The sequence below is a fragment of the Paraburkholderia sp. Clong3 genome (assembly GCF_050436485.1).
Taxonomy (GTDB): Bacteria; Pseudomonadota; Gammaproteobacteria; order Burkholderiales; family Burkholderiaceae; genus Paraburkholderia; species Paraburkholderia tuberum.
This window is the reverse complement of the sequence record NZ_JBNDMH010000002.1, coordinates 2,982,701-3,213,386: the sequence shown is the minus strand read 5'-3', so window position 1 is coordinate 3,213,386 and position 230,686 is coordinate 2,982,701. Positions and strand designations below refer to the sequence as shown.

Annotated in this window: 186 protein-coding genes, 2 tRNA genes and 4 pseudogenes (1 of these 192 only partly in view); 86 read left to right on the top strand and 106 right to left on the bottom strand. The window is 62.7% G+C overall.

What is annotated here, in order from left to right:
* Window positions 1–1,194, top strand: partial view of an L-serine ammonia-lyase gene (locus OKW30_RS18875; protein ID WP_429347351.1) — the 3' portion only. 195 nt of this gene lie to the left of the window's left edge; 1,194 of the gene's 1,389 nt are visible here — the last part of the coding sequence; the start codon falls outside the window, past its left edge; its stop codon occupies window positions 1,192–1,194.
* A gap of 238 nt (window positions 1,195–1,432) precedes the next feature.
* A complete protein-coding gene (locus OKW30_RS18870) occupies window positions 1,433–3,178 on the top strand; it encodes a thiamine pyrophosphate-binding protein (RefSeq protein ID WP_429347350.1) in 1,746 nt (581 codons plus the stop codon).
* Window positions 3,179–3,273: 95 nt separating this feature from the next.
* Here OKW30_RS18870 and OKW30_RS18865 read toward each other — a convergent pair whose 3' ends face one another.
* From OKW30_RS18865 to hemE, 5 genes are all read right to left on the bottom strand, one after another.
* The gene (locus OKW30_RS18865; RefSeq protein WP_429347349.1) at window positions 3,274–4,422 is read right to left on the bottom strand and encodes a branched-chain amino acid ABC transporter substrate-binding protein; all 1,149 of its coding nucleotides are present in this window, start codon (window positions 4,420–4,422) and stop codon (window positions 3,274–3,276) included.
* 87 nt (window positions 4,423–4,509) lie between these two features.
* Window positions 4,510–8,448 (bottom strand): trifunctional transcriptional regulator/proline dehydrogenase/L-glutamate gamma-semialdehyde dehydrogenase, encoded by a 3,939-nt coding sequence (putA, locus tag OKW30_RS18860; protein ID WP_429347348.1) that lies wholly within the window; start codon window positions 8,446–8,448, stop codon window positions 4,510–4,512.
* A gap of 881 nt (window positions 8,449–9,329) precedes the next feature.
* Window positions 9,330–10,760 carry a YeiH family protein gene (locus OKW30_RS18855; protein ID WP_429347347.1) on the bottom strand — a complete coding sequence of 477 codons (1,431 nt, stop codon included), beginning with the start codon at window positions 10,758–10,760 and terminating at the stop codon, window positions 9,330–9,332.
* A gap of 169 nt (window positions 10,761–10,929) precedes the next feature.
* The gene (locus OKW30_RS18850; RefSeq protein WP_429347346.1) at window positions 10,930–13,167 is read right to left on the bottom strand and encodes a primosomal protein N'; all 2,238 of its coding nucleotides are present in this window, start codon (window positions 13,165–13,167) and stop codon (window positions 10,930–10,932) included.
* A gap of 474 nt (window positions 13,168–13,641) precedes the next feature.
* Complete coding sequence (gene hemE, locus OKW30_RS18845) at window positions 13,642–14,742, bottom strand: uroporphyrinogen decarboxylase (RefSeq protein WP_184051714.1); 1,101 nt, start codon at window positions 14,740–14,742, stop codon at window positions 13,642–13,644.
* Window positions 14,743–15,036: 294 nt separating this feature from the next.
* On the opposite strand from hemE, the gene OKW30_RS18840 reads away from it, so the two are divergent.
* Entirely contained in the window at window positions 15,037–15,828 is a 792-nt protein-coding gene (locus tag OKW30_RS18840; RefSeq protein ID WP_184051712.1) for a transporter substrate-binding domain-containing protein, read from the top strand.
* Between the two features lie 815 nt (window positions 15,829–16,643).
* Here the strand turns inward: OKW30_RS18840 and OKW30_RS18835 are convergent.
* From OKW30_RS18835 to OKW30_RS18745, 19 genes are all read right to left on the bottom strand, one after another.
* Window positions 16,644–18,374, bottom strand: a complete 1,731-nt coding sequence (locus OKW30_RS18835; protein WP_184069845.1) for an AMP-binding protein — start codon at window positions 18,372–18,374, stop codon at window positions 16,644–16,646.
* Window positions 18,375–18,608: 234 nt separating this feature from the next.
* Entirely contained in the window at window positions 18,609–19,034 is a 426-nt protein-coding gene (locus tag OKW30_RS18830; protein WP_008917918.1) for a F0F1 ATP synthase subunit epsilon, read from the bottom strand.
* Window positions 19,035–19,192: 158 nt separating this feature from the next.
* Entirely contained in the window at window positions 19,193–20,587 is a 1,395-nt protein-coding gene (atpD, locus tag OKW30_RS18825) for a F0F1 ATP synthase subunit beta (protein WP_184036913.1), read from the bottom strand.
* A gap of 101 nt (window positions 20,588–20,688) precedes the next feature.
* Complete coding sequence (gene atpG / locus OKW30_RS18820) at window positions 20,689–21,573, bottom strand: F0F1 ATP synthase subunit gamma (RefSeq protein WP_184069847.1); 885 nt, start codon at window positions 21,571–21,573, stop codon at window positions 20,689–20,691.
* Between the two features lie 140 nt (window positions 21,574–21,713).
* Window positions 21,714–23,255: a F0F1 ATP synthase subunit alpha gene (gene atpA, locus OKW30_RS18815; RefSeq protein ID WP_184069849.1), complete on the bottom strand. Its 1,542-nt coding sequence runs from the start codon at window positions 23,253–23,255 to the stop codon at window positions 21,714–21,716.
* Window positions 23,256–23,311: 56 nt separating this feature from the next.
* Window positions 23,312–23,851 carry a F0F1 ATP synthase subunit delta gene (locus OKW30_RS18810; RefSeq protein WP_184051706.1) on the bottom strand — a complete coding sequence of 180 codons (540 nt, stop codon included), beginning with the start codon at window positions 23,849–23,851 and terminating at the stop codon, window positions 23,312–23,314.
* Between the two features lie 2 nt (window positions 23,852–23,853).
* Window positions 23,854–24,324 (bottom strand): F0F1 ATP synthase subunit B, encoded by a 471-nt coding sequence (locus tag OKW30_RS18805; RefSeq protein WP_090802394.1) that lies wholly within the window; start codon window positions 24,322–24,324, stop codon window positions 23,854–23,856.
* 136 nt (window positions 24,325–24,460) lie between these two features.
* Window positions 24,461–24,730 (bottom strand): F0F1 ATP synthase subunit C, encoded by a 270-nt coding sequence (atpE, locus tag OKW30_RS18800; RefSeq protein ID WP_007180033.1) that lies wholly within the window; start codon window positions 24,728–24,730, stop codon window positions 24,461–24,463.
* Window positions 24,731–24,811: 81 nt separating this feature from the next.
* Entirely contained in the window at window positions 24,812–25,663 is an 852-nt protein-coding gene (gene atpB / locus OKW30_RS18795) for a F0F1 ATP synthase subunit A (RefSeq protein ID WP_184069851.1), read from the bottom strand.
* 165 nt (window positions 25,664–25,828) lie between these two features.
* Window positions 25,829–26,374, bottom strand: a complete 546-nt coding sequence (locus tag OKW30_RS18790) for an ATP synthase subunit I (protein WP_090802391.1) — start codon at window positions 26,372–26,374, stop codon at window positions 25,829–25,831.
* A 574-nt stretch (window positions 26,375–26,948) separates the two neighbouring features.
* Complete coding sequence (locus OKW30_RS18785; RefSeq protein WP_090802389.1) at window positions 26,949–27,836, bottom strand: ParB/RepB/Spo0J family partition protein; 888 nt, start codon at window positions 27,834–27,836, stop codon at window positions 26,949–26,951.
* An 18-nt stretch (window positions 27,837–27,854) separates the two neighbouring features.
* A complete protein-coding gene (locus OKW30_RS18780) occupies window positions 27,855–28,646 on the bottom strand; it encodes a ParA family protein (protein ID WP_090802387.1) in 792 nt (263 codons plus the stop codon).
* 71 nt (window positions 28,647–28,717) lie between these two features.
* Window positions 28,718–29,401 carry a 16S rRNA (guanine(527)-N(7))-methyltransferase RsmG gene (gene rsmG / locus OKW30_RS18775; protein ID WP_187627446.1) on the bottom strand — a complete coding sequence of 228 codons (684 nt, stop codon included), beginning with the start codon at window positions 29,399–29,401 and terminating at the stop codon, window positions 28,718–28,720.
* Window positions 29,398–31,356: a tRNA uridine-5-carboxymethylaminomethyl(34) synthesis enzyme MnmG gene (gene mnmG / locus OKW30_RS18770; RefSeq protein WP_429347345.1), complete on the bottom strand. Its 1,959-nt coding sequence runs from the start codon at window positions 31,354–31,356 to the stop codon at window positions 29,398–29,400. Before mnmG ends, rsmG begins: the two co-directional genes overlap by 4 nt.
* Window positions 31,357–31,531: 175 nt before the next feature.
* Window positions 31,532–32,308 (bottom strand): ABC transporter ATP-binding protein, encoded by a 777-nt coding sequence (locus OKW30_RS18765; RefSeq protein WP_429347344.1) that lies wholly within the window; start codon window positions 32,306–32,308, stop codon window positions 31,532–31,534.
* A complete protein-coding gene (locus OKW30_RS18760; protein ID WP_429294201.1) occupies window positions 32,308–34,092 on the bottom strand; it encodes an ATP-binding cassette domain-containing protein in 1,785 nt (594 codons plus the stop codon). The genes OKW30_RS18765 and OKW30_RS18760 overlap by 1 nt, the downstream gene beginning before the upstream one ends.
* Window positions 34,093–34,096: 4 nt before the next feature.
* A complete protein-coding gene (locus tag OKW30_RS18755; RefSeq protein WP_187612230.1) occupies window positions 34,097–35,152 on the bottom strand; it encodes a branched-chain amino acid ABC transporter permease in 1,056 nt (351 codons plus the stop codon).
* A 219-nt stretch (window positions 35,153–35,371) separates the two neighbouring features.
* Window positions 35,372–36,532 (bottom strand): ABC transporter substrate-binding protein, encoded by a 1,161-nt coding sequence (locus OKW30_RS18750; protein ID WP_184036889.1) that lies wholly within the window; start codon window positions 36,530–36,532, stop codon window positions 35,372–35,374.
* Window positions 36,533–36,951: 419 nt separating this feature from the next.
* Window positions 36,952–38,118, bottom strand: coding sequence for an ABC transporter substrate-binding protein (locus tag OKW30_RS18745; RefSeq protein WP_429347343.1), 1,167 nt, complete (start codon window positions 38,116–38,118; stop codon window positions 36,952–36,954).
* A gap of 89 nt (window positions 38,119–38,207) precedes the next feature.
* Between OKW30_RS18745 and OKW30_RS18740 the strand changes: the two genes are divergently transcribed.
* Window positions 38,208–38,669: a helix-turn-helix domain-containing protein gene (locus OKW30_RS18740; protein ID WP_429345692.1), complete on the top strand. Its 462-nt coding sequence runs from the start codon at window positions 38,208–38,210 to the stop codon at window positions 38,667–38,669.
* Complete coding sequence (locus tag OKW30_RS18735) at window positions 38,666–39,214, top strand: IS630 family transposase (protein WP_429345693.1); 549 nt, start codon at window positions 38,666–38,668, stop codon at window positions 39,212–39,214. Before OKW30_RS18740 ends, OKW30_RS18735 begins: the two co-directional genes overlap by 4 nt.
* Window positions 39,215–39,754: 540 nt before the next feature.
* Here the strand turns inward: OKW30_RS18735 and OKW30_RS18730 are convergent.
* From OKW30_RS18730 to OKW30_RS18700, 7 genes are all read right to left on the bottom strand, one after another.
* The gene (locus OKW30_RS18730) at window positions 39,755–40,726 is read right to left on the bottom strand and encodes a branched-chain amino acid ABC transporter permease (protein ID WP_018418868.1); all 972 of its coding nucleotides are present in this window, start codon (window positions 40,724–40,726) and stop codon (window positions 39,755–39,757) included.
* Window positions 40,726–41,610 carry a branched-chain amino acid ABC transporter permease gene (locus OKW30_RS18725; RefSeq protein WP_184069865.1) on the bottom strand — a complete coding sequence of 295 codons (885 nt, stop codon included), beginning with the start codon at window positions 41,608–41,610 and terminating at the stop codon, window positions 40,726–40,728. Before OKW30_RS18725 ends, OKW30_RS18730 begins: the two co-directional genes overlap by 1 nt.
* 189 nt (window positions 41,611–41,799) lie before the next feature.
* Entirely contained in the window at window positions 41,800–43,014 is a 1,215-nt protein-coding gene (locus OKW30_RS18720; RefSeq protein ID WP_429347342.1) for an ABC transporter substrate-binding protein, read from the bottom strand.
* Between the two features lie 62 nt (window positions 43,015–43,076).
* Window positions 43,077–43,835 (bottom strand): ABC transporter ATP-binding protein, encoded by a 759-nt coding sequence (locus tag OKW30_RS18715; RefSeq protein WP_184036876.1) that lies wholly within the window; start codon window positions 43,833–43,835, stop codon window positions 43,077–43,079.
* Window positions 43,832–44,611 carry an ABC transporter ATP-binding protein gene (locus OKW30_RS18710; protein WP_018418872.1) on the bottom strand — a complete coding sequence of 260 codons (780 nt, stop codon included), beginning with the start codon at window positions 44,609–44,611 and terminating at the stop codon, window positions 43,832–43,834. The genes OKW30_RS18715 and OKW30_RS18710 overlap by 4 nt, the downstream gene beginning before the upstream one ends.
* A 289-nt stretch (window positions 44,612–44,900) precedes the next feature.
* Complete coding sequence (locus OKW30_RS18705) at window positions 44,901–46,616, bottom strand: GMC family oxidoreductase (RefSeq protein WP_184069869.1); 1,716 nt, start codon at window positions 46,614–46,616, stop codon at window positions 44,901–44,903.
* A 139-nt stretch (window positions 46,617–46,755) separates the two neighbouring features.
* Window positions 46,756–48,309: a CoA-acylating methylmalonate-semialdehyde dehydrogenase gene (locus tag OKW30_RS18700; RefSeq protein WP_429347341.1), complete on the bottom strand. Its 1,554-nt coding sequence runs from the start codon at window positions 48,307–48,309 to the stop codon at window positions 46,756–46,758.
* Between the two features lie 145 nt (window positions 48,310–48,454).
* Between OKW30_RS18700 and OKW30_RS18695 the strand changes: the two genes are divergently transcribed.
* A complete protein-coding gene (locus tag OKW30_RS18695; RefSeq protein WP_187627453.1) occupies window positions 48,455–49,354 on the top strand; it encodes a LysR family transcriptional regulator in 900 nt (299 codons plus the stop codon).
* A gap of 236 nt (window positions 49,355–49,590) precedes the next feature.
* Window positions 49,591–50,127 carry a class IV adenylate cyclase gene (locus OKW30_RS18690; RefSeq protein WP_184036867.1) on the top strand — a complete coding sequence of 179 codons (537 nt, stop codon included), beginning with the start codon at window positions 49,591–49,593 and terminating at the stop codon, window positions 50,125–50,127.
* Window positions 50,128–50,212: 85 nt separating this feature from the next.
* Here the strand turns inward: OKW30_RS18690 and OKW30_RS18685 are convergent, their stop codons facing one another.
* Window positions 50,213–50,704: an Lrp/AsnC family transcriptional regulator gene (locus OKW30_RS18685; protein ID WP_184069873.1), complete on the bottom strand. Its 492-nt coding sequence runs from the start codon at window positions 50,702–50,704 to the stop codon at window positions 50,213–50,215.
* 150 nt (window positions 50,705–50,854) lie between these two features.
* Here OKW30_RS18685 and phhA point away from each other — a divergent pair.
* Window positions 50,855–51,433 (top strand): annotated as a pseudogene (gene phhA / locus OKW30_RS18680) (phenylalanine 4-monooxygenase); the annotation flags it as partial.
* Window positions 51,434–51,588: 155 nt separating this feature from the next.
* Here the strand turns inward: phhA and OKW30_RS18675 are convergent.
* On the bottom strand, window positions 51,589–51,813 hold the full coding sequence (locus tag OKW30_RS18675; protein ID WP_090802357.1) for a DUF3717 domain-containing protein: 225 nt from the start codon (window positions 51,811–51,813) through the stop codon (window positions 51,589–51,591).
* Window positions 51,814–51,962: 149 nt separating this feature from the next.
* Between OKW30_RS18675 and OKW30_RS18670 the strand changes: the two genes are divergently transcribed.
* Together OKW30_RS18670 and OKW30_RS18665 are read left to right on the top strand one after the other, a co-directional pair.
* A complete protein-coding gene (locus tag OKW30_RS18670; RefSeq protein WP_013090980.1) occupies window positions 51,963–52,649 on the top strand; it encodes a response regulator in 687 nt (228 codons plus the stop codon).
* 167 nt (window positions 52,650–52,816) lie between these two features.
* Window positions 52,817–54,331 carry a sensor histidine kinase gene (locus tag OKW30_RS18665; protein WP_184069875.1) on the top strand — a complete coding sequence of 505 codons (1,515 nt, stop codon included), beginning with the start codon at window positions 52,817–52,819 and terminating at the stop codon, window positions 54,329–54,331.
* An 83-nt stretch (window positions 54,332–54,414) separates the two neighbouring features.
* On the opposite strand, the gene OKW30_RS18660 is transcribed toward OKW30_RS18665, so the two are convergent.
* From OKW30_RS18660 to mnmC, 7 genes are all read right to left on the bottom strand, one after another.
* Window positions 54,415–54,948 carry an SET domain-containing protein gene (locus OKW30_RS18660; protein WP_018418882.1) on the bottom strand — a complete coding sequence of 178 codons (534 nt, stop codon included), beginning with the start codon at window positions 54,946–54,948 and terminating at the stop codon, window positions 54,415–54,417.
* Between the two features lie 213 nt (window positions 54,949–55,161).
* Window positions 55,162–56,274, bottom strand: a complete 1,113-nt coding sequence (locus OKW30_RS18655) for an NADH:flavin oxidoreductase/NADH oxidase (RefSeq protein WP_184069877.1) — start codon at window positions 56,272–56,274, stop codon at window positions 55,162–55,164.
* 109 nt (window positions 56,275–56,383) lie between these two features.
* Window positions 56,384–57,097, bottom strand: a complete 714-nt coding sequence (locus OKW30_RS18650) for a glutamine amidotransferase (RefSeq protein ID WP_184069879.1) — start codon at window positions 57,095–57,097, stop codon at window positions 56,384–56,386.
* 142 nt (window positions 57,098–57,239) lie between these two features.
* Window positions 57,240–57,878, bottom strand: a complete 639-nt coding sequence (locus tag OKW30_RS18645) for a MarR family winged helix-turn-helix transcriptional regulator (RefSeq protein WP_184069881.1) — start codon at window positions 57,876–57,878, stop codon at window positions 57,240–57,242.
* Window positions 57,879–58,449: 571 nt separating this feature from the next.
* Window positions 58,450–59,565 (bottom strand): YbdK family carboxylate-amine ligase, encoded by a 1,116-nt coding sequence (locus OKW30_RS18640; protein ID WP_184036839.1) that lies wholly within the window; start codon window positions 59,563–59,565, stop codon window positions 58,450–58,452.
* Window positions 59,566–59,652: 87 nt separating this feature from the next.
* Window positions 59,653–60,858, bottom strand: coding sequence for a cation:proton antiporter (locus tag OKW30_RS18635; RefSeq protein WP_090802344.1), 1,206 nt, complete (start codon window positions 60,856–60,858; stop codon window positions 59,653–59,655).
* Between the two features lie 939 nt (window positions 60,859–61,797).
* Entirely contained in the window at window positions 61,798–63,765 is a 1,968-nt protein-coding gene (gene mnmC, locus OKW30_RS18630; RefSeq protein WP_429347340.1) for a bifunctional tRNA (5-methylaminomethyl-2-thiouridine)(34)-methyltransferase MnmD/FAD-dependent 5-carboxymethylaminomethyl-2-thiouridine(34) oxidoreductase MnmC, read from the bottom strand.
* Window positions 63,766–63,995: 230 nt separating this feature from the next.
* On the opposite strand from mnmC, the gene OKW30_RS18625 reads away from it, so the two are divergent.
* Both OKW30_RS18625 and OKW30_RS18620 read left to right on the top strand, forming a co-directional pair.
* The gene (locus OKW30_RS18625) at window positions 63,996–64,169 is read left to right on the top strand and encodes a hypothetical protein (RefSeq protein WP_429347339.1); all 174 of its coding nucleotides are present in this window, start codon (window positions 63,996–63,998) and stop codon (window positions 64,167–64,169) included.
* A gap of 18 nt (window positions 64,170–64,187) precedes the next feature.
* Window positions 64,188–64,466, top strand: coding sequence for an HU family DNA-binding protein (locus OKW30_RS18620; RefSeq protein WP_018418891.1), 279 nt, complete (start codon window positions 64,188–64,190; stop codon window positions 64,464–64,466).
* A 147-nt stretch (window positions 64,467–64,613) separates the two neighbouring features.
* On the opposite strand, the gene OKW30_RS18615 is transcribed toward OKW30_RS18620, so the two are convergent.
* Entirely contained in the window at window positions 64,614–65,906 is a 1,293-nt protein-coding gene (locus OKW30_RS18615; RefSeq protein WP_429347338.1) for a GTP-binding protein, read from the bottom strand.
* Window positions 65,907–66,051: 145 nt separating this feature from the next.
* A complete protein-coding gene (locus tag OKW30_RS18610; protein WP_090802338.1) occupies window positions 66,052–66,495 on the bottom strand; it encodes a lytic transglycosylase domain-containing protein in 444 nt (147 codons plus the stop codon).
* 497 nt (window positions 66,496–66,992) lie between these two features.
* On the opposite strand from OKW30_RS18610, the gene gspD reads away from it, so the two are divergent.
* From gspD to gspF, 3 genes are read left to right on the top strand one after another with little or no spacing between them, the layout of a single operon-like run.
* The gene (gene gspD / locus OKW30_RS18605; protein WP_429347337.1) at window positions 66,993–69,383 is read left to right on the top strand and encodes a type II secretion system secretin GspD; all 2,391 of its coding nucleotides are present in this window, start codon (window positions 66,993–66,995) and stop codon (window positions 69,381–69,383) included.
* Complete coding sequence (gene gspE / locus OKW30_RS18600; protein WP_429347336.1) at window positions 69,380–70,900, top strand: type II secretion system ATPase GspE; 1,521 nt, start codon at window positions 69,380–69,382, stop codon at window positions 70,898–70,900. The genes gspD and gspE overlap by 4 nt, the downstream gene beginning before the upstream one ends.
* Before the next feature lie 4 nt (window positions 70,901–70,904).
* On the top strand, window positions 70,905–72,122 hold the full coding sequence (gene gspF / locus OKW30_RS18595) for a type II secretion system inner membrane protein GspF (RefSeq protein WP_184036826.1): 1,218 nt from the start codon (window positions 70,905–70,907) through the stop codon (window positions 72,120–72,122).
* Window positions 72,123–72,198: 76 nt separating this feature from the next.
* Here the strand turns inward: gspF and OKW30_RS18590 are convergent, their stop codons facing one another.
* Complete coding sequence (locus OKW30_RS18590) at window positions 72,199–72,612, bottom strand: type II secretion system protein N (protein ID WP_429347335.1); 414 nt, start codon at window positions 72,610–72,612, stop codon at window positions 72,199–72,201.
* 135 nt (window positions 72,613–72,747) lie between these two features.
* Here OKW30_RS18590 and gspG point away from each other — a divergent pair, with 135 nt between their 5' ends.
* The 8 genes from gspG (at window position 72,748) to OKW30_RS18550 (ending at window position 78,886) form a co-directional block, all read left to right on the top strand.
* Window positions 72,748–73,212 (top strand): type II secretion system major pseudopilin GspG, encoded by a 465-nt coding sequence (gene gspG / locus OKW30_RS18585; RefSeq protein WP_184069894.1) that lies wholly within the window; start codon window positions 72,748–72,750, stop codon window positions 73,210–73,212.
* Window positions 73,213–73,401: 189 nt separating this feature from the next.
* Window positions 73,402–73,929, top strand: a complete 528-nt coding sequence (locus tag OKW30_RS18580) for a GspH/FimT family pseudopilin (RefSeq protein ID WP_409259081.1) — start codon at window positions 73,402–73,404, stop codon at window positions 73,927–73,929.
* Between the two features lie 52 nt (window positions 73,930–73,981).
* Window positions 73,982–74,374: a type II secretion system minor pseudopilin GspI gene (gene gspI / locus OKW30_RS18575; RefSeq protein WP_184069951.1), complete on the top strand. Its 393-nt coding sequence runs from the start codon at window positions 73,982–73,984 to the stop codon at window positions 74,372–74,374.
* Window positions 74,352–75,026, top strand: coding sequence for a PulJ/GspJ family protein (locus OKW30_RS18570; RefSeq protein WP_429347334.1), 675 nt, complete (start codon window positions 74,352–74,354; stop codon window positions 75,024–75,026). Before gspI ends, OKW30_RS18570 begins: the two co-directional genes overlap by 23 nt.
* A gap of 1 nt (window position 75,027) precedes the next feature.
* Window positions 75,028–76,140, top strand: a complete 1,113-nt coding sequence (gene gspK, locus OKW30_RS18565; protein ID WP_429347333.1) for a type II secretion system minor pseudopilin GspK — start codon at window positions 75,028–75,030, stop codon at window positions 76,138–76,140.
* A 28-nt stretch (window positions 76,141–76,168) separates the two neighbouring features.
* The gene (gene gspL, locus OKW30_RS18560; RefSeq protein ID WP_184069900.1) at window positions 76,169–77,578 is read left to right on the top strand and encodes a type II secretion system protein GspL; all 1,410 of its coding nucleotides are present in this window, start codon (window positions 76,169–76,171) and stop codon (window positions 77,576–77,578) included.
* Window positions 77,575–78,078, top strand: a complete 504-nt coding sequence (locus OKW30_RS18555) for a type II secretion system protein M (protein ID WP_184069902.1) — start codon at window positions 77,575–77,577, stop codon at window positions 78,076–78,078. Before gspL ends, OKW30_RS18555 begins: the two co-directional genes overlap by 4 nt.
* A 28-nt stretch (window positions 78,079–78,106) precedes the next feature.
* Entirely contained in the window at window positions 78,107–78,886 is a 780-nt protein-coding gene (locus OKW30_RS18550) for a type II secretion system protein N (RefSeq protein WP_184069904.1), read from the top strand.
* A 138-nt stretch (window positions 78,887–79,024) separates the two neighbouring features.
* Here OKW30_RS18550 and OKW30_RS18545 read toward each other — a convergent pair whose 3' ends face one another.
* Together OKW30_RS18545 and OKW30_RS18540 are read right to left on the bottom strand one after the other, a co-directional pair.
* Window positions 79,025–80,629, bottom strand: coding sequence for an efflux transporter outer membrane subunit (locus tag OKW30_RS18545; RefSeq protein ID WP_429347332.1), 1,605 nt, complete (start codon window positions 80,627–80,629; stop codon window positions 79,025–79,027).
* A 279-nt stretch (window positions 80,630–80,908) separates the two neighbouring features.
* Window positions 80,909–81,307, bottom strand: coding sequence for a hypothetical protein (locus OKW30_RS18540; protein ID WP_429347331.1), 399 nt, complete (start codon window positions 81,305–81,307; stop codon window positions 80,909–80,911).
* Between the two features lie 258 nt (window positions 81,308–81,565).
* On the opposite strand from OKW30_RS18540, the gene OKW30_RS18535 reads away from it, so the two are divergent.
* Together OKW30_RS18535 and OKW30_RS18530 are read left to right on the top strand one after the other, a co-directional pair.
* A complete protein-coding gene (locus tag OKW30_RS18535; protein WP_018418907.1) occupies window positions 81,566–82,072 on the top strand; it encodes a MarR family winged helix-turn-helix transcriptional regulator in 507 nt (168 codons plus the stop codon).
* Window positions 82,073–82,283: 211 nt separating this feature from the next.
* Window positions 82,284–83,846: a DHA2 family efflux MFS transporter permease subunit gene (locus tag OKW30_RS18530; RefSeq protein ID WP_429347330.1), complete on the top strand. Its 1,563-nt coding sequence runs from the start codon at window positions 82,284–82,286 to the stop codon at window positions 83,844–83,846.
* A 51-nt stretch (window positions 83,847–83,897) separates the two neighbouring features.
* On the opposite strand, the gene OKW30_RS18525 is transcribed toward OKW30_RS18530, so the two are convergent.
* The 4 genes from OKW30_RS18525 to ada all read right to left on the bottom strand — a co-directional run bounded on the left by OKW30_RS18525 (window position 83,898) and on the right by ada (window position 88,585).
* Window positions 83,898–84,413 (bottom strand): hypothetical protein, encoded by a 516-nt coding sequence (locus OKW30_RS18525; RefSeq protein WP_311540095.1) that lies wholly within the window; start codon window positions 84,411–84,413, stop codon window positions 83,898–83,900.
* Window positions 84,414–84,636: 223 nt separating this feature from the next.
* Window positions 84,637–86,253, bottom strand: coding sequence for a glutamate--cysteine ligase (gene gshA / locus OKW30_RS18520; protein WP_429347329.1), 1,617 nt, complete (start codon window positions 86,251–86,253; stop codon window positions 84,637–84,639).
* 254 nt (window positions 86,254–86,507) lie between these two features.
* A complete protein-coding gene (locus OKW30_RS18515; protein WP_429347328.1) occupies window positions 86,508–87,428 on the bottom strand; it encodes a DNA-3-methyladenine glycosylase family protein in 921 nt (306 codons plus the stop codon).
* Entirely contained in the window at window positions 87,425–88,585 is a 1,161-nt protein-coding gene (gene ada / locus OKW30_RS18510) for a bifunctional DNA-binding transcriptional regulator/O6-methylguanine-DNA methyltransferase Ada (RefSeq protein WP_429347769.1), read from the bottom strand. Before ada ends, OKW30_RS18515 begins: the two co-directional genes overlap by 4 nt.
* A 493-nt stretch (window positions 88,586–89,078) precedes the next feature.
* Here ada and OKW30_RS18505 point away from each other — a divergent pair, with 493 nt between their 5' ends.
* Window positions 89,079–89,504 (top strand): VOC family protein, encoded by a 426-nt coding sequence (locus OKW30_RS18505; protein ID WP_090802309.1) that lies wholly within the window; start codon window positions 89,079–89,081, stop codon window positions 89,502–89,504.
* A gap of 44 nt (window positions 89,505–89,548) precedes the next feature.
* On the opposite strand, the gene OKW30_RS18500 is transcribed toward OKW30_RS18505, so the two are convergent.
* Window positions 89,549–90,103, bottom strand: a complete 555-nt coding sequence (locus OKW30_RS18500; protein ID WP_026228986.1) for a YaeQ family protein — start codon at window positions 90,101–90,103, stop codon at window positions 89,549–89,551.
* A gap of 142 nt (window positions 90,104–90,245) precedes the next feature.
* A complete protein-coding gene (locus tag OKW30_RS18495) occupies window positions 90,246–91,223 on the bottom strand; it encodes a LysR family transcriptional regulator (RefSeq protein ID WP_184036791.1) in 978 nt (325 codons plus the stop codon).
* Window positions 91,224–91,394: 171 nt separating this feature from the next.
* Here OKW30_RS18495 and OKW30_RS18490 point away from each other — a divergent pair.
* The 4 genes and pseudogenes from OKW30_RS18490 to araH all read left to right on the top strand — a co-directional run bounded on the left by OKW30_RS18490 (window position 91,395) and on the right by araH (window position 96,741).
* Window positions 91,395–92,843: pseudogene (locus tag OKW30_RS18490) on the top strand (aldehyde dehydrogenase family protein).
* A 160-nt stretch (window positions 92,844–93,003) separates the two neighbouring features.
* Window positions 93,004–94,008: an arabinose ABC transporter substrate-binding protein gene (locus tag OKW30_RS18485; protein WP_184069917.1), complete on the top strand. Its 1,005-nt coding sequence runs from the start codon at window positions 93,004–93,006 to the stop codon at window positions 94,006–94,008.
* A gap of 94 nt (window positions 94,009–94,102) precedes the next feature.
* On the top strand, window positions 94,103–95,662 hold the full coding sequence (araG, locus tag OKW30_RS18480) for an L-arabinose ABC transporter ATP-binding protein AraG (protein ID WP_429347327.1): 1,560 nt from the start codon (window positions 94,103–94,105) through the stop codon (window positions 95,660–95,662).
* Window positions 95,663–95,736: 74 nt separating this feature from the next.
* Window positions 95,737–96,741 (top strand): L-arabinose ABC transporter permease AraH, encoded by a 1,005-nt coding sequence (araH, locus tag OKW30_RS18475; RefSeq protein ID WP_187615159.1) that lies wholly within the window; start codon window positions 95,737–95,739, stop codon window positions 96,739–96,741.
* 252 nt (window positions 96,742–96,993) lie between these two features.
* Here the strand turns inward: araH and sap1 are convergent, their stop codons facing one another.
* Window positions 96,994–97,332 (bottom strand): surface attachment protein Sap1, encoded by a 339-nt coding sequence (sap1, locus tag OKW30_RS18470; protein ID WP_018418921.1) that lies wholly within the window; start codon window positions 97,330–97,332, stop codon window positions 96,994–96,996.
* Window positions 97,333–97,955: 623 nt separating this feature from the next.
* Here sap1 and OKW30_RS18465 point away from each other — a divergent pair.
* Window positions 97,956–98,135 carry a hypothetical protein gene (locus tag OKW30_RS18465; RefSeq protein WP_184069957.1) on the top strand — a complete coding sequence of 60 codons (180 nt, stop codon included), beginning with the start codon at window positions 97,956–97,958 and terminating at the stop codon, window positions 98,133–98,135.
* Window positions 98,136–98,339: 204 nt separating this feature from the next.
* Here the strand turns inward: OKW30_RS18465 and OKW30_RS18460 are convergent, their stop codons facing one another.
* Together OKW30_RS18460 and OKW30_RS18455 are read right to left on the bottom strand one after the other, a co-directional pair.
* Window positions 98,340–98,765, bottom strand: coding sequence for an HIT family protein (locus OKW30_RS18460; protein WP_090805510.1), 426 nt, complete (start codon window positions 98,763–98,765; stop codon window positions 98,340–98,342).
* A gap of 101 nt (window positions 98,766–98,866) precedes the next feature.
* Complete coding sequence (locus tag OKW30_RS18455) at window positions 98,867–99,802, bottom strand: GlxA family transcriptional regulator (RefSeq protein WP_429347326.1); 936 nt, start codon at window positions 99,800–99,802, stop codon at window positions 98,867–98,869.
* 175 nt (window positions 99,803–99,977) lie between these two features.
* Between OKW30_RS18455 and OKW30_RS18450 the strand changes: the two genes are divergently transcribed.
* A complete protein-coding gene (locus OKW30_RS18450) occupies window positions 99,978–100,817 on the top strand; it encodes an SDR family NAD(P)-dependent oxidoreductase (protein ID WP_184069921.1) in 840 nt (279 codons plus the stop codon).
* 29 nt (window positions 100,818–100,846) lie between these two features.
* Here OKW30_RS18450 and OKW30_RS18445 read toward each other — a convergent pair whose 3' ends face one another.
* Entirely contained in the window at window positions 100,847–101,962 is a 1,116-nt protein-coding gene (locus tag OKW30_RS18445) for a diguanylate cyclase (RefSeq protein ID WP_184069923.1), read from the bottom strand.
* Window positions 101,963–102,247: 285 nt separating this feature from the next.
* Here OKW30_RS18445 and OKW30_RS18440 point away from each other — a divergent pair, with 285 nt between their 5' ends.
* Window positions 102,248–102,577: an ecotin precursor gene (locus OKW30_RS18440; RefSeq protein WP_090802296.1), complete on the top strand. Its 330-nt coding sequence runs from the start codon at window positions 102,248–102,250 to the stop codon at window positions 102,575–102,577.
* Window positions 102,578–102,676: 99 nt separating this feature from the next.
* Here the strand turns inward: OKW30_RS18440 and OKW30_RS18435 are convergent, their stop codons facing one another.
* The 3 genes from OKW30_RS18435 to mnmE form a co-directional block, all read right to left on the bottom strand.
* Entirely contained in the window at window positions 102,677–102,838 is a 162-nt protein-coding gene (locus tag OKW30_RS18435) for a hypothetical protein (RefSeq protein ID WP_167368611.1), read from the bottom strand.
* A 267-nt stretch (window positions 102,839–103,105) separates the two neighbouring features.
* Window positions 103,106–104,275: a tyrosine-type recombinase/integrase gene (locus OKW30_RS18430; RefSeq protein ID WP_184069925.1), complete on the bottom strand. Its 1,170-nt coding sequence runs from the start codon at window positions 104,273–104,275 to the stop codon at window positions 103,106–103,108.
* A gap of 183 nt (window positions 104,276–104,458) precedes the next feature.
* The gene (gene mnmE, locus OKW30_RS18425; RefSeq protein ID WP_184069927.1) at window positions 104,459–105,853 is read right to left on the bottom strand and encodes a tRNA uridine-5-carboxymethylaminomethyl(34) synthesis GTPase MnmE; all 1,395 of its coding nucleotides are present in this window, start codon (window positions 105,851–105,853) and stop codon (window positions 104,459–104,461) included.
* Window positions 105,854–106,234: 381 nt separating this feature from the next.
* On the opposite strand from mnmE, the gene OKW30_RS18420 reads away from it, so the two are divergent.
* Window positions 106,235–106,642 (top strand): helix-turn-helix domain-containing protein, encoded by a 408-nt coding sequence (locus OKW30_RS18420; RefSeq protein WP_018418931.1) that lies wholly within the window; start codon window positions 106,235–106,237, stop codon window positions 106,640–106,642.
* Between the two features lie 137 nt (window positions 106,643–106,779).
* On the opposite strand, the gene yidC is transcribed toward OKW30_RS18420, so the two are convergent.
* From yidC to rpmH, 4 genes are all read right to left on the bottom strand, one after another.
* Window positions 106,780–108,438 (bottom strand): membrane protein insertase YidC, encoded by a 1,659-nt coding sequence (gene yidC, locus OKW30_RS18415; RefSeq protein ID WP_429347325.1) that lies wholly within the window; start codon window positions 108,436–108,438, stop codon window positions 106,780–106,782.
* Between the two features lie 30 nt (window positions 108,439–108,468).
* Entirely contained in the window at window positions 108,469–108,699 is a 231-nt protein-coding gene (gene yidD, locus OKW30_RS18410) for a membrane protein insertion efficiency factor YidD (protein WP_167050029.1), read from the bottom strand.
* Between the two features lie 112 nt (window positions 108,700–108,811).
* Entirely contained in the window at window positions 108,812–109,291 is a 480-nt protein-coding gene (locus OKW30_RS18405) for a ribonuclease P protein component (RefSeq protein WP_409340042.1), read from the bottom strand.
* A gap of 19 nt (window positions 109,292–109,310) precedes the next feature.
* Complete coding sequence (gene rpmH, locus OKW30_RS18400; protein ID WP_004198824.1) at window positions 109,311–109,445, bottom strand: 50S ribosomal protein L34; 135 nt, start codon at window positions 109,443–109,445, stop codon at window positions 109,311–109,313.
* Between the two features lie 383 nt (window positions 109,446–109,828).
* Between rpmH and dnaA the strand changes: the two genes are divergently transcribed.
* From dnaA to OKW30_RS18365, 7 genes and pseudogenes are all read left to right on the top strand, one after another.
* Window positions 109,829–111,427, top strand: coding sequence for a chromosomal replication initiator protein DnaA (gene dnaA, locus OKW30_RS18395; protein WP_221309137.1), 1,599 nt, complete (start codon window positions 109,829–109,831; stop codon window positions 111,425–111,427).
* A 530-nt stretch (window positions 111,428–111,957) separates the two neighbouring features.
* Entirely contained in the window at window positions 111,958–113,061 is a 1,104-nt protein-coding gene (gene dnaN, locus OKW30_RS18390) for a DNA polymerase III subunit beta (protein ID WP_090802283.1), read from the top strand.
* Between the two features lie 114 nt (window positions 113,062–113,175).
* Window positions 113,176–115,648: pseudogene (gyrB, locus tag OKW30_RS18385) on the top strand (DNA topoisomerase (ATP-hydrolyzing) subunit B).
* Between the two features lie 156 nt (window positions 115,649–115,804).
* Window positions 115,805–117,415 carry an N-6 DNA methylase gene (locus OKW30_RS18380; protein WP_429347324.1) on the top strand — a complete coding sequence of 537 codons (1,611 nt, stop codon included), beginning with the start codon at window positions 115,805–115,807 and terminating at the stop codon, window positions 117,413–117,415.
* Window positions 117,412–118,755 (top strand): restriction endonuclease subunit S, encoded by a 1,344-nt coding sequence (locus OKW30_RS18375; RefSeq protein ID WP_429347323.1) that lies wholly within the window; start codon window positions 117,412–117,414, stop codon window positions 118,753–118,755. Before OKW30_RS18380 ends, OKW30_RS18375 begins: the two co-directional genes overlap by 4 nt.
* 39 nt (window positions 118,756–118,794) lie before the next feature.
* Complete coding sequence (locus tag OKW30_RS18370; RefSeq protein WP_429347322.1) at window positions 118,795–122,091, top strand: type I restriction endonuclease subunit R; 3,297 nt, start codon at window positions 118,795–118,797, stop codon at window positions 122,089–122,091.
* Window positions 122,092–122,095: 4 nt separating this feature from the next.
* Window positions 122,096–122,806 carry a M48 family metallopeptidase gene (locus tag OKW30_RS18365; RefSeq protein ID WP_429347321.1) on the top strand — a complete coding sequence of 237 codons (711 nt, stop codon included), beginning with the start codon at window positions 122,096–122,098 and terminating at the stop codon, window positions 122,804–122,806.
* A 259-nt stretch (window positions 122,807–123,065) separates the two neighbouring features.
* On the opposite strand, the gene OKW30_RS18360 is transcribed toward OKW30_RS18365, so the two are convergent.
* The 8 genes from OKW30_RS18360 to OKW30_RS18325 form a co-directional block, all read right to left on the bottom strand.
* A complete protein-coding gene (locus tag OKW30_RS18360; RefSeq protein WP_429347320.1) occupies window positions 123,066–124,439 on the bottom strand; it encodes a phospholipase in 1,374 nt (457 codons plus the stop codon).
* 170 nt (window positions 124,440–124,609) lie between these two features.
* Window positions 124,610–130,564 (bottom strand): DEAD/DEAH box helicase, encoded by a 5,955-nt coding sequence (locus OKW30_RS18355; protein WP_429347319.1) that lies wholly within the window; start codon window positions 130,562–130,564, stop codon window positions 124,610–124,612.
* The gene (locus OKW30_RS18350; protein ID WP_429347318.1) at window positions 130,551–133,859 is read right to left on the bottom strand and encodes a hypothetical protein; all 3,309 of its coding nucleotides are present in this window, start codon (window positions 133,857–133,859) and stop codon (window positions 130,551–130,553) included. Before OKW30_RS18350 ends, OKW30_RS18355 begins: the two co-directional genes overlap by 14 nt.
* Before the next feature lie 158 nt (window positions 133,860–134,017).
* Window positions 134,018–134,929 carry a WYL domain-containing protein gene (locus tag OKW30_RS18345; protein WP_429347317.1) on the bottom strand — a complete coding sequence of 304 codons (912 nt, stop codon included), beginning with the start codon at window positions 134,927–134,929 and terminating at the stop codon, window positions 134,018–134,020.
* 227 nt (window positions 134,930–135,156) lie between these two features.
* Window positions 135,157–135,621, bottom strand: a complete 465-nt coding sequence (locus tag OKW30_RS18340; protein WP_429347316.1) for a hypothetical protein — start codon at window positions 135,619–135,621, stop codon at window positions 135,157–135,159.
* Between the two features lie 851 nt (window positions 135,622–136,472).
* Window positions 136,473–136,994 carry an HAD domain-containing protein gene (locus OKW30_RS18335; RefSeq protein ID WP_429347315.1) on the bottom strand — a complete coding sequence of 174 codons (522 nt, stop codon included), beginning with the start codon at window positions 136,992–136,994 and terminating at the stop codon, window positions 136,473–136,475.
* Between the two features lie 1,230 nt (window positions 136,995–138,224).
* Window positions 138,225–138,569, bottom strand: a complete 345-nt coding sequence (locus OKW30_RS18330) for a hypothetical protein (RefSeq protein ID WP_429347314.1) — start codon at window positions 138,567–138,569, stop codon at window positions 138,225–138,227.
* A gap of 1,234 nt (window positions 138,570–139,803) precedes the next feature.
* Window positions 139,804–140,322: a DUF6471 domain-containing protein gene (locus OKW30_RS18325; protein WP_429347313.1), complete on the bottom strand. Its 519-nt coding sequence runs from the start codon at window positions 140,320–140,322 to the stop codon at window positions 139,804–139,806.
* Window positions 140,323–141,809: 1,487 nt separating this feature from the next.
* Here OKW30_RS18325 and OKW30_RS18320 point away from each other — a divergent pair.
* The 7 genes from OKW30_RS18320 to OKW30_RS18290 all read left to right on the top strand — a co-directional run bounded on the left by OKW30_RS18320 (window position 141,810) and on the right by OKW30_RS18290 (window position 149,276).
* Window positions 141,810–142,532 carry a hypothetical protein gene (locus tag OKW30_RS18320; RefSeq protein ID WP_429347312.1) on the top strand — a complete coding sequence of 241 codons (723 nt, stop codon included), beginning with the start codon at window positions 141,810–141,812 and terminating at the stop codon, window positions 142,530–142,532.
* Window positions 142,529–144,517: a hypothetical protein gene (locus tag OKW30_RS18315; protein ID WP_429347311.1), complete on the top strand. Its 1,989-nt coding sequence runs from the start codon at window positions 142,529–142,531 to the stop codon at window positions 144,515–144,517. Before OKW30_RS18320 ends, OKW30_RS18315 begins: the two co-directional genes overlap by 4 nt.
* Complete coding sequence (locus tag OKW30_RS18310) at window positions 144,514–145,491, top strand: TniB family NTP-binding protein (protein ID WP_429347310.1); 978 nt, start codon at window positions 144,514–144,516, stop codon at window positions 145,489–145,491. The genes OKW30_RS18315 and OKW30_RS18310 overlap by 4 nt, the downstream gene beginning before the upstream one ends.
* On the top strand, window positions 145,488–147,344 hold the full coding sequence (locus OKW30_RS18305) for a TniQ family protein (RefSeq protein WP_429347309.1): 1,857 nt from the start codon (window positions 145,488–145,490) through the stop codon (window positions 147,342–147,344). Before OKW30_RS18310 ends, OKW30_RS18305 begins: the two co-directional genes overlap by 4 nt.
* Before the next feature lie 57 nt (window positions 147,345–147,401).
* Window positions 147,402–147,923, top strand: a complete 522-nt coding sequence (locus OKW30_RS18300; protein WP_429347308.1) for an HAD domain-containing protein — start codon at window positions 147,402–147,404, stop codon at window positions 147,921–147,923.
* A 1-nt stretch (window position 147,924) separates the two neighbouring features.
* Window positions 147,925–148,428 carry an HAD domain-containing protein gene (locus tag OKW30_RS18295; protein ID WP_429347307.1) on the top strand — a complete coding sequence of 168 codons (504 nt, stop codon included), beginning with the start codon at window positions 147,925–147,927 and terminating at the stop codon, window positions 148,426–148,428.
* Window positions 148,429–148,493: 65 nt separating this feature from the next.
* Window positions 148,494–149,276, top strand: coding sequence for a hypothetical protein (locus OKW30_RS18290; RefSeq protein WP_429347306.1), 783 nt, complete (start codon window positions 148,494–148,496; stop codon window positions 149,274–149,276).
* Between the two features lie 258 nt (window positions 149,277–149,534).
* Here the strand turns inward: OKW30_RS18290 and OKW30_RS18285 are convergent, their stop codons facing one another.
* The gene (locus OKW30_RS18285; RefSeq protein WP_429347305.1) at window positions 149,535–149,855 is read right to left on the bottom strand and encodes a hypothetical protein; all 321 of its coding nucleotides are present in this window, start codon (window positions 149,853–149,855) and stop codon (window positions 149,535–149,537) included.
* 248 nt (window positions 149,856–150,103) lie between these two features.
* Between OKW30_RS18285 and OKW30_RS18280 the strand changes: the two are divergent.
* A pseudogene (locus OKW30_RS18280) lies at window positions 150,104–150,920 on the top strand (SIR2 family NAD-dependent protein deacylase).
* A gap of 64 nt (window positions 150,921–150,984) precedes the next feature.
* A complete protein-coding gene (locus OKW30_RS18275; RefSeq protein ID WP_429347304.1) occupies window positions 150,985–151,545 on the top strand; it encodes a hypothetical protein in 561 nt (186 codons plus the stop codon).
* 1,774 nt (window positions 151,546–153,319) lie between these two features.
* Here the strand turns inward: OKW30_RS18275 and OKW30_RS18270 are convergent.
* The 5 genes from OKW30_RS18270 to OKW30_RS18250 all read right to left on the bottom strand — a co-directional run bounded on the left by OKW30_RS18270 (window position 153,320) and on the right by OKW30_RS18250 (window position 158,407).
* Window positions 153,320–154,222: a plasmid partitioning protein RepB C-terminal domain-containing protein gene (locus OKW30_RS18270; protein WP_429347303.1), complete on the bottom strand. Its 903-nt coding sequence runs from the start codon at window positions 154,220–154,222 to the stop codon at window positions 153,320–153,322.
* Entirely contained in the window at window positions 154,219–155,121 is a 903-nt protein-coding gene (locus OKW30_RS18265) for a plasmid partitioning protein RepB C-terminal domain-containing protein (protein ID WP_429347302.1), read from the bottom strand. The genes OKW30_RS18270 and OKW30_RS18265 overlap by 4 nt, the downstream gene beginning before the upstream one ends.
* Window positions 155,118–156,683: a recombinase family protein gene (locus OKW30_RS18260; RefSeq protein WP_429347301.1), complete on the bottom strand. Its 1,566-nt coding sequence runs from the start codon at window positions 156,681–156,683 to the stop codon at window positions 155,118–155,120. Before OKW30_RS18260 ends, OKW30_RS18265 begins: the two co-directional genes overlap by 4 nt.
* A 168-nt stretch (window positions 156,684–156,851) precedes the next feature.
* The gene (locus OKW30_RS18255; RefSeq protein ID WP_429347300.1) at window positions 156,852–157,295 is read right to left on the bottom strand and encodes a hypothetical protein; all 444 of its coding nucleotides are present in this window, start codon (window positions 157,293–157,295) and stop codon (window positions 156,852–156,854) included.
* An 809-nt stretch (window positions 157,296–158,104) separates the two neighbouring features.
* The gene (locus OKW30_RS18250; protein WP_429347299.1) at window positions 158,105–158,407 is read right to left on the bottom strand and encodes a helix-turn-helix domain-containing protein; all 303 of its coding nucleotides are present in this window, start codon (window positions 158,405–158,407) and stop codon (window positions 158,105–158,107) included.
* Between the two features lie 365 nt (window positions 158,408–158,772).
* Here OKW30_RS18250 and OKW30_RS18245 point away from each other — a divergent pair, with 365 nt between their 5' ends.
* Complete coding sequence (locus OKW30_RS18245) at window positions 158,773–160,167, top strand: ethanolamine ammonia-lyase subunit EutB (RefSeq protein WP_429347298.1); 1,395 nt, start codon at window positions 158,773–158,775, stop codon at window positions 160,165–160,167.
* Entirely contained in the window at window positions 160,164–160,955 is a 792-nt protein-coding gene (gene eutC / locus OKW30_RS18240; protein ID WP_429347297.1) for an ethanolamine ammonia-lyase subunit EutC, read from the top strand. Before OKW30_RS18245 ends, eutC begins: the two co-directional genes overlap by 4 nt.
* A 30-nt stretch (window positions 160,956–160,985) precedes the next feature.
* On the opposite strand, the gene OKW30_RS18235 is transcribed toward eutC, so the two are convergent.
* The gene (locus OKW30_RS18235) at window positions 160,986–163,421 is read right to left on the bottom strand and encodes a heavy metal translocating P-type ATPase (protein WP_429347296.1); all 2,436 of its coding nucleotides are present in this window, start codon (window positions 163,419–163,421) and stop codon (window positions 160,986–160,988) included.
* A gap of 81 nt (window positions 163,422–163,502) precedes the next feature.
* On the opposite strand from OKW30_RS18235, the gene cadR reads away from it, so the two are divergent.
* The 6 genes from cadR to OKW30_RS18205 all read left to right on the top strand — a co-directional run bounded on the left by cadR (window position 163,503) and on the right by OKW30_RS18205 (window position 169,052).
* Complete coding sequence (cadR, locus tag OKW30_RS18230) at window positions 163,503–163,934, top strand: Cd(II)/Pb(II)-responsive transcriptional regulator (protein ID WP_184074348.1); 432 nt, start codon at window positions 163,503–163,505, stop codon at window positions 163,932–163,934.
* Between the two features lie 122 nt (window positions 163,935–164,056).
* The gene (locus tag OKW30_RS18225) at window positions 164,057–164,257 is read left to right on the top strand and encodes a hypothetical protein (RefSeq protein ID WP_090802271.1); all 201 of its coding nucleotides are present in this window, start codon (window positions 164,057–164,059) and stop codon (window positions 164,255–164,257) included.
* Window positions 164,258–164,280: 23 nt separating this feature from the next.
* Window positions 164,281–165,684, top strand: a complete 1,404-nt coding sequence (dbpA, locus tag OKW30_RS18220; protein ID WP_184074346.1) for an ATP-dependent RNA helicase DbpA — start codon at window positions 164,281–164,283, stop codon at window positions 165,682–165,684.
* A gap of 340 nt (window positions 165,685–166,024) precedes the next feature.
* The gene (locus OKW30_RS18215; RefSeq protein ID WP_184074344.1) at window positions 166,025–167,179 is read left to right on the top strand and encodes a pyridoxal phosphate-dependent aminotransferase; all 1,155 of its coding nucleotides are present in this window, start codon (window positions 166,025–166,027) and stop codon (window positions 167,177–167,179) included.
* 64 nt (window positions 167,180–167,243) lie between these two features.
* The gene (locus OKW30_RS18210; RefSeq protein ID WP_184074342.1) at window positions 167,244–168,038 is read left to right on the top strand and encodes an ABC transporter substrate-binding protein; all 795 of its coding nucleotides are present in this window, start codon (window positions 167,244–167,246) and stop codon (window positions 168,036–168,038) included.
* 141 nt (window positions 168,039–168,179) lie between these two features.
* Window positions 168,180–169,052 (top strand): AraC family transcriptional regulator, encoded by an 873-nt coding sequence (locus tag OKW30_RS18205; RefSeq protein ID WP_429347295.1) that lies wholly within the window; start codon window positions 168,180–168,182, stop codon window positions 169,050–169,052.
* A 40-nt stretch (window positions 169,053–169,092) separates the two neighbouring features.
* Here OKW30_RS18205 and OKW30_RS18200 read toward each other — a convergent pair whose 3' ends face one another.
* Window positions 169,093–169,680, bottom strand: a complete 588-nt coding sequence (locus tag OKW30_RS18200; protein WP_429347294.1) for a LysE family translocator — start codon at window positions 169,678–169,680, stop codon at window positions 169,093–169,095.
* A gap of 436 nt (window positions 169,681–170,116) precedes the next feature.
* Between OKW30_RS18200 and OKW30_RS18195 the strand changes: the two genes are divergently transcribed.
* Window positions 170,117–171,634 (top strand): sensor domain-containing diguanylate cyclase, encoded by a 1,518-nt coding sequence (locus OKW30_RS18195; RefSeq protein WP_429347293.1) that lies wholly within the window; start codon window positions 170,117–170,119, stop codon window positions 171,632–171,634.
* 114 nt (window positions 171,635–171,748) lie between these two features.
* Here the strand turns inward: OKW30_RS18195 and traT are convergent, their stop codons facing one another.
* Both traT and OKW30_RS18185 read right to left on the bottom strand, forming a co-directional pair.
* Window positions 171,749–172,150, bottom strand: a complete 402-nt coding sequence (gene traT / locus OKW30_RS18190; RefSeq protein ID WP_429347292.1) for a complement resistance protein TraT — start codon at window positions 172,148–172,150, stop codon at window positions 171,749–171,751.
* A 114-nt stretch (window positions 172,151–172,264) separates the two neighbouring features.
* A tRNA-Lys gene (locus OKW30_RS18185) sits at window positions 172,265–172,340 on the bottom strand.
* A 200-nt stretch (window positions 172,341–172,540) separates the two neighbouring features.
* Here OKW30_RS18185 and OKW30_RS18180 point away from each other — a divergent pair.
* Together OKW30_RS18180 and OKW30_RS18175 are read left to right on the top strand one after the other, a co-directional pair.
* Complete coding sequence (locus OKW30_RS18180) at window positions 172,541–172,945, top strand: PaaI family thioesterase (protein ID WP_018418954.1); 405 nt, start codon at window positions 172,541–172,543, stop codon at window positions 172,943–172,945.
* A 75-nt stretch (window positions 172,946–173,020) separates the two neighbouring features.
* Window positions 173,021–173,899 carry a patatin-like phospholipase family protein gene (locus OKW30_RS18175; RefSeq protein WP_184025761.1) on the top strand — a complete coding sequence of 293 codons (879 nt, stop codon included), beginning with the start codon at window positions 173,021–173,023 and terminating at the stop codon, window positions 173,897–173,899.
* 63 nt (window positions 173,900–173,962) lie between these two features.
* Here OKW30_RS18175 and OKW30_RS18170 read toward each other — a convergent pair whose 3' ends face one another.
* Window positions 173,963–174,976, bottom strand: a complete 1,014-nt coding sequence (locus OKW30_RS18170; protein ID WP_184025762.1) for a D-2-hydroxyacid dehydrogenase family protein — start codon at window positions 174,974–174,976, stop codon at window positions 173,963–173,965.
* Window positions 174,977–175,363: 387 nt separating this feature from the next.
* Between OKW30_RS18170 and OKW30_RS18165 the strand changes: the two genes are divergently transcribed.
* Window positions 175,364–177,220, top strand: coding sequence for a phosphoenolpyruvate carboxykinase (GTP) (locus tag OKW30_RS18165; protein ID WP_429347291.1), 1,857 nt, complete (start codon window positions 175,364–175,366; stop codon window positions 177,218–177,220).
* A gap of 12 nt (window positions 177,221–177,232) precedes the next feature.
* On the opposite strand, the gene OKW30_RS18160 is transcribed toward OKW30_RS18165, so the two are convergent.
* Entirely contained in the window at window positions 177,233–177,502 is a 270-nt protein-coding gene (locus tag OKW30_RS18160) for a hypothetical protein (RefSeq protein WP_184025764.1), read from the bottom strand.
* A gap of 60 nt (window positions 177,503–177,562) precedes the next feature.
* Here OKW30_RS18160 and OKW30_RS18155 point away from each other — a divergent pair, with 60 nt between their 5' ends.
* The gene (locus tag OKW30_RS18155) at window positions 177,563–178,669 is read left to right on the top strand and encodes a LysR family transcriptional regulator (protein WP_090802249.1); all 1,107 of its coding nucleotides are present in this window, start codon (window positions 177,563–177,565) and stop codon (window positions 178,667–178,669) included.
* 188 nt (window positions 178,670–178,857) lie between these two features.
* Here OKW30_RS18155 and OKW30_RS18150 read toward each other — a convergent pair whose 3' ends face one another.
* The 3 genes from OKW30_RS18150 to dprA form a co-directional block, all read right to left on the bottom strand.
* Complete coding sequence (locus OKW30_RS18150) at window positions 178,858–181,524, bottom strand: DNA topoisomerase III (protein WP_184069030.1); 2,667 nt, start codon at window positions 181,522–181,524, stop codon at window positions 178,858–178,860.
* 308 nt (window positions 181,525–181,832) lie between these two features.
* Window positions 181,833–182,210, bottom strand: a complete 378-nt coding sequence (locus OKW30_RS18145) for a thioredoxin family protein (RefSeq protein WP_018418960.1) — start codon at window positions 182,208–182,210, stop codon at window positions 181,833–181,835.
* 101 nt (window positions 182,211–182,311) lie between these two features.
* Window positions 182,312–183,541, bottom strand: coding sequence for a DNA-processing protein DprA (gene dprA / locus OKW30_RS18140; protein ID WP_429347290.1), 1,230 nt, complete (start codon window positions 183,539–183,541; stop codon window positions 182,312–182,314).
* 277 nt (window positions 183,542–183,818) lie between these two features.
* Here dprA and def point away from each other — a divergent pair, with 277 nt between their 5' ends.
* The 14 genes from def to OKW30_RS18070 all read left to right on the top strand — a co-directional run bounded on the left by def (window position 183,819) and on the right by OKW30_RS18070 (window position 196,562).
* Window positions 183,819–184,322, top strand: a complete 504-nt coding sequence (def, locus tag OKW30_RS18135) for a peptide deformylase (RefSeq protein WP_187631062.1) — start codon at window positions 183,819–183,821, stop codon at window positions 184,320–184,322.
* Window positions 184,323–184,351: 29 nt separating this feature from the next.
* A complete protein-coding gene (gene fmt, locus OKW30_RS18130; RefSeq protein ID WP_429347289.1) occupies window positions 184,352–185,338 on the top strand; it encodes a methionyl-tRNA formyltransferase in 987 nt (328 codons plus the stop codon).
* A gap of 125 nt (window positions 185,339–185,463) precedes the next feature.
* The gene (locus OKW30_RS18125) at window positions 185,464–186,105 is read left to right on the top strand and encodes a LysE family translocator (protein ID WP_429347288.1); all 642 of its coding nucleotides are present in this window, start codon (window positions 185,464–185,466) and stop codon (window positions 186,103–186,105) included.
* A 105-nt stretch (window positions 186,106–186,210) separates the two neighbouring features.
* Window positions 186,211–187,068 (top strand): zinc metalloprotease HtpX, encoded by an 858-nt coding sequence (gene htpX, locus OKW30_RS18120; RefSeq protein WP_429347287.1) that lies wholly within the window; start codon window positions 186,211–186,213, stop codon window positions 187,066–187,068.
* Window positions 187,069–187,267: 199 nt separating this feature from the next.
* Window positions 187,268–188,707, top strand: coding sequence for a 16S rRNA (cytosine(967)-C(5))-methyltransferase RsmB (rsmB, locus tag OKW30_RS18115; protein ID WP_429347286.1), 1,440 nt, complete (start codon window positions 187,268–187,270; stop codon window positions 188,705–188,707).
* Entirely contained in the window at window positions 188,704–189,303 is a 600-nt protein-coding gene (locus tag OKW30_RS18110) for a DUF4390 domain-containing protein (protein WP_090802240.1), read from the top strand. The genes rsmB and OKW30_RS18110 overlap by 4 nt, the downstream gene beginning before the upstream one ends.
* The gene (locus OKW30_RS18105) at window positions 189,293–191,719 is read left to right on the top strand and encodes a sensor histidine kinase (protein WP_187631066.1); all 2,427 of its coding nucleotides are present in this window, start codon (window positions 189,293–189,295) and stop codon (window positions 191,717–191,719) included. Before OKW30_RS18110 ends, OKW30_RS18105 begins: the two co-directional genes overlap by 11 nt.
* Window positions 191,720–192,409 carry a response regulator transcription factor EsaR gene (gene esaR, locus OKW30_RS18100; RefSeq protein ID WP_184069010.1) on the top strand — a complete coding sequence of 230 codons (690 nt, stop codon included), beginning with the start codon at window positions 191,720–191,722 and terminating at the stop codon, window positions 192,407–192,409.
* Window positions 192,410–192,502: 93 nt separating this feature from the next.
* Window positions 192,503–192,578, top strand: a tRNA-Phe gene (locus OKW30_RS18095).
* Window positions 192,579–192,973: 395 nt separating this feature from the next.
* Window positions 192,974–193,705 (top strand): 7-cyano-7-deazaguanine synthase QueC, encoded by a 732-nt coding sequence (queC, locus tag OKW30_RS18090; RefSeq protein ID WP_184069007.1) that lies wholly within the window; start codon window positions 192,974–192,976, stop codon window positions 193,703–193,705.
* Between the two features lie 54 nt (window positions 193,706–193,759).
* Window positions 193,760–194,392 carry a 7-carboxy-7-deazaguanine synthase gene (gene queE / locus OKW30_RS18085; protein WP_184069004.1) on the top strand — a complete coding sequence of 211 codons (633 nt, stop codon included), beginning with the start codon at window positions 193,760–193,762 and terminating at the stop codon, window positions 194,390–194,392.
* A gap of 9 nt (window positions 194,393–194,401) precedes the next feature.
* On the top strand, window positions 194,402–194,857 hold the full coding sequence (gene queD / locus OKW30_RS18080; RefSeq protein WP_187615331.1) for a 6-carboxytetrahydropterin synthase QueD: 456 nt from the start codon (window positions 194,402–194,404) through the stop codon (window positions 194,855–194,857).
* Between the two features lie 191 nt (window positions 194,858–195,048).
* The gene (locus tag OKW30_RS18075) at window positions 195,049–195,831 is read left to right on the top strand and encodes an HpcH/HpaI aldolase family protein (RefSeq protein ID WP_429347285.1); all 783 of its coding nucleotides are present in this window, start codon (window positions 195,049–195,051) and stop codon (window positions 195,829–195,831) included.
* Window positions 195,832–195,860: 29 nt separating this feature from the next.
* Window positions 195,861–196,562, top strand: coding sequence for a tetratricopeptide repeat protein (locus OKW30_RS18070; RefSeq protein WP_409340037.1), 702 nt, complete (start codon window positions 195,861–195,863; stop codon window positions 196,560–196,562).
* An 83-nt stretch (window positions 196,563–196,645) separates the two neighbouring features.
* Here OKW30_RS18070 and rodA read toward each other — a convergent pair whose 3' ends face one another.
* The 5 genes from rodA to OKW30_RS18045 all read right to left on the bottom strand — a co-directional run bounded on the left by rodA (window position 196,646) and on the right by OKW30_RS18045 (window position 203,077).
* A complete protein-coding gene (gene rodA / locus OKW30_RS18065; RefSeq protein ID WP_184025834.1) occupies window positions 196,646–197,794 on the bottom strand; it encodes a rod shape-determining protein RodA in 1,149 nt (382 codons plus the stop codon).
* A 10-nt stretch (window positions 197,795–197,804) separates the two neighbouring features.
* Window positions 197,805–200,180: a penicillin-binding protein 2 gene (mrdA, locus tag OKW30_RS18060; protein ID WP_429347284.1), complete on the bottom strand. Its 2,376-nt coding sequence runs from the start codon at window positions 200,178–200,180 to the stop codon at window positions 197,805–197,807.
* A gap of 79 nt (window positions 200,181–200,259) precedes the next feature.
* Window positions 200,260–200,772 carry a rod shape-determining protein MreD gene (mreD, locus tag OKW30_RS18055; RefSeq protein WP_090802227.1) on the bottom strand — a complete coding sequence of 171 codons (513 nt, stop codon included), beginning with the start codon at window positions 200,770–200,772 and terminating at the stop codon, window positions 200,260–200,262.
* Window positions 200,769–201,878: a rod shape-determining protein MreC gene (mreC, locus tag OKW30_RS18050; RefSeq protein ID WP_429347283.1), complete on the bottom strand. Its 1,110-nt coding sequence runs from the start codon at window positions 201,876–201,878 to the stop codon at window positions 200,769–200,771. Before mreC ends, mreD begins: the two co-directional genes overlap by 4 nt.
* A 155-nt stretch (window positions 201,879–202,033) precedes the next feature.
* Entirely contained in the window at window positions 202,034–203,077 is a 1,044-nt protein-coding gene (locus OKW30_RS18045; protein ID WP_004189550.1) for a rod shape-determining protein, read from the bottom strand.
* 372 nt (window positions 203,078–203,449) lie between these two features.
* Here OKW30_RS18045 and gatC point away from each other — a divergent pair, with 372 nt between their 5' ends.
* From gatC to OKW30_RS18020, 5 genes are all read left to right on the top strand, one after another.
* On the top strand, window positions 203,450–203,749 hold the full coding sequence (gene gatC / locus OKW30_RS18040; protein ID WP_018419087.1) for an Asp-tRNA(Asn)/Glu-tRNA(Gln) amidotransferase subunit GatC: 300 nt from the start codon (window positions 203,450–203,452) through the stop codon (window positions 203,747–203,749).
* 158 nt (window positions 203,750–203,907) lie between these two features.
* Window positions 203,908–205,395: an Asp-tRNA(Asn)/Glu-tRNA(Gln) amidotransferase subunit GatA gene (gene gatA / locus OKW30_RS18035; protein WP_429347282.1), complete on the top strand. Its 1,488-nt coding sequence runs from the start codon at window positions 203,908–203,910 to the stop codon at window positions 205,393–205,395.
* A gap of 5 nt (window positions 205,396–205,400) precedes the next feature.
* Complete coding sequence (gatB, locus tag OKW30_RS18030) at window positions 205,401–206,876, top strand: Asp-tRNA(Asn)/Glu-tRNA(Gln) amidotransferase subunit GatB (protein ID WP_429347281.1); 1,476 nt, start codon at window positions 205,401–205,403, stop codon at window positions 206,874–206,876.
* 143 nt (window positions 206,877–207,019) lie between these two features.
* The gene (locus OKW30_RS18025; RefSeq protein WP_184068985.1) at window positions 207,020–207,859 is read left to right on the top strand and encodes a PPK2 family polyphosphate kinase; all 840 of its coding nucleotides are present in this window, start codon (window positions 207,020–207,022) and stop codon (window positions 207,857–207,859) included.
* Window positions 207,860–207,911: 52 nt separating this feature from the next.
* Window positions 207,912–208,697 carry an exodeoxyribonuclease III gene (locus OKW30_RS18020; RefSeq protein ID WP_184025852.1) on the top strand — a complete coding sequence of 262 codons (786 nt, stop codon included), beginning with the start codon at window positions 207,912–207,914 and terminating at the stop codon, window positions 208,695–208,697.
* Between the two features lie 45 nt (window positions 208,698–208,742).
* Here OKW30_RS18020 and OKW30_RS18015 read toward each other — a convergent pair whose 3' ends face one another.
* The 7 genes from OKW30_RS18015 to argB form a co-directional block, all read right to left on the bottom strand.
* Window positions 208,743–210,038, bottom strand: a complete 1,296-nt coding sequence (locus tag OKW30_RS18015; RefSeq protein ID WP_429347280.1) for a M48 family metallopeptidase — start codon at window positions 210,036–210,038, stop codon at window positions 208,743–208,745.
* Window positions 210,035–211,429 (bottom strand): AmpG family muropeptide MFS transporter, encoded by a 1,395-nt coding sequence (locus OKW30_RS18010; RefSeq protein WP_429347279.1) that lies wholly within the window; start codon window positions 211,427–211,429, stop codon window positions 210,035–210,037. The genes OKW30_RS18015 and OKW30_RS18010 overlap by 4 nt, the downstream gene beginning before the upstream one ends.
* A gap of 14 nt (window positions 211,430–211,443) precedes the next feature.
* Window positions 211,444–212,052, bottom strand: coding sequence for a methionine biosynthesis protein MetW (gene metW / locus OKW30_RS18005; protein ID WP_090802214.1), 609 nt, complete (start codon window positions 212,050–212,052; stop codon window positions 211,444–211,446).
* Window positions 212,049–213,194 (bottom strand): homoserine O-succinyltransferase MetX, encoded by a 1,146-nt coding sequence (gene metX, locus OKW30_RS18000; RefSeq protein WP_184068976.1) that lies wholly within the window; start codon window positions 213,192–213,194, stop codon window positions 212,049–212,051. Before metX ends, metW begins: the two co-directional genes overlap by 4 nt.
* Window positions 213,195–213,515: 321 nt before the next feature.
* Window positions 213,516–214,226 (bottom strand): nucleoid occlusion factor SlmA, encoded by a 711-nt coding sequence (slmA, locus tag OKW30_RS17995; RefSeq protein ID WP_184068973.1) that lies wholly within the window; start codon window positions 214,224–214,226, stop codon window positions 213,516–213,518.
* Window positions 214,227–214,267: 41 nt separating this feature from the next.
* Complete coding sequence (locus tag OKW30_RS17990) at window positions 214,268–215,035, bottom strand: pyrimidine 5'-nucleotidase (protein ID WP_184068970.1); 768 nt, start codon at window positions 215,033–215,035, stop codon at window positions 214,268–214,270.
* Between the two features lie 157 nt (window positions 215,036–215,192).
* On the bottom strand, window positions 215,193–216,092 hold the full coding sequence (argB, locus tag OKW30_RS17985) for an acetylglutamate kinase (protein WP_184068966.1): 900 nt from the start codon (window positions 216,090–216,092) through the stop codon (window positions 215,193–215,195).
* Window positions 216,093–216,357: 265 nt separating this feature from the next.
* Between argB and OKW30_RS17980 the strand changes: the two genes are divergently transcribed.
* From OKW30_RS17980 to OKW30_RS17970, 3 genes are all read left to right on the top strand, one after another.
* Window positions 216,358–216,582 (top strand): cysteine-rich CWC family protein, encoded by a 225-nt coding sequence (locus OKW30_RS17980; RefSeq protein ID WP_184068962.1) that lies wholly within the window; start codon window positions 216,358–216,360, stop codon window positions 216,580–216,582.
* Window positions 216,583–216,918: 336 nt separating this feature from the next.
* Window positions 216,919–218,229, top strand: coding sequence for an ATP-binding protein (locus OKW30_RS17975; RefSeq protein ID WP_184068959.1), 1,311 nt, complete (start codon window positions 216,919–216,921; stop codon window positions 218,227–218,229).
* Entirely contained in the window at window positions 218,226–218,768 is a 543-nt protein-coding gene (locus OKW30_RS17970) for a response regulator transcription factor (protein ID WP_184025882.1), read from the top strand. Before OKW30_RS17975 ends, OKW30_RS17970 begins: the two co-directional genes overlap by 4 nt.
* Window positions 218,769–218,901: 133 nt before the next feature.
* On the opposite strand, the gene hslU is transcribed toward OKW30_RS17970, so the two are convergent.
* The 9 genes from hslU to OKW30_RS17925 all read right to left on the bottom strand — a co-directional run bounded on the left by hslU (window position 218,902) and on the right by OKW30_RS17925 (window position 228,602).
* Window positions 218,902–220,248 (bottom strand): ATP-dependent protease ATPase subunit HslU, encoded by a 1,347-nt coding sequence (hslU, locus tag OKW30_RS17965; RefSeq protein ID WP_090802203.1) that lies wholly within the window; start codon window positions 220,246–220,248, stop codon window positions 218,902–218,904.
* 10 nt (window positions 220,249–220,258) lie between these two features.
* Window positions 220,259–220,795, bottom strand: a complete 537-nt coding sequence (gene hslV, locus OKW30_RS17960) for an ATP-dependent protease subunit HslV (protein WP_184051150.1) — start codon at window positions 220,793–220,795, stop codon at window positions 220,259–220,261.
* Window positions 220,796–221,134: 339 nt separating this feature from the next.
* A complete protein-coding gene (gene dksA, locus OKW30_RS17955) occupies window positions 221,135–221,554 on the bottom strand; it encodes an RNA polymerase-binding protein DksA (protein WP_090802202.1) in 420 nt (139 codons plus the stop codon).
* A gap of 682 nt (window positions 221,555–222,236) precedes the next feature.
* Window positions 222,237–223,337 (bottom strand): CobW family GTP-binding protein, encoded by a 1,101-nt coding sequence (locus tag OKW30_RS17950; protein ID WP_429347278.1) that lies wholly within the window; start codon window positions 223,335–223,337, stop codon window positions 222,237–222,239.
* 237 nt (window positions 223,338–223,574) lie between these two features.
* Window positions 223,575–224,777: a class I SAM-dependent rRNA methyltransferase gene (locus OKW30_RS17945; RefSeq protein ID WP_184068949.1), complete on the bottom strand. Its 1,203-nt coding sequence runs from the start codon at window positions 224,775–224,777 to the stop codon at window positions 223,575–223,577.
* A 61-nt stretch (window positions 224,778–224,838) separates the two neighbouring features.
* Complete coding sequence (xerC, locus tag OKW30_RS17940) at window positions 224,839–225,762, bottom strand: tyrosine recombinase XerC (protein ID WP_184068947.1); 924 nt, start codon at window positions 225,760–225,762, stop codon at window positions 224,839–224,841.
* Between the two features lie 30 nt (window positions 225,763–225,792).
* The gene (locus tag OKW30_RS17935) at window positions 225,793–226,551 is read right to left on the bottom strand and encodes a DUF484 family protein (protein ID WP_429347277.1); all 759 of its coding nucleotides are present in this window, start codon (window positions 226,549–226,551) and stop codon (window positions 225,793–225,795) included.
* Between the two features lie 57 nt (window positions 226,552–226,608).
* Window positions 226,609–227,544, bottom strand: a complete 936-nt coding sequence (gene dapF, locus OKW30_RS17930; protein WP_429347276.1) for a diaminopimelate epimerase — start codon at window positions 227,542–227,544, stop codon at window positions 226,609–226,611.
* A 173-nt stretch (window positions 227,545–227,717) separates the two neighbouring features.
* Window positions 227,718–228,602, bottom strand: coding sequence for a lipid A biosynthesis lauroyl acyltransferase (locus OKW30_RS17925; RefSeq protein WP_429347275.1), 885 nt, complete (start codon window positions 228,600–228,602; stop codon window positions 227,718–227,720).
* 285 nt (window positions 228,603–228,887) lie between these two features.
* Here OKW30_RS17925 and metK point away from each other — a divergent pair, with 285 nt between their 5' ends.
* The gene (gene metK / locus OKW30_RS17920) at window positions 228,888–230,078 is read left to right on the top strand and encodes a methionine adenosyltransferase (RefSeq protein WP_184068878.1); all 1,191 of its coding nucleotides are present in this window, start codon (window positions 228,888–228,890) and stop codon (window positions 230,076–230,078) included.
* The last annotated feature ends 608 nt before the right edge of the window (window positions 230,079–230,686 follow it).

Genomic DNA, 230,686 nt, shown 5'->3' with positions numbered 1-230,686 from the left:
GGCGTCATGCTGGGCCTGATGGGCGACGCGCCCGACACCGTCGATCCCGAGACGATCGCGCAACGGCTCGAAGCAGTGCGCACGTCGCGCCAACTCGCGCTGCTCGGCACGCACGAGGTGCCCTTCGTGCAGAAAGAGCACATCGCGTTTTATCGTCAGGCGCTGCCCGAGCATCCGAACGGCCTGAAGCTGTTCGCCTTCGATGCGCAAGGGGCAACGCTGCGCGAGTCGACCTATCTGTCGGTCGGCGGCGGCTTCGTCGTGACGGCCGGCGCGCCGAACACGAAGGTATTGAGCGCCGTCGATCAGCTTCCGCATTCGTTCCGCACCGGCAACGAATTGCTCGCGCTGTGTGCGGCGAGCGGCAAGAGCATCGCGCAGCTGATGTGGGAAAACGAGCGCGTCTGGCACAGCGAGGAAGAAACGCGCGCGGGTCTGCTGAAGATCTGGGACGTGATGCAATCATGCGTCTCGCGCGGATGCGGCATCAACAATCCCGATGCCGATGGTCACTTGCCCGGACCTTTCCAGGTGAAGCGGCGCGCGCCGCAGCTCTATCGCGCGTTGACGGGCAACCCTGAGCGCGCGTTGCAGGATCCGCTGTCCATGGTCGACTGGATCAACCTGTACGCGATCGCCGTCAACGAAGAGAACGCGGCGGGCGGGCGCGTCGTCACCGCGCCGACCAATGGCGCGGCCGGCATCATTCCGGCGGTGCTGCATTACTACACGCGCTTCATGCCGGGCGCGAACGAGCAGGGCGTGATCGACTTCCTGATGACGGCCGCCGCGATCGGCATCCTGTACAAGCTGAATGCGTCGATCTCCGGTGCGGAGGTGGGCTGTCAGGGTGAAGTCGGCGTCGCATGCTCGATGGCCGCGGGCGCGCTGGCCGCCGTGATGGGCGGCACGCCGAAACAGGTCGAGAACGCCGCGGAAATCGGCATGGAGCACAACCTCGGGCTCACCTGCGACCCGGTCGGCGGCATGGTGCAGATTCCGTGCATCGAGCGCAATGCGATGGCATCGGTGAAGGCGGTCAATGCCGCACGCATGGCGTTGCGCGGCGACGGCAGCCACTACGTGTCGCTCGATTCGGTGATCAAGACGATGCGCGAAACCGGCGCGGACATGAAGACCAAGTACAAGGAAACGTCGCGCGGCGGCCTCGCGGTAAATATCGTCGAGTGTTGAGTCGCTGAGCGCGGCATTCAATCGCGTGCGATCGCATCGGAAAAGCTCGGGCCCTGCGGCTCGCGTTTTCATTTGCGCAATCGTGTTGCGCGCACGCCGATCGAACAGTTGCGCTGCGCCATGACAGCGCCCACGTGCTCGGCGTAAGCTGTCGAAGCGCCCATCGGCCGCTGTTGCACGTTCCGCCGATGCGGCTCCATCCCAACGCACCCACGCACTGCCAGGAGGCTTCTTCGCAATGTCGCTGCCGAATGCTCCCGCTTCCCATTCCGCTTCCAATTCCGTTATCGCTTCCCATACCGCACGCACGACCGGCGCGCGCCTCGTCGTCGAGGCGTTGCTCACACACGGCGTCGAGCGCGTGTTCTGCGTCCCCGGCGAAAGCTTTCTCGCCGTGCTCGATTCGCTGCACGACGAAACCGGGCGCATCCAGACAGTCGTCTGCCGTCACGAAGCCGCGGCCGCGAACATGGCCGAAGCGCTCGGCAAGCTGACCGGCCGCCCGGGTGTCGCACTCGTCACGCGCGGGCCGGGCGCGACGCATGCGTCGATCGGCGTTCACACTGCGTTTCAGGACTCGACGCCGATGATTCTGCTGATCGGTCAGTGCGCGCGCGAACATCTCGATCGCGAGGCATTTCAGGAGATCGACTACCGGCGCATGTTCGGTCAGATGGCGAAGTGGGTCGCGCAGATCGACGACCCGAAGCGCATCCCCGAATATCTGAGCCATGCGTTTCATGCGGCCACCTCCGGGAGGCCCGGGCCGGTCGTGCTGGCGCTGCCCGAAGACGTGCTGAGCGATGCGTGCGACGCGGTACCTGGCGCACCCGCTTATCACCGCGTGGCGGCGTCGCCGTCGGCCGCGCAGATCGCGAAGCTGCGCGAGTTGCTCGAAGGCGCGCAACGGCCGATGGTGATCGCCGGCGGCAGCGGCTGGACAGCGGCCGCATGCGCGGACCTGCGGCGTTTCATCGAAAACTGGCAGTTGCCGATTGGCCTCGCGTTCCGCTTCCAGGACACCTTCGACAACGAGCATCCGAACTACGCGGGCGACGTCGGTCTCGGCATCAATCCGGCGCTCGCTCAGCGCATTCGCGACGCGGACTTGCTGCTCGCGCTCGGTCCGCGCCTCGGCGAAGCGACGACCAACGGCTACACGCTGCTCGACATCCCGAAGACGAAGCAGACGCTCGTGCACGTGCATCAGGGCGCGGAAGAACTGGGCCGCGTATATGCGGCCGATCTGCCGATCGTCTCGGGCATGCCTGAGCTTGCGGCCATGCTTGCGGAACTGGAACCGTCGCCGTCCGGCAGGCTCGCCTGGGCGGGTGCCGCTGAGGAAGCGCATCGCGCGTATCTGGATTGGCGCGAGCCGCGCCCAATTCCCGGCGACGTGCAGATGGGCGAAGTGATCCAGCAGTTACGCGCCCACTTGCCCGACGACGCGATCCTCACGAACGGCGCGGGCAATTACGCGACGTGGCTGCATCGGCATTTCTCGTATCGGCACTTCCGTTCTCAGCTCGCGCCGACGAGCGGCGCGATGGGCTACGGCGTGCCGGCGGCGCTCGCGGCGAAGTCGCTGTATCCACAGCGCGCGGTGGTCGCGCTCGCCGGCGACGGCTGCTTCATGATGGCCGCGCAGGAGCTCGCGACAGCGATGCAGTACGACCTGCGCGTGCTGTTCATCGTCGTCAACAACAGCCAATTCGGGACGATCCGCATGCATCAGGAGCGACACTATCCGCATCGCGTGCATGGTACCGGCCTCACGAATCCGGACTTCGCGGCATTCGCGCGATCGTTCGGCGCGCATGGCGAAACCGTTGAACGTACCGGGGATTTTCTGCCGGCGTTGCAACGCGCCATCGAATCGCAGCTGCCGGCCGTGATCGAAATTCGCATGCCGCAGGAAGCGAGCACGCCCGCGGCGACGCTCGAGATGATTCGTGAGCAGGGCAGGAAGATGCGCGGGCAGTGAAAATCGCCACGTGGCCTGACAGCGTGTCGAATGCGCAGCCCATAAAAAAACCCCGCCGGAGCGGGGTTTTCTATCAACCGTAGTCAGCAAAAAACTTACTTGCCGCCCACGCTTTGCAGCGTCGTCCACTTGCCATCGACGACCTTGTACAGCGTGATACCGCCGTTCTTCAGATCGCCGCGCGCGTCGTACGCGAGGTTGGCCGACGTCACGGCCGGCTTCGACGTCTTGGCGAGCACCGGCAGGTACTTGGCAGGATCGGTCGAGTTCGCGTTCTTCATCGCGGTGAACATCGCCATCGCGCCATCGAACGCGTACGGCGAGTACGTTTGCACGTCTTCGTTGAAGCGCGCCTTGTACTTCTCGACGTATGCCTTGCCGCCCGGCATTTCTTCGAGCGGCAGACCGGCGAGCGAAGCCACCGTGCCGTTCGCCGCATCGCCGGCGAGCTTGATGAAGGTCGGCGTGTGGACCATTTCGCCGCCCATCAGCGGCGCCTTCACGCCGAGTTGCTTCATCTGCTTGACCATCGGTGCTGCTTGCGAATCCGCGCCGCCGTAATAGATCAGATCCGGGTTCGACGACTTCAGCTTGGTCAGGATCGACTTGAAGTCGACGGCCTTGTCGTTCGTGTATTCACGATCGACGATCGTCGCGCCTGCCTCCTTCGCAGCCTTCTCGAACTGATCCGCAAGACCCTGGCCGTAAGCGGTGCGATCGTCGACGATCGCGATCTTCTTCATGCCGAGGTTCTTCACCGCGAACGTGCCAGCGACCGAGCCTTGCTGCGTGTCGGACGTCATCATGCGGAAGGTGGTCTTGAAGCCCTGCTGCGTGTATTCCGGCGCCGTCGCCATCGCGATCTGCGGAATGCCCGCGTTCGCGTAGATGCGCGAGGCCGGAATCGTCGTGCCCGAGTTGAAGTGGCCCAGCATGCCCTTGATGCCGTCATCCACGAGCTTTTGCGCGACCGTCGTGCCGGTGCGTGGGTCGGCCTGGTCGTCGGCCGAGTCGAGCACGATGCGAACCGGCTTGCCGCCGATCACCGGCTTCGTCGCGTTGAACTCTTCGACCGCGAGCGTGATGCCGTTCTGGAAGTCCTTGCCATAGTGCGCCTGTGCGCCCGTCATCGGACCGGCGAAACCGATCTTCACGTCTTCCGTCGATTGAGCGTTGGCCGTCCCCGCCAGCGACATGGCGGCAACCAGAGCTGCGCCTGCCAGCTGTTTCATTTTGTGTTGCATAGCTTCTCCTTGATACCAGGTGTGGATGAAGCGGTGTCGGGGTCGCCGTGCCGCTTCCTTTCTATTGAATAAATCGCCGAGGTTCGCTCAACCGATCGTCATCAAATTCGCATTGCCGCCTGCCGCCGCGGTATTCACGCTGACCGAGCGCTCGGTGAGCAGACGCTCGAGCGCGTAGTCCTCGTCGCCGCTCGCGAGCGCACGGGCCGCGACGCCCTGCACCGACACGATCGGCCCCGCGCGCTTCGCGACCTCCTTCACGAGCGCAAGCAGCTCATCGCTGTCGCCTTCGAACAACACGGCGTCGAACGGCGCGTCGGCGCTCTTCTTCACGCTCGCGTGGGCCTTCAGCGACGCCGGCAATTGCGAAACCAATTGTTCACCGGCCGCGCCCTCGAACAACGCACGATTTCCCGTCGCCAGCGCCGCCGCGAACTGCACGCGCGCGCCGCTCGCCGTCGACGCGATACACAGCACCGTGCCGCGCGGGCCCAGCGTGTACGTATTGCGCTCGCCGGTCGGCCCCGACAGTACCGCGGTCGCGCCCGCCGGCACATGCGACAGATAGCCGTCGCAACGCGCGGCAAGCTGCGGCTCGCGCTCGGCGATCAGCCAGTCGCGCAACGCGGTCAGCGCGGCCGCCGGATTGTCGCCCTTTTCTGCCGCCTGCGCCGCCTGCGGTACTTCGACCACCACCGCCTGCGCGAGCGACTTCGGCAAACCAGCCGGACGCGTGGCGAGCAGACGCTGCAGATATAACGCACCGCCGGCCTTCGGCCCCGTACCCGACAGTCCTTCGCCACCGAACGGCTGCACCCCGACCACCGCGCCGATCACGTTGCGGTTCACGTAGATGTTGCCTACGTGTGCGCGGCTGATCACGTGCGCGATCGTTTCGTCGATGCGCGTGTGGATGCCGAGCGTCAAACCGTAACCCGTCGCGCGAATCTGTTCGAGCAGCTTGTCGAGCTGGCTGCGGCGATAGCGCACCACGTGCAGCACCGGACCGAACACTTCGCGCTTCAGCTCGTCGATGCTGTCGAGCTCGATCAGCGTCGGCGGCACGAAAGTACCCTGCGTCGCGCCCTCCGGCAGCGGCAGTTGCTCGACCTTGCGGCCCTTGTCGCGCATCGCCGCGATGTGGGCGTCGATGCCGCGCTTCGCGTCCAGGTCGATCACCGGGCCGACGTCGGTCGACAGCCGATCCGGGTTGCCGAGCGCGAGCTCGCGCATCGCGCCCGTCAGCATTTCGAGCGTGCGGTCTGCGACATCGTCCTGCAAACAAAGAACGCGCAACGCCGAACACCGTTGACCGGCGGAGTCGAAAGACGACTGCAGCACGTCGGCGACGACCTGCTCGGCGAGCGCCGACGAGTCGACGATCATCGCGTTCTGGCCGCCGGTTTCGGCGATCAGCGGAATCGGCTTGCCATCCGGATCGAGTCGGCCGGACAGCGTCTTGTTGATCAGACGCGCGACTTCGGTCGAGCCGGTAAACATCACCGCACGCGTGCGCGGATCGGCGACCAGCGCGGCTCCGACCGTCTCGCCATTGCCCGGCAGCAGTTGCACCGCGCCCGCCGGCACGCCCGCTTCGCGCAGAATTCGCACCGCTTGAGCTGCGATCAGCGGCGTCTGCTCGGCCGGTTTCGCGAGCACCGTGTTGCCGGCCGCGAGCGCGGCGGCCACCTGGCCCATGAAAATCGCCAGCGGGAAGTTCCACGGGCTGATACAGACCACCGGACCGAGCGGCCGATGCGTGTCGTTCGAAAACTCGTCGCGGATCTGCGTCGAGTAGTAGCGCAGGAAGTCGATCGCTTCGCGGATTTCCGCGACCGCGTTGGCGAGCGATTTGCCCGCTTCGCGCACCACGAGGCCCATCAGCGTGTGCATCTGCGCTTCGAGCAGATCCGCGGCGCGCGCGAGGCAATCCGCGCGCGCCTCGACCGGCGTCGCCTGCCAGATCGGCGCGGCGGCCACCGCATGGCCGAGCGCGGCGCTCACATGCTCCGCCGTCGCTTCGACGACCGTGCCGACGAGATCACGCTGGTCGGCCGGGTTGCGCACGTCACGCCCGGCGCCGACGGCGATCTGGTTGTCTTCGAGCATTGGCGCCGCGCGCCACGGATGATGCGCGCTCGCGAGCAGCGCCGACGACAGCGACGCGAGCCGATGCTCGTTCGACAGATCGAAGCCCATCGAGTTGAGCCGTTGCGCGCCATACAGGTTGCGCGGCAGCGGAATGCGCGCGTGCGGCGCGCCGAGCGGCACGATCCTCGACGCTTCCTCGACCGGATCGGCGACCAGGTCCTTGATCGCGACGGATTCGTCGGCGATGCGGTTCACGAACGACGTGTTCGCACCGTTCTCGAGCAGCCGGCGCACGAGGTACGCGAGCAGCGTCTCATGCGTACCGACCGGTGCGTACACGCGGCACGGGCGGTTCAGCTTGTCGCGGCCGGTGACTTCTTCGTAGAGCTGCTCGCCCATGCCGTGCAGGCACTGGAATTCGTACTGGCCGGGGTAGTAGTTGTTGCCTGCGAGCTGATAGATCGCCGACAGCGTGTGCGCGTTGTGCGTCGCGAACTGCGGATAGACGGCATCGGGCGCGCCGAGCAGTTTCTTCGCGCAGGCGAGGTACGACACGTCGGTGTAGACCTTGCGCGTGTAGACCGGATAGCCTTCGAGGCCGTCGACCTGCGCGCGCTTGATTTCCGTATCCCAGTACGCGCCCTTCACGAGCCGCACCATGACACGGTGGCGGCTGCGGCGCGCCAGATCGATCAGGTAGTCGATCACGAACGGGCAGCGCTTCTGATACGCCTGCACGACGAAGCCGATGCCGTTCCAGCCTTGCAGCTCCGGATCGAAGCACAGCGCTTCGAGCAGGTCGAGCGAGAGTTCGAGGCGGTCGGCTTCTTCGGCGTCGATATTGAGGCCGATGTCGTAGCGGCGCGCAAGGATCGCGAGCGAACGCACGCGCGGCAGCAGCTCGCTCATCGTGCGTTCCTGCTGCGCGCGCGAGTAGCGCGGATGCAGCGCCGACAGCTTGATCGAGATGCCGGGGCCCTCGTAGATGCCGCGGCCGCCCGCGGCCTTGCCGATCGCGTGGATCGCCTGCTCGTACGACGCGTAGTAGCGCTGCGCATCGGCCTCGGTGGTGGCCGCTTCGCCGAGCATGTCGTATGAATAGCGGAAACCGCGCGCCTCGTACTTGCGGCTGTTCGCGAGCGCTTCGGAAATGTTCTCGCCGGTCACGAACTGCTCGCCCATCAGGCGCATCGCCATGTCGACGCCCTTGCGGATCAGCGGCTCGCCGCCCTTGCCGATCAGGCGCGTGAGCGCCGACGACAGGCTCGTCTCGCTATTGGTCGTCACCAGCTTGCCGGTGATCATCAGACCCCAGGTCGCCGCGTTGACGAACAGCGACGGCGCCTGGCCGACGTGCGATTTCCAATCGCCCTTGCTGATCTTGTCGCGGATCAGCGCGTCGCGGGTCGCGCGGTCGGGGATGCGCAGCAGCGCCTCGGCGAGGCACATCAGCGCGACGCCTTCCTGGCTCGACAGCGAAAATTCGTGGATCAGCCCTTCCACGCCGCCGCCCTTGCTCTTCGCGCGCAGCGTTTCGACGAGCTTGCCGGCCATCGCCTGCACGTCGCCGGCGAGGTTGGCCGGCAGACGCGCCTGGCCGAGCAGGAACGGCACGCACTCGGGTTCAGGGCGGCGATACGCGGCGGTGATCGCCGCGCGCAGCACCGACTGCGGTTGCACGTTCTGCGCAAAATCGAGGAACGGATGGGACGCGCCGTCTTCCTCGTTCTCGACCGCCGCGCCGTCGGCGAGATCGGCCGTGCCGGTTGCGCCTGACAGTTCGGGCGGCAACTGGCCGTGCTCGATCTTTTCGAGGTAGGCGAAAATCGCCTGCTTGATCAACCAGTGCGGGGTGCGCTCGAGGCGGGTGGCGGCATCTTTGAGCCGGGAACGCAGGAGGTCGTCGACCTTGACGCCAAGAGTGGTGCTAGCCATGTTTCCTTCTTTGATACCGGGCGCGAGCCTGGCGAAAGACTAAAAGTTGGGCGAATCGTACGCCTCCAAATAAAAAGGTGCAACCAAATCGGCAGGTTGGTTGCACCCCGTCGGAAGCCTTATGGAACAGGGGTTTCCGGGCGGTGACCGACAGTCGAACCGGGGTGTTTTCGATCGGTACTTTCCCTGGCGTGATTCTTTTTGAAATAAGCCTTATCAAACGACTTCGCGCGCCGATATACAGAAGCACGAAGACGGACGGCCCGAAACGTCGGTTTCAGGGCACGCAGAAAACATAAACGGGGTTCTCGAGGGTTGGTGTAATGGAAAAGTGGCTGGTAATACTGGGCATCTGGGCGATGTGCGCGACCTGTGCGGTGTTTTTCATTCGAGGCGCGACAAGGGGCTCGAATCGGCGCGAAGAGGAGCGCAAGCGTGCGAGCGCGGCCTCGCGTGGATCGGCGGGCAATACGCGAAACGCGCTGAACGACTGAGATCAGGAGAGAGCGCGCAACGGCTCATGAAGCCGGATGCGCGCGAGTGTGGGGATTCGCGACTGGATTGGCGCGGGAATTTGCGCCTGAAGATCGCTGTTGGATCAGCGCGGCCCGAGCGACGGCGCAACCGGCTCGAACCGCGCACAGACATCGCCGGGCGATACCAACTGGTCATGCAGACCACACAGTCGGCTATCGGCGACGCTCGCGCCGAACCCTGAACTGAACACGGCAAGCCCTGGGATACGCTGCTCGAGCGCATCCCGTTCGCTCACGCGATGCCGGCATGCGGCGCAGCAGGGCGCGTCCGCCGCGCAGCTGCGCTCTACGGCGCCTACGTATGGCGCAGCGCCGGCGCCACGATCCATCGAAATCTTCACGGCGTTATCCGAGGCTGTTCCAGTACGACGCGAACACGTGTGCGGACAGCGCGTAACCGATCGCGATATTGACCACCACGCCCGCTGTGAACGCGAGGAACGGCTTCAGACCGGTCGCGGCAAGCGAGCGGAAGCGCGTCGTCAGACCGATGCTCAGGAAGCAGAAGGTGAACGCCCACGTGCGCAGCACCGTGATCGGCGCGACGAACTCCGGCGTGACGACCTTACGGTAATCGGCGAGTGAATAATGGCTCGCGATCCACGTGACCAACGCCGACGCGATCACGAAGCCGATCACGAACTTCGGGAAACGCGCCCAGATCTCACCGGCATTCGCGCGCGCGGCGACGCCGCTGTCCTGCGCTTCCCAGCGCGTCGTCGCGACGATTGCGAGCACGAACGCCCAGATGCCGATCCAGATGTCGCGGCCGACCACCTTCATCAGCGTGAAGGCCTGCAACGACGCTTCCGGCGCGCCGGCGATCGCGCCGCCCGCGTGGCGCGCGAAATCGCCGTAGGCCTGGGCGGCGGCAATGCCCGCGGCGTCGGCGAATTCGGAGGTGCCGATCCAGGCGCCGGCGACGGCCGTCGGCAGTCCGAGCGAGCGCGACGCGAACGGCAGCACGAAGATCATCACGATCGCCCACAGCACGACCAGCGTGATCGCGACCGACGCCTGCTCGCGTTTTGCCCGTACCGCGCCGGCAATCGCGATCGCTGCCGACACGCCGCACACCGCGCCGCCGACACCGAGCACGGCGGCAAAGCGTCGATCGAGTCCGAATGCTCGCGCGACGAGAAAGATCACGAAGAACGTCACCAATGACACGATGCTCGCCTGGACGACCGCGACCGGACCGGCCCACACGAGCAGCGTGAACGGCAGCGTCGCGCCGAGCAGCACGATACCGACCTTGATGTAAAACTCGACGCGCAGCCCGGCCGCGAGCCACTCCGGCAGCGTGAACAGGTTCGACACGAGCAGCCCGAGCGCGAGCGCGACGAGCGGCGGCTCGAGGTTGTACCTGGACGCGTCGACCCATGCGCCGAGCGTCAGAATCAGCGCGGAAGCGACGAACACGACGATGAAGGCGGCGAGAAACGCGCCGACGCGCTGCCGGAGCAGGGCGACGCTCGCGCCGAACAGCACCGCGAATGTCGCGAATAGCGCGAGGTAGTTGGGTAGATGCTTGCCGATGTCCTGCGCGGCCTGCGCGACGCTCGACCATTTGGCCGGCGCAACCGCGAGCCACTTGATGCTGCTGCCCGACGCGAACAGCGCCCACGCGATCACGATCACGAGCAGGCCGACGCCCGCGGCGAGCCAGTCTTCGGTCAGCGAAAAGCCGCTGCCTCGTGCGGTTTGCGCGTCTTGTGTACCTTGCCGCTGACCCGGCGCGGCGCCCTTCGGCACGGTGTGATGGGTGTCGCTCATTACACATGCCCCGCGAAAGTTGAGTGGCATCGGCGCGAAGTTATTGCCGTTTAGCCCCGAAATGCGCCGATTTGGCGACTATAGGCGAGTGGGATCGCAAAGCGAAACGATCATTCGCTCTATGGATATGACTCAAAGAAGTATGGCGGGCGTCATCTGGCCCGTGGCGTCAGATGTCGAGCGGATCGACTTCGAGGTTCCAGCGCAGCACGCCCTTGAGCGCGCGCAACAGTGGCTGCCACGCGCGCAGCGTAGCCTGCAGCGCCGCGCGCGATGCGCTTTCGATCAGCAGCTGCGCGCGATGCACGTGCATCACCTTGACGATCGTGAGCGGCACTGCGTCGTAGACGGTGACGCGCCCGGCGGCAGGAATCCGCGCAAGTTCGGCGGCGGCCTGCTGCAGAAACGCGAGCGCCGCTTCGAGCGTGCGGCCTTCGGCGCGCAACAGCGCCTGGTAGACGAACGGCGGCAGGTGCGCGTCGCGTCGCTCGGCGAGCGTCGCATTGGCGAAGCCGACGTAGTCATGACGGCACAGCGCGTGATACAGCGCGTGACGCGGATAGCGCGTCTGCACCAGCACTTCGCCCGGCAGACCGGCGCGGCCCGCGCGGCCGCTCACCTGCATCAGCTGCGCGAACAGGCGCTCGCTCGCGCGGAAATCATGCGAAAACAGCGCGGTATCGGCGTTCAGCACGCCAACCAGTGACACGCGCTGGAAATCGTGTCCCTTCGCGATCATCTGCGTGCCGACCAGAATATCGACCTCGCCCGCGTGCACGTCCGAGAACAACGCCTGCGCGCTGCCCTTGCGGCGCGTGCTGTCGGCGTCGATACGCAGCACACGGGCGCCCGGCACCGCGCTCGCAAGCGTTTCCTCGACGCGCTGCGTGCCGCGCCCGAGCGGTGCGATATCGACGTTGCCGCACTCCGGGCACGAACGCGGGATACGAGACTCCCAGCCGCAGTGATGGCAGCGCAGCGCGCGCTCGGGCTTGTGCAGCACGACGTAGGCGCTGCAGCGCGGACAACCGGCCACCCAGCCGCACGCGTCGCAGGCGAGTTGCGGCGCGTAGCCACGGCGGTTGAGGAACACGAGGCTCTGCTCGCCGCGCTCGAGCCGCGCCTTTATCGCGGCGATCAACGGGCCCGACAAACCTTCGATCGATGCCTGCCCGCGCCGGCGCTCGTCTTCGAGATCGATGAGACGCACGCTCGGCAGTGCGGCCTCGGCGACGGCGCGGCGCGACAGCGTGAGCCGCTCGTAGCGGCCCTGATCTGCCTGCCACCAGCTCTCGAGCGACGGCGTCGCCGAGCCAAGCACGACCGGCACGCCGAGTTGCTTCGCCCGATAGATCGCGAGATCGCGCGCCGAATAGCGCAAGCCTTCCTGCTGCTTGTAGGCCGGATCGTGCTCCTCGTCGACGACGATGATCGCCAGCCGCGGCAGCGACGCGAGCACCGCGAGCCGCGTGCCGAGCACGATGCGCGCACGGCCGGTGTGCGCGGCGAACCAGTTGCGGGCGCGCTCGCCTTCGGCGAGGCCGCTATGCAGCGTGACGATCGCGCTGGCGTCGAGCGCGGCGAAGCGGGCGCGGAACGCCGCCTCGAACTGCGGCGTCAGGTTGATTTCCGGTACCAGCACGAGCGCTTGCGCATCGGGCTTGCCGGCCAGAATCGCGGCGAGCGCGCGCAGATACACCTCGGTCTTGCCGCTGCCCGTCACCCCGTGCAGCAGGAACGGCGCGAAGCCGTGGGCGTCGCGGATCGCTTCGACGGCACTCGCCTGTTCGTCGGTGAGGGTTGGCAGGGCAGGCGCGGGCATGTTCGGCAGCGACGCGGCGGCGGGCACCGTGGCGGCGTCGATCACATCGAGCGTGACCCAGCCTGCCGTCTGCCATGTGTCGAGTGTCGCCAGCGCCTTCGGATGCAGCGCGCGGGCGTCGGCAGCGAGGAGGAAGTCGGCTCGAGCGAGCGCTTGCGCGAGCGCTCGGAGCGCGGTCGCGCGGGCCGGCAAGGCGTCAGGCAATACCGTGCGGCCCTCGGCCGTCAACCGATAGCGCTCTTCCGGGGCGAACAGCCGCGACCAGCGCGACGCGTCGCGCAGCGCCTGCGGCAGCCCCGGCAGCGCCACTTCGCCGAGACCGCGCTGATAGTAGTCCGCGGCGAATGCGGCGAGCGCGAGCCAATGTGTCGACACCGGCGGACACGCCGTGCAGACCTGATCCACATCACGCAGGCGCTCGGCCGGCACGTCGCTGTGAGCGGTCACTTCGCAAACGAGCCCCACCACGTGCCGCTTGCCAAACGGAACGCTGACGAGCGTGCCTACGACAGCCGCCCCGGAGATGTCGCAGCGGTAGTCGAACAGGGTCGGCAGCGGATGGTCGAGCGCGACGCGGACGAACATTTCGTTCACTCGGCGTGGCGCTGAGGATGGGCCGGCACGAAGCCAACTCGCGGCGCGGGGTGGGTCGCATGGGACGCGAAGCCGTAGAAGTTAAAGTAAAACCTTAATTTCACCGCTAAGTTTTGGATTCGACTGAACAATTGCGCTCGGCTCGCGGCCCTGTGGATAACTTTGTTGAGAACTTCGCTTCGATGGGCCGCAAACGGCGCCGCGACGGCCTTGTGTGGGATTCCGCACATTTCGTCACGCGCCCCGCAAACCCTTGCCCGACAAGGCTCAGATCAAATGCGCCGAGTATGTGCAAGGGTCGGGGCACGATTAAAATCTCTACCGCGCCGCAGCGTGCGAAGTGTGCATAAGTCAGCTCTTGACTTTCGTAAGACCACCATCTGGCGGCCTATTCGCGGAGCTGCGGTCCTTAGGGCGAGAGCCCAATTCGCTGCGATGCAACAAGAAACGGTAATGATTACACACTCACGCGGGCGTATGTGCGCCACTACGAATAGCGCGGCTGTGACGATGCACTTCGTCGACCAGTTCAGCAACATGCTCTGGCGGCGTGAACTGTGAAATGCCGTGACCCAGATTGAAAACGTGGCCGGGATGGTTGCCGAAACTGTCGAGCACCGCGCGCGCTTCCATGCGGATCGCGGCAGGCGGCGCAAACAGCACCGACGGATCGATGTTGCCCTGAAGCGCCACCTTGCCACCGACACGTTCGCGCGCCTTGCCGAGGTTCACGGTCCAGTCGAGGCCCACCGCGTCGACGCCGCTCGCGGCGATGTCGTCGAGCCACAGGCCGCCCCCCTTCGTGAACGCGATGACGGGCACTTTTTCGCCGTCGTGTTCGCGCTTCAGCTGGCTGACCACCTGCTCGATGTAGCGCAGCGAAAAGCGCTGATAGATGCCATCGGCGAGCGCTCCGCCCCATGTGTCGAAAATCATCACCGCTTGCGCGCCAGCTTCGATCTGCGCGTTCAGATATGCCGCGACCGAGCGCGCGTTGACCTCGAGAATCCGCTGCAGCAGATCGGGACGCGCGTACAGCATCGATTTGACGGTGCGAAAGTCCGCCGAGCCGCCGCCTTCCACCATGTAGCACGCGAGCGTCCACGGGCTGCCTGAGAAGCCGATCAGAGGCACGCGCTGGCGGCCTTGCGCGTCCTTCAGCGCCGAGCGGATTTCACGCACGGCGTCGGTCACGTAGCGCAGTGTCGCGTCGATGTCGGGCACCGCTAGGCGCGCGACGTCGTCTTCGGTGCGCACCGGACGGGCAAATCTCGGCCCTTCGCCGTTGACGAACTCGAGACCGAGGCCCATCGCGTCGGGCACGGTCAGGATGTCGGAGAACAGGATGGCGGCGTCGAGCGGATAGCGATCGAGGGGCTGCAAGGTGACTTCCGTCGCGAAAGCCGGGTTCTTCGCGAGACCGAGGAAACTGCCCGCGCGGCCGCGCGTGGCGTTGTATTCCGGCAGATAGCGGCCTGCCTGCCGCATCAGCCAGATCGGCGTGTAATCGGTGGGCTGGCGCAGCAGCGCGCGCAGAAAAGTGTCGTTCAGGAGTTGATGGGCCACGTTGCGTGCGACTGAAGAGCTGAGGGCAAAGGAGCATTTTACCGGAGGCGGCTCCGGACATCGCGCGTCGCGGGGTAATGAATGTTGCGGCGGCGCGTCGTGGGAAGCGGGCGGAAAGCAGCTCGGACGCACCTCGATCAACTACCGCGCGCCACTGCCCGCACGGGTCAGGGTCGATGTCTTCCGCTGCCCGGGCCGCCCTGGCTGAACGGCCGATGTTCAAGCCCGCGCTGCCAAGCTACTATCCGACAGCTTTACCGATGAATTGCACACTACACACCACCAGGAGACTCGATGAAGAAGGCAGCACTCGCAATGCTCGGCGCGCTCGCCGGCGTCCTGATGCACGTCGGCGTAGCCAGCGCGCAAAACGCCGCGCCCGCGCCGTCCAGGCTCGACGACATCATCAGCCGCGGCACGCTGCGCGCCTGCACTACCGGCGACTACAAGCCGTATTCGTTCTACAGGGGCGATGGCCAGTTCGAGGGCATCGATATCGACATGGCTGAATCGCTCGCGAAGTCGCTCGGCGTGAAGGTCGAGTTCGTCAAGACGTCGTGGTCGAACCTGATGAACGACTTCGTCGCAAAGTGCGACATCGGCATTGGCGGTGTGTCGCCGACGCTCGAGCGCCAGAAGCATGCGTTCTTCACACAGGCTTACATGATCGACGGCAAAACGCCGATCGTCCGTTGCGACGACGTCAACAAATATCAGACGGTCGCGCAGATCGATCAACCGTCCACACGTGTGATCGTCAATCCGGGGGGCACCAACGAGAAGTTCGCGAAGCAATACTTCACGCACGCAAACGTGACCGTTTATCCGGACAACGTGACGATCTTCAAGCAGATCCTCGCGGGCAAGGCGGACGTGATGGTGACGGATGCGTCGGAAACGCTGCTGCAGCAGAAACTCAATCCAGGCCTCTGCTCGGTGCATCCGGACAAGCCGTTCCAGTACGGCGAGAAGGCCTGGTTGCTACCGCGCGGGGATGTCGCGTTCCAGCAATACGTCGATCAGTGGCTGCATCTCGCTCGAGCGACCGGCGAGTATCAGGCTATCTCGGACAAGTGGTTGAAGTAAGCCGACCGTCTCCGTTGGAGGGCGTCAGCTGCTGACTGATTGCGAGGGCGGCCCGCGCGCGCCTGGAGATTTGGGCGCCGGCGATGATGTAACGAAGGGCGACGTCGTCGGGTCGTATAACTGTCCGGGTCAGGTCCAAGGTGCAGCGATGCGCCCCTTTCCAATACGCTGCACAAGCGGATTCGCTTTGCTGCATTGCATCACAGGTTTTTCATCGAATTGCGATGTATTTCGGGGCAGGGTCACAGCGCTGGTTCCGCAGGAAATTCGTCGCTCGAACGCTGCAGACGCAACCATTTCACGCTGATGAGTGACCCAATTTCTGCTGCACCAGGCGTCATGAATGGCATCAATCATGCGTATTAAATTGCGGCGTAGTCATCGGTAATAACTACGTTTTAAAGGTTTCATTTTGGCAATAAATCCCGCAGCGCCTTATCTGGCGGGCGTTACAACCTGAAACACTTTGTTACCGCGTTCCTAGGGTAATTCGCCCACAATGCCCTCAACGGTTTCAACACGGATGTGGCTGTGTGCGTAGTGTGAGCGGATACGATGCACTTGCCGGTCGGCGCTTGCCGAAGCCCTGTAAAGGGGCATCCCTGCTGGGGCCGTCATCGACGCAGGGGCGTCGTGATAACCGTCCCATCTTTGGTCTCCTCGCGCTAACCCCGTAGCGTGTGGTTTTTAGCGGGCTCCAGGCCCGCTTTTTTTTCGCCTGCTCAAACGTTTGCGCGCGACGAATCCTCGCCGCGCAACTCCTGTTCTACCGTACCTATTTGGCATATTTGGCTGCGCAGCGTGCTGCGGCGGCGTCATGCCGTCTTGTCCTCTCTGAGTTTCAACTCGCCGATCATCCGTTCGCGCATCACGAATTTTTGCACCTTGCCGGTCACGGTCATCGGCAGTTCATCGACGAAGCGGATATATCGCGGCACCTTGTAATGCGCAATCTGTCCCTGGCAGAACTGCTGGATTTCTTCTGCCGTCGCCTGTTCGCCGGTCCGCAGCACGATCCACGCGCATACTTCTTCGCCATACCTGGTATCGGGCACGCCGAACACCTGCACGCTCTGGATCTTCGGGTGACGGAACAGAAACTCCTCGATCTCGCGCGGATAGATGTTTTCGCCGCCGCGAATCAGCATGTCCTTCAGCCGGCCTACGATGTTGCAATAGCCTTCGGCGTCGAGCGTCGCCAGGTCGCCCGTGTGCATCCAGCCGTCGACGATACTCTCGTGCGTCTTCGCGTCGTCCCCCCAGTAACCGAGCATCACCGAGTAGCCGCGCGTGCATAGCTCGCCCGTTTCGCCGACCGGCACGATATTGCCGAGCGGATCGACGATTTTCACTTCGAGATGCGGCTGGATGCGCCCGACTGTCGTCGTACGCTTGTCGAGCGGATCGGTCGTCGAGCTCTGGAACGAGACTGGGCTGGTTTCCGTCATGCCGTAGGCGATCGTGATCTCGCTCAGGTGCATCTTCGAGACGACCTTCTTCATCGTCTCGATCGGGCACGGCGAGCCCGCCATGATGCCGGTGCGCAGCCGCGAGAAGTCGTACGAGGGGAAGGTCGGATGGTCGAGTTCTGCGATGAACATCGTCGGGACGCCGTGCAGCGCGGTGCATTTTTCCTCCGCGGTCGCGGTGAGTGTCGCGGCCGGATCGAAGCCCTCGCCCGGAAACACCATGTTCGCCCCGACCGACACGCACGCTAGCACCGCCAGCACCATCCCGAAGCAGTGGTACAGCGGCACTGGAATGCACAGGCCGTCCTGCTCGCTGAGCCGCATCGCCATCGCGATATAGCGCGCGTTGTTCACGACGTTGCGATGCGTCAGCGTCGCGCCCTTCGGATTGCCCGTCGTGCCGCTCGTGAACTGGATGTTGATCGGCTCCCGGCACGACAGCGTCGCGCCGATCGCATCGAGCCGAGTGGCGTCGAACGACGCACGGCCACGCTCGATCACGTCGGAAAAGCTCAGCATGCCTGGCGTCTCCGTGTCGCACATGCGGATCACGTAGCGCAGTTCCGGCAGCCGCGCGGCATGCAGTTCACCCGGCGGCTGCGTCGCCAATTCGGGCGCGAGTTCCTGCAGCATCTCGAGGTACATCGACGTCTTGAAGCGCTCGGCGGTGATGATCGTCTTGCAACCGGCCTTGTTCAGCGCGTATTCGAGCTCCGCGAGCCGGTAGGCAGGATTGATGTTGACGAGGATCGCGCCGATACGCGCGGTCGCGAACTGCGTCAGCAGCCACTCGACGCGGTTCGGCGACCAGATGCCGACGCGATCGCCCTTCGCGATGCCGAGTGCAAGCAGCCCGGACGCAAGCACATCCACTTCCTGCGCGAATTCGCTCCACGTCCAGCGGATGCGCTGCTCCCGAAACACCACGGCCGGCCGGTCGGGAAAGCGCGCCGCGGTGTCGCGCAGAAGCTCGCCGACGGTCGCTTCGCTCAACGGATTTTCAGTCGACCCGCGCACATACGACAGTCCATCCGCGGGTTCGATGAGCGCACCTTCTCCCGAGCTATGCGTTGCCATGGTGTTGTCTCCGTGAGCGCAAGCGCGCTCGATTGAAATGAATTTGAAATCGATTGTGCACCGGCGCGTATCCGGCCGGCATCAAGTCTTACCCGCACCGCGTCGCATCGAGCGCGGCGAGCGGTGACCGTCCGTTACTCCAACCTCGTGGATTTTGCCGACCTTTACGTAAACGTCAACTAGCTATCAAAAAAAAGCAGCCGCGCAGGCTGCTTTCTTCTACTACGTGCTGCTTTAGTGCTGGCCGCGCAGCTTGCGCAAACGCTGGATTGCCGCGAGTTGCGCCGTCGCGTACGCGAGTTCCGCTTGTGCGGTCGCGTACTCGAGGTTCGAGCCCGTGTTCTGCAGCGCCTCTTCCGCACGCTTGCGTGCGTCTTCGGCCTTGGCTTCGTCGAGATCCTTGCCGCGGATCGCGGTGTCGGCGAGAACCGTCACTGCACCCGGTTGGACTTCGAGGATGCCGCCGGCGACGAACACAAACTCTTCTTCGCCGTTTTCAACTTCGATGCGCACCGCACCCGGACGGATCCGCGTGATGAGTGGCGTGTGGCCCGGCAGAATGCCGAGTTCACCCGCTTCGCCTGGCAGCGCGACGAACTTCGCCTGGCCCGAGAAGATTTCCTCTTCCGCGCTGACGACGTCTACTTTAATGGTTGCCATATGTGTCGACTCCTGTCGACGAGAGTTAGCGCTTGAGTGCTGACTCCCGTCCCATGCAAGGCGGGTTGAGCGTAATCAGAGACGCTGGCTTTGCGCAACACTACCGTTTTGGCAGCCGTGATGCGCGAGGTCGGCGCCCGCTTCGTTACACCCGACCTTTACTGGATCTTCTTGGCTTTTTCGAAGGCTTCGTCGATCGTGCCGACCATGTAGAACGCTTGCTCCGGCAGGTGGTCGCACTCGCCTTCGACGATCATCTTGAAGCCACGGATCGTTTCCTTCAGCGGCACGTACTTGCCCGGCGAACCCGTGAACACTTCAGCGACGTGGAACGGCTGCGACAGGAAACGCTGAATCTTGCGAGCGCGCGCGACGGAAAGCTTGTCTTCCGGCGCGAGTTCGTCCATGCCCAGAATCGCGATAATGTCGCGCAGTTCCTTGTAGCGCTGCAGCGTTTGCTGCACGCCGCGCGTGATCGAGTAGTGCTCTTCGCCGATCACGTGCGGGTCGATCTGACGCGAGGTCGAATCGAGCGGGTCCACCGCGGGGTAGATACCGAGCGAAGCGATGTCACGCGACAGCACGACGGTTGCGTCGAGGTGGCCGAAGGTCGTAGCCGGCGACGGGTCGGTCAAGTCGTCTGCAGGGACGTACACGGCCTGCACCGATGTGATCGAGCCAGTCTTGGTCGACGTAATACGCTCCTGCAACTTACCCATTTCTTCAGCCAGCGTCGGCTGATAGCCCACTGCCGACGGCATACGGCCGAGCAGTGCCGACACTTCGGTACCGGCCAGCGTGAAACGGTAGATGTTGTCGACGAAGAACAGCACGTCGAGGCCTTCGTCACGGAAGTGCTCGGCCATCGTCAGGCCGGTCAGCGCGACGCGCAGACGGTTGCCCGGCGGCTCGTTCATCTGGCCGTACACCAGCGCGACCTTGTCGAGAACGTTCGAGTCCTTCATTTCATGATAGAAGTCGTTCCCTTCGCGGGTACGCTCGCCCACACCGGCGAACACGGAGTAGCCGCCGTGTTCCTTCGCGATGTTGTTGATCAGTTCCATCATGTTCACGGTCTTGCCCACGCCGGCGCCACCGAACAGACCCACCTTACCGCCCTTCGCGAACGGGCAGATCAGGTCGATAACCTTGATGCCGGTTTCGAGCAGCTCGGTCGACGGCGACAGTTGGTCGAACGCCGGAGCCTTCTGGTGGATCGCACGCGTGGTTTCGCTCGAGATCGGGCCGGCTTCGTCGATCGGACGGCCAAGCACGTCCATGATACGGCCGAGGGTCGGCTTGCCGACCGGCACGCTGATCGGGTTGCCCGTGTTCTTGACGATCGTGCCGCGGCGCAGACCATCCGAAGCACCCAGACAGATGGTACGGACCACGCCGTCGCCCAGCTGCTGCTGGACTTCGAGCGTCAGTTCCGAACCTTCCAGAATGAGCGCGTCGTAGATCTTCGGCATGGTTTCACGCGGAAATTCCACGTCGATCACCGCGCCGATGCACTGTACGATCTTGCCTTCTACCAAAGCAGTAGTACTCATCGCTTTTCCTTTAGATACTCAATTCTTCACTCGCGCAAAGGCGCAGTTTCTCCGATGGGCGCGCCGCTCGGGCGCACACGCAACGACCTGCCGGACCGGGGTCAGACGGCCGCCGCTCCACCGACGATTTCCGACAGTTCTTTCGTGATCGCGGCCTGACGGCTCTTGTTGTAGACGAGCTGCAGATCGTTGATGACCGTCTTCGCGTTGTCCGAAGCGGCTTTCATCGCGACCATGCGGGCCGACTGCTCCGATGCCATGTTTTCCGCGACGGCCTGATAGACCAGCGCTTCGACATAACGCACCAGCAGTTCGTCCACCACTGCCTGCGCATCCGGCTCGTAGATGTAGTCCCACTGCGTGCTCGGCGTCGTACCGTCTTCTTCCGTGCGCTCGAACTGGTCCGCCGACAATGGCAGCAGTTGCTCGATCACCGGCTCCTGCTTCATCGTGTTGACGAAGCGCGTGTACGCGAGGTACACCGCCGAAATCTTCCCTTCCGAGTACAGGTCGAGCTGCACCTTCACAGCGCCGATCAGTTTTTCCAGATGCGGCGTATCGCCCAGTTGCACGACGTTCGACACGACTTTCGCCTGCAGTCGGTTCAGGAAGCCCAGGCCCTTGCTGCCGATCGCGGTTGCCTCGATCGTCTTGCCCTGGCCTTCCAGTTCCTTGAACTTCTGCAGCGACGCACGCAGCACGTTGGTGTTCATCCCGCCGCACAGACCTTTATCAGTCGTGACGAGGATGATGCCGGCCGCCTTCGCGCCTTCGTTCGACACCATGAACGGGTGACGATACTCCGGGTTCGCACGGCTCATGTGCGCGGCGATATCGCGGACCTTGTCGGCATACGGGCGAGCAGCGCGCATGCGCTCCTGAGCGCGGCGCATCTTGGAGGCGGCCACCATCTCCATCGCTTTCGTGATCTTGCGCGTGTTTTGCACGCTCTTGATCTTGCCGCGAATTTCCTTCATTCCAGCCATTGCTTGCTCCTTTGTCGGCCCGAGTTAGCGCTTTAGCGCTTACTCGGGTCCCATGCAATGCGGCCGAAGTAGCGCGGGAGCATTCGCATGCGGCCCGCGCCGCTTCAAGGTCCGTTTATGCCTTGCGGATCACTCGCGGATCAATAAGCGCCGGACTTCTTGAAGTCTTTGACGGCCGTGTGCAGCAGGCCTTCGTCGTCCTTCGAGAGTTCCTTGGTATCTTCGATACGCTTGACCAGGTCAGCATGGCTCGACTTCAGGTGGTCGCGCAAGCCCTTTTCGAACGGCAGGACTTGAGCAACTTCGAGGTCGTCGAGATAGCCGTTGTTCGCCGCGAACAGCGACACAGCCAGTTCCCACACTTGCAGCGGCTGATACTGCGGCTGCTTCAGCAGTTCCGTCACGCGGCGGCCGCGCTCGAGCTGCTTGCGGGTCGCTTCGTCGAGGTCCGATGCGAACTGCGCGAACGCAGCGAGTTCGCGGTACTGCGCCAGGTCGGTACGGATACCGCCCGACAGCTTCTTCACGACCTTCGTTTGAGCCGCGCCACCCACACGCGACACCGACACGCCAGCGTTAATTGCCGGGCGGATACCTGCGTTGAAGAGGTCGGTTTCAAGGAAGATCTGGCCGTCGGTAATCGAGATCACGTTCGTCGGAACGAATGCGGTCACGTCGCCTGCCTGCGTTTCGATGACCGGCAGTGCCGTCAGCGAACCGCTCCTGCCCTTCACTTCACCATTGGTGAACTTCTCGACGTACTCTTCCGACACGCGAGCAGCACGCTCGAGCAGACGCGAGTGCAGATAGAACACGTCACCCGGGTAAGCTTCACGGCCCGGCGGGCGGCGCAGCAGCAGCGAGATCTGACGGTATGCCCAAGCCTGCTTGGTCAAGTCGTCATAAACGATCAGCGCGTCCTGGCCGCGATCGCGGAAGTATTCGCCCATCGTGCAGCCGGCGTACGGCGCGAGGTATTGCATCGCGGCCGATTCCGAAGCGGAAGCGGCCACGACGATCGTGTACTCCAGCGCGCCAGTTTCTTCCAGCTTGCGCAACACGTTCATGATCGACGAAGCCTTCTGGCCGATCGCGACGTAGATACAGACGAGATTCTTGCCCTTCTGGTTGATGATCGCGTCGACTGCGACTGCGGTCTTGCCGCACTGACGGTCGCCGATGATCAGCTCACGCTGGCCACGGCCGATCGGCACCATCGCGTCGATCGACTTCAGACCGGTCTGGACCGGTTCCGAAACCGACTTACGCCAGATCACGCCCGGAGCAATCTTTTCGATTGCATCGGTCTTCTTCGCGTTGATCGGGCCTTTGCCGTCGATCGGGTTGCCGAGTGTGTCGACCACGCGGCCGAGCAGTTCCGGACCCACCGGCACTTCCAGAATGCGGCCCGTCGTCTTGACGACGTCGCCTTCCGAAATGTGTTCGTATTCACCCAGAATCACGGCGCCGACCGAGTCGCGCTCGAGGTTCAGTGCGAGACCGAAGGTGTTGCCCGGGAATTCGAGCATTTCGCCCTGCATCACTTCCGACAGGCCGTGGATACGCACGATACCGTCGGTCACGGAGATCACGGTGCCCTGGTTGCGAACGTCTGCGCTCGCGTCAAGGCCCTGGATCCGGCTCTTGATCAGCTCGCTGATCTCAGAGGGATTGAGTTGCATTATTCGCTCCTGATAGTCAATTCTGTTGCGTGCCAGCCGCTAAAACGCGAAGCGCTTCAGGCCGTCAGGGCCGTTTGCATGCTGGCGAGCCGCGCGCGGACCGAGGTATCGAGCACTTCGTCGCCGACCGTCACGCGTACGCCGCCGATCAGCGAGTGATCGACTTCGACCGTCGGCTTCAGCTTGCGCTTGAACTTGCGTTCGAGGCTTGCGACGAGTTCGTTCAACTGCGCACCTTCGAGCGGGAATGCGCTGACGATCAGCACATCTGCTGCCCCTTCGCGGGCGTTCTTCAACTCTTCGAACTGCGAGGCGATTTCCGGCAGCAGCTGCAGGCGATGGTTGTCCACCAGCATCTGCACCAGATTCTTCGCTTGCGCGTCGTCCTTGAGCGGCGACTTGACCGCGGCCAGCAGCAGATCGCTTACCTGGGCACGGCTCACTTTCGGGCTCGAGGCGATCGACAGCACTTCGGGCAGACGCGCAACCTGTGCCAGCTCCTGCACGAGCGTGGACCAGGCGGCGATGTCACCAGCTTCGGCCACGCCAAACAGCGCTTCCGCGTACGGACGGGCGATGGTTGCAAGTTCGGCCATGATCAGAGCTCGGCTTTCAGTTGATTCAGCAGGTCAGCATGAGCCGCCTGGTCGACTTCGCGCTGCAGGATCTGTTCAGCGCCCTTCACAGCGAGTGCAGCAACTTCGCCACGCAGCGCTTCGCGCGCCTTCACGACTTGCTGATCCGCGTCGGCCTTCGCCTGCGCGATGATGCGGGCGGCTTCCGCCTGCGCCTGAGCCTTGATTTCGTCGGCGACTGCGACAGCGCGCTTTTCAGCGTCGGCAATGCGTTGCTGGCCGTCGTTGCGAGCCTGAGCCAGTTCCTGGTCGACGCGCTTGTGAGCGGCTTCGAGTTCCTGCTTGCCCTTTTCCGCGGCGGACAGACCGTCGGCGATCTTCCTCGCGCGCTCGTCGATGGCGTTGATCAGCGGCGGCCACACGAATTTCATCGTGAACCACGCGAGGATCAGGAACACGACCATTTGCGCAAACAGGGTTGCGTTGAGATTCACGGTGTTTCCTTAAACGTTGCTAGTTCGGAAAGTGAAACGGCAAGGCGCTCATCGATTCTGCTCGATCAGCGCCCCAGTACCCGTTCCGCCCTGCGCCTTTACCTGTTATAGCTCAGGCGCAAACCTCCGAGGAACCTCAGCCTGCCAGCTTCGAGAGCAGCGGGTTCGCGAACGCAAACAGCATTGCCACACCAACGCCAATCAGGAACGCCGCATCGATCAGACCAGCCAGCAGGAACATCTTGGTTTGCAGCGGGTTCATCAGTTCCGGTTGACGGGCGCATGCTTCGATGTACTTGCCGCCCATCAGACCGATACCGATACAGGCGCCGATAGCACCCAGGCCGATGATGATGCCGATACCGATGGCGGTCAGACCCTGGATGTTGGCGATGAAAGCTTGCATGATCACTCCTTTGTGAAAAGTCTTTTAGAACTGGTTGGAACTGGGATTTGAAAAACTACGATTCTTTGCCGACAACGCAGGTTAGTGCGTGTCGTGTGCCTGGCCGATGTACACCAGCGTCAGCATCATAAAAATGAACGCCTGCAGCAGAACGATCAGGATGTGGAAGATTGACCACACTGTGCCGGCGACCACGTGGCCGATGAAGCCAAGCACCGTCGTGTCCGCGCCGAAGCTCCAGATGCTGCCGAGCAGGGCAATCAGCAGGAACAACAGTTCGCCCGCGTACATGTTGCCGAACAACCGCATGCCGAGCGAGACCGTCTTCGCGACGAACTCGATGATGTTCAGTGCGAGGTTCGGGATCCACAGCAGCGGATGCGCGCCGAACGGAGCGGACAGCAGTTCATGCACGAAGCCGCCAACGCCCTTGATCTTGAAGTTGTAGTAAATCATCAGCACGAACACGCCGAGCGCGATACCGATCGTGCCGTTCAGGTCGGCGGTCGGCACGATGCGGTGGTGCGGGATGGCTTCGGACAGACCCAGCCAGCCGATCACACGGCCCGGCAGGTCGACGGGAATGAAGTCGAGTGAGTTCATTAGCGCGACCCAGACGAACACGGTCAGCGCGAGCGGCGCGATGAAGGTGCGCGAGCCGTGGATCATGGCCTTCGATTGATCCTCGACCATTTCGACAAGCATTTCGATCGCGCATTGGAAGCGACCCGGCACGCCGGCCGTTGCCTTGCGGGCTGCCAGATGCAGCACGAAGATCGTGACGAGGCCGCACACGATCGACCAGAAAAGGGTGTCGAGATTCCACACATGGATGTCGAAAATCGACGTCTGGTGTGCGGTGGAAAAGTTCTGCAAGTGGTGCGCGATGTACTCGGACGGATCCATTGCGCGCGTGCCTTCGCTAGCTGCCATATCGTTAAAGCCACCCAAATTGTCGAAAATCGTTCGAGGCCGCTCCCGCCGGAACACTGTGTTGCGGGAACGCGCCGGGTGCGGGCCCTGTCTCACCCGCACACCCGTGCCGGCGCTGCGCGCCGGCCTTAAATTCTTTTTGCTGCTGTTTTTTGTGCTGCTACCTTAGCGCCACGCCAAGGCGATCCAGTAAGTCTTCAGCGCGATGAGGTAGGTCACGAGCAGCGGAATCCAGCGTACGTCGTGATACCAGAAGGCGATTGCGACAAACATCGCAATCGTTGTCCCCATCTTGAGTGCTTCGCCGATCATCCAGCTCATCACGGTCTCGGCGCCGCCCTGCTTTTTCAGTCGTGCCGCGAACAACGCGCCCGGCACCCAGCAGATCGCCCCCCCGAGGAACGCGGACAGCGCAGCAGCGCCCGGCGGCTTGTAGAACAGCCACCACAACAGCGTTGCGACCAGGGACAAAACCATTTGCGCTGCGACGACCCTGAACGGCGTTACGCGCGATGGACGACCCACGCCGGGACCAAACAGCTTTTCCGCCTCGGCCCGCGTGAGCGGAACGATATTGTTATCTTCCTGCGCGTCATCCCACGCTTCGGCCGGATCGAACTGCCGACTGGAGGACATCTCGGGTGCGGAGCGTTCAGCGCGGTGTCTGTCGTCACCATTCTCCGGCGACAGATTCGACGTTTTGACCGCCATCGCAATGTTCCGAAAGTCTCGTTCAGCCCGCGAGTTTACGCAGCGCTTACGGGGTTGCCGTGCAATTAAATCCGGGCGATTGTAAGCGATAGTTGCAGGCAATTCAAGACTTTAGGCCAGCCTATAACCGCGTGAAACTTCCCTTCACGATGCGGTAAAACGTACGCTAACGACGCGAAACACGTCAAATGTAAGGCGGGCGGGGGGCGGCAAAACCCGTGCGGGTGGTCGCGTGGATCGAAGCTCGTTGGCAGTGCGTTCCGACCCAGCGGCAGACGTCTCGAAAATGCAACAAATGCCTCTTTTTAAGGGCTGAACGGGATAGCTCTTCTAATGAGCTGAATCAGCCTCACCGCAAATTTCAATGATGATCGGGTCGCTTTTGATAGCGGCTCGTCAGGATGATTATCGGGTGAATGTGGAGCGTCTGAAGCTAGGATTCCTGATTATTCGTGCATCGGTTGTTTTGGAATCCACAATAGCCGCTCGCACCGAGGTAGACCAACTCGCGGCAGTGCTGATGCACAGGCCGCCAGCCGTTTACCACTCTTGCCTGCTGAGCGCCAATCTGTGCTCAGACGTTCGCGTTCCCGCGCAAACGAACCAGAATGCCTTCCAGCGCGTCGAGATCGCCGAAGTCCACCAGCACCTGGCCGCGACCGCGTCGGCCGAGCTTGATTTTCACCGTAGCGGACAGCAGGTCCGACAGTTCCTCTTCCAGGCGTCGCGTGTCACGGCCGCCGTCCGGATTCGCGCGGGCCTTGGCCGCCGGCGTCACCTTCGTGGTCATCGCAACCAGCTTTTCCGTCTCGCGCACAGACAGGCGCTTGTTGACGACCTGGTTGGCCAGCGTGATCTGTGTCGCGGCATCGACGGCGAGCAGCGCGCGAGCGTGGCCCATGTCGAGATCGCCGGCGAGCAACATCGTCTGTACCGGTGTCGCAAGGTTCAGCAGACGCAGCAGGTTCGACACCGCGCTTCGCGAGCGGCCCACCGACTCTGCCGCCTGCTCATGCGTGAAATTGAATTCGTCGAGCAGGCGCTGGATCCCCTGGGCCTCTTCGAGGGGATTCAGATCCTCGCGCTGGATGTTTTCGATCAGCGCCATCGCCGCGGCGGCCTGGTCGGGCACGTCCTTCACAAGCACCGGCACCTCGTCGAGGCCCGCGAGCCGCGCCGCGCGAAAACGCCGCTCCCCTGCGATGATCTCATAGCGGTCCGCCGCGATCGGACGCACGAGAATCGGCTGCATCAGCCCTTGCGCACGGATGCTCGCCGCAAGCTCCTGCAGCGCGCCTTCGTCCATGCGCGTGCGCGGCTGGTATTTGCCCGCCTGCATCTTGCCGAGCGGCAATACGTTCGGTGCGCCGTCGATCACCGCTGCCTCGGTGATATCGGCGGTGCCGCCGAGCAATGCCTCCAAACCGCGGCCCAGTCCCTTCTTTCTTGCTACTGCGTTCATCGTGCTTCCTCGATCCGCTTAGGATGCCTGGGGCGCGTCATTCAGCGCGCGCACCCGCTCAATCATTTCGACGCCGAACTGCACGTACGCCTGCGCGCCTCGCGACGCCCTGTCGAACACCACACCGGGCAGCCCATAGCTGGGCGCCTCGGCCAATCGCACGTTGCGTGGAATCACCGCGTCGAAGACCTTGTCGCCGAAGTGCTCTTTCAATTGATCCGAGACTTGCTGTTGCAACGTAATGCGCGGATCGAACATGACGCGCAGCAGACCGATCACCTTGAGGTCGCGATTCAGATTCGCATGGACCTGCTTGATCGTGTTGACGAGGTCGGACAGCCCTTCGAGCGCGAAGTATTCGCACTGCATCGGAATGACGACGCCGTGCGCGGCGCATAGTCCGTTGAGCGTCAGCAGTGACAAAGCCGGCGGGCAATCGATCAGCACGAAATCGTACTCGCCCTCGACCCCGGCGAGCGCCGCCTTCAGTTGACGCTCGCGATTCTGCATGCTGACGAGTTCGACCTCGGCGCCCGCGAGCTCACGGTTCGCGGGAAGCACGTCGTATCCGACCGCCTCGGGCCGTACGCGCGCATCGGCCACCGACACGTTGTCCACGAGCACCTCGTAGACCGTGTTCGTACATTCGGCCTTGTCGATACCGCTGCCCATCGTGGCGTTGCCTTGCGGGTCCAGATCGATGAGAAGGACTCGCTGTCCCTGCGCTGCCAGGCTCGCGGCCAGATTGACTGTGGTGGTCGTCTTGCCGACGCCGCCCTTCTGGTTCGCAACGCAGAAGATTTTTGCCATCGTTGGTGTGTCCCTTTTGCTGCTTGGATGAAGTGAAAATCGTTGAGGGTGTTGACAGGCCGAAGCGGCCGTCAGCTTTCGGGGTCCACTCGCACCTCGATCAGATGCCGCTCGGCGTCGAGCGACGGCACGTTCAGCCGGATGATCTGTTCCACGCGAGCGCCCGCCGGCAGACGCGCGATTTCGGCATCCGGCCGCATACCCTTCATCGCCCAAATTGCGCCCTGCTCCGCAACCAGATGACGGGCCAGTGTAACGAAATCCGAGAGTTCTGCGAACGCGCGCGAGACAATTACGTCGAACTTTGCCGGTACTTCGGCGCCAGGCCGCAGCGTCTCCACCCGACCGGTCACAACCGACAGGTTCGCGAGGCCCAGTTCCGCCTTCGCCTGCGACTGAAAGGCAGTCTTCTTATGGACGATGTCGTTCGTCGTGATGGTCCAATCGGGCAGCACGATCGCGAGCACGATGCCCGGCAACCCCCCGCCCGAACCGACGTCGAGCACCGACGACGGCCCGCGCGGCGCCAGGTGCGGCACGATCGATAGCGAATCGAGAATGTGCTGGATTAGCATCTGCCTCGGATCGCGGATCGCTGTCAGGTTGTAGACGTTGTTCCACTTCGCGAGCAGCGCGACGTAATCGAGCAGCTTGCGCTGCTGCGCGTCGCTGAGTTCGAGACCAAGTTCACGGACACCTTCCGCCAGCAATGACGCCAAGGCCTGTTGGTCGATTCCCCTCTGCGCTGCCGTCATTGAACCACCGGCGTGCTGTCGGCGCCGGGCTCGGCGGACTTCGACGGACGACGCCCGAGGCCACGCTTCAGATGGACCATCAGCAGCGAGATCGCGGCAGGCGTGATACCGGAAATACGCGACGCCTGTCCGATCGTTTCCGGCCGGAACTGCATCAACTTCTGGCGAGCTTCGAACGACAGCCCACGGACCTCGGTGTAGTCCAGCCCTTCAGGCAGACGCGTGTTCTCTTGCGCCTCGTTGCGTTCGATCTCACCGGCCTGTCGGTCGATGTAGCCCTGATATTTGACGCCGATTTCGATCTGTTCCTTGATTTGCGCGAGCAGCACGGGGTCTTCCGCAAGTGCTTCGGGCGCGCCACAAGTGCCGTCACGCAGCCCGCAGACGCCGTCGTAGCTGACGCCCGGACGACGCAGCAGGTCCGCGAGACTGTATTCGTGGTCGATTGACTTGCCAAGCAAGGCGGTCGCCTCTTCTGCCGATAAGGTCTTAGGATTGACCCAAGTTGAACGCAAGCGCTGTGTTTCACGTGAAACAGCGTCACGCTTGCGACTGAAGGCGTCCCAGCGAGCGTCATCGACCACGCCAAGTTCGCGCCCGATCTCCGTCAGCCGCATATCGGCGTTGTCTTCGCGCAAGCTCAGACGGTATTCCGCGCGGCTCGTGAACATCCGGTACGGCTCGGACACCCCGCGCGTGACTAGATCGTCCACGAGCACGCCGAGATAAGCCTGGTCGCGACGCGGACACCATGCTTCCTTGCCTTGCACGAACAGACCGGCGTTGATGCCGGCCAGCGTGCCCTGTGCAGCTGCCTCTTCGTAGCCGGTCGTCCCGTTGATCTGTCCGGCGAAGAACAGGCCACTGATCACCTTCGTTTCTAGCGATGCCTTCAGGCCACGCGGATCGAAATAGTCGTACTCGATCGCGTAGCCCGGGCGCAGGATATGCGCATGCTCGAGGCCGCGCATCGAACGCACCAGCTCGAGCTGCACGTCGAAGGGCAGGCTCGTCGAGATCCCGTTCGGATAGAACTCGTTGGTCGTCAGACCTTCCGGCTCGAGGTAGATCTGATGCGATTCCTTCGACGCAAACCGGTGAATCTTGTCCTCGATCGACGGGCAATAGCGTGGCCCCACCCCCTCGATCACGCCTGTGTACATCGGCGAGCGATCGAGACCGCCGCGAATGATGTCATGTGTCCGTTGATTCGTATGCGTGACCCAGCACGGCACCTGGCGCGGGTGCTGCTCGACACGCCCGAGGAACGAGAACACCGGCACCGGGTCCAGATCGCCGGGCTGCTCTTCGAGCTGCGAATAGTCGATCGTGCGACCGTCGATTCGCGGTGGCGTACCGGTCTTAAGCCGGCCCTGCGGTAGCTTCAGCTCTTTCAACCGCACCGACAGCGAAACCGCAGCCGGGTCGCCCGCGCGTCCACCGGTGTAGTTGTTCAACCCCACGTGAATCTTGCCGTCGAGGAACGTGCCCGCCGTCAGCACCACCGCGCGCGACCGGAAACGAATACCCACTTGCGTGATGGCGCCGACCACGCGGTCGCCCTCGACCATCAGATCGTCGACGGCCTGCTGAAATAGCCAGAGGTTCGGCTGATTCTCTAGACGATGGCGGATCGCCGCTTTGTACAGCACGCGGTCAGCCTGAGCGCGCGTCGCGCGGACCGCCGGTCCTTTCGACGAATTCAGGATCCGAAACTGGATGCCGCTTTCGTCGGTAGCGGCCGCCATGGCGCCACCGAGCGCGTCGACCTCCTTGACCAGATGGCCTTTGCCAATGCCGCCAATCGACGGATTGCAGCTCATCTGACCAAGGGTCTCGATGTTATGGGTCAAAAGCAGCGTTTTGTTGCCCATGCGCGCCGACGCCAAAGCAGCTTCGGTGCCGGCATGACCGCCACCGACGACGATTACGTCAAATTCTGAGGGAAAAAGCATCGCGGGATCTCACGCCAGATCGTCGCGTGAGCCTTCAAAAGAAATGTATGGGCGAATTATAACGGGTTCAGTTTCGGCCCGAATTTCGTCCGAATGGTGAAACAATAAAAAAGCGGTGTGTTTCACGTGAAACACACCGCTTCCAGAGACAGCGATCAGCGAAATAAGTGCGGGCTTATGCGACCTTTTTGGCAAGACCGAGATAGGTTTCGATCACCCGGGGATTTTGCGCGAGTTCGGTTGCCGGTCCTTCCAGTGCCAACTCGCCGGTTTCCAGCACGTAGCCGTAGTCCGAGATCTGCAATGCAGCGCGCGCATTCTGCTCGATCAGCAGGGTCGCGACGCCCGTCTGCCGCAAGGCGCTGATGATGTGAAAGATTTCCTTCACGATCAGCGGCGCGAGACCGAGGCTCGGCTCGTCCAGCATCAGCAGATCGGGCTTGCCCATCAGGGCGCGGCCGACCGCGAGCATCTGCCGCTCGCCGCCGGAAAGCGTGCCGGCCGCCTGCTTGCGCCGCTCCTTCAGCCGCGGAAACAGTTCGAACACCGGTTCCAGCTGATCGAGAAAGTTGCGCTCCCCTGCTCGCTTGCGCCGGTAGGCGCCAAGCAGCAGATTGTCCTCGACGGTCATCGAAGCGAAAAGCTCGCGCTTTTCCGGCACCAGGCACATTCCAAGCGCGACGCGTTTTTCGACCGGCATCGCGCTGACGTCGTCGCCCTGATAGGAAACCGCGCCTTTCGCATGACCGGACGTCGGCAACGCGCCCATGATCGCATTCAGCAGCGTCGACTTTCCCGCGCCGTTCGGGCCGATCACGGAGACGATCTGCCCCGCCCGCACCTTGATCGCCGCATTGTGCAGCGCTTCAACCTTGCCGTAGCGGACGGACAATTGGCTCACTTCGAGAATCGGTCCCGCCGCCGCCACGCCGGTCGTTGTCATGTCGTCCATCATTCCACCCCACCCAGATACGCTTCGAGCACCGCCGGATCCTGCTGGACTTCCTGCGGCAGGCCCTCAGCGATCCGCGTGCCGAACTCCATCACCACGAGCCGGTCCGTCAAATTCATCACGAAATCCATGTCGTGTTCGACGAGCAGCACGCTCATCCCTTCTGTCTTCAGTCTGCGCAGCAGTTCGGCGAGCTGAAGCTTTTCCTGATACCGGAGACCAGCGGCCGGTTCATCGAGCAATAGCAGAGTCGGGTCGCAGCACAGGGCGCGCGCAATTTCGAGAATCCGCTGTTGACCAAGCGCCAGGCTGCCCGCTTCGTCATACATGTGCTGTTCGAGGCCGACGCGGCGAATCTGCCGAGCGGCTTCGGCCATCAACCGCTGCTCTTCGGAGCTGTTCAGCCGCACGACACTGCGCCACACGCCCGCATGGCCACGAAGATGCGCACCGATCGCGACGTTCTCGAGCACGGTCATACCCGGCAGCAGCTTCACGTGCTGGAACGTCCGGCCGATGCCGCGCTTGACGATTTCACGCGAACTCAGCGCATCGATGCGCTCGCCGCGGAACGTGATCTCGCCGCTTGTCGCCTGCAGCACACCGGTCACGAGATTGAAGGTCGTCGACTTGCCCGCGCCGTTCGGTCCGATCAGCCCGATGATCTGCCCTGCTTTGACCTCGAAGCTGACGTCGTTCACCGCGACGAGACCGCCGAACTGCTTGCGCGCCTTGTTCACCTTCAGCAGGTCTTCGCCGGTCTGTGGCTTGTTGCGCTGCGGCAGAGGATCCGCGTGATCGGCGAGATGCGCCCGCGGGCCACGCGGGAAAAAGCGCGCGACGAACGGCCAGACGCCCTGCCGCGCGTACTGCAGAAGCAGCACCATGATGATGCCGAACACGATCACTTCGAAGTTGCCGTTCTCGCCGAGCAGTTTTGGCAGCAGTGTCTGCAAATAATCCTGCAGCACGGTCAGGATCGCCGCGCCGAGCACCGCGCCCCAGACGTGCGAGACGCCGCCCACCACCGCCATGAACAGGAACTCGATGCCGTGATTCAGTCCAAACGGCGTCGGATTCACGGCGCGCTGCAAGTGCGCGTACAGAAAACCCGAGACCGACGCAAGCACCGCCGCATAGACGAAAATCACGACGCGCATCCAGCCGGTGTTGACGCCCATTGCCTCGGCCATCAGACCACCGCCGCGCAACGCGCGGATTGCGCGACCCGGCCGGCTATTAAGCAGATTCTGAACAGAGACGACCGCACCGAGCACGACCACCCAGATCAGGTAATAGATATGGCGGCCGGACTCGAGGTTGATCCCGAAAACATTCAACACCGGGATGCCGTTGATGCCGTCGTACTTGCCGAGCATGTCGAGATTGCCGAACAGGTAGAACAGCGCGAGCCCCCACGCAATCGTGCCGAGCGGCAGAAAGTGGCCGGATAGGCGCATCGTCACGAGACCGAGCATCAGCGCAACCAGCGCAGTGACGATCACGCCCGCGATCAGTGCGAGCCACGGCGACACGCCGAAGTTCGTCGTCAGATACGCGGTTGCATACGCGCCGATGCCAACGAACGCGGCCTGCCCGAAGCTCGTCATCCCGCCGATGCCGGTCAACAGCACGAGGCCGATCGCGACGATCGAATAGAGACCGATGTAGTTCAGCAGCGTGACCCAGTACTCGGGTACATGGATCGGATGCGGCAGAACCGGCAAAGCGAACAGCACCACGAGGAACAACCAGAAGAACTTCTTTTGCATGATTCGTTTCATCGTGTCACTCCGCCTCCTCTTCGGCGTGCGGACTCGCAAGACTGCGCCACAGCAGCACCGGGATGATTAACGTGAACACGATCACTTCCTTATAAGCACTAGCCCAGAACGACGAATACGACTCCAGCAGACCAACCAGAATCGAGCCGGCCGCCGCCAGCGGATAGCTGACCAGACCGCCGATGATCGCGCCCACGAAGCCCTTCAAACCGATCAGGAAGCCCGAGTCGTAGTAGATCGTCGTGAGCGGCGCGACGAGGATGCCGCACAGTGCGCCGAGCCCCGCCGCAAGCGTGAATGCGAGGCGTCCCGCCTGCGTGGTGCCGATGCCGACGAGCCGCGCGCCGAGCCGGTTCACCGACGTCGCGCGCAACGCCTTACCCGAGATCGAGCGATCGAAGTACAAATACAGCGCGCCGATCAGCACGGCCGCGGTGCCGATCACCCACAGGCTCTGGCCGGAGATCGACAACGTGCCGATGTTGAACGTCGCATCGGAAAACGCGTTGGTGCGCGAGCCTTCGGCGCCGAACATCACGAGGCCGAGACCGACCATCACGAAATGCACGGCCACCGCGACGATCAACAGCAGCAGCGTGGTCGCCTCCGCGATCGGCTCGTAGGCAAGGCGATACACGAACGGACCCATCGGAATCACGATCAGCAGCGTCAGCGCGATCTGCACGATCATCGGCAGCGGCTGCAGGAAGATGCCGCGCGTGAGCGCGTAGACCGCGATCGGAAACAGCAGGTACTTCCCCGCCAGCACGGGCAGCGTGCGCGCCGCATGACGACGCCGCTCAGCATGCCGCAACACGGCCGCCGTCTCGACGACGAAGCATGCCGCGCCCATCGCCATCAACAGCCAGCAGGTGGCCGGAAACTTCTGCGTTTGCAGTGCGGCGAGCGTCAACGCACCGTACGAAACGAACTCCCCTTGCGGGATGAAGATCACCCGCGTGACGGAGAACACCAGCACCAGCGCAAGCGCGAGCAGCGCGTAGATCGCGCCGGTCGTGATGCCGTCCTGCGCGAGGATCGCCGCAATTGATAGATCCATACTTCCTCGTCCTGAAGCGTCGAAATCGAAAAACCGGGAAACAGTCGCGACGGCGCGGTGCGAAGCCGGCCATCGATCTGCATGTCTGAAAAGACAACCGCCGCGCCGGGACGCGGCGCGGCGGTCGATGCCATTGTCGTCGAACACAATGGCAATGCGGCGTCATGCACCGCAGATTGCGCGAGAGGCGCGTACCGCTACTTGTTTTTGTAAATAGTCTTAGTTGTTCTGCAACTTCCACTTGCCGTCGACGATCTGCACGATCACGCGTGCGCGCTGGTCGAGGCCGTTGTGGTCGTTCGCGGTGGTGTTCATGATGCCGTGCGACACTGGCAGCTCCTTGATGTTTTCGAGCGCGTTGCGCAGCGCCGCGCGGAACTCCGGCGTGCCCGGCTGGGCGGTCTTCAGCGCGACCGGAATCGCAGCCTGCAACATCTGGCCGGCATCCCATGCGTGGCCGCCGAAGGTCGCGACCGAACCCGCGCCATAAGCCTTCTCATAGGCGTTCTTATAGGCTTCCGACGACTTCTTCACCGGGTTCGAATCCGGCAATTGATCGACGACGAGAATCGGACCGGCCGGCAGCAGTTCGCCTTCGCAATCCTTGCCGCACACGCGCAGGAAGTCGTTGTTCGCGACCCCGTGAGTCTGATAGATCTTGCCCTTGTAGCCACGCTCCTTCAGCGTCTTGGCCGGCAGCGCCGACGGCGTGCCCGAGCCCGCGATCAGCACCGCGTCGGGATTCGCGCCCATCGTCTTCAGCACCTGGCCCGTCACCGATGCATCGGTGCGGTTGAAGCGCTCGTTCGACACGATCTTCAGGTTGTGCGCTTTCGCGGCGGCGTCGAACGTCGTGTTCCAGCTGTCGCCGTATGCGTCCGAGAATCCGATGAAGCCGACCGTCTTCACGCCGTGATGCTGCATGTAATCGGCGATCGCTTCGGCCATCAGGCTGTCGTTCTGAGGTGGTTTGAATGCCCATGCGCGCTTCGCATCCATCGGCTGAATGATCGCGGCCGATGCCGCGAGCGAGATCACCGGTGTCTTGCCCTCAGCGGCCGGATCGAGCATCGCGAGCGAATTCGGCGTGACGGTCGAGCCGATGATCGCGTCGACGTGGTCTTCGTCGATCAGCTTGCGCGTGTTCTGCACGGCCTTGCTGGTGTCCGACCCGTCGTCGAGGATGATGTACTGCACGCTCTTGCCGCCGATCTCCTTCGGCAGCAACGCGATCGTATTCTTTTCAGGAATCCCGAGCGACGCGGCCGGCCCCGTCGTCGACAACGTGACGCCGATCTTCACCTGCGCGAATGCAGCCCCCGCGCCGCACATCAGCGCCATCGCGATGCCGGTGCGTACCCAATGCCTTGTCTTTTTCATTGCGAGTCTCCAAACGCTTTGAAAAGCGCCTATGTATAAACCGGCTTGCTGGGCCGGGTGTTTGAATCTAGTGAGCGGGTTCAAGTGTGCCAAGCATGGTTTTCCCTGCTCGGCGCGCATACCTTCCCCAGCTGCGTTGGGTACCGCTCCTCTCGCGTCGCGCGAGTGCGCATTCGCGTCATACGCCGCGTTTCCGTGGCGCGGCTTTATTCCAACCAGGCATCTCCTAAACCACTAATATGTTAGTAGTTTGCGTTCTGCATTATCGACGGTCAAGAGAGCGTGCGCCAAATGCGGGTTTGTCCTGAAGCAGCGAAACCACACTTTTGCGCGATGCGGACACCCGGCCCGGATAATAAAAAAGACGCGTCAACTGCACGCGTCTTTTTCGATGAGGTCCCGTGGCGCAGAGCCTTCGCTCAGTCGCCGGCGAGCTTCCACTTGCCGTCGACGATCTGCACCATCACGCGCGCCCGCTGATCGAGGCCGGCATGGTCGTTCCCGCTCATGTTGAAGATGCCGTGCGACGCGGGCAGATCTTTCGTTCCTTCGAGCGCGGCACGCAGCGCCTCGCGGAATGCCGGCGTGCCTGGCTGCCCCTTCTTCAACGCGAGCGGGATCGCATGCTGCAGCAGCAGACCCGCGTCCCATGCGTGACCGCCGAACGTCGACACCGACCCCGCGCCATATGCCGTTTCATACGCATGCTTGTATGCGAGCGCGCTTTTCTTCACCGGATTCGCCTCGGGCAGTTGCTCGGCGACCAGCAGTGGGCCAGCGGGCAGCCACGTGCCTTCGCAATCCTTGCCGCACACGCGCAGGAAGTCGTTGTTCGCGACGCCGTGCGTCTGATAGTACTTGCCCTTGTAGCCGCGCTCCTTCAGCGTTTTCTGCGGCAGCGCGGCCGGCGTGCCCGCACCGGCGATCAGCACCGCGTCCGGCTTCTGCGACATCATCTTCAGCACCTGGCCCGTGACCGATGCATCGTTGCGCGCGAAGCGCTCGTTCGCGACGATCTTGATCTTCGCGAAGTCAGCGGCTTTGCTGAATTCCGTGAACCAGCTCTCGCCGTACGCGTCGGAAAAGCCGATGAACGCGACCGTTTTCACGCCGTGATTGGCCATGTGCTGCGCGATCGCCGTGGCCATCAGAATGTCGTTTTGCGGCGTTTTAAAGACCCATCCACGCTTCGCGTCCATCGGCTCGACGATGCCCGCGGCCGCGGCCAGAGAGATCATCGGCGTCGAGGTTTCGGCAGCGATGTCGATCATGGCGAGCGAGTTCGGCACGACGGTCGAGCCGATCAGTGCATCGACGTGGTCTTCGCTAGTGAGCTTGCGGGCGTTCTTGACCGCCTGGGTGGAATCGGTTGCGTCGTCGAGGACGATGTAGTCGATCTTCTGGCCCGCCACTTCTTTCGGCAGCAGCGCGATCGTGTTCCTTTCCGGAATGCCGAGCGATGCGGCCGGTCCTGTTGCCGACACGGTGACGCCGATTTTCACGTCCGCGAATGCATGGCCGCTCCAAGCAGCCGAGACCGCTGTGGCGACCAATGCCACGCTGATCCAACGCAATGCCGACTTCATCCTGCTCCTCTATTAACCCCGTTAAGTGTTCCTGGTAAAACGGTTTGACTTTGGCTAACCTGGCGTCTTGGTCGGTGCCGGGGTCGTGGATGAAGTGTGTCGTAGTGTTGAAGGCAGTCGAGGAGCTGACATTGCAGCAGATGTCGATCAATCACCGTCATCGGGATACGCGCACACGCGCGGCGGGCCTGTTGATGCTCGGACGTGGCCTCAAGGCCCGCGCCATTGCGGCGCAACTGGGCGTGAGTGGCCAGAGCGTCTACAACTGGTCGCACGCATGGCGCGAGCGGGGCATATGCGGCTTGATGGGCGCACATAACGGCGGCCGGCATGCGCTGCTGACTGAAGCCCAGATCGCTGTGGCCCTTGAGATCGCCCGCGCCGAACCGCTGACCCTTGGTGGCATTGCCCAGCGCGTCGAAGCCGCGCTCAACGAGCCGCTGCCCTGCAAGGTCGAAACGCTGGGCGAAGCTCTCAAGCGCAACGGCTTTTCGTTCAAGCGCAACCGCTACGCGCTCAAAAAAAGCGCAACGAAGAAGCGTTCGCAATGAAACAGGCCACACTCGAGAAACTCCAACAGGCTGCACGCGGGGACGCCGTGCGGTTGGTGTATCTCGATGAGGCGGGCTTCCATGGATCGCCGCCGGTTCAACGTAGCTGGTCACCACGAGGCTTGCCTCACCAGGTCGAACCGAACCATCACTGCCGCCGCAGCGTGATCGGCGCACTGGACTTCGGCGAAAACACGCTGATCCACGCCGCGCATACCGGCACCATTAAAGCCCAGGATGTCGAGTGCTTCATCGACAGTGTGCTCGCCACCGGGAACGGTCTGCCCACGGTGATCGTGCTGGACAATGCCAGCATCCATCACGGTATCAGCGACGCGACGCGCCAACGTTGGCTGCTCGAACATAAGGTCATCCTGTTTTACCTGCCTGCCTATAGCCCCGAGCTCAACATGATCGAGATCGTCTGGCGGCACCTGAAATACCGATGGCGTCGAGCCCTCACCTGGACGCGCGAGACCATCGATGCCGAACTCGCAGCACTGCTAAGCAGGTACGGCGCCGATTTTCAAATCAATTTTTCCTGAACACTTATTCAATTGCAATTAAATCCGCGAATTTAATTGCCAACCCAATGGTCGGTGAATAGCGAGTGTAGCGGACGCAAGCACCGTGCTGCAAGCGTTTCGCAGGCTTGTGACGTTTACCTCAGCGGCTAACGGAGAGTAAAAAATGGCGCGTGAAATAGCCGGGAGATCGCGTCAAAAAATTCGATAAACACCAATAAAAAAGCGCTGTTGGATATCAATCCAACAGCGCTTTCTTCTGGGCACTGAGTGCCTCACTTGTCTCCTCGTTCTCCACCGGCAAATTCGTGGTGCATCAGAACTGCATGAAGATTAAACGACCACCCCAGCAGTCACAACTAGCAATTACCCTAGTGGTGCACTGCGGCACCGGATTGGGGCGCGTAGGGCGCTTTTCGTCGCACGGTTTGCCACAGGTTCGCCCGAGTCCCTGATCCCGCGGACCTTCAGCACGAGCCGCAATTAGATCGGACGTCGAAGCAATTTCGTATCGCACTGCATCAAGCGAGCGACCACGCGGGCGGGATCAAACAGCCACTCTCAAGCCCGCAACGGTCGCACTCGCGCGACGATCTCACCGACTATGCCGCGCCGGAACGCCAGCACACACGCGATGAAAATCAGCCCGGTGACGATCGTCACCGATTCGCCGAGCGAGCGGAACCAGTCGATGCCGGTCATCGACGCAAGTGCCGCGCCGATATCGCCGAGCCTGTCTTCGAGCGACACGATCAACGCGGCGCCGAGCAACGGCCCGAACAGCGTGCCCATGCCGCCCACCAGCGTCATCAGGATCACGAGGCCGGACATCGTCCAATAGGCATCGCTCAGCGTTTCGAAGCCTTGCACCAGCACCTTCAGCGAACCCGCGAGACCCGCAATGCCGGCCGACAGAATGAATGCGAGCAGCTTGAAACGGTCGGTGTCGTAGCCGAGCGACACCGCGCGCGGCTCGTTTTCCTTGATCGCGACGAGCACCTGCCCGAACGGCGAATGCACGATCCGCACGATCAGCAGGAAAGCCGCGACGATCACCGCGAGCACGACGAAATATAGCGCGACGTCCGAAGAGAGATCGAGCACGCCGAACAGCTTGCCGCGCGGCACGCCTTGCAGACCGTCTTCCCCGTGCGTGAACGGCGCCTGCAGGAACACGAAGTAGACCATCTGCGCGAGCGCGAGCGTCACCATCGCGAAGTAGATACCCTGACGGCGAATCGCGAAGAAGCCGACGACGAGCCCAAGCAGCGTCGCCGCCGCGGTGCCGCTCAGCACGCCGAGCTCCGGCGAAAAGCCGAGCGTCTGCATCGCATAGCCGGTCACGTAACCGGCCGACGCGAGAAACATCGCATGACCAAAGGACAGCAAGCCCGTATAGCCGATCAGCAGATTGAAGGCGGCCGCGAACAGCGCGAAGCACAGCACCTTCATCACGAAGAGCGGATAGATGCCGAGCACCGGCACCGCGAGCAGCACGATCAGCAGCAGACCGTAGAGCACCTTTCTCTGCATCATTTTTCCCTGCCGAAAAGACCCGCCGGACGCACGAGCAACACGAGCGCCATGATCACGAAGACGACGGTCGCCGACGCCTCGGGGTAGAACACACGCGTGAGTCCTTCGACTACGCCGAGCATCAGGCCGGTCAGGATCGAGCCCATGATCGAGCCCATGCCGCCGATCACGACCACCGCGAACACGGTGATGATCATCGACTGGCCCATCAGGGGCGAGACCTGAATCACCGGCGCGGCGAGCACGCCGGCAAACGCCGCGAGCGCGACGCCGAAGCCGTAGGTCAGCGTGATCATCAGCGGCACGTTGACGCCGAACGCCTCGACAAGCTTCGGGTTTTCGGTGCCCGCGCGCAGATACGCGCCAAGCCGCGTCTTCTCGATCACGAACCAGGTCGCAAAGCACACGACCAGCGACGCGACCACCACCCATGCGCGATAGTTCGGCAGATACATGAAGCCGAGGTTGGTCGCGCCCGACAGCGCCGACGGCACATCGTACGGCTGGCCCGACGAGCCGTAGATCGAATGGAACACGCCCTCGATCACGAGTGTGAGGCCAAACGTCAGCAACAGGCCATACAGATGATCGAGCTTGTAAAGCCAGCGCAGCATCGAGCGCTCGATCGCGACGCCGACCAGCCCGACGATCAGCGGCGCGAGCACGAGCATCACCCAGTACGGCAGATTGAAATACGCCAGCCCCATCCACGCGAGCATCGCCCCGAGCATGAACAGCGCGCCATGCGCGAAGTTGATCACGTTGAGCAGGCCGAAAATAATCGCCAGCCCGAGGCTCAGAATCGCGTAGAACGAGCCGTTCACGAGCCCGAGCAGAAGCTGGCTCAGCATCGCCGGTAGCGGAACGCCAAAGATGTCCATTGAAGCCCTTAGCCCTTCAAGCCATCGTCAAGGTGAGATCGGTCACGCACGATCCGGCCGGCACGCGACGAGCGGCGACGCTGCCCATCGCGTGCGGCATCTGAAACGGTCATCCGCCAGCGCGTGCCTCTGCAGCGCCGGCGGTTCTCTCAGGTCTGCGCGGTCCTCGACCGCTTACTGCGCCCGCGCTTACTTCCACAGCGCGCAGCGGGTCTGCGCCTTGGTCGTGAAGGCCTGATCGCCCGGAATCGTCGCAGTGATCTTGTAGTAATCCCACGGCTCCTTCGATTCCGCCGGCGTCTTCACCTGCATCAGGTACATGTCGTGGATCATGCTGCCGTCCTGACGGATGTAGCCCTTCGCGTAGAAGTCGTCGATCTTCGTCTTGCGCAACTGCGCCATCACCTTGTCCGGATCGGTCGTGCCCACCGCCTGCACCGCCTTCAGATAGTTCATCGCCGCCGAGTAGTCGGCAGCCTGCAGGCTCGACGGCATCTTCTTCATCTTGTCGAAGTAGCGCTGCGACCACTTACGCGTGTCGGCGTCCTTGTTCCAGTACCAGCTGTCGGTCAACACGAGACCTTGCGTCGTTTCGAGACCGAGGCTGTGCACGTCGTTGATGAACATCAGCAGCGCGGCGAGCTTCATCGTCTTGGTGATGCCGAATTCCTTCGCGGCCTTGATCGCGTTGATCGTGTCGCCGCCCGCGTTCGCGAGGCCGAGGATCTGTGCCTTCGACGCCTGCGCCTGCAGCAGGAACGACGAGAAGTCCGACGCCGACAGCGGATGACGCACCTCGCCGAGCACCTGGCCGCCGTTCGCCTTCACGACCTCCGCGGTCGCTTTTTCGAGCGCCTTGCCGAATGCGTAGTCTGCCGTCAGGAAGTACCAGGTCTTGCCGCCCTGCTTCGTCACGGCCGAGCCCGTGCCGTTCGCGAGTGCGGTCGTGTCGTATGCGTAGTGGATCGTGTACGGCGTGCATTGCTCGTTGGTCAACGTATCGGCGCCGGCGCCGACGTTGATATAGACCTTGTGCTTCTCGCCCGCGACGGTGTTAGTCGACAGCGCGGTCGCCGAGTTCGTGCCGCCGATCACCATGTCCACGCCGTCGCGGTCGAACCACTCACGAGCGCGCGATGCCGCGATGTCCGCCTTGTTCTGGTGATCCGCGTACAGCACCGTGATCGGCTTGCCGTTGACCTTGCCGCCGAAGTCGGCGACCGCCATCCGGATCGCTTCAAGACCGCCCTGCCCGTCGATATCCGCGTACAGCCCCGACATGTCCGTGATGAAGCCGATCTTCACGGCATCGTCGGCCGCTTGCGCGCTGCCCAGCGTCAGTGCGGTGCCGGCGGCGACTGCAAAACAGAGTGAGGCAATTCGCGCGAGTGGGTTCTTTTTCATGCATGTCTCCTGGTTCTTCGCTTGTGGTTATCAGAGGCAGTCGGGCGCGCGTGTGTCCGTGTCTATACGCCCAGTAAATCGTGCAGCACCGGCATCTTGCCTTCGAGCTCGCTAGCCCCGAAATGCTCGACGATCATGCCGTGCTCCATCACATAAAAACGATCCGCGAGCGGCGCGGCGAAGCGGAAGTTCTGCTCAACCATCACGATCGTGTAGCCGCGCGCCTTCAGCGTAACGATCATGCGCGCGAGCGCCTGCACGATCACGGGCGCGAGCCCTTCCGAGATTTCGTCGAGCAGCAGCAGATTCGCGCCGGTGCGCAGAATCCGCGCGACCGCGAGCATCTGTTGTTCGCCGCCCGAGAGCCGCGTGCCCTGACTCATGCGCCGCTCGTGCAGATTCGGGAACATCGCGTAGATTTCCTCGAGCGACATCATGCGCGCCTTGTCGCCGACGGGCGGCGGCAGCAGCAGATTTTCCTCGCACGACAGGCTCGAGAAAATGCCGCGTTCTTCCGGGCAATAGCCGATGCCGCAATGCGCGATGCGATGCGTGGGCAAGCCGACGGTTTCGCGTCCGTCGATACGGATCGAGCCGGTACGGCGACCCGTGAGGCCCATGATCGCGCGTAGCGTCGTGGTGCGGCCCGCGCCATTGCGTCCGAGCAGCGTCACGACCTCGCCGCGGCCGACCGACAGATCGACGCCGTGCAGAATGTGGGATTCCCCGTACCAGGCTTGCAGTCCCGCGATTTCCAGCGCGGGTGCGCCGCTTTTCGTTTCGTTCGCTTCGAGGCCTTCGCGCTCGACCGTCGTATTCATGCGTGGGCTCCGGCGAGCGCCGCGTCGGCGCTGCCCATGTAGGCTTGCATCACGAGCGGATTCTTCGACACTTCCGCGTAGCTGCCCTCGGCGAGCACTTCACCCCGTTGCAGCACGGTGATCGTGTCGGAGATACCGGCGATCACATTCATATTGTGTTCGACCATCAGGATCGTGCGTCCGGCCGACACTTTCTTGATCAGCGCGGTCACGCGATCGACGTCCTCATGACCCATGCCTTGCGTGGGCTCGTCGAGAAGCATCAGTTCCGGCTCCATCGCGAGCGTGGTCGCGATTTCGAGCGCGCGCTTGCGGCCGTAGGCGAGCTCGACCGTCAACACATCGGCGAAATCGGTCAGGCCGACCTGGGTCAGCAGATCCATCGCGCGATCGTTCAGACGGCGCAACGTACGCTCGCTCTTCCAGAAGTGAAACGCGGTGCCGAGCGAGCGCTGCAACCCGATGCGCACGTTCTGCAATGCCGTCAGATGCGGAAATACCGCGGAAATCTGGAACGAACGGATGATGCCGCGCCGCGCGATCTGAGCTGGCCGTTCGCCGGTGATATCGACACCGTTGAAAACGATCTGGCCCGCAGTGGGTTCGAGAAATTTGGTGAGCAGATTGAAGCAGGTGGTCTTGCCCGCTCCATTGGGGCCGATCAGCGCATGGATCGAGCCACGGCGCACGCGCAGGTTCACGCCGTTCACGGCGACAAAGCCTTTGAACTCGCGGGTGAGGCCGCGCGTTTCGAGAATCGTATCGCCGAGAATCATGTTCCCTTCCATACGGAGTAAGGCGAAGCACTACGATCTTTCCGCGCGAAGCTCTGCGCGACTTGTTGTTTTTGCGGCACCCCTTGCCGCTCCTTGGCGTGCTGCACCAATCCGAACGGTAATCCATGGCGTGGCACGCAGCATGGCTGCCATTGTCGCGCCAATGATGCAGCGCAATCATTGGGATTTGCACTTAGGGAACGAGGCCCGCGCCGTGCATATGTGACGCGCGGTTCACAAGCTTCACGTACGCGGCGAAAAACCTGACCGATGCGCTCACCGAGTCATGTCACACAACTGACATCGACGCGGCAACACCGGTATGCGCGGCCATGCTGCCGCTCACGCGCGCGCGACGATCCTCGCGGATCATGTCGCCGGCGCGCTCGGCGATCATCAGCGTCGGCGAATTGGTGTTACCTGACGTGATGTTGGGCATCACCGACGCATCGACGACACGCAAGCCCTCGACTCCGATAACTCGTAGCCGGTTGTCGACGACCGCGGCGGGATCGTCGGTCGTGCCCATGCGGCAGGTGCCGACCGGATGGAAGATCGTCGTGCCGACCGCACCCGCGGCCTGCTGCAATTCTTCTTCACTTTGATACTGGAGGCCCGGCAGGATCTCCCGCGGCTGATAGCGCGCGAGCGCGGGCGCCGCGACGATGCGACGCGTCAGACGTAGCGCGTTCGCGGCGACGTGGCGGTCGTAGTCGGTCGACAGATAGTTCGGCGCGATCAACGGTGGCGCGCAAGCATCGGCCGACGCAATATGAATGCTGCCGCGCGACGTGGGGCGCAGCTGACACACCGAAGCCGTGAACGCATTGAAGCGATGCAGCGGTTCCCCGAAGCGATCAAGCGACAAGGGCTGCACGTGATACTCGAGATCGGGTCGCGACAGCGAGCGATCGTCGGCGTCGGACTTCGCGAACGCGCCGAGTTGCGACGGCGACATCGACATCGGTCCGCTCTGAAACAACGCGTACCGCATGCCGATCATCAGCTTGCCCCACCAGTGCGCGGACATCGTATTCAGCGTGCGCACGCCCTGCACCTGATACGCCATGCGCAGTTGCAGATGGTCCTGCAGATTTTCACCGACACCGCGCAGATCCTGAACGACCTCGATGCCGAGATTCTGCAGACGCGCGCCATTGCCGACACCGGACAATTCGAGCAGTTGCGGCGAGTTGACCGCGCCGGCGGAAAGGATCACTTCGCAACGCGCTTTGGCGAGATAGTCGACCTCGCCGCCACGATATTCGACTCCGGTGCAGCGGCGGCCATCGAACACGACACGCTGCGTGTGGGCACCGGTGATGACAGTGAGGTTCTCCCGCTTCAACGCGGGCCGCAAAAACGCCTTCGACGCATTCCAGCGAATGCCACGCTTCTGGTTGACGTCGAAGTAGCCGACACCGGTGTTATCGCCACGATTGAAATCGTCGGTGGCGGGGATGCCGGTTTGCTGCGCGGCTTGCGCGAACTCTTCGAGAATCTTCCATTTGAGGCGCTGCTTCTCGACGCGCCACGGTCCGCCCGCGCCGTGCGCTTCGTTGGCGCCGCCGTGGTGATCCTCGCTGCGCCTGAAGACCGGCAGCACCGCGTTCCAGGACCACCTCCTGTCGTTCGTCACACGCGCCCACTCGTCGTAGTCTTCCCGCTGACCGCGCATGTAGATCATGCCGTTGATCGACGAACTGCCGCCGAGCACACGCCCGCGCGGATACGACAGCGTGCGGCCGTTCAGACCCGGCTCGGCCTGGGTCTTGTACAGCCAGTCCGTGCGCGGATTGCCGATGCAATACAGGTAGCCGACCGGCACGTGAATCCAGTGATAGTCGTCCTTCCCCCCGGCTTCGAGCAGCAGCACGTGGATGTCAGGATCTTCGGTGAGCCGGTTCGCCAGCACGCAGCCGGCGGTACCCGCGCCGACGATGACGTAGTCGAACTCGCCTTCGAGTCGCCGTGCGGCGCGAGGCGTACTGTCGGTATGACTCATCGTTTAGCCTCCTAAGCATTTTTGCGGCGCATGCGTGGCTGCTCGATCGCTTCCACGCGTGCGCCGCGAAGCGCTTTTATTGCGCTTTTATTGTTTTCCTGGCGCGCTTGCCGACTTGATGCCGCGCAAAGCCGCCAGCTTATTTGGCGACCGGCATCGTGAATTCGGCGCCCTTCGCGATGCTGTCAGGCCAGCGCTGCATGATGCTCTTGTAGCGCGTGTAAAACCGCACGCCTTCCTCGCCGTACGCATGATGATCGCCGAACAGCGACTTCTTCCAGCCGCCGAACGAATGCCAGGCCATCGGCACCGGAATCGGCACGTTGATGCCGACCATGCCGATCTCGATCTGCCGGGAAAACGCGCGTGCAATGCCGCCGTCGGACGTGAACAGCGACACGCCGTTCGCAAACTGATTCGCGTTGATCAGTTCGACCGCGGAGGCGAAGTCGGGCACGCGCACGACGCATAGCACCGGTCCGAAAATCTCCTCGCGGTAGATCTTCATGTCGGGTAACACGTCGTCGAACAGCGTGCCGCCGAGGAAGAAACCCTTCTCGTGCCCCGCGACCTGATGACCGCGCCCATCGACGACGAGCTTCGCGCCCGCGGCGACGCCAGCGTCGATATAGCCGAGCACCTTGTCGCGATGCGCGCGGGTGACGAGCGGCCCCATCTCGGCCGCCGCTTCCATGCCGTTGAGGATCTTCAGGCTATTCACGCGCGGCGTCAGACGCTCGATCAGCTCATCGGCGATATGCCCCACCGCGACCGCCACCGAAATCGCCATGCAGCGCTCGCCGGCCGAGCCGTAGGCGGCGCCGATCAGGGCGTCGACGGCCTGGTCGAGATCGGCGTCGGGCATGACGACGAGGTGATTCTTGGCACCGCCCAACGCCTGCACGCGCTTGCCGCGCTTCGTGCCTTCGGTGTAGATGTATTCGGCGATCGGCGTGGAGCCGACGAACGACAGCGCGCTGACTTCCGGATGCACGAGCAGCGCGTCGACCGCGACCTTGTCGCCGTGCACGACGTTGAACACGCCGTCCGGCAGGCCGGCTTCCTTCAGCAGTTCGGCGAGCCGGTTCGACGCGGACGGATCGCGTTCGGACGGTTTCAGCACGAAGGTGTTGCCGCACGCGAGCGCGACGGGGAACATCCAGCACGGCACCATCATCGGGAAATTGAACGGCGTGATGCCCGCGACCACGCCGAGCGGTTGCCGCAGATTCCAGTTGTCGATGCCGCCGCCAATCTGATCGGTGAAATCGGTCTTCAGCAGATTCGGGATGCCGCACGCGAATTCGACGATCTCGATGCCGCGCATCACCTCGCCCTTGGCGTCGGAGAACACCTTGCCGTGTTCGCGCGTGATCAGCTCCGCGAGCTCATCGTGATGACGGTCGAGCAGTTCCTTGAACTTGAACAGCACCCGCGCGCGTTTGATCGGCGCGGTTTCGCTCCAGGCGGGAAACGCGGCTTTGGCGGCAGCGACCGCGGCGTCCACCTCGGCGACGCTCGCGAACGGCACGCGCGCGCTGACGCTGCCGAGCGCCGGATTGAAGACGTCGCCGAAGCGCCCGCTCGTGCCTTCGACCGTCTTGCCGTTGATGAAATGGCTCAGCGCGCGTGCACTCGCCGCGCTGCGTGCGGCTTCGTCCTGCGCGGTTGCGTCGGAATATGTCTCGCTCATCTCGTTCCTCTTTCCTGTGAAATCTTCCGCTTCGCGCTCGATGCCGCGCGCACAAGCGTGCTGAACACCAAGCGTACGGCCCTTACGAGCGACAAATCCAATGAGTAATGCTCAACTGCGCCATAAGCCGCGCTAATATCAGCATATGGATCTGACTCTCCTCAGGGCCTTCGTCACCGTCGCACGCGAGGGCAACCTTACGCGTGCCGCGGTGCAACTGCATCTGACCCAACCTGCCGTCAGCCTGCAAATCAAGCACTTGCAGGAGACGCTCGGCGTGACGCTGTTCACGCGGAATTCGCACGGGCTCGCGCTGACACGCGACGGCCAGGCGCTGCTGCCGCACGCCGAACGCGCGCTCGGCGCGGCAGCCGACGTGCAGCGGGCGGCGCAGACGCTGCGCCAGGAAGTACGCGGGCGCCTGCGCATCGGCACCATTCTCGACCCCGAGTTTTTGCGCCTCGGCGGTTTCCTGAAGCAGCTCGTCGAGACCTGGCCGCAGATCGAAACCGCGCTGCGCCACGGCATGTCGGGCTGGGTGCGCGAACAGATTCGCGCGGGCGAGCTCGACGTCGGCTATTACATTGGCCTGCCCGCCGACGACGAGACGCGCGACGGCACCACGTTTCACGCGGTCACGCTCACGCATTTCCAGTATCGCGTGCTCGCGCCGGCGGGCTGGAAAGATCGCGTGAAGGGTGCGCGAGACTGGCGCTCGCTCGCGGCGCTGCCGTGGATCTGGACGCCGCCGGCGTCCGCGCACAACCGGCTGCTGTCGCGCTGTTTCGGCGAAGCCGGCGTGAAGCCGGTCAAGGTGGCCGAGGTGGACCAGGAGCCGTCGATGCTCGATCTGGTCAAATCGGGCGTCGGTCTCACGCTTGCGCGCGACGCAACCGCGATCGCCGAGGCGCATGCGCACGCGCTGACGATCGTCGATGGCATAACGGTGCCGACGCAGCTGAGCTTCATCACGCTCGACGAGCGCAAGGACGAGCCAGCGATCGCGGCGGCGTTGAAGCTGATCGAACAGCAGTGGGCGATTTGAGCGGGGACGGTCTGACGCGTTGCGATATGAGCCTCGCTAATGCCCGCCCTCTCCCACTTGTCCGCCGAGCTGAAACCGCTCCGTCACGAAATTTTTGCTAGATTGTCGGTTTGCGCTCGCGCAGCGCCCTCGCAGCTTTCCGTTCCGCCTGGCTTCGTCCTTCCCGGCGGCCTCCGCCCGGCAACACCAGCAACTCCGGAGCCGCCGGTCACTTCCCCCATCCACAGGAGCCTGAGATGGCACGCAACATCGAAATCAAAGCCCGCGCCCAGCATTTCGACCAACTGCGCGAGCGCGCCGCACAGCTCGCGACGGACGCGCCGCTGATCTTCCGCCAGCAGGACTTTTTCTACGACGTGCCGCGCGGCCGCCTGAAGCTGCGCCAGTTCGACGACGGCACGCCGGCCGAGCTGATCTTCTATCAGCGCGACGACCGCGACGGCCCGAAGGCGTCGTACTACACGCGCAGTCCGGTGACGAATCCCGAAGCGATGCATGCGCTGCTCGCGACCGCGCTGACCACGCGCGGCATCGTCTCGAAAGAGCGGCACGTATATCTGAGCGGGCGCACGCGGATTCATCTGGATCGCGTCGACGGTCTCGGCGATTTCGTCGAACTCGAAGTGGTGCTCGCGCAGGACGACGACGAAGAAGGCGGCCACGCGGAAGCACAAGCGATGTTCAAGCGCCTTGGCGTATCGGAAGCGGATCTGGTGCCGGTCGCGTATGTCGATCTGCTGAATGCCGACGACGAGCCGCAGCGGGCGGCATAGAGATCCCGTCACCCCAGGGCCGCGGCAAGGCATGCGCGGCTCCCTCTTCCTGTCAGTCGGCACTGCCGGCAACGGCTTCGAACCCTCAAACCGTCGCCGCCCCCGGCGCCAGATGCCCGAGCGGCAACGGCCCATTGCGCTTGAACGTGGTCAGCACGATATTCGAGCGCACGCTATCGACACCCGGCACGCGCATCAGCTTCTTCATCACGAAGGTCGACAGGTAATTCAGATCCGGCGCGACGATGCGCAGCAGATAGTCGGCATCGCCGACGACCGCGTGACATTCGAGCACTTCGGGCAGCAAGTCGATCTGGTGCTGAAACTGCTCGATGATCGAATCGCCGTGATGCTTCAGCTTCAGGCTCGTGAAAGCGGTGACGCCAAGCCCAAGCTTTTCGGGCCGCAGCACGACGCGATAGCCATCCACCACGCCGACCTGTTCCAGCCGTTGCAGGCGTCGCCCGATCTGCGACGGCGACAGCGGCACCTGCTCCGCCAACTGCTGATGCGTGGCGCGGCCGAAGCGCTGCAGCACGTCGAGCAGCGCGAGATCGAAGTGGTCGAGTTCAAGCATAGCGAAATCCCGCATTAATTTGTCATTTAACGCATGATTATTGCATATCAACCCGCATATACGCGAAACCTGCGCTCCTTCCGCACGTGCTCCGCTCTATACTCGCATACGCCGATCTCATGCAATCTGTCTTGTTACAGCAGCCTCGCCATGTCCACCGCCAGCACCGCCAAACTCAAGGAACAGTTCGACGCCGGTCTCGAGACCCGCGCCGACTTTACGATCGATCAGCCGCTTGCGCGCTACGGCACGGTTGACCATGCGGTCTGGCGACAACTGTACGCGCGCCAAACAGCCTTGCTCGAAGGCCGTGCCTGCGATGAATTCCTCGCGGGCGTCGAGCGCATCGGCCTGCCGTCCGAGCGCGTGCCGTCCTTCGAAGACATCAACGCGAAGCTCACGCCCGCAACCGGCTGGCGCATCGTCGCGGTGCCTGGCCTCGTACCGGATCAGGTATTTTTCGAGCATCTGGCGAATCGCCGCTTTCCGGTCACGTGGTGGATGCGTCGCCCCGACCAGCTCGACTACCTGCAGGAGCCCGACTGTTTTCACGATCTGTTCGGCCATGTGCCGTTGTTGATCGACCCGGTGTTCGCCGATTACATGCACGCGTACGGCCGCGTCGCGCTCGCTGCCAATGACGCGGGCGCGCTGCCGCTGCTCGCGCGGCTCTATTGGTACACAGTGGAGTTCGGACTGATCCGCGATGACGCGAGTCCGAACGGCGTGACCGAACGCGACATCGCGCTTGCCGCATTCATCGACGGGATTACCATGTAATACAAATAATTACGGGCCTTTATGCGTGTTTATGCATAACTCGCCGCGTAATCAGGTGACCATGAAAGGACAATGCAGGCAATTCCCTAGGCAAACCTTCAGTTCTACAGGCTATTCTTAAGTTGAACGTAAGCTTCCCAAGCCTGCCTTGCAATCGGGTCGAAACGATCGAGTGATAGCGACTGCTGACGCTGTACAATCAGCAGCGCATACGGTTTGGAGAGCGCGCTTGCCTCCTTGCACAGAACGTGTTCGTCGCCGCTTGAAGGTGAGCGGGTGCGCCAGAAGTTGATCGCGGCTTCCAGTTCGTGAATGCTGATCTCGGACATGACTTCGTGATGGCTGGCACGGTGCTTCGATTCGGCTCGACAGCTGCTTCGTGGCGCGTCTGCCGCCGCTTCGCACGCTGGCTGTGTAGCAGGCGCCCCGGCGAACCGCTTGCCCAAACGCCTAAACCCATTGTAATTGAGCGAAATCCATGCGACTCCTTCTGATCGAAGATGACCGCCCCATCGCACGCGGCATCCAAAGCAGTCTCGAACAAGCCGGCTTCACCGTCGACATGGTCCATGACGGCATCTTTGCCGAGCAGGCCCTCACGCAAAATCGCCACGAACTCGTGATCCTCGATCTGGGTCTGCCGGGCATCGACGGCATGACGCTGCTGTCGCGTTTCCGCCAGAGCAACCGTCACACGCCGGTGATCATCCTGACCGCGCGCGACGAACTGAACGACCGCGTGCAAGGCCTGAACTCGGGCGCGGACGACTACATGCTGAAGCCGTTCGAGCCGGCCGAGCTCGAAGCGCGTATTCGCGCGGTGATGCGCCGCAGCGGTCCGCACGGTGACATGCCGCGTCCGGAAGTGTCGCTGGGCGGCGTGCGGCTGTCGGGCGTCGACCGCCGCATCTTCAACGACGACAAACCGCTCGAACTGTCGCCGCGCGAATTCGCGGTGCTCGAAATGCTGCTGCTGCGTCATGGCCGCGTCGTCAGCAAGGCGCAACTACAGGATCATCTGACACACTTCGGCGGCGACCTCGGCGATACCGCGATCGAAGTCTACGTGCACCGCGTGCGCAAGAAGCTCGAGAACTGCCGTGTCGAAATCGTCACCGTGCGTGGCTTTGGCTACCTGTTGCAGGAAATTCGCCAGGCCGCATAATCGTCGTGAAGGCCGCGCATTGCGTCGCGGCCTGACGGCCCCGGAGCGGCGCCGCGCATCGGCTGTGCCCGCGGCGCCTTGTGCCGGGCCCCGGGCCGTATCAAGGCGCCGCGCGCCATTACTACCTCAGTTGCCACCGCAGTCACAACTTTCCCGCGCGTTCGATCATGCACCAGCCGGCCGCCAATAGTCTGCGCCGCACGCTGCTGCGGCGCCTCGCTGCTCCCCTGTCGCTGCTCGCGCTGATGAGCGGCCTGATCGCTTACTGGCTCGCATGGCAGTACACGCAGCACGTGGTCGACCGTTCGCTCGCGGACCTCGCGACCGCGATCTCCAAACAGATCCAGATTGCCGGACCGGAAGCGCCGATCACGGTGCCACCGCTCGCGCAGGCGATGTTCTCCGACCCGGTCGAACATCTGGTCTACCGGATCAGCACCGGCGACACCGAAATCGCCGGCGATCACAATCTGCCGCTGCAAGGCACCAACGTGCGCCGCATGCATTACGCCTACGTGTTCGAGACGCAGCACGAAGGCGTGACCGTGCGGGTCGCTCAGGTGCGCGTCGATCAGCCGAGCGGTAATCCGATCGTCGTCGAAGTCGGCCAGCCCGTGCATCACCGCTTCCGCATCGCCGCCGAGTTCCTCATCGCGATCATGATGCCGTTGTTGCTGCTGCTGCTAGCCGGCTGGGTGATCGTGTGGCGCGTCGTCAATCAGCAGCTCAATCCGCTGACCGCGCTCGCCGATTCGCTGAACCGGCAAACGCACACGTCGCTCGAGCCGGTCGACGAAACCTATGTGCCGGTCGAGATCCGTCCGCTGACGGGCGCGCTGAACGCGTTGCTCGATCGTCTGAAAGCCGCCCTCGACGCGCAACGCAAATTCATCGCCGATGCCGCGCATCAGCTGCGCACGCCGCTCACCGCCGTGAAGCTGCATGCGGAGCAGGCGGTCGTCGCACGCGATCCGCAGCAGACGCTCGCTGCCGTGCGCGAACTGCGCGCCGCGGCCGATCGCGCCGTGCGGCTGTCGAATCAATTGCTGTCGCTCGCGCGCGCCGAGCCAGGCGAACAGGCGGCCCGCTTCGTCAATGTCGACATGGCCGCGCTCGCGTTCGACACCGGCGCCGAATGGGTGCCGCGCGCGCTACCGGTACACGTGGATCTCGGCTTCCAGCGCCTCGACGATCCGTCCAACGATGACCCGCTGATGGCGCGCGGCAACCCTGTGCTGCTCCATGAAGTGATCGCGAATCTGCTCGATAACTCGCTGAAGTATGTGCCGCCTTCGCGGGTCGACGGCGGGCGTATCACGGTCACAGTTTCGCAGACGCTGATCGACGATCTGCGCATGGCCGAGATCGTCGTCGAAGACAACGGGCCGGGCGTGCCGCGTTCGCAGCAGGCGGATCTGTTCAAGCGATTCTTCCGCGGCGACGGGCAGACCGAGGCGGGCGTCGACAGCGGCGCGGGTCTGGGCCTCGCGATCGTCCACGACATCATGGTGCTGCATCATGGCAGCGTGCATTACGAGGACGCACCGGAGGGCGGCGCACGCTTTATCGTGAGGATTCCGTTGCTGCCGCCCGGTGCGTCCGCAGGCGCTGCCACCGCCAACGATGCCAACGCACGGCGCGCCACGAAAAAACCGGCGCACTCGGCGCCGGTCGATTTGTAGAAGGTTTGCCCGGCTGCCGCGGCGGCGTTCGCCTCAGCGCTTCGATCAGCGCAAACAGCTACCGCCGCGCACCGACCCGCGGCTCATTTCTTCTTCGATTTCTTCGCCGATTTGCTCGACTTTTCGCCCTTGTCGGCGCCTTTACCCGACTTGCCGCCGCCCTTGCCCTTCTGCGGCGGTGCCAGCATCGTGCCGCGGCACTTGCGCGCGCCGCAGCGGCATTCGTATTCTTTTTTCAGCTTTTTCGTCTGACGCGCGTCGATCACGAGGCCGTAGTCGTAAAAGACTTCCTCGCCCTCCGCGATATCGCGCAGCGCATGCACGTACACGTGTCCGTCGATTTCCTCGGCTTCGCAGTTCGGCGCGCATGAATGATTGATCCAGCGCGCGCTATTGCCGTTCACCTTGCCGTCGATGACCTTGCCGTTATCCAGCGCGAAATAAAACGTGTGATTCGGTTCAGCCGGATTATGCGGATGGCGGCGCAACGCTTCTTTCCAGGTAATCCGCTCGCCCTTGTATTCGATCAGTCGCTCGCCGGCCGCGATCGGTTCGAGAGCAAACACGCCTTTGCCGTGCACACCCGAACGGCGCACGGCGATCCTGCGTGAATTCATTGAATGAATCCTTGTGAAGAACTGGGGAATCAAATCTGGCAATCGTCAGGCACGTCGTGCGCGCGGCTTTTTTCTGACGCGAATAGCAAACGCGGCGCCCTGAAAGCGCCGCGTCGACTTGCGACGCGCACCGCGCCACAACCGGCATCCTACACGTTGTCCACGGCTTCCTTCAACCGTCAGCCGATGCGTTCGTTCAACGTGCGACGGGCGTCACCGTTGACCAAACGAAATGTCGCCGAACAGCGCTTTCTGCTCACGCGGTTGTGAACGCCAGTACTGCGGCGGCGCTTCGACGGTCGCACCGAGGTTAGCGGCGGCGTGCCACGGCCAGCGCGGGTTATAGAGCAGCGCGCGAGCCAGCGCGATCAGATCGGCATCGCCCGTTTCGATCAGCTGCTCGGCGTGCAGCGGATCAGTGATGAGTCCGACGCCGATCGTCGTCAGACCGGTTGCGTGCTTGACCGCCTTCGCGAACGGAATCTGATAGCCCGGCTCGAGCGGAATTTGCTGCAGCGGCGAGACACCGCCCGACGACACGTCGATCCAGTCGCAGCCGCGCTTTTCCAGCTCGTGTGCAAACGCGATCGTGTCTTCGAGCGTCCAGCCGCCTTCGACCCAGTCCGTCGCCGACACGCGCACGCCGACCGGTTTGTCGGCAGGAAATGCGGCACGCACGATGTCGAAGATTTCGAGCGGAAAACGCATGCGGTTTTCGACCGAGCCGCCGTAGTCGTCGGTGCGCTGGTTGGCGATCGGCGACAGGAACTGATGCAGCAGATAGCCATGGGCGGCATGCACTTCGAGCGCATCGATGCCAAGACGCGCGGCGCGCCGCGCGGACGCGGCGAACGCCTCGCGAATCCGGTTCAGGCCGACGACATCGAGCGCGAGCGGCGGCTCCTCGCCCGGCTTGTGCGGCAGCGCCGACGGCGCATGCGGCAGCCACCCGCCTTGCGACACCGAAATCAGCTGGCCGCCTTCCCACGGCACGTGGCTCGATGCCTTGCGGCCTGCGTGCGCCAGTTGCATCGTCACGCAGACGTGCGAATGCTTGCGGATCGCGGCCAGCACCGGCACGAGCGCCTCTTCGGTCGCGTCGTCCCACAAGCCGAGATCGCCGGGGGTGATGCGCCCGTCCGGCTCGACGGCGGTTGCTTCGATGCACAGCATGCCCGCGCCGGACAGCGCGAGACCGCCGAGGTGAATCATGTGCCATGCGGTCGCTTCGCCGCGTTCGGCGGAGTACTGGCACATTGGGGAGACGACGATACGATTGGGAAGCGTCACGCTACGCAGCGTGAGCGGAGAGAAAAGCGCGCTCATGGATTACGCCCAGTGAAAGCCCGAGAGCGATCGAGGATAGCACCGCACGCGGTTTACTGCATGAACGTGGCACCTGGCTGGCCGCTTACGTCGCCATTCGGCTAGCCATTCAGGCTTGCGTCTCGACGTGATCGAGCCATTCGCCGAACATGCGGCACGCGGCGGCTTCGAGCACGGGACCGTATCGGCCGGTGTCGGCGCGCAACTGACGCGCGTCGATGCCGTGGCCCGAGAGTTCGTTCGCATTCCCTATCAGCCAAGGTTCGAACCGATCGGTGCGGATCTCGGGATGACACTGCAAGCCCAGTACGTGATCGCCCCATGCGAAGGCCTGATTCTCGCAAGCCGGGGTCGATGCCAGACGGGTCGCGTTGGCCGGCAGATCGAAGGTGTCGCCGTGCCAATGCAGCATCGAGGTATGAGCGCCATCGAGATGACGCAGCGGCGAGGCGCGGCCGGCATCGGTCAGCGTGAGCGGCGTCCAGCCGAGTTCGGCCTGAGCCGCGGGGTAGACGCGCGCACCGAGCGCCCGCGCGATCAGTTGTGCGCCAAGGCAGATACCGAGTGTCGGCAGACCGGCCGCGATGCGTTTTTCGATCAACGACAGCAGCGGCGCGAGCGTGGGGTACAGCGCGTCGTCGGTAGCGCTGATGGGGCCGCCCAGCACGACCATCAGCGACGCGGCAACCGGATTGGGCGCCTCGATACGGGCAACGCCCACATCGAGATAACGGACCGGACGCCCGCGCTCGCCGAGCACGAGCTCGAGACTGCCCAGATCCTCGAAGTGCACATGGCGGATGGCGAGTACTTCCCGATTCATCGGCCTGCCCTATCTTCAGGTTGACTAACGACCTGCCGCCAACGACTTTATCCTTGCACGGCACCAGCCGGCAAGCAGGCGGCGCATACCGCCCGCCGTCGCCGGCCAGGCCATGTTAGCGGATTGCCCAGGAAGACGCCGGTTATTGGGCGAAGATCTTCCAGGTCTTCTTCTGGGTGGCGACGTCCGCCGTTTCATGCACGGAGCAGTCGAGACGCACATCGGTGTCCAACATGTTCAGGTCGAGCAGCGCGCAGTGATGCGGCGTCTTCTTCGGATTCTTGCTCGGCTGGAAATGCGTGCAGCTCAGGCACATACGATGCGACGGAATCGTGTCTTGCGCTTCGAGCTGATAGATGGTCTTGAGCAGCGTGCGATAGAACACGGACTGCTCGTCCTCGCGCAGCGTACCGACCGCCTTCGAGAGGAAGTCCGGCCATTGCGCGGCGCGTTTGGCAGCAGTGCGGCCACGCGAGGTCAGACGTACCGCGAGCGCGCGACCGTCGTCGAGTGCGCGACGCTTTTCGACGAGGCCCTTGGTCTCGAGCGTGCTGACCGCATCGCTGGTGGTCGCGGCAGTCAGCGCCGTTTCACGCGCGATTTCGCCGAGACGCATCGGCCCCTTACGTTGCATCAACAGCACGAGGATCTCGCCCTGGGTCGGCGTAAGGCCCGCGCCTTCCGCCCATTCCCAAGCCTGGCTTCGCATCGCCGTGCTCAATCGCAAGAGGCTGTGGGTCACTCGCCCGGCTGCCTGTTCTCCGTATACGCCTTCGCTCATAATCTTCGATTCGTTTATTTACCGCTTTGGTGCAATGCCGGCGGCTGCCTGCCGGAGTACACCCGTTGCGTGTGTGGGGTAGCTTCGTCCAACCGCGGATGAAACCGTTTGTACTATCTCAAAAATACACCGTCTTGGAAGCCGAAGGCGGCGAAAAACGACATTCTATGCGACAGCGGCTAATCGTACAGCTAACTTATCCAACGCGAGCTGTGGATAAGCACGGGAAAACGTTTGGACAGCCTGTGTACCGTTTTGCAACAAGCACTTGCAGCGTGTTGAACGTTTCCTCGGTTGCGCTTGCCAGGCGTGGCCGGAGCCCGTTTTACGAGCCCAGTTATCATTTCCCCAGTGCATTGACTTTGCAGGAAATTATTCAGTTGTCCACAGCCTTTGGCAATGCCTGCTTACGACTACTACGCTGGTATACGTAAGCTTTCGAAAAACCTGAAGGGTTGCGCGCGCGAAAAACCATAAAAATTTTTCTTACGAAAAAAAACCCGCACGCGGCGGGTTTCGTCGGAACGTCGCGTAGCTGGCGCACGCAAACGGTTTCATGAAGTCTTCGCGACTAGGCGCGCCATTGCAGACACTGCTGGCGTACCGCTTCGTGCAAGGACTTTTCCTGCGCAAACACACTGCGCAGCCACGTCGCGTCGTTGACCTGACCGCGCGCGATCGCGCCGACTTCGGCCAGCGCATTCACCGAGCCGAGCGCTTCCGCATGCGGTCCGATCTGTTCGAGCGTTTCGAGAATATCTTCGGAAATCGTCTTGCGTTCACCGGTTTGCGGATTGATGCAGGTGCCACCGAGTCCGAACCGGCAGGCTTCGAAACGGTTGAACGTGTAGACCAGATAGTCGTCTTCCTGCGGCATGATCGGCTTATCGAGCAACAAATGACGCGCGAGCGTCTGGATGTAGCAGGCGATCGCCGCGGCGCGATCCACCGAAAACGGTGTATCCATCACCCGGACCTCAATCGTGCCGAAGCCCGGCTTCGGACGGATATCCCAGTAGAAATCCTTCATGCTGTTGACCACGCCCGTATGGACCATCTTCGAGAAATACTCCTCGAAGCTGTCCCACGTCAGCACGAACGGCGCGCGGCCCGACAGCGGAAACGCGAACACGGAATTCAGACGTGCCGAATGAAATCCGGTATCGACGCCCTGTACGAAAGGCGACGAAGCGGACAACGCAATGAAATGCGGGATGAAGCGCGACATCGAATGCAGCAGATACAGCGCGCTGTTCGGATTCGGGCAACCGATGTGCACGTGCTGGCCGAACACGGTGAACTGCTTCGCGAGGTAGCCGTATAGCTCGGAAATATACTGAAAGCGCGGCGTATCGACGATCTGCCGCTCGCTCCATTGCTGGAAAGCATGGGTGCCGCCACCGCACAGACCGACGTTCAGATGATCGGCCGCGGACACCAGCGTGTCGCGAATCTTGCGCAGATCGGTGACCGCCTGTTCGTGCGACGTGCAGATGCCGGTCGACAGCTCGATCATGCTTTCGGTGATTTCCGGCGTGATATTGCCGGGGATTTTTTCGTCCTTGATGAGGCGCAGCAGATCCGTGCCGGCTTTGGTCAGATCATAGTCGTGCGTATTGACGATCTGCATTTCGAGCTCGATACCGAACGTGAACGGTTTCGAGTCGATGAAGGGTTCGAGTGACATGGCGTCCCCTGAGTCAGGTCGTTTGAGGCGAAGGAATTGAAAGACGGGTTCGTGAAACGCGCACGGCAGCCCATGCGCGTTTCACGCTTACCCCTCGCGCCGCTCGGCGACGAGCGCGAGGCTGCGATAGACGAGCCACGGCCCGAGAATCTGCAGCACGAAAATCGAACACATAGCGATTGCGCGCAGCTGCGGATCGAAGTTCGGATACAGGTTGTACGTGTCGTCGACGAGCAGATACGCGAGCGCCGACATCGGTGACAAGGACAGGCCGAGCGCGATGCCCTGCTTCAAGTTCAGCCCGCTCGGCTTCGCGAACGCCAGCACGCCGACCAGCTTCGCGACGAGGCGAGCAACGATCAGACCCAGCGCGGCGACTCCGCCCAACGCGATGTGCTTCCATTCGAACGACGTCAGCGTCAGCACGAACAGGATCACCGTCAGCAGCCAGCCCGCGGTGCCGAAATGCTCTGGCCACAACTGCGGACGCACTTCGTGATTCTTCACGATGATGCCCGCGGCGAGCAGCGCGAGAATCGTCGACAGCTTGAACAGATGCGCGATCGCGATCGCGAGCAGCACGAGACCGAACAGCGCCACGAACGAATGCTCGTCCTGCATGTTCAGGCGCCGATAGAAGAACGTGCAGGTGCGCGCGAGCAGATACGCGAGCACGAGCGAGCCGACCAGCAGGTACAACGGCTGCAGGATGGTCGCGAACACGTTGCCGTAAACCTCCTGATGCAGCCAGCTCGACACGAGCTTTTCGATCACGACCGCGTACATGCTGTTCAGCGCGGTCAAGGTCAGAAGACGCTGCGTGACCTGGCCTTCCGCGCGTAGTTCGGTTTTGAGCTGGATCACCATCGCGGGCGATGTCGCCATCGCGATCGCGGCGAGTACGGTCGCGACCATCAGCGGCACGTGCAGAAACAGCAACACGGGCAGCACCAGCACGAAAGTCAGCGTGGCTTCGGCGACGCTCGACAGAATCAGCCACGGATTGCGGCGGATCCAGCGCAGATCGAGCCGGCTGCCGAGTTCGAACAGCAACAGGCCGAGCGCGACGTCGAGCAGCGGCCGCGCGGCGCTCGCAGAATCCGCATCGATCACGCCAAAGCCTGCCGCGCCGGCCACGAGTCCGATCACCGCATAGCCGGAAATGCGCGGTAAACGCCACGCGCGATAGCAAAGCTCGCCGCACAGACCGGCGGCAAGCAATGCAAGACCCGCCCAGAAAATGGCGTCGGGCGAAAGCGGCCACGCTGGCAAAAACGAAAACGCCGAATTCATCGTAATGGGTTCTCCTTGGCAGCAACGGCAGACGACACGAACCGGCGCACACGCACGCCGTCACGAGCGCACGGGGAGCGCACGTTGTCGCAAGCGCTTCGCGAAATCAGCGTTGCGAGGTTTCAATGATCGGATGATCGGCATGCGCCAGGGCCGCGAAGAACCGCACGGAGTCGGGCACATACACGGGATGCGGCAGTAGCAACAGGCACGCTGAAGGAACGCCGTCGACCGTGAATCAGATTCTGTTTGACCGGCACCGTTCCATTGCTGCGCGTGCCGTCATTGCTGTGGCACGACGCGGAAAAACGGGGATTGTGCCATAGCTTTTTCCGGGTTAACCGAAAAGACGTTAACTCGCAGGCAAAACGGTAAAAAAGAACGTTATTTTCCCAGCGAACGGAAAAAGCGACCTTTTTTCGAGGTATCGCATCAGTTTCGACCACGTCGCGAACGGCGAATCCGCTCTCGGGCGTTACCGTCGCGTCGGTGATTTCGATGCGCGGTTTTGTCGTTAACGCAGCGCGTCGAGCGATCCGGTTTACGCGAACTCGAACGAAACTCAGCTAGCCCGATAGGCGGGGCGTTAGCCCCCGTCTTTGCTGTTTACTGGTTTACCGTATGTATACGTAGTAACAGTTAACAAGCTGCCTCGGTTTCTGTGGATAACCTATGTTTACCGAAACAAATCATCGAGTTCCCGGCCGCATAACCGGATGCACAGCATGTGCGGCGGCTGCCGGTATACGCGAGCAACTTTTCGCACTTTTTCGCGATGTCCCAGTTACCCCGTTTACGTCCACAACGGTTCCACACGACTTGCGCCGGTTAACCGCGCGGTTATCCACAGGTCGCAGTGGACAAGCCGGAACCGGGTTTACAGGGCGGGCGGAGTTAACGTGCCGGGCGCAGAGATAACTTCGCAATGGTCGAAGCCGGCTAACCGATCGTTCCCTGTCGCAAGGACCGCAGCAGAAAGCGCGCAGGGTCGATGTCTTCGGCGAGATCGCGTTCGAGCGGCCACGGCTCGCCTTCGAGCTGCGAGGCGATCAGTTCAGCGCCGAGCGCGGCCCACACCAGCCCGCGAGAACCATAAGCGAATGCGCCGTACAGACCGTCGAGACGCGGCAGATCGAGCGGCCATGCGCCGCGCAGGCGGGCAGCATCGCGGGCGGCAGCGGCTTCGTCGGCGAGCTGGCCGATCATCGGCATGCGATCCGAGCTCACGCAGCGAAACGCAACGCGTCCGGCGAGCGAGGTCAGCGGCGCGGCATCGAGTGCGCTTGCGAACGACGGCAACATCTGCGCGACGCGCTCGATATTCTCGCGATGACCGTCCGTGCGCAGCGACCTGTCGGGGTCGTCGAGTTCATAGGTCGCGCCTGTCAGCGTGACATCGTTCGCGAGCGGCACGGCGTAGCCCTCGCCGATCACCGGCAGCGCAAGCGGCGCGACGGCACCCGCCGGCAGCAAGCTCAACTGACCACGAATGCTGCGTGTCGGCGCATGACGCAAGCCAGCGATGCGCGCAGCTTCATGCGCACCAGCGACGATCACGACCGGCGCTCGAGCGACTACCTTTCCCGCGATATCGAAGACGGTCCACTGATCGCCGGAACGTTCGAGCCGCGCGACGTCGACACCGAAGCGTCGTTCGAGCAAGCCGCCTGCCGATGCGAATTGCGCCGCGCACAGCGAAGCCGGATCGATCCAGCCGCCGCGCGGAAAGAACCAGCCGCCACGCGCGAGCGGCACGCCGGCGAGTCGCTCGGCATCGGACGCGCACACCGGCGTCACGTAGTCGGACGGATAGCGGAACGCGCCGATGGCCTCGCCGATTGCGCGCGCCTCGTCGTCGTCCGCGGCGATCTGCAGCAGACCGCGATCGCCGCGCGCGAGCCGATGCCCTGCACTTTCGAGCGCTGCCCAACGATTGAGCGCGTACAGAAAGCCCGCCCGCGTGACGCGCGACGCGACGCTGTCGTCGCGCGAAATCATTGGGTGAAATACGCCGGCTGGATTGCCAGACGCATCTTGTGCAACCGACGCATGCCGTTCGAGCGAAGTCACGCGCCAGCCGCGCGCCGCAAGCCGCTCGATCACCGCGCAGCCGGCCAGTCCCGCACCGATCACGACCGCGTGTCGTTCGTCGTGCCAGAACGGCGCGGGCGGCTCATAACGGCGCACACGCCAGCGCGGCGCGAAGCGGCCGACCAGCATCGCGCGTTTCCAGCCGAAGCCGTCGACCTTGCGATACTCGAAGCCGCATTGCGTCAATGCGCGTTTGACGTCGCCCGCGCTGCTATAGGTGGAGAAGGTCGCGTCATCGCCCGCGACGCGCGCGAGCGCCTTGAAGATCGTCGGGCTCCACAGCTCTGGATTTTTCGCGGGCGCAAAGCCATCCAGATAGAACGCATCGGCACGCAGCCGCAAGGTGGGCAGGCTGTCGAGCGCATCGGCGAAGATCAACGTCAGCACGACGCGGCCGCCTTCGAATTCGAGCCGGTGCGTGCCGGGCACGAGCATCGGCCAAGCGTTCGCGAGCGTGTTCGCGAGCCCGGCGATCAGCGGATCGGAGATCGTCGTTGCGTGAACGCGGCGCAGATCGGCGGCGCTAAACGGATGCTTCTCGGTCGACACGAAATGCAGCCGCTCGCAGCGAGCCGGATCGGCGCGCCATGCGGCCCACGTGACGAGAAAGTTGATGCCGATGCCAAAGCCGGTTTCGAGCACGGTGAACGTACGGCGGCTCTGCCATCTTTCGGGCAATTCGTTGCCGCGCAGAAAGACGTAGTGAGCCTGCTCGAGCGCGCCGACGGCGCTGTGATAGATGTCGTCGTAGTGTGGTGAAAAGGGGCTGCCGTTGTCGCGGAAAGCGAGGACGGCGGGGATCAGCGGATCGGTCATGCGCGACGGGAAAACACGCTCAAAAGGTCGCTCGAAAGAGCGGGTTCGATGGTTCGAGCCGGCGCGCGCTGCGCGCGAGTCGCCGTAAAAGACCCATCAGGACGCATTTAGACGCTTTGCTGCGTTGGCAAAAACCAACGCTAACCCCCGCCAGGACTGGGTTCCAGCCCTCGTTTAGGGGGTGCTGAGGGGCAAAATTTCGATTTCCTTGCAAGAACGGTCCGAAAACCGTGCAATTCCTCGAAACCCTTATCCTGATTGGGTTTGCGCTGCGCTATCATAGCAAGCGCCGCGAAGGGAGCGGCAGCACGGCCGCCGAACAGGGTTTTGTCCGGCGCGGGAGATCGTCAGGATCAGGGCCGCAGCTGCTCGACGGCGCGGTCGCGCTGTTCGTATCAACCTAAACTCAGAAAGGAACCTTAATGAACAAACAGGAACTGATCGACGCTGTCGCAGGACAGACGGGCGCCAGCAAGGCTCAAACCGGTGAAACGCTGGACACGTTGCTTGAAGTGATCAAGAAGTCTGTGTCGAAGGGTGAGGCGGTCCAGTTGATTGGCTTCGGTAGCTTTGGTTCGGGCAAGCGCGCAGCGCGTACGGGTCGTAATCCGAAGACCGGCGAAACTATCAAGATCCCGGCTGCCAAGACCGTCAAATTCACGGCAGGCAAGGCGTTCAAGGACTCGGTCAACAAGCGCTAGGCAGATTCCTGCCGGGCAGTTGACACCCGCGAGAAAAACCCGCCAGTGGCGGGTTTTTTTTCGTCCATGCATATGGTTCAAGCGCGGGACGTGCTTCGTTCAGTCATGACGATGCGCGTTCTCGCCGTGGTCATGTCCGCCATGTTCTCAGTCGTCGCCGTGCCCGTGATGATGATGGCCGCGATCATCATCATGATCGTGGTCGTCGAACTCCCACGCCGGGAACGGATCAGGGAACTGCTGCCAGGCTTGCGGCCCGAGCGCGTATTCGTCGTCGGTGAGCAGACAGGCGTCGAACTTCGCGCGCCACATGGCGGGGTCGATATCCACGCCGATCAGCACGAACTCCTGACGACGATCGCCGATGCTGGTATCGTCCGGCGCGCCGTACCAGTCGGCGGCGATTTCGGCGGCCAGCTCGTCGTCGCCTGCCGGCCATTCGCTGCGATCCTGCGCAGCCCACCACATGCCCGCCGGACCGTGCCGGCAAGCGCCACCGGCCTGCGATAGCGAACCGCCGATATCGTTGCGCGTCGCGAGCCAGAAGAATCCCTTGCTACGCAGTACGCCCTTCCACTCCAGATGCAGCAGCTCCCACAGCCGCTGCGGATGAAACGGCCGGCGTGCGCGATAGACGAAATGGCCGACGCCGTATTCGTCGGCTTCGCTGCGATGCATGTGGCCGTGTTGACCGCCGTGCTCGTGCTCGAGTGCCGCGAGCCAGCCCGGCGCATTCGACGCTTCGTCGAAATCGAAGCGTCCGGTGTTCACGATCTGGTCGAGCGGCACGTCGGCGAAGCGGCTCACGAGCTGCACCGCGCGCGGGTTCAGGCGTGCGAGGATGCGCTGCAAACGCGCGAGCTCGCCGGCGCTGACGAGATCGATCTTGTTCACGACGAGCACGTCACAAAACTCGATCTGCTCGATCAGCAATTCGACGATCGTACGGTCGTCGTCTTCGTCGACCGTGATGCCGCGTTCGGCGAGCGCATCGGCCGACGCGTAATCGCGCAGGAAGTTGAACGCATCGACGATCGTGACCATCGTATCGAGCCGCGCGACGTCGCCGAGCGACGCGCCTTCGTGGCCCTCGAATGTAATGGTTTCGGCACTCGACATCGGCTCGGCGATGCCGCTCGATTCGATCACGAGCGCGTCGAAGCGATTTTCGCCGGTGAGGCGACGGATTTCGTTTTGCAGCTCGCCGCGCAGCGTGCAGCAGATACAGCCGTTCTCAAGTTCAACGACCTGCTCGTCGACGTTCGACAGGTCGGCCGCCTGGCGCACGAGCGTCGGGTCGATATTGACCGCGGCGAGATCGTCGACGATCGCGGCGACGCGCAAACCGGCGCGATTCGCGAGGATGTGATTCAGGAGCGTGGTCTTGCCGGCGCCCAGAAAACCGGAGAGCACGGTGATGGGCAATAGCGGCTGGTTCATCGCGGTACGGAATACGGGAGGATTGAAAGGCGTGTCGGGAGCGGGGCCAAATGGTCGGCGTCGCTGCGACGGCGCGACAGCAGCATGAAGCCGCATTGTGCATTAAAACGGGCGCAGCCTGCGCAAGCGACAGCGCTGGACAAGCCTACTGCGCGGGCATCAACTTCCACCTGCGCAGAATCGCGGCGATCTGTTGCGAGTATTTGTCCCGCAAGGCCGGCGTCTCAGAGTGGTATGCTCCGACCGCCTGCCAGGTATTGCCGTACTTGTTCATCTGGCGGCGCAGATGCCACGCCGCGATATAAACGTTCTTGCACGGCTCCATCAGCGTGCCCTGCGAGATCCCGTACTGGGCGAGCACCGGCAGATGCACCGAATTGATCTGCATCACACCGTAGTCGGTCGAGCCGTTCGCGTTCTTGTGCTGCGCATCCGGCCGGTTGTGCGACTCCTGCCACGCGATAGCCCGTAAAATCAATGGGTTGACCTTCTGATACTTCGCCGCTTCGTCGAAGCAGTCGGCGCGCGCGGAGCCGGCTGCGACGAGCAGTGCGAGCGTGGCGGCGACGGTGACGAGCGGACTTTTCATCGGTCAACAGGACTGGATAAACCCGAGGTAAGAATCGGTAAGGCAGTTTGCCGGCCGCATTTCGGCCGCAACGGCAAGCTGGCCGGGCATTTGTCGAGCATCGGGGAAAACCCGCGTCAGCAAACACATAGCAGTGAGTCGAACGGCTCGTATCATACCGGCAGTCCGACCTTCGTCAAGTTGGCTAACCGACATAAGACCGTACAAAGCCGGGTAATGGCGTCCAGGTACGGTGCCGGTCAGCTTTCAATTTAATGACCACCCTGCGATTCCGTAAGGATTCGCATGAGGCCCCTTGTTTTGTTTCAAATCCGACATGAAAAGCTGTTACTGTTCGTTTTTTTCGGACGTCGGGACGCTGGAGCTCGAAGCGAAACTCGCTTTTGGGGCCGGCTCACAGACCGACCGGGCGGTAGCTTGCTGCCAGGTCCGCATCGCATGACCGTCGGTGGCAGAGGCTGCCGGCATCGATATCACATTCCATGAGAAGAAATTGTATGGCTTTGCGTCGCGTGGCAACGGCGCTGCTGGTGGCTGGACTGATCACCGCGCAGACGGCACAGGCAGAGGTGACACTCAACTTCGTCAACGCTGACATCGACCAGGTCGCCAAGGCGATCGGCGCGGCGACCGGCAAGACGATCATCGTCGATCCGCGGGTGAAGGGGCAACTGAACCTCGTGTCCGAAAACGCGGTACCCGAGGATCAGGCGCTCAAAACCCTGGAGTCCGCGCTGCGCATGCAGGGCTTCGCGCTCGTGCAGGATCACGGCGTGCTGAAAGTGGTGCCCGAGGCCGACGCCAAGCTGCAAGGCGTGCCGACCTACGTCGGCAACGCGCCGACGGCGCGCGGCGACCAGGTCGTCACGCAGGTCTTCACGCTGAGGAACGAATCGGCCAACAACCTGCTGCCGGTACTGCGTCCGCTGATTTCGCCGAACAACACCGTCGCGGCCTACCCCGCCAACAATACGATCGTCGTCACCGACTACGCCGACAACGTGCGGCGCATCGCGCAGATCATCGCGGGCATCGATAACGCGGCAGGCCAGTCGGTGGCGGTCGTGCCGCTGAAGAATGCGAATGCGATCGACATCGCGCAGCAGATGAACAAGATGCTCGATCCGGGCTCGATAGGCAGTACGGACGCGACGCTGAAGGTGTCGATCGCAGCGGATCCGCGCACCAACTCGCTACTGATGCGCGCGTCGAACACCGCACGTCTCGCGGCGGCAAAGGAGCTCGCGAAACAGCTCGACGTGCCGACCACGATGCCGGGCAACATTCACGTCGTGCCGCTGCGCAACGCGGACGCGACCAAGCTCGCGCGCACGCTGCGCAACATGCTCGGCAAGGGCGGCGGCGAAGGCTCGTCGGGCGGCTCGAACGAGGCGAACTCGTTCAACCAGAACAGCAGTGGTGGTGGCGGCGGCGGTCTGTCGAACGCCAGCAATTCGACGGGCACGTCGGGCACGCCACCGTTGCCGTCAGGCGGACTCGGCGGCAGCTCGATGAACTCGCCGTTGGGCGGCGGCGCCTCGGGCTCGAATAGCAATAGTGGCGGCTTTCTCGGCGGAGAGAAGGAGAAGAGCGAAGACCAGGGCGGCGGCATGATCACGGCCGATCCCGCAACCAACTCGCTAATCATCACGGCGCCCGAAGCGACGTACCGCAACTTGCGCGCGGTGATCGACCAGCTCGATGCACGTCGCGCGCAGGTGTATATCGAGGCGCTGATCGTCGAGCTGAACTCGAATACAAGCGGCAACCTCGGGATTCAGTGGCAGGTCGCGAACGGTAACTTGTATGCCGGTACCAACCTGTCGACTGGCTCGGGCAACAGCATCGTCAACCTGACGGCGGCCGCGGCCGCTGCCGGCTCGACCGGCGGTCTCGCTACGGCACTGGGCGCCTCGAACTTGCAACAGGGCCTGAACGTTGGCTGGATCCACAACATTTTCGGCGTGCAGGGTCTCGGCGCGCTGCTGCAGGCGCTGTCGCAGACCGCCGACGCGAACGTGCTGTCCACGCCGAACCTGATCACGCTCGACAACGAAGAAGCGAAGATTATCGTCGGTACCAACGTGCCGATCCAGACCGGTTCGTACTCGAACCTGACGAGCGGCACGACGAGCGCGGCGTTCAACACGTACGACCGTGTCGACGTCGGTCTGACGCTACACGTGAAGCCGCAGATTACCGACGGCGGCATCCTGAAGCTGCAGCTCTACACCGAAGATTCGGCGATCGTGAACGGTACGAACAACGCGGCGACGAACCCGGCGGGCCCGGAATTCACGAAGCGTTCGATCCAGTCGACCGTACTGTGCGATAACGGCGAGATCATCGTGCTCGGCGGCCTGATGCAGGATAACTACCAGGTCAGCAACAGCAAGGTGCCGCTGCTCGGCGACATTCCGTGGCTGGGCCAGCTGTTCCGCTCCGAGCAGAAGGACCGCAACAAGACTAACCTGATGGTATTCCTGCGCCCGGTCATTCTCGCCGATCGCGACACCACCCAGGCCGTCACGGCGAACCGCTACGACTACGTCCAGGGTGTGCAGGGTGCGTACCGTTCGGACAACAACATCATGAAGGATCGCGACGATCCGGTCGTGCCGCCGATGCCGCTCGGCCCGAGCCAGGGCGGTGTGCCGGCGCTGAACCTGTTCGATCTGAACCAGATGCGCCGCCAGCAGATGATGCCGCAGCAGGCACCGCAACAGGTGCCTCAACAGGTACCGCCGCAGGCCGTGCCGCAAGCCAACGCGCAGCCCACCACGCAACCTGTGCCGCAAACGATGCCGCAAACCGTGCCGCAACCGGCGGTCGTCGATCCGGCCAGCGGCGTGGTGCCGAGTACGGTATCGCCGGGAGCTCGTCCGTGACGCAGACGCCCGCGCAAACCGCGCCATCGCAAGGTCTGTTGAACGGCGCCGCCGCCGGCGAGCGCGCGGCGCCCTCGCCGCTCGCCGCCCGGCTCGTGCCGTACGGTTTCGCGCGCAGCGGCCAGGTCCTGGTCGCGCATCAGTATGCCGATAGCCTCGAAGTCTGGATCAGCGAGCGCACGAGCGAAGCCGCGCTTGCCGAAATCGCGCGCAACTACGGCACGGTATCGGTGGTGCGCGTGCCCGCCGACGATCTCGCGCAGGCGATCAACCAGGCCTATGCGCGCCAGGACGGCAGCGCCGCGCAGGTGGTCGGTGAAGTGGAAGGCGAAGTCGATCTGTCGCGTCTGATGCAGGACATTCCCGAGGTCGAGGATCTGCTCGAATCGGAAGACGACGCGCCGATCATCCGCATGATCAACGCGCTGCTCACGCAAGCCGCGCGCGAACAAGCATCGGATATTCATATCGAGCCGTTCGAGAATGCGTCCGTGGTGCGCTTTCGCGTCGACGGCACGCTGCGCGACGTGGTGCGGCCGAAAAAAGCGCTGCACGGCGCGCTGATCTCGCGGATCAAGATCATGGCGCAGCTCGACATCGCGGAGAAACGTCTGCCGCAGGACGGCCGCATTACGCTGCGCGTCGGCGGTCGTCCGGTCGACGTGCGCGTATCGACGCTGCCGACCGGCCACGGCGAGCGCGCGGTGCTGCGGCTGCTCGAAAAAGACGCGGCGCGACTGAATCTCGAAGCGCTGGGCATGGCATCCGACACGCTCGGCAAGTTCGACAAGCTGATCGGCAAGCCGCACGGCATCGTGCTCGTGACGGGCCCGACCGGCTCCGGCAAGACCACGACGCTGTATGCGTCGATGTCGCGACTGGAGACGGCGACCACCAACATCATGACGGTGGAAGACCCGATCGAATACGACCTGTCCGGCATCGGCCAGACCCAGGTCAACGAGCGGATCGGCATGAGCTTTGCGCGCGCGTTGCGCTCGATTCTGCGTCAGGATCCGGACATCATCATGATCGGTGAAATCCGCGACCTCGAAACCGCGCAGATCGCGGTGCAGGCCTCGCTGACCGGCCACCTGGTGCTCGCGACGCTGCACACGAACGACGCGGCATCCGCGGTCACGCGTCTGACCGACATGGGCGTCGAGCCGTATCTGCTCGCCTCGTCGCTGCTCGGCGTGCTCGCGCAGCGGCTCGTGCGGCGGCTGTGCCCGGTGTGCCGCGAAGAGCGCACCGAGGAAGACGGCAGCAAGCGCTGGCATCCGGTCGGCTGCGACCGTTGTGGCCAATCCGGTTACGCGGGACGGCGCGGCGTCTACGAGCTGCTGCTGATCGATGAGACGATCCGTTCGCTGATCCACCGCAACGCGGCGGACGCCGAAATTCTCGAAGCGGGCCGCGCGCACGGCATGCGCACGCTGCGCGAGGATTCGGAGCGCTGGCTCGCATCGGGACTGACGTCGCTCGAAGAAGTGATTCGCGTGACGGGCGGAGCATAAGCGCATGCCGGCATTCCGTTTCGAAGCGATCGACGCGGCGGGCAAGGCACAAAAGGGCGTGCTCGACGCCGACAGTGCGCGCGGCGCGCGGACCAACCTGCGCTCGCAGGGACTCACTCCGCTCGTCGTCGAACCGGCGGCGTCGCGCACCCGCGGCGAGCGCAATCAGCGGCTCGCGCTCGGGCGTCGTCTGTCGCAGCGCGAGCAGGCCATTCTGACGCGGCAGCTCGCGAGTCTGCTGATCGCGGGTCTGCCGCTCGACGAAGCGCTCGCGGTGCTCACCGAGCAGTCGGAGCGCGACTACATCCGCGAGCTGATGGCGGCGATTCGCGCCGAAGTGCTCGGCGGTCATTCGCTCGCGAATGCGCTGCAGCAGCATCCGAAGGACTTCCCCGAGATCTACCGGGCGCTCGTCGCGGCCGGCGAACACACGGGCAAGCTCGGCCTGGTGCTGTCGCGGCTCGCCGACTACATCGAGCAGCGCAATGCACTGAAGCAGAAGATCGTGCTGGCGTTCACGTATCCGACGATCGTCACGATCATCGCGTTCGGCATCGTCACGTTCCTGCTCAGCTATGTGGTGCCGCAGGTCGTCAACGTGTTCGCGAGCACCAAGCAGCAACTGCCGTTCCTGACGATCGTGATGATGGCGCTGTCCGGCTTCGTGCGGCACTGGTGGTGGGCGATGCTGATCGGCGCGATCGTGGTCGTCTATCTGGTGCGCGCGACCCTCAGGCAACCGGGCCCACGGCTCGCCTTCGACCGCTGGCTGCTGACCGCGCCGCTGATCGGCAAGCTAGTGCGCGGCTATAACACGGTCCGCTTCGCCAGCACGCTCGGCATTCTGACCGCGGCGGGCGTGCCGATTCTGCGCGCGCTGCAAGCCGCGGCCGAAACGCTCAGCAACAATGCGATGCGCGAGAACATCGACGACGCGATCGTGCGAGTGCGCGAAGGTACGTCGCTGTCGCGCGCGCTCGGCAACACGAAGACGTTTCCGCCGGTGCTCGTGCACCTGATCCGCTCGGGCGAAGCGACCGGCGACGTGACGACGATGCTCGATCGCGCGGCCGATGGCGAAGCGCGCGAGCTGGAGCGTCGCACGATGTTCCTGACGAGCCTGCTGGAGCCGCTGCTGATCCTGGCGATGGGGGGCGTGGTGCTGGTGATCGTGCTCGCGGTGATGCTGCCGATCATCGAACTGAACAACCTCGTGCAGTAGTAGTCGTCGTAGCGCGAGGAAGGAAGAGAAAGGATTTGCGCGGCATGCGGTATCAGCCGCGCAACCGCTTCGGGTTTCAGCGCACGTAAATGGTGGGACCGCTGGAGTAGGCGGGGAGGAAGATTTCCGAGTGGGCGCCATTGCGGTCGATGATGATCGAGCGGGCGCGGACTTCGGAGAGCCTGGTGCCTTGCATCAGCGTGCTGCCGAGCGACACCGCGCGCGGCGGCTCGCCACCGACGCTGACGATCGCCGCGGCGCCTTCGCTCAACGCGAGGATGCCGAAGAGATGGATGTCCTGATTGACGTTGCGCGTGAGCTGTCCGCCGAACAGCGTCGCGGCCTGATCGGTCGAGACCTGCGCATGCGCCGCCGCAGCCGGCAACGGCGCGCCGGACAACGTGATGAGCGTGATGACCCAGTAGGTCAGCGTCGCGCAGAAAGCGGCGAACAGCGCGAGCGACAGGAGGCGGATTTGGATGGCGTTCATGCGCACATTGTACGGACTATTGTGAAAATTGCGGTGGGTTGAAACCCTTCAACTGCATGACATTAAAATGACGGCCCGGCGTGTTCAATCTGATAAGCCGGGCCGAAAATTTCACCTGAAAAGAGGTAGCAACCTATGCAACTGTCGACCATTCGCCGCGCTGACAACGCGGGTTCGCGCGGCCGTCGTCAACGCGGTTTCACGCTGATCGAAATCATGGTCGTGATCGCCATTCTTGGCATTCTCGCCGCGCTGATCGTGCCGAAGATCATGAGCCGTCCGGACGAAGCGCGGCGCGTTGCCGCGAAGCAGGACATTGGCACCGTGATGCAGGCGTTGAAGCTCTATCGCCTCGACAACGGCCGCTATCCGACCCAGGAGCAAGGCCTGCACGCACTGATCGAAAAGCCGTCCACCGACCCGGTGCCGAACAACTGGAAGGACGGCGGCTATCTCGAGCGTCTGCCGAACGATCCGTGGGGCAATGCGTACCAGTACCTGAATCCCGGCGTGCACGGCGAGGTCGATGTGTTCAGCTACGGCGCCGATGGCAAACCGGGCGGCGAAGGCAACGACGCCGACGTCGGGTCCTGGCAATGAACAGGCTGAACCTGGCATCCCGCCAGACTCGATGATGTTCATGCACGCGCCCTCCTTGCCGCTGGTTCGGCCGCTTGTTTCGCCAGGCGCCCTGCCCGCCACGCCGTTATGTTCGCGGCGCGTGCAAGCGTGCGTGCTTCACCGATGCATTGCTGTATGAATTTCCGTTGATCGTCGATGGCCGGCACTATGCGCACGTCCGCTTGCAAGTCCCGTGTGGACACTCCGTGTACGGCTTCGCGGCCGCGCTCCCGCCTGCGCCGCCGCCGCGCGGCAGGCTTCACGCTGCTCGAAATGATGGTCGTGCTCGTGATCGCGGGCCTGCTCGTGTCGCTGACCGCGGTCACGATGACCCGCAATCCGCGCACCGATCTGAACGAGGAAGCGCAGCGTCTCGCGCTGCTGTTCGAATCGGCTGGCGATGAAGCGCAGGTGCGCGCGCGGCCGATCGCGTGGCAGCCGTTCGAGGGCGGCTTCCGTTTCGATCAACGCACCCAGGACGGCTGGCGTCCGCTGCGCGACGATCTGCTCGGACCGCGTCAGTGGGAAGGCGGCGTGACCAGTGTCGCGATCAGTTACCCGGGCTCGGATTCGCACGCCGATCGCATCGTGTTCGGTACCGAGGCGATCGACGTGCCGGTGCAGGTCACGCTGTTTTCGGCGGCCGGCCAGGCGACCATCGTCGGTACCGGCAATGGCCGCTACGAGGTGCGCTGAGATGCGGATGCTTCGCTATGGCAGGTCGGTCCGTGCCCCTTCCCTCTTCATGATGCGCGATGTCGGGTGCCGCGAGGAGCGTGGCTTCACGATGATCGAGGTGCTGGTCGCGCTCGCCATCATCGCGATCGCGCTTGCCGCGTCGCTGCGCGCGGTCGGCAGTCTCGCGAGCGGCGAAGCCGATCTGCACCGGCGTCTGCTCGCCGGCTGGAGCGCGGACAACGCGCTCGCGGACCTTCATCTGAAGCATGCATGGCCCAACATCGGCTCAACGAGCTTCGATTGCTCGCAAGGCAATCTGCAACTGCGCTGTACCGAGCATGTGACGGCGACGCCGAATCCGGTGTTTCGCCGTGTCGAAGTGATGGTGACGATGCCTGGGCAGTCCGGCAATCTCGCGCAGATGGTCACGGTGGTCGCGAATGAAAACAACCGCTCGCTGTGAGCGCCGCCGCCGTTATGGCGCGCGCGGCTTCACGCTGATCGAACTGCTGGTCGCGATCGCGATCCTCGCGGTGATCGCCGTGCTGTCATGGCGCGGGCTCGATCAGATCATCCGCGGCCGCACGACGATCACGAACGCGATGGAAGACGAACGCGTGTTCGCGCAGCTGTTCGACCAGATGCGCATCGACGCACGCCAGGCCGCCAGCGACGACGAATCCGGCCAGGCCGCGGTCTCGGTGTCCGGCAACGCGCTGCAGATCGTGCGGCACATGGTGCTGCCGGCCACCGCGCCGCGTCTGCAGGTGGTGCGCTATCAGATCTCGAACGGCCGCGTGGTGCGCTACGCGTCGCCGCCGCTCGGCAACGTCGGCGAATTGCGGCGCGCGTTGCACGGCAGGGACGAAGGCTGGAGCGCGGTGCCGCTGATGGGTGGCGTCGGCTCGATCTCGGCGCGCATGTACGTGCCGAAGCTCGGCTGGACCATACGGATGAACGACGTACAGACCGCGCTGACCGAAGCCGTCAACAACCTGAAGGTGCCGCAGCTCGGCAACGCGCCGATGCCGCGCTCGGTGACGGGGCTCGAGGTCAGCATCGGCGCAACATCGCTCGCGCGGCCGGTCACGCGCGTTTTTCTGGTCGGAGAATGACATGACGTTCTCCTCGTCGTCGAAAAAGTCGGCATCCGGTTCGCGCGTGGCCGGCGCGCGCGAGCGCGGCGTGGCCATCATCAGCGCGCTGCTCGTGGTCGCGCTGTCGGCGATCCTCGTGTCCGGCATGTTGTGGCGCCAGCAGGTACAAATCCGGCGCATCGAGAATCAGCGGCTGTTGTCGCAGGCGCAATGGGTCGCGCGCGGCGCGCTCGACTGGACCCGGCTGATTCTGCGCTCCGAAGGCGATACGTCGGCTGGCATCACGTATCTGGGCGGCTTGTGGGGCGTGCCGATCGCGAAAACCCGGCTGTCGGATTTTCTCGGCCAGATTGGCGAGGTACGCGCTGAGCAAGGCGCGGCCACCTACCTGTCGGGATCGATCGAGGACGCGCAGTCCCGATTCAATCTGCGCAATCTGGTCGCAAGTCCGGCGCCCGGCGTGACGCAAATCAGCGCCGAGCAGATGGCCGCGTATCAGCGCCTGCTGGTGTCGCTCGGCCTGAGCGGGCAGCTCGCCAAAGTGACCGCGCTGCACGTGCGCGCGGGGCTGTCGCAATCGGCGACGCGCTTTCAGACCGGCACGTCGATCAGCAGCACGCCGCAGGTGGGTGGCGGCGGCGGTATGACGGGCGGCAACTTCACGAACCAGCCCGGCATCGAGGACGGCGACGACAACGTGGCGGTCGCGCCGCTGCTGATGACGAGCGTCGATTCGCTGCTCGACATTCCGGGCTACACGCCGGAGATCGTCGCGAAGCTGCGGCCGTTCGTCACCGTGCTGCCTACGACCACCGCGATCAACATGAACACCGCGTCGGCCGAAGTGATCGCGGCGATGGTGCCGGGCATGACCGTGTCGCAGGCGCAAGCACTCGTCGCGCGGCGCCAGACCGTGTTTTTCCGCAACGTCGGCGACGTGCAGCTCGCGCTGACCGCCGCCGGTGTGCAATCGGTGTCGATCGATCCGAATGAGTTCGACGTCAATTCGAGCTACTTTTTAGTCCACGGCAGTGTGCAGCACGAGCGCGCCGAAGTGGATCGCACGACGCTCGTCTATCGCGATCCGCTAACTCACACCACGCGTATCGTGCGGGTACAAGACCAACTATGAACAACGCAATCCACAGAGAGAGTGGCCTTTGAGCACGCTGATCGTCCTATTGCCACCGCGTGATCCGGCGGTGCCCTCGCAGGAATGGCAACTGCCCGAGCTGCCGTTCGTGCTGCTCGACAAGACGGGGCGCACGCAGCGCGCCGGCCGCTCGGCCCTCGCGCTGCTGCCGCGCGCCGGCACGACGGTGCTGATGCTCGCCGCGCGCGACCTGCTGCTGATGCCCGCGACGCTGCCGCCGCTGCGTGGCCCGAAGCTGCGCCAGGCGCTGCCCAATATCGTCGAGGATCAACTGATCCAGGACCCGCAGACCTGCCACATCGCGGTCGATCCGCAGGGGCTTGGTGAAGGTCGGCACCTGCTCGCGATCATTGATCGCGGCTGGTTCCGTTTCATCTGTGAGGCGTTCACGGCGGCCGGTCATCGCAGTCTGCGCGCGGTGCCGGTCACGCGTTGCCTGCCGCTGGCGCCGGTGACCGAAGTTGCCGCGAACGTCGATGAAACAGCCGAAGTGCGCGAGCCGACGATGGCCGGCGCGGCGAGCGTCGCGACGTCGCTACCGGGCATCGCACCGGTGGTCGCGCCCGAAGCGCCGTCCATCGTGCCGATGGTGGCCGCGGTGCTCGGTGCGGTCGTGCAGACCGCACCCGCGCTGCTCGTCGAAGGCGCGCTCGACAGCGGCGTGCCGCGCGTCGAACTGGCGATTGCACGCGGTGTCCAGGGCGAGGGTTTCGCGGCGCCGGCCGATGCGGTGAACGCGACGCTGTCCGCGCTAGCGGGTGCGGCGTCGGTGTCGCTGTACATGCTGACCGAGGTGCCCGGCAACGAGCCGAACCAATCCACGACGAGTCCCGCGCGGCTCGCCTCGCATATTCACGGCGCGAGTCCGCTGCCGTTCGAGCAGCTCGCGCGACGCGCGCTCGAATGCCGCTTCGACCTGTGCCAGTTCGAATTCGCGTCGCAGCCGTGGCGCCTCGATCGCGCGACGCTGCGGCGTCTGCGTCTGCCGATCGTGCTCGCGCTCGCCGCGCTCGTCGTCGCGATCATCGGCGCGAACGTGCAGTGGCTGATGCTTGCGCGTCAGCGTGACGCGATCAACACGCAGATGACGGAGCTGCTGCTCAATACGTTCCCGAAGACGACCGTCGTACTCGACGCGCCCGATCAGATGGCGCGTCAGGTGCAACAGCTGCGCGTGGCGGCGGGCGAGCTGTCGCCGGAGGATTTCCTGTCGCTCGCCGACGGCCTCGCGCGCTCGCTGTCGCCGCTGCCGGTCAACGGCATTGCCGCGCTCGACTATCACGAGCACCGCCTCGACGTGACCTTCAAACCCGCGGTCAAGGTCGACCCCGACTTCGCCAAGCGCCTCGCGCGCAACGGCCTTACCGGCGCGATCGACAGCAGTACCGGCAAGTGGACCATCAGGAACGGACAATGAAAGCTGAACTCGCTCAAACATGGGCTGGCTTCTGGGACCAGCGCACCGATCGCGAAAAGGCGCTGCTGACGTGGGGCGGCTCCGCGCTCGCCGTGGCGATTGCATGGTCGGTGCTGTGGGCGCCCGCGCAGGAAGGCCGCGCGCACCTGCGTGAATCGCTGCCCAGCCTGCAGCGGCAGCTTGCGCAGATGACCGCGCAGTCGAACGAGGCGCGCTCGCTGTCGGCGGCCGCGCAAGGTGTCGCGCCGACCGGCGCGGCGCTGAAGGACGCGCTTTCCGCATCGCTCGGCGAACATGGCCTCGCCGCGACGCAGGTGCAGTTCGTTGGCAACGCGGTGCAGGTGCAAATGAAAAACGTGGCGTTTCCAGCCTGGACCGCGTGGGTCGATGACGTGCGCAAGCAGTTCAAGGTGCAGGTCTCCGAGGCGCACATCACCGCGTTGAAAGACGACGGCCAGGTCGATCTGACGGTCGCGCTGCAACCGTCGACCGCGAAATAACAACGCGCCGCTCGCTACAGGATCTCGCATGAATTACTGGATGTGGCGCCTGCGTCCGGCGCTGCCGTGGCTGGTGGTCGCCGTTTTGTCGGTGGCGGCCGTGACGCTCGCGTTACTGCCGGCCGCCTGGATTACGCCGCAGTTCGCGCGGCAAACGCACGGGCACGTCAATCTCGTCGACGCCGAGGGCTCGCTGTGGCATGGCTCGGCGACCCTGATGCTGGCCGCCGGCGCCGATATGAGCGCGGCGACGCTGCTGCCTGGTCGGATCGAATGGCGCACGGCGTTCTGGCCGCTTTTCACCGGACGCGTGCGCATGGTCATGCGCCATAGCGAGGCGATGCCCGACCCGGTCACGGTCGAAGCGACGCCGCGCGGCGCAACCGTCACGCCCGGCGCGCTCGCGGTGCCGGCGTCGCTGCTCGCGGGGCTTGGCGCGCCATTCAACACCCTCGATCTGCAGGGCAACGTGCAGCTGTCGTGGTCCGAGTGGCGCAGTTTCAACGGCGAAGCGTTCGGCCAGCTGACGATGATGCTCGACGACGTCAGCTCCCGGGTGTCGCTCGTGAAGCCGCTCGGGTCGTACCGGGTCAGGTTTCAGGCGCAGGGCACGTCGTCGGCGCTCGATCTGAGCACGATCAAGGGTCCGTTGACGCTGACCGGCAGCGGCACGGTGTCGGCCGCATCGACGTCGTTTCATGGCACGGCGAGCGCCGCGCCGGAACAGCACGATAACCTCGCCGGCCTGCTGAATCTGCTTGGCCGGCCTAGCGGGCCGGATACGGTGGCGCTGACGTTCGTGCGCTGAGTTGGGGCTGACGTGCGCTGATGTGTGCCGAGGCGCGTGTTTCGCGCGCGTGGCGCGATGAAAAAAGAGGCATGGCCGCGAGTTGCGACCATGCCTCTTCTGTTTTGTGGCATTGCTGCGCGGCGAGCGCAGCGGACATTATTTGCTCTGCACCCGCGCTTGCGGCGCGTCTGTGCCCGACGCGGTGCTCTGTGCGATGGACGGCGCGCCGACTGACGTGGCCGCAGCCGTCGGCGCCGATGCCGGCAGCGGCGCGGGCGCCGCGACATCGCCGGTCTCGCGATTCATCTGCGACGCGTCCCAGCCGCCGCCGAGCGCCTTCACGAGCCCCACCGACGACACCATCCGCTGCCCGGCGATATTCTCGAGCTTCTGTTCGGCCGTGAAAGCCGTGGTCTGCGCGGTCAGCACATTGACGAAGCCGACCGTACCCGCCTTGTACTCGTTCGTCACGATGGCGAGCGCCTGGCGCGCCGAGTCGACCGCCTGCCGCTGCACGACGATTTCCTGTTCGAGGATGCGCAGCGACGCGAGGTTGTCCTCGACGTCCTGGAACGCGGCGAGCACCGTCTGCCGATAGGTCGCGACATCCGCGTCATAGGTGGCACGCGCGGCCTCGGTTTGCGCTTTGCGCAGGCCGGCGTCGAAGATCGTCCCGGCCAGTTGCGGGCCGAGCGTCCAGAAGCGCGACGGCAACGTCAACAATTGCGAGAACACCGAGTTCTCGAAGCCGCCGGTCGCCGACAGCGTCAGCGACGGGAAGAAGGCGGCGATCGCCACGCCGATCTGCTCGTTCGCCGCCGCGGCCTTGCGTTCCGCCGATGCGATATCCGGCCTGCGTTCGAGCAGCGCGGAGGGCATCTGCGCACGCACGGCGGGCGGCGTCGCGGTGAGCGGCATCGGCGGCAGGGAGAACATCGACGCGGGCACGCCGACCAGCACCGCGATCGCGTGCTCGTCCTGCGCGCGCTGGATGCCGTTGTCGATCGCGGCGGCCTGCGCCGATTGCAGCTGCGTTTGCGCCTGGATCACGTCCGAGCGCGCGGCGACGCCGGCCGCGTACTGATTCTGCGTGAGTTGCAGCGAGCGCTGATAGGCGATCACGGTGTCGTCGAGCAGCTTCTGAGTGGAGTCGAGCGCGCGCAGCAGGAAGTAGGTCTGCGCGAGCGTGGCCTGGGCGGACAGGCGCGCGTTCGCGAGGTCGGCGGCCGCGCCCTGCTGGCCGGCTTTCTGCGCGTTGACCGAGCGCGTGACCGAGCCCCACAGGTCGGGCTCCCAGCTCGCCGTCATCTGCACGTTGAAGCTGTTGGTGATGCCCTCGCGACTGGTCGCCGTAGTCGCATTGCCACCGGTTTGCGTGCCGTTGCCCGAGCGCGTCGCGCCCGCCGACGCACCGATCGTCGGGAAGTACGCTGCCCGCGCTTCGCCGACGAGCGCGCGCGCCTGCCGGTAGCTCGCGGCGAATTGCGCGATGGTCTGGTTCGCGGTGTTGAGCTTGGCTTCGAGTTCGTTGAGCTTCGGGTCTTCGTAGATCGCCCACCAGTCGCCGCGGTCGTGTTGATCGGCGGGTTCGGCGACTTTCCAGCCGGGCGCGGCTTCCTTGAACGACGCGGGGATCTCGGTGGCCGGCCGCTGATAGTTCGGACCGACCGCGCAGGCGGCCAGGAGCGTCGCGCAGGCCGCGCTCACGGCAAGGGACAGGACGCGCGGCGCAAGCGGCCGCGACATTCGATCAGACTGCATGCAATGAATTCCTTCTGGACGCCGCAATGCGGCCGGGAATGGCGCCACCGGCCGGGCGAGATCGTGGTCTGCCGGAATGTTAGCGTATGAGCCCGCGCGAGCGCGGGAAACTGAAAGCCGAAAGGTTAATGCGAGGCGGTGCGCAGGTGTGTTACTTGCGGTGACGCGCTGGTTACGCGTTGTTACCGGCGGCGCGAGGGGCTGCGGGTTCGCGGTGGTTCAGATGGCTAGACGAAGCGAAACTGTGTGCCGAAAAGCGCGCTGCGAATCGGTGCACCTTCAGAGCCGCGATTCCGTGGATTGGGTCTGCTGGCGTTGACGCTGACACGCGAGCTTGCCAGCCGAGGCCCGGCACGACGCACCGCCAGGCGCGAGGCAAGCGTTACCGCTGTTGGCCGTCGCGGGGACGACGTTTCCCGCCTTTATCACGAAGCTTTCCTTCGACAGCACGATCTCGCTGGATTCCGCGCCCACAACGCTGCCTTTCCTCGCCCGCTTCGTCGCCCTTCGATGCTCGGCCCACGCGAGCAACGCGACACCCACCGACCCACCCGGCAGCACGAACAGTCCCGCAAACAGCGCGAGCTTCCACCAGCGGTGTCGGCCCTGGAAGGTATGGAGTGCGGAATCGGTCAGTGAGCGGCTGAGGCCGCCAAGCGTGTTTTTGAGGTACAGCATCGGGGAAATCCTTTGGCGCGCGTCGCGAGGCGGGCGGCGTGCGGTCGATCGGTCAGAACATGGTCTCGAATGGCGCAGGACGCGCGAAACTCATTGCTTGTCATAATATTGACTATGCAATCAAATTTCAAGATACTGTGCGGCGCAATTGATTCGACTGTTGTATTTCGGTTGGCCCCGTTGCGCACCGCAAAATGCGATTTGACTTGTCTGCTTAGGCAGCTAAACTTCGTCTTGCCTGGATGTTGCGGATACCCCATGACTGATGGCCCCTACAAAGCGGACGAGGTCGAGCTCACGAGCAGTCTCGGCTACTACCTGACGAAAGCGCGCAACGTGCTGGTCGAGCGCACGGACCGTGCGGTCAAGCCGCTCGGGCTCACCGCGCAGCAGATCGGCGTGATTCTGATGCTGTCGTCGCGGCGCGCGAGCACGCCATTCGAGCTGTCGCGCGCGATGTCGTACGACAGCGGCTCGATGACGCGTCTGCTCGACCGGCTGGAAAAGAAGGGCTTCGTCGTGCGCACCCGCAGCAGCGACGACCGACGTATGGTGAAACTCGAGCTGACGCAGCAGGGCCACGAGGCCGCGCGCCAGTTGCCGAACCTCGGCGCAACTGTGCTGAACGACCAGTTGCGCGGCTTTACCGCCGAGGAGCACGCGACGCTGATTCACCTGCTCGCCCGTTTCATCGCAAACGGTCCCGAGGGAGACGCCGACGTGGGTTGCGGACCGGCGCCACCGCCGGACGAGCCGCCGGGATGAGCCGAAGCATGCGTCAAACAACGGTCGTCGTCGGATGGCGGCGGCGCGTCATCACGAAGTACTAGCAGGACAATCACGAGGCGCTTTTCCAAGGCGTCATTGTCATCAGATATCTGTCTGGGCAGAGGGTGATGCGGCATGCAAGCATGGTATCTGAAACACGCGATAAGGCTGCCGCGACAAGCTTTCGCCGCCTGAGGAGAACAAACCTATGGATGCCACGGCTTCCAACGCCACGCTGCCCGCAGCAGAACTCGCCCCGCTCCAGGGCGGCACGCTCGCGCTGCTGACCGTCGGCCTTGCGCTCGGCACCTTCATGGAGGTGCTCGACACCTCGATCGCGAACGTCGCGGTGCCGACCATTTCCGGCAGCCTCGGCGTCGCCGCAAGCCAGGGCACCTGGGTGATCTCGTCGTACTCGGTCGCCTCGGCGATCGCCGTGCCGCTGACCGGCTGGCTCGCGCGACGCGTCGGCGAGGTACGACTCTTCACGCTGTCCGTGCTGCTGTTCACGATCGCGTCGGCGGCCTGCGGTTTCGCGCACAACTTCGAATCGCTGATCGCCTTCCGGCTCGTGCAAGGGCTCGTGTCCGGGCCGATGGTGCCGCTGTCGCAGACGATCCTGATGCGCTCCTACCCGCCCGCCAAACGTGGACTCGCGCTCGGCTTATGGGCGATGACCGTGATCTGCGCGCCGATCTTCGGCCCGGTGTTGGGTGGCTACATCACCGATAACTTCACGTGGCCGTGGATCTTCTACATCAACGTGCCGATCGGCCTGTTCTCGGCGTTCTGCGCGTATCTGCTGCTGCGTGGCCGCGAGACGCAGACGACGCGCCAGCGCATCGACGCGGTGGGCCTCGTGCTGCTCGTGACCGGCGTGTCGTGTCTGCAGATGATGCTCGACCTCGGCAAGGACCGCGACTGGTTCAACTCGACGTTCATCGTGGCGCTCGCCGTGATCGCGCTCGTGTCGATCGCGTTCCTGCTCGTGTGGGAGTTGACCGAGAAGGAGCCGATCGTCGACCTGTCGCTGTTCAAGGATCGCAACTTCGCGCTCGGCGTCGTGATCGTCTCGTTCGGCTTCATGGCGTTCTTCGGCTCGGTGGTGATCTTCCCGCTATGGCTGCAAACGGTGATGGGCTATACGGCCGGCCTCGCGGGTCTCGCCACGGCACCGGTCGGATTGCTCGCGCTGTTTCTGTCGCCGATGATCGGCAAGAACATGCATCGGCTCAATCTGCGCATGGTCGCGAGCTTCGCGTTCATCGTGTTCGCGATCGTATCGTTCTGGAACTCGACGTTCACGCTCGACGTGCCGTTCGGCCACGTGATCCTGCCGCGGCTCGTGCAGGGGATCGGCGTCGCCTGCTTCTTCGTGCCGATGACGACGATCACGCTGTCGAGCGTGTCCGACGAGCGTCTTGCAAGCGCGTCGGGTTTGTCGAACTTTTTCCGCACGTTGTCGGGCGCGATCGGCACCGCGATCAGCACGACGTTCTGGGAAAACGACACGATCTATCACCACGCGATGCTTGCAGATACGGTCAGCACGTATTCGGCGAACACCAACGCCTATACGAATGCGCTGGCCGGCGCCGGGCTCTCCGGCGACAGCCTGACCGCGCAGCTGAACCAGGTGGTGACGAGTCAGGCGTACATGATGGCCACCAACGACTTCTTCCGCATCTCGGGCGCGGCGTTTATCGTGCTGGCGGTGCTCGTGTGGATCACGAAGCCGCGCAAAGGCACCGGACCTTCATTAGGACACTGAAGCAAACGCGCGGCGGCGGCGAACGCATCGCCGCTGCGGCCACCGCTCGATCTATTGCGACATCACCTCGCCATTCGGCAGCCTGGTCGTGTTACGGGGCATCGTCTCCGGATGCGTCGCATCGGGCGCGTTCTGCGATGGCGTCGCGCTGCCTTGCGGCGCGCTGGCGGCTGTGCCCGTGGTGCCTCTCACATACTGCTTGAAATCCGCACCGGCTTCCCACGGATTCGGCTTGCAGCCGAGCGAGCTGTCGCAATGCGCCGAAAAGCCGATCGTGGTGGTGCCATCGGGACCTGCGGCGCGCGTGATCTGAAACGCGAGCGCGCGCTTGCCGCCGTCCGGGCCGGCGGTCTGGATCAGCGAGTCGTTAGCGGTCTCGATCTTGTACTTCGAATGACTCGCGACCCACGTTTGCGCCCGTTGCCACCAGAGGTCGCATTCGGCTTTGTTCGAACACGTCAACGGCCTGGTCGCGATCTGCATGACATCGGGATCGACCTGACCCTGGGTCGAGCATGCCGTCGCCGCCACGAGACACAGCGCGGCCAACAGAGCTTTGTTCCTCACGTCGATACCTCCCCTGTGGAGCATGTCATAAGAGTTTGGACTACCCCATCGAAGCGGCGTTTCACCCAGATCAGAGAATCGCGACGTCGCGCGGAGTATTTGCCGATTCCGCGGACGCCTGAAGAGCGCAATCCGTAGAGGTTACCTGCGCGTTGCTCGGGGCAAAGAAAAAGCGGCCACGTGGGCCGCTTGAAGCACTTCCGGGATGCTGTGGTCCGAACGCTCAGACGCTGAAGCGATTGAGCGTATAGGCCCGATACGCAGCGACGAACGCATCGAACGAACCAACCTCGTCGCGTTCGAGCTTCGCCTGTTCGTCGAGCGATCGCACCGCGAGGTCGGCAAACGCCTTGGACTGCGCGGCATCGAGCGGACGCGCACGGAAGTACGCGGCGTGCGCTTCGCTTTGCGCGAGGCCGAACGCGAGGAAGCTTTGCTGCTGGTCGCGCATCGTTTGCAGCACGCGCGCCGATGGCGTCAGCGACACGTCCGCGAGCTTCGCGCGTTGCGCGGCGACCGCGCGCGCGTGTTCGTCACCGCCCTTCAGGCTGTCGAGCACGGCCGCCGCGGCGTCGATTTTCACGAGCAGTTCGTCGGCCCAATCGATCATCGCGACCGGCTTGCCGTCGCGAACCAGTTCGAGGCCTGGCTTGCGGCCTTCCATCGTCACGCGGCCGAAGTTCTGGTTCGCTTCGGTGTACGCGGGCGGAGGCAGGGACGCGCTGTCGTCGAGCGCGCACACGAGCAGGTACGCGTCGAGAAAGCGCGACGTTTCGAGCGAAATGCCGGCCGGCTCGAACGGATCGATGTCCATGCAACGCACTTCGACGTATTGCACGCCGCGCGCGGCGAGCGCATGCAACGGCCGCTCACCCGGATACGTGACGCGCTTCGGACGAATCGTCGAATAGAACTCGTTTTCGATCTGCAGCACGTTGGTGTTGATCTGCACCCACTCGCCGTCGCGTTGCGTGCCGATCTGCTCGTAGGCGGGATACGGCTGGCTCACGGCTTTCGCGAGCGCGTCGAGATAGCCGGGCAACGTGTCGTAGTCGGCGTGCAGCGCGGCTTGCGCGGTCGTGTTCGAATAGCCGAGATCGCTCATGCGCAGGCTGGTCGCGTACGGGCGGTACAGCGTGTCGGCGTCGAACGTGTCGAGCGTGTGTTTGCGATCGCGGAGAAAGCGCCGATCGAGCGCCGGCGACGCGCCGAACAGATACATCAGCAGCCAGTTCGTGCGGCGGAAATTGCGGATCAGCGCGAGGTAGCGGTCGGACTGGAAGTCGACGGCGTTCGCGGTGGATTGCTGATCGGCGTGCAGCAGGCGCCACACGTCTTCGCTCAGCGAATAGTTGTAGTGGATGCCCGCGATGCACTGCATCGTGCGGCCATAGCGCAGCGCGAGGCCGACGCGGTACACGTACTTCAGCTTGCCGATGTTCGAGGTGCCGTAGTGCGCGATCGGAATGCCATCGTCGGTGGCGGGCAACAGTCCCGGCATCGAGTTGTTCCACAGGATCTCGTCGCCGAGCTCCGCGTAGACGAAACGATGCAGCACGTCGAGTTGCGCGAGGGTTTCGGCGGCGTCGTGCTCAGCCGGCGTGATCAGCTCGAGCAGCGCCTCGGAGTAGTCGGTCGTCAGCGACGGGTGCGTGAGCGCCGAGCCGAGCGCGCGCGGATGCGGCGTCATCGCGATCTGGCCGTTGCGCGTCACGCGCAGGCTTTCCCTTTCGATGCCGCGCAGGCCGCGTATCAGCACATCGCGCTGCGGGCTCGAGTCGAGCACGGACAGGCGGTGCGAAAGCGCGTCGGTCGTGCAGGAAGGTGTGGTGTTTGGCATTGATGCAAGTCGGGCGTTGCCGGTCGCCGTGTATCGCCAGACGATCCACAGACGGTATAGCGGCTGACAACGTTCGGCGGAATTTTCAGTAGCGGGCACTTTAACATCTCGCCAGAACCGCTGCTTGCGGCCGCTTCGGCGGAGTTTCAGCGGGCACTTGAGGTCGCGCTGAACTACGCCATCGGCATCGGCATCGGCATCGGCATCGGCATCGGCATCGGCATCGGCACGTCGCGACGACGCTCACGCTCAGCTCATCCCCCGCGCGCAGCGCCCGCCCGATCCGCCACCTCGTTCCACAGATGCATCGCGGCATACGCGCGATACGGCCGCCACGCGTCGGTGCGGCTGCGCTGTTGCGCGGGCCGTACGAGCGAAGGATCGCGCGCACAGATCGATTGCATCAGCACGAGATCCGCCTCGGGCCATGCATCGGGATCGCGCCATGCACGCATCGCGACGTATTCGACGGTCCATGGGCCGATGCCCGCGAGCGCGAGCAATGCGGCGCGCAGGCTCGCGGCGTCGACGGTGTCGCTGCTGTCGAGCGGCACGTCGCCGCTCGCGACCGCGCGCGCGAAGCCCTGCAACGCGGCGACGCGTTTGCCCGGCATGCCGATCTGCGCGAGATCGACTTCGGCGAGCGCGGCCGGCGTCGGAAAACGCCACGCGGTGTTTTCGTGCGGATGCCCGTCGATGCGTTCGCCCGCTCGCTGCACGAGCCGTCCGATGATGGTCGTCGCGGCCTTCACGCTGACCTGCTGACCGACGATCGCGCGCACCACCAGTTCGAAGCCGGACCACGCGCCCGGCACGCGCAGGCCGGGCACCGCGGCGACGAGCGGCGCGAGCCACGGGTCCGCCGCGAGTCCGGCGGCGATCTTCTTTGGATCGGCGCGCAGATCGAACATTCTTGCGATTGGCGCGGCGAGTGCATCGGCGTGGCGGCTCGCCGGCCCTTCGATGCTCGCGACGATGCAGCGCTTGCGCGGATGCAGCCGCACGCTGAGTGTGCCGCCGTCGCCGTTCCAGTCGATCGCGCGACGATACGCGCCGTCCTCGACGGCTTCGACGCCAGGCGTCGCGCGGCCGCTGAAAAAGCGCAGCAGCCGCGGCCAGTCGAACGGTGCCTTGAACGGTAATTCGAGAGTTGCAACCTCGTGAAGCGTGCTCAAGCGGCGTGATCCAGTTGGGAGTTGTGGGAGTCGGCATCTGTGCGGCTTGCGTCGCGGCGGGGCGCGTCGCTGGCTGAAACGCCGCCTGCGTGCTGCGCCTCATTGTCGAGCAACGCGGCCTTGCGCGGCAGCCCCCAGCGATAGCCGGCGAGCGCCCCGCCCTTCTGCACGACGCGATGGCAAGGAATCGCGAGCGCGACCGGGTTGGTCGCGCATGCGCTCGCGACGGCGCGCACCGCCCGCGGCGAGCCGACCGCCTCGGCGATCTGCGAATAGCTGCGTGTCTCGCCGTACGGGATTCGCCGCAGCGCATCCCATACGCGCTGCTTGAATGCGGTCGACGCGATATCGAGCGGCAACTCGAAGTCGTGGCGCGTGCCGCGCAGATACGCGTCGATCTGTGCGATGAACGGCGCGAGCCGGCCGGCGTCTTCGCGCAGCTCGGCATTCGCGAACTCGCCGCGCAATTCGTCGATCAGCAGTGTGGTGTCGTCGCCGAAACCGATCTTGCAGATGCCCTTGTCAGTCGCGGCGACCAGCACGAAGCCGAGCGAGGTCGGCGCGCTCGCATAGCGCACCGTCAGGCCCGCGCCCTTGCGGCGATACGCGGACGGCGCCATGCCGAGCTCGGCCGGCGCGCTGTCGTACATTCGCGACGGCGAGCCGAAACCGGCGTCGAGCGTCGCGCGCGTAACGTCGGCGCCGCCCTGCAGCGCATCGCGCAACGCGGCGCCGCGCTGCGCGGCCTGGTACTGACGCGGCGAGACGCCGACCACGCGCTTGAACAGGCGCTGCAAATGGAACGGGCTCACGTGCACGGCATCGCTCAGTTGCGCGAGCGTGAGGCGCTGCTGCGGATCGGCGTCGAGCGCGGCGCACGCCCTGGCGACGATGTCGAGCTCGCGCGGCAGACCGCCGGGCTGGCAGCGCTTGCAATCGCGAAAGCCCGCGGCGCGCGCGGCGGCGGCATCGGTGAAGAAAGCGACGTTTTCGCGGCGCGGCTGGCGCGACGCGCACGACGGCCGGCAGAACACGCCGGTCGTCCTGACCGCGTAGAAGAATGCGCCGTCGGCATCGCGGTCGCGGTGGGTGACGGCGTCCCAGCGTTCGTCGTCGGTGCGCCACTGGGTGGTGTCGACGTCGGCGGCCGCGCGCATGGGGGCGGAATGGCGAGTGGTGGCGTTCATGATGTCATGGGGCCCGGATGGGCAGGCAGTGTCGATGCTCATCAATCTAGGCCCGAACGCTACACAGTACGCGCCGGATCTTGCTCTGTCATTCGGACGCGCTTGTCCGTACCCGTAGTGGGGTCAAACCCGGCAAAATCGCAATCCGAAGCGCCTTGGAATGCCCTGCGGCCGGACGTTTTGCCTCAAAGTGCGGCAATTTCGCACGATATCGGGTTTTCCCTTAAAAAGTTATTGCGTCGCACCAAGCCGATGTGTATATTAGTGCTTGTCTCCTCCATGTCTCCTCCTGATATGGATTCAGCCCGCTCCACTTGAGCGGGCTTTTTTTGCCTGCGTTTTCTGTCCGCGCCTGGTCCGCATTTGGTCCGGTTCGCCCACGACTTCCCGCCAATCCACTCCGCCCTTTCCTTTCTCCTACACTTCCTAATCGGTTCTCCGAACTAGCGAAAGGGCGTTCGACATGAAAATCCACATTCGCGAGATCGACCACGTCGTGATCCGGGCGACGCACGTCGAAACCCTCGCGCGCTTTTACTGCGACGTACTCGGTTGCAGCGTTGAAAAGGAGCAGCGCGAACTCGGCCTCACGCAACTGCGCGCGGGCCGATCACTGATCGATCTGCTGCAGGTCGGCGCGAAGCTCGATCGCGCGGAAAACGGCGCGGCGGGCACGGGGCGCAACATGGACCACCTGTGTCTGCGCGTCGAGTCGTTCGACGCCGACGCGCTGAAGGCGCATCTGAGCGCGCATGGCGCGCGGCTCGGCGAACAGGGAGTGCGTTATGGCGCGGACGGATTCGGGCCGTCGCTGTATCTGTTCGACCCGGAGGGCAATATGGTCGAACTGAAGGGGCCGCCGGAAGCGGCGCGGGTCACGTCGCTCTGAAGGCGAGAACGATGCGGCGCAAAAACTGGTTCAGACATGAGCCATCACGCATCGGCGGGCGCCTTCAGTACGGTCCAGTCGATCTTCACCGCATCGGCTTCGGCGCTGCCGAGCCATGCTTCGCCGTCCTGCACCGTGCATTGCAGCCGCATCGTGCGTTCGGCAAGCGAGCCGAGCGATGCCGCGACGTCTTCGCCGAGCGTCCAGACCGTCACGTTGCGCAGGCGCTCGACCTTGTTGCGCACGCCCTGCCACCAGATTTCCGAAGTACGCCCGCCATAGGCGATCACGACCACGTGATTCGCCCGCCCGCTCGCCTTGGCGATGCGGCGCTCATCGGGCTGGCCGACCTCGATCCACGTGTCGATCGCGCCGGTCAGATCCTTCGCCCACAGATCCGGTTCGTCGACATCCGACAAACCTTTGCAGAACTCCAGCCGTTCCTGCGCAAACAGCGCGAACGCGGCGACGCGAACCATCATCCGTTCGTCGGTTTCGGAGGGGTGACGGGCGATCGTCAGCGAATGGTCGGCGTAATAGTGCCGGTCCATGTCAGCGATCTGTAGTTCCGCCTTGTATATCGTCGATTTGAGAGCCATGCCGTTGCTAAACCAGGCGCTCGCTCCACCGGAGCGCAGCGAAAATGAATCGTCGACGGCGCGTTGCCGTTTCTTGTGTTTGCTGTACATCGGATGTTCCTCCCGCGCCGTCAGCCGGTGCCTATGACACAGAAGGAAGCATTTACCGGGCCACCGCGGGTTCCGTGGCCGTGCCGTATACGTCGCGAGCCGCATCTCGCAGCGCGTCGAGCACGACGGCGGCCGCCGGCGACAACAGATGCGACTGGCGCGTGATGATACCGAATGTATCCATCCTGCAAGGCAAATCGATCGGGACGCGCTTCAATACCCCGTACTGTTGGTACTGACGCGCCACTTCATCGGGCAATACCGCCAACATGTCGCTTTGCAGCAGCAGGCTCGAAATCGCGAGGAAGTTGTTCGTATTGACGACGTTCTGCGGCGGATTCAGGCCGATCTGCGAAAACATCAGATCGAAGCGATGGCGCAGCACGCTGCCCGGCGGATGCAGCACCCAGCTCGCGTTGACGATACCGCGCAGCGTCAATCCCGTTTCATTTTCGAGCGGATGGCCGGGACGCGCGACCACGCACAGCGGTTCGTCGGCGAGCGGTTCGTAGCGCACGTCGGTCTTGAACTGGTTCTGCCGTTCGAGCACGCGGCCGATCATGATGTCGAGATCGCCTTCGGCGAGCCGCGGCAGCATCACGTCGGAGGTCTCGACCTCGGCCCAGATCTGCAGCTGCGGATAACGCTCCTTCACGCTCGCGATCGCGCGCGGCACCATTGTCGCGGCGGCCGCGGCGATCACGCCGATACGCACCTGACCCGCGAGCCCCGAGCGGAGCGCCGAGATTTCGTCGTGCGCCTGGCTCAGGTTCGACAGCACCATGCGCGCGTGGCGGATCATCACCTCGCCGTACAGCGTCGCATGCATACCGTGCGGCGTGCGGTCGAACAGGCTCACGCCGAGCATGTCCTCGAGCTCTTTCAACAGGCGCGACGCGGCCGGCTGCGTCATGCCGAGCACGTCGGCCGCGCGGCGCACGTTGCCCTCCTCCTCCATCGCGGCAAGCAGCAGCAACTGGCGCGTCTTTAGCCGCGCGCGCACGAACCAGTTCGAATAGCTACGCGTCATCGCAGGGTCTCCTGGGTTTTTACGAGCGATGTTTGTACGTTCTTCCTCCGAAGCTCCATGATGCCATACCGAAACTGATATCGGAGAAGCCTAAAAAGGGATTGGAAAGTTATTGGGCCGGCTCATACCATTCGTGGACTTTGTGAACTTACGGTGCGCCTTTTTTCGCCGATGAACCGCGATCCGCTCGTCCCCCTCGTTGCCAGCCCGTTTCGCCATTACATCAATGGCGGATGGGAGACCGGCGCGACCACGGGCGTGTCGCTCAATCCGTCGGATCTCGACGAGCCGGTCGGCGAATACGTGCGCGCCGACGTGCGGCAGACCGACAGCGCGATCGAGGCCGCGCACGCGGCGTTTCGCGACTGGTCGCTCGCCTCCGCACAGCGCCGCGCCGACGCGCTCGACGCGATCGGCAGCGAAATGCTCGCGCGCCGCGAGGAGCTGGCCCGGCTGCTCGCGCGTGAAGTCGGCAAGGTGCTGCCCGAGGCGCTCGCCGAAGCGACGCGCGCAGGGCAACTGTTCAAGCTGTTCGCGGCCGAGGCGCTGCGCGCGTTCGTCGAGCCGCTCGCGTCGGCGCGTGCCGGCGTCGAAATCGACATGACGCGCGAGCCGCTCGGGGTGGTCGGCATCATCGCGCCGTGGAGCGCGCCGCTCGCGATCGCCGCGGCGAAGATCGGCGCCGCGCTCGCGCACGGCAACTGCGTCGTCTACAAGCCGGCCGAATCGGCGCCGGCCTGCGCGGCGGCGCTCGCGTCGATCGTCAGTCGCGCGGGCTTGCCGGCCGGCGTGTTCAACCTCGTGATGGGCAGCGGACGCAAGGTCGGTGCGCGCATCGTCGCACATCCGCTCGTCGCGGCGATCAGCTTCACCGGTTCGTCCGACACCGGCACGCGCGTGCTGCAGGCCGCCGCGACGCGCCAGGCGCGCGTGCAGCTCGAGATGGGCGGCAAGAATCCGTTCGTCGTGCTGGCCGACGCCGATCTCGACGGCGCGGTCGACGCGGCGCTCACCGGTGCCTTCAGCGCGACCGGCCAGCGCAGCACGGCTGCCGCGCGGCTGATCGTCGAGCGCGCGGTGTTCGCGCCGTTTGTCGACGCGTTGCAGGCATAGCTCGCGAAACTCACCGTCGATCACGCGTTGAAGCACGGCACCGATATCGGCCCGGTGGCGAACGCCGCGCAGCTCGAACGCAATCTCGACTACGTGCACGTCGGCGAGCAGGAAGGCGCGCAGTTGCTGCGCGGCGGGCGGCGACTGGAGCGCGCGACGCGCGGCTATTTTTTCGAGCCGGCGCTGTTTATCGGCGAATCGGAGCATCGCATCGCGCGTGAAGAGATTTTCGGGCCGCTCGCGGTCGTGCTGCGCGCGGACGATTACGAACACGCGCTACATCTCGCGAACGACACCGCCTACGGACTGTGCGCCGGCATCTGCACGCGCTCGCTCGAACGCGCGCGGCATTTTCGCCGCCACGTGCAGAGCGGTCTCGTCACGATCAATCTGCCGACCACGGCCGTCGAGCATCACGGACCCGGCGGCGGGCGCAAGGCGTCGGCCTATGGCGCGAGCGATGCCGCGTTCTGGACCGCCGTGAAAACGGCGTACCTGGCGAGCTAGAAGCAATGAGCCGCGCCACCGTTTTCACCGCGACTCGCGCGAACCTTCCGGCGTGCCGCGCGCAGATCCGCCCCGATTCGCGCGACGGCTGACGCCGCCCGCGTTACCCCGCTGCAACTACACGACATCAATGCAGCTTTTCACCCTCAGGAGACAGTAGATGACTAGCAAGCTTCGCCGTTTGACCCTGACCGCGATGGCCGCCGCCGCCCTCGCCGCCCCGTTCGCCGCACAACTGTCCGCCCACGCGGATGAGCCGCTCAAAGTCGGCTTCCTCGTGAAGATGCCCGAACAGGCGTGGTTCATCAACGAACAGAAAGCCGCGAGCGCGCTCGGCAAGAAGGACGGCTTCTCGGTCGTCAACATCGGCACGCCCGACGGCGAAAAAGTGCTGGCCGCGATCGACAACCTCGGCGCGCAAGGCGCGAAGGGCTTCGTGATCTGCGCGCCCGACGTGCGTCTCGGACCGGCGATTCAGGCGCGCGCGAAGCGCTACAACATGAAGTTCGTGACTGTCGACGACCAGCTGGTCGATTCGACCGGCAAGCCGCTGGCGAACGTGCCGCACCTCGGCATGTCGGCCTTCAAGATCGGCAACCAGGTGGGCCAGGCGATCACCGACGAAATGAAGCGCCGCGGCTGGAAGCCTGAGGAAGTCGGCGCGCTGCGTATCACGGACTATGAGCTGCCGACCGCGAAGCTGCGCACCGACGGCGCGACGCAGTCGCTGCTCGCCGGCGGCTTCAAGAAGGAAAACGTCTTCGACGCGCCGCAGAAAACCACCGACGACGAAGGCGGCTTCAACGCGGTATCGCCGGTGCTCGCGCAGCATCCGAACATCAAGAAGTGGGTGATCTTCGCGCTCAACGAGGAAAGCGTGCTCGGCGGCGTGCGCGCGACCGAACAGCTGCATATTCCGGCCGCGGACGTGATCGGCGTCGGCATCAACGGCGCGGGCGAGGCGTTCGCCGAGTTCCAGAAGAAGGAACCGACGGGCTTCTACGGCACGATTGCGGTCAGCTCGACGAACCACGGCAAGGAAAGCACTGAGAACCTTATCGAGTGGATCAAGGACGGCAAGCAGCCGCCAGCCGACACGCAAACCACCGGCAAGCTGATGGTGCGCGGCAACTGGCAGGACGTGCGCAAGGAACTGGGTATTTGAGCGAGGTTCTCGCAGCAGACGGCGGGCCGTCTCGTGCCTCGCGTTTAGCGCGAGCGCGGCCCGCTCAGGTTTCCTCCGTTCGAGGTTTTTTTCGATGACGTCCTTATTCACCGGGTCTCATGCCAGCGAGGCGGCGCTCGCGCCCTCGCCTGCATCGACGCCCGCATCCGACGCCCCCTATCTCCGGCTCGACGGCATCACCGTGCGCTTTCCGGGCGTGCTCGCGCTCGACCAGGTCTCGCTAGAAGTGCGCCGCGGCGAGGTGCACGGCCTGATGGGCGAAAACGGCGCCGGCAAATCGACGCTGCTGAAGGTGCTGTCCGGCGTCAATCATCCTGTCTCGGGCACGTTGTCGCTCGACGGCGTCGAGCAGCAGTTCGCGACGACCAAGGCGGCGATCGCCGCGGGCATTGCGATCATCTATCAGGAACTGCATCTGGTGCCGGAGCTGACGGTCGCCGAGAATCTGATGCTCGGCGCCCTGCCGAATCGCTTCGGCATACTGGACGAAAAGGCTTTGGTCGCGCGTGCGATGCGCGAGCTCGAACGGCTCGGCGAAAAGCTCGATCCGTCGCAGCAGGTCAAGCATCTGTCGATCGGTCAGCGGCAGATGATCGAAATCGGCAAGGCGCTGATGCGCGACGCGCGCGTGATCGCGTTCGACGAACCGACCAGCTCGCTGTCGTCGCGCGAAACCACGCAACTGTTCCGCATCATCCGCGCGCTGAAGGCCGAAGGCCGCGCGATCATCTACGTCACGCACCGGATGGATGAAGTCTACGAACTGTGCGATCGCGTCACGGTGTTTCGCGACGGCCGCCGCATCGACACCTTCGAGGCCGGCGCGGGACTCGACCGCGATCGGCTGATCAGCTGCATGGTGGGGCGCTCGATCACCGATGTCTACGGCTATCGCGCGCGCGAGCACGGCGACGTGCAGCTTCAGGTCGACGGCCTGATGGGACCGGGCCTGCGCGAACCGGCATCGTTTTCGGCGCGCAAGGGCGAGATCGTCGGCTTCTTCGGGCTCGTCGGCGCGGGCCGCTCCGAGCTGATGAAGCTGATCTACGGCGCGGTCAAGCCGAGCGCCGGCGAGGTCGCGCTGAAGGGCAAGCGCGTGCAGTTCGCCACGCCGCGCGACGCGGTGCGCGCCGGTGTCGCGCTGTGTCCCGAGGATCGCAAGCAGGAAGGCATCGTCTCGATCGCGTCGGTGTCGGACAACCTGAACATCAGCTGCCGCCGCCACTTCAGCCGCATCAACGTGCTCAACGGCCGCAAGGAAGCGCAGACCACGCGTGAATTCATCGGCAAGCTCGCGATCAAGACGCGCAACGGCGACACGCCGATCGGCACGCTGTCCGGCGGCAATCAGCAGAAGGTGATCCTGTCGCGCTGGCTCGCCGAAGAGATCGACGTGTTCCTGATGGACGAGCCGACGCGCGGCATCGACGTCGGGGCGCGCAGCGAGATCTATGGGCTGCTGTATGGGCTCGCCGAGGCGGGCCGCACGGTCGTCGTCGTGTCGAGCGATCTCGCCGAGGTGATCGGCGTGACCGATCGCGTGATCGTGATGAAGGAAGGCCGCATCGTCGGCGATCTGCCGAAGGCGCAGGCCACGCCGGATGCGCTGATCAAGCTGGCATTGCCGCGCTGATCGCCCAACGGATCGCGCCACCAGACCCCTTACCGAATACCGCAACGAAAACGGCATTGAATGGAACAGACATCATGAATACACCTTCCACCGATTCCTCGACCCCCGCCGTCGCCTCCGTGGGCTTGACCGCGCGCGCCGCGCGCACCTGGGACCTGATCAACAAATCCGGCATCGTGATGGTGTTCGTCATCCTGTTCGCGGTGCTGTCGCTCACGGTCCCAGACTTTCTGAGCACGCGCAATATCCAGGGCCTGCTGCTGTCGGTCACGCTGATCGGCTCGATCTCCGTCACGATGATGTTCGTGCTCGCGCTCGGCGAGGTGGACCTGTCGGTGGCGTCGATCGTCGCGTTTTCGGGCGTGGTGGCTTCCGTGCTGATCACCGCGACGCACAGCGTGTTAGTCGGCATCACGGCCGGCGTGCTCGCGGGCGGCGCGGTCGGGCTCGTCAACGGCACGCTGGTCGCGCGCTACAAGATCAACTCGCTGATCGTCACGCTCGCGATGATGGAGGTCGTGCGCGGCCTCGCGTACATCACCTCGAACGGCGACGCGGTGATGATCTCCGAGGAGCGCTTCTTCGACCTCGGCGGCGGCTCGTTCCTCGGCATTTCTTATCCGATCTGGAGCAACATCGTCGGCTTCGTTCTGTTCGGCTTCCTGCTGAAAAAGACCGTGTTCGGCAAGAACGTGCTGGCCGTCGGCGGCAATAGCGAAGCGGCTGTGCTCGCGGGGCTGCCCGTCACGCGGATCAAGATCACCGTGTTCGTGCTGCAAGGCCTCGTGACCGGCTTCGCGGGCGTGATGCTCGCGTCGCGCATGAGCCTCGGCGATCCGAAGACGTCGGTCGGGCTCGAACTCGGCGTGATTTCGGCGTGCGTGCTCGGAGGTGTGTCGCTGACGGGCGGTGTCGCGACGATCTCCGGCGTGCTGGTCGGCGTGCTGATCATGGGCTCGGTGCAGGACGCCATGAGTCTCCTGAACGTGCCGACGTTCTATCAGTATCTGATTCGCGGCGGCATCCTGCTGCTCGCGGTTCTGTTCGACCAGTTCCGCCGCAGCAAGCGCGTGCACTGACGCGCCGTTGCTCGTGGCCGGTTTCCTGCGCTTTGCGAGAAGGCGTACTGCCGATGCGGGTCGATAAAACCCGCATCGGCTTTTTTATTGCAGGTGAAGCCTGGCAAGTATCAAAAGCAATAAAAAACGGCTTGGCATCGGAATGCCCAAGCCGTCTCTTTTAGCTCACGCGTTCACGCCTGCGACTTTTAAAGCCGCAGCGGATACGCATGCGACCGTATTCCGGCTTTTGCCGGAATACCGGTGTTGTACTTATTGCTTGATGAATCGGTCGTTGGCCCAGAGCCCCTCGGTATCGCTATTGGCTGAATTCACGAACTCGACGTCGTGGCCGACCACGCGCACCACGCGGAAACTCGAGTCGGTCGGAGTCGACACGCATTGATATCCGGAGAAGAATTCCTGCATCTGCTGCTGTTCACCGGCTTGCGCGTGGTGATCGGCGGCATCGAGCTTGTCCTTCGATACGCAGCCATACGCATTGGCCTTGAACTGGATCGTTTGCTGCGGCTTGATCACGACGTCTTGCGCCTGAACGCTAGCGGCAGCCAAACCCGCGATGGCGAAAACAACGGCAATTCGAGTTTTCATTCGTTCCTCCGGGGCGGGCCGAAAAAATCTCGGTTAGCTATGTATTTAACTTTAACGGTGGACCCGCATCTCGCACTGTAGGAGAACCGATGAGAACGACAAGCACATCTTGTGTGCGATCGCAACAGTGGCGAATTGTCGCACCTGCTGTCGAAGCTGATTAAAGCCTGAGCACACGCTTGATCGAATGGCAATGAAATGAATAACTAAAAATCCACTCCCGCACACGGCTTAGCTGGTAAAGCTTTGCGCGCGCATTCACGTAAACGCGTAGCGTCAATTAAGCGATTTAATACAATTTAATCAATGAGTTTGTGCGTCGCACACAAAGTCATTCCACAGGCAAAAGCTGCGATGCGCAATAACGAGGCAAGTGCAGAAAATAAACAGTGCCAGCCGTCTCTCACGGGCCTTGGTGAAACGCTTGCAACGCGCCATTGCCGAAAACGCATGAAAAAAAGCCGCGCGGCGCAAAGCCGCGTGGACAGGCGAGGGGTGGCACGATCGCAGTGCGATGTACCCTTCGCGTGCCGCCTGAATCCAGGTGGATCTTCGTCGAGCCCATATGCGGGTACAGGCGGTGCTCTACAATGAAAACGAATCTCCTGCACCCGGAGGCTATCGTGAACGAGCACGTAATACTCGGGATTTTTCTGGTCGTTCCGCTGCTGATCGTCATGTTTCTTTTTTCCGACGAACTGTGGCAGGAGCATCGAGACCTGCACGACGGACGGCCGTTGGCAGCGCGTCGCCGACGCATCGACTGGCGGCATCCGCTACGCCGTTCGCGCGAGCGGCTCTGAGATTGCGAAGCGGGTCCCCAAAGAAAAAAAGCCTGCCACAGGGGCAGGCTGAAAAAAGAGATCCACACTCAATGCCTTGAACACAAGGCAATAGCAGTCTAGTCGCGACACGCTAATCGGTGGTTTCAACGGCTTTTACAGTTGTTACCGGGCGTGACCGTAATGCGGGGCGCGACGTTGCGTCGGCAGGCCTCGCGTCGCGCTTCAGTGGGCGCGCCAGTGCGCGCGAATCCGTTTGGCGAGCGCTTCGAGCGTGTCCGGATCGGCGACCTCGCGCGCATGCAGCTTCAGCGGTTGGCCTTCCCAGCGCGGAATCACGTGGAAATGGACGTGCGGCACTGTCTGTCCCGCCGCCGCGCCGTTGAACTGGCCGATGAACACGCCGTCAGGACGCAGTGCCGCGCGCACCGCGATCGCGAGCTTTTGCGCCATGCGCGTCGACGCGACGAGCGCCGCATCCGACAGATCGAAAATTTCCGCGACCGCTTCCTTCGGCACGACGAGCAAATGGCCGTCGGCTTGCGGCATCAAGTCCATGAAAGCCAGCGCCTGGTCGTTTTCGGCCACCTTGATGCACGGTAGTTCGCCGCGCAAGATTTTGGCGAACGGGTTGCTGTCGTTGTAGCTCATCGCGTTTCCTTTCATTTGGGCTGGGTTCGATTCACGGGTCGAGCGGGATACTTTTTTTGCGTAGCTTCGCACCGCGGGTTTCCTATTCTCTACCCGAACGCTTACGCCACGCGTGCGGCACGCCGGATCGCTTGAGGTGGCTGGCCGAACGCGCGCAAAAACGCGCGCCGCATCCGCTCGGGGTCGATGAAGCCAGTGTCGGCTGCGATGGTTTCGATCGAATGACGGCCGGTTTCGAGCATCGTGCGAGCCGCTTCGACACGCAGCGCCTCGATCGCGCGGGCCGGCGACTGGCGCGTCTCGTCGCGAAACGCGCGGCTGAACTGGCGCGGGCTCAGATGCGCAACGTCGGCGAGCTGCTCGACGGTCAGCGGCTCGCGCAGATGGCTCTTCGCATACGACAGCGCGTTCTGGATCCGATCGGATTTCGGTTCGAGATCGAGCATCGCGGAGTACTGCGATTGCCCGCCGGTGCGCCGGTGATAGACCACGAGCTTCTTCGCGATCGCGCGCGAAACCGCGACGCCGAGGTCGTTCTCGACGAGCGCGAGGCACAGATCGATACACGCGGTCATGCCGGCCGACGTCCACACCGAGCCGTCGACGATGAAGATGCGGTCCTCGTCGACCCGCGCGCGCGGAAAGCGCCGTTGCAAATCGCGCGCATGCGCCCAGTGCGTAGTCGCGTGGCGGCCGTCGAGGATGCCCGCTTCGGCGAGCACGAACGCGCCGGTGCAGATGCTCGCGGTGCGGCGCGAGGCGGCGAGGGCGTCGTTCAGAAACGCGAGCAGCCCCGGCGACGACGGCGCGATCTCCATCGCGCCGGTGACGATCACCGTGTCGTAGGCGGGATCGCCGAACGGGCGCGTCGCGACCTCGACGCCCGCCGAGCTGCGCACAATGCCGCCGTGCTCGGAGATCACCGCGACGTCGTACGCGGGCTCGCCGGTGTCCTGGTTGGCGAGTTCGAAAATCGATACCGCGACCATGTCGAGGATCTGAAAGCCCGGAAAGACCACCACGCCGATGCGTTTCATTTACGACGTCCGGAAACGAGGGAAATACGACATTTGAGACAAAACAGTACGCGCCTAAACTCAGCTCGTCAACCCCGCCGTATCAGCGCAAAAGCCGCAAGGCGGCGAGTTCACGGATGTTCCCATTCACCGGACAGGGCGGCCGCATCATGCGCAGCCCGCAAGGAGAGCTTCAATGGCAACGCAGGCAGACAAGGGCGTACAAGGCAATTCGAACGAAGGCAAGGGTACGGCGGTGGTCACGGGCGCATCGTCGGGTATCGGCGCGGTCTACGCGGACCGGCTCGCGCGACGCGGCTACGACCTGCTGCTGATCGCGCGCGACGGCGCACGCCTCAGCAGCCTCGCCGACCGGCTGACGAAGGAAACCGGCCGCCGCGTGAGCACCGTCAGCGCCGATCTGACCAACAAGGCCGACGTGCGCCGCATCGAGAACCAGTTGCGCGCCGAGCGCGGCATCACGATGCTGATCAACAACGCGGGCGTCGGCGCGACCGCGACGCTGCTCGACTCCGACATCGATGAACTCGAGCAGATGATCGAGCTGAACGTGACCTCGCTCACGCGCCTGACGGCGGCGGTGTTGCCGGGCTTCATCGCGCGCGGTGCCGGTACGGTGATCAATATCTCGTCGATCGTCGCGCTGGCGCCGGAATTGTTGAACGGCACCTATAGCGGCACCAAGGCCTACGTGTTGAACCTCACGCAGTCGCTGCATCACGAGGTGGGCGGCAAGGGCGTGCGGCTGCAAGCGGTGCTGCCGGGCGCGACGAGCACCGCGTTCTGGGATCGCGCGGGTCTCGCGGTCGAGAACCTGCCTTCGCAGATCGTGATGAGCGCCGAGGACATGGTCGACGCGGCGCTTGCCGGTCTCGACCAGGGCGAACTGGTGACGATCCCGTCGTTGCCCGATGCCGCCGACTGGGAGCGTCTGAACAGCGCGCGTTTGCATCTGCAGCCGAATCTGTCGCGCAGCGCGCCGGCCGAGCGCTATACGCGCGCCGTGGCCGCGTAAGCCGAAGGTTGAGGAGGGCGGCGCCAGACTCAGCCGCTCACGGCCACCTGATTCTTGCCGTCGTGTTTCGCGCGATACAGGCCGACGCCGGCGGCCTCGATCAGCGTCGTGACCGGTTCGGCGGCCGACGGCACCACCATCGCCGCGCCGATGCTGATCGTGACGACGCCCTCTGCCGAGCCCGCATGGGTGATCGCGCGGTCTTCGACCGCGATGCGGATTTTCTCCGCGAGCAGGCGCAAGCCGCCCGCCGACGTGTCCGGCACGACCACCGCGAACTCCTCGCCGCCGAAGCGCGCGGCGAGATCCAGTGAATGGCCGAGGCACGCTTCGATCGTATGCGCGACGCTCTTCAGCACTTCGTCGCCGGCGACGTGCCCATAGGTGTCGTTGTAGGCCTTGAAGTGATCGACGTCGATCATCAGGAGGCCGAGGCCGGTCTTGTCGCGGGTGCCGCGGTGCCATTCGGCGGCCAGATACTGGTCGAGGTAGCGGCGGTTCGACAGGCCGGTCAGACCGTCCGAATGCGTGAGCCGCTGCAACTCCAGATTCGTCGCCAGCAGTTGTCGCTGAGATTGCCGCAGCGCGCGGTACGCCTCGTCGCGTTGCAGCAGGTGTAGGTACGAGCGCGAGTGATAGCGGATGCGCGCTATCAGCTCGATGCGGTCGGGCAGCTTCACGAGGTAGTCGCTCGAACCGGCCGCGAACGCCGCGCTTTTGACGAGCGGCTCTTCGTTGGTCGACAGCACGACGATCGGGATGTCGCGAGTGGCGGCATTCAGCCGGTATTGCCGCACCAGCGTCAGACCGTCGGTGCCCGGCATCACGAGATCTTGCAGGATCACCGTCGCGCGCGTTTCCTCGGCGCAGCGCACCGCGTCTTCCCATGACGCGCAGTAGCGAAAGTCGATGCCCGCCTCGTCGGCGAGCGCCTCGCGCACCCCCTCGGCGATGACCGCGTGGTCGCCGACCAGCAGCACCATGATCGGGCACTCGGCCGCCGGCGGGTCGGCGAGGATGCGCGCGAGCGCGTCGTCGCTGGCGAGACTGGGCGCATCCTCAGCGACGAGCGCGTGCGCCTGCGGGCTCACGTCGTCTGCGGGATGCAGCGTTGCGGCGTTCCGGGGCGGTTTAGAGGTGTCCATGTGGTTCGGCCAGGATGAAGTTCAGGGAGGGCACGTCAGCTTGCGGGGAGGCGAGGCGCTCGTTGACCACTGCCCTTGGTCAGATAATAGTCGGCGCCCGCGTCAAGGCCAGCGCGGCGATCTTCCCCGCGATGCCTGGATGAAATGCAGCGCAATGCCATGCGTGGGCTCACGCGTCCAGCGTTATGCACCTGTTACAGAGTTAATCTCCGGTTACCAACTGCAGCATCTATTTCCGCGCGCGCCGGCGACAATTCGTCCATGCCTGAACGGCGGGAGCTCAATATGAAAAAGATCGCAGTGGCGTTGGTAATGGCGGGTAGTTTGACGGTGGCGGGCCAGGCGTCCGCGCACGGACACGGCGGTGATGTGGTGGGTGCGCTGATTGGCGGCGCGGTGCTGGGCGCGGTGGTCACCTCGGCGTTGACGCCGGCGCCGGTGGTCGCGTATCCGCAGCCGGTCTATGCCGAGCCCGCGTACCAGCCCGCGCCGGCTTACGTGGCACCGCCGCCCGGATATTGCTACGACCAGTATCAGCGCGCCTATGTCGCGTGCGGCGCACCGCCGCCCGGACAGTACGGCTATGCGCAACCGCAACCCGAGCCGCAGTGGTGAGCGCGGCGAGGCTCTGATGCGCGGATGATTCAGCCGAACAACGCGCAGACAAAAAGGCCGTCGCCCAATGCGACGGCCTTTTTCCATTTGAGGCACGGCTTAATGCTTGTGATGCAGCCACTCCGCGTAATGCGTGTCGAGCCAGCGCTCGAGCTTGGGCGGTCTGGACGGGTCGCGGTGACGCGACATCATCCAGATGGCAAGGCCGACCACCAGCATGACGGCGGGCCCCATCAGATAAGCGAGCATTGATTCAGGCATCGGAACCTCCGTATCGGCTTGCATCCATCTCTCAGTGTAGGCGAAGGAAGCGGGGAAAGAACGACGATGTCAAACGGTCCAGAGAAGCGAAAAAAGGCGCATTTGCGCCCGGTTTGGAAACCTGTTCTTTTGATGAGTTTTCCTTTATTTGCTTAGCGTCTGGGCGAGGTCGCATTAGCCTGTGTACCATCCTGTTACCGGCCTGACGGCAAGCGTCACATGGCGCCAAAACCCATGACAATGCCGTCAAGCCGTCCCGTTCGCCGTCTACCGCGCGACTTCCATCTGGCTATCGACAAAGTCCGCCCAACTCTGAAGCATGCGACGCTGCCACGCCGCTTCGTCGGTTGCTTCACGCTTCGCGATGTCGCCCCCCGCAGCTGTTTGCTGTTCCATGTCGCGCAGATGCGACGACGCGGTGCGACGAAAGTCGTGTAGCACGAAATGCTCCACGTCGAGCCCCAATGCCTTGACTGCCTGGTTCAGCGTGCTTTTCGCGATCGGCCGATCGTCGCCCCTGACGCTCGGGAACACGAACGTCTCGCTGGTGCGCCCGCGCTGCAGCTCGCGCAGCAGCGCAACCGCCTGACGCGGCAAACGGACGACGCGGTCCTCGCGCGCGTTCAGGCGCGCGGCGGGGATCGTCCACAGCGCGTTGTCGAGATCGAACTCGGCCCATGTCGATTCGACGAGGTCCGCTTTGCGTGCCATCGTCAGCACCAGCAGATGCAGCGCGAGCTTCAGCGGACGGCGGATATTGGATGTGTCGATCGTGCGCAGCATGACACCGATCTCGGCGCCGGACAGCACGCGGGTGCGGCTGTCGAAGGTCGCGATCGAGCGCGCCGGTACGACTTCCGCGGGATTGCCGGTCGCGAGCTGGCGCGCGATCAGGTATGCGTACAGACGCTTCACGACGTTGCGCGTGTGCAGCGCCATTTTCGGCGAGCCGCGGCTTTTGATGCGCTCGCAGATCGCGACGACGTCGTCAGCGGTGACCGCGCCGATCGGCTTGTTGCCGATCGCGGGCAGCACGTCCTTGTCGAGCGCGCGCCGCGTGGTGCGGCGATATTCATCCGACTTGCCGGCCAGCGCCGTCGCGAGATAAAGCTCGGCCGCTTCGCGCAGCACGTCGGCCTTGCTCTCGGCACCGCGATCGCGCCGCGCGGTTGCGACCGGCGAGATGCCCTGCGCGACGAGCGCCGCGTACCTCTGCGCCTTCGCGCGCGCGACGCGCAGCGAAATCATCCGGTAATCGCCGATGGTCGCGAGCGGCTGACGCTTGCCGTTCAACGTATAGCGGAAGCGCCAGACCTTGGTGCCGGTCGTCATGACCTCGATCACGAGGCCGTTGCCGTCGGCGACGCAGTAGCGGGTCGCGCGCGGTTCGAGCGCGCGGATCTCGGATTCGGTGAGCGGGGTGGCGAGGCGGGGCATGCTTTGGGGACGCTGTACGTTTAGGCTCGGATAGCTGGATTCTAAACCCTTGCCCGGTTGTGTACCAAAAATCCGGCGGGTTTTTGGTCGACGGAGTGCGATTTTCGCGTGTGCGGCAGCGGCGCCGATTCGGCCGCGAGAGCCTATATGACGGCCGGATTGCGCCGACGCACAAGTTCGGCGTTACTTGCCGATACAGAATCGGCTGAAAATCACGCCGAGCAGATCGTCCGAACTGAACTCACCGGTGATCGAGTTCAGTTGATCCTGCGCGAGCCGCAATTCCTCGGCGAACAGATCGAGCGCCTGCGCGTTCTGCTCCGCATGCACGGCGGCGGTCGCCAGATGCTCGTCGGCCGCGCGCAACGCGATCAGGTGCCGCTCGCGCGCGAGATAGACGCTCTCCGCGCCCGCCTGCCAGCCGGCAATCCGCAGCAGTTCGTCGCGCAGCAGCGCGACGCCGTCACCCTTCTTCGCCGACAGCCGCACCTCGCTAAGTTCGAGGTCGGCGTCGAGCGCCTGCGTCGCGGGCGCGAGCCCTGTCAGGTCGGTCTTGTTCAGCACGCGGACGACGGGCACGCCGCGCGGAAAGCGTCCGGCGATCGTTTCGTCGCCGGCCGTCATTCCGGCGCGCGCGTCGAGCAGATGCAGCACCACGTCCGCGCGCTCGATCTCGCCCCACGTGCGCTCGATGCCGATCTTCTCGACCTCGTCCTCGGTCTCGCGCAGGCCGGCCGTGTCGATCACGTGCAGCGGGATGCCTTCGATCTGGATCGTCTGCGCTACCTTGTCGCGCGTCGTGCCAGCGATCGGCGTGACGATCGCGAGTTCGGCGCCGGCGAGCGCATTCAGCAACGACGACTTGCCGACGTTCGGCTGCCCCGCCAGCACGACCGACAAACCTTCGCGCAGCAACGCGCCTTGGCGCGCCTCGCTCAGCACGTGCGCGAGACGCTCGCGTATGCGCACGAGCTTGCCGCGCGCGTCGGCGGCTTCGAGGAAGTCGATTTCCTCTTCCGGGAAGTCGAGCGTCGCTTCGACCAGCATCCGCAGCGTGATCACCTCTTCGACCAGCGCGTGGATGTCGCGCGAGAACGCGCCGTCGAGCGAGCGGCCGGCCGAACGCGCGGCGGCCTCGGTGCTCGCCTCGATCAGATCGGCGACGGCCTCGGCCTGCGCGAGGTCGAGCTTGTCGTTCAGAAACGCGCGACGCGTGAATTCGCCGGGCTCGGCGAGCCGTAGACCGAACGCGCGGCCGGCGTCGATGCAGCGCTGCAGGACCAATTGCAGCACGACCGGGCCGCCATGGCCTTGCAGTTCAAGCACGTGCTCGCCGGTGTACGAATGCGGCGCCGGAAAGTACAGCGCGATGCCGCGATCGAGCGGATTGCCGCTCGCGTCGAGAAACGGCACGTAGCTCGCGTGACGCGCCGCGAGCGTCTGGCCGGTGAGGGCCTGCATCAACGGCTGGGCCGCCGCCGCGCCAGCGCGGCCGAACGAAATCCGCACGACGCCGATGCCTCCCCGGCCGGGCGCGGTAGCAATGGCAACGATGGAATCGGAGTCGGTCGTGAGCATGTGAAGTCGGGCGAAACGGGAGGGGAAGGGCAGGGCCGCGGCGGTCGAGCCGGCGCGAGGCATTGTAACGCGCGCGCCTCGCACGGAAGGGCTGGCGACAAGGACGCGAAGCGGATGACGTGCCCGTTCGCCCCTATCGTTTGAACAACTCAGATTTATCCCAATTAAGCTAGGATTATTACCGCGCTACTTGGGAATTATTGAGACTCGGCAGGAACTGCAGTTCAGGCAAAGCCAAGCCTGGCAGTCGAGAGATGAAAAAAATAAATTCGCGCAATGCGTTATGGGGCGCGCGCTGCAAGCTAAAACTATCTCAAATAAGAGAAAACAAAGCTTGATCGGTTGTCAACTGGCTGAACTCCGAATTGCACAATCTGGCCCATGCCGACCGACAAAGAAAAAGCCGCCTTCGCCAAGAGGCTGAAGGATCTGCTGGAGCCGCTGAAAATCCGCGGCGGGACCAAACTCGCCGAGCAATTCAATCTTCGCTATTACGGCGAGCGGCCCGTGACGCCCCAGACCGCACACAAATGGCTGACGGGCACGACGATCCCGAAGCCGGACAAGTTGCGCACGCTCGCCGAATGGTTGAACGTCAAGGAGCACTGGCTCCATTACGGACCACCGCCCGGCGCCAGCGCACGACCGATGGCACGTGGCGAAAAATATCCGCCGACACCCGAAACGATCGAACTCGCTTCGAAGATCGCATCGTTGACCCCGAAGGACCGGAATCTGGTCGAGGAAATGATCGTGCGTTTTTACGGCGAAGATTCCGACGAAGAGTGAACGACGAAACTCAAGCGCAGCCGCCCGCCGCATTTCCTACAACCGCACCATAAAAAAAGCCGCCCGGTTCGCACCGGGCGGCTTTTTGTTTTGAGCTTGCGTCACGGCGGCCCTGCGGGCCGCCACCGGACGGAACATCAGGCCGGCTTCGCCTTCGAGCTGCCCATCATCCGCGTGATGTAGTACTGCTGCGCGATCGACAGCACGTTGTTCACGACGTAGTACAACACGAGACCTGCGGGGAAGAAGAAGAACATCACCGAGAACGCGATCGGCATGAACATCATCATCTTCGCCTGAACTGGGTCCGGCGGCGTCGGGTTCAAGCGGGTCTGCAGGAACATCGACACGGCCATCAGGATCGGCAGGATGAAGTACGGGTCCTGCTGCGACAGATCCTGGATCCATAGAATCCACGGCGCGCCGCGCATTTCCACCGACGACAGCAACACCCAGTACAGCGAGATGAACACCGGGATCTGGATCACGACCGGCAGACAGCCGCCGAACGGATTGACCTTCTCGGTCTTGTACAGCTCCATCAGCGCCGCGTTCATCTTCTGCGGATCGCCCTTGAAACGCTCGCGCAGCGCCTGCATGCGCGGCGTGATCGCCTTCATGCGCGCCATCGACTTGTAGCTCGCGGCCGACAGCGGGAAGAACACCGCCTTGATCAGCACCGTGAGCAGCACGATCGACCAGCCCCAGTTGCCGACATAGCTGTGGATCTTCGACAGCAGCCAGAACAGCGGCTTCGCGATGATCGTGACCCAGCCGTAGTCCTTCACCAGATCGAGACCCGGCGCGATACCTGCGAGCATCTTTTCTTCTTCCGGACCGGCGAACAGACGCGCGGACACGCTGACGGTCTGGCCCGGTTGAATGGTCGGCATCGCCTCCTTCATGCCGACGCGATACAGCGACGGATCGATCTTCTCGGCGTAGAACTCGCGCTTCACGCCTTCCTGCGGAATCCAGGCCGACGCGAAGTAGTGCTGGACCATCGCGACCCAGCCGTCGTTGGCCGACGTCGCGAAGTTTTCCTTGTTCTTGTCGAGATCGCTGAACGTCATCTTCTGGAAGTGATGCTCGTTCGTGTAGACAGCCGGTCCGATGAACGTGTGCGAGAAGCGCGGCGTTTCGACCGGCTGGTCGTCGCGCACGAGTTCCATATAGAGCTGCGGCGTCACCGGCGTGGTGCCGACGTTCTGGACCTTCGTCTCGACGCCGATCACGTAGCTGCCGCGCGTGAACGTATACGTCTTGATGACCCGGAGGCCGCCCTTTTCCGGCGACTCGAAGCTCATCTGGAACGAGTTCTGGCCGTCGGCCAGATGGGTCGGCTGATTCGGCATCAGCGTAAAGATGTCGTTGTGATTCGGGAAGTCACCGCCGAGCAGGCCGGTGCGCGCCAGATACGTGTGATTGTTCGTCTTGTCGAACAGCGTGATCACGAGATCCGGCTGCTTGCCGTCGCCCTGCTTGACGAGCGACAGGCGCGACAATGTGGCACCGCGGGTGTCGATTTCGCCGCTATAGACGTCGGTGCCGAACTTCACGAGCTGCGATTGCTCGGCCGCTGGCGCGTTGCCCGGCGCGGCCGCGTTGGTTGTCGGCAGATCGGCCGGCTGGGTGCCCTGTGTCGTGGTGCCCGGCGCGGCGCTGCCGGCGGTCTGGGTCGGCGTCGTGCTCGGGAAGAACATCGACGGGCGTCCGTGGTCGCGTTGCCAGTTGTCGAACAGCATGACAGCTGACATGAAAAAGATGACCCATAGGACGGTGCGTTTGATATCCATGCGTTGTCTCAGTGTCGATGGAACGGCGCGTCAGCGCTTTTCAGAAGTGGGTGGCGGGACGAGATCGATGCCGCCCGCGGAAAACGGGTGGCAGCGGCAAACACGCCTCACGGCGAGATAAGTCCCGCGCGCGGCGCCATGATACTGGATTGCCTCGCGCGCGTAATCAGAGCAGGAAGGGTAAAAACGGCACCGGTTGCCGAGCATGGGGCTCACGGCAAGCTTGTAAAAGCGCAATAAAGCGAAGAGTACCGTTTGCATGGCAGGTGCGGCCGTACGGCGCCGCGCAACGTGAAGTACAGGACGACGCCCGCGCTCTGAGGCTGCCGGCGCAACGCCCGTTGCGGCGACCGTGGTGCGGGCGGTCACTGCGTCATTCCGTCCTGGGCGCCTCCGCGGGCGGCGCCTGACGACGGGTAATTTCGCGCGCTGCCTTGTCGAGCAGCGCCTCGATTTCGCTGCGGCACAGCGCCTTCAACGGCGACGACGACGCGCTCGGCAAAGCTTTTTTGTCGAAACGCGCGTGTAGACGCAGCAGCACATCCCAACCGCCGAATTCCGTGCGACGCAGCCGGAAGGCTTCGCGCGCGATCCGGCGCACCAGATTCCGCGTAGCCGCGCGCGGCGCATACTTCTTACCGATCACGAGGCCAAGACGCGCCTCGTTGCCGGTGGGCCGGCCGTACACGACGAAGTGTGCGGTACGGCGCCACGGCCGCAAACGAAAAACGGATGAAAATTCATCCGTTTTTAGCAGCCTTGCGGCTTTGGGGAAGGCGGCTTGCGCTCGCAACGGAACCGAGCCCGGTTGCTGCGCCCCGGCCGCTCCCGCTTCGCCGCGGGTTTCGGTCACAGCGCGCAATCCGCTTGCCTTAGATCGCGAGGCGCTTGCGGCCCTTCGCGCGACGTGCGTTGATGACCTTGCGGCCGCCAGCGGTCTTCATGCGAACGCGGAAGCCATGGGTGCGCTTGCGACGGGTAACGGAAGGTTGGTAAGTACGTTTCATGTTGCTCTCACTTGATCGAAAAAAACCGCGCGATCATCGCTGAAAGCGCAATGGCCGGTGGTTTACTGAAATTGGTTTTCGCGGAACCCGCTATTTAAACTGGTTTTCCGTTGGCCGTCAATAGTTTAGCCGTCGTCTGGCGCAGCCGGGGGTTGCCGGCCCAAGCGATCGGTCCCTGTGGATAACTCACTTTCGGGTTCGTTTTGGCGTTAGAATCTCGCCTTACTTCCCAAAAATGTTGCACGCCGCTCCGGCACGCTTGTCCCGCAGACCCTTGTGGCACAGGCGCCTGGGGCCGTTACGCCTGGCTGCTCAGGGCCTTGTTGCGCGTGCGCGACAGGGGCAGCGGCGACCGCCGTGCACACCATAACGATAGCAACTTGATGAACGAATTCTGGCAACACTGTTCCGCATTGCTGGAGCGTGAGCTTACGCCCCAGCAGTACGTGACGTGGATCAAACCCTTGGCCCCGGTCGCCTTCGACGCCGATGCGAACACGTTGAGCATTGCCGCGCCGAACCGCTTCAAGCTCGACTGGGTCAAGAGCCAGTTCTCCGGCCGCATCGCGGATATGGCCCGCGATTTCTGGCATGCGCCGGTGGACGTGCAATTCGTATTGGATCCGAAGGCCGGCATGCGTAGCCCAACGGCCGCGGCGCCGGCTCCGTCGTCGGCACGCCCGGCTTCGGCCGCGCCGCAGGGCGGTAATGCCGGCGGCGTCGCGGCCGTCGATGCGGCTGTCGGCGCCGTGCACGCCGCGCATGCCGCGCGCGCGAATCCCGCAGCCGCGGCTGCGGCGCTCGCAGCGCAAAACGCGAATTCGCGCAGCGCCGCCGAAGACGTTGCAGATCTCGATCTGCCGAGCCTGGACGCGAACGAAGCCGCCGCCGGACGTCGCACGTGGCGCCCAGGCCAAGGCGTGGGCGCCACGGCATCCAGCGAGAGCGACTCGATGTACGAGCGCTCGAAGCTGAACCCCGTGCTGACCTTCGACAACTTCGTGACCGGTAAGGCGAATCAGCTCGCACGCGCCGCGGCGATCCAGGTCGCCGACAACCCCGGCATTTCGTATAACCCGCTGTTCCTGTACGGTGGCGTGGGCCTCGGCAAGACACACCTGATCCATGCTATCGGAAATCAGTTGCTGATGGACAAACCCGGCGCGCGGATTCGCTACATCCACGCGGAACAGTACGTGTCCGATGTCGTGAAAGCGTACCAGCGCAAGGCGTTCGACGACTTCAAGCGCTACTACCACTCGCTCGACCTGCTGCTGATCGACGATATTCAGTTCTTCTCGGGCAAGTCGCGCACGCAGGAGGAATTCTTCTACGCTTTTGAGGCGCTGGTCGCCAACAAGGCGCAAGTGATCATCACGAGCGATACGTATCCGAAGGAAATCTCGGGTATCGACGATCGCCTGATCTCGCGCTTCGACTCCGGCCTGACGGTGGCGATCGAGCCGCCCGAACTCGAAATGCGCGTCGCGATCCTGATGCGCAAGGCGCAATCGGAGTTCGTGAGCCTGAATGAGGACGTCGCGTTCTTCGTCGCGAAGCATCTCCGCTCGAACGTGCGCGAGCTCGAGGGCGCGCTGCGCAAGATCCTCGCGTATTCGAAGTTCCACGGCCGCGAAATCACGATCGAACTGACCAAGGAAGCGCTGAAAGACCTGCTGACGGTGCAGAACCGGCAGATTTCGGTGGAAAACATCCAGAAAACGGTCGCCGACTTCTACAGCATCAAGGTCGCGGACATGTATTCGAAGAAGCGTCCGGCGAACATCGCGCGGCCGCGGCAGATCGCGATGTACCTGGCGAAGGAATTGACGCAGAAGAGTCTGCCGGAAATCGGCGAGCTGTTCGGCGGGCGCGACCACACGACGGTGCTGCACGCGGTGCGCAAGATCGCCGACGAGCGCAGCAAGGACGCGCAGCTGAATCACGAACTGCACGTGCTGGAGCAGACGCTGAAGGGCTAAACGGGCTGGCCGCACGCGACCGTGAAACGGACGTCGGCGGCAGGAAACGCTGGAAGCGGCTACGCAGTGGTTTGAATGAGGCCGCGAAAACGCTGTAAATCGAGAAACGGGCAGGTGACCCGCAACCCGGCGGCGCTGTCGGGTCCGAACGGGAAATGACAAGGAACGCGACGGTAAGCGGGCAGAAGCGACGTAAAAAGCGCGGCAAACCCGTGACGAATTTGCGGCGCAACCGGCCAGAAGTGGCGGAACAACGAGCCTGCGAACCGGTAGCGCCGCGCAGCGGCGCGACAAGTCGGCGGCAGCCCGGACCACGCCCTACAAAATCGACCTGTTTATTCCCGAACTCGCCCCCATTTTAGTGAGGCGGTCCCGTTTTCAGGCACAATACAGGTTTAACCGCCCGGCGGCGACGGGCGGATTTCACGCCGTGTCGGGCGCTTTTCAGGGCGCCGACGGGGAGCCGTGGCTGCGCGCTGAAAAGCTTGTCCCGTAAGGCGTGCAGGCCGTTATATCAACGAAGGAACCCTATGCAACTGGTCAAGACCGAACGCGACAACCTCCTCAGGCCGCTGCAAACCGTGAGCGGCATCGTCGAACGCCGCCATACGTTGCCGATCCTCGCCAATTTGCTGATCACCAAGAACGGTCCTGACGTATCGTTCCTGTCGACCGACCTGGAGTTGCAGATCACCACGCGCGCCGATTTCGGCGTGGGCGGCGATTCGGTCGCGACCACGGTGGCGGCGCGCAAGCTCCTCGACATTCTGCGCGCGATGCCTGACGGCCAGGTCACGCTGACGCTGAACGACAAGCGTCTGACCGTGCAATCCGGCAAGAGCCGCTTTGCGCTGCAGACGCTCGCCGCGGACGAATTCCCGACCGTCGCTCAGGCCAAGGACTACGGCGCGAGCCTGGTGGTTCCTCAAAAGACGTTCCGCCAGCTGCTCGGCATGGTCCATTTCTCGATGGCCCAGCAGGACATCCGCTACTACCTGAACGGCATGCTGCTGGTGGTGGACGGCGATCAGCTGATGGCGGTCGCGACCGACGGTCACCGCCTCGCGTTCTCGTCGATGAAGATCGAGGGCTCCTTCGCGCGCCACGAAGTGATCATTCCGCGCAAGACGATTCTCGAACTGCAGCGCCTGCTCGAAGACATCGACGACACGCTGAAGATTGACATCGCGCAGACGCAGGTCAAGTTCACGTTCGGTCAGGTTGAACTCGTGTCGAAGCTCGTGGAAGGCAAGTTCCCCGACTTCCAGCGCGTGATTCCGAAGTCGCACAAGAACAAATTCCAGATTGGCCGCGAAGAACTGCAGCGTTCGCTGCAACGCGCGGCGATTCTGACGTCGGATAAGTTCAAGGGCGTGCGCTGCATCGTCGAGCCGGGCCAGTTGAAGATCATGTCGACCAACGCCGATCAGGAAGAGGCGCAGGAAGAACTGGAAATCGCATACGACGGCGACAGCGTCGATATCGGGTTCAACGTCACGTATCTGCTCGACGTGCTCGCGAATTTGAAGGTCGACATGCTGCAGGTGAGCCTGGGTGATGCCAGCTCCAGCGCATTGATCACGATTCCCGAGAACGACGAATTCAAGTACGTGGTGATGCCGATGCGCATCTGACGCGTCCAACATCAAGAAGAACACCAAGGGGCGCAGCGCCCCTTTGGCGTTTTTATGGCGTTTTGAAAAGTCCAGAGCAGCAACCTTGCAGTAACGCAGAACCGGAAAAAATCCATGACTGAAACGAACAATACGCAGCCCGATAACAGCTACGGCGCCTCGTCCATCCAGATCCTCGAAGGTCTGGAAGCCGTGCGCAAGCGGCCTGGGATGTACATCGGGGATACATCGGATGGCACCGGTTTGCACCACCTCGTGTTCGAAGTGCTCGACAACTCGATCGACGAAGCGCTCGCCGGCCATTGCAACGACATCCAGGTGATCATCCACGCGGACAACTCCGTGTCGATCACCGACAACGGCCGCGGCGTGCCGACCGGCCTCAAGATGGACGACAAGCACGATCCGAAGCGCAGCGCCGCCGAAATCGTGATGACCGAGCTGCACGCCGGCGGCAAGTTCGACCAGAACAGTTACAAGGTGTCGGGCGGCCTGCACGGCGTGGGCGTGTCCTGCGTGAACGCGCTGTCGGCGTGGTTGCGCCTCACCGTGCGCCGCGACGGCAAGAAGCACTTCATGGAATTCCACCGTGGTGTGCCGCAGAACCGCGTGCTCGAAGAGATCGACGGCGTGACCACGTCGCCGATACAGGTGATCGGCGACACCGAAAACCGCGGCACCGAAGTGCATTTCATGGCCGATGAAAAGATTTTCGGCAATGTTGAATACCACTACGACATTCTCGCGAAGCGGATTCGTGAGCTTTCGTTCCTCAATAACGGCGTGCGGATTCGATTGGTGGATCAGCGCTCGGGTAAGGAAGAGGATTTCGCGTTCGTCGGCGGCGTGAAGGGTTTTGTCGAGTACATCAACAAGAACAAGTCCGTGCTGCACCCGAACATCTTCCACATCATGGGCGAGAAGGATAGTGTGGGCGTCGAAGTGGCGATGCAGTGGAACGACAGCTACAACGAAAACGTGCTGTGCTTCACGAACAACATTCCGCAGCGCGATGGCGGCACGCACCTTACCGGTCTGCGTGCGGCGATGACGCGCGTGCTGAACAAGTACATCGCCGATCACGAAGTCGCGAAGAAGGCAAAGGTCGAGACCTCGGGCGACGACATGCGTGAAGGGCTGTCGTGCGTGCTGTCGGTGAAGGTGCCGGAGCCGAAGTTCAGCTCGCAGACGAAGGACAAGCTGGTGTCGTCGGAAGTGCGCGCGCCGGTGGAAGAAGTGGTCGCAAAGGCGCTCGAGGAATTCCTGCTCGAGACGCCGGCCGACGCGAAGATCATCTGCGGCAAGATCGTCGATGCGGCGCGTGCGCGCGACGCGGCGCGCAAGGCGCGTGAGATGACGCGCCGTAAGGGCGTGCTCGATGGCGTCGGTTTGCCCGGGAAGCTCGCCGATTGCCAGGAGAAGGACCCGGCGAAGTCGGAGATTTATATCGTCGAGGGTGACTCGGCGGGTGGGTCGGCGAAGCAGGGGCGTGATCGGAAGTTTCAGGCTATCTTGCCGCTGCGCGGCAAGGTGCTGAACGTCGAGAAGGCGCGCTACGACAAGCTGCTTTCTTCCGAGCAGATCGTTACGCTGATTACCGCGCTTGGGTGCGGGATCGGTAAGGAAGACTACAACCTCGACAAGCTGCGCTATCACCGCATCATCATCATGACCGATGCTGACGTCGATGGCGCGCACATTCGGACGCTGTTGTTGACGTTCTTCTATCGGCAGATGCCGGAGATGATCGAGCGAGGGTATATCTATATCGCGCAGCCGCCGCTTTACAAGATCAAGGCAGGGAAGGATGAGCGGTATCTGAAGGATGAGTCGGAAGTCAACGCTCATATTCTTCGGCTCGCGTTGCAGGGGTCGGAGTTGGTGGCTTCTGAAGGTGCGACTCCGATTACCGGGGATGCGTTGGGTGAGTTGGCTCGGGCTTATCTGTTGGCGCAGGCAGTGGTTGATCGGTTGAGCCGGCTGTATGACGCGGGTGCGCTCGAGGCCGTGATGGATGGGGTTGCTATCGATCTGTCCAGTGAGCAGGCGGCCGAGGCTTCGGCGCGCGCGCTCGAAGCGAAGCTGCGGGATGATGCGTTGAAGCCTGAGGTGACCGTGACCACGATGTATGACCCTGTGCGGGAGCTGCGCTCGCTGCGCGTCGCGCGGACGCATCATGGGAATCAGAAGATTTCTGTGATCGATGAAGAGTTTCAGTTGACTGCGGATTATCAGCAGCTTGTGACGACCGCTAATACGTTCAAGGGGTTGATTGGCTCTGGCGCTGTGATCAAGCGTGGAGGAGCGGAGTATGGCTGTCACCGACTTTAAGAGTGCGATGAAGTGGCTGCTGGCTGATGCTGAGAGGAACATGTCCAAGCAGCGCTATAAAGGCCTCGGGGAGATGAATCCGGAGCAGCTTTGGGAGACGACTATGGATCCTGCGGTGCGGCGTCTTCTTCGGGTGCAGATTGAGGATGCTATTGCTGCTGATGGCATCTTTACTACGCTCATGGGGGATGATGTGGAGCCGCGCAGGGCTTTTATTGAGTCGAATGCGTTGAGGGCGGGGAATATCGACGTTTGAGGGTGGGTGTAGGTAACCACATAAGCTGAGAAAACGGGACCCATAAGTTGAGAAACTTATGGGTCTTTTCTATGGATTAGCTTACTCTATTGAACCAATTTTTGTAGTAACTGACGAATAATTCCACGTCCGTGGTCCGCGTTATAACTGAGACTTATGCCTAATCAACTGTCGCTACAAGCACTCGAGTCTTGGCTCTGGGAATCCGCCAACATCCTGCGCGGGTCCATTGACTCATCTGACTTCAAAAACTACATCTTCGGCTTGCTGTTCCTGAAGCGCTTCAACGATGTTTTTGAGGAGCGCTTGGACCGTCTGATGCACGACGAAGACTTAACCCTCCTCGAGGCGGAAGGCGAGGTAGAAGACAAGTGGGGACGCTTCCCATCAAGTGCCAGATGGTCGGCGCTCATCGCGCGCGCGGAAAATATCGGTGAGGCGTTGGACAAAGCCTTCTCCACCATCGAGGCAAACAATCCCGAACTGCAACACGTGCTCACCGCCACCCAGTACGGCGACAAGCGGGTGCTGTCGGATGCCACCTTGCAACGCCTGCTGCGTCACTTTAATCAGTATCGTCTGGGAAATGACGACCTCTACAAGGCCGACATGCTGGGCGACGCTTACGAATATCTAATCAAGCAGTTTGCCGACGATGCCGGCAAGAAGGGCGGTGAATTTTACACGCCCAAGGCCGTGGTGCGACTGGTGGTGGAGCTGATTGACCCGCAACCGGGTCACACCGTATACGACCCGACCTGCGGCAGTGGCGGCATGCTGGTGGAAAGCGCTCACCACATCGCCGAACTGCCGAACGGCACCATTATGGGCAAGCCAAATGTGCTGTTGTACGGGCAGGAAAAGAATCTCGGTACCTGGGCCATCGCCAAGCTTAACCTCTACCTGCACAACATGCGGGCCGAGATTGAACGCGGCGATACATTGGTGGAGCCCAAGCACCTCGACGGCGACTATATCAAGACCTTCGACCGGGTGATTGCCAACCCGCCGTTTTCGGACAAGTCGTGGTGGACGCCGCTGGAACTGGCCAACGAAGCCGAGCAGGACATCGGTAAGAAGCCCAAAGCGCCCAACTACAAGCAGGTGAATGACCCCTACGGTCGCTTCGTGTATGGCATCCCGCCGCGTGGTTATGCCGACCTTGCCTTCGCCCAGCACATGCTGGCCAGCCTCAAGGCCGATGGCCGTATGGGCATCATCCTTCCGCATGGCGTGCTGTTTCGTAGCGGGGAAGAGGGCAAGATTCGTGAAGGGCTGCTCTTTGGCACCAATGCCGCCAGCGGCAACCAGGCTGGTGACCTGATTGAAGCCATCGTTGGCCTGCCCTCCGCTCTCTTTTACAACACCGGCATCCCGGCCTGTGTGCTGGTTCTCAACAAGAACAAGCCCCAAGCCCTTCAAGGCAAGGTGATTATCATTGACGCTAGTCGAGATTGCCTCGAAGGCAAGGCCCAGAACAGCCTGCGCCCTGAGGACGTCACCCGCATTGTCAGCGCCCACCAAGCCGCGTTCGACAGCCGAACGGAGGTGGAGAATTACTGCCGGGTGGTGTCGCTCGACGAAATCCGCAGTAACGACGGTAATCTCAATATCGTCCGCTATATTGATAACGGCGAGGCCGAAGAGACCGTCGATGTGGCTGCGACCATGGCGCAACTCGCATCACTGGCCGAGGAAGAGGCGCAGATTGATGCGCGGCTGAATGGCTACCTGGCTGCGTTCGGCCTTGGTGGAGTAGGTCGATGAAAGTCGTATTGGAAAACATTCAGAAAGGGCTGTATCCCAATGCCATTCCAGCTGGCTGGGGACTGACTCAGCTAAAAGAATTATCGCTTACGAAAATCAGTAACGGAGCATTCAACGACCCCAAGAAGGTAGGCACAGGCTATAAGCTCATTAACATCGTCGACTTATATAAAGGCTCCCAGATTCGGGCTGATAACTTAGGGCGACTATCATTGAGCGAGGCCGAATACAAAACGTTTAAGGTTCAGCGTGGCGACCTTTTTTTCACGCGTTCTTCATTGAAGAAAGAAGGCATCGCGCACTGCAATATCTTCTTATCTGACGACGAAGGCGTAGTGTACGAGTGCCACATGATGCGAGTTCGCCCCAGTCCGCATTTGGTTGACTCGAAATACTTACAAGAATTCTGCTTGGCGGGGCCAGCCAGAGAATATTTTATCTCTCACGGTAAAACGACAACGATGACAACAATTGACCAAGGGTCAATTGGTGGATTGCCTGTTCTGTTACCCCCACTCCCTGAACAACAAAAAATCGCCGCCATCCTCACGGCTTTGGACGACAAGCTGGACGTGATTGCCCGTCAGATTGCCGCCGCCCAGACCCTCGAGCAGGGCCTGATGCAAACCTTATTCAACCGTGGCGTCGGCACCCAAGATGCCGATGGCTGTTGGGTGCCGCATACTGAGTTCAAAGACAGTGAAGCTGGGGAGATTCCTGTGGGGTGGGACGTTCGAACCCTTGAAAGGGTTGCCAATGTCGAGCGCGGAAAGTTCTCCGCTAGACCTCGCAATGACCCGAAATACTTTGAGGCCGGTAACATCCCGTTCATTCAGACGGGCGACATTGCGTCTTCGACCCGCTTTGTAGGCAAAGCATCGCAGTTCTTGAATTTAGAAGGACTGGAAGTGAGCAAACTCTTCCCCGTCGGCACGATATTCATAACCATCGCTGCCAACATCGGGGATGTTGCCATTGCAAAAATACCGATGGCTTGCCCGGATAGTGTTGTCGGCATCAACGTAATTGCAGAGGCATGCGATGGGACATGGCTGTATTACTTGCTCAAGAACAGTAAAGATTACTTCGATAGCAGAGCAACGCAGAATGCACAAAAGAACATCAACTTGCAGGTATTGAGGCCATTCCTATTCGCATTGCCACCGATGCTTGAGCAGCAACGCGTGGCCGAGATTCTTTCATCTCTGGACGACAAGCTCGATGTGCTGTCATCAAAACAAACTCAATACCAAGCCCTCAAACGTGGCCTGATGCAGAAGCTGCTGACAGGCGAATGGCGGGTGAAGCTAGACACTCCGGAAGAGGCCATCGTCGCCTGACGGAAAGAAATCACAAGAACACACTGGGAGCAAGCACATATGGGGGCTGCAGAGAAAACCGGGGTCGAAATTCCTGCGCTGGAATGGCTGGTCAACCTGGGGTACACCCATCTATCGGGCAACGCGGTTAAGGTCGAACACCGCCACCTCGCCCCGGTACTGGAAGACATCCTGCGACCGCGTTTATGGGCGTTAAACCCTTGGCTGACCACGGCCCCCGGTGGCGTGGATGCCGCGCTTATCGAGTTACGCAAACGGGTCAATGACGAGCTGCTCCCTGCCAATAAGGTGTTCTGGGAACAGGTGGTGCATCATTCGGACATCCAGGTGAAGGATATCGATGGCAGGCTGCGCAGCGTGCGTTTCTTCGATGTCACGGATGCTGCCAGCAACGACTTCCATGTGGTGGACCAGTACGTGGGCAAGAACGCTGATGGCGAGCTGTTCCGTCCCGACCTGCTGTTGTTTGTGAACGGCTTGCCACTAGCCATCATCGAATGCAAAGCCAGCCACCACCGGCTGGATGAGGCACTGGCCCAGCTGGACGGCTACCAGCGCAGTTTTGGCGCCCAGTTCGTGTTCAACCAGGTTTGCGTGGGATTGAACCGGCGCGAGGGACTGTATGGGGCAATCCTCACCAAGCCCACCTTCTATGCCCGCTATCGCCTCCAGGAGGACGAGCTTGGCACGGTGGCGAAGGCGCTGGGGAATGAGCCGAGCGAACAAGACCAATTGCTGTGGGCCTTGTTCGAGCCGAGCCATTTTCTGGAACTGGTCACCCACTTTGTGCTGTTTGAAACCCGTGATGGCAAGACGGTCAAGAAGCTGCCGCGCTACCAGCAGTGGCGTGCGGTGCGCAAGACCATCGCCCGCCTGACGGTTCCTAAGCCCGTGGGCGGCGTGGTGTGGCATACGCAAGGCAGCGGCAAGTCCCTCACCATGGCCCTGCTGGCTCGCATGCTGCGTGCCGACAGCACCGGCCTTTCCAACCCCACGGTGCTGGTGCTGACCGACCGCAAAGACCTCGACAAACAAATTTTCGACACCTTCCATGCGGTGGGCATTAAGGCCATCCAGGCTGTCTCGGTGGATGGCCTGGTGAAGATGCTGTCGAACGATTACGGCAGCATCTTCACTAGCACGGTGCAGAAGTTTCAGGAAAGCGAGCAGCCCGGCGCTCAGACCGAGGACGCGACGGATGCTAGCCAGAACGATTATGACGATGACTTGCTGCATGCCACCCGGCATAGACGGGTACGTGAGGGCAAGGACTTCTTCATGGTGGAAGAACGCAACGAGCACTTTGGCCGGCATGACGTCGATGGCGTGCTACTCGACGCAAAGTGGATTGAGGTCAGTCGCGAGAAGGTGAACTTTCGTGTTCTCAGCGCCAAGCCCAACTTCTATGTGCTGGTGGATGAAGCTCACCGCAGCCAATACGACTTCCTGGCCGCATTCATGCGGGCCAGCCTGGCCAATGCCAAGTTCATCGCCTTCACGGGGACCCCGCTGCTGAACGACGACAAACATACGCTGGCCGAGTTCGGTGGCGACGCTTACATTGACGAATACCGGCTGCACGAGGCCGTGGCGGACGGGGCAACCTTGCCCATCAAGTACCAGGACGCATGGGTCAACCTGGCGGCCGATGCCAAGCTCGATGAAGCCTTCAATACCCAGTTTTCCAAAGAGACGGAGGCGCGCCAACTGGCCCTGAAAAAGGCGTTGCTGGCGAAGTGGCGTCAGGCTGGGGACCGCATGGAACAGGTGGCCGCGCATCTGGTCGAGCACTTCATCGCCAACGTGCAGGCGAAGGGGCTGAAGGCCATGCTGGTTTGCGATGGCCGGGACATGGCAGTGCGCTACAAAGACCTGCTGGACGGGCTGATGGCTGAACGCGCCAAGCACGGACTACCTACCTTTCAGAGCAAGGTGGTCATCTCTTTGGCCAGCATGACGGCGTCGCGCACCGGGGCATCGGTGGAAGAAGCCGCTGCGGACTACAAGCTGGAAATCGCCAAGGTACAGAGCATCGAAGAGCGGGTGCGAGATGAGGTCAAGGCTGGCAAGGAGCCGGTGGCCATGCCGACTGACCAGATTGCGAACTTCGTCAGCAGGCTGTTCCCGTTGCCATACGGGGATGAGGCCAAGGGTCGCGATGGTCAGCCGCATGCGAACAATGTGGGCCTTATCATCGTGTCGGACATGCTGCTGACAGGGTGGGATGCCCCCATCGTCGGCACCATGTACCTCGACAAGCCGTTGAAGGAGCATACCCTGCTGCAGGCCATTGCGCGGGTGAACCGCACCATGGCCGGCAAAAACGCGGGCTACATCGTGGACTACCACGGGGTGATTGAACACCTGGACCACGCTCTTAAGATTTACGGGGGCGAGGTGCAGCCTTCGCAGGTGTGGGAAGGCGTGGAAAGCGAACTGCCCAAACTGCAGGCTACGCTCGACCGTATCCTGAAGCTGCTGCCGAAGAAGCACGACCCCGTGACCCAGCGCGAGGACTACAAGGCCGACGCCGAGCGCTTCCTTGACCCTGCCAGCAGGCTAGATGCGGTGGAGGATTTCCTGGCCCTGGTGAAGCAGTTCAACCGCAGCGTGGACATCATCCTGCCCGACGTGCGCGGGGTGCCCTTCAAGCCTCACTTCACGCTGTTTGCCGAAATCCGGCTGATGCTGCGCGACAAGCTACCTGATGCTACCTATCGCGACCGCATCACCAAGCTGGAATCGGCCCTGTTGCAGCGACTGCTGGACGAGTACATCGCCGCCAGCCCGGCCAAGAGCCTGCTGGGGCACGAGGTGTCGATTCTGGACGCCAGCGATATGGCCAGGCTGAAGAAGCTGGCCAGCCCGGGCAGTCAGGCACTGGTGATGAAGAACCAGCTGAAGTACACCATCGCCACGGGTCGGGACAAAGACCCGGCCTTCTTTGATAAGCTGGCCGAAGAGCTGGAGAAGCTGCTGGAAGAGGAAAAGGCTGGGCGCATCAGCCAGGCCCAGTTTCTGGAGCAGCTGGAGCTTTTCGGCCAACGCATCAAAGACAAAGACAAGACGGGCTTTGACCATCCGGCCCATTCAGCTGTGTACCACTATCTGGCTGTGCTGCTGACTGAAGAGACGGCCAGAGCAGCCACCACGAAGTTGTTCGAAGACGCGGAACTGAGCCATACCATGGGAGCCAGTAACTGGAAGCAGATGCCGGACCTGCACCCAGAGATTCGCGACCTGCTGCGAAAGTTGCTGATGCCGTTGGCGGGCTGGGAGCGTTCTGTGGCGCGTGAGCATGCCGGACGCATCTTGGACATCTTGCTAAAGAATTGACGCCATGCCCCAGTTGCAGTACGGCTCAATTACCATCGATTGGATTTTCCAGCCCGACGCCGCTCTTAAGCGTCACTATGTGACGGTCGAGCGCGGTCGGCCTGTGCTGTTGCGCGGGCCTTGGGTGGAAGCGCCGGAGCAGGAAGCCTTGGTGCGTCGGCGTGCTCGCTGGATTCGCGAGAAGCTGGCCGTGGTCAACCTGCCGCAGGTCAGCGATGCCATCGTCACCGGCAGTCGACTGCGGTACTGCGGTCGGTCGTATTTCACAGAGGTGCGCCATGCACCGAGCCTGTCACGACCCCAGCTGAACTTCACAGCATCCCGCTTCATCATCGAACATCCGGATGGCGCCAGCATCTCGCCCGAAGCCCTTGCCCCTCTGCTGATGGACTTCTACCGGGAGCGTGCCAATGAAAGGCTGGTCGCTCGGGTACGACACTGGGAACGCAAGTCCGGATTGCAGACCCGAGGCGTTCGTATTCGGGTGTTCCAAAGCCGCTGGGCCAGTTGCAATGCCCATGATGTGCTGGAGTTCCACCCACGGCTAATGGAGCTACCTGCCAGCGTGCAGGAATACGTGGTCATCCACGAGCTATGCCACACGGTGGAAAAGAACCACACTAAGGCGTTTTGGGCGCTGGTGGCGCGACATATGCCGAATTGGAAGCGGCAGCATGAAGCACTTGAGGGCGCTTTGTTTGGTGACGCAGTTTAAGATTAGCGACCGGCTTCCAAATTCCGGCATGCGGCGGCGCAAGTAGCTCACTATGCCGTCGCGCTTTCGTTCATCTATTTCAGTCTTTGCCCCGAAGTATCGTTTCGTGCCATCGACGGGCGCAAGTCGCATAGCATCAAGATAAGCACAGGTGCGAATCGTGCCCGGTCTGAGCTAGTCGGGTACCGAGTTCAGGTTTCAAGTACCCGGTCTCCGAGGTGAACAATGCAGCCGCATCATGCTCTTTCAGGCTGGCGGGTTAGTACACTCGTACGTCATTGCCGAGTGCGCGCAAGGCCTTACTGCTTCGACCATTGCGGGGGGGGAATTTGTTGGGCAGAGCCCAGCCAACTATCTCACCGAGAGTACTTAGTCCCATTCCCACGATTTTCCACTTCGGTTCATGCGCAGCGTCCCATATGCGCACTGCGATGTCGGCATCTGAGCCCCCATAGAGAACGAAATAAATCGTCTCAAGAATGGATTTGCCCTGCGTTGACGTTCGGGTGTACTGCATGCGAGCAAAAGCCTCTGCTTTCACATCGTAGTTTGTCTCGTTGGGCGGGAGGCCAATGCTGGGGGCCGGTTGGCGGAATGCAAAGTCGCGCATGGCGTATACCCACTTACCGACCTCGGTGAATTCGTCGCATGTCAGCTGGGGAAACTCGGACTTTGATAGTCTCGATTCCATCATGGGTGCCCGAGCCAGTGCGGCAGCTTCGTCATCGTATACGTAGCCTTTCGACTCCCATTTCCATCCGTTTTTCCACCAATCGAGTGCGTCCGCCAAGGCACTCTCGCGAGAAAGCTTGTTCTCTTGGAAATACTTGTCAAATGGGAAGGTCGAGCCGTCTTTTACACGCTGATAATAGAGCGCATGGAGAAATTGGTCTGCCTGAAGACCGGAAGCAGTGTTCGGCTCAATCCAATCTGGTCGATTCTCCGGTTTGCTTACGCGTGCGCCAATGTCTCGCATGATTTGAAGCGTAGAATTCCATTCGCTTATAAAGTTGGCCCGGTGTTTAGAGACGGCATTCGCATTCGAATGATACGTAAGGCCTTCGTTGATTGGAATTTTCCGGCTCCGCGAGAAGGTGTCACGGCATGCGGCCTCGACCTTGCTAACTTTCTTAATCCAAAGGTCACGGGTCGCCTTCGCGTGCTGCCAGATTTCGGTAGTCAAACGAGTCGATTGTTCTTCGACTGTATCGAAGAACGACTCAAGTTGCTCGATTTGGCCTTGACTCTCTAAATCAGCCTGCTCGAGGTAGATGCCAACTTCAATGTTTGAATTCCATGCTCGGCCGCTCAGGTTCGCTGAGCCGATATACGCGCCTACGCCCTCCCACCAGATGACCTTGGCATGCAGAATGTCAGGGACAAGCTTACAGACGAGGTCCGCAGAGCGCTGCACGAGGAACCACTCAAGGATTTCCGGTGAAACAGGTACGGTGTAGTCGTATCTGCCGTAGTACGTTAACGACTTTCCCGCCTGCCTGCAGGCCTCGAACAGCTCCATGTTATCGCTGCTAGCGTACGCTACAGCTGCACGCACGCGCGTGCAGTCGTCAATCGCATCATGGAGAATGTTTCTTAGTAATACACCGTTGATTTTGCCCGCGACAAATTGCATGTGAGTAGTCGGTTGTGGTGGTTTGAGGTGTTGGATAGCACTAGTGCGAGTGCTGTCTACGCGTGCGGTCCGCACACATGGCGAAGTTCGACCTCGAAGTGGCTTCAAGGCAAGCAGACCAAGGGCAGTCAGAACGACTGAAGCACTCTGCAGTCTCCATATACCGGTTCCTAGCGGGTCGATGTCGCATGGAACACCTTTGTATCACTGCGCTCGTCGAGAAGGTAGTCAATGCCTCCTGTCAGGAAAAAGCGGTGCGTAACGTCGCATCCAGCCTGGTCGACGGTTTCGAAAGTCAATTCCCGGTCATGGAATGTTCGATTGCGACCCAACTCCTTGACGATTGCCTCTCCGTTAGAAACACCAACCTCAGTCAGAATCTTCTCGACGAATCGAGCGACATCGTGTCGATGCTCCACGTAGTCGGAGCCGTCTCGCTCCCGTTGCTTGACTTCGGAGCAGTACACGTCGACCCGCTCCAGCGCGCTTACGTGTCCTCGAAGGAATTCGAGGATATTTTTGAGCTTCGGCCGGTTATAAGCGGTACCGCAATAGGGGTCACGCACAGACAAGTGCTTTACATGGGTACCCTTTATCGACGCAAACACATCCTCGAGCGCCCTCGGCGACCCCACCGGGAACTCCCAAAGGCCCATGCTGTTGCCTTCCGCAAAGTGCTCAAGGGCATACTCCTCCGCCTGGGCCAACGCTCCGTTTACAAGGTCCCGCGTTTCAGCGTCCATCGCGCCAAGCTGGGCTGGTGCATTGATAAGTCCTTCCAGCACTGCCTGGACGGGAAAGACCTGTCGTACCAATAGCGACCCGTCGTCCAGCGACGCAAAGAATCTTGGAAGCATCCCCATCACCTTACCGTCCAGTTCGGGCACAGCAAGGATTTGCAACTTACCCGCGTGCAGCCAGGGATAAAGGTGCCTGTAGAGCATCAACGTAGCGTAGTCCTTGGGATGCTGTTCCAGCTTGTTCAGCACATAAAGCCGGATTTGCTTTCCTGATTGCAGCCAGGTCACCAATTGGTTGAGCTCGGTCTCCCGATACCCGGAAGCGCTCGACAATGACACACCAATGACCGACAGCGAAGCGGACGAAGCGAACCTGTGGTTCAGCCCGGCAAGATTCGGTTTGGGCCAGGACACGTAGTCCCCCGGACCGATATCAAGCGACCTTCCATTCAGGAGCCCCTGAAGCCATGCCAAGGTTTCCTTACGCAGGAAACTATCCCAGTGTCGCTGGTTACCATAGTCACACAGGCACGCTCGGCAGGCGGAGTCGCAATCCTTCGGGCATTCAAGGCGGCGCACCGTGGCCTTCATCAGCTCAGAGAAGCTGAACTGCGGACTGCCCAGCCGAGCGCTGTAACCTGCGCCACCCGGTACCCCATCGTATAAAACCACCTCCGCAATATTGCCGGCGCTACTGTACAGGCGGTACGTAGACCGTAGCTCGCCGGCATGCAGGTGCAGCAAGTCTGACGCGGCTAGCCGGCATGCTTCTGCAATAGTTCGAGCAATATGCTCCTGGAAGCGCCGGGCATTGGACGCTTCTTCCGTCGGTTCAGGCAGCGGCGCCAGAAACCTCAAAAGCCTGACATCCGTGTTGAACATGTGAGCGAAATCCACTCCCATCTTCGGCAAGATGTCGTTTTTGCACTGCTGGCCAGTGCTGGGGTCATTGTGAACGAACTTTTTGGTAGTCGCTCCTTCGGCGCCGCCATTGCCTTTCTTGCCTCGGCCTTTAGCCTTGCTGCCGCGCTGTGTGGGCGCGCAGAAATTGCAATAAGTACAGCGGTAGTAGCCCTCGCTATACGTTCCTCGGTTTGCCACGAAGAGGCTACCATTGAGCTCACTCTCGCCACCGCCGCGAGCCAACAATAGCGCGGTACTCAGAAAGGGAAGCTCCGTCTCTTCAAACTGCTCTGGCCTCGGCGCAGCAATCAGGCGAGCTTCATCAGCAGGCTTGACTCGTCGGCGCACTGAGCTTGGGTCCTTACCCTTGCTGTCTGCCACGCTCGTAACAAAGCCCTTGGGCTCAAGGAACATGCGTTTGTGGCGAGAAAGGTCAACGAAGCCGCAGTTACCACAAGCGTCGGGCAAGTCCTGATGCGCGTCAGCGACGTGGACATGAAAGCACTCGGGGCAAGCTGCGTACCATCGGGTCGGCATAAATGCTTTGGGGTAGCTCGCCAGACCTGCACTTTCCCAAATCCGACCGTTGGCCACGACCTCCGCACCTGGCGCGTACTCGCTGATTCCCAGACTCGCGTCGCGGTTGAGCGAAACGTCTGCCTGACTCTGGAACCTTCCAAACGAGCTTCCGTTTTGCACCTCCAGCGTCAGCGAATGAACAGGGAAGCTGTAAGTAGGAATCAGGCCACGCCGCGATAGCTCATTGACCAGATACTGGTCCATGTATTTCTCGAGCTGTTCTTTCCAGTAGAGTGCCTTCTTCAGCTCATCCGCCTCGGCTGAGGCGGTCTTTTTGGCGACATAGGACTGGCATCGTTGGGAAACGTCCTCAGCAAAATCCTGGATACGCCCAACGATGGCACTTTTAAGGTAGATACCTCGACACACTATCGACGACAGCTCAGCAGGCAACTTATCACCCAGGGCTTCAGCTTCAGCGAACGCCAGAACTCCGGCTTCGCTCTCCATCCACGCGTGCATCCGGTCATAAAGCTCTGTCTTGGCCCTCTCATGCAGAACCTCACCAAACAAATGTTTGAGTGACGGGGCGTTCACGTCCTGTTTGCTGAGGGTATGCCGGAGGAAGTGCGACAAGACCACCGACATCTGGTGCCTGAGAAACAGTTCCGCGTTACCAAGATTGATGAACGGTGTCGTCGGCGAGGAACTAAGGTATTCCTGAAGCCCCCCGAAGACCGCCTGGTCGTAATTCGTGTTGCGTGCGACCGTCACGCAAAAAGGAGCCGCCTGTGCGCGGCGGCCGGCACGCCCTGTCCGCTGTTGATAATTGGCAATGCCGGGAGGAACATTGAGATTGACGACTGCTTCCAGGTCGCCCAGGTCAACCCCCATCTCCATGGTGGTCGTGCAGCTGAGCAAGTTGATTCGCCTCTCGGCAAATTGACGTTCAATCTCTTCCCGCAAGTCGGTGGAAAGGGACGCGGTATGTTCGCGCGCGCGCAACGTCAGGTGGTTTGACTCCTCATATGAAGCCAGGTAGTGGTTCTCCCCGTGTAGGCGTTTGCGCTCCTCATCACTCAGTCTGACCACGTCTCCGCGACATCCGAAGGCCGAGCACTTGTTCAGAAGGACATGACGCTGCAGGAGACCGCAGCTCTGACACTGGTAGAGCGACAGTTCGAGTCCACTGCGCACCCGTATGAGTCCCCCATCCATGCCGAAGCCTGGCGGATACTTCTTCAGGATGGTAGCAGGTGGACGCGTGATGGCTGCCCAGAACTGCCGCAAAAAATCAGCGGCTTCTTGTTTGGAAATACCAAGTCGCTCGACCAGGTACCATGAGCGGCGGTTGTGCCGATTGGCCTGTTGGCTCGGCAACCACTTGAACTTTACGGCGCTGTCGCCAGACTCGATATCAAAGGTCCGATGCTGGTTGTAGTCACCCCAGACGGATACATCGTTCATCGGGATACCCGAGAGACTTTCGAGCGCCCGTTCACGGCGGATAGTCTCCAGGAGCACGTGACAGAGCGCCACCGCCGACTCCTGGTCGTCAGGCAATCCTTCCGGCCAGAACGCCTTCACCTGCTGATATAACCCGCGAAGTCTCCCCTCGTCATAGGTCACCGAGGCCACACCCAGGCTCTCAAGTGAGTTTCGACGGCCACCGGGCGTGCAGAACTCGTAACCCAGCGCCCCGAGGAGCAGCCGAGCGATATCCTGCTTGTCGGTTCGGATGTCTCCGGACTCGTTCAGGAGCAACGGCTGTCCGCCATTTTGATTCCAGTAGTCGTAGACCCGCTCCGCAAGTTGTGGAAGCGCAATCGGTGCCGACGACTCGGCCAGGACGGCTCGTACTGCGGCACGCAGTGCAAGGTTGGCCGCAGTCCGTTCGAAGTACGGGGCAAAGAAGGCGGCGTCTTGTCGGTTGTCCGAGAAGGTAAGCAGATTGCGGCCGAACGAAGGTCTCGGGTCCGCGTGGTCGATGATGCCGGGTGGAAGAGCCTCAAGCACTCTTTGAGCCACGACGGCGCCCAGTGCTTCGTTGCCCGGGTGCATTCGCGTTACGACCTCGGCATCCGCGCCGGAAGCTCGACCGCCGCACGCTGGGCAGCGCTTCACATACACCGCACGCTCAACGTCGTCTCGCTCCGTATGGACTGGGTAGAGAGGAACCGCTCCATCAGCAGCGGAAATCTCACCAGTCCGCAACTGAACGAAGATGCGCTCATGCCCACCGTCACCAGCCACCGCATCATCACCCTCGTCTTCTTCGTCTTCGGTACCTCCAACTGGCGCGCCCAACCAGAAGACGATGCGTTCTGCGCCATTCTCACCCGAATCCGGTCGACGTGCATGCACGTGATTGGCGTCTTTCCAGCCTTCCATGAACGGCTGTCCGCACTTGCGACAGGTAAGCAATGGATAATAGTGTCCGTCATCGTCGGTATGGCTTCGTCCGACAGTCACTTTCGCCCAGCCCTCTTCGCTCGCGTCGGGCTGGACTACGATTCCCTCGATGCTGTTAACAGCGAGGTGGTAGCGTCCGGGCAGCAGAGGGAACTCCGATTGAGTCTTGCGAGCTAGCATACCCACCTGGATAACAACGCTAAGCGCGGATTCCGCCTCGCGCGGGTCTGAGCTATACGTGTCAAACACCAGTTGTGCGAGCTGGACATAGGGCAACACTCGCCCGCCCTCTACGGCGCTTGCAACTCGGCGCACTTGCTCATTCGCTGCGAACGTATCAATGAGCGCGGCCGACGCGGGACTCTCCGGGTCTCCGCTCAACTTCAGTGCGTCGGGCAGGCTTTCCTGCATTCCCAAAAAGCGGTTCCAGCAATCCACGGTCTGGTCGGACTTGTCGAGCAGAAGGAACTCACGAATCACTGTCCCAAGCATTTGCCATTGCCCGGTGGACATCGAAAACGCGCCCAAAGCGGTCTTCGTCAATTCCGAGTGGGTGACGCGCCGACCACGGATGATTTGATTGACCGGTTCGCCAAACAGGTCTGAGGCAAATTTCTTCAGCTCTTCGTCGGCCGTCGCAGAGTCGGAAAGACTCGCGCTGGTGCCGAACACGCGGATACCTTCATCAGCCCCGAGTCGGGTCTTGAGCTTGCGAAGCAGGTATGCGACCTCTGTGGCCTGAGCGCCACGGTAAGTATGAATTTCGTCCAGAACGATGAAGCGCAGCGAGTTTGTCGCGAATAGCCCCGCATTTCGGGGAAGCAGGAGCAAGTGCTCCAGCATCGCATAGTTGGTGACGAGTACCTTCGGCGGGTCAGCGAGCATCTCATCACGTGTCAGCATCCAGTTGCGAGGGATGCTTGACGGGTTCCCAAGCGCGTCCATCAACTTCGGGTTGTTCCAGATACGAGCCTCTTCCTCATCCCGCTTTGCCGTCGACTTTACCTGTCCGGTGTAGCGACCGAAGGTGATGCCATACTCCTTCAGGTAGTGGGCAAGAAGTGGCGCCACGCGATAGTACAGCTGGTCATTGGCTAACGCGTTCATCGGATAAACGAGCAACGCACGGACACCTGGGCGTTCTGGATGGGGGTCCGATAAAAGGTCGTGGACGATTGGATACAGGAAGGTCTCGGTCTTGCCACTACCAGTCCCCGTAGCCGTCAGGAAGCTCTCTTTTTCGAGGATAGCGCGCCGCAGTGCCTCCTCCTGATGTCGATGCAGCGGGCGTGGTGCAGTCGGTAGCTTTCCGAGCCCGTCATGGACGAATCCACCGGCCGACTGCAGCAGTTGAGTGAGCGGCTTCCCCTTCTGGAAATCGGGCAAAGCCTCAACGAACGGTCCCTGAACAAGAGGCTGATTCGCTAACAGACTGCGGAACTCTTGCGCTAACCTCGGGTAGCGCCGGGATATCGGGAGCGTGGTAGCAATATAACGAGCCAGAACAGCTCGAAGGTCATGAGCGAACTGAATCGGATTAGTTTCGGACATTATCGGCGACCTCGCCAAACTCAACGGTTAGCACCAATTCCCACAGCAGGAGATAATAGGCAAACATGCTGGGGGCAACGTGTAGGAAATAGGCAAGGCAGTCACTCGCGGCCGGCCCTTCCAGTTCTATTCGTTTGCGCAATGAGGCAAGGCTGCTATGAAAGTTTGCCAATGCGCCATGTCCTCGGGCCTCCATGCGACAGTGCCATGCGAACCATGCACAAGCATTTGCGATGTAGCCGAGATTTTCCTGTTCCTGCTGCTCGACCTCAGACATAGCATCGGTGTTGAGCTTTCTCGCATCCAGGACCAACCCTTTGCCTCTGAGCCCTAAGGGGACGGAGTGGTCGAATGCCGGGTGACGCTGATGTAGGAGCCGAGCCAAGGCAATCGCACAGGCTTTTCGCTTCGACGGCATCAAGAGGCTGGAGGCGTACCCCCGCTCCAGGTCACGCCAGGCGTGGGCAAGATGCAGGGGACCCAGGAGGTCGCCCCCTCGCGGCAGGAAAAATTCATCGTCAAGTTGGAAGCCAGCCTCTATGCGAGTTTGCGAAATCGCGTCTCGATAGGCGGCAAGGTCAAATCCCTTGGGGCGCCTGCCGTGCATGACTAATGCGACATTCTTAAATGCCATTGCCGCTGTTTGATGCAAAGTCTCGCCGAAAAGCGTCTCAACGGGTCCATCGAGCTCGGGCATGGCTCGCAGAGCCACTGAAAGTGGATGCGGCTTGATGTTTACCCGCTTGTAGGCGGTCCTAGGCTGCGCAAAAGTCTTATTAAGGAGAGCAGGTACCGACTGTTTGGGAATAAATCCCTGACGAACATCGTCAGCGGAGCACGCCATGGCCATGTCGGCCAACTCGGTAATGAACTCCGCCTCATGGCCGACAAGGCGGACAACCAGTGCCGCGAAGTAGAGACCCAGCCATGACTGCTGGTTCCAGCATACAGGTGACCAAAACTGGCGGAAGTGTCCGTTGAGTCGCATCAGCCGAGCTGCAACTTCTCTAAGCTCCAGATATTCAGTATCGGCAACAACCTGGGTTCCCGGTATTTCATGTCCTGTATTGTCACGTGCAAAGGCGATTGCGATTCGTCCTTCCCCAGCATCCTCCAAGCGCCCCCAGACTCCACTAATTCGCGCACCAAAACCAAGCGTCCACACGCCTGAAGGAAGCGTCGCGACGTCAACGAGAATGTAGAGGTCGTGGGAGTTGCCGACACTTACGCCGTACACCTGCATCCTTGCCAGGTCATTGTCATGCCATGCTCCGGCGAGGAGCTCGTGCTCGGCGCGAGCCTCTCGCCCGGACGACAGTTCCTTACCGGTCACCGCTACATCAGTCGGCTCGCCGCTGACCGATATCCGAACTATAAAGACGTTACCAAGCCGGGAGGTAGTAATGCTGGTTACAACGTGGGGTTGCGAGAGCTCCAGAATTGGAACGGAGGCGCCACCGGCCATCGTTTCGAATGTCAAGGTCCGAGCACCCGGTTCGAGGCGACTGGCAAGGAAGCTCCCAGGAAAGACCTTGGTGGGGCGTTGCGCAAAGTCGATGAAGGTTCGCATGCTCCCCAACGTCACATAGCCAGGTTCGGAACCGCTGACGATGATGTTCTTGGCGCTGGTCAAAGAAACCGTTTCTGTTGCCCCCAATGGGCGAGGTAAAACAGAAGTGGTTCCGTCTTTGCCCGGTATCTCAACTTCGACAAAAAGCCCGGGTCGATGCCAGCTCAGGTGAACGAGGCGCCCAGCGCCAACGTCGAACGCTAGCCGAATCATTCGGCCGTGGTCGTGAATCGGCTCCGCAACCTGGTCCGCGAACTTCAGACCGATTAACGAGGCTGCAATCAGGTTTTCAGGGCGCCGCTCATAGGAGAACTTCAATCCATAACTAATTCCGGTGAGGCCAACCCAGTAAAGAACGGACTGCCGCTGCAAAGTCCGGGCGTCGCCAGCACGAGCAAGCTCAATCACGAGGCGCCTCATGCCGGGGGGAAGTTTCAGCAATCGAACTACATCACCTAACTCCACGCAGGACCGACCTTCACCGTCCAGGACAACGGGAACACCTTGGCGAGCGGCTCCACACGCTACTCTCAACTCATAGACCTGCTGGCCTGCTTGTCGCCAGTCGGCCGGCACCTCCACCGTGACTGTCAATTTGCCATATTGAAACTCGATGTGCTCAAGACTCTCCTTGAAGGCTCCGCCAAGCCGGAAGGAGGGAAGATTATGGCCAGCAATTAGGACCTGCGCGGGACCATTGACGAGCGCCGTCTCGACACCCGGGCGCACATCAAGCGAGACCTCGACAAGCCGGGGCTGCTCACAGACTTCTTCCCAATCGTCCGTATTGGTCGGGGCAAAACGGCAGAGCGCAAGGTATTGACCTGGCGCGAGCTCTACTGGGTCCTCTTGTCCCAACTGTGCGGACGCACGCAGTCGACCATCAGCATTAAAAATGAGCAAGCGATTGGCAGCCTTGTCCGGCCAAAGCTTTGCCGAGAGGAGACGCTCTCCATCGGAGCGTTGGACGGTCACATCTGAATGCAGTCCCTTCGGAAGGGGACGAAATCCCCCTTGCTCGTCAGTCCGTACGTGATTGCTCAGGTCACCACAGATAACCTGGTATGAAGTGGCCGTAGAGACAGGTGGGAAAAGAACCCCAAGGACCCCGTCTCGATAGAGAAGTTGAGGAATTGCGGCGCGCTTGATGTTTGACGAGGTACCCTCTTGAGTAAAGGCCTTGGCTAGCGCCAGCTCGAGAGTGTCGTGGCTGGTTGCCACGCCTGCATTACCATAAACGCGAAGAAATGCTCTTGTATAGTAAGCCTGCGCGTCGCGCTCTACCGCTTTTCGTACCGTAACACTGAAGGGAGGCTGGAGCTTGTTGAGCAAGGCCGACTGCCAAGTTACGAGGCCCTCCTGGTCGTCTTCGTCGGCCACGCCGATGCGCTTGGCAAGTTGAATCATTTTGCCGGCTAAGTCGTCTGCGAAAGCGATGGGAACGCCCGCCTGGCGGACGTACTCATCGGCCATATGTCGACGCCCAGACAATCGAGGCAGTGGCTGGATGCCAAGCTTGAGCATCGCTCGGCGAAACGCGCGCCAGAGCAAATCGCGGTCAGGGTTGGTCAGCTCATCTACTCCCCCGATGGCTCGCTGAATATGGGGATACAAGCTGAAGTGTCCGTCCTGACCTAGCCCAAGCATGACTTGCTCGGCCAGCCATATCCCGAACAGGGCCGGGTACTCATCTAGCCTCTGCGCGAACGACTTTGCGCTGGGCATGACCCTTAGGTCAGCTTCGATGGCAGAACGTGCCTCTACGGGTATTAGCCGACCCAAGAGACCCAATACCGGTGCTTCGACACGCCGGACTAGTCCTCGGATACTTTCTTCGTGGCCCTCGAAGATGCGTCTCATAATTAGATTTTCTTCTCTCGTATTTATTCATAGTTTTTGGCCAGGGTCTCTACGATGGCTCTTACCTCATCGGCGTTCTTCAGAGCAATCTGTTGGGCCTCTGGTCTTACTGCGCCGTCTCTACTGAGCCCCAGGCGCTGCAGTACGTAATAAAGCATTGCCTCGCGAGTCTCGAGGAGAGCCTCGCCATTGACCATCTCATAATCGAGTTCGATAATTCGACGTTTGGACTGGGAGAGACCAGCGTTGGGCACGAGTACGAGCCTAACTGGCTTGAACCAGGCCTCATCGGCCTCAACGCGTACATCCGAAGGCGACCCCATGCGCACTTCAAGAACTCTTGCGAAAACAAAATCTCTGAACACTCGGCGCGCGTGGCAGTAGGCCCTGACGTGCCATCGAAAGCCATCGTTAGCGATGCCATGCGGTGTTATCTCTCGCCAGCTTGGCTCAGGTCGCGACATCGACTGGTAGAGAACCTGCACGGAATATCGATTCCTCATTGCCCGAATGACCGCAACCAGGGCCGGAGCCGGGACTGCACGCACGGGAGCTGCAGCAAGCGCGATTGGTGGCAACCACCCAACGTAGCTGGCGTCGCTAGACAGAATCCCGGTTGACCTGCCGAGCAAGTTATTGAGGTAGTTGTTCGCACTCGAAGGTGCGAAGACTGGCGAGAAGGTGGGCGATGCCAAATAGACACGCTCGCGGCGGTCGTAGCTGAGGTTGTGCGGTGCGAGCTGAGTGTAGCCGCCAATGTCCGCTGAGGCCTGTGGCACGGATATACCGAAATGCTCCGTCAAGTCCGACCGATTAATACGGCCGTCCCATTGAAGCCGAAAGTCAATGAACTCCAGGCGACGCTCTTGTCCCCATGGACCACTGTGGCGGCGTTGTGATGAGGCATCGTTTTCTAAGTTGGCAGAACGTTGCATTATGGCATCCCTTGCACGTATACAAATTATACGCATATATTTTCTATACGTGCAAGACTGTTGGAATCGAGCGACACGAGGACGAGGGTTGTTCTGGCGGACCATCATCTACAACGACATCGAGGGAAGAGCACAAGCATGACCATCCCCTTTGGGGCGGCGACAGGGTGTCGTCAAATGGCGCAAGAAACACCTGAGTTTTCGATAGTTGGCTTTGACGGTGGCGCTCAGCTGTCGCGTATGGACGGCTCGGTCAAGGCGATGCTGCTGGGCTCCGCTTCACATAAAACGGCCTGCTTCATCCCTACTGTCGACTCTCTTTTGCTCGCTGCTGCAACGATTCGGAGGACGAGGTCGACGATGTTGTCAGCACCGGTGACAGGGATTGCATCTAGCTCGTAGCCCGGCTCTTCGAGGCGGACGACGAATACCCGTGCGATACCCTCATCGATGCTCACGTCGACACGCGCTTCCGGGATAGCCTCTGTGCGGCCTGCGAGATGGCGAGCAAAGAACACGGTGGCCGCGCTGGCCCGAGGATAAGGTCCGCACGGATGGATGTATCCCCCGTTTCGCAGGGCGCCTGCTGCACGTTTCCAGATATTTACTCTCGGGTCTATCTCATCGACTGCTGTCAACGTGGGTTCTATATCACCGGGCTCCTGCAGGTAATGGCGAACGTAAATGGCCACGGAAGTTCGCGACCACTCTGCCGCATATGCGTGTGCCATACGACGTAACAGGCGGCAGCTTTTGTCACCGTGCAGCGCCTCGCTGGGGGAAATTCCGCCCAGATTAGCGTGCCTCGCCGATAGGTATCCGAGTCTGCACGACGGAGGTGCATGAGCGAGGATGCGACAGATTGAACGCAATCGCTTGAGGTCAAGCTCGGGGGCCGCCAGGAGCAAGGGGAAGTACTCGACGCCGTCAACTTCTATTGTGAATAAATCTCCCTTCGCAACCATGCGCGACAGTTGACGCGCGCTGACGTGGAGTCGCGCCCGGTTCGTCTTCTCCTAACAGCTCGCCGGCTCGCACCATCTGACGCCTTGCTGCTAGAGCTTGTCGCTCAATTTCTTAACGGAATGTCACGTTCATCTCCTGCGTTCGGGCTAGGCGCCGGTCGGCCGTCAACCTCGAGAGCCCGTTTAGTTTCAAGCTCTGGTTGCCTTCGTGGCGGTTCGCCTCTTACAGCTAGCGCAAATGCGCATCTCCGAATTGGAGGGGGACATCCGCGTGTTAATTGCCTGGCATGTGGGAATAATAGGAGCGGTCCCGCGAGCTGGAGGAATGAGTGTCCTCGAGGGATTTTGGCGGGACTACCGATATCGCGAACAGGCTCCAAGAACTGCGTGCGATGCCCAATCAGGGGCGCGTGCTATCGTTGCAACCTAAGCCGTAGATGAACGGTTATAAGCAACAAAATAGCCGGAGACGGTCATTCCGTTCCCTTGCCGAGGCGAGCGCTGTTGCGGTTTGAGATGGCCAAAACGCAACAACTATCGTGTCAACCAAACGCAACGCGGATGCGGGGATAACCGTTTCATCGGAACTGTTCGGCGAGTCGAACGCGCAGTAAATTCTGGGTCGCCACGGCGCCCAGGCCTAGCTTTTCGTCACACTGCACGACGTGAGAGAGGTACTCGTCAAATCCGTCGATGTCATCGTCAATCGCGAGCCACCGAGTCAGATGATGTGTCCGGACATAGCGGAGAACCTGTATTCCACGACCTTTCGAAGACCATGCCCAGGCGTCGTAAAACTTAGAGTGGTAAGTGGCCCCTACAACACGCTCCCGGAGCACGGTCGGCAGCGCGTTTTTCGCTCGTTGATACCCCAAAACCCGAACCCACGAAGTCGAAAGGACCACTTCCAACCGTCTGTACGGTTCCAGGCACTCGGCCAGGACAGGCGCGAATTCGAAAAGTTTGACGTAAGGCGCGCCACTGATAATGCCGCGCCGTGTCCGAAGCGCCCCGAGCCTATGAATCACGCCGTCGTAATCCAAAAACAAGACCTGTCTATCGGACGTCAGCTCGCGCGGACTACCGCTTATCTGATTCATATCAACTCAATAGCAACATCTGACGACTGGCGCAGAGCGTCGAAATCGACGAAGACGACTTGCCTGACCAATACCGCATCATCCGACGCGTTGGTTGCCGTACGTGTGAGCATGAATGTCGGCCGCCAGAATCAGCGCTTCAGCTTGCGGTCCGGGTTCAATTCCCCGACACCCAGGGAGGCGGCTCAACAACTCGGGATGCAAATCGGATGCAACCTGAAAAAGCATAGTTATCACGCGGGCCGATTCCGGGACCTTTCCCCGTGCCTAATCCACTTCCAATTCGGCTGCGTATGTGAAGCACTGCTTTGCTAGGAGCTCCGGCGGTGCAATGTCAATGCGCTTAGAAGCGCTGCGGATGACGGGATGTGACCGGTACACGACCGCGTTTCCCTCTTGCCATAGCCACCCGTATGCCTGCGGCCAATACCCGGGACCCTTGTGTAGGCGTACCTCTGCCTGAAGGTGCGTCGGCACCTGGCTTCCAAAATCGAACGTCACCCCCTCGGTCAAGAGTTCGGGCCAGAGCCGCGCGACGATGGCGGCTGGCTTCGCTCTCTCTTCAGCAGGGACCTCAACCGCGAACGAAAAAATTCGGTCGCCGACGTCGCTGACAGTCACGGACCATTGACCAGTCTCGTCAGAATGGGCGAACCAGTCGAGAACCGTGGCGAGAGCGCCGCGCCGAGACATCATCATTTCTACGCGAAACATAATCTCACCATCCTTACTGTGCAATGCTGCGAAGTCATGGGGCAGGCGACAATACGTCTTGGGGCGAGGGGAGTATTGCCTCCAGTACTACCTGCACCACATCCCAGGGCTCCGCATCAGCCGGCAGTAGCAGGGGGCCAACGTCGAAGCGCGGTGTTCCCTCGGCCAGAATGCCGGCAACTACACAATTGTCATCTCGGACAACATCAAAGCGCGCAAGGGTCCGCGTTGTACCCGTCGGGTCGGTTGGAAGGCACTCGAAGAACACTGTTATCTCGTGACCCGCAGGCGCGCTAGCACCTACTGATTCGCGGTGTATCGATGATGAGTTCAGCGACGCAAGTGCCCATGTCAGGCAGGACGCTACCTCCGTGCCACTTAGCGACCCGGTCGGCTTCGCGTCTGTTTCACCCTCGGTCATGGACAAAATTGGAAGCTTTTGGCCCACGTATTCCAACTCTCCTGCACAGATAGTCACACGCCATCGTATGAAGCCAGTCGTCGCGCCTGAGTTGTTCATTTGCAACGCGCACCCTTGTCGCGACACCCTGGAATGAGCTCCTCGGTGACATCCTGCCAACTTTCACCGGCGCCCATCGCCCCGGCAACCAGGCCCCAAACGTATTCCGCGTCACCGTCGAATCCGCTCGGTCCAAGTAGCTGATAGTGACGCCCGCTTGCTGTGAATCCTGTTCTCGACGGTGCATCAAGGTCGACTATTTCAGTGCTCACACGTCCGTCGCGATTAGTGCAACAAAAACCGACAAAGTGCATGGCTCCGTTTCGAAATCGCCGGATGGACCATCGCTCAAGCTGTACAACCTCATACCCGTCGGGTGCGCCGTGAAGATAGATGGCCATGTGCGTCTCCTTGCTGCCGGACCGAGGTCGAAAGCGTGTCGAGGCTGAGTCGAGCGAACACTGCGATTCAAAAGACACCCCCTGTAAACGGCGGTCGAAATCCGACACTAAACGGCGGCGTAAGTTTTTTGAGCATGCGCCTTGCTTAGGCTCGGTTTTCGAAAAGTCCCGTAGCAGCGTCAAGGGCAGGCGCAGCCTGGCGAAGCGGACCCTTTACGCTGAGAAGGGACGATATGATGGGTCAAGGGAGCGGCGGCATCCGCTCCCTTGAAAGCGATTTTTCGCCGCCGTTTGGTGTCGCTTTTACGCCGCCGTCAACACTTCCTAAGCAATGGTGTAGACGAACACATAACCAGCAGTGCAAATTACTGTCTAAAAAATCGTTTGCAAGAAACTTGAAACACACCTGTCATCTCCCGGAACGGGCGCGGAATGTCCGCAGACTGAGTAACGGGACATCCGCACGGTACGTCGGATATCTGCCTCCCGCACTTTTACTTTCTGGCTCGCGCGGCGCTATGCTCCACCCGTTGCGGCGGCGGACATGGAAGAAGCCCGCTTGTTCGCTCAAGTCATACTTGGTCCTAGCCAATCAACGAGCCCCCGCTAGGTTGGCGAGACAACGCACGCAGCATGAGCAGTCGGCCGGCTCCTCGTGAATCGATTCCTAAGCGAATAACTGGTACGTAATGTTCCGAGCAGAGGTTATGCCATTGATGCTCACCCATATGTCCCAGACGTAGTCGACCTCCACATCGGCCCCTGACGCACCGACGAGGATGTATCTGCGGCCGGACGCGGTAATCCCTACGCGAGCCGCAAGGTCGAGTTGGACGGTAGAGGAGCTCACTCGCCAAGTACCTATCGGGATACGCTCCCCAACAAAATGCCGCGTACCACCGTCCGTTTCGAAGACTCGCCACCGGCCAAGCTCGATTTCTGGCTCTTCGGACACGCCTTTCGGCTTCCAAATAAGCGCCTGCATGCTTCAATGTCCGGATGGTTCGCGATGGGTGCGCGCTGCGCTTGGGCGGGCCACCAAGACGTCATTCGGGTGGTCGCTCGCCGTGCGCTCGTCGGCGCCCGGGCCCTGACGATTTGTAAAGCAAAGGGCGCGACAACACGCACACTAGCGTGGCGAGGTGTATCGCGTGTGTTTCCACACGCCATCAGATGCTACTATAGTCGCCCTGCTTGGGGTTTCAAGGGAAATTTTTGGCGCCGAAGTGTGTGACTAGCGAGGGGCGGGCGAGCTCACGACAGCGGCAGCGTACAGGTCCGAGCGGTCGATGAAGCGCTCAACGTCGGCCACCCACAAGACGGCCGCGCACTGCAGCAGGAGTGTGAGCGGATACGTGCCACTTGTAACCTGCTCGTTCAGGGAGTGGGTCGGAATGATGACTCCAATACCGTAAAGCCGGCGACTCAGTTCGATGAACGTCATGCCGGGCCGCATCCCCATCTCGGCCTCCATTACGCGTGATGCGCGCTGCTCCCAGGTCCCCGGGGTCTCAATAATGGCGCGCCACTGCGAAGGGTACTCCGCACCAACTACGCTCAGCGATTGAAGGAAGAAGGCGAACCTGAAACTACCTCGTTGAACCTTGCCTTCGACGGACCGCGCCGTTTCCTCTACGCCAAGTTTTCTTAGCTCAGATGCCAGCGCGGCATAATTTTGGTCCTTGCGTGCCAGGACTCCACGCATGACCCGAGTTGCGAGTTTGGTCCAGGTAATATCGTCTGTGCCGCTCACGGAAATCCTTGCCATTACGTTGCGCCATGGACTATCATTCTTGCGTGTGGAAACACACGCAGCTTGTTTGCAAATAGCAAAAATGCGGGGCGCGAGAGAAACCCTTCCGCGCGCCGTGGGCCACAGGGCCACGATTTTAGGCTGTGCAGCGAGGGTGAGCCAGCCCCATTTTGCACGGGCAGGTGCGCATTTTCACGGTCCGCGCGGCCTGCGCTACGAGCAGTCGCTTCGCGCGGGAAGTCCGCCAATTAATGGCTCTCTCCCGCTGAGGCTTGCGCCGAACCGATTTTTTTGTGCGGCACCGGCTACCCGTCCGTATAGCGCTTAACCAATTGAACCCAAGGCCGCGCTCACACGAGGTCGGGTGTGTGACGAAAGAATCTCAGTAAGAGGCAAACCTTGGATTTGTAAATCCGACAGCGCGGGGATGGATGGTGCGCGCATGGCCAAGGAAATTATACGTCTTGCGGTCGCGCTCACCGACCAGCAGATGGGTCTCGCTGCAACCTGAATCATGCAAGGACCGCATGCGGGTTACTGACTGCGTTGGCGCAAAATATGCCTTCCCAGAAGCGCCGCGAAGTCATCCATTCATCATTAGTTAAACATTAAATCAGTTGTCCTATGAAATGATTTGTACGGGGTCGAGGGCTGGTCGCGTCGCTGGAAATTCCAGGGCAGCGGACAGTTTGCAAAGCGAACGGCGAAGTGGCTCATGGAATTGATAACTCATTGATAACAAATAACTTTTTAACTCAGAGGCTCTTGCGCGAGGGCGGGGGCTGCCCGTACAATTCAGCCACTTTCGAAGCAATGAGCCTCGGAAGAGCGGCCAATGAACGTTTCGCAAAGTGCCTATGGCGGGTGACTCATCGTCCTCTTGCTGGCGATTGCTGCGTTCGGTGGCATTGATGCTTGTTGAAATCGCCACTGCGCTGACAGTTGGCGCGCTGCAGGTGAAAACCGAGTGCGAGGCCGCAAATGCAGACTGCCGCCACGAGTGGAGGGCCCTAACCCGGCGAGATATCGAGCTTTCGGAATCGAACTGCCGAAGCTGTAAGCGAAAGGGAGACGACGTGCCAGACCCCGTCTCTTTCCATCGGAGGGCTCCGTAGGGACATCCCGTGCTTAAACGAGCGCGTACCGTCTCATGGTCCACTGGTCTGTCAACCCATCCGTCCGCCGCTTTCAACAAGCGGCGCGGCGGCGTGCGCCTTGGCGCATGCAGAAGCTATGACGCAAATGACGCGAATTGAAGCACGGGCTGTGCTGGCACCTTCGGAACTGTCCGGGCCGGCCAGGCGCCGGCGCCGCATGGCTGTGCCTGTTGGTGCGCTCCATCCAGACTCCAGAGACAGAGGTTGCTGGAGCGTTTCCTATCGTCACTCGCCGACAACTTTGCCGGGTGGTTCCGTGGGGGGCCTGCAATGAGGCGCCAAAAATCCATCGGAGCATCTTATGGTTCGCGGGGGCAACGCCTGGCGAATGTGGACGCCGGTATCCGGCGTATTGCTCCGACGTTTGGCAAGGCGCTGTTCCTCACCTACAGCACGAAGTCGAGCGGTCAACTCGTCGTTGAGTCCGACGAGGAGCGTCTGGTTGCTCACATGCTCGCCCTGGACCCCAGAGTCAGCGTGTTCAAAGCTCAGCCGTTTAAGGTCGACCTGATTGACGGACGTCTACTGAAGACGCCGGAAGCAGTAAATGAGGCACGTCTCAAGCACAAAGACCGAAAGGGGCCGAAGTTTTACACCCCTGACTTTGCCGTCGACAGACACACCGCCCCCCGCAGCGCCATCGAGGTGAAGAGGGAAGGTCACGACGGCGACGACGACTATAAGTCCGTTCTGGAGCAGGCCAAACAGATTCTGGAGGCGGGAGGTTACCTGTTTTCCACGGTCGTGATGCCCGCCGGCCCACATCCGCTACGCAGTAACCTTCCGCTACTCAAGAAGGCTGCTTCTCGCAGCGACCTTTGGCCGTCCCCGGATTTTGTTCAAAGAATCGAGGCTGTCTGTGCCGGTCGGCGCATGACACTACGCATGCTATGCGCCGAGCTCGACCTATCCCCTAACCTGGTACCGGCACTGCTCGTGAGTGGCGCTGTCGGTGCCGACGTGGTGCGGTACGCTATTCACGGGGAAATGATGCTGGCGCCCACTCTGGGTGACCTAAGTCATCTCGAACTGCTTGAGGAAGTCACGTTATGAAGCGCTGGCTGCTACATAACGACGAATTGCGCGAGCAGGGCCAGGAGACCACACGCTGGCAAGTGGTTGACCCGACGCAGCGCGACGGGTGGATAAAGGTATTCGACCGCGAAACGCATCAGGAGACATACAAGGCACTATCGGAAATCAGCGACGGCATCGCTGACGACCGCCTGGTACTCGTCCGCCCTGGGGCCCCGCGCGTCAGCGCGGCGGCGCAGGATGACCCCGAATTGGACAAAGAGCTGCAAGTAGCGCAGGCGTGCCTGCGCAAAGTCGAGCAGATTCAGAAGAAGTACGGAGTCAGTTTTCGAAAAGCGTGCCAGATTGCAGAGGAAGAACACAATCCAGAGGCTGGCTCCGCAGACCCATTTCCGTCTCGAGCCACGCTTTATAGATATGCCGAGGCAAGACGCAATGGCTTGCCGTTGCTGCGGGGTGACAGGAACAAGGGGAATCGCACGCAAAGGTATGACCAGCAAATCGTTGACCTGATTTGCAATGCGGCGAACGCTCTCTTCCTGAAGCAGGCGTCAAGGTGGACTTTAGTGGACCTCGCCCGGTACGTAAACGACCGGGTCCGTGAGTCGGGGTGGCTCGCTTCAGGCAAACCCATCAGTCGCCGGTTCGTCGCGAAAACGATTCTCAGCAATCTCAGTGTCGACCCCGAAATCGACCGGATGGACCCCAAGGACGTCGCAGCCGCGAAGTCCATCGCGAGAAACCGCATCATCGTCGCCTTGCCGTTTGACCGGGTGGAGCAGGACGCATTGCACTTGCCGTTTGTTGTCATGACTCGGCATGGCGTGACAAGCAATGTGTACCTGGTTCATGCCGTCGATTGCTGCACCGGTCTGGTGGTGGGATGGTACATGGTCATTGGCGCCGCGACCGAGTCCGACGGACTTCAGTGTGTCGAGTCCATCCTGTTTTCGAAAAAGGCCCGGCTGGCGAAGCTCGGTCTGGCTTACGACCTTGACGTCTTCGGCGCGCCGCACCAACTGATATTCGACAACGGCCCGGAGACAAAGGGCGAACGGATGGACAGGCTGACCCGTCTCGACATCGACCCCATGCATTGCAAGTCGCGTCATGCGCACGGGAAGCCGTTCATTGAACGGCTGAACCGGTCGCTCAAGGATGCCCTGCAAACGCTGCCCGGCTGCACCCGCGTCGACGGCAAAGATGGTCAGCGTGACCCGGTCGCGCTGGGCGACAAGCTGATGTCGGAAGAGGAACTGGAACAGTGGATTGTGCGCTGGTATTTCGAGGACTGGGCAAATACCGAGCTCGAGCGCCATATACGCAGCGATTTCCGCGATATCACGAAGCTAGGTAGCACGCCAGCGATGCGCTGGAAAAGCCTGACGCAGGAGCACCTCTTTGCGATGCCGTTACCGCCGCCCAGGTCGGAGTGGCTGATGACGCTATACGAGCATGAAGTCAGGACCTTAAGCCGCAAGACGGGCATCTCCTGCAGAGGCTTCAACTACAAGGGGAACAACCTGTCCTACCTGCTGAACAGATACGGCGAAGTGCCACTCGACGTGTTGGTCAACCCCGACGACTATCGGCAAATATTTATCGACGATGGCCCCGACCGGCCACTTGTCGTGTTGACGGAGGAGTTTGTTGATGACACGACACCTGCGTACTCCTTCGCTCGCGTTAAGGAGCTCCTTAAGGAAACGACACCGATGAGTAACGAGTCACCCGTGAAAACGGCATTTCGTCGCGACGTGCATACACATTCCATCGCATCGACGGGAAAGCCAGCTTCGAAAAAGCAGAGCAAGGCCGAGAAGAATCGGGCGACTGCCAATCGCGTCAAGGAGTCGATGGCCATCCGTCGCGCCGCCGAGAACCCAATCCCGCCCAGGAGCGGCATGCCCGGTGCGAATGACATTGCACCGGAACAGGAGTCTTTCGACGACGTGCCGTCGCTGGCAGTGTTGAACCGAATCGATGGAGAAAAGCAGAAGTGAATCAGGCCCAGAAACTTCGGAAAAGTATCGAGAGCTGCGAACTGCAGCACCTCGCGTTTAAGGAGCAACTCGATGTGCTCACGAGGTACATCAAGGATGCGAGAGACGGCTTTGCATCGCGCATAGAGTGGATTGTGGGGCCTTCACGCGTGGGCAAATCGATGCTCCTCAATGCGCTTGCGCGGGCCAATCCAGAATCGAAAGCCGATGGCAAGCGGCAGGTGCCCGTGCTGGTTGTGCCCGTGTTGCCCAATATCTCGCCTCTGCTGCTCCCCAGCAGCGTCCTGTCTGCCCTAGGTGTTCCTTTACAGCAGAAGGGCCTTACTTCGGGGGTGATGTTCAACCGCATGGTGGACCAATTGCGGCTTGCAGCGACGCGGGTTCTTCTATTCGAAGAAGCGAGTCACCTCGTTGAGCCCGGTGCCAGGGTTCCCCCGCGAGCGGCGGGAGACTGGTTCAAGTCTCTCGCAGACGCTCTCAACATCACCATCATGTTGTTCGGCGTCCCTCGGCTGGCGAAACTGTTCGAGAGTAACGAACAACTGCGTCTGCGCGCGTCGGCAAAAAGGGAGTTCTGGCCTTACGACTATCGCAGCCCGTCGGACCAGAAGGCGTTCGCGTCATGCGTACGCACCTACGCTGACCTGTTCAGCGAATTCGGCTGGCCGATTGAGCTACCCCTTGGATTGTTGGTGACCCAGTGCTATCTGCTTACTGGCGGTCTGGTAGGTGTGTTGAGCAAGTTCATGCAGGAACTCGCGAGCCAGCTGAGGTATGAAGCACCTCGCCCGCTGACCATGGAAGACTGTCTGCTCGCGGCCCGCGCAATCGAGGCCGCCGGACATCCGGACTTTCCCGCGTTCGTGAAGCTGGAGGTCTCTCCGATTGAACTCACTACCGCTCATGCCTACGTGCTCGAGACCAACGGCATGTCGATGAATCGCATCGTCCCGCCCTCAGGAGGCGTCCGATGAGCCTGGTCAGCACCTTCTCTCCGTTCGACGACGAATCGGGAATCGGTTACTACAGGCGTCTCGCCTCGAACAATGCTCTATGGGGATGGCGCGAGCTGGCGGCGCTCGCCAACGTGACGCGCAGCCGGAGCGCGCTTCTCGGGCATCCAGACCATATCGCGGCAGAGCTGGGCCTGGACGAAAAGTGGTCACGCTTTGCAAGCCGGCAGGAGCGGCATTGCCGTAGCTGGCGAGGGCTACGCCGTTCGCAGTCCGACGCCGTATGCCCGGCATGCCTCACCAAAGAGGTGTATCTGAGACATTCCTGGGAACACGCGTACGTCACCGCGTGCCCTGACCACTGGACGCTTCTCATAGACCGCTGTCAGGCATGCGGCGACCATCTTTCACCGCACCGCGAGCGAATTGAACAATGCGTATGTGGGCATGACCTGCGCACTCTCGTGGCCGTCGCGTCGACCCCGTCCCAGCATTGGTTATCCACGCTGATTGCAAGCGATGGGCGTCTGCCGGGTAGCGTTCCTCCGAAGCTCCATCACGGGAAGGTCGACGCATTGTGCGCGCTCGTTCGAACTCTCTGCCTGCATGCCGACCCCGCAACGCCCCCGCCCCGTCGAAGCGCTGCAAGCGCCAAATCCGTCTCGCAAGCCGTCGAGTCGCTCGCTCCGCTCGAACACCTGCTGGCCGATTGGCCCAAGGGTTTCGAAAAGCATGTTGCCGAGCGCATTGCGGCAGGCAATGCGAAGGCGCGTACGCTGAATACCCTGCTGGGCCCGTGGTACGTCTGCCTGAAGAAGATTTGCCAAGGCAATGCACTTGAGCCGTTTCTCAAAGTCGTCATCGAAGTAGCTGCCAAGAATTTCGATGGCGTGCTCGGCCTGGACATTGCGAAGGACATCGCTGCTAACGTCACCGAGTATGTCCGTCTTCCCGACGCAGCGAAGACCATCGGTGTCAGTCGGGACCGGCTGCTCAAGGCCGCAAATGCCGGCGAGTGCTCGTACCGAACCCGCCGTTTTGGCACGAGGGGGCTCGTCTACGAAATCCCGGCAGCAGAGATTGAACGCATCAATCAACGACGCAGTGAATGGGGCAGCGACACGCAGGCCTGCGAAATCGCGAAGGTGCCTCAATCGGTTCTCAATCATATGGTCCACGCTGAGGTCATTGCCGCTGACGCGAACTGGAGGCATGACATCCACAAAGGCGGACCGATTCAGTTGCAGTCGTTACAGAGCCTATTTGAAAACGTGAATCGGTTCGCGAAGGACAACGCACAAAACGATGACGAGCGCATGACTCTGGCGGAGCTGACAAGCCGGCGCATGGGCGACAAGAGGGCGATTCAGACAGTCATGCAAGCTATCGCCGCCGGCAAGATGGTTGCAGTTGCTCGCGGACGACATCTCGGCCAGATGGGGTTCCTGCGTTCCGAAGTATCCGGGTACTTTGGTACACCCCTGCTCGAGTCGGGCATGTCGGTTCAGCAGCTGGCGAAGTCTACCGGCTGGAAGTGGGAGAGCATTGCTCACTGGATAAACGTTGGCTTGCTGGAGTCGCGGGAAATCATGCTGCGCGGGCAACCATGCCGAGTTGTATTACCTCAACACCTGCTTGCGTTTCGGCAAACCTACGTCCCGCTTGCCGACCTCGCAAAAGCCATGGGTACCAGGTCGTCATCGCTTTCCACCACGCTCACCGGTGTCGATATTGTCGGGGCGCTGTTGTTGCCGAACGGCTCCAGAAGAGGCGGTCTTGTTCGAATGGCCGACATCGGACGACTGGCGGTCGTCGGTGCGCGGGCTAGACGTTCCCTTGCTTCGGCGGACTCTAGTAGCGAATCACTGACATAGATAGGAGGATGCGGTCCTCTACATCTTCTTCATCAAAAGGTATATTTGGAGACCCTTATGACAATCGTGGCGCCACGGCGGCGGCTGACGTTGTTCACCAATATCGACGGCGTCCTGCAATATCCGGCGGCCATTCTCGACTACCGCCGGCTCGAGGTACAAATGGACGCGCCTGGACATCAGCTGTTTGAATGGTCTGAGCCGCTCATCGCCGTATGCGCAGACTTTGACGTCGAGATTGTGCTCCGAAGCAGATGGACAGCGCGGTTGCCCCTGAATCGTGTGCTACCGCTCCTGCCTGCCGAACTAGCCGCGTGCGTGGTGGGCGCAACCTGGCCAACCGTAGAACGGCGGCTCGACCAAAGGCACGTGGTGAGTCGCTACCGGACTACTCGGGAACACGTTGAATGGAATGGTTTGGTCTACTGGATTGCGATTGACGACAACGACGACGGATGGTCTTCTGACGCGCGTCAGCATCTCGTACTGTGCGACCCTGACTTCGGCTTGAGCCTGCAGCGGACCGAGCTCGAGTTGCGCGAAAAACGCCTGTTCCTCTCAAATGCGACGAGGGCCTGACGTGAGACAGGTGCTTTTTCTCGACTATGACGGCGTGCTGCATCGAGGCGATAGCTACGTTACACCACATGGCGTTGTTAGCAGCGCACCTGGCACGATTCAACTATTCGAATTTGCGCCGGCGTTACTCGAGCTGCTTGAGCCCTGTCCGCAAATCGAAATCGTCCTTTCAACCGATTGGTGTCCCCGCTTTGGATTTGAGCATGCGCGCGATTCGATTCCCGTGGAAGGTCTGCGCCAGCGCGTGACCGGCGCTACTTACGAAGCAGAGCTGGAGGATTCAGTGTTATGGCCGACCCGTCAGCGAGGTGTCCAGATTCTCCGCTATGTCCGGCGCCACAGCATTGTGTCGTGGCTGGCTGTTGATGACCGGCGCGATGGATTTCAGGGTTACTACGACCGCCTGGTTCACTGTCAGACCGATTCGGGACTGGGCGACCGCGCTGTCATCGACCTGTTCCGGTTGCGTTTGGCTGAGCGATTTGGCGGGAGGCCTCTTGTCTGAATTCTCTTTGTTGGCCTTTGGGTCAAGCTGACATTGGAACCTCAAATCCGACTATGGAGAAGCAAATGACGTTTCGCGAGGAAATCGAGCGACAGGCGCTGATAGCGCGTCGTGAGATGGTGCGCAGCAGGGAACTACTGGCATCGAGTGAGTTTTGCGAGCGCCTGGGCGTGAGCGAAAAGCGACTTGCAAGGATGGTCGCAACTGGAAGCGCGTTTTCGATAGAGGTCGATGGTGTCGAGTATTTCCCGGCCCTCCTTGCAGACCCGTCTGTCGACCGAAAACGCCTGCAATCCGTCTGCCGGATTCTTGTACCAGCTCCGCCGAATTGCCGGCTCGATTACCTGTGCTCGAGGCAGGGTAACTTGGGCGCTGTCACCCCTCTTGAGGCACTGGCCGACGACAGAAGCTACCGCCAGTTGCGCGAGATGGCCCGGGCCTACGCTGCCGAATGGTCGCGAACTGTCGTGCATATCTGGGCTGGACGCTACAAGCCTGAAGAGGTCGAGCCGACATACGTGGCAGCCGTTGACGTCGACCCGAGGACCAATCTGTGGAAACGCGCGCTGGAGGCGATGGAAGCTGGCGGTTATATTGCACCGCCGGGCCCTTATCCGAGTGCGGACGCGGCTACCGTTCTTGTTATACGCAGCGAAGCGGGAGATTTGAATCACGTCGAGGAGGCGCGGCTGGATGTGGGCATTGTCGACGAAGTGGCACGTGTCCTCGTTTATACCCTGGACTTCCGGCACGAACTGGAGGAAGTTTCCGTTGCTGGCGCCGACAGCATTGTCGAAGTTGTGCATCGAATCATGGCAGCCTTTTGCCGCATGAAGAGACGCTACTAGGAGGCGATAAATGGTAACCGAAGTCTTTGCGGGAGGGCGATTTGGCACGGTTAGCGAGACAGCCCTCGGGCGATTTCCTGTCGGGGTACATCGATGGCCGCTCATGTCGCGCTCCGTTTTTCCTGACTACCTCAGCCAACAAACTCCGAGCGTTATTATCAAGTAGTAACCTCTAGCAGCGACGCGCCTCTCGCGGTACCGAGGCCCCTCAGGTTCCTATGAAGGGCATGTGTAAGAATTCAAGTCTGGCGTAAAGTATCAAAAGGTTTCATCGAAAATGATACTTCTCAGAACTGGTGAGAAATCCGGCTCGACCATGCAGCCGCGACGGCACGGGCTTCGCGTCGGGCGGACGCGCAGCGACCGTTTCATAGGTCTTCGTTTTGCGGAACGGAACGAAGCAGCCTTGTGGTCTATCGCGAATAACATACCAAACAGCAAAGCGCCGGTGTCTATCAGCGCGGCGTAGTGCCGAAATTTCGCCACCGGATTACGCGCTTGCCAGGTCGCCAACCTTGAAGGGGTAACGAAAGGTTGTTGGTCCAGCGAGGTTTCGTGCGTGCGGAGCTGAGTCGGCATCACCTTCCTCTTTTGCGATTTATCTTTCGGGATGCTTGCGCTGCCTTTGCCCGATTCCTTTTTGTCTTTTCCCGGCGGTGCCGAGCGTGGTCAGCCCCGGCGTTCTGTGCGCCACGCTTTGAGAGAAGAGTTCGCTCGGGACTATCTCGCTCTCGCGAACCGGTATGGCGCCGGACGATGACATTGCCGCGAGTCAGCCGGACGGATTGATTGTGGAATTGGCAAGATACAGGGGACTTAATGCATGGGTGACGAGGCAATCAAAACAGGCAGCGAAGTGGATTCGAGATGCCGATGGCCTGCTGATTACAGCCGGCGCGGGCATGGGCGTGGACTCCGGCCTGCCGGACTTTCGTGGAGCGGAAGGATTCTGGCGCGCGTATCCAGCACTACGTCCCCATGGACTGACGTTCCCAGGAGATGGCGAATCCGGCCGCATTCGAAGCATACCCCAGACTGAGCTGGGGCTTCTATGGGCACAACCTTGCCCTCTATCGAGTAACGAAACCCCATGATGGGTTTGGCATCTTGCGTCGATGGATATCGTGGAAGCGGCACGGTGCATTCGTATTCACTAGCAACGTCGACGGGCAGTTTCAGAAAGCTGATTTCCCGCCAGAGCGAGTACTTGAATGCCACGGCACGATTCACGTCCTGCAGTGCCTGAACGCCTGCACCAGCGATACATGGTCGGCCGTGAGCTTCGTCCCGGCCGTCAATGAGCAAACCTGCGAACTCGTCAATGCCATGCCGACATGCCCGCGTTGCGGCGGCCTGGCCCGTCCGAAAATTTTGATGTTCAACAATTGGAATTGGGTCGAAACGACCGTCGAACAGCGAAAAGCGCAATTCGCGGCATGGCTAAAGTCCAGCGGCTCCTTGGCCGTAATCGAGCAAGGGGCAGGTCCAGCCATTCCGACTCTTCGCCGCCTCAGTGAACATTTCGGGCCTCACGTCATTCGCATCAATCTGCGCGAACCTGAAATTCAACAGGATGTTGGCATTGGCATCGCTGGGGGCGCACTAGAGACTCTTCGACGCATCGATGAACAACTGAACCAATGATGGCGAAACGCTTGCACCGTCCGCCTACCGCTCCGACTTTCTCACCTCAATAGACAACCACTTCATGCCAATCATCCTGAACGAACAGCAGATTTTAAACGCCCTACCACTAGTTCAAACCGGGCTGGCAAAGTATCTATGGATTCAACATCAGGTTTCCTTGGGACCTTCACGTATCGTCGCCCCTGACTTTCAGCGGCGCTTCAACGACTTTTACAAGGTTCGCCGAAATGATGATTGGCGAAACGCGTATTACCAGTTGTTGGTCAGCAAGCTACACACGGGCGTTGATTTCCACGACGCATTGAAGTCGATGCTAGACTCAATCGCCCAGTATGAAGCGTCATTTGTTAGCAAGCTCGTTGCGACAATCCATCCTTCGAAGCCAGTGATTGATGGCTGGGTCCTTAAAAATGTCGGGCTCAAACTACCCGCCGCATACGCCCGCAATCGCTTTTCAGGTATATGCGATGTCTACGCCTCACTAGAGCTCGAATTCAAGGCGTTTTTGGCCTCAGTACGTGGCCGTTTCCTCGTCTCCAAATTCCGGGAGTTTTATCCCGACGCGGATGTGACTGACGTCAAAATGCTCGACCTCGTTCTTTGGCAAACGAGGCCGCAGTAATTTAGTGCGGACGGGGGCCGGGGAACGCGGGACCCATCGGGCGAAAAGGCGTCCATACTTATCTCGGCAATCCACTCAAATCAGCTCGCTCCGGGCAATCTGCTCATTTATCTGCTCGGTTTCGGCCAGATACTGAGCCGATAAGTGAGTAAAGCGCCCCCTCAGCAGTCCTTGACGGCATCCAACGCCTACGCCAACAAGGAGCGACAACACTATGGCGATTCGTACAGCCTTTCCGCCAGACCTCCATACGCGCGTACGCCGGTACCCTCCACTCGGACAGTATGCGCGGCCGCTCGGGGGTGGCGGGCCTAGCTCGCTTTCATCTGCGCAAAATTGCGAGCATGCAAATAGAATTGCACGGCATGGCCAGTTTCACTCAATTCTATTTGCATTTGGCAGCGGCACGAAGCCTTAGACCTACCGTGTTCGTCGAGTTAGTAGCTTACGATGTCTTGAGTCGTTTGGGCTCTGCCCCTGTTCCACTGCGAACGCGGCATGCGAGATTCCCTCGACTGTCTGCAGCGACTCGCCGTGGATAGGGTCGGTTGGTTTGGCTTGCAGAAGCCGTCGAGAAAAAGCGCAGGGGCTGCCGATTTCGAGCAAAGGCGCGACTCTCTGTAAATATGCCTCGATGAGTCGCGCGAAGGGGAACGCCCACCATGTACCGCCCGGGGGTCGTGCCACTACATTCTCGCGCCTAGCTCGCTGTCCCCGTTGCGGAGGCCGTGTGGTCGCCGACTGCAGTGGGTGTGCCATTGCGTCGATATGGCCGCGTCCGCGAAGCTGGGAGCGAACTTTACGCATCGCGGTTTTTTGCAGAGCTTCATCCGGATACCCTCCGGCAGGTTGGGCGGCGGGGCAGCAGGCGTGTTCAGCGCCAGCAATCCGTCTCTTGCTAATTCGTACCCCAATTGGCCGCGTACAATTGAAAAGCGAGTTTTATATGGCCAATCCTTATGAATCAATCGATTAGCTCGCTGGAACCTCCGACTCGCGTGCGAAGCCTCAGGATGCCCACGTCAATGACTGCACCGACGACCAGTACCGCCGACCCTGCATTTAGTTGCTGAAAAGAAACAAGACTCATAGCCTAACCGACAGGAATTTGCTGATTTCTCTTCGGCAGATGGATACTGACTTGGAAAAAGCCATCGACCGCACCATTCCGGCCAGTGGGCTATATCAGCGTCGATGACATATATCAAAGTCCGTGACATAGAGTGATAGCCGCGCCAGCCGTCCCCGCTCCTACCGAATGCAACGCTTCGTAGCGACAGACGGGGCGCCGTCGCTAGGGGTAGAGGAACGGGCAAGTCGATGGCGAGAAGGCTAAGGGGCGCCGGAGAACTGCCGACAAATCCGACATGGTTGGCGAGTTCGCACCGGTCGGTTCGACGAGACGAAGCACGACTACGTGGGTGTACGCGCGAGAATCAACATCGGCGCACATCCATCGAAGCTATCGAACCGCAGCCAGTCATGCAAACGTCGAAACGACGCGTAGTCATTTCCCTCTCGTCGGGGGCGAGGCAAGTTCTGGCGCGTCGCACCGTTCGTCGGACTTTGCTTGCTGGAAGCCGAACATTTTGCCGGTACGACCAAAGCCGGGATTAATTTCGTCGCCACGACGCAGGAACACGAGATGCGGCAAGTCATTTTTTATGGGCCTGGCTGTATTCTCCAGCGCGTCGAGGGGGCGCAGAGGTCAAGCGACGGCGCCCATGTCGCAGCTCGTCGCACGCGATGTGGACCGCCTCTAGTGAGGGTTCGACTAGAGGACCGTGCTGAATTGCTGCTGGTCGAGAGAAATGGTTGCAATGATGGACTCGAATTCCACCATCAGGTCCGGATGGCGTTGGGCAACGTATTGCCGTGCAGATTCGTTTTCGAGGAGCTTGGCGAGATATCCTTTCGCAAGCACCAGGTTCAACACGTCTTGACCGTAGGTCTGTTCGACGAGCTTGTACTGCCCCTGCAGATTGCTCATTTCCCGCTCCATTTTCGCCATCTGCTCCGGGCTAACGCCGGTCAGTTTGCGCGGCTTCTTGCCCTCCACAAGACGCGCTGCAGGCGTTGCCACCAGCAATGCCTCGGCGTAGGAGACTGAAACATTGTTCGCAGCCACCATCAGCTCAACGCATTCGACCTGCCGCGTGGGCTTCATTTTGCGAATAGCGCGAACAAGCTCCGGCGAGAACTGCCGGTCTCCGAGAAGTTCAGCCGCTTCCGGGCATACGCCGTCGAGAAGCGACATCTTCTTTATAATTTGAGATACATCTACGGAAAGAGTTTTCGCCAATCGTTCGGGCGATACGCCTCTTTCAATAACACGCCGTAGCATATAGTGCTCCTGAATTGTGGAGAGGCGATTGACACGGTTGTTATACGTGTAGCTCTCGTCATCGGTCGCGACCAGGCAGGCAGCCCGCTCGTGCCCCAAGTCCTGGATGGCAAGTAAGCGTAGATGTCCATCCAGCAGAACATGTTGTCCGGAAGACTGGTCCGCAGGCGTTACAGAGAGTGGTTCGATGAGGCCTACCTCCTCAATGGAAGTTCTTATCTGCTTAAATTTGCGCGATTTGACCACGGGCGCCGGGATTCTGCGCGATGGCAAGATGCTGGAGACCGGCACCGACAACGGCTCGGGGATGAATCCAAGAGTTACGCCAGTCATGTGGCACTCCCGATTGGCCAAACGCGTTCGGCAAGATACTTTGGCAAGCTGGCCAGCCCCTCCGCGCGTAGCAGGTTGATGAAGTTCTCATCGGCAAACAGTTGCCTCAATGCACCCACCACAAATAGCAACCGCTGTTGCGTGAACTCGGCCTTTCTCACCATCGACTTCTGGCGTTCTACCTCGTGCTCATACGTCCGCACGAGACTTGATGTCGTGACGGCGGCGGACTTACTCGTCATATTGTGCGCCGTGCTTCGCCCGAGTGCTTTTCTGCGTTCGATGACACGGCGAGCGTTCATCAGTTGCTTGCCCCGCAATTTGCCCGACTCATAGGCCTCCTGGAGTGCAGCCTGTATTTCATCGTCGTTGTCGCCGGCGCCGACAATCGTGAGGGCCGCATTCAGGGGGACGAGCCCTTTCTCCACTGCAACGAGAAGTCTCTCTTCTCCCTGGCGCAGCAGCGTGAGGATGCCGTGAACGTAAGTCGGCGTAAGACCTGTCTTTTCGGCAATCACCTTCGGCGCATATCCCTGCTCCTGCAACTGCCGAATGCCAGCAAGCCGTTCGAGCGGGCGACATTGTCTGCGCGCGATGTTTTCAGTCAGACTCATTACGAACGCGTCCTCGTCGCTCACGCTCACAACGAGTGCGGGAATAGTCGCTTCCCCAAGGGAGCGGAACGCCTTCAATCGCCCCTCGCCGCACACGAGCAGGTATTTTTCTATGCCTCCGGCCGTTGCTCGCGGCGTGACCAGGATTGGTTTCTTGAGACCGATGGTTTTTATGTTGTCGAGGATTTCATTGAAAACTCGACCATTGCGCTCTCTCGGATTGATGACTTCAATCTGGTTGACGGGGACCATCCGGATTTCTCCGAGCTGCTGCCGCGAGGTCATGCTACTCTCCTGAGACGGGCACGCTCGGCCATGCCATAGAGGTAGTCCAGCGTGTCGAAGCGATAACTCTCAAACTCGATTGGATTCTGGTCAGCGAGGTGAATACGGAGTTGTCCGAAATCGAGGCGTGGCAACAGGTAGTAGTCGAGCGCCGAAGCGTTCGTTTGGTCGAGCCGCACCGCAACGGTGATATCCGGCAGGAGGCTCGTATCGAAGCGCACCTTCCAGTGATTGCGGCCATTGTCATGTGCCTGGCAGCGTGCGAGCACAATGCAGGCCGTGAACTCATCGTTGACCGTCAGCAGGTCGGTTGCCGGGTCGCGTATCACCGCGCCGCCCAGGTCCGCGATTTTCCTTTCCGTCTGCGCAATGATTTCCGGATGCAGCTGTCGCAGGAAGCGGTTGGTCTCAATGTATCGATAGTCTCGGCCGGGGGTAAAACCGACTGTCTGGTAGGCACGAATCAGACTCCCAAACCGGTACACATAGACCGATGTAGATGGCATGCCATCTGTTTCATCAATCACCACGCCGGACAGAAACCCACGACTGCGGTACAGGTTGCGCAGGCGTTCGATTAGCTCCTCATTCGAGTAATGGCGTGCTCGCGCTCTCATAATGCCCTGAGCCGTGTAGAACGTCTCGCTTGGCACAATTGCCTGAAATGCTCCCTCCTTTCGAATCCACATGTCCGGTGTGTTGGTCACCCGCATCTTCTTCAGTTTGAACGACACCCGGTTGTACACGTTGTTGCCGATGTATTTCTCGTTGGTCAGTACTTCCCGTACCGTGGCTCGCGTCCACTCGCGGTCGAGGTCAGTCCGCACATGCATGCCGTTCAGGCGAGCTGCGATTGCATACTCGTCGAGCGACTCGTCGATAAACCAGTTGTAGATTAGATTGACGGTTCGCACTTCGCTTTCTGGCCCGGGCATGAGGACTACCCGGTCCGTCTGCAGGCTTTTATGTTCGCCGCGACACAGTTCCGCTTTCATGAGGCCGTGTTGGTCGACCAATACGCGGCGCAGCCCGTAGCCGGCCGGACCTCCTTGCCGGAAGCCCATCTCAATCAAGCGGCACTGACCGGCGAACACCTTCGCGGACAACTCCCGGCTGTACTCGCCAGCCATTGCCCGCTTTACCCCTTTCACGATGGTCGAGACAGGTGACCCGTCGTTCTCGAACTGCTCGGCGCAGTACGCAACCTGGATGCCCGCACGGCGGCAAATGTACTCGTAATACGCGCTCTCGTCGGCATCCTGGAATCGCCCCCACCGACTCACGTCATAGACGAGGATTACGCAGAAATCGGCATTGCCGTTTACGACATCGGCGATGAGATTTTGAAGTGCCTGGCGACCATCGATTCGAAGGCCGCTTTTACCTTCATCGGCATATGTGCGGACGATTTCGAATCCGCGACGGGTTGCGTAGTCTCGAATTCGGTCGCGCTGATTCTCGGTCGAATACTGCTGGTGTTCCGTCGACATGCGGACGTACTCCGCTGCCCGTCCTGCCAGACAGCCAGCTACGACTGCTGTACCCGCATTATTGAATGACATTCTCCGCTCCGCAACTTAGACACAGACACGCGGCAGGCACCGAGCGCACGGGGAGCCCCAAATGCGAACGCCACGGCTTCACATCAGGTGGTGGCGGTTGGTTGCGAACGGTGACAAGGCAAAGGTAGCAGGCCCGACGCCAATGTAAATCAAGTCATCTCTTTGCAATCATATTGGCGGCGCTGCAGGCGCAGACAGCACGGCGATGTGGACGGTCCACGCGTCCATATTTGCAGCGCCGGCATCATCTGCGTCGCGCAGTACGTAGAAGCCAGACCCCAGCGGCTGATGGGACCGAATGACGTCCATGTTTGCAATCGGCTCAAAATTTCGCCGCGCATTGCGTATTTGCTGCATGCTGCGGTTGCGCTCTCGATACGCCGGATGCGCAGCTCGATATTCGCGCCAGTAGCCCGAGTGGCCCGCGCGCCATTTCGCCTGCGCCCGGGACTGGTTGTCGCGATAGTCGTCGTCGATACGAAGCCGGCGGGTCTGCCAGTCGCGTCGACGAGCGCGCTGGCAAGCTTTCGACGAGCAGTAACGCTGACGGGGAACGTGCAGCAGCGGCACGAACGGATTGCCACAGGCGAGACAGAGGCGGGTCGATTTCATAAGTCCCCTCCAGGTCGGGTTGCGACGGGCGGACGCGGACGCCTCGACCAGCCTTCGCGGTCACTGGCCTGAGACGGAATAGAGAAAAGGCCTAACCCGGTAACTGCAGCGTTAAGCGGCCATCGCAATTTGCTTGACGCGGTAGTAGGACGGTCCCAGAAACTTGGACATTTCTTGACCGCCGGCGTGCGATGAGACGATTCGCGCACGAGCGCAAATTGCTAGATTTATTTCATCTGAAGCGCAATTTTTTGCGGCTCCCGGTACAAAGCTGAGCGACGGCTGCTGACGGGACAGGGCCAGTTCTATCGCGTGTTCGCGCAAACGTATAAAATGTTATATGTGTGGGACGCGAACATCTGATTTGGCCCAACCCGTTCGATGGGTACTCAATCTCTTAAACGCGAGAGTCACAATATAAATTGTTAGGCCCAGTAGGAATTTCTCAATTTATGCCTGACTTTGTCTCGCCTTATGCAGGCGAAGATGATGCAAACCCTTGATTTGCAAAGTGGCAAATTCTCAGATTTTGAAGCTTCCTACAGTGGGTGTAGGTAGACGCATAACCTGAGAAAAACGGGCCCGTAAGTTGAGAAACTTATGGGTCTTTTTATTAATAGTCAGGCTGATGAACAATACGTCGACGTGCTGATACTGCTTGAGCTTTTCTTCCTGCTCGCGGAGTCGACATTCAGGCCAAACAGCTGTTGGTGGCTTTCTTCGAGTTTTTGCTCCTCTCCACATAACGAATCACGACCTCACGAATCATCGTCATCTGATCGTCTCCTGAAAGCGCCGGCCGAAACCGGCTATGCGTGCCTTGCCTGCGACACTGCGCCGGCGGTACACCAAACACCGCGCGAAACGTCCGCGAAAAAGACTGCAAACTTGCTATACCCCGAACGCTCGGCAATCTGAGCAATCGGCATCGAACTACTCGCAAGAAAACCCGCTGCGCGATGCAACCGTAAACGCCGCACGGTCGTCGCGACCGTCTCGCCATACATCGCCTGATAAATCCGGTGCCAGTGATACGGTGACAAACAAGCAATCTCCGCAAGCCGTCCTATATCGAGCGGTTCGTCGAGGTGATCGTAGATATGGTCGAGCACGCGTGCGAGTCGCGTCTCGTATCGAGCCCGATGGTCTGATTCGTTCATGACTGGACCGCAGAAAATTGGCGCGAGAGGATGCGAACAAAGTATTACGTCAGCGAGTGTCGGCCGTTTACCAAATCCTGCGGATTTCAAGCGGTGCACACAAAGGGGTTGAGCGCCTGTTGACCGCGCCCCGTGGACGCGAGCAGGAGCGCCAAACACAGCATCGGCAAACAGCCCCAATCTCCGCAACGTGACGCTGCCGCCGTTTGGCGCTATCGTGTAGTGCGCAGCACCAGCACCAGCAGCAAGCAACCTGCAGCATGTAACCGCCGTTCCCATTCCTACCCGCGTTCGCGCGAGGCGATGGAGCCGCAAACATGAGCTACACCGAGTCGATCGGCAGTCGCACGTACCGCTTCGCCGACCTGAAGACCCTGCTCGCGAAAGCGAGCCCGCAACGCTCGGGCGACCAGCTCGCAAGCATCGCGGCAGCGAGCGAAGAAGAGCGGGTCGCCGCCAAAATGGCGCTCGCCGAGGTGCCGCTACGCACGTTCCTGAACGAACCGCTGATCCCCTACGAAACCGACGAAGTCACCCGCCTGATCATCGACGATCACTCGCCAGCAGCCTTCGCCGAAATCTCCCATCTGACGGTAGGCGACTTCCGCAATTGGCTACTCAGCACCACAACCGACACCGACGCACTCACCCGCATCACCGAGGGCCTAACACCAGAAATGGTCGCCGCAGTCTCAAAGCTGATGCGCAACCAGGACCTGATCACCGCCGCCCGTAAACGCCCGGTCATCACCTGCTTTCGCAACACGGTCGGTTTGCCGGGCCGCATGTCCGTACGCCTGCAACCGAACCACCCAACCGACGACGTCAAAGGCATCGCCGCCTCGATGCTCGACGGCCTGATGTACGGCTGCGGCGACGCGCTGATCGGCATCAACCCCGCGAGCGACAACCTCGCCGCGATCACGAAGCTGCTGCAGATGATCGACGACTTCCGCCAGCGCTATCAGGTACCGACGCAGTCGTGCGTACTCACGCACGTGACGAGCACGATCGCCGCGATGGAAAAAGGCGCGCCGGTCGATCTCGTATTCCAGTCGATCGCCGGTACCGAAAAAGCGAACGCGAGCTTTGGCATTTCGCTCGCGCTGCTGCAGGAAGCGTACGAGGCGGGGCTGTCGCTCCAACGCGGCACCGTCGGCAGCAATCTGATGTACTTCGAAACGGGTCAGGGCAGCGCGTTGTCGGCGGATGCGCATTTCGGCGTTGACCAGCAGACCTGCGAGGCGCGCGCCTATGCGGTCGCGCGCAAGTTCAAGCCGTTTCTGGTGAACACGGTAGTCGGTTTCATCGGCCCCGAGTATTTGTACGATGGCAAGCAGATCACGCGCGCGGGTCTCGAGGATCACTTCTGCGGCAAGCTGCTCGGCGTGCCGATGGGTTGCGACATCTGCTACACGAACCACGCCGAAGCGGACCAGGACGACATGGACAATCTGCTGACGCTGCTCGGCGTAGCGGGCATCAATTTCATCATGGGCGTACCTGGCGCGGACGACGTCATGCTCAACTATCAGAGCACGTCCTTTCACGACGCGCTGTACGTGCGCGACGTGCTCGGTTTGCGCCGCGCGCCGGAATTCGAGGAATGGCTGGAGTCGATGCAGATCATCGACGCACGCGGCGCGTTGATCGGCGCTTCGGCGCGGCAACCGCTGCTCGAGAGCGCGCGCGACTGGATGGGGATCGCATGAGCGAGAACGACGCACTCGACAAGGACCCGTGGAACGCACTGCGTCGGTTTACGCAGGCACGCATCGCGTTGGGCCGCGCGGGCAACAGCCTGCCGACCGCACCATTGCTCGCGTTCAATCTCGCGCATGCGCAGGCGCGCGACGCCGTGCACCATCCGCTCGACGTGGACCCGCTGCACGCACAGCTGCGCGCGCAAGGTTTCAACACGCTTGACGTGCATAGCGCCGCGCCGGATCGGGAGCATTATTTGAGGCGCCCTGATCTCGGGCGGCGTCTGTCGGAGGAGAGTCGCGCGACGCTTGCCCGACTGCCATCGCAATCAAGCGATGTACTGTTTGTGATCGGCGATGGTCTATCGGCGTTCGCCGCATCGAAGCAGGCTGTACCGTTGCTGCAAGCTATACATCCAAAGCTCGCGGGTTGGACCATCGGTCCCGTAGTGGTCGCGCGTCAGGCGCGCGTCGCACTCGGCGACGAGATCGGCGAATTGCTCGACGCGAAAATCGTCGTGATGCTGATCGGCGAGCGGCCGGGTTTGAGTTCGCCGGATAGCCTCGGCATCTACGTCACGTACGCGCCGAAAACGGGGTGCAGCGACGCCCAGCGCAACTGCATTTCCAACGTGCGCCCGCAAGGCCTCGACTATCCGCAGGCCGCGCACAAGCTGCACTATCTGCTCACGCAGGCGAGGAAGCTGAGACTGACAGGGGTGGGCTTGAAAGACGACAGCGATGAGCTGCTAGCCAGCGCTCCGACGCATCCTGCCGTGAACGACGGTTCAGCGTAGGACGCAACGAGCGCAAACCTCACGCGCCCGTCACTTCCGCAACAACCTCAACCCATTGCCCACTACCAGCAAACTCGCACCGACATCTGCGAACACCGCCATCCACATCGTGCCGAAGCCCATCAACGTCAGCACGAAGAACACGCTCTTGATGCCAAGCGCGAGCGCGATGTTCTGCACCAGCACTCCGCACGTCGCCTTTGACAACCGGATAAACGTCGGAATCTTCCGCAGATCGTCGTCCATCAACGCGACGTCGGCGGTTTCGATCGCGGTGTCGGTACCCATCGCACCCATCGCGAAGCCGATGTCGGCGCGCGCGAGCGCGGGCGCATCGTTGATGCCGTCGCCGACCATGCCGACCGTCGCGCCATCGCTCGACCATTGCGTGACCGCGTCGACCTTGTCCTCGGGCAACTGATCGCCGCGCGCTTCATCGACGCCGACCTGCTGCGCGATCGCCTCGGCGGTATGACGGTTGTCGCCGGTCAGCATCGTGGTGCCGACGCCGAGCCGCCGTAATTCGGCGACGGCGGCGCGGCTCGTTTCCTTCACCGTGTCAGCGACCGCAAACAGCGCGAGCACGCGCTGCGCATCGGCGAGCATCACGACGGTTTTGCCGTGCTGTTCGAGCGCATCGAGACGCGCTTCGAGTTGCGGCGAGCAGCGGCCCAGTTCCTCGACCAGGCGATGATTGCCGAGCCAGTACCCGATACCGTCGATATCGCCGCGCACGCCGCGTCCAGCGATCGCTTCGAATGCTTCGACATGTAGGTGTTCGACGCCGTCGTTATTGGCGGCAGCAGCGATCGCCATCGAAACAGGGTGGTCGGAGCGGCCCGCGAGGCTTGCCGCAAGCGTACGGTATCGGAACGTTTCACCCGCGTCACCAACCACCTCAAACTCCGTCTGCGCTGGCTTCCCGTGCGTAATCGTCCCGGTCTTATCGAGCGCCAGCCGGGTCAGCTTGCGACCCTGTTCGAGATAAACGCCACCCTTGATCAGAATCCCCTTGCGCGCCGCGGCCGCGAGCCCGCTGACGATCGTCACCGGCGTCGAAATCACGAGCGCGCACGGACACGCGATCACGAGCAGCACCAGCGCCTTGTACACCCACGCGTGCCACGCTCCGCCGAACACGAGTGGTGGGACCAGAGCGACGGCGAGCGCAATCGCGAACACGATCGGCGTATAAACGCGCGCGAATTCATCGACGAAGCGCTGCGTCGGCGCCTTCGTGCCCTGCGCCTCCTCGACCGCGTGGATGATCCGCGCGAGCGTCGTGTTGCCGGCGGCCGCCGTCACTTGATAATCGAACGAGCCCGCCTGGTTGATCGTGCCGGCGAATACGGCGTCGCCGATCGCCTTGTCGACGGGCAGGCTCTCGCCGGTGATCGGCGCCTGATCGACGCTCGAGCGGCCCGCGACGATTTCGCCATCGAGCGCGATCCGCTCGCCCGGCTTCACGCGCACGAGCGTCCCGGGCACGATCGCGTCGACGCGGACGGGCTGCCACGCTCCATCGGGCTGCTGCACGCTGGCCTGTTCGGGCGTGAGCCGCATGAGCCCTTCGATCGCGTTGCGCGCGCGGTCGAGCGAGCGCACCTCGATCAGCTCGGCGATCGTGAAGAGCACCATCACCATTGCGGCTTCGGGCCACTGGCCGAGCAGCGCCGCGCCGGTCACGGCGATGCTCATCAGCGCGTTGATGTTCAAGTTGCCGTTGCGCAGCGCGACCCAGCCCTTGCGATATGTCGTGAGGCCACAGGAGGCAATCGCGACGACCGCCATACCCGCCACCACCCAGGCCGGCGCGCCGAGCCAGCTAGCGGCTTCTGAGGCTCCCGCGACGATGCCGGCGAGGATCAGGGGCCACCACGGCTTGCGCATTGCGTCAGTGGCTGCCTGGGGCACCGCGTTGGCGTTCCCACCCTTTCCGGCGTCGCTTGCCAGTTCGGGCGTGAAGTCGAGCGAGCGCAGGGCGGCGAGGACCGACTCGAGCGCCTCCGGCGCGTGGACGACAGTTAGCACGCGCTGCATCAGGTTGAAGTCCACGCTACGCACGGCCGGCATACGGCCGAGTTTCTTGCGGATCAGCGCTTCCTCGGTCGGGCAGTCCATCTGCAGGATGCGGATTGCGGTGCGAAGGTCGTCGCCGACGGCTTCGGACGGAGGCAGGCGCAGCGACGCAGGCGCAAAAGCGCTAGCGGCGCAGCAAGCGACAGCAGCGTGATCATGGGCGTGGCCGTGATCATGACCGTCCTGATGATCGTGCCCTTCATGCCGATCACCGTCGCCCACGTCGGCGCCACAAGCATGTTCACCGCCATGCGAATGCCCACGTCCCTCACCCGTGCCCCTGCCGTGAGCATGGCCGCGCCGCGCATCAACGTCGCCGCAACCCCCGTGTGTACAGGCTTCCTCCCGTTCCGGACGATCGGTGGCAATACGGCAGGTGTCAGGCATTGGTGGCTTCCTCGTGCGATTTGTGGTCTAGTAAACACCCTGAAGCCACTACAAGGTCAAGGCCGCGTGGAGGAAGGGTCCATGAAAATCGGCGAACTGGCGAAAATCGCCCATTGCACGACGGAAACCATCCGTTTCTACGAGAAAGAGCGCCTGCTGCCCGAGGCGGAGCGCACCGAAGCCAATTACCGCAGTTACACGGCAAAGCATGTCGAGCGCCTGCGCTTCATCCGCAATTGCCGCGCGCTCGACATGACTCACGACGAAATCCGCGCATTGCTGCGTCTGACCGACGCGCCGGCGAACGGCTGCGGCGGCATGCATACGCTGGTCGACGAGCACATCGCGCACATCGACACGCGTATCGAAGAACTGCAGCAGCTGAAGGCGCAACTGACGACGCTGCGCGACCAATGCCACGGCGAGCATCCGGTCGAAGACTGCGGCATCGTGCACGGCCTGACCGACATGGATGTGGCCGTGCCGCGTCCGCGGCATACGCATCTCGGCTGACGCCATGCTTGCCGTCGAGCGCTATCGCGTCACGACGCAGCGCCGGCGCGGCAACCCCATACACGGCGAGGCCGCATGTGCGACCTTGCCGATCGATCATCGAATCCAGTTGGAGAATCAACGTGTTCACCTGTAGAAATCAGTCCTGCGGCGCGCAGTGGGAGCAATCCGACGTCGTCATCAAGAACGAAGGCCAGGGGCTGCTGTTCCGCTGCCCGCTGTGCGGCGCGCGCAATTACGTCGAGCGTTTCGACGGCGACAACGGCGCGGTGCTGTACGAGCAGTTGCCGGGCCGCCCCGATCAGGGCCCGATGGCTGAGTAATCGCGATTCCTACAGACGATCCTATGAACAGTCCCACCCCCGCCGGCGCCGCATTCAGCGAGCTGCCGCTACCGCCCGCCACGCTCGCGAACCTGACGCAGCTCGGCTACGTCGAGATGACGCCGATCCAGGCCGCGAGCCTGCCGATCGCGCTCGCCGGTCAAGATCTGATCGCGCAGGCGAAAACCGGCAGCGGCAAGACCGCGGCGTTTTCGCTGGCGCTGCTCGCGCGCCTCGATGCACGCAAATTCGGCACGCAGGCAATGGTGCTGTGCCCGACGCGCGAACTCGCCGATCAGGTCACGCAGGAAATCCGCCGTCTCGCGCGCGCGGAAGAAAACATCAAGGTGCTGACCTTGTGCGGCGGCACGCCGATGCGTCCGCAGACGGCGAGCCTCGAACATGGCGCGCACGTCGTGGTCGGCACGCCGGGCCGCATCATGGATCACCTCGAACGCGGCAGCCTCGATCTGCAATCGCTGAACACGCTCGTGCTCGACGAAGCCGACCGCATGCTCGACATGGGTTTCTTCGACGACATCGCGAAGGTCGTAAGGCAATGCCCGAAAGAGCGCCAAACGCTGCTGTTTTCAGCGACGTACCCCGAGGGCATCGCGAAGCTGAGCCAGCAATTCCTGCGAAACCCGAAGGAAGTCAAACTTGCCGAGCGGCACGACGACAGCAAGATCCGTCAGCGCTTCTACGAAGTGACCGAAGACGAGCGTCTGCACGCGGTCGGTCTGCTGTTGAATCACTATCGTCCGGTCAGCACGATCGCGTTCTGCAACACGAAGCAGCAGTGCCGTGATCTGCTCGACGTGCTGCGCGCGCAGGGCTTCCATGCGCTTGCGCTGCACGGCGAACTCGATCAGCGCGAGCGCGATCAGGTGCTGATCCAGTTCGCGAACCGCAGCTGCTCGGTGCTCGTCGCGACCGACGTTGCCGCGCGCGGCCTCGACATCGCGCAACTCGAAGCGGTGATCAACGTCGACGTGACGCCGGACCCGGAAGTGCACACGCATCGCATCGGCCGCACGGGCCGCGCCGATCAGGAAGGCTGGGCGCTGAGTCTCGCGAGCATGGACGAGATGGGGCGCGTCGGTGGGATCGAGCAGGCGCACAAGCGCGACGTCGAATGGCACAAGCTGGCCGAGCTGAAGGCGGCCAGCAACGACCCGCTGCTGCCGCCGATGGAAACGCTGCAGATCCTCGGCGGCCGCAAGGACAAGATCCGTCCCGGCGACGTGCTCGGCGCGCTGACCGGCGACGCCGGCTTCGCGGGCTCGCAGATCGGCAAGATCAACGTGACCGACATGTCGACCTATGTCGCGGTGGAGCGCAGCATCGCGCGCGAGGCGGTGCGCCGGCTCAGCGCGGGCAAGCTGAAGGGGCGCAAGGTCAAGGTTCGTTTGATGGACGAAGCATGATTCACCCGAAGCTCCGGCTTTCATTGAAAGTCCAATAACTCGAAAACGGCCGCGTCAGCGGCCGTTTTCGCAACCGGGCCGCTCAGCATCACATTCCTTCATACCTACGCAGTTACCCGCGTTCCCCGAAATCCGCACCGCGTCCCCGCAAACCATGAACCCGCCGGCTTAGGTCTGCGTCGAGCGGCTTCGCGCGAGCCATGAAGAAAACGCATGCCGCGCATGACAAAGTTTCGATTGTGAGCGTTCTTTGGCTGATGCCTAATCACCCCACCGGAAGGAACGCCCCGCCGCCGCCATTCGCGCGGCCGCCGGCGGGTGTAGAAAGGGAGAAAGTCTTATGCAGAGCGCCATGCAAGCCCGCTCGAAACTGCCGGACGTCGGCACCACCATTTTTACCGTGATCGGCCAACTGGCCGCGCAACACGATGCGTTGAACCTGTCGCAGGGCGCGCCGAATTTCGCGCCGGACCCGAAGCTCGTCGACGGCGTCGCGCAGGCGATGCGCGCCGGCCACAACCAGTACGCGCCGATGGCCGGCATCGGCGCGCTGCGCGAAGCGCTCGCCGACAAGGTCGAAACGCTGTACGGCGTGCGCTACGACCCCGCCAGCGAGGTGACCGTGCTCGCGAGCGCGAGCGAAGGTCTTTATTCGACGATCAGCGCGCTCGTGCATCCGGGCGACGAAGTGATCTACTTCGAGCCGTCGTTCGACAGCTACGGCCCGATCGTGCGCCTGCAGGGCGCGAAGCCGGTCGCGATCAAGCTGTCGCTCGATCACTTCCGCGTGAACTGGGATGAAGTCGCCGCCGCGATCACGCCGAAGACGCGCATGATCATCGTCAACACACCGCACAATCCGACCGCGACGATTTTTAGCGACGCCGATATCGAGCGGCTGAAGGCGCTCACACGCAACACCGACATCGTGATTCTGTCCGACGAGGTCTACGAACACGTCGTGTTCGACGGCGCGAAGCATCAGAGCATGGCGCGCCATCAGGAACTCGCCGAGCGCAGCGTGATCGTGTCGTCGTTCGGCAAGTCGTACCACGTGACCGGCTGGCGCGTCGGCTACTGCCTCGCGCCCGCCGCGCTGATGGACGAGATCCGCAAGGTCCATCAGTTCATGGTGTTCTCCGCCGATACGCCGATGCAACACGCGTTCGTCGACGCGCTCGCCAATCGCGACAGCTACCTCGGCCTGTCCGACTTCTATCAGAAGAAACGCGATCTGCTCGCGCATGCGCTGCGCGAATCGCGCTTCGAGCTGTTGCCGAGCGAAGGCAGTTTCTTTATGCTCGCCCGGTTCCGCGGCTTCTCCGATGAAAGCGACAGCGATTTCGTGCTGCGCCTGATCCGCGATGCGCGCGTCGCGACGATTCCGTTGTCGGCGTTCTACACCGACGGCACGGATTCGGGGCTGATTCGCCTGAGTTTCTCGAAGGACGACGCGACGCTGCTCGAAGGCGCGCGGCGTTTGTGTGAAATCTGAGCGCGCGAGAGCACACTCGAAGTATCGAAGTCATCAAGGTATTCGAAGAATGAAGGGAGATGTTATGAAGTTGCTCAAGTGCTTGGTGGCGCTGGCCTGTGCCGGCGCGTCGCTCGCAACATCGTCGGCCGCAAGCGCCGCCGATACCGCGACGCTGCGTTTCGGCCTCGAAGCGCAGTACCCGCCGTTCGAGTCGAAAGGACCGAACGGCGAACTGCAAGGGCTCGATATCGACGTGGGCAACGCGGTCTGCGCGGCCGCGCACATGAAGTGCAAGTGGGTCGAAACCTCGTTCGACGGCCTGATTCCGGCGCTGCAAGGCCGCAAGTTCGACGCGATCAATTCAGCGATGAACGCGACCGAGCAGCGCCGCCAGGCGATCGATTTCACGACCGTCGTCTATCGCGTGCCGTCGCAGCTGATCGCGCGCAGCGACAGCGGTTTGCAGCCGACGCCTGAGTCGCTGAAGGGCAAGCGCATCGGCGTACTGCAAGGCTCGATTCAGGAGACCTTCGCTAAGGTGCATTGGGAACCGGCCGGCGTGATCGTGCTGCCGTATCAGGATCAGAACCAGGTCTATGCCGATCTGACGGCTGGCCGTCTCGACGGCACGCTCGTGCTCGCGCCGGCCGGACAAACGGGCTTTCTGTCGAAGCCCGAAGGTAAGGGCTACGCGTTCGTCGGTCAGCCTGTGCGTGACGACAAGATTCTCGGCAGCGGCATCGCATACGGCATTCGCAAGGGTGATACCGCGCTGCGCGATCAGTTGAACGCCGCGATCGCGAAGGTGCAAGCCGACGGCACGGTGAAGACGCTCGCCGCGAAATATCTCGGCAATATCGACGTCAGCGCGAAGTAATCGCGTCGCGTTCGGGCGGCAGCGCCGTTTGCGAGCGGCGCCGCGCGTTCGCTTGTTGGCCATGCGTTTGACGGCTACGATACGTAGGCTTCGCGAAGTGGGAGACAACGGCGAAGTCGGCGGATCAACCGGAGAGCGCGCATGAGCGAGACGATCGAAGCGGCAAGCGCTGCGAACACCGCACGCGCAAAAGGCGCAGACGCGCCGCGCTTCTGGCGCAGCGCGGCGCTGCCGTTCATCGAGGCGCGTTCCATCGACGATGGCCGCAAGGTCTGCTACGCCAAACATTCGCACGAAACGTTTTCGATCGGCGCGGTGACGGGAGGCCGCAGCGTGTACCTGAACCGCCACGCGCGGGAATGGGTCGGCGCGGGCGCCGTCGTGATGATGAACCCCGACGATGTGCACGCGTGCAACCCGGTTGCCGGCGAGCGGTGGTCGTATCGGATGCTGCACGTCGACGTTGCGTGGTTCACGAAACTGCAGCACGAGCTGGGCTTCAACGAGAACCATGCGTTCCGCGCGTTTTCGCAGATCATGACGCTCGACGCCGCGCTGTTCGACGGCCTGAACCGGCTGTGTGCGATTCTCGCCGGTAACGACGACGACAACGACACGCTGCGCAAGGAAAGCGCGGCCATCACCTTCTTCTCCAGCGTGCAGCAAACGCTCAATCCGGCGAGCCTGCCCGAGCGTGCCGTGAGCGGCCAACTCGCGCGCGCCGCGGAGTACATCGCCGAAAACTGCACGCGCGCGCTGAAACTCGACGATGTGTGCGAAGCCACCGGGCTGTCCGCGTCGCACCTGATACGCGCGTTCAAGCTGCGCTACGGCATGACGCCCCACGCGTATCTGATCAACCGACGCATCCAGTACAGTCGCGCGCAACTGCGGCGCGGGGCACTGATCGCCGATGTCGCGCTCGATGCCGGCTTCGCCGATCAGGCGCATTTGCAGCGCACCTTCAAGCGGCTGGTGGCGGCGACGCCGGGCCAATATCGCAGCGGAGCGTGACGCGGCACGAAGCCGCCTCAGGAAGCAGGCGCGGCTCGCGTCACTCCACGAGCAGATACATCGCACTGAGCGCGAGCAGCGCCGCCATCACGCGATTGAACACCCGGACCCGCTTCGCTTCACGCAGATGCCTGCGCAAAAACGTGCCGGCATACGCCCAGCTCGCGATCGATAGATAGCAGATCACGAAGTACAGCGCCGTGAATTGCCAGACGAGCCCGCCGTCGCCGCCTGCCGCATACGCGCCCATGCCGGCCAGCGACGCGAGCCACGCCTTTGGATTGAGCCATTGCATGGCCGCGCCGTGCGCGAACGACGGCCCGCGCGCCGGCTTGTCCGCGCCGAGCTGGCCGTTGTCGATGGTGAGCTTGTAGGCCATGTAGAGCAGAAAGCCCACGCCCGCCCATTTGACGATCTCGATCAGATTGGGAAAGCGCGCGAGCAATTCGTGCAGGCCGAGGCCGATCAACAGAAGCAGCAACGTGAAACCGACCGTCGCGCCAGTGACGTGCCGCAGACTCGCGGCGAGCCCGTGCTGCGCGCCGGCGCTCAGCGCGACGACGTTGACCGGGCCGGGAGAAATGGAACTGGCGAGCGCGAACGCGGCCATCGAGAGTAATGCGGTCATCGGATGTCTCGAAACCTGAGTGTGCGAATGGATTGCGACGCTCAACGGTACCGAGGCGGCGAGGGCATGTATTGAAGGAAATTGCCCAATCGATAAGAAGGTAAAACCGCTGCGGCTTCAACGGTTCACAAAAACATTAGACGATGACGCGATGATTCGATAACAAACACGCGTTTGAATTTAAAAAAGAAATACGCGCAAACGTTACCGAGGAAAAACAATTTTTGAATTATCAGGTAAATTCTATTTATCGAAACTTATGATATGCCCCTATGCAGCGGGCGATTATTCGGCCCGATAAACAGTCTGAAGCCTCGAAAATGCGTGATTCCACTTGCGTATGGATTCGCTATCTGCTGGGTGCTCTGTCTCAACAAACCGGAAGCGTAGTGAGCACTTCGACAAACTGAGTCCCGCCGTTGGAAACGCAGAGCACATGATCCACAAAAGAAAGGCCCGGTTTCGCGTCCTGATCGCATGGGCGCGCAGATGGCGGATGCCACGCGATGGCGTCATCTACACGGGATGCGGCGTGGTGCTCGCAATGCTCGCGCTGTGTGGCTACGCGCTGTATCAGAGCCGCGAGGATGCGATTGCGCGCGCACTCGATTCGACGCGCGATGTCGCGACGATCACCGAGCGCGACATCGCGCGCAATTTCGAGCTGTACGCGCTGTCGCTGCAGGCCGTCGCCGATGGCCTCGGGCGTCCGGGCGTGCTCGATTCGCCGCGTTTGCGGCGCGAGATCCTGTTCGATCGCGCGGCGACCGGGCAATACGTCGGCGCGATGGTGGTGATCGACGCACTGGGCAACGTCGTGATCGATTCGGATAGCGACGTGCCGCGCGGGGGAAACCTCTCGGACCGTCCGTACTTCAGGATTCATCGTGAAGATCCGGATCTCGGGCTCGATGTCAGCGCGCCGTACAACTCGAGACTCAGACCCGGCTCGCGCAGCATCGCGCTGAGCCGGCGTCTGTCCCGGCCTGACGGATCGTTTGCGGGAATCGTCGCGCTCGGTATCGATCAGGAGTATTTCGCGAGCCTGTTCGCGGATCTGCGGATCGGGCAGCATGGCTCGGTGTCGATCGTCAGAACGGACGGCACGATCATCGTGCGACGGCCCGACGATCGACACGTGACGGGCAGCGATATCAGCAAGACGGCGTTCTTCCAGCACCTGCTCGCGAAAGACGAGGGCAGCTTTATCGCGTCTTCGCCGCTCGACGGCGCCGAGCGGCTTTACTCGTTCAGACGGATTCCGCAATTGCCGCTGATCGTGCTGGTCGCCGAGGCGACCGACGATATCTATGCGGGCTGGTGGGGGCGCGCGCTGACGATCGGTTCGCTGATGCTGATCTTCGGGATCGGCGTGATCGTGTTGGCGGCGTGGCTCGGCGCCGAGTTGCGGCGGCGACAGCGGGTGGAGCACGAGCTCGAACGGCTCGCCGGCACGGACGGACTCACCGGCCTGCCCAATCGCCGCGCGCTGTGCGAAACGCTCGAGCGCGAATGGCTGCGCGCGCGCCGCACGGGCAGCGTGTTATCGCTGCTGTTCGTCGATATCGATCACTTCAAAGCCTATAACGATACCTACGGTCACCAGGCCGGCGACGTCGCGCTGACCGCGGTCGCGCGCTGCATCCGCAGGGTGATCCAGCGGCCGGGCGATTGCGTCGGTCGATACGGCGGCGAGGAATTCGTCGTGGTGCTGCCGGATACCGACGCCGCCGGTGCCGGGGTGGTCGGCGAGAACATCCGCGTGGCGATCGGCGAGTTGGGCATCGCGCACCTGGGCTGCGAGTTCGGTCGCGTGACGGTCAGCATCGGCGCGACCACGTCGCGGTCGGATCGGGTGACGGATGTCAGCGTCGTCGTTCGGGCTGCCGATGAGGCGTTGTATACGGCGAAGGCCGGTGGCAGGAATAGGGTTGCGCAAATGGGAGTTGGGTGACCGGTCGCTCCTGATTTTTCTGCGCCGGAAATGAAGAAGGGTTGCGACGCTTTCGCGTGCAACCCTTTCTGATTTCCGCGACGTGCTACCTCGCGCCGGTTGTCGATGCCTGGATTAGAACGAGCCAGCGATAACGCGCACCAGCCCACTGCGCAGCGGCGGCGCTGCTTCAGCGAACTCGAGATTCACCTTGTTGGCGACGCTCAAGATGCGGGTCTGATACGTACGATAGTTCGTATCTTCGCTGTAGGTCACGGTTGTGCCGCCACTGTTGCCTTGGTCCAGGTTGTGTGTGGAGTTTTCGTGGCTCGCTACGCCACTGTGCTGGCGCTCCTTGATTTGCACGTCGGTAATGGCGGTGTAGTACACGTCTTTAACTGCAGCGTTGGCGACCAGTTCAATCAGGCCGCCCGCGAGGGCCGCGCCAGCGATCGGCGCGGCATGCGTGCTAATGGCATGGCCATTACGCGGGAGCGGGTGTTGGGCGTATGGTGATAGGGTCGCCAGCTTGCGCAATCTCGCAGTAGTTTGCGAATGGGCGTGCCGCAGCCGCGTTGTCCCATTTGCCTGCACAGGCGCCAGAACGCAAAAAGCCCGGTCGCAGTGACCGGGCTTTTTGCTTGAATCTGGTGGTGGGGCGTGAGTGACTCGAACACTCGACCTACGGATTAAGAGTCCGCTGCTCTACCAACTGAGCTAACGCCCCAACAGAAGCGAAATTATGCAGGATCTTTTTGAGATTGCCAAGCCCTTTTCGCAGTGTTATTAAAAAGACCGCATCGCCCGAACTTGAGCGTTTCCTCGACAAAGCCGCCATCCCGAAAACATCGACGCGTCCAACGCTGCCGGTATCATGTCGCGGACACCTCCCGCACGCAGCATCGCGGCTTTCGCCCGGGGATTCCCATGGATGACAAAGAGATTACCGAGCTGCTCGACCGAGTTCTCGCCCCCTGGGTCCGGGCGCTCACGTTGACGCCGATCAAGGTCGACGAGGAAAGCGCCACGCTGCGTCTGCCGTTCTCTGGCGAGTGGCGACACTCGGGCGGCATGATCAGCGGCCAGGTATTCATGGCGGCCGCGGACACGGCGATGGTCGTCGCCATCACCGCCGCGCTCGGCGGCTTCAAGCCGATGAGCACGGTGTCGCTGAACATCAACTTCATGCGCGCGGTCCGCAAGGGCGATGTGCTGATCAAGGCGCGCGTGCTGCGCATGGGCCGCAATCTCGTGTTTGGCGAAGTCGAACTGTTCGACGAAGGCGGCAACATGGCGGTTCAAGCCACTACGACTTACGCGCTGCTCGAGTGAATGCGCGTCGGACCCGAGGGGGCCGCCAACACAATCTGCGTGCAGCAAGAGCAAAGGAAAGCAAGGAAAAGCAGCATGTTCGATCAGGTCGTATTCGCCGGCGGCGGCAACCGCTGCTGGTGGCAGGCGGGTTTCTGGGACGTCGTGCAGCCGCAGCTCGACATCCGTCCGCGCGTGATCACCGGCATTTCGGCCGGCGCCGCAACCGCGTGCATGATTTACACGCGCGGCGACTCCGACTGGGTTATGCGCTATTACGAAGACGCACTGCGCCACAACACGCGCAACGCCTACTGGGGCAATCTGCTGCGCGGCGAGTCGGTGTTCCCGCATTACCGGATCTACCGTCAGGCGCTGCTCGATATCTATGGCGACAAGTTCTCCAGGCTCGCGCAGGCGCCGGAAATCCGCATCGGCGTGTCGCATCTGCCGCGCTGGCTCGGCGCGAGAAGTGCGGTCGCGGCAGGGCTGGTCGCGTACAACATCGAAAAATACGTGCGCAAGACGCTGCATCCGACGCTCGGTCGGACGCTTGGCTTTCATCCGGAATTCGTGCGCGCGCAGGATTGCGCGAGCGTCGACGAGTTGGCCGACCTGATCCTGCAATCGTCGAGTACACCGCCGTTCACGCCGGTTCTGCGGCGCAACGGCCGGCCGGTGCTGGACGGCGGCATGGTCGACAACGTGCCGGTCGGCGCGCTAGATGCCGACGCGCCGGGCAACGTGCTCGTGATGGTCACGCGTCTTTATCCGCGGCCGCAGATGTTCGTTGTGCCACACGGCGTCCAGCAGCGGCTTTACGTGCAACCGTCGCGCAAGGTGCCGATTTCGAGTTGGGATTACACGAGTCCGTCGCAGATGGTGCACGCCTATAACCTTGGCCGTGCCGACGGTGAGGTCTTCCTTGAACGCATCCCTGCATTGATGGAGGCGGGAGCGCACGAAGCGCGATGAGCGACGCGGCGGGGCGGGGCGGGGCGGGCACACATCTGATCCGCCGGCCGCCTCGCCCACCAATCACCGCCGACGCCCGCCCTGCAACGCCTCCGGATTCGCGACACTGGCGGTATCGCCGGCATCGAACGCGAGGATGTTGTTGAACGCCGCCGAAAAATACAGTTCGTAGCTCTCCCGCTCCACGTAGCCGATGTGCGGCGTGCAGATCACGTTCTCCATGCGCAGCAGGCTGTAGCCTTGCAGGATCGGCTCGCTTTCGTAGACGTCGATCGCGACCATCCCCGGACGGTTGTGCGACAGCGCGTTCACCAGCGCACTCTCTTCGAGCAGCTCGGCGCGGCTCGTGTTCACGAGCAGCGCGGTCGGTTTCATGCGCATCAAATCGTCCTGCTTGACGATGCCACGCGTGTCGTCGTGCAGACGCAGATGCAGGGACAGCACATCGCTGGTCTCGAACAGTTCCTCGCGACTCGCCGCGACGCTGTAGCCATCGGCGCGAGCGGCTTCGCGCGAGTGCTCGCGGCCCCAGATCAGCACGTTCATGCCGAACGCCTTGCCGTAGCCAGCGAGGAGTCGGCCGATCTTGCCGTAGCCCCAGATCCCTAGCGTTTGTCCGCGCAGCACTTGCCCCAAACCGAAGTTCGGCGGCAGCGCCGACGTCTTCAGCCCCGACTGCTGCCAGGCGCCCTGTTTAAGGTTTGCCACGTATTGCGGAATACGCCGTTGGGCGGCCATGATGAGTGCCCACGTCAGTTCGGCCGGCGCGACCGGCGAACCGCTGCCCTCGAGCACGGCAATGCCGCGCTCGGTACAGGCCGCTAGATCGATGTGGCTCGACACTTTGCCGGTCTGACTGATCATGCGCAAACGCGGCAGCTTGTCGAGTAGCTGCGACGTGATGCGGGTACGTTCGCGAATCAGAACGAGGGCGTCGACTTCCGCAAGACGGCTCGCAAGTTGTCCGAGACCGCGCACGGTATTGTTGAATACTTTGACTTCCTGGTCGGCCAGCAATTGAAAGCAGTCGAGCTTGCGAACGGCGTCCTGGTAATCGTCGAGGATGGCAATCTTCATGGTATGTAATTTGCGGCGCACCTCGTTGGTGCGAACGGAATGTTATGCTGACTGTCCCACCATGTGACTTAGGTCACACGTTAGTCTGGCTAGATGCCCTACCGTAGAAGCTGTCGCACACAAAAGAACGGCAACGCTACGTGAAGGCGAATTGAGAACGTTTTTAGCAGTTTGTTGCGTGTTGAGGCAAGCCGCTTTACACAAGGTTGCAGAAGCCTTGTAGGAAGCGCGCCTCCGCCTGGCAAGCTGTGTGGCCCAGGACGATCTGCGCAATCATGCGCCGCCAGTGGAAAATTGACACGTCGGCGCGATGAATTCAATGCCTCTCGCATGCAGCGTCCCGCGGGCTTGTACCGTTTTTCTATTGCTTCAAACGGAGACAAGTCGATGAATCATCCCTCGTTCGAAGGCCAGCCCACTATCGAGGCGCCCACATGGGTCAAACACCGCAAGCTGATCGACTGGGTCCAGCGCATCGCCGCGCTGACCAAGCCTGAAAAAGTGGTCTGGTGCGACGGCTCGCAGGAAGAATATGACCGCCTGTGCGCGCAGATGGTCGAAGCCGGAACCCTGAAGAAACTCAACCCCGCCAAGCGTCCCAATTCCTATCTCGCCTGGTCCGATCCGTCCGACGTCGCCCGCGTCGAGGATCGCACCTTCATCTGCTCGCAGCGCGCCGAGGACGCCGGCCCCACCAACAACTGGATCGCCCCGGCCGAAATGCGCTCGACGCTCGACGGCCTGTTCGATGGCGCGATGCGCGGCCGCACGATGTACGTGGTGCCGTTCTCGATGGGCCCGCTCGGCTCGCCGATCGCGCATATCGGCGTCGAGTTGAGCGACAGCCCGTATGTCGCGACCAATATGCGCATCATGACGCGCATGGGCCGCAAGGTGTATGACGTGCTCGGCGAGGACGGCGAGTTCGTGCCGTGCGTGCATTCGGTCGGCGCGCCGCTCGCGGCGGGTGAGCAGGACGTGTCGTGGCCTTGCAACAAGACCAAGTACATCGTGCATTTCCCCGAATCGCGCGAAATCTGGAGCTTTGGCTCGGGCTATGGCGGCAATGCGCTGCTCGGCAAGAAGTGCTTCGCGCTGCGCATCGCATCGACGATGGGCCGCGACGAGGGCTGGCTCGCCGAACACATGCTGATTCTCGGCGTCACCTCGCCGGACGGGCGCAAGCATCACGTGGCGGCGGCGTTTCCGTCGGCGTGCGGCAAGACCAACTTTGCGATGCTGATCCCGCCGGCGGGCCTGAACGGCTGGAAAATCTCGACGATCGGCGACGACATCGCGTGGATCAAGCCGGGCAAGGACGGCCGCCTGTACGCGATCAATCCGGAAGCCGGCTACTTCGGCGTAGCGCCCGGCACGAGCGAAAAGACCAACTACAATGCGCTCGCCACGTTGAAGGAAAACGTGATCTTCACGAACGTCGCGCTGACCGACGACGGCGACGTCTGGTGGGAAGGCATGACCGACGAGCCGCCGGCGCATCTGATCGACTGGCAGGGCAAGGACTGGACGCCGGCCGAGGCAAAGGAAACCGGCCGCAAGGCGGCGCATCCGAACGCGCGCTTCACGGCGCCGGCTTCGCAGTGCCCGTCGATCGACGCGGACTGGGAAAACCCGGCCGGTGTGGCAATCGACGCATTCATCTTCGGTGGCCGCCGCTCGACCACCGTGCCGCTCGTCACTGAAGCGCGCAACTGGGTCGAGGGCGTCTACATGGCGGCGACGATGGGCTCTGAAACCACCGCCGCGGCGGCTGGACAGCAGGGCGTGGTGCGCCGCGATCCGTTCGCGATGCTGCCGTTCTGCGGCTACAACATGAGCGACTATTTCACTCATTGGCTGAAGACCGGCGAGCGTCTGCACCAGTTGAGCGCGACGCTGCCGAAAATCTTCTGCGTGAACTGGTTCCGCAAGGGCGCGGACGGCAAGTTCGTGTGGCCTGGCTTCGGCGAGAACATGCGCGTGCTGAGCTGGATGGTCGGCCGCATCGAAGGCACCGCGCAGGGCGAAGAGCATGCGTTCGGCATTTCGCCGCACTATGAGGACATCGACTGGAGCGGGCTGAGCTTCAGCCGCGAGCAGTTCGAGCAGGTGATTTCCGTCGATGACGCTGCATGGCGCGACGAGCTCGTGTTGCACACGAAGCTGTTTGACACGCTGCAACACGGTCTGCCGCCGGCACTGACTGAGGCGAAGCGCGCGCTCGAGGAAAAACTCACAGCTTGATTATGTGAGTGCTCACTCAGCATAAAAAGCCGCTCTCGGGCGGTTTTTTCGTTGGGCGCCCGGTTTATTTCCGTTTTTTCGAGTTCCGCAACGGCCGAACGACCGTTGCGTCTGTTCAAACAAAAAAGACAGAGCAAGCTGCAGCGCAGCAGATTGTTTTTGATTTGGGAATAATCGCTGGTCGGACCCCGGTTTTATCGACACAGTCGTACCAAAATTGACAATATTTCCTATTTTGCGGGCAACTTCTGCACGATTTTGCGAGTCGTAGGAGAATTCCAAGTTCGCTTCACTGGTTTTCACCAATTGTCAGGAAGCAGTAACAAGGCAGGGAGTTGTCCTATGGATCATTTGCAGTCGATGCGAGTTTTCGTCAAGGTGGCGGATCTCGGCAGTTTTGCCCGCGCCGCGAGCGCCATGGATATTTCCAACGCGGTCGCCACCCGTCACGTTGCTGACCTCGAGGGCCGTCTTGGTACGCGGCTGCTCAATCGCACGACCCGCAGCTTGTCGCTGACCGAATCCGGTCAGGTCTACCTCGAGCGCGCCCGTCAGATTCTCGACGAACTGGAAGACGTCGAACAGATGGTGGTCGCTCGCAATCACGAACCCGTCGGCACGCTACGCATCGTCGCGCCCGTCGTGTTCGGGCTGCATAACCTCGCGCCCGTGCTGCAAACGTACGCGGAGCGCTATCCAAAAGTCATTCCCGACGTCACGCTGGTCGATCGTCAGGTGGACCTCGTCGAGGAGGGCTTCGACGTCGGCGTGGTGATCGCGCGGCAAATGCGCAGCGCGAGTATCGTTACGCGGCGTCTGACCACGGGCTGCATGACCGTCTGCGCGACGCCGGCTTATCTGGAAAAGCATGGCATGCCGACGCGTCCCGAACATCTGCTCGAGCACCCGTGCCTGAGCCTGCCATCCGAATACTGGGGCGATGAACGCGTGTTTACGGGGCCGGAAGGCGAAGTGCGCGTGCGGCCGTCGAACGTGATCGTCGCGAACAACACGGAGATGCTGAGACAGTTTGCGCTGCTCGGCATGGGCACCGCGATTCTGCCGAGCTATCTGATCGGTCGCGACATGACGCGCGGCCGGCTCGTGCGTTTGCTCGGCGATTACCGTTTGCCGCAGGTCGAGATCAATATTGCGTACCCAAGCCGCCGTCACCTGCCGGCCAAGGTGCGCACGTTCATCGACCATCTGGTCGAGCACTTCAACCAGACGCCGAACAGCGTGCTCGGCGAGCAGTGGATCAAGGACGGTCTGGAGCGTCCGGCGACGTCGGCCGCGTTCGAGACTGCCGAGTCGCGCGCACCGGAAGCGTTCGATGGCGCCGAGCCGCTGTCGCGGCTTCTCGATAGCGAGCTGTCGCCGGCCGTGCCGAAGCCGATGACGAAGTCGTCCAATCGCAGTCCACGCCCGACGGCGTTATCGCCGCTGTAAATCTCTGAATGTCGAAGCCCGCAGCGATGCGGGCCGGCATTAAAAAGGCGCAGTCACCTCAAGTGACTGCGCCTTTTTTCATGGACAGATGCGGACTACACCGCGGGCTGTGCACGGATCGCCGACTGCGGTGGCTAATGTAGCTATTCCTGCTGCCACCGCGAGCCGCCGATCCGAATCTCGCCCTACTAGCCGGTTTTTCGCGCCGCGGTCTTTTTCGCCGGTGCCTTTTTGGCCGCCGCGGACTTGGCGGCGGGCGCCTTCTTCGCCGCCACCTTCTTTTCCGCCGGCTCGGCCTTCACGGCCACCGCGGTATCACCTTCGTCCGCTTCCGACATCGCCTTGGTTCCGGAACGAGCACCCGAAGTTTTCGCCGCTGCGGTCTTCGCCGCCGCCGGCTCCTTCTTCTCGAATTCGAAGCCGATCTTGCCGTCGTTCTGCTTGACGAGGAAAGCTTTGAAGTTACGGCCGGTACGCGACGACTTGAAGTTCGTCAGCAGATCGGTGCGACCCTCCTCGAGCAGTTTGGCCATCTGCTCGCGGGCGATTTCCTGCTGCAGGATCACCTTGCCGGAACGGAAGTCGCACGACTTCGGATTCGCCACCGAGTTTTCGCAGACGTAGCTCATGCCATGCTCGAAAACGCGGCCTTGGCACTTCGGACACGCGCCGACCGGCTGCTGATCGGAGAAGTCGGGCGGCTCGCCGTCTTCGCCGGCCGCGTCCTGGCCGAAGTCGAACTCGAGCTTGTAATTCTTGATCTCGTCGTCGAGCGACAGTTTCAGGATCGCCGAGAACGGCCGCCCCATCTTGCTGCGGAAGCCCGACAGCGGCCCGATCGTCTTGTTCTGCAGCAGTTCTTCGACTTCGGCGATCTCGAACTGACGGCCGCCCGGAATCTTCGAGATCGAGAACTCGCACTTCGAGCACGCGAAACGCCGGTAGTTTTCCTTCACCTGGCCACCGCAATTCGGGCAAGGTGTCTGCAATGTCGCGTAATCGCCCGGGATCGTGTCGGAATCGTATTCCTTCGCGCGCTTGACGATAGTCTGCGTCATGCGCGCGATTTCCTGCATGAACGCGTCGCGTGGCAGGTTGCCGCGCTCCATCTGCGACAGCTTGTATTCCCATTCGCCGGTTAGCTCCGGCGCAGTCAGCTCCTTCACGCCGAGGCCGCGCAGCAGCGTCATCAGCTGGAAGGCCTTGGCGGTCGGAATCAGATCACGGCCTTCGCGGATCAGGTACTTTTCGGTGAGCAGACCTTCGATGATCGCCGCGCGCGTTGCCGGCGTGCCGAGCCCCTTGGCCGCCATCGCTTCGCGCAATTCGTCGTCTTCGACCAGTTTTCCCGCACCTTCCATCGCCGACAGCAGCGTCGCTTCGTTGTAGCGCGCTGGTGGCTTCGTGACCAGTTGCTGTGCGGCGATCTTGTCGGTCTTGACCTTTTCGTCTTTCTGCACCGGCACGAGGTTCGCGTCATCGCCGCTGGTTTCGCGGCCGTAGATCTGCAGCCAGCCCGGCTCGACGAGCACCTTGCCTTCGGTCTTGAAGTGATGGCCGACCACCTCGGTGATACGCGTCGTCACACGGTATTCGGCGGCCGGGAAGAACACCGAAAGGAAGCGCTTCACGACAAGGTCGTAGAGCTTCTGCTCCGGCTCGGACAGATTCTTCGGCGCCTGCAGCGTCGGGATGATTGCGAAGTGGTCGCTGATCTTCGAGTTGTCGAAGATGCGCTTGTTCGGCTTCACCCAGCCCTTGTCGAGCACCTGCTTCGCGAACGGCAGGTAGTTGTTGCTCTCCTTGAGCATGCCGAGCGTCTGCTTGACCGTGTCCAGATAGTCTTCCGGCAGCGCGCGCGCGTCGGTTCGCGGATAGGTCAGTACCTTGTGCTTTTCGTACAGCGCCTGAGCGAGACCCAGCGTGTTCTTCGCCGAAAAGCCGAAGCGGCCGTTGGCTTCTCGCTGCAGACTGGTCAGGTCGAAGAGCGCGGGCGACAGCTGCGTCGACGGTTTCGACTCCTCGGTCACCGTGCCGAGCTGGCCGCGGCAAGCCGCGACGATCGTCTCTGCCGTGGGCAACGCCCAGAGGCGCGAATCGCGCTTCTCCGGGTCGAACTCGTCGCGCTTGAATTTCGGGTCGAACCAGCGGCCTTCGTAGAAGCCGGCCGCGCAGACGAACTCCGCCTTCACTTCCCAGTAGTCGCGCGGCACGAAGCGTCGAATCTTTTCTTCGCGCTCGACGACGATCGATAGCGTCGGCGTCTGCACGCGCCCGACCGTGGTCAGGAAAAAGCCGCCGCCCTTGCTGTTGAACGCGGTCATCGCGCGCGTGCCGTTGATGCCGACGAGCCAGTCCGCCTCCGAGCGGCAACGCGCCGCGTCGGCGAGCGGCTGCATCTCTTCGTCGCTGCGCAGACGCGCGAAACCGTCGCGGATCGAGCCGGCCGTCATCGACTGCAGCCACAGCCGTTGCACCGGCTGTTTGGCTTTCGCGTGCTGCGCGATCAGGCGGAAAATCAGTTCGCCCTCGCGCCCCGCGTCGCATGCGTTGATCAGACGGTCGATGTCCTTGCGCTTCATCAGCCTGGTCAGCACCTTCAGGCGCGATTCGCTCTTCGCGATCGGATTCAGATCGAAATGCGGAGGAATGACGGGCAGATTGGCAAAGCTCCACTTGCCGCGCTTGACTTCGTAGTCGTCGGGCGCGGCGATTTCCAGCAGGTGGCCCACTGCCGACGAAAGGACGTAGTCGTCGCTTTCGTAGTACTCGTCATGCTTGGTAAAGCCGCCCAAAGCGCGCGCGATGTCGTTCGCGACAGAAGGCTTTTCGGCGATGATCAGTGCTTTGGACATGACTCGATGTGAGGTTGGTAGATCCGGGTTGGTGGCCTTGAGGGCCAACATGGCGCGCGACGCTCGCTTGAGACCTCTTTCGACCCAATAACGACCGCTTTATAGCACAAGGCGCGAACCCAACGGGTCAAGTGCCATAAAAGCGCGTCATCATAATTGCGCGTCCAGAGGTTGAGCAACTGCGGCAAACGCCGCGTGCGGACAGCGATGCCAGCCGCGATGCTGTCCCAAATGATCGGCGGGGGCCTGTGCCGCAAGCCGCGCGTCGCGAGGCTTTCCGTTTGACCGGGCGGCGCGCGAGGCCGCCTTCAGGCGACCGCCAGCGCCGGCCGCAGCTTTGGCGCACCGGTTACGCCGGGCAGCGCGGTCAGATCCGACAGCATCCGCTCGACGATCGACACCTGTGGCAAAACCGTACCGAAAAACCGTGTCGTCACCGAGTCTTCGATCAGGACGGTCGGGAAATTCTCGACGTCCAGATCGTCGAACCGATCCGCATGAGTTTCGATGTCGATCCATGCGAAACAGACTTCCGGGTGCCGCTCGGCCAGTTGGTTGAAGGAGTCCCGGTACTCGCGACACGTTCCGCACCACTCCGCGCACAGGCATGCAACGAACAGCGTGTCGGGTTCGTTGACGCGCTCGGCGATCCGGTCCTGGTCGGTGTCGAGGTTCAGCGCGGGCATGAAGTGATTTCCTTGTGTGTTTTGTCGGGTGCTTTGGCGCGAATGTAGCATGGCCGGTCGCGAAAAGTTGCCAATCTGCATTGACGCCGGTCAGTCTCGGCTCAGTCATGATGGGCTCGCATGAAGCGGCCGCCGGGCAGCAGCGTGACCTCGCCGGCGAGTTCGAGCCGGAGCAAGGCGGCGTGCAGGGCGGCGTTCTCCATCTCGGTACGGGCGGCGAGAATTTCAAGCGTGGTCGGCGAATGGCCGAGCGCGGCGAGCAGACGCTGTGCGTCAGGGGCGAGCGCCGGCTGCGGGGCCGGCCCGGACGCCGGTGAGTCGGCGAAGGCTGCGGTCGTAGCGGGCAAAGCGGTCCCACCCGACGAAACGTGCAAACCCGCATGCTCCAGCGGCACGGCCCGCTTCGCCGAGCGTCTCGCATCGCCCGCCGGCCGCCGGGCAAAACCGAGCTCCTCCAGCACCTCGTCAGGCGTTTCCACGAGCCGCGCTCCCTGCTTGATCATCCGATGACAGCCGCGCGACAACGGCGCGTAAATCGATCCGGGCAACGCGAACACGTCGCGCCCTATCTCATTGGCAAGCCGCGCGGTAATGAGCGAACCGGAACGCATAGCCGCCTCGACGATCACGACTCCGCTGACCAGCCCAGCGATCAGCCGGTTGCGCTGTGGGAAGTTGGCGGCGCGTGCCGGCGTGCCGAGCGGCCACTCCGAGAGAATCGCACCCTGCGCGGCGATCTGCCGCGCGAGCGCTCGATGCGCGGCGGGATATACGAGGTCCGCGCCGGTGCCTACCACCGCGACCGTTCCGCCGACACCTTCCAACCCGCCCCGATGCGCGGCGCCGTCGATGCCGAGTGCGAGCCCCGATACGACCGTCACGCCCGCCGCCGACAGCTCTCGCGCGAACCGCCGCGCATCCTCGATGCCCTGCGGCGTCGCGCTGCGGCTGCCGACCAGCGCGACCGCGCGCGTATGCAGCAAATCAAGCCGGCCCTTTATATATAGGAGCGGTGGCGGATCGGGGATCGTCAGCAGCGCGGGCGGATAGGCGGGATCGTCGAGCGTGACGATCTGGTTGCCCGGCTGCTCGCGCCATGCGAGCACTGCATCGAGCTGGCCGTCGAACGCTGGACCCGGCGGCGCCAGCACCGCGCGCGCCGCGGCGTCACCGGCGACCTCCGCGAGCGTCTCCGGCGACTGCGCCAACAGCGCCTGCGGCAGCCCGAATGCGCCCAGCAACAGGCGCAACGCCGCGGGTTTTAGGCCCGGCGCAAGTGACAACCGCAGCCAGGCGGCAAGTTCGATACGGGTCGCGGGCAAGCTCTGCATGCGGGTCGCTCCTCTGGCGGGGCCTGCGGGCAGGCGGGCGCCATGCTAAAATTTTCATCATCCGAAATAAAAACGCGGAAATAAAACGGCAATGAGCCGCGAATAATCGCGGCGCCGCGCTTACCGGCGCGGGTTCGTCGTCGGGCGCACGAGGCGCGTTGAATCGAACCGGTTCGACATCATCTATCCTCTGCGTATTACGACGGGCTCACAACCTGGCCAAATGGCCAACGCGAGCCTCCAACGGTTGGCGGCGTCTCAAATCACACTCGAAATCATGGCTTTACTGAGCATCCTCAATTACCCGGACAAACGGCTGCACAAGGTGGCGAAGCCAGTCCCGGAGGTCAACGACCGTATCCGCCGTCTCGTCGCGGACATGGCCGAAACGATGTACGCGGCGCCCGGCGTCGGCCTCGCCGCCACCCAGGTGGACGTGCACGAACGCGTGATCGTGATCGACGTGTCGGAAACGCACGACGAACTGCTCGCGTTCATCAATCCGGAAATCGTCTGGTCGAGCGATGAGAGGAAGTTGTCGGAAGAGGGCTGCCTGTCGGTGCCCGGGATCTACGACAACGTCGAGCGTGCCGAGAAAGTGCGCGTGCGTGCGCTCAACGAGAAGGGCGAAACGTTCGAGCTCGATTGCGAGGGGCTGCTCGCCGTGTGCATTCAGCACGAAATGGATCACCTGATGGGCCACGTGTTCGTCGAGTATCTGTCGCCGCTGAAGCAAACGCGCATCAAGAACAAGATGAAGAAGCTCGCCCACGCGATGTAACGCGCTTTCAACTTGCCTACCGCCCATTCATGAGTCATTCGTTGCGCGTCATCTTTGCCGGCACACCGGAATTCGCCGCGGCCGCGCTGGCCGCGATTCATGGCGCCGGGTTTGCCGTGCCGCTCGTCTTGACGCAGCCGGACCGGCCGGCGGGTCGCGGCATGAAGCTGCAGGCGAGTCCGGTCAAGCGCTACGCACAGGAGCACGGCCTCGCGGTTGCACAGCCCACGTCGCTGCGCCGCGCTGGCAAATATCCGCAGGAAGCCGCCGCCGGCATCGAGCAACTGCGCGCGACGCCGCACGATGTGATGGTTGTCGCCGCCTACGGGCTGATCCTGCCGCAGGAAGTGCTCGACATTCCGCGCTTCGGCTGCATCAACATCCACGCGTCGCTGCTGCCACGCTGGCGCGGCGCGGCGCCGATTCATCGCGCGATCGAGGCGGGCGACGCGCAAACCGGCATCACGCTGATGCAGATGGACGCTGGACTCGACACCGGCGCGATGATTTCCGAAGTACGCACCCCCATCTCCGCCGACGACACCACCGCCACGCTGCACGACCGCCTCGCCGGGGACGGCGCGCAACTGATCGTCGACGCACTGATCGAGCTCGAGCGCAGCGGCAAGCTGACGTCGATCCCTCAACCAACCGACGGCGTGACCTACGCCGAGAAAATCGCCAAGCACGAAGCGGCGCTCGACTGGCGCCGGCCGGCCGAGGCGCTTGCGCGTCAGGTGCGCGCGTTCGACCCGTTCCCCGGCGGCGCCGGCACGCTCGACGACGGCAGCACCGTCAAGATCTGGGCCGCCACCGCCGTGGCCCAGCCGGCGTCGGGCAGCAACAAGGCGCCAGGCACCATCGTCGAGGTTGCGCCCGACGGCGTGCTGGTCGCTTGCGGCGAAGGTGCACTGCGTCTGACGCAATTGCAGAAGCCCGGCGGCAAGCGCCTGCCGGTGCGCGAATTCCTTGCTGGCTCGCCGCTCGCCGCAGGCCAGCGCTTCCAGCTTCCTTAGGCGCAGTAAGCGCGTCTCGCACGCCGGAGCATCGTCCATTCGGCCGGTGTTCTCCGCGCCCGCCGCGAGCGCGACGCGCGTTAGAATCTTCCGTGCAGCAGACCAGGTTTTCGAGGGTGCATCACATGTTCGGCATCGTCCATTTCGAGTTTTTCATCGTCGCGGTTTTTCTCCTGAACATCACGCCGGGGCCGGATACCGCTTATATCGTCGGGCGCAGCGTTGCCCAGGGCCGCGGCGCGGGGCTGATGTCGGCGCTCGGCATTTCGGCGGGCTGCTGCATTCACTCGCTTGCCTGCGCGTTTGGACTGACCGCGCTGCTGGCCGCGTCGGCTACGGCGTTCACCATCGTCAAATTCGTCGGCGCGATTTATCTGATCTATCTGGGGGTGCGCCTGATCTTCACGAAACCGGCCGCGGATGCGCCGATCGGCGATGCGCGCGCGTCGTCCACGCCGAAGTCGCTGCGGCAGCTGTTCCTGCAAGGCTTCTGGACCAACGTTCTGAACCCGAAAGTCGTGCTGTTCTTCGTGTCGTTCTTCCCGCAATTCGTCACGACGGGCAGCGAACACAAGACCTTCGCGTTTCTCACGCTCGGCGCGGTCTTCGTGCTGATGAGCATGGTCTGGAACAGCTTCGTCGCGTGGATCGCGGGCAGCGTCACGCAGCGTTTCTCGGGCAAACCGGCGGTCAAGCGCTGGCTTGATCGCGGCGTCGGCAGCGCGTTCGTCGGGCTGGGCATCAAACTCGCGAGCGCCTCGCGATGATTGAATTTTCCCGCATCGCCCCTATCTAACATTTCGCTTACAATCTGGCGCCGCAATCGCGCGGCACGGAGATGAAGGCCACGCTCGGGGCAAGGAGTTGCAGACATGTTTAACTGGGTGAAAACCGCGATGTTGATGGCCGCGATTACGGCCCTTTTCATCGTGATCGGCGGGATGATCGGCGGGTCGCGCGGCATGATGGTCGCGCTCGTGATCGCCCTTGGGATGAATTTCTTCTCGTACTGGTTCTCCGACAAGATGGTCCTGCGCATGTACAACGCGCAGGAAGTCGACGAAGACAGCGCGCCGCAGTTCTATCGGATGGTGCGCGATCTCGCCACGCGCGCGAACCTGCCGATGCCGCGCGTCTACCTGATCAACGAAGACGCGCCGAACGCGTTCGCCACCGGCCGCAACCCGGAGCATGCGGCAGTCGCGGCGACCACCGGCATTCTGCGCGTACTGTCCGAGCGCGAAATGCGCGGCGTAATGGCGCACGAACTCGCGCACGTGAAGCATCGCGACATTCTGATCTCGACGATTTCGGCGACCATGGCCGGCGCGATTTCCGCGTTGGCGAACTTCGCGATGTTCTTCGGCGGCCGCGACGAAAACGGCCGTCCCGCCAACCCGATCGCAAGCATCGCGGTTGCGCTGCTCGCGCCGATTGCGGGTGCGTTGATCCAGATGGCGATTTCGCGTGCGCGCGAATTCGAAGCCGACCGGGGCGGCGCGCAGATTTCGGGCGACCCGCAGGCACTGGCGTCGGCGCTCGACAAGATCCATCGCTATGCGAGCGGCATTCCGTTCCCGACGGCCGAGGCGCATCCGGCCACCGCGCAGATGATGATCATGAATCCGCTGTCGGGCGGCGGTATCGCGAGTCTGTTCTCGACGCACCCTGCGACCGAGGAACGCATCGCGCGTTTGATGGAAATGGCGCGCACCGGGCGCTTCGACTGAGGCGCCGCGTCGCTCGGCGCGTCGAGCCTGAAGTACTGAAGAGCGGGCCCGCGAGGCCCGCTTTTTTTCACACCGTTCGTCGCCACTGCGCGACAGCGTCTGCGGCCACCACCCACGCATGGCGGCGCCCCACCGGCGCCACGCTACAATGTGCGCTGATTGCGCCGCGCGCACCGTGCGGCTTGCCCTTGCTCCCTTCATGACTCCAAAGCCTTCTTCGCGTTCTGCTTCCTCGTCGGCGCGTTCGCGCGAGTCCCGTTTGTCGACGCTGCAACTGTCGCCCGAATCGCTCGGGTTCGCACTCGATTGCGCGGCCCAGGCCGTCGGCGCCGTGCGTCTCGGCGCGGCCTTGCCCGCGGCGCTGCAAAGCGTTTTCGTGGCGGTGCCCGAGGACAACGCCGCAGCGGCGCGCGGCGCGGTGCAGGATATCGCCTATCGCACGCTGCGCCGTCTCGCGACCGCCGAGTGGCTGATCGCGAAGCTGGTGAAGAAGGCGCCTCCGCCGCACGTCGCGCATGTGCTCGCGTGCGCGCTCGCGCTGCTCGTCGACGACGAAGCGAGCGCCGCCTACACGCCGTTCACGGTCGTCGACCAGGCGGTCAGGGTGATTGGCGCGCGTCGCGAGTTCGCGTTCGCGAAGGGGCTCGTCAACGCGGTGCTGCGCAACTTCTTGCGCGAGCGCGCCACGTTGCTCGCCTCCGTGCAAGCCGATGAAGTCGCGCGCTGGAACTATCCGGCCTGGTGGATCGACGCGGTGAAGCGCGCATGGCCCGAGGCGTGGCAATCGGTGCTGGCCGCCGGCAACACGCAAGGTCCGCTGACGTTGCGCGTGAACGCGCGCCATTCGACGGTCGACGCCTATCTGCAAGTGCTGCAACGCCAGCAGATCGCCGCGAGCAAGGCTGGCGAGTACGCGGTCACGCTCGCGACGCCAATGCCGGTCGAGCGCATTCCGGGCTTCAGCGATGGTGTCGTGTCCGTACAGGACGCAGGTGCGCAACTCGCCGCGCAATTACTTGGCGTGCGTGACGGCATGCGCGTGCTCGACGCATGCGCGGCCCCTGGCGGCAAGACCGGGCATCTGCTCGAACTCGCCAACATTCAAGTGGTCGCGCTCGAAAGCGATGCGTCTCGCGCGCGCCGCATCGGCGAAAACCTGCGGCGTCTGAAGCTCGAAGCGGAAGTGCGCATCGGCGACGCGGGCAACCCCGCGCAATGGCACGACGACCTCGACCAGCCGTTCGACCGCATCCTCGCCGATGTGCCGTGCTCGGCGTCGGGCATCGTGCGGCGTCATCCGGATATTCGCTGGCTGCGTCGGCAGTCCGATATCGCCGCGCTCGTCGCCGAACAGCGCCGTATTCTCGACGCGCTGTGGCCGCTCGTGAAACCGGGCGGCGAGTTGCTTTACGTTACCTGTTCGATCTTCCCCGAAGAGGGCGAGTTGCAGGCACAGTGGTTTGGAAACCAGCACCAGGATGCGGTACGATTGGACGCGCCGGGGCAGCTTTTACCCTCAGTTGCCCGCGCGCCCGCCGACCCATCGGCCGGTTCTCATGCTGGACGACCCGCTGAATTCAGCGCCGGCACGAACTCAGACCACGACGGATTTTTCTACGCGCGCTTTCAGAAACGGTGACCATAAAACGCTTCTTCCCGCTTCGGCTCGCTGCCGTGCTCTGGATCGCGCTGGCCGTCTGGCTTGCAGCGCCGGGCGCGGCGCACGCTGACTCGATAGCGGTGCAGCGGGCATCGCTGCAGGCCGACAACGGCGGCTGGAGTCTCGACGCGCATTTCGAATTCGAGCTGAACAGCAATCTCGAAGACGCGGTCAACAAAGGCATTCCGCTTTATTTCACGACCGATTTCGAACTGAGCCGGCCGCGCTGGTACTGGTTCGACGAGCAGCCGGTCAGCGTGTCGCAAAGTTTGCGGCTGTCGTTCCAGCCACTCACGCGCGAATATCGCGTGTCGAGCGTGCAGTCGGGCGGCTTGCAGCTGGGCTTTTCCACGCTCAACGATGCGCTCGCGGTGATCAAGCACGTGACGTCGTGGCACGTGATCGACCGCAATCAGGTGCGGGTCGGCGAAACCTATAACGCGTCCGTGCGCATGCAACTCGACATCGGGCTGATGCCCAAGCCGTTCCAGATCGACGCGGTGAACAACCGCGACTGGAACCTCGCCTCCGATTGGAAGCGCTTCACTTTCACGGCCGCCGATCGTGCTAAATAAAGTGCGCTCATCTTCCACCAGTGTCAGCAGCATCGTCGTGCGCGTGCTCGTGTCGACGGTCGCGGTGACGGCCGTGTTGCTGCTCGTGTTGCTGGCTGCCGCCAGCGCGAACACCGAATTCTTCGACCGCTATTACCAGTGGCTGTATGCGGCCAACGTCGCGGTCGCGTTGATCTTTCTGCTGGTGGTGGTGACGCTCGTCGTCATCATCATCGTGCGATTACGCACGGGCAAATTCGGCACACGGCTGCTCGCGAAGCTCGCGTTCTTCATGGCGCTGGTCGGTGTGGTGCCGGGCGGCATCATCTACATCGTGTCGTATCAGTTCGTGTCGCGCAGCATCGAGTCGTGGTTCGACGTGAACGTCGAAACCGCGCTCGCGTCCGGCCTCAACCTCGGGCGTGGCATGCTCGACGCGTCGCTGTCCGATCTGCAGACGAAGGCGCGTCTGATGTCCGAGCAGCTCGCGAGCGCGGATGCGGCCGGCACCACGTTGACGCTGCTGCGTTTGCGCGACCAGTTCGGTGTGCAGGACGCGACGATCGTCGAGCCGACCCGCAGCATGTCTGGCGCGACGCCGGACATGCACGTGGTCGCGCAGGCGTCCGGCAACTACGCGATGCTGCTGCCGAACGATCTGCCGACACCGCTGATGATCGAGCAGGCGCGTGGCCACGGCTATGCGGCGATCGAAGGCGAAGTCGACGGCGATCCGAATGCGCACGGCGGCAAGGGAGCGCTGCGTCTGCGCGTGGTGCAGCGTATTCCCGATGCGAACGCGTCGCTATTGCAGCCCGCCGAGCGCTTCCTGCAACTGACGCAGCCGGTCTCGACGACACTCGCGCGCAATGCCGACTCGGTGCAGCGCGCGTATCGCGAGTATCAGGAGAAGGCGCTCGGCCGCACCGGCTTGCGCAAGATGTACATCGGCACGCTGACCCTGTCGCTGTTTCTCGCGACTTTCATCGCGATGATGCTCGCGCTGGCGCTCGGCAATCAGCTCGCGCGGCCGCTATTCCTGCTCGCGCAGGGCACGAAGGAAATCACCGAGGGGGACTACACGCCAAAGCGCGAGATCAAGTCGCGCGACGAACTCGGTTTCCTCACGCAGTCGTTCAATGCGATGACGCGGCAGTTGTCGGAGGCGCGCGGGGCGGTCGAGAAAAATCGTATCGCGCTCGAGCATTCGAAGGCGTATCTCGAGAGCATCCTCGCGAACCTGACCGCGGGTGTGTTCGTGTTCGACCGGCAATTCCGGCTGACCACCGCGAATCGAGGCGCCGAGCGGATTTTCCGTCAGCCGTTCCAGACGGTGCTCGGCTCGTCGCTCGATCAGATCGGCGTGCTCGGCGAATTCGGCGCGATGGTGCGCAAGGCATTCGCCGATCGCGAAGCGGCGAGTGAAGACGGCCATGACGACAACGGCCATTGGCAGCAGCAGTTCTCGGTGCCGGTGCCCGGCGAAACCGAGCCGCTCACGCTGCTCGTGCGCGGCGCGCGCCTCCTCGCGGCAAACGAGCGCGACGCTGAAGACAGGCAGACCGCGGGCTACGTGATCGTGTTCGACGACATCTCCGACGTGATCTCCGCGCAGCGTTCGATCGCATGGGGCGAAGTCGCGCGGCGCCTCGCGCACGAGATCAAGAATCCGCTCACGCCGATTCAACTGTCGGCCGAGCGTTTGCAGATGAAGCTCGCCGACAAGCTCGCGCCGTCGGATGCGGACGTGCTGAAGCGCGGCGCGACGACGATCGTCAATCAGGTCGCCGCAATGAAGCAGATGGTCGACGATTTCCGCGACTACGCGCGCACACCGCCCGCGGTACTCGCGCATCTGCAATTGAATGGTCTGGTCAGCGAGGTGCTCACGCTGTACGGTATCGAAGAAGGCAAGGGCGCGATCCAGGTCGAGCTGGCGGCCTTGCCCGCGATACGCGGCGACGCGACGCAGTTGCGTCAGGTGATCCACAACCTGCTGCAGAACGCGCAGGACGCGGTCGCCGAAGTCGCGCATCCGCGTGTTTTGCTCGAGACGAGGACAGTAGAATACGGAGACCCCGACGCGCAAGGCAAGGCGCGCGTCGCGGTCCGTCTGACAGTGTCGGATAACGGACCAGGCTTCCCCGCGCGTATCCTCACACGCGCGTTCGAGCCGTACGTGACGACCAAGGCCAAGGGTACGGGTCTGGGACTTGCGATGGTCAAGAAGATCGTCGACGAACATGGCGCGCGCATCGACATTCGCAATCGCATGAAGGCCGGCGACGTGATCGAAGGCGCGCAGATTTCGATTCTCTTCCTTCAACTGGCGGACGACTCCGCGCAGCCGGGTGCACCTGGTTCGGGTGCCCATCCGGCGCACGGCGGCGCGTCGCAGGGAACGACAAAAGCAACAGTGCAGACAAGGGCAGCGTAAATGGCAACCATCCTGGTGGTAGATGATGAAATGGGCATCCGGGAACTGCTCTCGGAGATCCTCAGCGACGAGGGACACGTCGTGGAGGCCGCTGAAAACGCGCAGGAGGCGCGCGAGTTCCGTCTGCGTCAGGCGCCGGACCTCGTGCTGCTCGACATCTGGATGCCGGACACCGACGGCGTGACGCTGCTCAAGGAATGGGCCGCGCAAGGTCAATTGACGATGCCCGTGATCATGATGTCCGGTCACGCGACGATCGACACCGCGGTCGAGGCCACCAAGATCGGCGCGCTCAACTTCCTCGAAAAGCCGATCGCGTTGCAGAAGCTACTAAAGGCGGTCGAGCAGGGACTCGCGCGTGGTAACGCAGCGGCCGTGCCTGGCGGCGTGGCTGCGAAGCCGGCGTTGCCGGTCAGCGCATCGTCAGTCGCGTCGGCGGCCGCGTTGCCGATACTGTCGTCCGATGGCGTCGGCGGCGGCGCGCTCGCCGCGCAAACCGCGTCGATCTCGTTCGACATTCCGCTGCGCGATGCGCGCGATGCGTTCGAGCGCGCGTACTTCGAATATCACCTCGCGCGCGAGAACGGCAGCATGACGCGTGTCGCGGAGAAGACCGGTCTCGAGCGCACGCATCTTTATCGCAAGCTGAAGCAACTCGGCGTCGATCTCGGCAAGAACAAAGGGGAGTGAGCGCCACGTGTTGCATGCGAACGCGGCCCGGCAAATTATTTATGAAGGGGCTTGCTGAACTGCGGATCGCTTGATATAGTTTCGTTCTTCGTTGGCCCGGTAGCTCAGTTGGTAGAGCAGCGGATTGAAAATCCGCGTGTCGGTGGTTCGATTCCGCCCCAGGCCACCAGGATTCAGCCCCAGGAAATCGCAAGATTCCCTGGGGCTTTTCCGTTTGGCGGACAAGTCGTCACTTCGGCTTGCCATGCAGTTGAAGCCGCGCGCGTGGGGCAGCTGGCGTCGGCGACATTCGGTGTCGCGTGATAAAATCGCGCCAGTTCAAGGACTTGCATGCAGGCGTCGCACGCGGTCGTGCACCGCGCGAATGCAGTGCCGAGCATGTCGCACCGAAGCACCCAATCCTTCGCCCGACGATCGGCGGTATAAGCGCCCAGTCACGTTCCCGCGCAACGCGCGACCTATACTGCTTTGGGCCGGCACAGTGCCGGCACACGTCGCGCCGCGTTGCTTGCATGGCGCACCTCGCGCAGCGCGACGTGGCACTCTCATTCACGGAGTATCACGGTGATCCGCAAAGACGCTAAGCGTAGCGCGCTCGTGCTGTTTTCCGGCGGCCAGGATTCTGCCACGTGTCTCGCGTGGGCGCTCGACCGTTACGACACGGTCGAAACGGTCGGCTTCGATTATGGTCAGCGTCATCGTGTCGAACTCGAATGCCGCGAAGGATTCCGTCAGGCCGTCGCGCGTGCGTTTCCGGCGTGGGCCGATCGTCTCGGCGACGATCACACGATCGACCTGTCGCTGCTCGGCGCGATCAGCGACACCGCGATGACGCGCGAGATCGAAATCGAAGCCACGGCCAATGGGTTGCCGAACACGTTCGTGCCGGGCCGCAATCTGATGTTCATGACGATCGCCGCGGCCATCGCGTATCGGCGCGGTTTGCAGGTGCTGGTCGGCGGGATGTGCGAGACGGACTTCTCGGGCTACCCCGATTGCCGCGACGACACGATGAAGGCGCTGCAGGTCGCGCTGAATCTCGGCATGGACGCGCGCTTCGCGCTGGAGACGCCGCTGATGTGGCTCGACAAGGCCGACACGTGGCGCCTCGCGCGCGAGCTCGGCGGCGACGCATTGGTGGAACTGGTGCGCGTCGAGACGCATACCTGCTACGTCGGCGAACGGGCCGAGTTGCACTCATGGGGCTTCGGCTGCGGCGAATGCCCGGCATGCCGGTTGCGCAAACGTGGCTATGAGGCCTACCTCGCCGGAGAAAAAGTCACCGAGCCGGTCTGACGGCTCGCGCGAGAGCGCCCATCATTGATTCAGGAACACAGGACAGAAAGCAGCATGACGTACGCGGTCAAGGAAATTTTCTACACGTTGCAGGGCGAGGGCGCGAATGCCGGGCGGCCGGCCGTGTTCTGCCGTTTCGCGGGCTGCAATCTGTGGTCCGGCCGCGAAGAGGATCGTGCGGAGGCCGTCTGCCGTTTCTGCGACACCGACTTCGTCGGCACCGACGGCGAGAACGGCGGCAAGTACCGCACACCTGACGACCTGGTCGCGATGATCGCGTCGCAATGGCCGCAGGGCGAGGGCGAACGCTTCGTCGTGTGCACTGGCGGCGAGCCGATGCTGCAGATCGATCAGCCGCTCGTCGACGCGCTGCACGCGGCCGGCTTCGAGATCGCGATCGAGACCAACGGCTCGCTGCCGGTGCTCGACACGATCGATTGGATCTGCGTGAGCCCGAAGGCCGACGCGCCGCTCGTCGTGACGAAGGGCAACGAACTGAAAGTCGTGATCCCGCAGGACAACCAGCGCCTCGACGACTACGCCAAGCTCGACTTCGAGTATTTCCTCGTCCAGCCGATGGACGGCCCGTCGCGCGACATCAACACGAAGCTCGCGATCGACTGGTGCAAACGTCATCCGCAGTGGCGCCTGTCGATGCAGACTCACAAGTATCTGAACATTCCCTGATTTGCCGTGCTGACGATTACCCGAAAACTCGAATTCGACGCGGGCCACCGCATTCCCGATCACCGCAGCCAGTGCCGTAATCTGCATGGCCATCGCTACGTGCTCGAAATCACGCTGCAAGGCGATCTGGTCGACACCGAAGGCGCGCCCGATCGCGGCATGGTGATGGACTTCGCCGACGTGAAGTCGCTCGCCAACGAGCACCTGGTCGACAAGTGGGACCACGCGTTTCTCGTCTACGAAGGCGACACGCAGGTGCGTGACTTCCTCGACAGCATGGCGGGTCACAAGACGGTCGTGATCGATCGCATTCCGACCGTCGAAAACCTCGCCGCGATTGCGTTCGACATTCTCGCGAACGTCTACGACGCGCACTACGGCGTGAACCTGCGCCTGCACAAAGTGCGTCTGTACGAGACGCCGAATTGCTGGGCCGAGGTGGTCCGCGACTCGCTTCCCACCTGAATCCACGCCCCGCCACGCGAACGAACTCTCGCGTTATTGTCACGGTATGATCGTTCCGACCAACACACGGAGCGAGACATGCCGGTCACCGCATCGCGTCGCAGCAGGCAACGAGGCCGTCAGCGCCCCGGTGCCTGCCTGATCCACTATCTGGCCCCGCTTCGCATTGCAAACCTGCGCGAGGCCAGCCGATGAGCACCTTCACCAACTCCCTCAAACAACGTCTGAAGGACAACGCGCCGCTGATCGGGCTGTGGTTGTCGCTCGGCAGCGAGGCCGCCGCGGAAGCACTCGCGCACGCCGGCTTCGACTGGCTGCTGATCGACATGGAGCACGCGCCCAACGATAGCGGCGGCGTCGAGTCGCAATTGCGCGCGATTGCCGCCGCCCATCTGCCGAGCGAGCCGGTGGTGCGGGTGCCCGCGAGCGAGCCGTGGCTCGTCAAGCGCGTGCTCGACGCCGGCGCGCGCACGCTGATGTTCCCGAACATTGAATCCGCCGAAGACGCGGCACGCGCCGTGCGGCTCACCCAATATCCGACCGCCGAGGCGCTCGACGGCCTGCGCGGCGTCGCGGGCGTCGTGCGCGCGGCCGGTTACGGCATGCGGCGTGATTACGTGCAGACGGCCAACGCACAGATCGCGACGATTGTGCAGATCGAATCGGCGCGCGGCTTGCGGGAGGTCGAGCAGATCGCGGCGACGCCGGGCGTCGATTGCGTGTTCGTCGGTCCGGCCGATCTCGCCGCGAGCCTTGGTCATCTCGGCGACGCGAAACACCCGGACGTGCAGGCGGCGATGGCGCGTATCGTCAGCGCGGCGGACAAGGCCGGCATTGCCGCCGGCATCTTCGCGATGGACGTGGCGAGCGCGCGGCAGCATCGCGACGCCGGTTTTCGCTTCGTCGCGCTAGCCGCCGACGTGATCTGGATGTTGCGCGCGACGCGCCAGGCATTACAGGAGGTGAGGTCATGAACGGCACAGTGCAGGGGGGCGCCGGGCGGATGATCACGCGAGTGACCGCGCAAGTGACCATGGCGGCGGCGCTGCTCGCGACTGGGGCGTGGAACGCCGCGTATGCACAGGATCGCGTCGCCAAGGCGAACGATCCGCAGACGCAATCCGCGGTGGCCGACTACAACGCCGGCAACCTTGGCGCGGCGCTGAGCGAATTCCGCCAGGCCGCCGAGCGCGGCAGCCGGCTTGCGCAGTTCAACTACGCGATGATGCTGCTCAACGGCGAAGGCACGCCGGTCAACGTCGACGAAGGCAAGAAGTGGCTGCGCAAGGCCGCCGACGCGAACATGTCGCACGCGCAATACGTGTACGGCAAGATGTACGACGATGGCGAGTTCGTCGAGCGCGATCCGGTGGAGGCGCATCGCTGGTTCATGAAGGCGGCCGCGCAGGGCCATGTGCAGGCGGAGCTCGCGCTCGCGAATCAGTTCCTCGACGGACGCGGTACCGAGCGTGACAACAAGCAGGCGTTCGTCTGGTACAAGAAAGCGGCGCAGGGCGGCGACATGACCGCGCAGTACGTGACCGGCTCGTTCTACGAGCGTGGCGGCGATGGTGTCGACCGGAATCTGAATGTGGCGCGCGCGTATTACGCGGCCGCGGCGGCGCAGGGCGATCCGGCCGCGCGCCTGAAGTATCAGCAGTTGAGCGCGCAGCTGCGCGATCAGAAGGAAGTGAAGCCGCAGTAATGAAGCAGCAATAAAGCAACAGGGCGCTCGCAACGAGCGCCCCTTTTTTGCATTGTCGTTTGCTGCGTGCCGCTAGCTACGGGTTAGCTCTGCATCAACCGCTTCTGTCGCGCGACGCTCATGATCAGCCCGATCGCGACGCCCAATGTAGTCAGCGCGGTGCCACCGTAACTCATGAACGGCAACGGCACGCCGACCACCGGCAGAATCCCGCTCACCATGCCGATATTGACGAACGCGTACGTGAAGAATGCCATCGTCAACGAGCCGGCCAATAATCGCCCGAACAATGTCGCGCCGTTGGCCGCGATGTAGAGCCCGCGCGCGATCAATAGCATGTACAGCGTGAGCAGCACGATTCCGCCTGCCAAACCGAACTCTTCCGAAAACACCGCGAAGATGAAGTCGGTGTGCTTCTCGGGGATGAACTCCAGATGCGCCTGCGTACCCTTCAGCCAACCCTTGCCGAGCGGGCCGCCCGAGCCGATCGCGATCACCGCTTGAATCGTGTGGAAGCCTTTGCCGAGCGGGTCCGAGGTCGGATCGAGCAGCGTGCAGATGCGGTGCTTCTGGTAGTCGTGCATCAGCGGCCACTGCACTTCGGGCTGACAGATCTTGTCCTGGAACGCCGCGATCGACGCAACCGCAATCACGGCCGCGATCAGCACCGGCACGATCAGCTTGAAGCTCAGCCCCGCGAAGTAAATCACGAACAGGCCGGCCGCGAACACGAGCACGGCCGTGCCGAGGTCGGGCTGCTTCGCGATCAGGCCGACCGGCACGATCAGGATCACGAAGCCGACCAGGTAGTCGTACCAGCGCATCACGCCTTCGCGGCGCTGGTAGTACCAGGCGAGCATCAGCGGTGTGGCGATCTTCATGATTTCCGATGGCTGGATCACCACGCCGACGTTGATCCAGCGCTTCGCGCCCTTGCGCGTAAGGCCGAACATCGCGACCGCGACCAGTAGCGCGATCCCGAACGCGTAGAGCGGGACCGCGAAGCGCATCAGCGTATTGGGCGGCACATTGGCGAGCCCCCACATCAGCACGAAGGTGAGCAGGATGTTGCGCAACTGGTCTTCGACGCGGCCCGGCATGTCGAGTGTCGCGCTGTACAGCGTGACGATGCCGACGCACAGCAGCAGAAACACGATCAGTGCGAGCGGACGGTCGAAGCCTACGAACATCCGCTTGATGCGCTCGAGCCAGGCGCGCTTGTCGAATTGCATGCCTTTCTCCTTATTCGTCGATGCCGCCGGCGGCCGGCTGGCGCGGCGACGCGCCCTGGAAGCTGTCCTCGCGCGATGGTGCCGCTACGGTCGGCGCCGGCTCGCTTGCCGGACGGGGTTGGTGCGGGGCGCCGGACGTACGCGACGCAGATTTCTTTGCCGCGGACGAAGCCGATGCCGGCTTCGCCGCCGAGGCCGCGCGCGCTGCGGTGGCCGAAGCCGCTGCCGGCGCGCTGGCCGGCACCGTTGCCGCCGCGCCAGCCGACGCCGCCACCGGCGCAGACGCGCCATTCGCGCCCGAAGCCGCAACGGCCGCCGACGCACCCGAGGCCGCCGCGGCAGCCGCCGCCCCAGGCATCGGCAGTGCCGTAAAGCCCGCCGCAATCTTGAGCGAGTGAGCGCTCTCATGCGAGGCCGGCGTATCGCCGACCTGCGGCGCGGATGCTTCGAGCGTGGTCGATGCCGCTACCGCGACGGCCGCTTCTTCAGCGCCGGGCTTGTTCTTGCCGACCAGGTAATAGTCGAGCACCCTGCGCGCGATCGGACCGGCCGCCTCCGCGCCCCAGCCGCCGTTTTCGACGACCAGCGCGAGTGCGATCTTCGGTTGATCGGCCGGCGCGAAGGCGATGAACAGCGCGTGATCGCGCAAATTCTCGGCAACCGCGTGACCTTTGTAGTTCGCGCCTTGCAGCGAGTACACCTGGGCGGTACCGGTCTTGCCGGCCGCCTGATATGGCGCGCCCGCGAACACTTTGGCCGCCGTGCCGTTCGTGACCACGCCTTCCATCGCGCGCTTGATGAAGTCGATGTCCTGCTGCTTGACCGCGATCTTGTAGCTCGGATCGCGCACCACCGGCCGCGTGTCCTTCGTGATCGGATTCTCGATGTCGCGCACGAGGTGCGGCTTCATCACGACGCCGTTGTTCGCGAGCGTTGCGGTGGCATGGGCCAGCTGCAGGATCGTGAACGAGTTGTAGCCCTGGCCGATGCCGAGGCTGACCGTTTCGCCTTCGTACCACTTCTGCTGCTCGGGGCGGCGGTACGCGTGGCGCTTCCAGTCGGTCGACGGCAGGATGCCCTTCGCTTCGCCGGCGATGTCGATGCCGGTGATCTGCCCGAAGCCCCACGGCTTCATGAAGTTGGCGATGTTGTTGACGCCGAGATCGTGCGCGAGCATGTAGAAGTACGTGTCGTTCGACACGACGATCGCGCGGTTCATGTCGATCCAGCCTTGGCCCGAGCGCACGTCGTTGCGGAACGTGTGGCCGCCGAACGTGTAGTAACCGGGGTCCTGGAAGCCCCAGCTCGGCGTGCGCTTGTGCAGCGTCAGCGCGGCGAGCGCCATGAACGGCTTGTAGGTCGAGCCCGGCGGATAGGTGCCGTGCAGCGGCCGGTTCAGGAGAGGATGGTCGGGCGAGTTGTTCAGTTCGTCCCAGGTCTGCTGGTCGATGCCGTCGACGAAGGAATTCGGATCGAAGCTCGGCGCCGACACGAACGCGAGCACGTCGCCGGTGGACGGCTCGATCGCGACGAGCGCGCCGCGGTGTCCGGCGAACGCCTGCTCGGCGACCTGCTGAAGGCCGATGTCGAGCGACAGCACGAGGTTGTTGCCCGGCGTCGCCTGGGTGCGCGACAGCGTACGCACCGGGCGGCCGCCCGCCGTCACCTCGACTTCCTCGAAACCGGTCTGGCCGTGCAGCTCGGTCTCGTAGCTCTGCTCGACGCCGATCTTGCCGATGTAATCGGTGCCCTTGTAGTTGTTCGCGTCAAGACGCGGATCGTAGTGGTCCGGGTCGCTGTCGTTCTGATCGCTGGCGTCGTCGATGCGGTCCTGGTCGCGTTGCGAAATCCGTCCGATGTAGCCGATCACGTGCGCGGCGGTCGGCCCGAGCGGGTACTGGCGGAACAGCCGCGCGCGCACTTCGACGCCAGGAAAGCGGAAGCGCTGCGCGGTGAAGCGCGCGACTTCGTCGTCGGTCAGCCGCGTGCGGATCGGCAGACTTTCGAAGTTCTTCGAGTCTTCCTGCAGCTTCTTGAAGCGGCGACGGTCGCGCGCATCGATCGACACGACGGCGGCGAGGTTGTCGATCACGTTATCGAGCGTGTCGTTCAGCTTCGACGGGGTGATTTCAAGCGTATAGGCGGAGTAGTTCTTCGCGAGCACGACGCCGTTCCGGTCGGTGATGATGCCGCGGTTCGGCACGATCGGCGCGACGGAGATGCGGTTTTCATCGGCTTGCAGCGAGTACTTGCTGTAGTGCCAGACCTGCAGGAACAGGAAGCGGAAGCCGATCAGCCCGAAGCAGACAAACACGAACAGGCCCGCCGCCGCGACGCGCAGGCGGAATTTCGTGAGCTGCTGTTGAGTGTCCTTGAATTCGGTCATGCGATTCTGCAAAAGGCCGGCATGCGGCCATCAAGAGTGTGCGCCCAAACTGGCCGCGGCCGGTGAGCCCGATGCGGGATCAAATGGGGCGCGTATCGTCCGGGTCGGCGGGGCGGCGCTGCGGCATCAGCAGCAAGATGCTGGCGACCGGCCACAGCGCAGCTTCGACGAAACCGTCGATCAGATAACTCCAGCCCGGAAACGCCGCGCCGGTCAACAACCGGATCACGAACGGCACCAGTTGCGCGACGACGAGCAGCGGCATCACCGCGAACATTTGCACGCCGAGCGACATCCACAGCACGCGGCGGTGAATCGTGATCGCGCCGTACGACAGCAGCGTGTAGGCGAGCGCGTGCTCGCCGAGCAGGCTCGCGTTGTGCACGTCCATCAGCAGACCGAGCAGAAACGCGATGCCCATGCCCACCTTGCGCGGCTGATGGACATTCCAGAACAGCAGCACGAGTGCGACGAAATCGGGCACGCCGGCGAGACGCCCCCACGGCATCAGGTTCAGCAGGAACGCGGAAGCGAGGCTGAACGCGATGAAGTACGGGTTGACGGGCTGCAGGATGTATTGCGGGCGATTCATGGCTGAGCCCCCGGCTCGGCTTGCGGCTTCACGTTCTTCGCGGCGGCCGGCTTTTCGGCTTTCCTGTCGGCCGCAGCTTTGCCCGGCGCCTTTTCCACGGATTTGGCTGCGGGCTTTTCGGTCGGCGTTTTGTCGGCGGCGTTCCTGTCGGCTGGCCTGGCGGCGGATTTGTCCGCCGCGCCCTTGCCGTCCGCTGCTTTGGCGCCCTTCTTCGCTTTCGCTTCCTTCGCGACGGTTGCCGCGTCGGGTTCGTCCGCCGGGCGCGGCGGCGCGTTGTTCTGGACGTGCAGCACGAGCACCTGACGCGCACCGCGCACCGCGGCGACCGGCAGACTGACTACGCGCGCAAACGCGGTGTCGGCCTGCTTGTCGACGCGCACGACCTTCGCGACCGGCAGCCCCGGCGGATACACGCCGTCGAGGCCGCTCGTGACGAGCTCGTCGCCGGTCTGGACGTCGGCGCTGATCGGCACGAAGCGCAGATCGAGCGTGTCACCCTTCGGCGTACCGTAGATCACGCTGCGCAAGCCGGTGCGCAGAATTTCGACCGGCACCGCCTGGTCCTTGTCCGTCAGCAGCGTGACTTCGGCCTGCAGCGGGAACACCCGTGTGACCTGGCCGATCACGCCATCTTCGTCGACGACCGGCGAGCCGTTCTGGATGCCTTGCTGCGCGCCGCGTCCGATCACGACCTTCTGCGTGAACGGATCGCGCGTGTCGTACTGGATTTCGGCGGGCAGCGATTGCGTGGTGAGGCTCTGCGACAGTTGCATCAGCGCGCGCAGATGGCCATTTTCGGCGGCGAGCGACGCGGCCAGATTGGCCTGCTGCGACAGCCGCAGATCCTTCGCGCGCAGCTTCGCGTTCTCGTCGCGTAGCGTGGCGCTCGTCACGGCGAGGTCGGCGGCGCCCATGAAGATGTCGCGCGGCACGAGCGCTGCGCGCTGCAAAGGATAAAGACCCGCGCCGAGCACGCCGCGGACGATTTCGAGCGTCTGGAAGCGAGCATCGGAGATCAGCAGGGCGAGCGCCAGCACGACGAAGAACACCAGTCGGGCCAGAGCGGAGGGGCCTTGCTTGAACAGGGGCGGCGGACTGTATTCCATGGTCGGCGCCGGGGGCGTGAGCGGTTGGGTGAGACGGCGACGCGCAAGGCGCGCGCGGTCAGCGCGCGGAGGCTGGTCGGCCCAGCCAACGACAAAGCGGCCCACAAGGGGCCGTGTGCCAGATCCGCGCTACTGACATGGGAGGAAGGGCTCGCTTACTCGTACGAGAAGATGCTGCCGAGCTTGTCCATGCGTTCGAGCGCCATGCCCGAGCCGCGCACGACGCAGGTCAGCGGGTCTTCGGCGACGAGCACCGGCAGGCCGGTTTCTTCGGCGAGCAGGCGATCGAGGTCGCGCAGCAGCGCGCCACCGCCGGTCAGCATCATGCCGCGCTCGGCGATGTCCGCGCCGAGTTCCGGCGGCGTCTGTTCCAGTGCGATCTTCACCGACGACACGATCTGGTTCAGCGGATCGGTCAGCGCTTCGAGGATTTCGTTGCTGGAGATCGTGAAGCTGCGCGGAATGCCTTCCGACAGATTGCGGCCCTTCACTTCCATTTCCTTGACTTCGGAGCCCGGGAACGCCGAGCCGATTTCCTTCTTGATGGCTTCGGCGGTCTGTTCGCCGATCAGCATGCCGTAGTTGCGGCGGATGTAGTTGACGATCGCTTCGTCGAACTTGTCGCCGCCGACGCGCACCGAGCCCTTGTACACGATGCCGCCGAGCGAGATCACGCCGACTTCTGTCGTGCCGCCGCCGATGTCGACGACCATCGAACCCGTTGCTTCCGACACCGGCAGGCCCGCGCCGATCGCGGCAGCCATCGGCTCTTCGATCAGATACACCTGCGAGGCGCCCGCGCCGTGCGCGGCTTCCTTGATCGCGCGACGCTCGACCTGGGTCGAACCGCACGGCACGCAGATGATGATGCGAGGCGACGGCGAGAACATGCGCGATTCGTGAGCAGTCTTGATGAACTGCTTGATCATCTGCTCGGTGACGGTGAAGTCGGCGATCACGCCGTCTTTCATCGGGCGGATCGCCTCGATGTTGCCCGGCACCTTGCCGAGCATCTGCTTGGCTTCCTTGCCGACTGCCTGAATGGTCTTCTTGCCGTTGGGGCCGCCTTCCTGGCGGATCGACACGACCGACGGTTCGTCGAGAACGATGCCCTTGCCGCGCATGTAGATAAGGGTGTTGGCGGTGCCGAGGTCAATCGCCAGATCGTTGGAGAAGTAGCTGCGCAAAAAACCGAACATTCAAAATCCTGTCTCGCTGGGGGCCGGGCCTCGCACCGTATGCGTAGGGCGGCAGCGGAAAAATAACAGCTTCAACCGGGCGGTAGCGACGCCACATGAACTTGAAGCCGCGGGGGAGTCTACCGGAGGCCGTTGCAAAGCCAGGGCGGAAAGCGCCGGACGTTCTTGGAATTGTCCGTAAGGCCTTGGTAAGTCGGTCCGGGTTTGGGTCGAACGCGTAATGATACCTTATAATTTTGGATGTTTTGAAGGAAACGGAGCGCACATTTTGTCATTGCCGCTCCTTTTTCTGGATTGTCCTATCTTGTCGTAACCCGCTGTTACAACGCGACTTTTTAACTGTTGTGACATTCCACCCTTTCCGGTGACTGCATGGCTCTGACCCTGACCGATGTAAAACGCATCGCGCATCTCGCGCGACTCGAACTGGCCGATGCCGACGCCGAGCACACGCGTGCCCAGCTCAATGATTTTTTCGGCCTCGTCGAGCAGATGCAGGCGGTCGATACCACCGGCATCGCGCCGCTTGCCCACCCGATCGAGCAGATCGAAGACGTCGCGCTGCGTCTGCGTGACGACGCCGTCACGGAGACGGTCGAGCGCGAGGCTTTCCAGCGCCCCGCGCCGGCCGTTCAGGACGGCCTGTACCTCGTGCCGAAGGTGATCGAATAAGACCCGCCCGGCAGACCCCGCGTCTGGCGTCTGCGCGAGCCTCCGTGGTCCAGACGCGCGTCCTCGCCGCGAACCTTGCCGGACCGGTCTGCCGACGGGCAACCGAACGCCTCCACGGCGGCGTGACCACGCTGCCGCGCTTTCCAGGATAAAACGCAATGCATGAAAAAAGTTTGAGCGAACTGCGCGCCGCGCTCGCGGCCAAGCAATGCTCCGCAGTCGAACTGGCGCAGCTGTACCTGAAGCGGATCGACGCGGCCAATAGCCTGAACGCGTTCATTCAGGTCGATCCGGAACTGACGCTCGCGCAGGCGAAAGCCGCCGACGCGCTGCTGCACACCGGCCATGCGGGCCCGCTGGTCGGCCTGCCGATCGCGCACAAGGATGTGTTCGTCACGAAGGGCTGGCGCTCCACGGCCGGCTCGAAGATGCTCGCGAACTACGAAAGCCCGTTCGACGCGACCGTGGTCGCGCGTCTGCAGAACGCCGGCATGGTGTGCGTGGGCAAGACCAACATGGACGAGTTCGCGATGGGTTCGTCCAACGAGAATTCGTATTTCGGCGCCGTGCAGAATCCGTGGGACCGCAAGGCCGTGCCGGGCGGTTCGTCGGGCGGCTCGGCTGCCGCCGTGGCCGGGCGTCTCGCGCCCGCCGCGACCGGCACCGACACCGGCGGCTCGATTCGCCAGCCGGCGTCGTTCTCGGGCGTCACCGGCATCAAGCCGACGTACGGCCGGGTGTCGCGCTACGGCATGATCGCGTTCGCGTCGTCGCTCGACCAAGGCGGCCCTTTGGCGCAAAGCGCCGCGGACTGCGCGGCGCTGCTCAACGCGATGGCCGGCTTCGACGAGCGCGACTCGACGAGCCTCTCGCACGAGCACGAGGACTACACGCGCTATCTCGGCAAGTCGTGGCAGGACGGCGGCACGGACAAGCCGCTCGCCGGTCTGCGCATCGGCCTGCCGAAGGAGTATTTCGGCCCCGGTCTCGCCGACGACGTGCGCGCGTCGATCGACACCGCCTTGAAGCACTACGAAGCGCTCGGCGCGACGCTCGTCGAGGTGTCGCTGCCGAAGACCGAACTGTCGATCCCGGTCTACTACGTGATCGCGCCGGCCGAAGCATCGTCGAACCTGTCGCGTTTCGATGGCGTGCGGTTTGGCCATCGCGCGGCCGGGTACCGCGATCTGCTCGACATGTACAAGAAGTCGCGCGCCGAAGGCTTCGGCCCGGAAGTGAAGCGCCGCATTCTGGTCGGCACCTACGTGCTGTCGCACGGCTACTACGACGCGTACTACCTGCAGGCGCAGAAGATCCGCCGCATCATCGCGCAGGACTTCCAGCAAGCGTTCAAGCAGTGCGACGTGATCATGGGACCGGTCGCGCCGTCGGTGGCGTGGGACATCGGCGCGAAGGGCGACGATCCGGTGCAGATGTATCTGGCCGACATCTATACGCTGTCGGTGAGCCTCGCCGGCCTGCCGGGCATGAGCGTGCCGTGCGGTTTCGGCGCGGGCGCGAATGCGCAGCGTCCGGTCGGTCTGCAGATCATCGGCAACTATTTCAACGAAGCCCGGATGCTGCAGGTGGCCGGCGCGTTCCAGCGCGCGACCGACTGGCACCGTCAGGCACCGGCAGGAGTGTGAGCACCATGACCAAACAATGGGAAGTCGTGATCGGTCTGGAGACCCACACGCAGTTGTCGACGCATTCGAAAATCTTCTCGGGCACCGCGACGCAATTCGGCGCCGCGCCGAACACGCAGGCGAGCCCCGTCGATCTGGCCTTGCCCGGCACGCTGCCGGTGATGAACCGCGGCGCGGTCGAACGCGCCATTCAGTTCGGCCTCGCGATCGGCGCAACGGTGGCGCCGCGCAGCATCTTCGCGCGCAAGAATTATTTCTACCCGGACCTGCCGAAGGGCTACCAGATCAGCCAGTACGAAATTCCCGTCGTGCAGGGCGGTCAGGTGACGATCCAGGTGCCGGCCAATGAAAAGGCGGGCAAGGAAGCGTACGAGAAAACCATCAACCTGACGCGCGCCCACCTCGAGGAAGACGCGGGCAAGTCGCTGCACGAAGACTTCGCGGGCATGACCGGCATCGACCTGAATCGCGCCGGCACGCCGCTGCTCGAAATCGTCACCGAGCCGGAAATGCGCAGCGCGGCCGAGGCCGTTGCCTACGCGAAGTCGCTGCACACGCTCGTCGTGTGGCTCGGCATCTGCGACGGCAACATGCAGGAAGGCTCGTTCCGCTGCGACGCGAACGTGTCGGTGCGTCCGGTCGGCCAGAAGGAATTCGGCACGCGCACCGAGACCAAGAACCTGAACTCGTTCCGCTTCCTCGAAGAAGCGATCCAGTACGAAGTGCGTCGCCAGATCGAACTGATCGAAGACGGCGGCACGGTGGTGCAGGAAACGCGTCTGTACGATCCGGACAAGCGCGAGACGCGTTCGATGCGCAGCAAGGAAGACGCGCATGACTACCGCTATTTCCCCGACCCCGACCTGATGCCGCTCGTGATCGACGCCGCGTGGGTCGAGCGCGTGAAGAGCGAGATGCCGGAACTGCCGGAAGCGATCCAGCGGCGCTTCGTGTCGCAGTACGGACTCACGCCGTACGACGCGAACGTGCTGACCTCGAGCAAGGCGACGGCCGCTTACTACGAAGCGGTGGTCGCCAAGTTCGGTGCGGCCAACGCGAAGGTCGCGGCGAACTGGGTGATGGGTGAAGTGTCGTCGCAGCTCAATCGCGAAGGCCTCGACATTGCCGCGTGCCCGGTCTCGGCCGCGCAGCTCGCGCTGGTTCTGCAACGTATTGCCGACGGTACGATCTCGAACAAGATCGCGAAGGAAATCTTCCTCGCGATCTGGGAAGAGAAGGCCACCGACGAAGCCGCCGCCGATCGCATCATCGAGGCGAAAGGCTTGACGCAGATTTCGGACACCGGCGCGCTCGAAGCGATCATCGACGAAGTGCTCGCCGCGAACCAGAAGTCGGTCGACGAATATCGCGCCGGCAAGGAAAAGGCGTTCAACGCGCTGATCGGCCAGGCGATGAAAGCAACCAAGGGTAAGGCCAACCCTGCTCAGGTCAATGAATTGCTCAAGAAGAAGTTGTCCTGAGTTGAAGTGCCGCGGGCCGGGCGTGATCGCGCCCGTGTCACCACGGGCCGTTGCCGGATCGAAGCAGGGCAACGGCCCGTTTTATTTTGCGGACCCGCTTCAGCCGGTTAAGCGTAGGCAAGCGTAGACCTTGGAGTGTATGCATGACAAAGCAACCCGATCTCGACGATTTCCGCGTGCCGTATTTCGACGACGGCAAGAAAAAAAACCACTTCTCGCTCGACCATTTCGATCCGAAGGCGAAGCCGTTTTCGAGCGGCTCGAAAGACGCTGACCGCGCGCGTCTGTCGGAAGTAGGCCTGCTGCTCGACAACCTGCAGGAGCGGTTGCACGCGCAGCGCACGCGCCGCGTTCTGCTAGTGCTGCAAGGCATGGACACGAGCGGCAAGGACGGCACGATCCGCGCGGTATTTCACGAAGTCGATCCGCTCGGCTTGCGCATCGTGCCGTTCAAGGCGCCGACGCCCGTCGAACTCGCGCACGACTTCCTGTGGCGCGTGCATTCGCAGGCACCCGCGGCCGGCGAGCTGACGATCTTCAACCGCAGTCACTACGAAGACCTGCTCGTGCCGACCGTGCTGGGCGCGCTCGACGCCGCGGCGTTCCAGCAGCGGTGCCGCCACATCCGTCAGTTCGAGGAGATGCTCGCCGACAGCGGCGCGACGATTCTCAAGTGCATGCTGCACATTTCAAGGGACGAGCAGCGTGTGCGTTTGCAGGAGCGCATCGACGATCCGCTGAAGCACTGGAAATTCGACGTGTCGGATCTCGAAGCGCGCAAGCAGTGGGACGCTTATCAGTCCGCGTATCGCGACACACTGGCCGCGACGTCGACCGAATACGCGCCGTGGTACGTGATTCCGGCCGAGTCGAAGACGCATCGCAACGTGATGGTCGCCGAACTGCTGCTGCGCACGCTCGACGCGCTGAAGCTCGAATATCCGCCGGCCAAGGAATCGCTGAAGGGCGTCAAGGTCGAGTGAACGCGGCCTTGCCCCTTGGCTTCAGAAACGAATCGAACAAAAGAGGAAAGACATGTTGCGTGTGATTACCGCCAACCTCAACGGCATCCGCTCGGCGGCGAAGAAGGGCTTTTTCGACTGGTTCGGCGAACAGGGCGCCGACGTGCTTTGCGTGCAGGAAATCAAATGCTCGCAGGATGATATGACGCCGGAGTTCATGGCGCCGCATGATTTCACCGGCTATTTCCAGCATGCGGTAAAAAAGGGTTATAGCGGCGCGGGCGTCTATACGCGTCATGAGCCGGACGAAGTGGTCATCGGCTTCGGCAGCGAGGAGTTCGACCCGGAAGGGCGCTACGTCGAGCTGCGTTTCGGCAAGCTGTCGGTGGTCTCGGTGTATGTGCCGTCGGGGTCGAGCGGCGACGAGCGCCAGCAGGCCAAGTTCCGTTTCATGGACGAGTTCATGCCGCATCTCGCCGAACTGGCGAAGGAGCGCGAGGTGATCGTGTGCGGCGACGTGAACATCGTGCACAAGGAAATCGACATCAAGAACTGGAAGAGCAACCAGAAGAATTCGGGCTGCCTGCCCGAAGAGCGCGCATGGCTCGACAAACTGTTCGACGAAGTCGGTTATGTGGACGTGTTCCGCACGCTCGACCAGCGGCCCGAGCAGTACACGTGGTGGAGCAATCGCGGTCAGGCGTATGCGAAGAACGTCGGGTGGCGGATCGATTACCAGATCGCGACGCCGGGCATCGCAAGCAAGGCGAAGCGCACCGACGTGTTCCGCGACATCAAGTTCAGCGACCATGCGCCGCTGACCGTCGACTACGACCATAAGGTCAAGATCAAGAAGTAAGCAAGGCGCGGCGCTTGAGCGCGCCGCTCTCCGACAGCACCGATATCAGTCGCGCGCAGGCTTGCGGGTCGGCCGACCGATGCCTGCATAATCGGGCAACTCGTCGACGCTCTTGCCGATTGCCTTCGCGTACAGCGGCAGCATGTCCGGCAGCCGCTTGATGATGTCGTCGCGGCGCGCCGGCGTGTACGGGTGCACGTAGATGAAGCCCTGGCCGCGACTGCCGCGCGTCGCCTGCGCGAGCTTATCCCACAGCGTGACCGCCGCGCGCGGATCGAAGCCGGCGCGCGACGCGATATCGCTGCCAATCACGTCGGCTTCGGTTTCGTCGGTGCTCTCGTACTTCATTTCCAGCAGACGCGAACCGATGCCGAGCGGCGCCATGCCCAGATCGGCGAGGCCGAACAGTTGCGGAATCGTGCCGGACGAATCGAGCTGGCTCGCCTGCAACTGACCGAGCCGCATGCGCGCGTGCTCGCGCAACGCGTGCGCGATCTCATGGCCGATCAGCATGCCGACCTCGTTGTCGTTCAGGCGGACGCGATCGAGAATCCCGCTATAGACGACGATCTTGCCGCCCGGCAGGCAGTACATGCGGATGTCGTTCGAGCGCACCACCGCGACTTCCCACTTCCAGAGCCTGGCTCGCTCGTTCCATTTCAACGAGTACGGAATCATCCGGTTGATGATCGAGCGCACGCGCGTCACGCGCGCGTCCGTCTCGCCGTACAGGCGGTTCGCGTGGCTGGCGCCGTAGACGATCTGGCTGAACTCCTCGGCGGCCTGCGCCTCGAGTATCGACGACGGGATCAGGTTGCGGAACACCATGTAGCCGCCGTAGCGCAGTTGCGGGCTCACGTAGTAGGGCGGCGGGACGGCCGCGGGGGGCGATGCCGCGGCGGGCGCTTTGGCGGTGGCGGGAGGGGGCGCGGGCTGCGGCGCGGAGCCGGAGGTAGCGGCGCCCGGAGCGCTACCGCTAGCGCTGGGCGTGCCCGGGGCACCGGCGTTGGCGCCGGTGCTGTTATTCGCGCCAGGATTGGCACCGCTGGCGCTGTTGTTGCCGCTGTTGCCGGCTGCAGCCGAAGTCGCGTTTTCCGCGGCGCTGGCGCCGCTGGTCGCGGACCTGGCCGCAGGCATCGGGGCCGGGTTGGGCGTCGCACCGCTGGTGGTCGCGGCGGCCGGCGCGCGCGCTTGCGCGCCGCTCACCGGGCTGGCGCCAGTCGCCGGCGTGCCGGCCGCATAGGCGCCCGCCGGCATCGCCAGCGCGACGCTCGCGCAACCGAGGACGCTTACGGCGCCGAGTGCGGCGCGGCGCGCGCGGGTCGGAATCGGTACCTTCACGACCGGTCCCTCCACGGCGCGATACGCACCAGCAGCAGCATGCCGGGCACCGCGAGCGCGGTGCAGAGGATGAAGTAGTTGAACCAGCCCATCCGCGCGACCACATAGCCGCTCGCCGCCGACGCGAGCGTGCGCGGCACCGACGCGAGGCTCGTGAACAGCGCGAACTGCGTCGCGGTGTAGCGCGGATCGGTGGTGCTCGCGATAAACGCGGTGAATGCGGCCATCGTGAGACCGGTGGCGAAGGTCTCGAAGCCGTACACGAGCGCGAGCGCGACCGAGCGTGGATCGAGCTGCACGCTCCAGTCGATGCCGACCAACGACAGCAGCTTCGTCGTCCCCTGGCTCAGTGCGACGGCAATGTTGTAAATCGCGGCAAGTCCGGGCGAATCCGGCCCGAGATGCGCGAGCCACGCGAAGCCGAGCGTCGACACCATCTGCAGCAAACCGAAGATCCACAAGCCGCGGCCGATGCCGATCTTCATCAGCCAGATCCCGCCGACGATGCCGCCCGCGAGACTCGCGCCGAACGCCGTGGTCTTGGCGATCACGCCGATCTGCGTGCGCGAAAAGCCGATGTCGAGGAAGAACGACGTGGACAGCGTGGTCGCCATCGTATCGCCGAGCTTGTAAAGGAAGATGAAGCCGAGCACGAAAAGGGCAGCGCGCCAGCCGTCGCGCTGAATGAATTCCCTGAACGGCTCGACGATCGCCTCGCGCAGATTCTTCGGCGGCTCGCCGTGCACCTCGGGCTCGCGCACCACCAGCGTCATCAGAACGCCCGGCAGCATGAACGCGGCCGTCACGATGAAGACGGTGCTCCACGGCAGATGATCGGACAAAATCAGCGCGAGCGAACCGGGCACGAGCGCCGCGATCTTGTACGCGTTCACGTGCACCGCGTTGCCGAGGCCCTGCTGCGTGTCGCTGAGCAATTCACGCCGGTACGCGTCGATCACGATGTCGGAGCTCGCGCCGAAGAACGCGACCAGAGCGGTCAGCGCGGCGACGGTCCAGATCGATTCGCGTGGCGACACGAAACCGAGCGTCGCCATCGCGCCGGCCACGAGCAATTGCGTGACGAGCATCCAGCCGCGCCGTCTGCCGGGCCGCCAACCGGGCACGCGCGGTACGTAGCGGTCCATCAGCGGTGCCCAGACGAATTTCCAGGTGTACGGAAACTGGATCAGCGCGAAGAGGCCGATTTCCTTCAGATTGACGCCTTCCGAGCGCAGCCACGCCTGCACGAGGTAGACGAGCGTAAACAGCGGCAATCCCGACGTGAAGCCGAGAAAGACGCAAATCAGCATGCGCGTATTCAAAAACGCGCGCCAGCCGGGATGTTCTTCGTGAGCGGTAAGTGCGGGCGCCTCGTGCGGCGGGTTCGACATGTGGATAAGTGACGTTAGCTTTTCTTGACGCGATAGACCGCAAGACTACCACGCCAGTTCACGCCCCAACGCACCACCTGTCCGTCATGCAGCACGACGCGATCGAGAATCTCGATGCCGACCTCGGGCGCGAGCGCTTCGAAGTCCTTGATCGTCAGCACACGCACGTTCGGCGTGTTGTGCCATTGATAAGGCAGCGACTTCGACACCGGCATACGCCCCTGCAACACCGACAGCCGATGCGCCCAATAGCCGAAATTCGGAAACGACACGATGCATTGCTTGCCGACGCGCACCGTCTCGCGCAGGATCGCCGCGGTCTGATGAATCGTCTGCAGCGTCTGCGACAGCACCGCGAAATCGAAGCTGCCGTCTTCGAACAGGCGCAGGCCGTCTTCGAGATTCTGCTGGATCACGTTGACGCCCTTCTGCGTCGCGGCGAGCACGCCGGCGTCGTTGATCTCGATGCCGTAGCCCTGCACGTCCAGTTCTTCGTTCAGCAGCGACAGCAGCGAGCCGTCCGCGCAGCCGAGATCGAGCACGGTCGCGCGCGGTTCGACCCAGCGGGCGATCGCGCGGAAGTCCGGGCGCAATGCCAGGTAATCAAGTGCTCGCTGGTTCATGCGTTAACCTCGTTTGCAATGCGTTCGTAGTAGGCGCGCAGCAGGTTGTGATAGCGCGCATCGTCGAGCAGGAAGGCGTCGTGGCCGTGCGGCGCGTCGATCTCCGCATAGGTGACCGTGCGCTTGTGGTCGAGCAGCGCCTTCACCAGTTCGCGCGAGCGTGCCGGCGCGAAACGCCAGTCGGTCGAGAAGCTCGCGATCAGATACTTCGCGGTGGTGTGCGCCAGCGCGGCGGTCAGATCGCCGTCGAAGGCCTTGGCCGGATCGAAGTAGTCGAGCGCGCGCGTGATCAGCAGGTAGGTGTTCGCGTCGAAGTAGTCGGCGAACTTGTCGCCCTGATAGCGCAGATACGATTCCACTTCGAACTCGACGTCGAAGCTGAAGTTGTAGTCATCGAGCGCGCCTTCCGCGCGACGCAGCGAGCGGCCGAATTTTTCGGCCATGTCGTCGTCCGACAAATACGTGATGTGGCCGATCATCCGCGCGACGCGCAGGCCGCGCTTCGGTTTCACGCCGTGCGCGTAGTAGTTGCCGCCGTGGAAGTCGGGGTCCGACAGGATCGCCGAGCGTGCGACCTCGTTGAACGCGATGTTCTGCGCGGACAGTTTCGGCGTCGATGCGACCACGATGCAATGCGCGACCCGCTCCGGATACATCATGCTCCACGCGAGCGCCTGCATGCCGCCGAGACTGCCGCCCATCACGGCGGCGAAGCGCGTGATGCCGAACGCGTCGGCGACGCGCGCCTGAGCGTTGACCCAGTCTTCGACGGTGACGACCGGAAAGGTCGCGCCATACGGCTTGCCGGTCGCGGGGTCGATGCTCATCGGCCCGGTCGAGCCGAAGCACGAGCCGAGGTTGTTCACGCCGATCACGAAAAACCTGTCGGTATCGAGCGGCTTGCCCGGGCCGACCATGTTGTCCCACCAGCCGATGTCCTTCGGATTGTCGGCGTACACGCCCGCCACGTGATGCGATGCGTTCAGCGCGTGGCACACGAGCACCGCATTGCTGCGCGCGGCATTGAGCGTGCCGTAGGTCTCGACCATCAGGTCGTAGCCTGCGAGCGAGCTGCCGTTGCGTAATGGCAGCGGCTCGGTGAAATGCATTTTTTGGGGAGCGACGATGCCGATGGATTCCATTCATTCCGCCATTGAGTCAACAGGGCGGCTAAACGGCGTCGGCGAAGCACGAAGAGAAGGACGATGTGCGAAGCTGACGACCTCTTTAGCCGCATTTATAGTGAACCGCGGGCCTGGGGCCAAGGGTTCGCGCGCCCGCAATCGAGTCAGCAAATCGGCGCGTGAAGGGGTGTGAAACCGGGTGCAACGTGCTTCGGGATGCCTTGGCGCGGTCCCTTATGCATCGGAAGGCCGCGGCAACATCAGGCGCAAAGTATAGCGGAAAATTCCGCGCGGCAGCGGCACGGGCGATGCCGCGCGAAGGGGGCGAGTCCTCGCGGACTACTGAAGAATCAGCAGCAGTTGCTCGTCCGCGTGTTCGGCGGGCGGCCGCGCGAAACCGCTGCGCACATAGCGATGCCAGCGGCCGATCACGTAGCTCACCACCAGGCTCGCGCGAATTGCAGGATCGTAGTCGGCAGGCAACGCAGCGGATTGCGGTGCGGTCTGCGGGCCGGCGTTGCCTGTGACGTCGTTATTCGCACGGGCAAGCGCTTCGGTCTGCGCCAGCCGCAAGCACTGCTTCAGCGATGCCTCGACGCGCTCGAGCATCTGGTTCACGCGCTCGGTGAGTCGCTCGTGCTCGCCGATCAGCGCCTCGCAGGTCAGCACGCGCGTCATGCCGGGATTTTTCGCGGGAAAGTTGAGCAGCATCAGCGCGATCGCGCGCGCCTGCAGCACGCCGTTGTTTTCGTGATTGGTGATCTGGTTGATGAGGCCGAACAGCGTCTGCTCGATGAACTCGATCAGCCCTTCGAACATCTGCGCCTTGCTGGCGAAATGGCGATACAGCGCGGCTTCCGACACACCTAGCCGGGCGGCGAGCGCGGCCGTGGTGACCTTCTCGCGCTTCGGCGCCTCGAGCATGCTGGCAAGCGTCTGCAGGATGTGCACGCGACGCTCGCCCGGCTTCGGACGCGGCGAGCGTGTGGCGGCCGGCGCCGCGGGGGAGGCTGCGGCTGAGGTTTCGTCAGGCTTGTCGATCGGCTGCATGGCTGTGGTCCCCCGGCTGATGTCGTTGGCGGCTTTCGTCCCTACTGTCCCGGCGTGCGTCCCTTCCATCGAACCGAGCGCGTGCCCGGTCGTAGCGATTTTAGCGAACGAATGCTGCGGTCGACATAATGCGGCCGGCCGGTGCCCGGCAGGCGCGTCGGTACACCGTCCGCGCGCGGCTTGCGCGCCAGGTGCCCGGTGATCCACACGGTGCGGATGCCGAGCCGTCGATAGTTTTTCAGGTGCGAACGCGTGTCCTCGACGAGGATCGCGTCTTTCAGCGACACGTGCGCGTCGCGCATCGCGCGGCGCAGCATCGCGTGATCGGGCTTCGCGCGCCATTGGCGGCGATCGCGCATGTGCTCGATCGCGATCACGCGCTCGAATAGCCGCTCGATGCGCAACTCGGCGAGCACCGCGCGCGCGTAGGTTTCGGGCGCGTTGGTCAGCACGATCTTGCGGCCCGGCAGCGCCGCGATCAGACGCGCGACGCCGCGCTCGTGACGGATCATCGAGCAGAGGTCGGGGAACGTGTGCACGACCTTCAGGAAGTCGTGCGCGTCGAGCGGATGGTGGCGCGTGAGACCGAGCAGTGCTGCGCCGTAGCGCAGCGTGTAGCCGGTGCGCAGACGGTTGGCTTCGTCGATGTCGACTTGCAGCGCGTCGATGATGTACTGGGTCATGCCGCGATTGATCGCGGGGAAAATGGCATGTGACGCGCGGTGCAGCGTGTTGTCGAGATCGAACAGCCAGACGGGCTTGCCGCCTGCGAGGTCAGGACGGCGGCGCCGCGAAGTGGGGGTGCGCATGGTGAATTTCTTCAGCCGCTGACGGGCGTTTCATGCTGCGGATGCGCAGAGATTGCTGCATCAACGCTCGGGGGCGCGCATGGACTGCCGGCCGCGAGGTGGGGCACAGGCGTCGCGCCGTTCGGACGCAACCCCTGTGCCGGGGATGCCGCAACGATCAATGCGAGCGGATCATCGTGCCGAACGGCTGTTCGGTCAGAATTTCGAGCAGCACCGAGTGCTCGATGCGGCCGTCGATGATGTGCACCGAGCGCACGCCGCTCTTCGCCGCATCGAGCGCGGACGAGATCTTCGGCAGCATGCCGCCGGAGATCGTGCCGTCTTCGAACAGACCGTCGATTTCGCGCGCCGACAGGTCGGTCAGCAGATTGCCTTCCTTGTCCATCACGCCGGGGATGTTGGTCATCATGACGAGCTTTTCGGCGTTCAGCACGACCGCCAGCTTGCCCGCGACGAGATCCGCGTTGATGTTGTACGACAGGCCGTCTTCGCCGCAGCCGATCGGCGAGATGACCGGAATGAACGCGTCGTCCTGCAACGCCTTCACGACCGCCGGGTTGATCGACTCGACTTCGCCGACCTGGCCGATGTCGACGTACTGGCCCGGAGTTTCGCGATCGGGCATCAGCATCTTGCGCGCGTGGATCAGGCCGCCATCCTTGCCGGTCAGGCCGACCGCGTGGCCGCCGAAGTGGTTGATCAGCATCACGATGTCCTGCTGCACCTCGCCCCCGAGCACCCATTCGACGACTTCCATCGTCTCTTCGTCGGTGACGCGCATGCCCTGGATGAACGTGCCCTGTTTGCCGATTTTCTTAAGCGCCTGGTCGATTTGCGGACCGCCGCCGTGCACGATGACCGGGTTGATGCCGACCAGTTTCAGCAGAATCACGTCGCGCGCGAAGCCCTGCTTCAGACGCTCTTCGGTCATGGCGTTGCCGCCGTATTTGATGACCACGGTCTTACCGTGATACTGACGGATGTAAGGCAGCGCCTCGGCCAGAATTTCGGCTTTCAGGGTGGGCGCAATCTGCGAGAGGTCGGGAAGCTCGGACATGGCGGCAGGCTCGGGCACGGAACAGTTGAAACAGCGCGAATTGTACAGGACTGGCGCGCTGCAACAGGGTTTTCGGCCGCGGCGCGAGCGACGGGCGGTGCAGGCTTGGCGTACCGCACCATGACGCGCCGCGGGGGTGGCGAACAGCAAGCGTAACGCACTTGCGTGACGGCTGTGCATTGGCCGAACGGACGACTGCACCTGAGCGTGTCAGTCATGGCATCATGGCTTGATCAATGTCCCCGGCCCTGAGCGCCGATCTGCGATGAAATCGTCTTCCCCCCGCTCCGAACGCAGCGCACGCTGTCCGCGCTGCGGCAATGCTTTCGACTGCGGCATGCAGACTGAGCCGTCCAACTGCTGGTGCCGCGCGCTGCCGCCGCTACCGGTCGAGCGGTTAAAGCCAGGCGGCCGGTGTCTGTGCCCGGAGTGTCTGGCCGCGGAGATTGCACAGGCGACACACGCGGCGAGTGAGCATGAGCGGCCGTGATGGTCGGATTTGCCCCGGGGCCGATCAGAAACCGCCGGCGCGCGGCGATGCTGCGCCACCCGCGCCCGCAGATCGCGCACAATCGCTTCCAGCGCCGGCTCCCATTCGCCGAACCGCGGCTGCCGATCCGCGGCGATCGCGTCGGCGTGTCGGCTGGCCATCTGCAGCGTGTAGCCGGCGCGGAATTGTGCGACGGCGTTTTCCGGGTCGAGTGGGGCAATAATGGCGGGCGTCGCCGAGCGGGTGCAGTTTGGCCGCGGCGGCGAAGCAACGGGCTTTCATCTGCCGCGGCGCCACTGGCTCGGGCCGCGGCGGCGTAACGGGTAGACTAGGGTCATGCACCGTATAACCAACACCGGCCGCGTCAATCTCGGTCATCTGTTCTGGCTGCGCAGCCTCGCGATCATCGGTCAGCTGCTGACGATCGCGTTCGTGCAGATCTTCCTCGGCGCCAATCTGCCGTTGCCCGCGATGCTGCTCGTGATCGGGCTCGAAGTGCTGTTCAACGCGCTCACGTGGTGGCGCGTGTTGCAGCAGCGTCCCGAGTCCAACCTCGAGCTGTTCGGGCAGATCTGGGTCGATCTCGGAGCGTTGTCGGCGCTGCTGTTCCTGTCCGGCGGCACCACCAACCCGTTCGTGTCGCTGTACCTGCCATCGCTTGCGATCGCGGCGGCCGTGCTGCCGTGGTATCTGATGGCCTGGCTCGCGGCGTTCGCGGTCGCCTGCTACGCGATGCTCAGTTTCGATTCCGTGCCGCTCAATCTCGAGAATCCCGCCAACCTGTTCGACTACTACCGCTCGGGCATGTGGGTCAACTTCATGGTCAGCGTGGGGCTGATTGCGTGGTTCGTCGCGCGCATGTCCCGAGCGCTGCGGCTACGTGACGCAGCGCTTGGAGAAGCGCAGCAGCGCTTGCTCCACGACGAACGGGCGGTCGCGCTCGGCGTGCAGGCGGCCACCGTGGCCCACGAAATCGGCACCCCTCTGTCTACAATCGCGATGTTGTCCGAAGAATTGCGCGACGCGGCGCGGACCGACGCGGGACTCGCCCCCTACCGCGCCGATCTCGAACTGCTCGAGCAGCAGATGATGTTGTGCACGTCGGCGCTCGCGCGGTTGCGCAGCCGCGCAACGACCACGACGAACCGCCAGCCGGTCGACGAATGGCTCGAATCATTTGCCGGGCAATGGCGCCTGCGCCATCCTCACGTGAAGTTCGAGCGGCTTGGCACACCGCCCGCCGATGTCAGTCTCAACGACACGGTGGCCGTCAGCCAGATACTGACGATCCTGCTCGACAACGCCGCGCGCGCGAGCCGCGATCACGTGACACTGTCCTGCGTGCTCGCGCCACGCGGCGACCAGATCGTGTTCGAAGTGTGCGACCACGGTCCGGGCATTCCGGCCGCGCTGCGCGGCTCGCTCGGCGCGATGCCGGTGGAGAGCACGCAGGGCGGTCACGGCGTCGGCCTGTATCTGGCGTTTTCGGCGGCGGCGCGTCTGAAGGGATCGATCGAGCTGACCGACGCCAACGGCGGACGGCCGCGCGGCACGCGTGCGGTGCTGCGACTACCGCTCGCCGCGCGCAAGATTTCCGGAGCGAGCCCACATGGCGCCGCGCCATCCAACACGGAGAAACAGGCATGAGCGAGAAGAATTTTCTGGTGATCGACGACGACGAAGTGTTCTCCGGCATCCTCGCGCGCGGCTTGACGCGGCGCGGCTACACGGTGACCGAAGCACACAACGCGGACGAGGCGATCCGGCTCGCGAATCAGCAGAAGTTCAGCGAGATCACCGTGGACCTGCATCTCGGCAACGACTCCGGCCTGACGCTCGTCGCGCCGTTACGCGATCTGCAGCCCGATGCGCGCATGCTCGTGCTGACCGGCTACGCGAGCATCGCCACCGCGGTGCAGGCGGTCAAGGACGGCGCCGACAACTATCTCGCAAAGCCCGCCAACGTCGAGACGATCCTGTCGGCGCTGCAAAGCGAGGCGAGCGCGTTGCAGGCCGAGGAGGCGATCGAGCATCCGCAGCCGCTGTCGGTGGCGCGGCTCGAATGGGAGCATATCCAGCGTGTGCTCGCAGAACACAACGGCAATATCTCGGCGACCGCGCGCGCGTTGAACATGCATCGGCGCACGTTGCAGCGCAAGTTGGCGAAGCGGCCGGTGAAGCAGTAGGCGGCGATCTTCTGGCGCGGCGTTGGCTGTTCGAGGCGCCGTCGCGGGAAGGGCGGCACAAAACAAAACGGGCTGCCTATGCGAAGGCAGCCCGTTTTTCATGCATCAGCGCTTCGCGCTGCCACCGCGCATGTCAAAGCACGTAGCGCGACAGATCCTCGTCTTCGGCGATTTCGTTCAACGCGCTATCGACATACGCCGCGTCGATCTGCACTGCATGGCCCGAATGATTGCCGGCCGAGAACGACACTTCTTCGAGCAGTTTTTCAATCACCGTATAAAGACGCCGCGCGCCGATGTTCTCGGTCTTCTCGTTGACCGAGTACGCGATCTCGGCGAGACGGCGGATGCCGTCGTCGGCGAATTCGAGGTGCACGTCTTCGGTCGCGAGCAGGGCCTGGTATTGCTTGACGAGGCTCGCGTCCGTCGACACGAGGATCGATTCGAAGTCGTTGACCGACAGCGAATCGAGCTCGACGCGAATCGGGAAGCGTCCCTGCAGCTCGGGAATCAGATCGCTCGGCTTCGCGAGATGAAACGCGCCGCTCGCGATGAACAGGATGTGATCGGTCTTCACCATGCCGTACTTGGTGTTGATCGTCGTGCCTTCGACGAGCGGCAGCAGATCGCGCTGCACACCCTGACGGGACACTTCACCGCCGCCCGCTTCGTTGCGCGACGCGATCTTGTCGATTTCGTCGAGGAACACGATGCCGTTCTGCTCGACGTTCTGCACCGCCTTGCTCTTCACCTCTTCGTCGTTCAGCATCTTGCCGGCTTCTTCGTCGGTGAGCACCTTCAGCGCTTCCTTGACCTTCATCTTGCGGCGCATCTTCTTGCCGCCGCCGATGTTGGCGAACATCGAGCGGATCTGCTCGGTCATGTCTTCCATGCCCGGCGGCCCCATGATGTCCATGCCGACCTGCGGCTGCTCGACGTCGAGCTCGATTTCCTTGTCGTCGAGCTGGCCTTCGCGCAGGCGCTTGCGGAACGTTTGACGCGTCGTGCTGCCTTCATCGGCGGTGTCGGTCGAGCTCGAGCTCGAACCGAAGCCGACCGGCCGTGCGGTTGGCAGCAGGATGTCGAGGATGCGGTCTTCGGCCAGATCGCCGGCCTTGGTCCGCACCTTGCGCATTTCGGTTTCGCGGGTCTGCTTGACCGAAATTTCGATCAGGTCGCGCACGATACTGTCGACGTCGCGGCCCACGTAGCCGACTTCGGTGAATTTGGTCGCTTCGATCTTGATGAACGGCGCGTCCGCGAGTTTCGCGAGACGCCGCGCGATTTCGGTCTTGCCGACGCCGGTCGGTCCGATCATCAGGATGTTCTTCGGCGTGATTTCCTGGCGCAGCGGTTCGTCGACCTGCTGACGGCGCCAGCGGTTGCGCAGCGCGACCGCCACGGCCTTCTTCGCGCGGCCTTGGCCGATGATGTGTTTGTCGAGTTCGGAGACGATCTCGGCGGGGGTCATGGTGCTCATCGATGGGTCCTTACTCGATCGTCTCAATGACGCGGTTATGGTTCGTGTAGATGCACATGTCGCCGGCGATTTCCAGCGACTTCTCCACGATGTCGCGCGGCGACAGCTCGGTGTTGTCGGCAAGCGCCTTCGCGGCCGCCTGCGCGTACGCACCGCCCGAGCCGATCGCACAGATGCCGCCTTCGGGATCGAGCACGTCGCCGTTGCCGGTGATGACGAGCGTGGTGGTCGCGTCCGCGGCGATCAGCATCGCCTCGAGACGACGCAGCATGCGGTCGGTGCGCCAGTCTTTCGCGAGCTCCACGGCCGCGCGGGTCAGATTGCCCTGATGTTTTTCCAGCTTCGCCTCGAAGCGGTCGAGCAGCGAGAAGGCATCCGCCGTGCCGCCGGCGAAGCCGACCAGCACCTTGCCGTTGTAGATGCGCCGGACCTTCTTCGCGCCGCCTTTCATGACGATGTTGCCGAGCGTGACCTGGCCGTCGCCGCCGAGCGCCACCTTGTTGCCGCGGCGCACGGAAACGATCGTCGTGCCGTGAAATTGCTCCATATGCGTTCCTCTTTGCAAAACGGGTAGGAGGCGGCAGCGCTGTGCGCTACCGCATGAATCCAGTCAGCGGACGGCGCGCTGGCTGGCGCGCTCGTGAGCGCATGTCGGATCTATTTTAGGGCGCGCGCGGTCATATCAAGATCCGCCGGAAGGCCTAGGACGAAAAACCGAAAATCCGCTCAGGGAGCCTGAGAAACGAGGCGGGAAGGGACGGCGGGGCGGGACGGAGGGCGGAGCACGCGCGGATGTCGCGCAAAAAGAAAAGGCGCACGGTTCACCGTGCGCCTCTCGACGAAGCAGCGTTTTCAGGGCGCTAAGCCGAAGCCGCGCCGCAGATAATCAGTCGCCGAACAGCTTCTGGCGCAGTTCGCGGCGCTCCTGGGCTTCGAGCGACAGCGTAGCCGTGGGCCGCGCGAGCAGACGCGGAATGCCGATCGGCTCGCCGGTTTCCTCGCACCAGCCATAGTCGCCCGCCTCGATTCGCGCGATCGATTGCTGCACCTTCTTCAGCAGCTTGCGTTCGCGGTCGCGCGTGCGCAGTTCGAGCGCATGCTCTTCCTCGATCGTGGCGCGATCGGCCGGGTCCGGCACGATGACCGTTTCGCGCAGGTTCTCGGTCGTCTGGCCGGCATTGCGGAGAATGTCCGCCTGCAACTGTTCGAGCCTGTTCTTGAAGAAGGCGAGCTGATCCGCATTCATGTAATCCTTGTCGCTCATCTTCAGGATTTCGGCTTCGGTCAAGAGTCGTTTCGTCGTCATCTGGCTTACTTCTTCAATGTGAGGCAAAACTCATAGGGCCCGCACTTTCGTATTGTCCGCAAACGCGTCGCGCGGACGCGCAGCGCAGGGTGGCCACGAACGTTGGACTGTCGTGACGCCGAAGCGCCTGGCGCCCACACACCGGGCGTTGCTAGCTACGCCGCTGCGGGGCCGAACTCCTCTGGAAACCGATTCACACATGCTCCTGAGGCATCGCTCGCCGACGAGCGCGTGCCCTTTCAGGCCGTGCCCGCCGGCGTTTTCGGCGTGTCTCCGGACAAGATTTTCCGGCGCCGTTCCAGGCCCGTCGCGGGATACGCGCGACCGGGCAATTCGTTGTCATTCTCCAGTGGGCACGTATTGTAACTGAATCACAATACGGCACCGCAACTGCTGAAAGCCGGCCTGCGGCGCTGCGATATCCCGAAAATATAACGCGCAGAAAGCCAAAAAGCGATGGTCGTGCACGCTTTAATACAGCAGGGTTTTCACGCGTTTTTCATATGGCCTGGATTCGAAAGGCCTCGGCGCCGCGGCGTCGCAGTTTCAGCAGAGGATTCACGCCCGCGCGGTCGGCGGCGGGCGTCTCACCGCACTAGAAGTAGCACGGCGCATGCCGCGCTGCGCGCGGCGTGTCGTGGGCTTGCTCCGAGGCTTGCTTGCGCGACGGCGCTGCGCCCGCTCAGGCGAGGCAGGCGTCGAGACCGTCGGTGATCAGATCGCGCGGCAGTTCGATGCCGATGAACACCATCTTGTTGGTCTTCTTCTCGGCCGGTTGCCATTTCGCGGCGAGGTCGCTGCCCATCATTTGATGCACGCCCTGGAACACGACCTTGCGATCGACGCCCTTCATGTACAGCACGCCCTTGTAGCGCAGCAGGTGCTCGCCATAGATCTGCAGGATGCCGCCGAGGAAGTCTTCGAGCTTGTTCGGATCGAACGGACGATCGCTGCGGTACACGAACGACTTGATCTTGTCGTCGTGATGCGCATGGTGGTGATGTCCGTGATCATGGCCTTCGTGATCGCAATGGCCATGGTCGTGATCGCAATTGGCGTGATCGTCGTCATGGTCGCCGTGCGTGTGACCGTGCTCGTCGTGCGCGTGCGCGTGGCTATGCGCGTGTTCGTCTTCGCTCAGGAAGTCCGGATCGATTTCGAGCTTCGAGTTCAGGTTGAAGCCGCGCAGATCGAAAATTTCCTTGATGTCCGCCTCGCCGAAATTGACGACCTTGATTGCCGCCTTCGGGTTCATGTGCAGCAGACGGTGGCGCAGATCGCCCACGTGCCGCTCGTCGACGAGATCGGCCTTCGTGATGAACAGCCGGTCCGCGAAACCGACCTGGCGCTGCACCACTTCGTGCTCGTCGAGCTGATGGTTCGCGTGCTTCGCGTCGACCAGCGTGATGATCGCGTCGAGCAGGAATTCGCTCGCGATCTGGTCGTCCATGAAGAAGGTTTGCGCGACCGGGCCCGGATTCGCGAGGCCGGTGGTTTCGATCACGACGCGGTCGAAGTCCACTTCGCCCGCCTGCTTCTTCGCGGCCAGCTCGTTGAGCACGCGCGACAGGTCGCCGCGAATCGTGCAGCAGATGCAGCCGTTGCTCATCTGGATGATCTGCTCGCTCGTGTCCTGCACGAGGATCTCGTTGTCGATGTTCTCTTCGCCGAACTCGTTCTCGATGACGGCGATCTTCATGCCGTGCTTTTCGTTCAGGATGCGCTTGAGCAGGGTGGTTTTGCCGCTGCCGAGAAAGCCGGTCAGGATGGTGACTGGAATCATGTGGGTCGCCTGTAAGTCGTGAAACGGTGCGTGATCGGACGCTAGCGCGCAAGGCTAGCCAGATGCGTTAGGCGGGTCGCCGCAGCCAGATGGCGCGGACCCTGTCCGGCCGGTCATTGAAACATATTTGCCAGGCGGGCGCAGGGGCGGCCGCCCTGCGGCCGGCTGATGGCCGCCTGCGCGGAGGCGGGCCGCTCCTGCCGCCGCCACGCGCAATCATCGGGAAAATAAGGGCGATCAGGCGATTTGCAACAGCAGCCCCTTCAGATACTCGCCTTCGGGGAACGCAGTGAGCAGCGGATGATCGACGCCCGCGCCAAGGCGCTTCAGGATGCGTGCGTCGACGCGTGCGTCGGCGGCCGCGCCCGACACGATCTTCTGGAACAGCTCGGGATCGATCGCGCCCGAGCACGAGTACGTGAACAGCAAACCGCCCGGGCGCAGCAGCTTCAGGCCCGTCAGATTGATGTCCTTGTACGCGCGCGAGGCGCGGTCCACGTGCTCGCGCGATGGCGCGAATTTCGGCGGATCGAGCACGATCAGGTCGAAGCGTTCGCCTTCGTCGTAGAGGCGCCGCAATGTCTTGAACGCGTCGGCGTCGAGCCAGCTCGCGCGGTCGGCGTCGAAGCCGTTGGCCGCGACGTTCTGCTGCGCGAGCGCGAGCGCTTCACCCGACGAATCGACCGACACCACGCGCTTTGCGCCACCCCTGAGCGCCGCGAGCGAAAAGCCGCCGGTGTAGCAGAAGCAGTTCAGCACGTCGCGATCTTTCGCGAACTGCTGCACGAGCAGGCGGTTATCGCGCTGGTCGACATAGAAGCCGGTCTTGTGGCCGTTGCGCACGTCGACGTGATAGCGCACGCCGTTTTCGCTCGCGATCAGCTTCTCGGAAGGCGGCTCGCCCGCGAGCACGCCGGTGATCTGCTCGAGCCCTTCCTTCTGACGGATCGACACGTCCGAGCGCTCGTAGACGTTCGGGCAGCCGGTCGCGCCGACCAGCGCCGCGACGATCGCGTCCTTCCACGCTTCGACGCCGGCCGCCATGAACTGACAGACGATCTGGCTGCGCTGATCCGCGTCCTCGGCGACGTAGTAATCGACGATCAGGCCCGGCAGACCGTCCGCCTCACCGAAGATCAGCCGCACGGCGCCGGTGTCGCGCACCATCGCCTGACGATGCGCGAACGCGCGCTGCACGCGGCGCTTGAAGAACGCGTGATCGATCGGCTCGGCTTCGTCGAAGCTCCAGACGCGCGCGCGGATCTGCGAGTGCGGGCTGTAGGCGGCGCGGGCGAGAAAGCGGCCATCGTGCGCGCGCACGAGCACGGTCGCACCGGGCGCGGGGCGGCCGTCGACGTGCTCGATCGCATTGGCATAAACCCACGGATGGCGGCGCAGCAGCGATTTTTCTTTCGACGGTTTGAGCGTAACGGTATTCATCAGGTGTAGGTAAAGTGCAAGCGAAGGCGGCGCGTCGTGGCGCGCGGCGTCAGTCGCGTGATCAGTTGCGTTTCTTTGCGCGAGGATGCGCGCTGTCGTAGACGTGGGCGAGGTGCTGGAAATCGAGGCCCGTATAAACCTGCGTCGCGGTGATGCTCGCGTGGCCGAGCAGCTCCTGCACGGCGCGCAGGTCGCCGCTCGACTGCAGCACGTGCGTCGCGAACGAATGGCGCAGCACGTGCGGATGCACGTTGGCCGGAATGCCGGCGGCGAGCGCCGCGCGCTTCACGCGCTCGCGCACGACGTTCGGCGACAGCCGGTTGCCGCGCGCCGACAGGAACAGCGGATGCGGATCGTGGCGGACCATCGGTTCGCGCACCGCGAGCCATGCGTTCAGCGCCGCGACCGCCTTGCTGCCCACCGGCACGACGCGGCGCCGATTGCCTTTGCCGAGCACTTCGACTTCGCCGGAATCGAGTTTCAGCCAGCCGGCCGAGCGATAGCCGTCGACGTCGGCGAAACGCACGTCGAGGCCGACCAGTTCGGCGAGGCGCAAGCCCGACGAGTAAAACAGCTCGAGCATCGCGTGATCGCGCAGGCCTTCGGGCGAGTCGGCGGCCGGGCTGTCCATCAGGCGCGCGGTGTCGTCGACGGAAAGCGCCTTCGGCAGCATTTTCGCCTGCTTCGGCGCGCGCACCGCGGCGACCGGATTGGCCGGCAACTCGACGTGGCCCGCGAGCCAGCGATAAAACGCCCGCCATGCCGACAGCCGATGGCCGATCGACCGCGCGGTGAGACCGCCTGCATGCGCGCGCGCGACGGCGCCGCGGATGTCGACGGCGGTGAGGCTTTCGAGCGCTCGGCCTTTGGCGAGCTGCTTCAGTTCCGCGAGCTCATGCGTGTAGCCGCGCAGCGTGTGCGCCGACAGCCGCCGCTCGTGCTCGAGATGCGACAGGTAGGCGGCGATCGGGTCGGCGGCGGTCACGGTACGCGGTGACGTTGCGTGGTGCGCGGCTCAGCGCGGCAGCAGCCGGCTCAGCGCGGCGCTCGCGAGCGCGCCGATCTGCGTGAGGAAATCGGTGGCCATGCCTTCGTGGAAGCGCCGCGGGTCGGATGAGCCCATCACGAGCAGGCCGAACGTCGGCGCGTCTTCGACACCTTCGGGGTCGCGCAGCGCGAGCAGCGCGATCGATTCGGTGCTCTGCGCCGTCCCGTTCGAGGCGACGCCGAGGTCGTCGGTCGCGCTCGTTGCCGCGCTTGCCGCCGGGTTGGTCGTCCCGTTGGACGCGACCGCAGCTTGCGCGAGCCATTGCGCGGCCTCGAAGCCGGTGTTTGCGCCGCAGTACGGCGTGCTCAGGCTGCCCGCGAAAATGCGCACTTCCTCGCTGACGTGGCGCGCGAAGTCCGCTTGCGCATACGGCTCGGCGACGTCCCACACGCGCAGTGCCGCTTGCGGCACGTCGAAGATGTCGCGCAGACCGCCGGCGATCGTGCGCGGCAGCGCGTAGGGATCGCGCTCGGCCATCACGCGGATGGTCCAGCGGTTGAATTTCGACGCGATGCTGTCGTTCTCGTGACCGTAGCGCAGCAGTTCGGCAAGACGCCGCTCCAGATGCTTGTTCTTGTCGCGCAGCATCTCCATCTGCCGCTCCTGCAGCGACACCGCGGCTTTGCCGTGCGGGTTCGCGAGCCGGATCGTCGCGAGCGCTTCCGCGTGTTCGACGAAGAATTCGGGATTGGCGAGCAGGTATTCGGCGACTTCGCGATCGTTCATGGTTTCGGCTAGAGGACTACGGGACGGCCACCTCACGGCGGCGCGTCGGTCAATGAGTTAGACGGAGGGCGCCATGTCGGCCGGGCTGGACGGATTGTGCTGCGACGAGTGCGACGAGGCGCTCGACGCCTCTTCGGCCAACTCGATCTCCCCTTCGAAGACGGTGGCCGCGGGGCCGGCCATCAGCAGCGGCGCGCCTGGGTGCGCGCTGTCCCACGTGATGGTCAGATCGCCGCCGTGCGTATGTACGAGCACCGGCGAATCCAGCCGCCCGCGCCGGATGCCGGCCGCGACCGCCGCGCACGCGCCGGTGCCGCACGCGAGCGTTTCGCCCGCGCCGCGTTCGTAGACGCGCAGCCTGATCTCGTTGCGGTTGACGATCTGCATGAAGCCCGCGTTGACCCGCTGCGGGAAGCGCGTGTGCCGCTCGATGGCCGGACCTTCGGCGAGCACCGGGAACACCTCGGCATCGTCGACGACCTGCACGGCGTGCGGATTGCCCATCGACACCACTGACATCCAGCGCGTCGTGCCGTTCACGTCGAGCGGCCAGAGCGTATCCGCGCCTTCGCGGCGGCCTTGCAGACCCTTGGTCGCGAACGGCACGAGTTCGGGATCGAACACGGGCGTGCCCATGTCGACGATCACTTCGCCGTTGTCCTGCATCGTCAGCGTGATCGTGCCTTTCTGGACCTGCACGCGCACGCTGCGTTGGTCGGTGAGACCGCGCTCGCGCACGAACTTGACGAAGCAGCGCGCGCCGTTGCCGCAGTGTTCGACCTCGCCGCCGTCGCAATTGAAGATGCGATATCTGAAATCGACGCCTTCGACGGTCGGCTTTTCGACCAGCAGCAACTGGTCGGCGCCGACGCCGAAATGGCGGTTCGCCAACGCGCGCACCTGCGCCGTGGTTAGATCAACCGGTTGGGTATAGCCGTCGAGTACGACGAAGTCGTTGCCCGCGCCGTGCATTTTGGTGAATTTGAGCTTCACGTTTTCCGTGTATCCGTTGCTGCGTAGGGCTTCGCGCGTGCGGGCGGAGCCGAAAATCCCGGCCTCACCGGCCGTTGGGTGAATCGCCCATTGGAGCCGTGCCCGGCCAATAGCAGATGATACACGTTGGCACATCGGAAACGGTACGGCAGGCAAGGAGCCCAGCCCCACCTTCAATACACCCCCGGCACCCCCGGCGGGCGTGTCTTGAACCGCTTGTGCACCCAGTAATACTGCTCGGGCATCAGCGGAATCTGCTCTTCGAGAAACTCGTTCATGCGTCGCGCATCAGCGTCATCGTCGCCGGTCGGATAGTCGTCCCAAGGTTTGAAGACCTTGAGCCGGTAGCCCTTGTAGTTCGGCAGCACCTCGCCGATGAACGGTACGACCTGCGCGTGCCCGACCTTGGCGAGACGGCCGACCGCGGTCAGCGTGCAGGTCGGCACGCCGAAGAACGGCACGAACGTCGAATTGCGCGCGCCGTAGTCCATGTCCGCGCCGAGCATCACCGGTTTGCGTTCGCGCAGCCAGCGCAGCACGACGCGCGCGCTGTCCGCGCGGCTCGCCATGTCCGCGCCGAAACGCGCGCGCGCTGCTTTCGCGGCTTCCTCGAACTCCTGATTCGACATTGGCTGATAGAGGGAGCCGCACTGGCGCTTCAGCGAGTAGTTCAGAAAAATCGAACCGGCCTCGATGCCGACAAAATGAAAGCCGAGAAACAATGTGGGCGGCAGGTTCGGGTCCGTCAGGTCGATCGCGCTGTCGAGCTGGATCAGCTTTTCGAGCTTATTCGCCGAGCCGAACCACTGCACGCTGCGCTCGAGATAGCTGCGGATCGCATGACGGAAGTGCTTTTGCGCGACGTCCTCGCGGCGCTCGTCGCTCCAGTCGGGGAAGCACAGCTTCAGATTCGTATGAACGATGCGCTTGCGACGGCTCGGGATCTGGTAGAGCAGCCAGCCGAGCCCGTCACCGAGACGAGCGACCAATCCGTAAGGCAACAGCGCAAAGAGTTTGAGCAGCCCGATCGCGAGCTTCGCGCCGTAGCGGCTCAGCATGCAGCCTCCAGGCGCGCGGCGCCGCAGGGGGCGAAATTGTGGAAAGCGGAAAAATTGACGTGATACCGCACTCGTTTCGACTCTGTGACATTCAAAGGAAGTCGCTATAATAAGGGCTTCGCCGAGTTAATAGACAACTTGCGGGGCGAAGCCGGCGGGTGCGGTCCATGGGTTTTCATGGGTTATGCGTCCATCGGTCAGGTAATCCGCTAAAGCGTCGCCGCTTCAGACTCCCGAAGTCGGCTACGTGGAACGCAACCGTAACCACTAACAGGAGTCTGCAACGTGGCAAACGACTATCTCTTCACTTCCGAATCCGTTTCCGAAGGCCATCCCGACAAAGTCGCGGACCAGATCTCGGACGCGATCCTCGACGCCATCCTCGCTCAAGACAAGTACTCGCGTGTCGCGGCCGAAACGCTGTGCAACACGGGTCTCGTCGTGCTGGCCGGTGAAATCACCACCACCGCGAACGTCGACTACATCCAGATCGCGCGCAACACGATCAAGCGCATCGGCTACGACAACACCGACTACGGCATCGACTACCGCGGCTGCGCGGTGCTCGTCGCCTACGACAAGCAGTCGCCGGACATCGCCCAGGGCGTGGACCGCGCGCACGACAACAACCTCGATCAAGGCGCGGGCGACCAGGGCCTGATGTTCGGTTACGCGTGCGAGGAAACGCCGGAACTGATGCCGCTGCCGATCCACCTGTCGCACCGCCTCGTCGAGCGTCAGGCGAATCTGCGCCGCGACGGCCGTCTGCCCTGGCTGCGTCCGGATGCGAAGTCGCAGGTCACCGTGCGTTACGTTGACGGCAAGCCGCATGCGATCGACACCGTCGTACTGTCCACCCAGCATTCGCCGGACATCGAGCTCGACACGCTGCGCGAAGCGGTGATCGAGGAAGTGATCAAGCCGACGCTGCCGGCCGAGCTGATCAAGGGTGAGATCAAGTTCCTCGTGAACCCGACCGGTCGTTTCGTGATCGGCGGTCCGCAGGGCGATTGCGGTCTGACGGGCCGCAAGATCATCGTCGATACGTACGGCGGCGCGGCGCCGCACGGCGGCGGCGCATTCTCGGGCAAGGATCCGTCGAAGGTGGACCGCTCGGCAGCGTACGCCGGCCGTTACGTCGCCAAGAACATCGTGGCCGCGGGCCTCGCGTCGCGCTGCCTGATCCAGGTGTCGTACGCGATCGGCGTCGCCCAGCCGACCTCGGTGATGGTCAACACGTTCGGCACCGGCCGCGTGTCGGATGCGACGATCACGGAACTCGTGCGTCAGCATTTCGACTTGCGTCCGAAGGGCATCATCCAGATGCTCGACCTGCTGCGCCCGGTCTACGAGAAGAGCGCGGCGTATGGTCATTTCGGCCGCGAAGAGCCGGAATTCACGTGGGAAGCCACCGACAAGGCGCTCGCACTCGCCGAAGCGGCAGGCACTGAGCCGGTCGCGGCGCTTGCCGAATAAGGGCGAGCCGATCGCCGCTTGAAAGCAAACAAACCCCGCCGGCGTGAGCCGGCGGGGTTTTTCTTTGGTGCGCCAGGCATGGCGCGCAGCGCCGTGAAAGGCGCTATCTGGATCGCTGTGGTGGCGAACTGGATGACTTGGGGGTGAGAGTCCCCTACACACCCGGCAAGGGGAAGTGTTAGCGGACGGCAAGGGTGTCCATCGTGAGGTGGAATCTGAAGGAAGGCGAAGGCAAAGCGCTGGCCTGACGAACAGGAAGCGGATATTAGGCGGTATGGCGGGGTGAGCAGGCCAAAATCTGTAAAGCCCGATACTTGCACGGAACGCCATGACGTAGATCCGACAGGCATAAGCGTGAAGGTCGCGCGTATTACCCTGGGAGATCTGCCATCCTGTCTTGTGCTACTGGCATCGAGAGGTGTCGGAATGGGGTGGCAGAAGTCAGCAGAGGTCGTAGTAGCCGTTGAAACCGGAGCGGCGAAGGGCCAAACCTGTCACGAGTGGCAAGTCACGCGTGATCTCTGCGTATCTGGGCAGAAGCCTCGGCCATGCCGGGGGCCTGCAGTCATGCTGGAGGGGCCGGAAGCCCCGAGAGAGGCTGAGGTGTC

Coding starts and splice junctions, on each gene's coding strand:
- OKW30_RS17945 (WP_184068949.1), bottom strand. CDS start 224,777: ATGAATACCGTTACGCTCAAACCGTCGAAAGAAAAATCGCTGCTGCGC.
- OKW30_RS18305 (WP_429347309.1), top strand. CDS start 145,488: ATGAGCCTGGTCAGCACCTTCTCTCCGTTCGACGACGAATCGGGAATC.
- eutC (WP_429347297.1), top strand. CDS start 160,164: ATGAGCGAGAACGACGCACTCGACAAGGACCCGTGGAACGCACTGCGT.
- metX (WP_184068976.1), bottom strand. CDS start 213,194: ATGGAATCCATCGGCATCGTCGCTCCCCAAAAAATGCATTTCACCGAG.
- OKW30_RS18710 (WP_018418872.1), bottom strand. CDS start 44,611: ATGATTCTCGGCGATACGATTCTCGAAACGCGCGGCCTCACCCGCGAG.
- OKW30_RS18700 (WP_429347341.1), bottom strand. CDS start 48,309: ATGAGCGAGACATATTCCGACGCAACCGCGCAGGACGAAGCCGCACGC.
- atpA (WP_184069849.1), bottom strand. CDS start 23,255: ATGCAACTCAATCCCTCTGAGATCAGCGAGCTGATCAAGAGCCGGATC.
- OKW30_RS18335 (WP_429347315.1), bottom strand. CDS start 136,994: ATGAATCAGATAAGCGGTAGTCCGCGCGAGCTGACGTCCGATAGACAG.
- OKW30_RS18610 (WP_090802338.1), bottom strand. CDS start 66,495: ATGAAAAGTCCGCTCGTCACCGTCGCCGCCACGCTCGCACTGCTCGTC.
- OKW30_RS18720 (WP_429347342.1), bottom strand. CDS start 43,014: ATGAAAAAGAACCCACTCGCGCGAATTGCCTCACTCTGTTTTGCAGTC.
- OKW30_RS17970 (WP_184025882.1), top strand. CDS start 218,226: ATGAGCGAGAAGAATTTTCTGGTGATCGACGACGACGAAGTGTTCTCC.
- OKW30_RS18275 (WP_429347304.1), top strand. CDS start 150,985: ATGCCAATCATCCTGAACGAACAGCAGATTTTAAACGCCCTACCACTA.
- OKW30_RS18545 (WP_429347332.1), bottom strand. CDS start 80,629: ATGCAGTCTGATCGAATGTCGCGGCCGCTTGCGCCGCGCGTCCTGTCC.
- OKW30_RS18450 (WP_184069921.1), top strand. CDS start 99,978: ATGGCAACGCAGGCAGACAAGGGCGTACAAGGCAATTCGAACGAAGGC.
- araG (WP_429347327.1), top strand. CDS start 94,103: ATGACGTCCTTATTCACCGGGTCTCATGCCAGCGAGGCGGCGCTCGCG.
- OKW30_RS18435 (WP_167368611.1), bottom strand. CDS start 102,838: ATGCCTGAATCAATGCTCGCTTATCTGATGGGGCCCGCCGTCATGCTG.
- OKW30_RS18150 (WP_184069030.1), bottom strand. CDS start 181,524: ATGTCCAAAGCACTGATCATCGCCGAAAAGCCTTCTGTCGCGAACGAC.
- OKW30_RS18840 (WP_184051712.1), top strand. CDS start 15,037: ATGAAGAAGGCAGCACTCGCAATGCTCGGCGCGCTCGCCGGCGTCCTG.
- dksA (WP_090802202.1), bottom strand. CDS start 221,554: ATGACGACGAAACGACTCTTGACCGAAGCCGAAATCCTGAAGATGAGC.
- OKW30_RS18870 (WP_429347350.1), top strand. CDS start 1,433: ATGTCGCTGCCGAATGCTCCCGCTTCCCATTCCGCTTCCAATTCCGTT.
- yidC (WP_429347325.1), bottom strand. CDS start 108,438: ATGGATATCAAACGCACCGTCCTATGGGTCATCTTTTTCATGTCAGCT.
- OKW30_RS18615 (WP_429347338.1), bottom strand. CDS start 65,906: ATGAACCAGCCGCTATTGCCCATCACCGTGCTCTCCGGTTTTCTGGGC.
- OKW30_RS18590 (WP_429347335.1), bottom strand. CDS start 72,612: ATGAACGCCATCCAAATCCGCCTCCTGTCGCTCGCGCTGTTCGCCGCT.
- OKW30_RS17925 (WP_429347275.1), bottom strand. CDS start 228,602: ATGCTGAGCCGCTACGGCGCGAAGCTCGCGATCGGGCTGCTCAAACTC.
- OKW30_RS18635 (WP_090802344.1), bottom strand. CDS start 60,858: ATGAATTCGGCGTTTTCGTTTTTGCCAGCGTGGCCGCTTTCGCCCGAC.
- mnmE (WP_184069927.1), bottom strand. CDS start 105,853: ATGCTCACGACCGACTCCGATTCCATCGTTGCCATTGCTACCGCGCCC.
- OKW30_RS18375 (WP_429347323.1), top strand. CDS start 117,412: ATGAAAGTCGTATTGGAAAACATTCAGAAAGGGCTGTATCCCAATGCC.
- atpG (WP_184069847.1), bottom strand. CDS start 21,573: ATGGCTGGAATGAAGGAAATTCGCGGCAAGATCAAGAGCGTGCAAAAC.
- OKW30_RS18440 (WP_090802296.1), top strand. CDS start 102,248: ATGAAAAAGATCGCAGTGGCGTTGGTAATGGCGGGTAGTTTGACGGTG.
- queE (WP_184069004.1), top strand. CDS start 193,760: ATGACGTACGCGGTCAAGGAAATTTTCTACACGTTGCAGGGCGAGGGC.
- OKW30_RS18300 (WP_429347308.1), top strand. CDS start 147,402: ATGACAATCGTGGCGCCACGGCGGCGGCTGACGTTGTTCACCAATATC.
- gatC (WP_018419087.1), top strand. CDS start 203,450: ATGGCTCTGACCCTGACCGATGTAAAACGCATCGCGCATCTCGCGCGA.
- OKW30_RS18360 (WP_429347320.1), bottom strand. CDS start 124,439: ATGCAATTTGTCGCGGGCAAAATCAACGGTGTATTACTAAGAAACATT.
- OKW30_RS18170 (WP_184025762.1), bottom strand. CDS start 174,976: ATGAAGATTGCCATCCTCGACGATTACCAGGACGCCGTTCGCAAGCTC.
- OKW30_RS18580 (WP_409259081.1), top strand. CDS start 73,402: ATGCGCACGTCCGCTTGCAAGTCCCGTGTGGACACTCCGTGTACGGCT.
- OKW30_RS18260 (WP_429347301.1), bottom strand. CDS start 156,683: ATGTCATTCAATAATGCGGGTACAGCAGTCGTAGCTGGCTGTCTGGCA.
- atpB (WP_184069851.1), bottom strand. CDS start 25,663: ATGGCAGCTAGCGAAGGCACGCGCGCAATGGATCCGTCCGAGTACATC.
- OKW30_RS18550 (WP_184069904.1), top strand. CDS start 78,107: ATGAATTACTGGATGTGGCGCCTGCGTCCGGCGCTGCCGTGGCTGGTG.
- OKW30_RS18705 (WP_184069869.1), bottom strand. CDS start 46,616: ATGAGTCATACCGACAGTACGCCTCGCGCCGCACGGCGACTCGAAGGC.
- OKW30_RS18350 (WP_429347318.1), bottom strand. CDS start 133,859: ATGCCCAGCGCAAAGTCGTTCGCGCAGAGGCTAGATGAGTACCCGGCC.
- OKW30_RS18620 (WP_018418891.1), top strand. CDS start 64,188: ATGAACAAACAGGAACTGATCGACGCTGTCGCAGGACAGACGGGCGCC.
- OKW30_RS18530 (WP_429347330.1), top strand. CDS start 82,284: ATGGATGCCACGGCTTCCAACGCCACGCTGCCCGCAGCAGAACTCGCC.
- OKW30_RS18685 (WP_184069873.1), bottom strand. CDS start 50,704: ATGCTTGAACTCGACCACTTCGATCTCGCGCTGCTCGACGTGCTGCAG.
- OKW30_RS18835 (WP_184069845.1), bottom strand. CDS start 18,374: ATGGCAACGCATAGCTCGGGAGAAGGTGCGCTCATCGAACCCGCGGAT.
- dprA (WP_429347290.1), bottom strand. CDS start 183,541: ATGCAGAGCTTGCCCGCGACCCGTATCGAACTTGCCGCCTGGCTGCGG.
- mreC (WP_429347283.1), bottom strand. CDS start 201,878: ATGGAATACAGTCCGCCGCCCCTGTTCAAGCAAGGCCCCTCCGCTCTG.
- mnmG (WP_429347345.1), bottom strand. CDS start 31,356: ATGCTTTTTCCCTCAGAATTTGACGTAATCGTCGTCGGTGGCGGTCAT.
- OKW30_RS18500 (WP_026228986.1), bottom strand. CDS start 90,103: ATGGCTCTCAAATCGACGATATACAAGGCGGAACTACAGATCGCTGAC.
- OKW30_RS18660 (WP_018418882.1), bottom strand. CDS start 54,948: ATGAATTCACGCAGGATCGCCGTGCGCCGTTCGGGTGTGCACGGCAAA.
- gspK (WP_429347333.1), top strand. CDS start 75,028: ATGACGTTCTCCTCGTCGTCGAAAAAGTCGGCATCCGGTTCGCGCGTG.
- OKW30_RS18165 (WP_429347291.1), top strand. CDS start 175,364: ATGAATCATCCCTCGTTCGAAGGCCAGCCCACTATCGAGGCGCCCACA.
- OKW30_RS18505 (WP_090802309.1), top strand. CDS start 89,079: ATGAAAATCCACATTCGCGAGATCGACCACGTCGTGATCCGGGCGACG.
- OKW30_RS18355 (WP_429347319.1), bottom strand. CDS start 130,564: ATGTCCGAAACTAATCCGATTCAGTTCGCTCATGACCTTCGAGCTGTT.
- OKW30_RS18785 (WP_090802389.1), bottom strand. CDS start 27,836: ATGAACGCAGTAGCAAGAAAGAAGGGACTGGGCCGCGGTTTGGAGGCA.
- OKW30_RS18025 (WP_184068985.1), top strand. CDS start 207,020: ATGACAAAGCAACCCGATCTCGACGATTTCCGCGTGCCGTATTTCGAC.
- OKW30_RS18760 (WP_429294201.1), bottom strand. CDS start 34,092: ATGAAACGAATCATGCAAAAGAAGTTCTTCTGGTTGTTCCTCGTGGTG.
- OKW30_RS17935 (WP_429347277.1), bottom strand. CDS start 226,551: ATGAACGATCGCGAAGTCGCCGAATACCTGCTCGCCAATCCCGAATTC.
- OKW30_RS18210 (WP_184074342.1), top strand. CDS start 167,244: ATGAAGTTGCTCAAGTGCTTGGTGGCGCTGGCCTGTGCCGGCGCGTCG.
- mnmC (WP_429347340.1), bottom strand. CDS start 63,765: ATGACCGATCCGCTGATCCCCGCCGTCCTCGCTTTCCGCGACAACGGC.
- OKW30_RS18290 (WP_429347306.1), top strand. CDS start 148,494: ATGACGTTTCGCGAGGAAATCGAGCGACAGGCGCTGATAGCGCGTCGT.
- OKW30_RS18365 (WP_429347321.1), top strand. CDS start 122,096: ATGCCCCAGTTGCAGTACGGCTCAATTACCATCGATTGGATTTTCCAG.
- OKW30_RS18195 (WP_429347293.1), top strand. CDS start 170,117: ATGATCCACAAAAGAAAGGCCCGGTTTCGCGTCCTGATCGCATGGGCG.
- OKW30_RS18570 (WP_429347334.1), top strand. CDS start 74,352: ATGAAAACAACCGCTCGCTGTGAGCGCCGCCGCCGTTATGGCGCGCGC.
- OKW30_RS18750 (WP_184036889.1), bottom strand. CDS start 36,532: ATGAAAAAGACAAGGCATTGGGTACGCACCGGCATCGCGATGGCGCTG.
- argB (WP_184068966.1), bottom strand. CDS start 216,092: ATGTCCGAGCTTCCCGACCTCTCGCAGATTGCGCCCACCCTGAAAGCC.
- OKW30_RS18715 (WP_184036876.1), bottom strand. CDS start 43,835: ATGAATACGACGGTCGAGCGCGAAGGCCTCGAAGCGAACGAAACGAAA.
- gspI (WP_184069951.1), top strand. CDS start 73,982: ATGCGCGATGTCGGGTGCCGCGAGGAGCGTGGCTTCACGATGATCGAG.
- gspD (WP_429347337.1), top strand. CDS start 66,993: ATGGCTTTGCGTCGCGTGGCAACGGCGCTGCTGGTGGCTGGACTGATC.
- gatB (WP_429347281.1), top strand. CDS start 205,401: ATGACCAAACAATGGGAAGTCGTGATCGGTCTGGAGACCCACACGCAG.
- hslU (WP_090802203.1), bottom strand. CDS start 220,248: ATGAGCACCATGACCCCCGCCGAGATCGTCTCCGAACTCGACAAACAC.
- OKW30_RS18485 (WP_184069917.1), top strand. CDS start 93,004: ATGACTAGCAAGCTTCGCCGTTTGACCCTGACCGCGATGGCCGCCGCC.
- OKW30_RS18655 (WP_184069877.1), bottom strand. CDS start 56,274: ATGAGCGCGCTTTTCTCTCCGCTCACGCTGCGTAGCGTGACGCTTCCC.
- OKW30_RS18070 (WP_409340037.1), top strand. CDS start 195,861: ATGATCACGCGAGTGACCGCGCAAGTGACCATGGCGGCGGCGCTGCTC.
- OKW30_RS18850 (WP_429347346.1), bottom strand. CDS start 13,167: ATGTTCGTCCGCGTCGCGCTCGACCATCCGCTGCCGACCCTGTTCGAC.
- OKW30_RS18810 (WP_184051706.1), bottom strand. CDS start 23,851: ATGGCCGAACTTGCAACCATCGCCCGTCCGTACGCGGAAGCGCTGTTT.
- OKW30_RS18045 (WP_004189550.1), bottom strand. CDS start 203,077: ATGTTCGGTTTTTTGCGCAGCTACTTCTCCAACGATCTGGCGATTGAC.
- OKW30_RS18315 (WP_429347311.1), top strand. CDS start 142,529: ATGAAGCGCTGGCTGCTACATAACGACGAATTGCGCGAGCAGGGCCAG.
- esaR (WP_184069010.1), top strand. CDS start 191,720: ATGGCAACCATCCTGGTGGTAGATGATGAAATGGGCATCCGGGAACTG.
- OKW30_RS18790 (WP_090802391.1), bottom strand. CDS start 26,374: ATGGCGGTCAAAACGTCGAATCTGTCGCCGGAGAATGGTGACGACAGA.
- dnaA (WP_221309137.1), top strand. CDS start 109,829: ATGAACGAATTCTGGCAACACTGTTCCGCATTGCTGGAGCGTGAGCTT.
- OKW30_RS18020 (WP_184025852.1), top strand. CDS start 207,912: ATGTTGCGTGTGATTACCGCCAACCTCAACGGCATCCGCTCGGCGGCG.
- OKW30_RS18245 (WP_429347298.1), top strand. CDS start 158,773: ATGAGCTACACCGAGTCGATCGGCAGTCGCACGTACCGCTTCGCCGAC.
- OKW30_RS18255 (WP_429347300.1), bottom strand. CDS start 157,295: ATGAAATCGACCCGCCTCTGTCTCGCCTGTGGCAATCCGTTCGTGCCG.
- OKW30_RS18730 (WP_018418868.1), bottom strand. CDS start 40,726: ATGCAGAGAAAGGTGCTCTACGGTCTGCTGCTGATCGTGCTGCTCGCG.
- OKW30_RS18755 (WP_187612230.1), bottom strand. CDS start 35,152: ATGGATCTATCAATTGCGGCGATCCTCGCGCAGGACGGCATCACGACC.
- OKW30_RS18640 (WP_184036839.1), bottom strand. CDS start 59,565: ATGTCACTCGAACCCTTCATCGACTCGAAACCGTTCACGTTCGGTATC.
- atpE (WP_007180033.1), bottom strand. CDS start 24,730: ATGCAAGCTTTCATCGCCAACATCCAGGGTCTGACCGCCATCGGTATC.
- metW (WP_090802214.1), bottom strand. CDS start 212,052: ATGAACCAGCGAGCACTTGATTACCTGGCATTGCGCCCGGACTTCCGC.
- OKW30_RS18780 (WP_090802387.1), bottom strand. CDS start 28,646: ATGGCAAAAATCTTCTGCGTTGCGAACCAGAAGGGCGGCGTCGGCAAG.
- dbpA (WP_184074346.1), top strand. CDS start 164,281: ATGAACAGTCCCACCCCCGCCGGCGCCGCATTCAGCGAGCTGCCGCTA.
- atpD (WP_184036913.1), bottom strand. CDS start 20,587: ATGAGTACTACTGCTTTGGTAGAAGGCAAGATCGTACAGTGCATCGGC.
- OKW30_RS18535 (WP_018418907.1), top strand. CDS start 81,566: ATGACTGATGGCCCCTACAAAGCGGACGAGGTCGAGCTCACGAGCAGT.
- OKW30_RS18420 (WP_018418931.1), top strand. CDS start 106,235: ATGCCGACCGACAAAGAAAAAGCCGCCTTCGCCAAGAGGCTGAAGGAT.
- yidD (WP_167050029.1), bottom strand. CDS start 108,699: ATGCAAACGGTACTCTTCGCTTTATTGCGCTTTTACAAGCTTGCCGTG.
- OKW30_RS18695 (WP_187627453.1), top strand. CDS start 48,455: ATGGATCTGACTCTCCTCAGGGCCTTCGTCACCGTCGCACGCGAGGGC.
- OKW30_RS18215 (WP_184074344.1), top strand. CDS start 166,025: ATGCAGAGCGCCATGCAAGCCCGCTCGAAACTGCCGGACGTCGGCACC.
- OKW30_RS18175 (WP_184025761.1), top strand. CDS start 173,021: ATGTTCGATCAGGTCGTATTCGCCGGCGGCGGCAACCGCTGCTGGTGG.
- def (WP_187631062.1), top strand. CDS start 183,819: ATGGCTTTACTGAGCATCCTCAATTACCCGGACAAACGGCTGCACAAG.
- OKW30_RS18285 (WP_429347305.1), bottom strand. CDS start 149,855: ATGCCGACTCAGCTCCGCACGCACGAAACCTCGCTGGACCAACAACCT.
- OKW30_RS18865 (WP_429347349.1), bottom strand. CDS start 4,422: ATGCAACACAAAATGAAACAGCTGGCAGGCGCAGCTCTGGTTGCCGCC.
- OKW30_RS18380 (WP_429347324.1), top strand. CDS start 115,805: ATGCCTAATCAACTGTCGCTACAAGCACTCGAGTCTTGGCTCTGGGAA.
- sap1 (WP_018418921.1), bottom strand. CDS start 97,332: ATGAAAACTCGAATTGCCGTTGTTTTCGCCATCGCGGGTTTGGCTGCC.
- OKW30_RS18460 (WP_090805510.1), bottom strand. CDS start 98,765: ATGAGCTACAACGACAGCAACCCGTTCGCCAAAATCTTGCGCGGCGAA.
- OKW30_RS18645 (WP_184069881.1), bottom strand. CDS start 57,878: ATGAGCGAAGGCGTATACGGAGAACAGGCAGCCGGGCGAGTGACCCAC.
- rsmB (WP_429347286.1), top strand. CDS start 187,268: ATGACTCCAAAGCCTTCTTCGCGTTCTGCTTCCTCGTCGGCGCGTTCG.
- OKW30_RS18675 (WP_090802357.1), bottom strand. CDS start 51,813: ATGTCCGAGATCAGCATTCACGAACTGGAAGCCGCGATCAACTTCTGG.
- OKW30_RS18075 (WP_429347285.1), top strand. CDS start 195,049: ATGAGCACCTTCACCAACTCCCTCAAACAACGTCTGAAGGACAACGCG.
- gshA (WP_429347329.1), bottom strand. CDS start 86,253: ATGCCAAACACCACACCTTCCTGCACGACCGACGCGCTTTCGCACCGC.
- OKW30_RS18855 (WP_429347347.1), bottom strand. CDS start 10,760: ATGAGCGACACCCATCACACCGTGCCGAAGGGCGCCGCGCCGGGTCAG.
- mreD (WP_090802227.1), bottom strand. CDS start 200,772: ATGAATCGCCCGCAATACATCCTGCAGCCCGTCAACCCGTACTTCATC.
- OKW30_RS18155 (WP_090802249.1), top strand. CDS start 177,563: ATGGATCATTTGCAGTCGATGCGAGTTTTCGTCAAGGTGGCGGATCTC.
- OKW30_RS18180 (WP_018418954.1), top strand. CDS start 172,541: ATGGATGACAAAGAGATTACCGAGCTGCTCGACCGAGTTCTCGCCCCC.
- OKW30_RS18495 (WP_184036791.1), bottom strand. CDS start 91,223: ATGACGCGTAGCTATTCGAACTGGTTCGTGCGCGCGCGGCTAAAGACG.
- OKW30_RS18745 (WP_429347343.1), bottom strand. CDS start 38,118: ATGAAGTCGGCATTGCGTTGGATCAGCGTGGCATTGGTCGCCACAGCG.
- htpX (WP_429347287.1), top strand. CDS start 186,211: ATGTTTAACTGGGTGAAAACCGCGATGTTGATGGCCGCGATTACGGCC.
- dnaN (WP_090802283.1), top strand. CDS start 111,958: ATGCAACTGGTCAAGACCGAACGCGACAACCTCCTCAGGCCGCTGCAA.
- rsmG (WP_187627446.1), bottom strand. CDS start 29,401: ATGACGGCAGCGCAGAGGGGAATCGACCAACAGGCCTTGGCGTCATTG.
- rpmH (WP_004198824.1), bottom strand. CDS start 109,445: ATGAAACGTACTTACCAACCTTCCGTTACCCGTCGCAAGCGCACCCAT.
- OKW30_RS18205 (WP_429347295.1), top strand. CDS start 168,180: ATGAGCGAGACGATCGAAGCGGCAAGCGCTGCGAACACCGCACGCGCA.
- OKW30_RS18265 (WP_429347302.1), bottom strand. CDS start 155,121: ATGACCTCGCGGCAGCAGCTCGGAGAAATCCGGATGGTCCCCGTCAAC.
- OKW30_RS18830 (WP_008917918.1), bottom strand. CDS start 19,034: ATGGCAACCATTAAAGTAGACGTCGTCAGCGCGGAAGAGGAAATCTTC.
- cadR (WP_184074348.1), top strand. CDS start 163,503: ATGAAAATCGGCGAACTGGCGAAAATCGCCCATTGCACGACGGAAACC.
- araH (WP_187615159.1), top strand. CDS start 95,737: ATGAATACACCTTCCACCGATTCCTCGACCCCCGCCGTCGCCTCCGTG.
- slmA (WP_184068973.1), bottom strand. CDS start 214,226: ATGCAGCCGATCGACAAGCCTGACGAAACCTCAGCCGCAGCCTCCCCC.
- fmt (WP_429347289.1), top strand. CDS start 184,352: ATGAGTCATTCGTTGCGCGTCATCTTTGCCGGCACACCGGAATTCGCC.
- OKW30_RS18455 (WP_429347326.1), bottom strand. CDS start 99,802: ATGAAACGCATCGGCGTGGTGGTCTTTCCGGGCTTTCAGATCCTCGAC.
- OKW30_RS18540 (WP_429347331.1), bottom strand. CDS start 81,307: ATGCTGTACCTCAAAAACACGCTTGGCGGCCTCAGCCGCTCACTGACC.
- OKW30_RS18735 (WP_429345693.1), top strand. CDS start 38,666: ATGAAACAGGCCACACTCGAGAAACTCCAACAGGCTGCACGCGGGGAC.
- OKW30_RS18145 (WP_018418960.1), bottom strand. CDS start 182,210: ATGCCCGCGCTGAACCTCGACACCGACCAGGACCGGATCGCCGAGCGC.
- OKW30_RS18430 (WP_184069925.1), bottom strand. CDS start 104,275: ATGCCCCGCCTCGCCACCCCGCTCACCGAATCCGAGATCCGCGCGCTC.
- OKW30_RS18555 (WP_184069902.1), top strand. CDS start 77,575: ATGAAAGCTGAACTCGCTCAAACATGGGCTGGCTTCTGGGACCAGCGC.
- OKW30_RS18200 (WP_429347294.1), bottom strand. CDS start 169,680: ATGACCGCATTACTCTCGATGGCCGCGTTCGCGCTCGCCAGTTCCATT.
- OKW30_RS18010 (WP_429347279.1), bottom strand. CDS start 211,429: ATGTCGAACCCGCCGCACGAGGCGCCCGCACTTACCGCTCACGAAGAA.
- OKW30_RS17975 (WP_184068959.1), top strand. CDS start 216,919: ATGCACCGTATAACCAACACCGGCCGCGTCAATCTCGGTCATCTGTTC.
- mrdA (WP_429347284.1), bottom strand. CDS start 200,180: ATGACCGAATTCAAGGACACTCAACAGCAGCTCACGAAATTCCGCCTG.
- OKW30_RS18725 (WP_184069865.1), bottom strand. CDS start 41,610: ATGGACATCTTTGGCGTTCCGCTACCGGCGATGCTGAGCCAGCTTCTG.
- OKW30_RS18330 (WP_429347314.1), bottom strand. CDS start 138,569: ATGGCCATCTATCTTCACGGCGCACCCGACGGGTATGAGGTTGTACAG.
- OKW30_RS18270 (WP_429347303.1), bottom strand. CDS start 154,222: ATGACTGGCGTAACTCTTGGATTCATCCCCGAGCCGTTGTCGGTGCCG.
- putA (WP_429347348.1), bottom strand. CDS start 8,448: ATGGCTAGCACCACTCTTGGCGTCAAGGTCGACGACCTCCTGCGTTCC.
- OKW30_RS17990 (WP_184068970.1), bottom strand. CDS start 215,035: ATGCGCACCCCCACTTCGCGGCGCCGCCGTCCTGACCTCGCAGGCGGC.
- OKW30_RS18445 (WP_184069923.1), bottom strand. CDS start 101,962: ATGGACACCTCTAAACCGCCCCGGAACGCCGCAACGCTGCATCCCGCA.
- OKW30_RS18345 (WP_429347317.1), bottom strand. CDS start 134,929: ATGCAACGTTCTGCCAACTTAGAAAACGATGCCTCATCACAACGCCGC.
- OKW30_RS18670 (WP_013090980.1), top strand. CDS start 51,963: ATGCGACTCCTTCTGATCGAAGATGACCGCCCCATCGCACGCGGCATC.
- OKW30_RS18125 (WP_429347288.1), top strand. CDS start 185,464: ATGTTCGGCATCGTCCATTTCGAGTTTTTCATCGTCGCGGTTTTTCTC.
- gspG (WP_184069894.1), top strand. CDS start 72,748: ATGCAACTGTCGACCATTCGCCGCGCTGACAACGCGGGTTCGCGCGGC.
- OKW30_RS18665 (WP_184069875.1), top strand. CDS start 52,817: ATGCACCAGCCGGCCGCCAATAGTCTGCGCCGCACGCTGCTGCGGCGC.
- hslV (WP_184051150.1), bottom strand. CDS start 220,795: ATGGAGCAATTTCACGGCACGACGATCGTTTCCGTGCGCCGCGGCAAC.
- OKW30_RS18690 (WP_184036867.1), top strand. CDS start 49,591: ATGGCACGCAACATCGAAATCAAAGCCCGCGCCCAGCATTTCGACCAA.
- OKW30_RS18740 (WP_429345692.1), top strand. CDS start 38,208: ATGAAGTGTGTCGTAGTGTTGAAGGCAGTCGAGGAGCTGACATTGCAG.
- rodA (WP_184025834.1), bottom strand. CDS start 197,794: ATGCAATTCGACAAGCGCGCCTGGCTCGAGCGCATCAAGCGGATGTTC.
- OKW30_RS18765 (WP_429347344.1), bottom strand. CDS start 32,308: ATGGACGACATGACAACGACCGGCGTGGCGGCGGCGGGACCGATTCTC.
- OKW30_RS18650 (WP_184069879.1), bottom strand. CDS start 57,097: ATGAATCGGGAAGTACTCGCCATCCGCCATGTGCACTTCGAGGATCTG.
- OKW30_RS18235 (WP_429347296.1), bottom strand. CDS start 163,421: ATGCCTGACACCTGCCGTATTGCCACCGATCGTCCGGAACGGGAGGAA.
- gspF (WP_184036826.1), top strand. CDS start 70,905: ATGCCGGCATTCCGTTTCGAAGCGATCGACGCGGCGGGCAAGGCACAA.
- gatA (WP_429347282.1), top strand. CDS start 203,908: ATGCATGAAAAAAGTTTGAGCGAACTGCGCGCCGCGCTCGCGGCCAAG.
- OKW30_RS18370 (WP_429347322.1), top strand. CDS start 118,795: ATGGGGGCTGCAGAGAAAACCGGGGTCGAAATTCCTGCGCTGGAATGG.
- ada (WP_429347769.1), bottom strand. CDS start 88,585: ATGCGCGCGGCCGCCGACGTCGACACCACCCAGTGGCGCACCGACGAC.
- OKW30_RS17980 (WP_184068962.1), top strand. CDS start 216,358: ATGAAATCGTCTTCCCCCCGCTCCGAACGCAGCGCACGCTGTCCGCGC.
- OKW30_RS17950 (WP_429347278.1), bottom strand. CDS start 223,337: ATGATTCCAGTCACCATCCTGACCGGCTTTCTCGGCAGCGGCAAAACC.